Origin of the sequence: Puia dinghuensis (genome assembly GCF_014642875.1) — a bacterium.
GTDB lineage: Bacteria > Bacteroidota > Bacteroidia > Chitinophagales > Chitinophagaceae > Puia > Puia dinghuensis.
The window spans coordinates 288,358-450,741 of sequence record NZ_BMJC01000006.1 but is presented as its reverse complement, the minus strand read 5'-3'; the positions used below and the strand labels follow the sequence as shown (position 1 = coordinate 450,741).

Annotated in this window: 147 protein-coding genes, 2 tRNA genes and 1 riboswitch; of the genes, 85 read left to right on the top strand and 64 right to left on the bottom strand. The window is 52.4% G+C overall.

Annotated features, from left to right (window positions below; genetic code table 11):
* The first annotated feature begins 158 nt into the window (after nucleotides 1-158).
* Nucleotides 159-1,526, top strand: coding sequence for a 3-keto-disaccharide hydrolase (locus IEY39_RS27140; protein ID WP_188937551.1), 1,368 nt, complete (start codon nucleotides 159-161; stop codon nucleotides 1,524-1,526).
* 14 nt (nucleotides 1,527-1,540) lie between these two features.
* Here the strand turns inward: IEY39_RS27140 and IEY39_RS27135 are convergent, their stop codons facing one another.
* The 5 genes from IEY39_RS27135 to rpsF all read right to left on the bottom strand — a co-directional run bounded on the left by IEY39_RS27135 (nucleotide 1,541) and on the right by rpsF (nucleotide 4,852).
* Complete coding sequence (locus tag IEY39_RS27135) at nucleotides 1,541-2,869, bottom strand: Gfo/Idh/MocA family protein (protein ID WP_188937549.1); 1,329 nt, start codon at nucleotides 2,867-2,869, stop codon at nucleotides 1,541-1,543.
* Between the two features lie 105 nt (nucleotides 2,870-2,974).
* Nucleotides 2,975-3,343: an RNA-binding regulator gene (rbp, locus tag IEY39_RS27130; protein WP_188937547.1), complete on the bottom strand. Its 369-nt coding sequence runs from the start codon at nucleotides 3,341-3,343 to the stop codon at nucleotides 2,975-2,977.
* 432 nt (nucleotides 3,344-3,775) lie between these two features.
* Nucleotides 3,776-4,222 carry a 50S ribosomal protein L9 gene (gene rplI / locus IEY39_RS27125; protein WP_188937546.1) on the bottom strand — a complete coding sequence of 149 codons (447 nt, stop codon included), beginning with the start codon at nucleotides 4,220-4,222 and terminating at the stop codon, nucleotides 3,776-3,778.
* A gap of 6 nt (nucleotides 4,223-4,228) precedes the next feature.
* Nucleotides 4,229-4,495 carry a 30S ribosomal protein S18 gene (gene rpsR / locus IEY39_RS27120; RefSeq protein WP_188937544.1) on the bottom strand — a complete coding sequence of 89 codons (267 nt, stop codon included), beginning with the start codon at nucleotides 4,493-4,495 and terminating at the stop codon, nucleotides 4,229-4,231.
* Nucleotides 4,496-4,498: 3 nt separating this feature from the next.
* Nucleotides 4,499-4,852: a 30S ribosomal protein S6 gene (gene rpsF / locus IEY39_RS27115; protein WP_188937543.1), complete on the bottom strand. Its 354-nt coding sequence runs from the start codon at nucleotides 4,850-4,852 to the stop codon at nucleotides 4,499-4,501.
* A gap of 180 nt (nucleotides 4,853-5,032) precedes the next feature.
* On the opposite strand from rpsF, the gene htpG reads away from it, so the two are divergent.
* Nucleotides 5,033-6,883, top strand: coding sequence for a molecular chaperone HtpG (gene htpG, locus IEY39_RS27110; RefSeq protein WP_188937541.1), 1,851 nt, complete (start codon nucleotides 5,033-5,035; stop codon nucleotides 6,881-6,883).
* A 2-nt stretch (nucleotides 6,884-6,885) separates the two neighbouring features.
* Here the strand turns inward: htpG and recJ are convergent, their stop codons facing one another.
* Nucleotides 6,886-8,622, bottom strand: a complete 1,737-nt coding sequence (gene recJ / locus IEY39_RS27105) for a single-stranded-DNA-specific exonuclease RecJ (RefSeq protein ID WP_188937539.1) — start codon at nucleotides 8,620-8,622, stop codon at nucleotides 6,886-6,888.
* A 2-nt stretch (nucleotides 8,623-8,624) separates the two neighbouring features.
* Entirely contained in the window at nucleotides 8,625-9,587 is a 963-nt protein-coding gene (locus tag IEY39_RS27100) for a polyprenyl synthetase family protein (protein WP_188937538.1), read from the bottom strand.
* A gap of 299 nt (nucleotides 9,588-9,886) precedes the next feature.
* On the opposite strand from IEY39_RS27100, the gene IEY39_RS27095 reads away from it, so the two are divergent.
* From IEY39_RS27095 to IEY39_RS27060, 8 genes are all read left to right on the top strand, one after another.
* Nucleotides 9,887-11,518 carry an OmpA family protein gene (locus tag IEY39_RS27095; protein ID WP_188937537.1) on the top strand — a complete coding sequence of 544 codons (1,632 nt, stop codon included), beginning with the start codon at nucleotides 9,887-9,889 and terminating at the stop codon, nucleotides 11,516-11,518.
* A 139-nt stretch (nucleotides 11,519-11,657) separates the two neighbouring features.
* Entirely contained in the window at nucleotides 11,658-12,473 is an 816-nt protein-coding gene (locus IEY39_RS27090; RefSeq protein ID WP_188937533.1) for an outer membrane protein assembly factor BamD, read from the top strand.
* Nucleotides 12,448-12,789: a DNA-directed RNA polymerase subunit omega gene (locus IEY39_RS27085; protein WP_188937531.1), complete on the top strand. Its 342-nt coding sequence runs from the start codon at nucleotides 12,448-12,450 to the stop codon at nucleotides 12,787-12,789. The genes IEY39_RS27090 and IEY39_RS27085 overlap by 26 nt, the downstream gene beginning before the upstream one ends.
* Complete coding sequence (gene coaBC, locus IEY39_RS27080; RefSeq protein ID WP_229689113.1) at nucleotides 12,743-14,032, top strand: bifunctional phosphopantothenoylcysteine decarboxylase/phosphopantothenate--cysteine ligase CoaBC; 1,290 nt, start codon at nucleotides 12,743-12,745, stop codon at nucleotides 14,030-14,032. The genes IEY39_RS27085 and coaBC overlap by 47 nt, the downstream gene beginning before the upstream one ends.
* A gap of 9 nt (nucleotides 14,033-14,041) precedes the next feature.
* Nucleotides 14,042-14,965, top strand: a complete 924-nt coding sequence (porD, locus tag IEY39_RS27075) for a type IX secretion system protein PorD (protein WP_188937529.1) — start codon at nucleotides 14,042-14,044, stop codon at nucleotides 14,963-14,965.
* The gene (locus IEY39_RS27070; protein WP_188937526.1) at nucleotides 14,962-15,495 is read left to right on the top strand and encodes a DUF4296 domain-containing protein; all 534 of its coding nucleotides are present in this window, start codon (nucleotides 14,962-14,964) and stop codon (nucleotides 15,493-15,495) included. The genes porD and IEY39_RS27070 overlap by 4 nt, the downstream gene beginning before the upstream one ends.
* Nucleotides 15,496-15,574: 79 nt before the next feature.
* The gene (locus tag IEY39_RS27065) at nucleotides 15,575-16,279 is read left to right on the top strand and encodes a CoA transferase subunit A (RefSeq protein ID WP_188937525.1); all 705 of its coding nucleotides are present in this window, start codon (nucleotides 15,575-15,577) and stop codon (nucleotides 16,277-16,279) included.
* Nucleotides 16,280-16,304: 25 nt separating this feature from the next.
* A complete protein-coding gene (locus IEY39_RS27060; protein ID WP_188937524.1) occupies nucleotides 16,305-16,961 on the top strand; it encodes a 3-oxoacid CoA-transferase subunit B in 657 nt (218 codons plus the stop codon).
* Here IEY39_RS27060 and IEY39_RS27055 read toward each other — a convergent pair.
* The 5 genes from IEY39_RS27055 to IEY39_RS27035 form a co-directional block, all read right to left on the bottom strand.
* Complete coding sequence (locus tag IEY39_RS27055; protein ID WP_188937523.1) at nucleotides 16,956-17,594, bottom strand: hypothetical protein; 639 nt, start codon at nucleotides 17,592-17,594, stop codon at nucleotides 16,956-16,958. The two genes, IEY39_RS27060 and IEY39_RS27055, sit on opposite strands and share 6 nt — an antisense overlap.
* Nucleotides 17,595-17,680: 86 nt before the next feature.
* The gene (locus IEY39_RS27050; protein WP_188937521.1) at nucleotides 17,681-18,331 is read right to left on the bottom strand and encodes a response regulator transcription factor; all 651 of its coding nucleotides are present in this window, start codon (nucleotides 18,329-18,331) and stop codon (nucleotides 17,681-17,683) included.
* A 94-nt stretch (nucleotides 18,332-18,425) separates the two neighbouring features.
* The gene (locus tag IEY39_RS27045) at nucleotides 18,426-19,268 is read right to left on the bottom strand and encodes a sensor histidine kinase (protein ID WP_188937520.1); all 843 of its coding nucleotides are present in this window, start codon (nucleotides 19,266-19,268) and stop codon (nucleotides 18,426-18,428) included.
* A 76-nt stretch (nucleotides 19,269-19,344) separates the two neighbouring features.
* Nucleotides 19,345-19,992: a hypothetical protein gene (locus tag IEY39_RS27040; protein ID WP_188937518.1), complete on the bottom strand. Its 648-nt coding sequence runs from the start codon at nucleotides 19,990-19,992 to the stop codon at nucleotides 19,345-19,347.
* 68 nt (nucleotides 19,993-20,060) lie between these two features.
* On the bottom strand, nucleotides 20,061-20,411 hold the full coding sequence (locus tag IEY39_RS27035) for a hypothetical protein (protein WP_188937517.1): 351 nt from the start codon (nucleotides 20,409-20,411) through the stop codon (nucleotides 20,061-20,063).
* A 697-nt stretch (nucleotides 20,412-21,108) separates the two neighbouring features.
* On the opposite strand from IEY39_RS27035, the gene IEY39_RS27030 reads away from it, so the two are divergent.
* From IEY39_RS27030 to IEY39_RS27020, 3 genes are all read left to right on the top strand, one after another.
* A complete protein-coding gene (locus IEY39_RS27030) occupies nucleotides 21,109-21,768 on the top strand; it encodes a response regulator transcription factor (protein WP_188937515.1) in 660 nt (219 codons plus the stop codon).
* 599 nt (nucleotides 21,769-22,367) lie between these two features.
* Nucleotides 22,368-23,039, top strand: coding sequence for a response regulator transcription factor (locus tag IEY39_RS27025; protein ID WP_188937513.1), 672 nt, complete (start codon nucleotides 22,368-22,370; stop codon nucleotides 23,037-23,039).
* 14 nt (nucleotides 23,040-23,053) lie between these two features.
* Nucleotides 23,054-23,905, top strand: a complete 852-nt coding sequence (locus IEY39_RS27020; protein ID WP_188937511.1) for an aminotransferase class IV — start codon at nucleotides 23,054-23,056, stop codon at nucleotides 23,903-23,905.
* On the opposite strand, the gene IEY39_RS27015 is transcribed toward IEY39_RS27020, so the two are convergent.
* Both IEY39_RS27015 and mqnB read right to left on the bottom strand, forming a co-directional pair.
* The gene (locus tag IEY39_RS27015; RefSeq protein ID WP_188937510.1) at nucleotides 23,881-24,705 is read right to left on the bottom strand and encodes a 1,4-dihydroxy-6-naphtoate synthase; all 825 of its coding nucleotides are present in this window, start codon (nucleotides 24,703-24,705) and stop codon (nucleotides 23,881-23,883) included. The two genes, IEY39_RS27020 and IEY39_RS27015, sit on opposite strands and share 25 nt — an antisense overlap.
* Complete coding sequence (mqnB, locus tag IEY39_RS27010) at nucleotides 24,668-25,360, bottom strand: futalosine hydrolase (RefSeq protein ID WP_188937509.1); 693 nt, start codon at nucleotides 25,358-25,360, stop codon at nucleotides 24,668-24,670. Before mqnB ends, IEY39_RS27015 begins: the two co-directional genes overlap by 38 nt.
* Nucleotides 25,361-25,426: 66 nt before the next feature.
* Between mqnB and IEY39_RS27005 the strand changes: the two genes are divergently transcribed.
* The 4 genes from IEY39_RS27005 to fabD all read left to right on the top strand — a co-directional run bounded on the left by IEY39_RS27005 (nucleotide 25,427) and on the right by fabD (nucleotide 27,925).
* A complete protein-coding gene (locus IEY39_RS27005) occupies nucleotides 25,427-25,834 on the top strand; it encodes a 6-pyruvoyl trahydropterin synthase family protein (RefSeq protein ID WP_188937507.1) in 408 nt (135 codons plus the stop codon).
* 13 nt (nucleotides 25,835-25,847) lie between these two features.
* Nucleotides 25,848-26,270 (top strand): 6-pyruvoyl trahydropterin synthase family protein, encoded by a 423-nt coding sequence (locus IEY39_RS27000; protein WP_188937505.1) that lies wholly within the window; start codon nucleotides 25,848-25,850, stop codon nucleotides 26,268-26,270.
* Between the two features lie 38 nt (nucleotides 26,271-26,308).
* On the top strand, nucleotides 26,309-26,905 hold the full coding sequence (gene folE, locus IEY39_RS26995) for a GTP cyclohydrolase I FolE (RefSeq protein WP_188937503.1): 597 nt from the start codon (nucleotides 26,309-26,311) through the stop codon (nucleotides 26,903-26,905).
* Nucleotides 26,906-27,034: 129 nt separating this feature from the next.
* Nucleotides 27,035-27,925, top strand: a complete 891-nt coding sequence (fabD, locus tag IEY39_RS26990; RefSeq protein WP_188937501.1) for an ACP S-malonyltransferase — start codon at nucleotides 27,035-27,037, stop codon at nucleotides 27,923-27,925.
* 7 nt (nucleotides 27,926-27,932) lie between these two features.
* On the opposite strand, the gene IEY39_RS26985 is transcribed toward fabD, so the two are convergent.
* Together IEY39_RS26985 and IEY39_RS26980 are read right to left on the bottom strand one after the other, a co-directional pair.
* Complete coding sequence (locus IEY39_RS26985) at nucleotides 27,933-28,379, bottom strand: GNAT family N-acetyltransferase (RefSeq protein WP_188937499.1); 447 nt, start codon at nucleotides 28,377-28,379, stop codon at nucleotides 27,933-27,935.
* Between the two features lie 3 nt (nucleotides 28,380-28,382).
* Complete coding sequence (locus IEY39_RS26980; RefSeq protein ID WP_188937498.1) at nucleotides 28,383-29,375, bottom strand: beta-ketoacyl-ACP synthase III; 993 nt, start codon at nucleotides 29,373-29,375, stop codon at nucleotides 28,383-28,385.
* Between the two features lie 87 nt (nucleotides 29,376-29,462).
* Between IEY39_RS26980 and ruvA the strand changes: the two genes are divergently transcribed.
* Nucleotides 29,463-30,050, top strand: a complete 588-nt coding sequence (gene ruvA / locus IEY39_RS26975) for a Holliday junction branch migration protein RuvA (RefSeq protein ID WP_188937496.1) — start codon at nucleotides 29,463-29,465, stop codon at nucleotides 30,048-30,050.
* 102 nt (nucleotides 30,051-30,152) lie between these two features.
* Nucleotides 30,153-37,481 carry a T9SS outer membrane translocon Sov/SprA gene (gene sov / locus IEY39_RS26970; RefSeq protein WP_229689111.1) on the top strand — a complete coding sequence of 2,443 codons (7,329 nt, stop codon included), beginning with the start codon at nucleotides 30,153-30,155 and terminating at the stop codon, nucleotides 37,479-37,481.
* On the opposite strand, the gene IEY39_RS26965 is transcribed toward sov, so the two are convergent.
* The 8 genes from IEY39_RS26965 to folD form a co-directional block, all read right to left on the bottom strand.
* Nucleotides 37,478-38,239: an SDR family NAD(P)-dependent oxidoreductase gene (locus IEY39_RS26965; RefSeq protein ID WP_188937494.1), complete on the bottom strand. Its 762-nt coding sequence runs from the start codon at nucleotides 38,237-38,239 to the stop codon at nucleotides 37,478-37,480. The two genes, sov and IEY39_RS26965, sit on opposite strands and share 4 nt — an antisense overlap.
* A complete protein-coding gene (locus IEY39_RS26960) occupies nucleotides 38,236-39,036 on the bottom strand; it encodes an alpha/beta fold hydrolase (RefSeq protein ID WP_188937493.1) in 801 nt (266 codons plus the stop codon). The genes IEY39_RS26965 and IEY39_RS26960 overlap by 4 nt, the downstream gene beginning before the upstream one ends.
* Nucleotides 39,029-40,612, bottom strand: a complete 1,584-nt coding sequence (lnt, locus tag IEY39_RS26955) for an apolipoprotein N-acyltransferase (RefSeq protein WP_188937492.1) — start codon at nucleotides 40,610-40,612, stop codon at nucleotides 39,029-39,031. Before lnt ends, IEY39_RS26960 begins: the two co-directional genes overlap by 8 nt.
* Nucleotides 40,613-40,652: 40 nt before the next feature.
* Nucleotides 40,653-42,155, bottom strand: a complete 1,503-nt coding sequence (gene guaB / locus IEY39_RS26950) for an IMP dehydrogenase (RefSeq protein WP_188937490.1) — start codon at nucleotides 42,153-42,155, stop codon at nucleotides 40,653-40,655.
* Nucleotides 42,156-42,220: 65 nt separating this feature from the next.
* Complete coding sequence (dprA, locus tag IEY39_RS26945) at nucleotides 42,221-43,399, bottom strand: DNA-processing protein DprA (protein ID WP_188937488.1); 1,179 nt, start codon at nucleotides 43,397-43,399, stop codon at nucleotides 42,221-42,223.
* A 45-nt stretch (nucleotides 43,400-43,444) separates the two neighbouring features.
* Nucleotides 43,445-45,358: an OmpA family protein gene (locus tag IEY39_RS26940; protein WP_188937484.1), complete on the bottom strand. Its 1,914-nt coding sequence runs from the start codon at nucleotides 45,356-45,358 to the stop codon at nucleotides 43,445-43,447.
* Nucleotides 45,359-45,368: 10 nt separating this feature from the next.
* The gene (locus tag IEY39_RS26935; protein WP_229689110.1) at nucleotides 45,369-45,980 is read right to left on the bottom strand and encodes a 7-carboxy-7-deazaguanine synthase QueE; all 612 of its coding nucleotides are present in this window, start codon (nucleotides 45,978-45,980) and stop codon (nucleotides 45,369-45,371) included.
* Nucleotides 45,973-46,857 carry a bifunctional methylenetetrahydrofolate dehydrogenase/methenyltetrahydrofolate cyclohydrolase FolD gene (gene folD / locus IEY39_RS26930; RefSeq protein WP_188937482.1) on the bottom strand — a complete coding sequence of 295 codons (885 nt, stop codon included), beginning with the start codon at nucleotides 46,855-46,857 and terminating at the stop codon, nucleotides 45,973-45,975. The genes IEY39_RS26935 and folD overlap by 8 nt, the downstream gene beginning before the upstream one ends.
* A gap of 442 nt (nucleotides 46,858-47,299) precedes the next feature.
* On the opposite strand from folD, the gene IEY39_RS26925 reads away from it, so the two are divergent.
* The 7 genes from IEY39_RS26925 (at nucleotide 47,300) to IEY39_RS26895 (ending at nucleotide 59,454) form a co-directional block, all read left to right on the top strand.
* Nucleotides 47,300-50,539, top strand: coding sequence for a SusC/RagA family TonB-linked outer membrane protein (locus IEY39_RS26925; protein ID WP_188937481.1), 3,240 nt, complete (start codon nucleotides 47,300-47,302; stop codon nucleotides 50,537-50,539).
* Between the two features lie 32 nt (nucleotides 50,540-50,571).
* Nucleotides 50,572-52,086 (top strand): SusD/RagB family nutrient-binding outer membrane lipoprotein, encoded by a 1,515-nt coding sequence (locus tag IEY39_RS26920; RefSeq protein WP_188937476.1) that lies wholly within the window; start codon nucleotides 50,572-50,574, stop codon nucleotides 52,084-52,086.
* A gap of 20 nt (nucleotides 52,087-52,106) precedes the next feature.
* Nucleotides 52,107-53,021, top strand: a complete 915-nt coding sequence (locus IEY39_RS26915; RefSeq protein WP_188937474.1) for a DUF1735 domain-containing protein — start codon at nucleotides 52,107-52,109, stop codon at nucleotides 53,019-53,021.
* Between the two features lie 82 nt (nucleotides 53,022-53,103).
* Nucleotides 53,104-53,853, top strand: coding sequence for a hypothetical protein (locus IEY39_RS26910; RefSeq protein WP_188937473.1), 750 nt, complete (start codon nucleotides 53,104-53,106; stop codon nucleotides 53,851-53,853).
* A gap of 509 nt (nucleotides 53,854-54,362) precedes the next feature.
* Nucleotides 54,363-57,611, top strand: coding sequence for a SusC/RagA family TonB-linked outer membrane protein (locus tag IEY39_RS26905; RefSeq protein WP_188937471.1), 3,249 nt, complete (start codon nucleotides 54,363-54,365; stop codon nucleotides 57,609-57,611).
* A gap of 11 nt (nucleotides 57,612-57,622) precedes the next feature.
* The gene (locus IEY39_RS26900) at nucleotides 57,623-59,062 is read left to right on the top strand and encodes a SusD/RagB family nutrient-binding outer membrane lipoprotein (RefSeq protein ID WP_188937468.1); all 1,440 of its coding nucleotides are present in this window, start codon (nucleotides 57,623-57,625) and stop codon (nucleotides 59,060-59,062) included.
* Between the two features lie 77 nt (nucleotides 59,063-59,139).
* Complete coding sequence (locus IEY39_RS26895) at nucleotides 59,140-59,454, top strand: DUF3467 domain-containing protein (protein ID WP_188937466.1); 315 nt, start codon at nucleotides 59,140-59,142, stop codon at nucleotides 59,452-59,454.
* Between the two features lie 84 nt (nucleotides 59,455-59,538).
* Here the strand turns inward: IEY39_RS26895 and radC are convergent, their stop codons facing one another.
* Both radC and IEY39_RS26885 read right to left on the bottom strand, forming a co-directional pair.
* Nucleotides 59,539-60,237, bottom strand: a complete 699-nt coding sequence (gene radC / locus IEY39_RS26890; RefSeq protein WP_188937464.1) for a RadC family protein — start codon at nucleotides 60,235-60,237, stop codon at nucleotides 59,539-59,541.
* Nucleotides 60,238-60,374: 137 nt separating this feature from the next.
* Complete coding sequence (locus IEY39_RS26885; RefSeq protein ID WP_188937461.1) at nucleotides 60,375-60,728, bottom strand: hypothetical protein; 354 nt, start codon at nucleotides 60,726-60,728, stop codon at nucleotides 60,375-60,377.
* 14 nt (nucleotides 60,729-60,742) lie between these two features.
* Between IEY39_RS26885 and IEY39_RS26880 the strand changes: the two genes are divergently transcribed.
* From IEY39_RS26880 to IEY39_RS26860, 5 genes are all read left to right on the top strand, one after another.
* Nucleotides 60,743-61,696 carry a ribose-phosphate pyrophosphokinase gene (locus IEY39_RS26880; RefSeq protein ID WP_188937459.1) on the top strand — a complete coding sequence of 318 codons (954 nt, stop codon included), beginning with the start codon at nucleotides 60,743-60,745 and terminating at the stop codon, nucleotides 61,694-61,696.
* A gap of 19 nt (nucleotides 61,697-61,715) precedes the next feature.
* Nucleotides 61,716-62,372, top strand: coding sequence for a 50S ribosomal protein L25 (locus IEY39_RS26875; protein ID WP_188937458.1), 657 nt, complete (start codon nucleotides 61,716-61,718; stop codon nucleotides 62,370-62,372).
* Nucleotides 62,373-62,460: 88 nt separating this feature from the next.
* Nucleotides 62,461-63,039, top strand: a complete 579-nt coding sequence (gene pth / locus IEY39_RS26870) for an aminoacyl-tRNA hydrolase (protein WP_188937456.1) — start codon at nucleotides 62,461-62,463, stop codon at nucleotides 63,037-63,039.
* A 156-nt stretch (nucleotides 63,040-63,195) separates the two neighbouring features.
* Nucleotides 63,196-63,807 carry a fumarylacetoacetate hydrolase family protein gene (locus IEY39_RS26865; protein WP_188937454.1) on the top strand — a complete coding sequence of 204 codons (612 nt, stop codon included), beginning with the start codon at nucleotides 63,196-63,198 and terminating at the stop codon, nucleotides 63,805-63,807.
* A 6-nt stretch (nucleotides 63,808-63,813) separates the two neighbouring features.
* A complete protein-coding gene (locus IEY39_RS26860; protein ID WP_229689109.1) occupies nucleotides 63,814-65,880 on the top strand; it encodes an alpha-ketoacid dehydrogenase subunit alpha/beta in 2,067 nt (688 codons plus the stop codon).
* Here IEY39_RS26860 and moeB read toward each other — a convergent pair.
* From moeB to IEY39_RS26845, 3 genes are read right to left on the bottom strand one after another with little or no spacing between them, the layout of a single operon-like run.
* A complete protein-coding gene (moeB, locus tag IEY39_RS26855) occupies nucleotides 65,877-67,358 on the bottom strand; it encodes a molybdopterin-synthase adenylyltransferase MoeB (protein WP_188937453.1) in 1,482 nt (493 codons plus the stop codon). The two genes, IEY39_RS26860 and moeB, sit on opposite strands and share 4 nt — an antisense overlap.
* Before the next feature lie 14 nt (nucleotides 67,359-67,372).
* Entirely contained in the window at nucleotides 67,373-67,801 is a 429-nt protein-coding gene (locus IEY39_RS26850) for a M67 family metallopeptidase (protein ID WP_188937452.1), read from the bottom strand.
* Nucleotides 67,798-68,739, bottom strand: a complete 942-nt coding sequence (locus IEY39_RS26845; RefSeq protein ID WP_188937451.1) for a PLP-dependent cysteine synthase family protein — start codon at nucleotides 68,737-68,739, stop codon at nucleotides 67,798-67,800. Before IEY39_RS26845 ends, IEY39_RS26850 begins: the two co-directional genes overlap by 4 nt.
* Before the next feature lie 297 nt (nucleotides 68,740-69,036).
* On the opposite strand from IEY39_RS26845, the gene rpiA reads away from it, so the two are divergent.
* From rpiA to IEY39_RS26825, 4 genes are read left to right on the top strand one after another with little or no spacing between them, the layout of a single operon-like run.
* On the top strand, nucleotides 69,037-69,726 hold the full coding sequence (gene rpiA / locus IEY39_RS26840; RefSeq protein ID WP_188937450.1) for a ribose-5-phosphate isomerase RpiA: 690 nt from the start codon (nucleotides 69,037-69,039) through the stop codon (nucleotides 69,724-69,726).
* A 2-nt stretch (nucleotides 69,727-69,728) separates the two neighbouring features.
* Nucleotides 69,729-71,177: an alpha-L-fucosidase gene (locus IEY39_RS26835; protein WP_188937448.1), complete on the top strand. Its 1,449-nt coding sequence runs from the start codon at nucleotides 69,729-69,731 to the stop codon at nucleotides 71,175-71,177.
* Nucleotides 71,174-73,018, top strand: a complete 1,845-nt coding sequence (locus tag IEY39_RS26830; RefSeq protein ID WP_188937447.1) for a glycoside hydrolase family 35 protein — start codon at nucleotides 71,174-71,176, stop codon at nucleotides 73,016-73,018. Before IEY39_RS26835 ends, IEY39_RS26830 begins: the two co-directional genes overlap by 4 nt.
* A gap of 45 nt (nucleotides 73,019-73,063) precedes the next feature.
* Nucleotides 73,064-74,071: a metal-dependent hydrolase gene (locus tag IEY39_RS26825; protein WP_188937446.1), complete on the top strand. Its 1,008-nt coding sequence runs from the start codon at nucleotides 73,064-73,066 to the stop codon at nucleotides 74,069-74,071.
* A 12-nt stretch (nucleotides 74,072-74,083) separates the two neighbouring features.
* On the opposite strand, the gene IEY39_RS26820 is transcribed toward IEY39_RS26825, so the two are convergent.
* Nucleotides 74,084-75,283 carry a phospholipase D-like domain-containing protein gene (locus IEY39_RS26820; protein WP_188937445.1) on the bottom strand — a complete coding sequence of 400 codons (1,200 nt, stop codon included), beginning with the start codon at nucleotides 75,281-75,283 and terminating at the stop codon, nucleotides 74,084-74,086.
* Between the two features lie 165 nt (nucleotides 75,284-75,448).
* Here IEY39_RS26820 and IEY39_RS26815 point away from each other — a divergent pair, with 165 nt between their 5' ends.
* Complete coding sequence (locus IEY39_RS26815; RefSeq protein ID WP_188937444.1) at nucleotides 75,449-76,030, top strand: hypothetical protein; 582 nt, start codon at nucleotides 75,449-75,451, stop codon at nucleotides 76,028-76,030.
* On the opposite strand, the gene IEY39_RS26810 is transcribed toward IEY39_RS26815, so the two are convergent.
* Nucleotides 76,008-76,529, bottom strand: a complete 522-nt coding sequence (locus tag IEY39_RS26810; protein ID WP_188937443.1) for a hypothetical protein — start codon at nucleotides 76,527-76,529, stop codon at nucleotides 76,008-76,010. The two genes, IEY39_RS26815 and IEY39_RS26810, sit on opposite strands and share 23 nt — an antisense overlap.
* Before the next feature lie 209 nt (nucleotides 76,530-76,738).
* Between IEY39_RS26810 and IEY39_RS26805 the strand changes: the two genes are divergently transcribed.
* A complete protein-coding gene (locus tag IEY39_RS26805; RefSeq protein WP_188937442.1) occupies nucleotides 76,739-79,117 on the top strand; it encodes an ABC transporter permease in 2,379 nt (792 codons plus the stop codon).
* Here IEY39_RS26805 and IEY39_RS26800 read toward each other — a convergent pair.
* Nucleotides 79,095-79,685 carry an MBL fold metallo-hydrolase gene (locus tag IEY39_RS26800; protein ID WP_188937440.1) on the bottom strand — a complete coding sequence of 197 codons (591 nt, stop codon included), beginning with the start codon at nucleotides 79,683-79,685 and terminating at the stop codon, nucleotides 79,095-79,097. The genes IEY39_RS26805 and IEY39_RS26800 overlap by 23 nt on opposite strands.
* Entirely contained in the window at nucleotides 79,682-81,913 is a 2,232-nt protein-coding gene (locus IEY39_RS26795; protein WP_188937436.1) for a helix-turn-helix domain-containing protein, read from the bottom strand. The genes IEY39_RS26800 and IEY39_RS26795 overlap by 4 nt, the downstream gene beginning before the upstream one ends.
* 84 nt (nucleotides 81,914-81,997) lie before the next feature.
* Between IEY39_RS26795 and IEY39_RS26790 the strand changes: the two genes are divergently transcribed.
* A complete protein-coding gene (locus IEY39_RS26790; RefSeq protein ID WP_188937435.1) occupies nucleotides 81,998-83,344 on the top strand; it encodes a hypothetical protein in 1,347 nt (448 codons plus the stop codon).
* 46 nt (nucleotides 83,345-83,390) lie between these two features.
* On the top strand, nucleotides 83,391-84,797 hold the full coding sequence (locus IEY39_RS26785) for a sialate O-acetylesterase (protein ID WP_188937433.1): 1,407 nt from the start codon (nucleotides 83,391-83,393) through the stop codon (nucleotides 84,795-84,797).
* 17 nt (nucleotides 84,798-84,814) lie between these two features.
* Here the strand turns inward: IEY39_RS26785 and IEY39_RS26780 are convergent, their stop codons facing one another.
* From IEY39_RS26780 to IEY39_RS26770, 3 genes are read right to left on the bottom strand one after another with little or no spacing between them, the layout of a single operon-like run.
* Complete coding sequence (locus IEY39_RS26780) at nucleotides 84,815-85,900, bottom strand: AI-2E family transporter (RefSeq protein WP_188937432.1); 1,086 nt, start codon at nucleotides 85,898-85,900, stop codon at nucleotides 84,815-84,817.
* 33 nt (nucleotides 85,901-85,933) lie between these two features.
* A complete protein-coding gene (locus IEY39_RS26775) occupies nucleotides 85,934-87,235 on the bottom strand; it encodes an RNA polymerase sigma factor (RefSeq protein WP_188937428.1) in 1,302 nt (433 codons plus the stop codon).
* Complete coding sequence (locus tag IEY39_RS26770; RefSeq protein WP_188937427.1) at nucleotides 87,222-87,578, bottom strand: YciI family protein; 357 nt, start codon at nucleotides 87,576-87,578, stop codon at nucleotides 87,222-87,224. Before IEY39_RS26770 ends, IEY39_RS26775 begins: the two co-directional genes overlap by 14 nt.
* 155 nt (nucleotides 87,579-87,733) lie before the next feature.
* Here IEY39_RS26770 and IEY39_RS26765 point away from each other — a divergent pair, with 155 nt between their 5' ends.
* Both IEY39_RS26765 and IEY39_RS26760 read left to right on the top strand, forming a co-directional pair.
* Nucleotides 87,734-88,285 (top strand): GNAT family N-acetyltransferase, encoded by a 552-nt coding sequence (locus IEY39_RS26765; RefSeq protein ID WP_188937425.1) that lies wholly within the window; start codon nucleotides 87,734-87,736, stop codon nucleotides 88,283-88,285.
* Entirely contained in the window at nucleotides 88,282-88,761 is a 480-nt protein-coding gene (locus tag IEY39_RS26760; RefSeq protein WP_188937424.1) for a MarR family winged helix-turn-helix transcriptional regulator, read from the top strand. Before IEY39_RS26765 ends, IEY39_RS26760 begins: the two co-directional genes overlap by 4 nt.
* A 5-nt stretch (nucleotides 88,762-88,766) precedes the next feature.
* Here the strand turns inward: IEY39_RS26760 and IEY39_RS26755 are convergent, their stop codons facing one another.
* Entirely contained in the window at nucleotides 88,767-89,369 is a 603-nt protein-coding gene (locus IEY39_RS26755) for a nitroreductase family protein (RefSeq protein ID WP_188937422.1), read from the bottom strand.
* Between the two features lie 53 nt (nucleotides 89,370-89,422).
* Here IEY39_RS26755 and IEY39_RS26750 point away from each other — a divergent pair, with 53 nt between their 5' ends.
* From IEY39_RS26750 to IEY39_RS26695, 12 genes are read left to right on the top strand one after another with little or no spacing between them, the layout of a single operon-like run.
* Nucleotides 89,423-89,773 carry an NADH-quinone oxidoreductase subunit A gene (locus IEY39_RS26750; RefSeq protein WP_188937421.1) on the top strand — a complete coding sequence of 117 codons (351 nt, stop codon included), beginning with the start codon at nucleotides 89,423-89,425 and terminating at the stop codon, nucleotides 89,771-89,773.
* Entirely contained in the window at nucleotides 89,764-90,276 is a 513-nt protein-coding gene (locus IEY39_RS26745; protein ID WP_188937419.1) for an NADH-quinone oxidoreductase subunit B, read from the top strand. Before IEY39_RS26750 ends, IEY39_RS26745 begins: the two co-directional genes overlap by 10 nt.
* On the top strand, nucleotides 90,276-90,731 hold the full coding sequence (locus IEY39_RS26740; RefSeq protein WP_188937416.1) for an NADH-quinone oxidoreductase subunit C: 456 nt from the start codon (nucleotides 90,276-90,278) through the stop codon (nucleotides 90,729-90,731). Before IEY39_RS26745 ends, IEY39_RS26740 begins: the two co-directional genes overlap by 1 nt.
* A 1-nt stretch (nucleotide 90,732) precedes the next feature.
* Nucleotides 90,733-91,848, top strand: a complete 1,116-nt coding sequence (locus IEY39_RS26735; RefSeq protein WP_188937414.1) for an NADH-quinone oxidoreductase subunit D — start codon at nucleotides 90,733-90,735, stop codon at nucleotides 91,846-91,848.
* Nucleotides 91,849-91,860: 12 nt separating this feature from the next.
* Nucleotides 91,861-92,937, top strand: a complete 1,077-nt coding sequence (gene nuoH / locus IEY39_RS26730; RefSeq protein ID WP_188937413.1) for an NADH-quinone oxidoreductase subunit NuoH — start codon at nucleotides 91,861-91,863, stop codon at nucleotides 92,935-92,937.
* Nucleotides 92,925-93,404, top strand: coding sequence for a 4Fe-4S binding protein (locus tag IEY39_RS26725; protein ID WP_188937411.1), 480 nt, complete (start codon nucleotides 92,925-92,927; stop codon nucleotides 93,402-93,404). Before nuoH ends, IEY39_RS26725 begins: the two co-directional genes overlap by 13 nt.
* Nucleotides 93,404-93,934 (top strand): NADH-quinone oxidoreductase subunit J family protein, encoded by a 531-nt coding sequence (locus IEY39_RS26720; protein ID WP_188937410.1) that lies wholly within the window; start codon nucleotides 93,404-93,406, stop codon nucleotides 93,932-93,934. Before IEY39_RS26725 ends, IEY39_RS26720 begins: the two co-directional genes overlap by 1 nt.
* Nucleotides 93,931-94,245 carry an NADH-quinone oxidoreductase subunit NuoK gene (gene nuoK / locus IEY39_RS26715; protein WP_188937408.1) on the top strand — a complete coding sequence of 105 codons (315 nt, stop codon included), beginning with the start codon at nucleotides 93,931-93,933 and terminating at the stop codon, nucleotides 94,243-94,245. Before IEY39_RS26720 ends, nuoK begins: the two co-directional genes overlap by 4 nt.
* 8 nt (nucleotides 94,246-94,253) lie before the next feature.
* On the top strand, nucleotides 94,254-96,182 hold the full coding sequence (gene nuoL, locus IEY39_RS26710; protein WP_188937407.1) for an NADH-quinone oxidoreductase subunit L: 1,929 nt from the start codon (nucleotides 94,254-94,256) through the stop codon (nucleotides 96,180-96,182).
* The gene (locus tag IEY39_RS26705) at nucleotides 96,179-97,624 is read left to right on the top strand and encodes a complex I subunit 4 family protein (protein ID WP_188937406.1); all 1,446 of its coding nucleotides are present in this window, start codon (nucleotides 96,179-96,181) and stop codon (nucleotides 97,622-97,624) included. Before nuoL ends, IEY39_RS26705 begins: the two co-directional genes overlap by 4 nt.
* A gap of 10 nt (nucleotides 97,625-97,634) precedes the next feature.
* Nucleotides 97,635-99,047, top strand: coding sequence for an NADH-quinone oxidoreductase subunit N (locus tag IEY39_RS26700; RefSeq protein ID WP_229689108.1), 1,413 nt, complete (start codon nucleotides 97,635-97,637; stop codon nucleotides 99,045-99,047).
* 5 nt (nucleotides 99,048-99,052) lie between these two features.
* Nucleotides 99,053-99,463, top strand: a complete 411-nt coding sequence (locus tag IEY39_RS26695; RefSeq protein WP_188937404.1) for a hypothetical protein — start codon at nucleotides 99,053-99,055, stop codon at nucleotides 99,461-99,463.
* Nucleotides 99,464-99,486: 23 nt separating this feature from the next.
* Here IEY39_RS26695 and IEY39_RS26690 read toward each other — a convergent pair whose 3' ends face one another.
* A complete protein-coding gene (locus tag IEY39_RS26690; protein ID WP_188937403.1) occupies nucleotides 99,487-100,023 on the bottom strand; it encodes an ester cyclase in 537 nt (178 codons plus the stop codon).
* A gap of 118 nt (nucleotides 100,024-100,141) precedes the next feature.
* Here IEY39_RS26690 and IEY39_RS26685 point away from each other — a divergent pair, with 118 nt between their 5' ends.
* The 3 genes from IEY39_RS26685 to IEY39_RS26675 are packed head-to-tail and all read left to right on the top strand — an operon-like array spanning nucleotide 100,142 to nucleotide 104,377.
* Nucleotides 100,142-101,191, top strand: a complete 1,050-nt coding sequence (locus IEY39_RS26685; protein ID WP_188937401.1) for a YncE family protein — start codon at nucleotides 100,142-100,144, stop codon at nucleotides 101,189-101,191.
* Between the two features lie 30 nt (nucleotides 101,192-101,221).
* Entirely contained in the window at nucleotides 101,222-102,976 is a 1,755-nt protein-coding gene (locus IEY39_RS26680; protein WP_188937399.1) for an RHS repeat domain-containing protein, read from the top strand.
* Between the two features lie 30 nt (nucleotides 102,977-103,006).
* A complete protein-coding gene (locus IEY39_RS26675) occupies nucleotides 103,007-104,377 on the top strand; it encodes a S41 family peptidase (RefSeq protein ID WP_188937398.1) in 1,371 nt (456 codons plus the stop codon).
* Nucleotides 104,378-104,399: 22 nt separating this feature from the next.
* On the opposite strand, the gene IEY39_RS26670 is transcribed toward IEY39_RS26675, so the two are convergent.
* The 4 genes from IEY39_RS26670 to IEY39_RS26655 form a co-directional block, all read right to left on the bottom strand.
* Nucleotides 104,400-104,473, bottom strand: a tRNA-Met gene (locus IEY39_RS26670).
* A gap of 518 nt (nucleotides 104,474-104,991) precedes the next feature.
* Nucleotides 104,992-106,206, bottom strand: coding sequence for a pyridoxal phosphate-dependent aminotransferase (locus IEY39_RS26665; protein WP_188937396.1), 1,215 nt, complete (start codon nucleotides 106,204-106,206; stop codon nucleotides 104,992-104,994).
* 62 nt (nucleotides 106,207-106,268) lie between these two features.
* Nucleotides 106,269-106,706: a DUF1573 domain-containing protein gene (locus IEY39_RS26660; RefSeq protein WP_188937394.1), complete on the bottom strand. Its 438-nt coding sequence runs from the start codon at nucleotides 106,704-106,706 to the stop codon at nucleotides 106,269-106,271.
* Between the two features lie 5 nt (nucleotides 106,707-106,711).
* Nucleotides 106,712-107,170 (bottom strand): DUF1573 domain-containing protein, encoded by a 459-nt coding sequence (locus IEY39_RS26655; RefSeq protein WP_188937393.1) that lies wholly within the window; start codon nucleotides 107,168-107,170, stop codon nucleotides 106,712-106,714.
* A gap of 145 nt (nucleotides 107,171-107,315) precedes the next feature.
* Here IEY39_RS26655 and IEY39_RS26650 point away from each other — a divergent pair, with 145 nt between their 5' ends.
* A complete protein-coding gene (locus IEY39_RS26650; RefSeq protein WP_188937392.1) occupies nucleotides 107,316-109,709 on the top strand; it encodes an alpha-ketoacid dehydrogenase subunit alpha/beta in 2,394 nt (797 codons plus the stop codon).
* A gap of 42 nt (nucleotides 109,710-109,751) precedes the next feature.
* Here the strand turns inward: IEY39_RS26650 and IEY39_RS26645 are convergent, their stop codons facing one another.
* Together IEY39_RS26645 and IEY39_RS26640 are read right to left on the bottom strand one after the other, a co-directional pair.
* Nucleotides 109,752-110,474 (bottom strand): YebC/PmpR family DNA-binding transcriptional regulator, encoded by a 723-nt coding sequence (locus IEY39_RS26645; RefSeq protein ID WP_188937391.1) that lies wholly within the window; start codon nucleotides 110,472-110,474, stop codon nucleotides 109,752-109,754.
* A gap of 60 nt (nucleotides 110,475-110,534) precedes the next feature.
* Complete coding sequence (locus IEY39_RS26640) at nucleotides 110,535-112,019, bottom strand: amino acid permease (protein WP_188937390.1); 1,485 nt, start codon at nucleotides 112,017-112,019, stop codon at nucleotides 110,535-110,537.
* Between the two features lie 200 nt (nucleotides 112,020-112,219).
* On the opposite strand from IEY39_RS26640, the gene IEY39_RS26635 reads away from it, so the two are divergent.
* Genes IEY39_RS26635 through IEY39_RS26615 form a run of 5 tightly spaced genes read left to right on the top strand, consistent with a single transcriptional unit; the run spans nucleotide 112,220 to nucleotide 117,410 of the window.
* Nucleotides 112,220-113,464, top strand: coding sequence for a dicarboxylate/amino acid:cation symporter (locus IEY39_RS26635; RefSeq protein ID WP_188937389.1), 1,245 nt, complete (start codon nucleotides 112,220-112,222; stop codon nucleotides 113,462-113,464).
* 4 nt (nucleotides 113,465-113,468) lie between these two features.
* Nucleotides 113,469-114,173, top strand: a complete 705-nt coding sequence (locus IEY39_RS26630) for a DedA family protein (RefSeq protein WP_188937388.1) — start codon at nucleotides 113,469-113,471, stop codon at nucleotides 114,171-114,173.
* A 6-nt stretch (nucleotides 114,174-114,179) separates the two neighbouring features.
* Nucleotides 114,180-115,421: an MFS transporter gene (locus IEY39_RS26625; protein ID WP_188937387.1), complete on the top strand. Its 1,242-nt coding sequence runs from the start codon at nucleotides 114,180-114,182 to the stop codon at nucleotides 115,419-115,421.
* Nucleotides 115,422-116,426: a glycosyltransferase family 9 protein gene (locus IEY39_RS26620; RefSeq protein ID WP_188937386.1), complete on the top strand. Its 1,005-nt coding sequence runs from the start codon at nucleotides 115,422-115,424 to the stop codon at nucleotides 116,424-116,426.
* 21 nt (nucleotides 116,427-116,447) lie between these two features.
* A complete protein-coding gene (locus IEY39_RS26615) occupies nucleotides 116,448-117,410 on the top strand; it encodes a DUF3667 domain-containing protein (protein WP_188937384.1) in 963 nt (320 codons plus the stop codon).
* Nucleotides 117,411-117,457: 47 nt separating this feature from the next.
* Here the strand turns inward: IEY39_RS26615 and mdh are convergent, their stop codons facing one another.
* Both mdh and IEY39_RS26605 read right to left on the bottom strand, forming a co-directional pair.
* Nucleotides 117,458-118,387 carry a malate dehydrogenase gene (gene mdh / locus IEY39_RS26610; protein WP_188937383.1) on the bottom strand — a complete coding sequence of 310 codons (930 nt, stop codon included), beginning with the start codon at nucleotides 118,385-118,387 and terminating at the stop codon, nucleotides 117,458-117,460.
* Nucleotides 118,388-118,424: 37 nt separating this feature from the next.
* Complete coding sequence (locus tag IEY39_RS26605) at nucleotides 118,425-118,964, bottom strand: TlpA family protein disulfide reductase (protein WP_188937382.1); 540 nt, start codon at nucleotides 118,962-118,964, stop codon at nucleotides 118,425-118,427.
* Nucleotides 118,965-119,090: 126 nt separating this feature from the next.
* On the opposite strand from IEY39_RS26605, the gene IEY39_RS26600 reads away from it, so the two are divergent.
* The 4 genes from IEY39_RS26600 to accC all read left to right on the top strand — a co-directional run bounded on the left by IEY39_RS26600 (nucleotide 119,091) and on the right by accC (nucleotide 122,051).
* On the top strand, nucleotides 119,091-119,444 hold the full coding sequence (locus tag IEY39_RS26600; protein ID WP_188937381.1) for a BlaI/MecI/CopY family transcriptional regulator: 354 nt from the start codon (nucleotides 119,091-119,093) through the stop codon (nucleotides 119,442-119,444).
* Between the two features lie 66 nt (nucleotides 119,445-119,510).
* Entirely contained in the window at nucleotides 119,511-120,074 is a 564-nt protein-coding gene (efp, locus tag IEY39_RS26595; protein ID WP_188937379.1) for an elongation factor P, read from the top strand.
* 131 nt (nucleotides 120,075-120,205) lie between these two features.
* Entirely contained in the window at nucleotides 120,206-120,694 is a 489-nt protein-coding gene (gene accB, locus IEY39_RS26590) for an acetyl-CoA carboxylase biotin carboxyl carrier protein (RefSeq protein ID WP_188937377.1), read from the top strand.
* 19 nt (nucleotides 120,695-120,713) lie between these two features.
* A complete protein-coding gene (gene accC / locus IEY39_RS26585; RefSeq protein WP_188937375.1) occupies nucleotides 120,714-122,051 on the top strand; it encodes an acetyl-CoA carboxylase biotin carboxylase subunit in 1,338 nt (445 codons plus the stop codon).
* Here the strand turns inward: accC and IEY39_RS26580 are convergent.
* A complete protein-coding gene (locus tag IEY39_RS26580) occupies nucleotides 122,048-123,277 on the bottom strand; it encodes a 4-hydroxy-3-methylbut-2-enyl diphosphate reductase (protein ID WP_188937374.1) in 1,230 nt (409 codons plus the stop codon). The genes accC and IEY39_RS26580 overlap by 4 nt on opposite strands.
* 67 nt (nucleotides 123,278-123,344) lie before the next feature.
* Between IEY39_RS26580 and IEY39_RS26575 the strand changes: the two genes are divergently transcribed.
* Entirely contained in the window at nucleotides 123,345-124,625 is a 1,281-nt protein-coding gene (locus IEY39_RS26575) for an alpha-amylase family glycosyl hydrolase (RefSeq protein ID WP_188937372.1), read from the top strand.
* 42 nt (nucleotides 124,626-124,667) lie between these two features.
* Here IEY39_RS26575 and IEY39_RS26570 read toward each other — a convergent pair whose 3' ends face one another.
* Both IEY39_RS26570 and IEY39_RS26565 read right to left on the bottom strand, forming a co-directional pair.
* A complete protein-coding gene (locus tag IEY39_RS26570; RefSeq protein ID WP_188937371.1) occupies nucleotides 124,668-126,179 on the bottom strand; it encodes a Do family serine endopeptidase in 1,512 nt (503 codons plus the stop codon).
* 192 nt (nucleotides 126,180-126,371) lie between these two features.
* Entirely contained in the window at nucleotides 126,372-127,367 is a 996-nt protein-coding gene (locus tag IEY39_RS26565) for an aldehyde dehydrogenase family protein (RefSeq protein ID WP_188937369.1), read from the bottom strand.
* A gap of 87 nt (nucleotides 127,368-127,454) precedes the next feature.
* Between IEY39_RS26565 and IEY39_RS26560 the strand changes: the two genes are divergently transcribed.
* The 4 genes from IEY39_RS26560 to IEY39_RS26545 all read left to right on the top strand — a co-directional run bounded on the left by IEY39_RS26560 (nucleotide 127,455) and on the right by IEY39_RS26545 (nucleotide 130,171).
* On the top strand, nucleotides 127,455-127,802 hold the full coding sequence (locus tag IEY39_RS26560) for a 4Fe-4S dicluster domain-containing protein (RefSeq protein WP_188937368.1): 348 nt from the start codon (nucleotides 127,455-127,457) through the stop codon (nucleotides 127,800-127,802).
* A gap of 199 nt (nucleotides 127,803-128,001) precedes the next feature.
* A complete protein-coding gene (locus IEY39_RS26555) occupies nucleotides 128,002-128,994 on the top strand; it encodes a D-alanine--D-alanine ligase (RefSeq protein ID WP_188937366.1) in 993 nt (330 codons plus the stop codon).
* Between the two features lie 25 nt (nucleotides 128,995-129,019).
* Nucleotides 129,020-129,847 carry a PASTA domain-containing protein gene (locus IEY39_RS26550; protein WP_188937364.1) on the top strand — a complete coding sequence of 276 codons (828 nt, stop codon included), beginning with the start codon at nucleotides 129,020-129,022 and terminating at the stop codon, nucleotides 129,845-129,847.
* Nucleotides 129,848-129,862: 15 nt separating this feature from the next.
* Nucleotides 129,863-130,171: a rhodanese-like domain-containing protein gene (locus IEY39_RS26545; protein ID WP_188937363.1), complete on the top strand. Its 309-nt coding sequence runs from the start codon at nucleotides 129,863-129,865 to the stop codon at nucleotides 130,169-130,171.
* A 17-nt stretch (nucleotides 130,172-130,188) separates the two neighbouring features.
* Here IEY39_RS26545 and IEY39_RS26540 read toward each other — a convergent pair whose 3' ends face one another.
* On the bottom strand, nucleotides 130,189-132,444 hold the full coding sequence (locus tag IEY39_RS26540; RefSeq protein ID WP_188937361.1) for a TonB-dependent receptor: 2,256 nt from the start codon (nucleotides 132,442-132,444) through the stop codon (nucleotides 130,189-130,191).
* Nucleotides 132,445-132,499: 55 nt separating this feature from the next.
* A riboswitch (TPP riboswitch) is annotated at nucleotides 132,500-132,605 on the bottom strand.
* 119 nt (nucleotides 132,606-132,724) lie between these two features.
* Here IEY39_RS26540 and IEY39_RS26535 point away from each other — a divergent pair.
* Together IEY39_RS26535 and IEY39_RS26530 are read left to right on the top strand one after the other, a co-directional pair.
* On the top strand, nucleotides 132,725-133,447 hold the full coding sequence (locus tag IEY39_RS26535) for a head GIN domain-containing protein (protein ID WP_188937360.1): 723 nt from the start codon (nucleotides 132,725-132,727) through the stop codon (nucleotides 133,445-133,447).
* Between the two features lie 31 nt (nucleotides 133,448-133,478).
* A complete protein-coding gene (locus IEY39_RS26530) occupies nucleotides 133,479-134,195 on the top strand; it encodes a head GIN domain-containing protein (RefSeq protein WP_188937359.1) in 717 nt (238 codons plus the stop codon).
* A gap of 31 nt (nucleotides 134,196-134,226) precedes the next feature.
* Here the strand turns inward: IEY39_RS26530 and IEY39_RS26525 are convergent, their stop codons facing one another.
* The 3 genes from IEY39_RS26525 to IEY39_RS26515 are packed head-to-tail and all read right to left on the bottom strand — an operon-like array spanning nucleotide 134,227 to nucleotide 137,152.
* A complete protein-coding gene (locus IEY39_RS26525; RefSeq protein ID WP_188937358.1) occupies nucleotides 134,227-135,498 on the bottom strand; it encodes a hypothetical protein in 1,272 nt (423 codons plus the stop codon).
* Nucleotides 135,495-135,926 (bottom strand): Rieske (2Fe-2S) protein, encoded by a 432-nt coding sequence (locus IEY39_RS26520; protein WP_188937356.1) that lies wholly within the window; start codon nucleotides 135,924-135,926, stop codon nucleotides 135,495-135,497. The genes IEY39_RS26525 and IEY39_RS26520 overlap by 4 nt, the downstream gene beginning before the upstream one ends.
* Before the next feature lie 5 nt (nucleotides 135,927-135,931).
* Nucleotides 135,932-137,152, bottom strand: coding sequence for a di-heme oxidoredictase family protein (locus IEY39_RS26515; RefSeq protein WP_188937355.1), 1,221 nt, complete (start codon nucleotides 137,150-137,152; stop codon nucleotides 135,932-135,934).
* Nucleotides 137,153-137,296: 144 nt separating this feature from the next.
* On the opposite strand from IEY39_RS26515, the gene IEY39_RS26510 reads away from it, so the two are divergent.
* From IEY39_RS26510 to der, 3 genes are all read left to right on the top strand, one after another.
* Nucleotides 137,297-137,368, top strand: a tRNA-Met gene (locus tag IEY39_RS26510).
* 52 nt (nucleotides 137,369-137,420) lie between these two features.
* On the top strand, nucleotides 137,421-138,290 hold the full coding sequence (gene era / locus IEY39_RS26505; protein ID WP_188937353.1) for a GTPase Era: 870 nt from the start codon (nucleotides 137,421-137,423) through the stop codon (nucleotides 138,288-138,290).
* A 15-nt stretch (nucleotides 138,291-138,305) separates the two neighbouring features.
* Nucleotides 138,306-139,616 carry a ribosome biogenesis GTPase Der gene (gene der, locus IEY39_RS26500; protein WP_188937352.1) on the top strand — a complete coding sequence of 437 codons (1,311 nt, stop codon included), beginning with the start codon at nucleotides 138,306-138,308 and terminating at the stop codon, nucleotides 139,614-139,616.
* Nucleotides 139,617-139,632: 16 nt separating this feature from the next.
* On the opposite strand, the gene IEY39_RS26495 is transcribed toward der, so the two are convergent.
* From IEY39_RS26495 to mgtE, 4 genes are all read right to left on the bottom strand, one after another.
* Nucleotides 139,633-141,843 carry a DUF4954 family protein gene (locus tag IEY39_RS26495; protein WP_188937350.1) on the bottom strand — a complete coding sequence of 737 codons (2,211 nt, stop codon included), beginning with the start codon at nucleotides 141,841-141,843 and terminating at the stop codon, nucleotides 139,633-139,635.
* Nucleotide 141,844: 1 nt separating this feature from the next.
* The gene (gene glmS / locus IEY39_RS26490; RefSeq protein ID WP_188937348.1) at nucleotides 141,845-143,680 is read right to left on the bottom strand and encodes a glutamine--fructose-6-phosphate transaminase (isomerizing); all 1,836 of its coding nucleotides are present in this window, start codon (nucleotides 143,678-143,680) and stop codon (nucleotides 141,845-141,847) included.
* 100 nt (nucleotides 143,681-143,780) lie between these two features.
* Nucleotides 143,781-144,710, bottom strand: coding sequence for a hypothetical protein (locus tag IEY39_RS26485; protein ID WP_188937347.1), 930 nt, complete (start codon nucleotides 144,708-144,710; stop codon nucleotides 143,781-143,783).
* A gap of 93 nt (nucleotides 144,711-144,803) precedes the next feature.
* The gene (gene mgtE / locus IEY39_RS26480) at nucleotides 144,804-146,192 is read right to left on the bottom strand and encodes a magnesium transporter (protein WP_188937345.1); all 1,389 of its coding nucleotides are present in this window, start codon (nucleotides 146,190-146,192) and stop codon (nucleotides 144,804-144,806) included.
* A 53-nt stretch (nucleotides 146,193-146,245) separates the two neighbouring features.
* Between mgtE and IEY39_RS26475 the strand changes: the two genes are divergently transcribed.
* Nucleotides 146,246-146,632 carry an SET domain-containing protein gene (locus IEY39_RS26475; protein WP_188937339.1) on the top strand — a complete coding sequence of 129 codons (387 nt, stop codon included), beginning with the start codon at nucleotides 146,246-146,248 and terminating at the stop codon, nucleotides 146,630-146,632.
* Here the strand turns inward: IEY39_RS26475 and IEY39_RS26470 are convergent.
* The 4 genes from IEY39_RS26470 to IEY39_RS26455 all read right to left on the bottom strand — a co-directional run bounded on the left by IEY39_RS26470 (nucleotide 146,626) and on the right by IEY39_RS26455 (nucleotide 151,552).
* Nucleotides 146,626-148,278, bottom strand: a complete 1,653-nt coding sequence (locus IEY39_RS26470; protein ID WP_188937333.1) for a porin family protein — start codon at nucleotides 148,276-148,278, stop codon at nucleotides 146,626-146,628. The genes IEY39_RS26475 and IEY39_RS26470 overlap by 7 nt on opposite strands.
* A complete protein-coding gene (locus IEY39_RS26465) occupies nucleotides 148,259-148,852 on the bottom strand; it encodes an RNA polymerase sigma factor (RefSeq protein WP_188937332.1) in 594 nt (197 codons plus the stop codon). The genes IEY39_RS26470 and IEY39_RS26465 overlap by 20 nt, the downstream gene beginning before the upstream one ends.
* A 167-nt stretch (nucleotides 148,853-149,019) precedes the next feature.
* Nucleotides 149,020-150,438 (bottom strand): DUF4403 family protein, encoded by a 1,419-nt coding sequence (locus IEY39_RS26460; RefSeq protein WP_188937331.1) that lies wholly within the window; start codon nucleotides 150,436-150,438, stop codon nucleotides 149,020-149,022.
* Between the two features lie 10 nt (nucleotides 150,439-150,448).
* Nucleotides 150,449-151,552 (bottom strand): glycoside hydrolase family 18 protein, encoded by a 1,104-nt coding sequence (locus IEY39_RS26455; protein ID WP_188937330.1) that lies wholly within the window; start codon nucleotides 151,550-151,552, stop codon nucleotides 150,449-150,451.
* A 71-nt stretch (nucleotides 151,553-151,623) separates the two neighbouring features.
* Between IEY39_RS26455 and IEY39_RS26450 the strand changes: the two genes are divergently transcribed.
* Complete coding sequence (locus IEY39_RS26450; protein ID WP_188937329.1) at nucleotides 151,624-152,523, top strand: Nif3-like dinuclear metal center hexameric protein; 900 nt, start codon at nucleotides 151,624-151,626, stop codon at nucleotides 152,521-152,523.
* 7 nt (nucleotides 152,524-152,530) lie between these two features.
* Here the strand turns inward: IEY39_RS26450 and IEY39_RS26445 are convergent, their stop codons facing one another.
* Nucleotides 152,531-154,753 (bottom strand): aconitate hydratase, encoded by a 2,223-nt coding sequence (locus IEY39_RS26445; protein ID WP_262892886.1) that lies wholly within the window; start codon nucleotides 154,751-154,753, stop codon nucleotides 152,531-152,533.
* Between the two features lie 182 nt (nucleotides 154,754-154,935).
* Between IEY39_RS26445 and IEY39_RS26440 the strand changes: the two genes are divergently transcribed.
* On the top strand, nucleotides 154,936-155,157 hold the full coding sequence (locus IEY39_RS26440) for a PspC domain-containing protein (RefSeq protein ID WP_188937326.1): 222 nt from the start codon (nucleotides 154,936-154,938) through the stop codon (nucleotides 155,155-155,157).
* Nucleotides 155,158-155,281: 124 nt separating this feature from the next.
* Nucleotides 155,282-156,274, top strand: a complete 993-nt coding sequence (locus IEY39_RS26435) for a helix-turn-helix domain-containing protein (protein ID WP_188937325.1) — start codon at nucleotides 155,282-155,284, stop codon at nucleotides 156,272-156,274.
* A 215-nt stretch (nucleotides 156,275-156,489) separates the two neighbouring features.
* On the opposite strand, the gene kdsA is transcribed toward IEY39_RS26435, so the two are convergent.
* On the bottom strand, nucleotides 156,490-157,314 hold the full coding sequence (kdsA, locus tag IEY39_RS26430; protein ID WP_188937324.1) for a 3-deoxy-8-phosphooctulonate synthase: 825 nt from the start codon (nucleotides 157,312-157,314) through the stop codon (nucleotides 156,490-156,492).
* Between the two features lie 50 nt (nucleotides 157,315-157,364).
* Between kdsA and IEY39_RS26425 the strand changes: the two genes are divergently transcribed.
* Nucleotides 157,365-158,306, top strand: a complete 942-nt coding sequence (locus IEY39_RS26425) for an NAD-dependent epimerase/dehydratase family protein (protein WP_188937323.1) — start codon at nucleotides 157,365-157,367, stop codon at nucleotides 158,304-158,306.
* Between the two features lie 77 nt (nucleotides 158,307-158,383).
* Nucleotides 158,384-159,616, top strand: a complete 1,233-nt coding sequence (locus tag IEY39_RS26420) for a peroxiredoxin family protein (protein WP_188937322.1) — start codon at nucleotides 158,384-158,386, stop codon at nucleotides 159,614-159,616.
* A gap of 10 nt (nucleotides 159,617-159,626) precedes the next feature.
* Here IEY39_RS26420 and lepB read toward each other — a convergent pair whose 3' ends face one another.
* Entirely contained in the window at nucleotides 159,627-160,202 is a 576-nt protein-coding gene (gene lepB / locus IEY39_RS26415) for a signal peptidase I (RefSeq protein WP_188937321.1), read from the bottom strand.
* A 42-nt stretch (nucleotides 160,203-160,244) separates the two neighbouring features.
* Between lepB and IEY39_RS26410 the strand changes: the two genes are divergently transcribed.
* Genes IEY39_RS26410 through IEY39_RS26400 form a run of 3 tightly spaced genes read left to right on the top strand, consistent with a single transcriptional unit; the run spans nucleotide 160,245 to nucleotide 162,364 of the window.
* Entirely contained in the window at nucleotides 160,245-161,054 is an 810-nt protein-coding gene (locus tag IEY39_RS26410; RefSeq protein WP_188937320.1) for a thymidylate synthase, read from the top strand.
* 6 nt (nucleotides 161,055-161,060) lie between these two features.
* A complete protein-coding gene (locus tag IEY39_RS26405) occupies nucleotides 161,061-161,564 on the top strand; it encodes a dihydrofolate reductase (RefSeq protein ID WP_188937318.1) in 504 nt (167 codons plus the stop codon).
* A 5-nt stretch (nucleotides 161,565-161,569) separates the two neighbouring features.
* Nucleotides 161,570-162,364 carry an O-methyltransferase gene (locus IEY39_RS26400; protein ID WP_188937317.1) on the top strand — a complete coding sequence of 265 codons (795 nt, stop codon included), beginning with the start codon at nucleotides 161,570-161,572 and terminating at the stop codon, nucleotides 162,362-162,364.
* The last annotated feature ends 20 nt before the right edge of the window (nucleotides 162,365-162,384 follow it).

Here is a 162,384-nt window from a genome sequence, read left to right as displayed (position 1 = left end):
AGCCCCTCATGGCCGATGGTACTGCACCACAATGCGGGAGAGTAGGTAGCTGCCATATTCATTACAAAGAGCCTCATCGAAAGATGGGGCTTTTTTATTTTTTAGCATCCTCGATATTCCTTCCTTCCCTTACCTTTATTGCAGTAACTATTCTTGCAATGAAAAAACAATCGATCCTGACACTCGCTGGCTTCCTTCTGGCCTCTTCCATCTTTGCCCAATCCTGGACCCCACTCTTCGACGGTAAGACATTAAACGGCTGGAAAAGACTGGCCGGCACCGCCGAATACACGGTAGAAGATGGTGCCATCGTTGGCACCAATGTACCCAATTCCGGCAACACCTTCCTCGTCACCGAAAAGGAATATGGTGACTTTATCCTTGAAATGGATGTGAAGATCATGGATACGACCAGCAACTCAGGCGTTCAGATGAGAAGCCATTACGATGCGGCAGGACATCAGGGGAAGGGGCTAGTTTATGGCTGCCAATTCGAGATCGATCCTTCCTCTCGCCGTTGGTCGGGTGGCATATACGACGAAGGCCGCAGAGACTGGCTCTACCCCGGATCGCTGAATCCCACGGCCCAGGATGCTTTTAAAGTCGCCGAATACAACCACATCCGCATCGAATGCATCGGCCATGACATGAAAACATGGATCAACGGCAGGGCCATCGCCTATCTCGTCGATACGGTAGACCATCTCGGCTTCATCGGCCTGCAGGTGCACGCCGTACGCGATGCAGGGTTAGCCGGAAGAAAAGTCTATTTTAAAAATATCCGCATTCAGACCACCGGCCTCCAATCCAAACCCTTTCCCCCGGGTATCTATGTCGTCGACAATATTCCCAACCATCTTACCACTTATGAAAAGAATAGTGGCTGGAAACTGCTGTTCGACGGCAAAAAAGCCGACCAATGGGTTGGGGCGTATAAAGATAAATTCCCCGACACGGGCTGGATCGTAGACAACGGCATGATCAGCGTCCACGAAAAGGCAGGCAAGGAAGGTGGCACCGGCGGCGACATCGTCACGAAAGCTGTATATAAGGCCTTCGATCTGTCCTTCGATTTCCTTCTGACACCCGGCGCCAACAGCGGCGTAAAATACTTCGTCCGGCTTGCACCGGAAGAGAAGACGACCGGCTCGGCCATCGGGCTCGAATACCAGATATTGGATGACACGTTGCATCCGGATGCCAAATTAGGTCGCAATGGTGACCGCACCCTTGCATCGCTATATGATCTCATCACGGCCAATAAACAAAAGCGATTCATCCACCCGATGGGACAATGGAATACCGGCCGCATCATCGTCTATCCTAACAACCACGTCGAGCATTATCTCAATGGAGTAAAAGTGCTGGAGTACGAAAGAGGGTCTCAGGCCTTCAGGGATCTTGTCGCCATCAGCAAATACAAGATCTGGAAAAGTTTCGGCGAAGCGCCCGAAGGGCATCTCCTGCTACAGGATCATGGCAATGACGTCAGTTTCAGGAGCATTAAGATCAGGGTCCTGCAGTAACGCATCGCCGCCAACTAACCCATCATCGTATGTACTACGGGCTCCCAGCCTTTTTCATAGGTGCGTCGCCATAGCGCAGCTGCCTCCTTATTGTCCAGGATATGCCCGTTGGACGGGTCGCAGTGGAAGGAGCCCGATGTCCGTTGCGCGATGTTCGCCAGATGGCAGAGCAGCACGCTCTTGGCGCCTTCATCGACGGGCTGGGTGAGTGTGGCTTCTCCTCGCACCGCCTTGACGAAATTGTCGAAGTGATAAAGATCGAGGTTGCCGCTGGCGGCTACAGGATTGGTGGGATCGGCCGCCACTTCGGACTTCACTTCCTTCACCAGTTTGTTCTTTTCGTCGAATATTTTATAGTCGCCCCCACCCAGGTTTACGAGACTGCCTTTGTCGCCATAAATGATGAATCCCCGACCACTCCCTTCCACAGGATAGTTGTTGCAGCTGCGCCCTTCCCAGGTGATGGCTTTGCCTTCCGCAAACTCAAAGGTTGCAAGCTGGGTATCCGGGGTCTGCCAATCGTCTTTGAAAGCATAGCGTCCGCCGCCGGAAACCACCTTGGTTGGATAGTTCAATCCCATAAACCACCGGCAGCAATCCAGCTCGTGTGTCCCGTTGTTACAGGCTTCTCCCGTCCCCCAATGCCAGAACCAGTGCCAGTTGTAAGGGACCAGGTTATCCTGGTAGTCCCTCCTTGGCGCGGGTCCCTGCCAAAGCTCGAAGTCGAGCGTTGAAGGGACGGGGACCTTCTTCCCGAAACCGATGGACTTGCGATTATTGGCGTACCAGGCCTTACCCAGGTAAGGATTCCCGATGGCGCCTTCCTTCACTTGCTTTGCGGCTTCGATGAGGGAAGGAAACGACCGCCGCTGACTACCCATTTGGATATGTTTGTTGTAGGTATGAAGGGCCTTGGTCAGCAATTCGCCTTCATACGGATTATGTCCGCAGGGCTTCTCTACATAGACGTGTTTGCCATTTGCTACACCAAGGATGGCGGCAGGTGCATGCCAGTGATCGGGCGTCGCTATGATGAGGGCATCAAAGTCTTTTTGCTGCACCAGTTTGCGGATGTCATGAACGACCGTTGGCTGCCGTGGAGCGTCCTTTAATGCGGCTAATCCGTTTTGAATCGCCTTCGCTTCAACATCACAGATGTAGGCAACTTCTACATTGGGTAATTGCGAGAAAGATTTGGCAAGATAGGCCCCCCGGCTGTTGACGCCCATTACTGCGACAACTACTTTGTTGCTGGGTGCCATTTTGCCACGTATGGGAAAATTGAGGATTGTCACCCCGGCGGTAGCCAGGGAAGTGTTACGGATGAATTCTCTTCTGCGCATGAGCAATCGATTTGACTACAAGGTAACGGCAAAAAACTTTAGCCAAATAAAAAATCCTTTCTGTTGGCAGAAAGGATTTTAGACAAAGAGATATCGATGGTTAGATTAATAATCCCTGTTGTAGCCGCCACCGCCGCCGCGGTCATAGCCACCTTTCTTGTAACCTCCACCGCCACCGCCGCCGCCGAAGCTCCGCTTTTTGTAACCACCACCGCCACCGCTGCCGCCTTGTTGTTTAGGCTGCGATTCGTTAACGATGATCTTGCGGCCCATCACTTCGCTGTCATACAGGTTGGTGATGGCTTGCTGAGCCTCGCCGTCGTCTTCCATCTCGACGAAGCCAAAGCCTTTGCTGCGACCGGAAACTTTGTCTTTCACGATCTTGGCGGAAGCAACGGTGCCGTGTTGTTCAAAAAGGTTCCTGAGATCCTCATCGGTCATCTGCCAGGAGAGGTTGCCTACATAAATGTTCATTGTACAAAAAATTAAAAAATGAAAAAAACTACTCTACCTACTGTTAGACTATAATGACTGAGGAATCTCGCTGGATAGGAAGTTACGACAGCCTAATGACAACACTAAATAAAATAGAGCTATTGTAAAGATAGCAATTTTTATTACTTGTTAAAATTTTGCCCTGAATCGCCCAAATTTAGCATTGGTCAGGTTTTTAGCCGATTTCATAGGCAGCAAAAAGCAATTTTGTACATATTCAATTCGAGATTCTTTAAGGTATTAACAAAAAAGTAGATATACGAATAAAAAAGCCCGCGATTTATTCGCGAGCTTTCAATTAATCAGCTATTTTATTAGCAGGATTTTAGCTTGGATCGGCCGGAGGTCGATCGCCCGCAAGGGCAATCTATTCGGATGGGCCGGAGGACCATCGCCCGCAAGGGCAATCTATTATTCCGCCGTGACTTCGAACTCTACTTCGGCCTCATTGCTGTTGCCGAAATCGACCTTGGCTTTGTATGTGCCCAACTCCTTGACTTCGTCAAGAATATGGATCCTGCGACGATCGATCTCATAGCCTTTCTGGTCACGGATGGCACGGGCCAGCTGGACAGAAGTGACGCTGCCAAAGATCTTCCCGCTGGTGCCGGTTTTGGCGCCGATCTTCACCGGAGAAGCCTTAAGCACTTCGATGACCTTGTTTACTTCGGCCATCAGCTTTGCTTCCTTCTTCTGCAATTGCTTCATCCGCTCTTCCAGCTGCTTTAAGTTGGAAGGATTGGCTTCTACAGCCAATTTGCGGGGAATCAGGTAGTTGCGGGCGTAGCCATTCCGTACACTTACCTTTTCGTGTGCAGAACCGAGATTATCTACGTCTTGAATTAAAATGATTTCCATTTCGTGTTACTTTAAAAGGTCTGTTACATACGGCAGTAATGCCATCTGACGGGCTTTCTTCACCGCGTCCGACACTTTCCGCTGATATTTCAGGGAATTGCCGGTTATACGGCGGGGTAATAACTTCCCCTGCTCGTTCAGAAATTTCTTGAGAAACTCGGCATCCTTATAGTCGATATACTTGATACCGTACTTCTTGAAGCGGCAGAATTTCTTAGCGCGTTTCTCAGGCTTTATCGCCGTCAGATACTTGATCTCGTTTGCTTTTGCCATCGGTTAAGCCCCCACTTTTTCTGTGCCTGTAGGTACGCCGCTTCTCTTTTTGGCATTGTACTCGACGGCGTATTTATCGAGTTTGGTAGCCATGAAACGTAACACGGTTTCGTCGCGGAGAATCTGGATCTTCAGCTTCTCATTGAAGTCGGATGGCGCATTGTACTCCAGAACCCAGTATAAACCGGTAGTTTTTTTCTGGATGGAATACGCCAGTGATTTCAGACCCCAGGGATTTTCGTGCAGTACTTCTCCGCCATTGTCTTTTACGAAAGAAGCATATTTTTTCTGAGCGGCTTTGTAATCCTCCTCAGACAGCACAGGGGTAAAAATCACCATCAATTCATAATTGTTCATGATCCCTGTTAATTGTTTAAAAATTTGAAAAATATGAAACGGGCTGCAAAGCTACGGGTTTTAGGTCGAAATAGCAAAACTGGATGGAATCCTTGACACTGTGTCAGCCCGGCGACAAATGGCATTTTCTTTGATTTTAGCCACAGGCCTAATAAAATATACCATAAAATACTATCGACCATGCAAAAAGGAAATATCCGGGTTCAAACCGAAAACATCTTCCCCATCATCAAGAAATTCCTTTATAGCGAACATGACATCTTTATCCGGGAGTTGGTCAGTAATGCCGTTGACGCCACCCAAAAGCTAAAGACCTTATCTTCCCTGGGTGAGGCGAAGGGTGAGTTAGACGATTTGACTATTGATATTCAACTAGATACGGAGAAAAAGACGATCACCATCTCTGATAAAGGGGTAGGGATGACGGGAGAGGAAGTGGATAAATACCTCAACCAGGTGGCTTTTAGCGGGGCCGAAGAGTTCCTCAAGAAATATAAGGGCCAGAACGAGACGAACATTATCGGGCATTTTGGCCTCGGATTCTATTCGGCCTTCATGGTCAGCGAGCGGGTGGATGTGATCACCAAAAGCTATCGGGAAAACGCCCAGGCTGTCAAATGGGAATGCGATGGCAGCCCGGAATATACCCTTGAAGATGCCGAAAAAGCCGACCGGGGTACGGACATCGTCTTGCATATCAATGAAGAAAGCACGGAGTTCCTGGATGCCGAAAGGATTCGGACCACACTCAAAAAATTCTGCCGTTTCCTCCCTATCCCCATCCGGTTTGAAGGAAACCAGATCAACAATCCCCAGCCCGCCTGGACGAAAAAGCCCAGCGAACTGACATCGCAGGATTACCAGGATTTCTACAAGGAGCTGTATCCCTATAGTGAAGCCCCCTTGTTCTGGATCCACCTGAACGTAGATTACCCCTTCAACCTGACGGGCATTCTTTATTTTCCTAAGATCAAACAAAGCTACGAGATCCAGAAAGACAAGATCCAGCTGTATAGCAACCAGGTCTTTGTTACGGATGAGGTGAGTGATATCGTGCCCGAGTTTCTTATGCTGCTGCATGGGGTCCTCGACAGTCCCGATATCCCGCTCAATGTAAGCAGAAGCTACCTGCAGGGCGACCCCAATGTAAAGAAGATAAATAACCACATCACTAAGAAGGTGGCCGACAAGTTGGAGGAGATATTCACCAAGGAAAGAAAAGAATTCGAAGAGAAGTGGGAAAGTCTTGGGTTATTCGTCAAATACGGAATGATGACGGATGACAAATTCCTCGAGAAGGCGACGAAATTCCATATCATGGAAGATGTGAAGGGCGGGAAGTTCTATACCCTGGAAGAATACCGGGCTGCGACGGAAGCGCTACAAAAGAACAAGAATGAGCAATTGGTCATCCTCTATACTACCAATCCCGTCCAGCAGGATAGCTATATCCAGCAGGCACAGGCAAAAGGATTTGTCGTCGTCAAACTGGAGACCATCGTCGACGCAGCATTCATTAATCAAATGGAGACCAAATGGGAGAAAGTACATTTCACCCGGGTGGATGCCGATATCGTCGACAACCTCATCGACAAGGCCGATGCAAGCGGCAGCGTGCTTACCAGCGACGAAGAGTCTGCCTTGGCAGCATTGTTTGACCGCCAATTGCCCGAGCTTCACGTGACCGTGGAAGTAAAAGGGTTGAGTCCCGAGGCGCCCCCTGTCATCGCTACACGGCCGGAATTTATGCGTCGGATGAAAGATATGGCGGCCATGAACGGCGCAATGGGCGGTTTCTACGCGAATATGCCGGATGAAGTGACGCTCACCGTAAACGGCAACCATCCTATCTACCAGACCATCCTGAAAGAAGGCGATAGGAGCAAACAGGAAAAGCTCGTCCATAATCTATCCGATCTTGCGCTTTTGTCCCAGGGATTGCTGAAAGGGAATAACCTGACGTATTTCATCCAGCGCAGTGTCGACCTTATGGGCGGTGAGGCAAAATCGAAGATCATTCTGGAAGCGTAAGGCTAATGATGGGCCTCTGGCCGGCGGACCTCCGGTCCGTCCTGGCTTGGCGCAAGGTCGATCACCTTCAATTGCAAGGTCTTGATATTATTCCACTCGTTCTCTTCCAGCGTGAATACCACATCTACCGGTGTTCCCGCCTGGAGGAGAGCGAATTTGGCGGCCAGGCCGAAACCGATGCCGTCCGCCTGGAGACTGCCCTGCTGCAGGCTGAAGCGGATGTGGTGCTCTTTGACGATGCGTGATCCTTTGTCCATCAGCCGGCGGGCTACAAACACCGGTTGGGTGTTGCCTGGACCAAAGGGCTGCATCTGTTCCAAAATTTTATAAAAGCCTGGCCGGATGGCATCGAAGGGCAGTTCGGTGTCAATGATCAGTTCGGGACGCAGTGATTGCGGTTGGATGGTGGCCGCAACCGTCATCTCGAAACTGCGGGCAAAATCCTCGACCTTTTCCGGCAGCAGGGTGATGCCTGCCGCGGCGAAGTGCCCGCCATAGCCCAATAAATGTTCCCGGCAGGCATGAATGGCTTCGTAGACATTGAACCCGTTGACGCTTCTGGCGCTGCCGGCGATGACTTCTCCGCTGCGGGTCAATATAATAGTAGGACGGTAATAGCGCTCGATAAGCCGGGAAGCGACAATGCCAACGACTCCCTTGTGCCAGTGGGGTTGATAAAGCACCGTAGACCTACGACCGGTATGGCCGGCATCCTTTTCCAGGATAGCCAGCGCCTCTTCGGTGGTATTGCTGTCTGCCTCCTTGCGGTCGGTATTGTCGGCATGCAGCTGGCTCGCGTAAGAGAGCGCCTCTTCCAGGCTGGGCGCCGTAAACAGATGGACCACTTTCCGGGCATCATCCATTCGCCCCGCGGCGTTTACACGAGGCGCGATCATAAACACCAGGTTCACCATCTTCAACTCTTTTCGAAGTTCGCTCAGCTGGATCAGGGCTCTGATGCCGCTGTTGGGATTTTCATTCACCTTTTTCAATCCATAATAGGAGAGGACCCTGTTCTCCCCGTCCACGGAAACGATGTCTGCGGCAATGGCAATGGCTACGAGGTCGAGATACTGCAGCGCTTCTTCTGCACCAAATCCCAGGCTTTCGGCCAGGGCCGTGATCAGCTTGAATCCTACCCCGCAGCCGCAGAGCTCCTTGTAAGGATAAGGGCAACCCTGCTGTTTGGGGTTCAGGATGGCGGCGGCCTGCGGGAGTTCGGCGTCCGGCAGGTGGTGGTCGCAGACGATGAAATCGATGCCCAGGCTGCCGGCATAGGCAATGAGGTCGGCTGATTTTATACCGCAGTCAAGGGAAATGACCAGGGTAAAGCCGCCAGCGTGGGCGTGGTCGATGCCCAGCCGGGAGATCCCATATCCTTCCCGGTAGCGGTGCGGGATGTAGAAATCTATCTTTTCGGGGGGACAGCATTTCCGGAGGAATTGAAAAACACAGGCTACTGCCGTTGTCCCATCCACATCGTAATCCCCGTAGACGAGGATCTTCTCCTGCCGTTGGCGGGCCAGGAGGATCCGCTCGACGGCTTTGTCCATGTCTTTCATCAACCAGGGATCATGCAGGTCGGCGAGCTGGGGGCGAAAGAAGCTGCGCGCCTGGTCGAAGGTCTGCACCCCACGCTGTACCAGTATCCGGCAGAGGAATTCATTGATCCCCAGGGATGCCTGCAGCGCGCGGACCTCCCTGGTATCCGCGGGCAATATGTTCCAGAGTTTGTCCATTTTTAATATCTCCTGTCCGTGGTATAACGGACCAGTTCTTCAAGCCCCTTACGGGCATCACTATCTTCAAACTCGTGCAGGATAGCCAGGGCTTCATCCCGGTAGGTATACATGCGTTGGGTGGCATATTCGATGCCTCCCGTTTCGGCTACTTTCTTTATGACATATTGTACCTTCTCCTGATCTTTGTTCTTGTTCTTAATAATAAAGATCATTTCCCGCCGGGTGGCCTTGTCCAGGTTGTTGAGGGCGTAGATCAGTGGCAAGGTCAGCTTTTTCTCCTTTATGTCATTGCCGGTGGGCTTACCGACGTTTTCCGAGCCATAGTCGAACAGATCATCCTTTATCTGGAAAGCGATACCCACTTTCTCACCGAACAACCGCATCTTCTCGGTAAGCACCTCGTCATGGGATGTCGCAAACGCGCCTGCGGCACAGGAAGAGGCCAGCAGGGAGGCGGTCTTGTTACGGATGATCTCGAAATAAACAGTTTCACTTAAATTGAGGGATCTCGATTTCTCCATCTGAAGCAATTCCCCCTCGCTCATTTTGCGAACTGCGTCTGATAGCAACTGTAAGACCCGGAAATCGCCATTATCGAGGGAAAGCGACAGCCCTTTCGACAGCAGGTAGTCGCCTACGAGGACGGATATCTTGGATTTCCATAATGCATAGGTCGAAAAGAAGCCTCTGCGCTCGAGAGATTCATCTACCACGTCGTCATGCACGAGCGTTGCAGTGTGCAGCAATTCCACAAGGGATGCTGCCCGGTAGGCGGATTCATTGACGGGGCCGCATAGTTTGGCGGAAAGCAGCACGAACATGGGCCTCAACTGTTTGCCTTTCCGGTTGACGATGAACTGCATGATCCTGTCCAGCAAAGGGGTCTGGCTCTTCACCGCTTCCTTGAACGTCTTTTCGAAAACTACCAGCTCTTCGCGTAATATGGATTGTGCTGTCTTCATTTATAGATAATGGTAATGACAACCCTATACAGGATCGACCCGTATAAGTTGAACGGAAGAACAATATTACTACTTTGAAAATATTTTCAGATGAATGCATCTAATTTTAAATTCAGGCTGTCTAACGGCGGTCGCAATACAACTTTTATTTCATATGTATTGTTAAAAAAATTTGGTTATTGATCATCAATATCTATTTTTGCACCATATTCTTCTCAGGTTTAATTCATTCATTCACATAAACTTCAGTTATGGCAAGTAAAAAAATGACTCTTTTATTTGGGTTACTCTGCCTGCTTATGTCATACACGCAGGCCCAGACAGTGGGCAGCAGCTATGATATTCGGGATTCTTCGCTCATTCCTACAAGACGACTTGCACAGCACAACGAATTCTTGAACAACGCTTATCCTTTTCCGGCTAAGCCAAGGAATGAATGGGAGATCGGAGTCAAAGGAGGGTATACTTCCGGTTTTACTTCCGTCGCTAACTGGGGTCCTACGGGTGGTTTCGGTTTCCATATCCGGAAAGCCCTGGGCTATGTGGTTTCCATAAGAGCAGAATACGATTGGATCCGCCTGAGAGGCTTGAATTACCAGTATTCGCAGTCCTACGGTAAGAACTCAGCCCTGACGCTGCCGATCCTGTACCCGCAGCAAGCAAACGGCACCTATGCGCCTATCTTTTATAACTACCGTTCGACGGTGCACGAACTTACCTTCCAGGCATTATTCGCCTTCAACAATATTAATTTCCACAAGGCAAAGACCGGCTGGAATGCTTATGTGTTTGTCGGCGCCGGCCCCATGACTTATGGAACGCTGTACAAGCAGGATGGCAGCTATCTACAGGGGTATCAGAATGTGATCAACCAATTCCCGGTGGAAGATTACAAACATAAGGGTGATATCCGCAGTGCCCTCAAGAACGTACTTACCGGCAACTGGAACCATATAGCCGAAAGGCCTACCACGAGTGCTAAGCTCGGCGGCGTACCGCTCACCATCGTGGGTGTGACCGGTGTGGGCTTCGAGTTCAAATTGAACGACCGTTGGAACATCGCGCTGGAAGACAAGTTCTCCTTTACGGGGACAAAGTTGCTGGCCGGCCAGCAATGGCAGAACAACTACACGCCGGGATCCACCAACAGCATCGCGCAGGTGCCTTCCAGCGACAAATACAATTTTGTTTCCCTGGGCCTCAACTACAACATCTTCGCCAAACATGCTGTCGAACCTCTCTGGTGGCTCAATCCCCTGGATTATGCTTACAACGAGATCAACCAGCCCCGTCACATGAAACTGCCGAAACCGATATTGGATGATACCGATGGTGACGGTGTTACCGACCAGTTCGACCTGGAACCCAATACCCCCAAGGGCGCCCCGGTTGATACCCACGGCGTGAGCCTGGATACGGATGGTGACGGTGTACCCGACTACAAGGATAAGGAAAAGATCACTCCGACCCAGTGTCAGCCCGTTGACGCCGACGGAGTAGGGAAATGCCCTGATCCGCAATGTTGCAAGGACCTCAAGAATCTCATCGATTCCGCTGGTCTGGGCTATGGCCACAAGTGCGGCATCGGCGATCTGCCCAGCATCACCTTCAAGGGCCGTTCGGTCAACCTGACGAAAGAGCACAAGCAGCTGCTGTCTACCGTTGCCCAGAAGATGAAAGACAACCCCAACTGTAGGGTAGCTGTCATCGGCTATGGTGAATCCAGCAAGGCCGCTCAACAGCTCAGCTGGGATCGCGTTAATGCTGTCATTAACTATCTCGTTGAAAAAGAAGGGATTAGCTCCGACCGGTTTATCTTCCGCTATGGTCAGAGCGGTGGTGAAGAGAACACCATCGACCTGAAGGACGCCACCGGCGAAGAAGGACCGAATACGGTGCCTGCCCCGCACCCGAACCTGCGCAGGAAATAGACAATATTCATTCAGTCGATACGAGAGGCCGTCTTCAAAGGAAGACGGCCTCTTTTTAGTTTATCCTTAACGCTCGATTTTTGGGGTAAATAGTAAATACCTGCATATTTGTCCAAAAACCTTAACTTTGCAGGCCTTTATGCGTCAATTTACTGTCTTATTTTTAGGGATACTCTTGTTCACCTCCTGCTCGAACTTTTCTAAAGTGATGAAAAGCAATGACTATGATTATAAGTTGCGGGTAGCTGACAAGTATTATGATCAAAAAGATTACAACCACGCCCAGCAATTATTTGAAGAGTTGTTCCGCATTTTCAAGGGTAGCGAGCATTTTGAGGATATTTATTACAAATTCGCCTATTGCGCTTATTACCTGAAGGATTACGCCAATGCGGAGAACCTGTTCAAGGGCTTTGTGGAGAATTTCCCAAACAGCAATAAGGCCGAAGAGATGGATTATATGCGGGCCTATACTTTTTTCAAGCAGTCGCCAAAGGTAGACCTGGATCAAACCAATACGACCAAGACCATCGGTTTTATGCAGGCCTTCATCAATACCCACCCCGGCTCTGACAGGCAAAAAGAGGCTACCACCATCATTGATAAATGCCGGGCAAAGCTTGAGCTGAAGGATTATAAGAGCGCCCAGCTGTATTACGATCTGGCTTACTATAAGGCTGCCGGTGTGGCGCTCACCAGTCTTATGAACAGCTATCCGGATTCTGAAAAGAGTGATGAATATAAATACTTGATAATCAAATCGGATTATCAATTTGCCCTGCAGAGTGTCGAAGAAAAGAAGATCGAACGTTTTGAAATAGTAGTTACGCAATGTAACGAGTTTGTCGATCGTTTTCCAGATAGCAGGCTGAATAAAAGTGTTCAGGAATACCTGACCATTTCTCAAAATAACATTAAATCGTTAAAAAATGAGCAGGCTAAGACGGCAAATTAATGCAAACACTACGAATGTAGTGGAAACAAAGAACCTTACCGATATCAAGGCGAAGACCGGGAATCTGTACGAGTCCATCGCTATCATCGCGAAAAGGGCTAACCAGATAAACATCTCCCTTAAGGAGGAGCTGCATAACAAACTGGAAGAGTTTGCCAGCCATACCGATAGCCTGGAAGAGATTCATGAGAATAAGGAGCAGATCGAGATCTCCAAGGCGTACGAGCGGATGCCCAACCCGGCTCTGCTGGCTACCCAGGAATTCATGGATGAGAAGATCTACTATCGCCGCAACGACGACGATCTCTTTAAATAACCGCATTCTGCAACGCAAGAGGGCGCTACAGGCGCCCTCTTGTCATTTAGAAGCCATGCTACAGGGAAAAAAGATCTTACTCGGTGTAACAGGCAGTATTGCCGCCTACAAGTCGCTTCTGCTGGTCAGGCTCCTGATAAAGGAGGGGGCCGAGGTGAAGGTGATCCAGACCCCTGCCGCCCGCGACTTTGTTACCCCGCTTTCGCTCGCCACCTTGTCAAAAAATCCCGTTCTTTCCGACCTTTTTGCGGGCGATACCTGGGCCAATCATGTAGAACTGGGGCGCTGGGCGGATATTTTTGTCGTCGCCCCCCTCAGCTGTAATACCCTGGCCAAGATGGCCACAGGACTCTGTGATAACCTGCTTATGGCCACCTGGCTGTCGGCCGTATGCCCGGTGTTGCTGGCCCCTGCGATGGATGAAGACATGTGGCGTCATCCTGCCACCGAAGCCAACCTACGCCGGTTACAGGCTTTTGGCAACAGGATCATCCCCGTAGAGAAAGGGGAATTAGCGAGCGGGTTGTTTGGGGATGGCCGGATGGCCGACCCGGAGACGATCGTGGAATTCATCCGGGAGATGCTCACGGTCAAGGCGGGTGATCTCAAAGGCCGAAAAGCCCTGGTAACTGCGGGTCCTACTTATGAGGCTATTGATCCGGTGCGGTTTATCGGCAATCATTCCTCCGGCAAGATGGGAATCGCCATTGCGGAGGAGCTGGCCCGGCGCGGGGCAGCCGTTCACCTGGTGTTGGGGCCTTCTTCACAGGTGGTTACCACTGCCGGCATCGACCTGCATCGCGTCACCTCGGCGGAAGAGATGTACAATGTTTGCGTCGCCCAATTTGCCGGGGCTGATATTGCCGTCCTCTCGGCCGCCGTGGCTGACTATACTCCAGCCGTCAAGGCGCCGGAAAAGATCAAAAAGAACGATGATACGCTGGTGCTGGAGCTCACCCGGACAAAGGATATTCTCAAGACGCTTGGCGGGCTGAAAAAACAGGGGCAGATGCTGGTCGGTTTTGCACTCGAAACCTCTGACGGCCGGTCGTATGCCCTGGGTAAGCTGCAATCCAAAAATGCCGATTTTATCGTGCTCAATTCCCTTAGTGATGAAGGCGCCGGATTTGGGTTCGATACCAATAAGATCACCATTTTCGGGAAAGACGGCTCCGAGCGCTCGTTTGAAAGAAAACCCAAGCAACAAGTAGCAAAGGATATCGTTGATACTATAGTAAAGTAAACCGGTTGTATGCGTAAAAGCTATCTTCTGATCCTTGTCTTTTTGGACGCCCTGGCGCCCGCCCTCCACGCCCAGGATCTGCAGGCCAATGTCTCCGTCGTTGCCAACAGGATACCTTCCACGGTAGATCACAAACAATTTCAAACCCTCCAGGCGGCATTGTATAATTTTATCAACAACCGGAAATGGTCTAACGAGACTTTTCAAAACAATGAAAAGATCCTATGTAATTTTTTGATCGACATCAGCAGCAGTGGCGATAACAATACCTACCAGGCTATTCTCACCGTTCAGGCCGGCCGGCCGGTGTACAACTCTTCCTACCAGAGCCCCCTCATTAATTTCCGGGACGAGTCCTTTGCTTTTCGATATGTAGAATACCAAACGCTGGACTTCAATGAGAACCGGGTACAAGGCTCGGAGCCCTTTGCCGCCAATCTTACGGCCGAGGTCGCCTATTATATCTATGTTATCCTGGGACTCGATTTTGACTCTTTTTCCCTGCGGGGTGGTGATCCTTATTTTCAGAAAGCGCTGAATATCGTGAATAATGCCCCCGACAGCCGGGATATCAGTGGTTGGAAAGCATTTGATGGTATCCGCAACCGGTACTGGTTGATCGAAAATCTGACGAACAATAAGTATACCCTCGTGCACGACGCTTATTACAGCTATTTCCGTTCGGGGCTCGATCAATTGTATGATAAGGAGTCCGATGCCCGGTCAGGTATTCTCAACGCGCTGAATATGTTGAATACCATCAATACGGAGACGCCCAATACCATGATCATTCAGTTCTTCTTTCAGGGCAAGGCCAACGAGCTATCCCATATTTTTCAGAAAGTGGCCCCCGATGAAAAGGCCAGGGCCCTCGACCTTCTCTCCCGGCTGGATGTTTCGAATGCTAACAAATATAAACAGGATCTGCAATGAGAAGTCGTTGGATAGGCTGGGCTGTCCTAGTTTTGCTGGTGGCGGGAAACAGTTGCTCGGATAAGAATAGTACTCCCTCCGGCATCCTTTCACGGGAAGATATGCAAAACGTTTTGTTTGATATGGTCCTGGCCGATCAGTATACAACCAATCTGATAAAGGACTCGGCGCATGTTAATCTTAAGTTGGAGAACCTCCGGTTGTACGATGAGGTATTTCAACTGCATCACGTTTCCAGGGAGAAGTTCACCAGGAGCTATAAGTACTATATGGAGCATCCCGAGCTTTCCCAGCCCCTCCTCGACAGCCTTGCTGCCATGGGCAATCGGTTGCGGACCGAGAGTTATAGTCGGCCCGTGCCCAGGACCGTTAGCACTCCTCCGCCCACCGCGCCGCCTCCCGGATCGCCCGCCGCGATCAGGACCGCAGATTCCATCAAAAGACGCTTTGCACTACCGGTGTCGCCACTGCGGCGGCGGCCTCTGCCGCATTCTTCGTCCGCTGCAAAGCAACAGCTGCCCAAGCCGTAGGCTGATTTATCCGGGACGGGGATACGCTTGCGCGGGAAATGATTCTTAATCGTATTTTTAGGCCCAAATCTCTTGCCGGATGAAAAAAGTCGTTGCCAGTGCCGATGAGGCCATTCATGATATCCCTAATGCCGCCGTCATCATGCTTGGCGGTTTTGGCCTATGCGGGATCCCTGAGAATTGTATCGATGCCCTGACCCGTAGCGGGATCCGCGAACTCACCTGTATCTCGAATAATGCCGGGGTCGACGATTTTGGCCTTGGTATTCTCCTTAAGACGCGCCAGATAAAAAAGATGATCAGTTCGTATGTGGGTGAGAATGCCGAATTCGAACGGCAGCTGCTGCATGGAGAATTGATGGTCGATCTCATCCCGCAGGGAACGCTGGCCACGCGCATCCAGATGGCCGGAATGGGCATCCCCGCTTTTTTTACACCCGCCGGCTATGGCACGGAAATCGCGTTCGGCAAGGAAGTGAGGGAGTTCAACGGAAAGCCCCATCTCATGGAACATGCGCTGCACGCTGATTTTGCTATCGTCAAGGCCTGGAAGGGCGATACGTTGGGCAATCTTGTATTTCGTAAGACGACCCGGAATTTTTCCACCTCCATGGCTAAGGCAGGAAATATTACCATCGCGGAAGTAGAACACCTGGTACAACCCGGCGAACTGGACCCCGACCAGATCCATGTCCCCGGCATCTATGTCCATCGCATCTTCCAGGGCAGTAATTACCAGCGGCGCATCGAACGAAAGACAGTCCGGCTCGCCGATTCAAAATAATTTTATAACCAGGAAATACCTCCTTATGGCATTGGATAAATTTGGTATCGCACGACGGATAGCACAGGAATTGAGGGATGGCATGTATATCAATCTGGGCATCGGCATTCCCACCCTTGTGGCCAACTATATCCCGGCCGGCATCTCGATCGTACTTCAATCCGAGAATGGGATCCTGGGGATGGGCCCCTATCCTACGGAAGAGGAGGTGGATGCCGATCTTATCAATGCCGGCAAGGAGACCGTCACGGTCTTGCCAGGCGCCGCTTTTTTTGACAGTGCCGAAAGTTTTGGCATGATCCGCGCGGGAAAGGTCGACCTGACCGTGCTGGGCGCCATGGAAGTGTCGGATACAGGCGATATTGCCAACTGGAAGATCCCGGGTAAAATGGTGAAGGGAATGGGCGGAGCGATGGATCTCGTAGCCAGCGCCCGGAATATCATCGTAGCCATGCAACATACCAATCCAAAAGGCGAACCCAAGCTGCTGTCTGCCTGTAGTCTTCCGCTTACGGGGGTGAAATGCGTCAAGAAGGTCGTCACCGACCTGGCCGTGCTGGACATCACACCGGAAGGATTCAGGCTCCTGGAGCGTGCGCCGGGAGTCTCCCTGGAAGAGGTCAAAAGCAAGACGGCCGGCCGCCTGGTGATACCCGGAGAAGTGCCAGAGATGAGCTTATAACGCATACACCGCGGCGATATAGGCGAGATACCGCACCAGGTCGGCAAGCCCAAGGAAAAGCCTTTTTTCCGCGTCTGACGGAACCACCTCCGGGTGGCCACTGTTACCTACTCCTTCCAGCATAAGGGATAGCAGGATATAGAAGAGGGTACCTCCTTCCATCCAAAAAAGGGGCGAATGGAAGACTCCAAGCTCGTCATTATGGAGGATGGCATGAAGGCTTATGCCGATAAGCACCGCAAGAAAGCTGTTGAGCAGTATCTCGGTCGCCTGACTGGACCCGTCCCAGCCTTTTAGCGACCAATAGGTGAAGAGGATGGACAGCAGGGCGGTGAGAAGAAGGCTCAATCCATAGCGTATTTTTCCGTTGAGGTTGCTCCGGAAGGCAAGGACAAAGAAAAGAAAGAGCAGGAGGGTAAATATCTTGTTGATGATGAATTGGTTCACCTGTGTCAGGGGATAAGCAAGACCGATGATGCCGCGGAGAAAGCAAAGCAGGCAGATAACGACAAGGAAGTTTAGCGGCTCTTGTCCATAGAGTTTGCGGACAAAGATGAGCAAAGCCGGCAAAAGCGGGAGGAAGGTGATTCCCAGTAAAAGATAATCCGTAAAAGTATTACCTGGGTTAACCATACGCATCGTTGACGGAGCCGTTGGAGCTCTGTAGGTGGGATCGGTCTGTCGGTCCACTTCGTGGACTGGACTGGACTCCGCCCAGTCTAGTCAATGAGGTTGTTTTTAACGGCAAAGAATACCAATCCTGCGGTGTTTTTTGCGCCAAAACGTTCCATGAGGCGGTCTTTGATGGCCTCCACCGTCCGGGGGCTGACGTCTATCTTTTGGGCGATCTCCTGGGCGGTGAATTCCATGCAGATGTAACGTACTACTTCCCTTTCCCTATCATTTAAAGTGATCTCCGTGTTGAGGCTGGGGATCATCTTGGTACGAACATGGGATTTTTTCAGCAATATGCGGTTGACAAAATTGTTGAGGTAATATCCTTTGGTCGCCACCTCGATGATGGCTCTTTTGATCTCGGATGGGTCAGCACTTTTTAAAAGGTAGCCATTGGCGCCTATCTCCATCATATGGCTTACGAAACGCTCGTCCTCATACATGGTGAGGGCGATAATATGGATGGAAGGATATTGTTTTGCAATGATCTTGGTCGTTTCTATTCCGTCTTTTTGGGGCATCCGGAGGTCCATCAACACAACATCGGGTTCTGAGGCGGCCAGGCCATCCAGTAGTTCCTGCCCATTCTCGGCTTCCTGGACAAATTTTATGGCGCTATAAGGACGTAGAGATAGAATGACACCCTTTCGGAATATCTTGTGGTCATCGGCTATTGCAACTTTAATTACTCCCATAGGCTATTGTAAAGTTCTAGTTGGGTCACGATCAATATATTATGTTCTCTAGCGGCCAGGGGGTATCTCTGTTACCTAAAGATACACATAAATTTTAATCCTGTTCTTGCAGCTTATCTTCTTCTTCCTTAACGAGTTCGATAGTGACTTTATAATAGGTTTGAGACATGTCTTTTTCAAAGAATATCTTGCCGTGCAAGACCTTCAACCGGCTTTGGATATTTTTCAGACCAAGCCCTACATTGCTCTTATTCAACTTGTTGAAATCATTTTGGGTGATGCCGCGACCATCGTGATGGAGCCGGATAAAGAACTTGTCGCCGCTGGTGTTCTGGGTCAGGTGGATGAAACTGGCATTACTGTGTTTGAGGATGTTGTTCACCAGCTCTTGGATGACCCTGAAGATGATTAACTCGTTCTCTGCCTGCAGACGCTCGCGGTAATCGTGGAAGCGGGAGCTTGCATTCATGCTGCCCGAGCCGCTGATCTTCTGGAAAAGGTCGTTTACGGCCGATTCCAGGCCAAAATTCTTGAGGGTGGGGGGCATCAGGCTATGAGAAATATTCCTGATCAGCTGAATCGTATCGTCAATGATCTGTTTGGCGTTGTAGATGCTTTGTAATTGCGTGGTCTTGTCGAGGTTGACCAGGTTTTCGTTGAGATAAAGCCGGGCGGTGGCCAGCAGGGGACCGGCGTCGTCGTGGAGGTCTGCCGCGATGCGTTGTCTTTCTTCCTCCTGGAGACGGATAGAGGCGTTGAGCAGCAATTTTTGTTGGTCCTGCTCCATCCGTTGCAGTTTCTGCTGGTAACGGATCACCTTACGCTGGTGAAAGATAATAAAGACGATCAGGCCGATGGTAAGCGCTAACATTCCGATAGTGCCAAAAAACAGCACCAGGGATACGTTACCAGGGCTAGTGACTTCTAAGAGTATCATGAATTGGGTCGTCTCCGGGACAGGTTGTTTTGTTTAGGGGTTTAGTGTATTTTCAATAGTTTAATTATCAGGTAGATCAAGGCTCAAAGTTATCCATCGCATATGGATTATTATAATGTTTTTTCATTATAAACGAGACGCAGAAAAGGATATTCTTCAGGATTTCAAAGAAATTATTGATCGGCCAGTAGCTTGAACGCTGCTCTTCGGACAGGGTTCCGGTGTAAAGAAACAGGAAAAGGGTGGCCGAAAAGTAAAGAAGAAACGCGATTATAACCCAAAACTTCTTGGTATTATAGACAAGGCCTACAGTGGGGTCCTTCATTTGCTCGTATAATAATAAAATGCAATACGATATTACAAGGATTGCTTCTACAGAAGCCGGAAGGGAATCAAAGGGATTATCGCTTCTTTTCTTAAAATTAGTGATGGCGACGACGTAGAAGATCACCGCACAGATGAGGGGGATATACTTGAATTTCTTTTCGTGGAGGGATGTATAAAAAAACAGGGAAAAGAGCGTGAATTCGATGATGGTAAAGCTTGAGTAGACGTAATATTGGGGAATATTGGCTCCCAGGATGTGGTAAAAAGGCTCTGTAAGGAACGAGAGGATACAATAAAGAAATATTACCCACAACCCCTGTCCCCGATTACGTTTAAGGAAGATCAGGTAAAAGATGATGGGTAATATTTCGGAAAGTAAGGCTATACGTGGGAGCAATACCTTGTTTTTTACTCAAATATAAAAGGCATTGTCCTATAATCCAAGTACTTTGGCAGATTCGTGGACTACCAGAACCAGCTGCCGATGCGATCGGCGATAGTGCCAAGATCGATGCCGAACAAACCGCCTTCCATTACAACGGTCTTTTTCAGGAGGTCCTGGCCGTCAGCGTCGATGCCTACATAAACCAGGGTTTTTTGACCTTCTTCATTGATACCGTAGTAAAAACGAAGGCCTACGCAACCCGGTTGAGCCAGCAGCTGATCGATGATATTGCGGCCCAGAACATAACCACCCAAATCGCCCGGTTGACGTTGTTCTTTATAGGTTTCGATGAATTCATTAGCCTGTTCGTGGCTGATCTCTTCCCCAATAGCAGCATAGTCTTGTTTGGTGAGTAACTCTTTTTGTAACATGCGCATGCGTTTTTAGAGGTTGTAAAATGTTAGTTTGTAAGGCTAAATAACCCCTAAAAAAAAAACTGGGCAATGGCCAAAATTTATGGTAAAATGCTTTAAATTGCCTGTAATTCAAGTCTGTACTGCGTTTGATGGGATTTTACTAGGGCGATTACTATCCCAAAATAGAGTAGTTTCACGTGGGTAAAATAGTATTTTTACTATCGCAAAATTCGTAAAAAGCCCTCGGGGAAATACCAGAACAAAAAGATATTCACACGCGTGTTAATAATGTGGATAATCCGAAAAGAGGACCCGGAACAAGGGTGAAGTAATTAAATTCCTGATTTTTCGTTTTTTTGAGAAGGCACAACCGGAAATTAAAGGTAAATTCAATACCTAGATGGGGAGGAGGTACCCGTCGGAAAGGAAAGAAGTTGACTGAAGACGGATTTACCTGTTTGGTTTTAAAGGATATTGAAATCTTTTACTGGACGGTAAACGGGACATTGGATGGTTTGAGGCTAGATCCTTTCAGTCAACTTCCGGTACAAATGTAGGTGGCGGACTCTGGCAGGACAAGAGCAGATTTGCCCGATTTATGAAATTCGGAAAATACTATTTGAGATGTAAAAATTCCAGGGATATTCACTAGCGATAAGCATCATCAACAAAACTTAAGACCTATACCTATTAATTCTACAAACCTGCCGGTATGACTGCTGAATTAGTTATCAAAGTATCGATCGCTGATGATCATAAGATTTTCCGTGACGGTATTAAAATGGCTCTGAAGAACAAGGAATATCTTAGAATTCTGTGGGAAGCTGAAGATGGTAAGGATCTTGTGCACAAAATGCAGATCAAGCGGCCGGACGTATTGCTGATGGACATCCGGATGCCCGAGGTCGACGGGATCAACGCGATAGGCTTGCTTCGAAAAGAATATGAGGATGTCAAGATCATCGTTCTGACGATGTATGACGACCAGGAAATGATCTCCAAAATGATGGAGATGGGTGCCAATGCCTATCTGACGAAAACCACCGATCCGGATGAAATATACCAGGCTATCCTTACCTGCATGAACGATGACTTTTATTTCAACGATCTTGTAAATAAAGCCGTTCTATCCAAACTGCAGACCAAACGACAGGTAAGGCAATTCTACCCAAGCCCCATTAAATTCTCGGAAAAAGAGATTCGCATCTTAAAACTCCTGGCGGAGGACAAGACTACCGAAGAGATCTCCAAAGAAGTATTCCTTAGCACCCGCACCATCGAAACGATTCGCCAGAACATGAAAACAAAGATCGGGGCCAAAACGATTGCCGGTCTCATCATGTACGCTATGCGAAATAAGATCATCGATTAAATAAAAAAAGGGCTTGCTTTAGCAAACCCTTTACAAACTAATTTACAAACCAGATAAGGGACCAAACTACCTGATGTAGCAACGGAGCTGGCAGACGGAGAAGGGATATTGGAGATCATCAGGTCTTAGATTTCATAGGGACTGGATCAATCTCTCAACGGCACTCGAATTCCTCGCTTTCGCTTTATTAGGATATTGAACCGCTTTTTCTAAAAAAGTTGATTGACCATTGGATTTTGCCGGGTTTCATAGAATATTGAAAAAGGTTCTGGACGGTTTCTAGGACATTGGACAGTCTGAGGTTGCTAATCCTGTCAATCAACTTATACAAAAATAGGAGCGCGCAGATAGCCAGGCAAGCGCAGATTTGCCCGATTTTGCCTTTTCGGCTTTTACCGCGGTCGTCGTAAAACCACTATAAACACATTCGAAAAAATTCCACTTTTATATCGGGAAAAAACCACTTATCTTCGTAAGGTTAGTATATTCCGAAATTGCGTTGTTACGTACTTTACCTATAGTAAGTATTGCATTTTTTGATTCAATTTGCAAGTATATTAGGCAGTCCGTCCAGCTGCAGGATATAAATTCTAAATCGTATGAAAAGACCCGAGCTTAACCAGGCAATCAAAGTTGCCATAGCCGATGATCATGCCCTTTTCAGGGCCGGGGTCAAGACGGCTCTTGCCGTAAAGAAAGATGTAGAGCTGGTAGCGGAAGCTGACAATGGAATGCAGCTGCTCAACCTGCTCAAGCACGTCGAACCGGACGTCATCCTGCTTGATATTCAGATGCCTATAATGGATGGCATCCAAACACTCCCCGAGATTCGCAAGGATCATCCCCATGTCAAGGTCATCATTCTTTCCATGCACAATGACCATTCGATGATCTCCAAATTGATGGAGATAGGGGCAAATTCCTATCTTACCAAGAATTCGGATTCCGAGACCATCTACCAGGCCATAAAGACCTGCTACGAGCAGGAGTTCTTCTTTAATGAATTGACCAACAAAGCATTACTTACTGGTCTTCGCACGAAGCGGCCCGAAATAGGCGCACTCCAGGATGTGAATCTCACGGAAAAAGAGCTCACCGTCCTCAAACTCATGTGCGAGGAGAAGACAACCAAGGAGATAGCCGACATCGTAGACATCAGTCCACGCACAGTCGAAGCCATCCGGGACAAATTAAAGACCAAGACGGGTGCTAAATCCATGGCCGGCCTGGTCATGTATGCAGTAAAGAATGGTATCATCGAACAGCAGTAAATCCGCATAGGACAGTGAACACCTCCACTGCCTGGATCAATCATAATGGCGCCTTTCTCCATGCCGGAAGCCCTGTTTTGACAGCCGGCAACCGTGGATTTCGGTATGGCGATGGACTCTTCGAGACATTGCTGGTCAAAAACGGCCGCATCCGGTTGCGGGACTACCACTTCGACCGCCTCTTTGCAGGTATGCGCCTCCTGCGGTTTGCCATCCCACCTTCTTTTACGCCGGAAAATTTGGAAAGTCAAATTCTTGAGCTATGCCAGCGGAATGCTCATTCCCCTCTTGCCAGGGTAAGGTTTGTTGTCTTCCGGGGCGAGGGTGGGCTTTATGACACCGAAAACCTTCAACCCCATTATCTTATCGAAACCTGGCCCCTTACTCCCGACGACATTGGGTTAAATGACAAGGGACTCGTCATCGATGTGTATCCGGGTGGGATGAAATCCTGTGATGCCATTGCCAATGTCAAATCGAATAATTTTCTGCTTTATGTGCTGGCTGCCCTTTATGCCCGCGAACACTGGTTGGACGATTGCCTGGTCTTCAACTGCTACGAGCGCCTGGCGGATAGCACCATCGCCAACCTTTTTTACATAAAAAACCGGCAGGTGTATACTCCTTCCCTGTCGGAAGGGGGGGTAGCCGGGGTCATGCGGCGATTCCTCCTGGCCGCCTTGCCTGCCGCGGGCTTTCCCGTCCATGAACGGCCGGTGTCGGTCAACGACCTCCTGGCCGCGGACGAGGTCTTTCTCACCAATGCCATAAAAGGCATCCGATGGGTGTCGTCATTCCGTCAATCGCAATATACCGGCGCTATTTCACGGACGATCTATGATCAACTTATAAACGGGCTGTCATGAGACCCGGCGTGTACGCGCTCATAGGTTTGCAGTAAGATCTCAATGGCCTTTTCCCCCTCCGGCCCCAATGTAAGCGAGTAGTTATTGACGTAGAGGTCAATGTGTTGACGCATCACCCACTCGTCCATTTCCTGGGCGTGGGAGCGTACGAATTCCGGCAGCTCGGGATAATTACTGAAAGCATACTCGAGGCTTTTCCGGATGAGCTGGTTTATCTTGTTCGCCAGGGCCGGGTCCAGCCCCTTTTTAAAGACGATGCCGCCGAGCGGGATAGGCGCGCCGGTCTCGAGCTCCCAGAATTCGCCGAGATCCACTATTTTGACCAATCCCTTTTGCTGATAGGTGAAACGGTTCTCATGAATGATGACCCCGCAATCGACGGCGCCGGACAAGACCGCTTCTTCGACACCGGAGAAGACCATGAACTCCTTTTGCCGGGCTTCGGGAAAAGCAAGGGAGAACAACAGATGGGCGGTTGTGCGCCGCCCGGGAATCGCGATCCGGCAGTCGTTGATGGCCGTTAGAGGAATGGGTTTGCGAGAGATGAGCAACGGACCGACACCCTTTCCCAAGGCGCCGCCCGCATCCAGCAATTCATATTGGGACAACACGAGCGGCAATACCCCATAGCTTATTTTTGAAATGTCCAGCCTCCCCTGCATTGCCCATTGGTTGAGCGTCTCGACATCTTCCAGGAAGAGATCGAATTCCATTCCTTCCGTATCTATCTTTTTGTTGACGAGTGCATCGAAGATAAAGGTATCATTCGGGCAGGGGCTGAAGCCAAGGGAAAATTTCATGCTTATCTAATTTTTCTAAAAGCGAGATCAATGCTGAATTCAGGCGGGCGATAGCTAAGGGAATGTCCCATCTTGTTTTATCTCTCACCCCCACTTCGTTGGACACCGCCCGCAACTGCAGGAAGGGAACACGGGCCTGTAAGCAAACATAATGCAAAGGGCCTCCTTCCATGCTTTCAACAACGGCACCCGTATTTTGTTGATGCCAACGAATCCTTTCCCTGTCGGTGGTTATTTCGTTGACGGTGATAGCTCTGACGACCGGGAGAGCGGTTAGCGCGAGCAAGGCTTTGTGCGGATTTACCAACTTCCCATCGACAAATGGGAAAGCATCCTTGTCCGCAAGCCCCATTTCGAACAGGGATTTAAAGGTTTCGTCCTCCCATACGCCCAGGTCGGCCAACACTTCATCACCGACGACAAACACTTCTCCGGGTTGTTTCCCGGCGAGGCAACCAGCGATGCCGGCCTGTATCACAAGATCGGGGCGAGCGCTGTCAATCTGTCGGGTAAGCGCCCAGGTGGTAGCAAGACCGCCGACGCCGGTGATCAGCGAAGTTACGGAGGGGAACCCGTCCCGGCCGGCGCGGCCCCGGATATAGTCAATAGTGGGTTGAATTTCAAACGTTGTGGCAGCTACCAGTAGGATTTCCATATGACAAATATCTGCTACTTAATTGTTACCTTTGCGGGAATTTTATCGTTTACATAGGTATTAGGTATGGTGTATCTGACGCGCCTGGAACATTTCAACGCAGCACATAAACTCTACAATCCAGGCTGGAGTAAGGAAAAGAATGAATCTGTCTTTGGCTTATGCGCCAATGAGAATTGGCATGGACATAATTATGATCTTTATGTGACGATAAAAGGTGATCCTGACCCCGACACCGGTTTCGTCTTCGATGTAAAGCGTCTCAGCGAGATCATTCGCGAACATGTTATCGAAAAATTGGATCATAAGAACCTGAATATGGATGTCGATTTCATGCGTGACAAAATGTGTTCCACTGAGAACCTCGCCATCGCCATCTGGCAGCAACTTGTACCCCATCTGCCGGCCGGAGTGCAGCTGCATGGGATCAAGCTCTATGAGACGCCGAGGATCTATGTTGAGTATTTTGGTTAAAAAAACATGACATATGAGCGGGAGTGAAAAAAAAGTCGCGGTATTCCGGAAAGAACACTTTAATGCAGCGCATCGCATTTTCAATCCCGCCTGGGATGACCGGAAGAATGCCGAAGTGTTTGGCAAGTGCAGCAACCCGCATTATCATGGTCATAATTACGAGTTGATCGTTAAGGTTACGGGAGTGCCCGATCCCGATACTGGTTATGTAATGGATATGAAAGTACTGTCGCGTATCACCTCCGAAGAGGTGCTGGAAAAATTCGATCATAAGAATCTCAATCTCGATACGATCTATTTTCGCGATCTCAACCCTACGGCTGAACACATCGCGATGGTGATCTACGACCTGCTTCGCGCCAGGATAGATCCCCGCCTGGACGTACAGGTGAGATTATATGAGACCGAGCGGAATTTTGTGGAATATCCTGCTTAAACTATTAAACCATGCGAAACCATACAAGGGAAAGCCATATGGCATACACAAAAATCGAACAGTACAACGAACACGTAACCGCAGAGTTGACAAAGCACTACCGCGAATCTTTGGACCTGTTGGGGGAGGATAGTACAAGGGAGGGTCTGTTAAAGACGCCCGAAAGAGTGGCGAAGGCCATGCAGTTCCTGACACAGGGATACAGCATGGATGCTCATGCCATTCTCAATTCCGCCAAATTCCATGAAGAGGTGAGCGAGATGATCCTCGTAAAGGATATCGAGTTGTACAGCATGTGTGAACACCATATACTCCCTTTTTTCGGCAAAGCCCATATTGCGTACATCCCCAATGGCTGGATCACGGGGTTGAGCAAGATAGCCCGGGTAGTGGATGTATACGCCCGACGCTTACAGGTGCAGGAAAGATTGACTACTCAGATTCTGCATGCGATAAAGGACACGCTCAATCCGCTGGGGGTGGCCGTGGTCATCGAAGCTTCTCATCTCTGCATGATGATGCGGGGAGTGCAGAAACAAAATTCGGTGACGACGACCTCCGCATTTTGGGGCGAGTTCGAGAAGAATGAGACCCGTAGTGAATTTACCAAACTCATCTCTTCCAACCTGCATTGAGAACGAAGGATTTTCGAATATAACAACAAAGATTTTCTTTGTTGAATCGGTCCTTTGTGGCATATTTGCCCTCCGACGGACCAGGGGTCCGTTGGAGCAAGGCCCAACAAAACAAAAACTCGGATTAGTATGAAGCATGCGTACGTTTTTCCTGGACAGGGATCACAATTCCCCGGCATGGGAAAAAACCTTTATGAGAATAGCGCTTTTGCAAAGAAATTATTCGAACAGGCTAACGAGATCCTGGAATTCCGGATCTCCGATGTCATGTTCAATGGCACCGAGGAACAATTGCTCCAAACCTATGTAACCCAGCCGGCCATCTTCCTTCATTCCGTCATTGCATTCAAAGGCATAGAGAATAGCAGGCCCGAAATGGTGGCTGGTCATTCGCAGGGGGAATTCTCCGCCCTTGTAGCGAATGGCGTGTTGAGTTTTGAAGACGGGCTTAAATTGGTGTCTGCGCGCGCCGAAGCCATGCAGCATGCCTGCGAGAAAACGCCTTCCGGAATGGCGGCCGTGCTGGGATTACCCGACGAGGTGGTAGAGAATATTTGCGCGGAGGTACAAAAAGAGTCGGGAGAGATCGTCGTGCCCGCCAATTATAATTGTCCCGAGCAATTGGTCATCAGCGGTTCGCCAAAGGGACTGGAACTGGCCTCCGCGAAGGCAAAAGCCGCGGGTGCAAGAAAGATCGTCCCGTTAAAGGTAAGCGGCGCTTTTCATTCCCCCTTTATGGCTTCCGCCCAGGACGAACTGAAAGAAGCCATCGAGAATACCACGTTTTACAATCCTACCTGCCCGGTCTATCAGAATGTGGTGGCCAGAGCCGTTGTGTCGAAAGACGAGATCAAGAAGAATCTTATCGAACAGCTGACGGGACCGGTAAAATGGACACAGTCCATTCTTGCCATGATCGCCGACGGCGCCTCTCATTTTACGGAAGTGGGCCCCGGCAAGGTGCTGCACAAACTCATCCATAAGATCAACCACGAAGTAGTGATGGATGGCGTGCATTGATCGATGATCAGATGGCACAATTGATCCATCCCTGATCGAAGCGGGCGTTGTATTTTTTATAGAAGTTGATGGCAGGTTCATTCCAGTCGAGCACCTGCCATGCCATTCCCGAGAATTTCTTTTCCCGGACTTCCTCGATGAGGCGGTCGAACAGCAGGCTGCCGAGGCCTTTGCCGCGCATCTCGTTGGTAATGACGAGGTCTTCGAGATAAAGCCGTTGGCCCTTCCAGGTGCTATAACGGATATAATACAGCGCAAATCCTTCGACCCGGCCGTTTACGGTAACGACAAAGGCCCACCACACGGGCTGGGAGCCAAAACCGCTTTCGGTAAAGTGTTCGAGTGTCACCGTCACCTCCTGCGGCGCCCGCTCATATTCCGCCAGTTCGCGCACCAACTCTAATAAACGCGGGCAATCCTCGCGGACTGCCCTTCTGATTTCAATATTTTCCATGGTTTAATACCCCCATTTGACCCAGGTGGCGCCCCAGGTGAAACCTCCGCCAAAGGCCGCCAGCACCAGGTTGTCCCCCTTTTTGAGTTTATCTTCCCAGTCCCAGAGACAAAGCGGAATGGTCCCTGCAGTGGTATTGCCATACCGCTGGATGTTGATCATGACCTTTTCTTCCGACAGTCCCATCCGGTGAGCAGTGGCGTCAATGATACGTTTGTTGGCCTGGTGGGGTACAAGCCAACTGATATCGTCAGCCGTCAGCTTATTCCGCTCCATCAATTCCGCACTGACATCGGCCATGCCTTTTACGGCAAATTTGAAAACGGCCTGCCCTTCCTGGTAAATATAATGCTCCTTGGCGGCAACGGTCTCAAAGGAAGAGGGCCGTAATGAACCGCCGGCCTTCATGTGCAGATGCGTGCGGCCGCTGCCGTCGCTTCTCAGAATACTGTCCAGCACTCCATAACCCTCCGTATTTGCCTCCAGCAATACGCCACCGGCGCCGTCGCCGAAGATGATACAAGTGGTGCGGTCGGAATAATCGACAATGCTGCTCATTTTGTCCGCGCCGAGGACCACCACTTTTTTGAATCGCCCGCTCTCTATATACATGGCGCCACTGGTGAGGGCATATACAAAACCCGAGCACGCAGCGCTCATGTCAAAACCCCACGCATTCCTGGCCCCCACTTTATCACAAACGATATTGGCGGTGGAGGGGAACAGCATATCCGCGGTCACCGTTGCTACGATGATACAATCAATTTCCTCGGGACTGATGCCCCGCTTGCGACAGATCTCTTCCACCACCGGCACACACAGATCGGAGGTAGCCTTACCTTCGCCTTTTAAGATCCTTCTTTCCTCTATCCCCGTGCGTGTACGTATCCACTCATCGTTGGTATCCACCATTTTTTCCAGGTCGGCATTGGTCAGTCGGTCTTCGGGTACATATCCTCCTATCGCGGTGATAGCAGCGGTCGTTTTCTTGCTCATTATTTAATTTCCAATCAGGTTAAGAAAAGTTTTTTGCAAAGGTGGGGAAAAATATCGAAATCGCGTTTTTAGCCTATTTTCGTGCGCATGATCGCTTTTTTACGTGGTGCTTTCACCTACAAAAGCCCCGCCCTTGTACATATCGACGTTGGCGGGGTGGGGTATGAGCTTCAGATAAGCCTTAACACCTATTCCAGGATCGAGCAACTGGAAAGCGGGGTATTGCTTACTTACTTGCATATCCGCGAAGATGCCCATGTCCTTTATGGATTCTTTGACAAAGCGGAGAAAGACCTCTTTATCCAACTTCTTAGCGTATCCGGTGTCGGTGCAACCACCGCCAGGATGATGCTCTCCTCCATGAAGCCGGAGGAGATCACCCGCGCCATCCTGCAGGGGAATGCAAAGCAATTGGAAAGCATCAAGGGAATTGGCAAAAAATCAGCGGAGAGAATCATCCTCGAACTACGGGATAAGCTGGGTAAATCAAGGGAAGAAACCATAAATTTTTCATCCTTGACAAGCAATACCTTAGAACAGGACGCGTTAAATGCACTGATTACGCTGGGTATAGCCAGACCTGCCGCAGAAAATGCCATCAAAAAAGTTATGAGTGATGGGGCCGGATCAGATAAGATCGAGGATATTATTAAGAAAGCTTTAAAAATCATCTAAGCCTATTGGTGCAACTCTACCTAACTAATTCTTGAGGAAAGATTGACCCGGCATTTGTTTCTGTTGATTCTGGCAACGGTAGTGTTGACAGCTGTTTCAGTTGTGTTTTCTACAACTGTTTCCGCCCATCCGTTTCAGCAACAACGTGATACAACGGCGCCGGGAGGGCGGAAAGATACCATCGCGCACCGGACGGATACCGTAGGCCTCAGCGCCGATTACTACATGAGCCTGATGAGAAGGGCAGCCGACTCCATCCGCCGTCAGCGGGATTCCGTCCGCCGCATCCCCGATACAGCCCGACCCGGCGACAGCCTTCGCTTCCCCATCCACGATCGCCGCGGCGACCGCTTCTCTTATCCCAATAACAATCCCTTCGATCTCAAAGACCCCTCCAATCTGCGCGACTCCATCGTGTATGACCCGGCGACCAATCAATACTACATCATAGAAAAGGTTGGTAATCAATATTATAGAAAACCAACCTATCTTACTTTCGAAGAGATGATGAAAATGTCGGGGGATTCGGCCGAGAATGATTATTTCCGGAAGCGCGCCGACGCCCTTGACGCCCTGAACCGGAGGTTGTTGCGGCCAAAGCTATCCGTCAGCGACAATCTCTTCAACCGCATCTTTGGGAATGGCAAGATCGATATCAGGCCGCAGGGAAATGTGGACATCACCGCCGGCTATATGGGGCAGAATATCCAGAACCCCACCCTGCCCGAAAGCGCGAGACGCACCGGCGGCTTTGACTTCAACGAGAACGCCAACCTCCAGGTGGTGGGAAACATCGGGGACAAGCTGAAACTGCCGATCAGCTATAATACTTTAGCAAATTTTGATTTTGAAAACCAGCTGAAACTGGACTATACCGGCGGGCCCGACGAGATCATTAAAAAGGTGGAAGCGGGCAATGTCTCCTTCACCACCCCCAGCACCCTGATGACAGGAGCCCAGTCACTGTTTGGTATCAAGACCAGGATGCAGTTTGGGAAATTGTCCGTCACCGCTGTTCTTGCCAACCAGCGCTCGCAGAAACAGACTGTATCCTCCCAGGGTGGGGCGCAGGTGACCTCCTTTTCCTTCAAGGCGGATGACTATGACGAAAACCGGCACTTCCTGCTGGCGCAGTACTTCCGGAATAATTACAACACTGCGATGTCCACCCTCCCTCTCGTCAGTTCCCAGGTTCAGATTCTACGTATCGAGGTCTGGGTGACGAATCGTAATGGGGTGGACACGGGTTCCCGGCAGATCGTGGGTCTGATGGATCTAGGGGAACCATCACCTTACAACAACCGCATCGGCCGCGGTACCGGCACGACAGGGCTTCCGTACAATGACGCCAATACCGAATACCGCAGCATTATCAATGACCCAACAAGCCGGAGCCCGACCTCGGCGGCCAATAAACTCAATTCCCTGGGACTGACGCAGGTGCAGGATTTCGAGATCGTCTATGCCCGGAAACTGAATGCCACGGATTATTATTTCAACCCGCAGGTAGGCTTTATCTCTGTTAATCAGACCCTTCAGGCCAATGATGTCCTGGCGGTGGCCTACCAGTATAGCTATAACGGACATATCTATCAAGTGGGAGAGTTCTCCACCGATGTGCCTCCCGATACAACGGCAGGGACAGGGGGCGGAGCTTCCAAGGTCTTGTATCTCAAATTGCTGAAAGCCACGTCCCAGCGGACCAACCTGCCCCTCTGGAATCTGATGATGAAGAACGTCTACTCCCTGAAGACGCCCGGCGGCAGCTACCTGGCGAATATCCAGCAGCAGGGCTTCCAGTTTAATGTCAACTATGACGAACCCAGCAAGGGCACCAAGCGCTACCTGCCTGAGGGGCCAAAGGCTAACCTTCCCCTGCTTACCGTCCTGGGCCTCGACCGGTTGAACGCGCACAACGACCCCGGTGCGGATGGAATATTCGACTATATCGAAGGCCTCACTGTCATTTCCAACCAGGGCCGTATCATCTTCCCCGTCCTGGAACCCTTTGGACGCGACCTCGACACCCTTGCTTTTGCCGGGGCGCCGCAGTCATTGAAGAACAAGTATGTATTTTATCAATTGTACGATACGATAAAGGCGGTGGCGCAGACCTTTGCCAACGTCGACCGCTATGTGCTAAATGGCACTGCCAAGGGACAATCCGCGTCCACTCTTTCTCTGAATGCTTACAATGTTCCACCGGGCTCCGTCGTGGTCACCGCCGGCGGTCAGACGCTGAGAGAAAATGTCGACTATGTGGTTGATTACAATCTTGGGCAAGTGCAGATCATCAACCAGGCCATCATCAATTCGGGCGTACCCGTCAACGTCTCCTATGAAAACAACGCCAACTTCGGGTTGCAGCAAAGGAGCTTTATGGGTGTCCGGCTGGATTATCTTGCCAAGAGCACCGCGACGGAGTCACTTAACATCGGCGCCACCTTCGAACGGCTTAACGAACGCCCCTTCTTCAGCAAGACCGACTACGGCGAGGATCCCATCCGTAACTCCATGTACGGCACGGATATCAACTACCGCGGGCAATTACCGCAACTCACCCGCCTGCTCGATAAGCTGCCTTTCTATTCCACCAAGGAGATGAGTACTATCAATGCCTATGGTGAAGGAGCCATACTGAAACCCGGACATCCGCCGCAGATCGGCAGCGGCAACAGCGGGGCGGTTTATATCGATGACTTCGAAGGCAGCACCAGCGCGATAGACCTGCGCTTCCCGCTGACAAGCTGGGCACTGGCTTCCACGCCGGCTGTCCCGATTGGCTCTACCAGCACTTATCCCCCTCTGTTCCCGGAAGGGAATCTCAGCGACTCCCTCGACTATGGCTTCAACCGCGCCAAGCTTGCCTGGTATAATATCGAGCCTACCTTACAGGATCCCAGTAATCCCAATAATCCGGTAGCAAGTCTTGGAAATGTCCTGCAGGATCCCCGTGTCGCCCCGCTGCAGGTACAACAACTCTTTCCCCAGCAGACCGTGCAGACCGGCCAGGCGCAATTGGTGACTTTCGATATGGCTTACTATCCGACTGACAGGGGGCCTTACAACTTCGATGCCCGACCCGGCAGCATAGCGCCCAACGGCAAACTGAACAACCCGAAGAAACGCTGGGGTGGGATCATGCGCGCCCTCGATCAGACGGATTTCGAGACGGCCAACATCGAAGTCCTCCAGTTCTGGGTGCTGAGCCCCTTTGCCAAGACGCTTAGTGGGGTAGGAAACTCGACAGGGGGACAGCTGTACGTCGACCTCGGCAGCATTTCGGAAGATATCCTGAAGGATGGCAAGAAAGAGTTCGAGAATGGGCTCAACACCCCCAACATCACTGCAGAGATAGACAGCAGCTCCGTCTGGGGCAGGGTGCCGGCCAATCCCATCCAGGTGACCACTGCCTTCAGCAACAATGCCGCCGACCGGCCATACCAGGACGTGGGGCTGGATGGAATGACTGACCAGGAAGAACAGCAAAAGTACGCCCGCTATCTGCAAGCCCTCGGCGCCACGATCGGAACAGGGTCCCAGGCCTACCTGAATGCGCAGAACGACCCATCCAACGACAACTTTCTCAACTACCGCGACGCCAGTTATGACGCTTCAAAAACAGGTATACTTGGCCGGTATAAGAACATCAACAACCCGCAGGGCAACTCTCCCATCGCAACCGCCGGCCAGACAACGATCTCGGCCTATACGCTCTATCCCGATCAGGAAGACCTGAACAAGGATAATACGATGAATACGCTTGAACAATATTTCGAGTACAAGGTCAACATGACGCCGGACAGCCTTGGAAAGAGCCAGGGATATAACTTCATCACCGACTCGGTGAATTTCACCCCCAGTGGAGGCGGCGCCCCGCAAACCTGGTACCAGATGACCATTCCGCTGGCGGAGTATTACCAAAACGTGGGTAATATGCCCGATTTCAGGTCCATTCAGTTTATCCGGATGTATATGACGGGCTGGTCGGATTCGGTTGTTCTCCGCTTTGCCCAGCTGCAACTGGTGCGGAATTCCTGGAGAAGTTTCGCCTACAAGGTCGATACGACAGGGAATATGACCCTGTTGCCCACCAGCAATACGAGCTTTAACGTGACAGCGGTGAACATCGAACAGAACAGCTCGCGTCAGCCTATCAATTATGTCAGCCCCCCCGGCGTCGTCCGCCAGCAAGAGCTGAGCAACAACAACGTCAACCTCCTGCTGAACGAACAGGCCATGAGCCTGCAGATCTGCAACCTGGCGCAAGGAGACGTTCGCGGCGTATACAAGACCACCAACCTCGACCTTCGGCGTTATGGAACGATGGACATGTTCGTGCATGCGGAAGCCGTCGTCCAGGGTACGGTGAATGACTTCGATATGTCGTATGTCGTCAGGCTGGGCAGCGACTTTGTCAGCAATTACTATGAGATACGTGTGCCCATTCATGTAACACAATGGAAACTCAAAGCGACGGCGGATGAGGTCTGGCCCTCGGGTAATAACCTTAACCTGAATCTCGGCCGGCTCATCCAGCTGAAAGTAGACCGGAATAACAAGGGCTCTACTAACACCTATTATAAAGAGACGGATGCAGACGGGCGATCGTATGCCGTATTGGGTAATCCCAACCTGGGCGCCATCCAGGCCTTTTTCCTGGGTGTCCAGAATGTCAACCGGACGACGGTGTGTACGGAAGTATGGTTCAACGAGCTGCGGCTCACCGATATCAGCGAGAAGGGGGGCTGGGCCGCCGTCGGCAAGGTTGATGTGAAATTAGCCGACCTTGGTACGCTCACCGTATCGGGCAGCAACAAATCCGCCGGCTGGGGTACCATCGACCAGAGCACCAACCAGCGATCGTTGGACAACAATGCGGAAGTGGATGCCGCGATCAATATCGACGCAGGCAAATTGCTGCCAAAGAAAGCGGCCATCTCCATCCCGATATATGCGGGGGTGACAAAGCAGACCAGCACGCCGGAATACGACCCCTTCGACCTGGATATCAAATTGAAGGATAAGATCAACGCGGCGCCGGCTGCTCAAAAGGATTCCATTCGCAAACAGGCGATCGACCAGACTACCGTCCAGACGGTGAATTTCACCAATGTCCATAAGAACAACACCTCCAATAAGAAGTTAAAGGTCTGGAGTATCGAGAATGTCAATGTCAGCTATTCCTACAGCAGGAGCGAGCACCATAGCCCGTTGGCCTCGGAGGATGAGCTCATCGTGCACAAGGCCATCCTGGCGTATAACTATACCCGTACGGCGAAGTTCATCACACCCTTCCGGAAGATGATCAAGTCCAGGTCGCCCTGGCTGGGCCTTGTCAGGGATTTTAACTTCAATCCCATGCCGACCGTGCTGGGCTTCCAGGCCAATGTCAACCGGCAGTTCGGCGCCTATCGTTCGCGAAACATCGGCGGGCCGGATATCCTGCCGGAGAGCTTTAATAAGTTCTTCACCTTCGACAGGCTTTATACCCTGCGATGGGATCTTACCAAGTCATTGGCGTTGGATTTCACGGCGACCAATAGGGCCTGGGTGGATGAGGACACCGGAAGGCTGAGTAAACAGGGACGCCACCAGATGTGGCAGCATTTCTGGAAGGGCGGTCGTACCATATTGTATAACCAGAATACGAACATCACGTATACCCTCCCAACCAGCAAGCTCCCGATGCTGGACTGGACGACCATCAAGGCCGGATACTCGGCTACTTATACCTGGACGGGGGCTTCACTGCTGCCTGCGGCCCATGCCCTTGGGAATACACTGGCGAACACGCAGCAAAGGACTATTCTCGCCGACCTGGACTTCACCCGGCTGTATAGCAAATGGAAACTGCTGCGTGGTCTCGACCAGCCGCCTCCGCGGACGATAATGGTGGGCGGGCGGCAGGTGCCTGATACGGCGCGCAGGAATACGGGTACACCACCGCAGACAGCCGCGCTCACCGGCGTACCAAAGGCGTTGGTGAAGCTCCTTACTTCTTTAAAACACATTACGTTTAACTATGCGGATAACAGCGGATCCACCATCTACGGTTTCCTCGACAGCACCAGGGCGCTGGGGATGAACTTCCATTCGATGGAGCCCGGCTGGGCCTATGTCTTCGGCAAGCGGGCCGATACCAACTTTATCAATAAGCTCGGCAAGCGGCATCTCATCTCGACGGACAGCGCGCTTAATAATCAGAACCTCATCAGCTATACGCAAAAAATCTCGGCATCCGCTACGCTGGAGCCCGTGCGCGATCTCCGTATCTCGATCAACATCGATAAGACCTTTGGTCAAAACTATTCCGAACTATATAAGGATACCATCGGCGGGACCGGGTACGCCCGCCTGAATCCATACATCGCGGGCACGTTTAACATCAGCTTCATCTCCTATAAGACGCTTTTTGAACATTACCGGCCCGACCAGATCTCCGAAACTTTCCATCGGTTCGAGAACTATCGCGCCATTATTTCCTCGCGATTGGGGGCCATCAATCCCTACACAGGCGGGTTATTGGGGAGCGACGGCTACGCAGTAGGCTATGGCCGGTATGCACAGGATGTACTGATACCTGCCTTTATCGCGGCCTACACAGGTAAGAGCCCCACTACGGTAGCCCTTATCAATGAGAAAGGCGGTAACGTGACCACGAATCCCTTCTCGGGTTATCTGCCCAAACCTAATTGGCATATCACTTACAATGGCCTGAGCCGGTTGCCCTGGTTTAGCCGCATCTTTACCAGTTTTAACCTCACGAATGCCTATACGGGCAACCTGAGCATGAACAGCTTCAACTCGAACCTCAACTATAGCGATCCGTCCCGGTACGGCCAACCCGGGTTTATCGATACGCTTACGGGGAATTTTGTTCCTTATTTCCAGGTTCCCAACATCACCATCTCCGAGCAATTCTCTCCGCTGCTGGGCGTGGATATGCAATTTGTCAACCTGATGACGGCTGCGGCCAGCTATAGCCGATCACGACAGTTGAGTCTCAGCCTCGTCGATTTTCAGCTGAGTGAGACCCATTCTTCCGAACTGAGTGTTACGCTGGGCTACCGGAAGAAGAATGTGGGGCTCCCCTTTGGCTGGAAGGTTCCGGGTAATGGGAAAACCCCACCCGCCGGCCCGCCGGGAAGTATCAATGCACAGAAAGGGTCAAATGATCTTATCGTGAAGTTAACGGTCAGCGTCCGGGATGACGCTATGTCCAGCAGCTATCTCGATCAGAATGCTTCGCTGCCGACGGGCGGGCAGACGGTGGTGCACATCGGGCCGACGGTGGATTATGTGCTGAATAACCGCATCAACCTGAGTTTTTACTTCGATCAGATGCGAACGACGCCCAAGATATCCACTACTCCGCCGATCGTCACGACCAAGGGGGGGATACATATCCGGATATCGCTTGCTCCCTAGGACTTCTTATAAAAGTAGATCGCATCTGCCTGTGCCGTACAGGTCAGCACCAGGTCGTTGATACAAACATGCGGCGGAAGGCTGGCACAGTAGTGTATCACATCGGCTACATCTTCCGCAGAAAGCGGCGTATAGCCTTCATAGATCTTTTTTGCCTGGCTTTCGTCGCCTTTGAACCGGACGTTGGAGAATTCCGTCTCTGCCGCCCCCGGGTGAATAGCCGTCACCTTTATCCCATGCCGCAACAGGTCGATGCGCATAGATCTCGAGATGGCGTCGACGGCAAACTTACTGCCACAGTACGCATTGCCTTTTTCATATACTTCCTTGCCGGCTACGCTGCCCAGGTTGATGATGTGCGCATTGCCGACGGGTATCATCAGCGGCAATACGGCTTTTGATACATAAAGCAGGCCTTTGACGTTGGTATCGATCATGGTGTCCCAGTCCTCGAGACTGGCTTCTTCGAAGAAGTCCCTGCCCAGCGCCAGCCCGGCATTGTTGATAAGGATATCGACCCTGCGCCAGGCTTCGGGCAAGGTCGCTACGGCTGCGAATACCGCACTCCGGTCTTGCACGTCGAATACCAGCGGCATCACCTGGATGCCTGAGCGGTCTTCCAATTCCTGTTTCAGCGCTTCCAGCCTGTCTTTCCGTCTTCCCGTAATAATGAGATGATCGCCGCCGGCGGCAAATTTCCGGGCGCAGGCCTGGCCAAAGCCCGACGTAGCGCCGGTGATAAAGATGGTCCTGTTCATGTGTATACGAAGTTTAAAAAAGATTCCACGCTGTTGCCGCTGTCCTCCGGTTCTTCCAGCATGCCCATATGCCCTGCATTTTCCAGAATATGAATATGCGCTATCGTGGGCTCATGGCATTGTTTCAGGGAGCTTTCATAGGGTACGGCCTGGTCTTTTTCTCCGATGATGAAGAGGATGGCACCCGCAAATTGTTGTAATACGCGGGTCCGGTCGGGCCGCTGGATCATAGCTTCATAGTAATAGACGAGCGATTCAGCAGAAAACCCCGAATAGCTGCGGATGATATCTTCTATCAGTTGTGGCCGGCTCTCTCTTGTCCCGGGGGCAAAGAGATTGGGGGTCGATTGCCGGACAAAAGGCGCCGCCCCATGTTGCCGGATAAACCCGATGCCTTTGCGCCGAGCCGCCTTCTTTTCTTCACTGTCCGCATAGGCCGTCGAATGAAAGAGCCCAAAGGCCTTCAACCGCTGTGGATATTGCTCTGCAAAGGAAAGCGAGATATAACCTCCCATGCTATGACCGATGAGGATGCATTTGTCGATGCCTTCCGCGTCGATCAGTATTTTTATTGACTCGGCCAGGGCGTCGATGGATGGTTCTCCAGGGAGAAGGGTAGACCGGCCGCTACCCGGGAGATCGGGTATCAGTAGCCGGTAGCCTGTTTTTAACCGAGGGATGATGGGGTCCCATAGTTTTCCGTCTTCGGCGAAGCCGTGCAGCAATAACACCGGCTGCCCGCTTCCTTCTTCACGGTAAAACAGCTTTCTTCCTTCATTGGTGATGGTCTTATCCACGACTGGTTCTTGTTTTGATGATCGTGATGATATTCCAGCCAAAGAACAATAAGGCAAGTGCAAGCGCAATCCTGGAGATGCAATCTCCACACAGGGTGTAAAAGGTCTGGCCTGTTTCCGTCGGGATGGGGCGCCGGATAGAAGCGACTTTAGCCCAGGGGCGGGATTCGATGATCTGCCCGTCCGGCTCGATGATACAGGAGACCCCGGTATTAGCACTGCGAATGACAAAACGCCGGGTTTCTATTGCGCGCAGCCGGGCGTAGCTTTCATGTTGTTTGTAACCCGGGGTATCGCCCCACCAGCCGTCATTGGTAATAACGGCCATAATATTCGCCCCGTTATGTACGTAACGCGACATAAATTCGCCATAGATGCTTTCATAACAGATGGCGGGCGCGATGCCGTAGCGGCCATCGGTGGTATGAAACACTGACCTATCCGCCTGACCCGTATACCCTTCTTCGGTGGCGCCGAATTTCTCGAACAAAGGTACCATGAAATGCAGGAAGGGCGGAAGACTCTCTGCTCCCGGCACCAGCCTCGATTTATGGTAAAAAGCCACCGGTCCCGAGCTGTCCATCAGTGCAGCCGCATTATAGCTTTCGTAAAATTTATCGGTGTCCGGTATCTTCATGGCGGTGGACGAATGTTTATAGTCGAAAATCCTGAAGCTTTCGATACCCGTCAGCAGGTTGATGCGGGGATGCCGGTGGAGGAATGCCCACAGCGGTTTTAGGAAAAAGTTTTTCTTCAGGCTATCTTCTTCGAACCCGCGTTCGTTGTACAACGCCGTTTCCGGCCAGACCACGAGCACCGTATTGCTGTCGATAGTCGAATCGCTGAGGCGAATCAGCCGCTGTAATTGCGCATCGAAGCTGCCGGTGAGGATCTTGTCGTAGGGATCGATATTGGGTTGGATGATGACGACATTGCCGGCTGGCATCTTATCCGGCGGCGCCGGTGTTAGCAGCAGCGACAGGCCCAGTGGCACGACCAGGACACCCAGCGCCACCAGGGCCCGGCGCACCACCAGCTTCCGGTGGTGAAACCAATCCCAGGCCAGCAGGAAAAGCAGGATATTCATCGTCAGCACCCAGAGGCCGCCACCGCTGGTTCCCGTGTATTCATACCATTGCACCCATCCCGGACGGGCGGCAAATACGTTGCCCAGCGTCAGCCAGGGCCAGCTGAGCCCCCAGTTTTGCAGATGAAGATATTCGAAGCTGAGCCAGAAGACGATGAGCGAGAGATAGCCCGCGGTATTCCCCATCCTTCGCCGAACGGCGTGGAAACCAAGCCAGGGCAGGCACATGAGCAGACTGTTGGCCAGAAAAGCTCCTATGGCGCCGGGGCCCGTTGCATTCCATACCCACCAGGTGGCGGCGACATTCCAGGTGAGCATGGCGATATATACCCAGCCGAAGAAATGTTTTCCCTTGACACCTTGCCGCTCGAGCCACAACAGTGGAAGGAAAGCGACAAAGACCAGGAAGGTAAGGGGAGACACCGGCCAGGCAGCAAAAAGCAAAAGACCAGTGAGCACCGACAGTGGGAGGGGATGGATTCGTTTCAAGCGACATCTGTTTATACTGCCGCCGAAGGCGGCAGCGGTTTTACCGGCTGTAATTCGGCGCTTCCCTCGTGATCTCTACATCATGTGCGTGGCTCTCTTTCATGCCGGCGTTGGTGATCTTGATAAATTGGGATTGTTGTTGTAATGTTTTGATGTCCTTGGCGCCACAGTAACCCATACCTGCTCTCAGGCCACCGACATATTGCTGAACGACTTCCGACAGGCTGCCTTTGAAAGCCACCCGGCCTTCGATGCCTTCCGGCACCAGCTTCTTGATATCATCTTCCACGTCCTGGAAATAGCGATCGCTGCTGCCCTGGGTCATCGCGCCGATGGAACCCATGCCCCGGTATTGCTTGAACTTTCTGCCTTCATAGATGATCGTTTCCCCGGGACTTTCTTCCACCCCGGCGAATACGCTACCCATCATCACGACATTGGCGCCGGCCGCCAGGGCCTTTACCATGTCACCGGTGTAGCGGATGCCGCCATCGGCGATGACGGGTATATTCCGGGAATGGAGTGCCGATGCCGCTTCCATAACGGCTGTTATCTGGGGCACCCCGGCGCCGGCGACGATCCTCGTCGTACAGATGGAGCCGGGGCCGATGCCGACCTTTACAGCATCGGCGCCTGCGTCGGCGAGGGCTTTGGCTCCCGATGCCGTGCCGATGTTACCCGCGATGACCTGGAGATTCTTAAAGGATTTTTTCAACGATTTCAAAGCGTTGATGACCCCAATGTGATGTCCGTGGGCGCTGTCCAGGGTTACTACATCTACGCCTATTTGCTGAAGCGCACTGGCCCTATCCAACAAGTCTTTGGTAATGCCTAATGCGGCCCCCACAAGCAAGCGGCCATAGGAATCCTTGACGGCATTGGGGCAGCTGGACAACTGCAGGATGTCGCGGTAGGTGATGAGCCCGATGAGCTTGCCCTGTTTGTTCACCACCGGCAGCTTTTCGATCTTGTATTTTTGCAGGATCTTCTCCGCTTTTTTCAGATCGGTGCCTTCCGGCGCCGTCACTAATCTCTCTTTGGTCGTCATTACTTCACTCACCTTCCGGCGTTTGTTGTCTTCAAAACGCAGGTCGCGGTTGGTGAGGATGCCTACTAATACTTTATTATTGTCGGTGATGGGGATGCCACCTATCTTATTCTCTTTCATCAGCCTGAGCGCATCGCCGATGGTTGCTTCTTCATGGAGGGTGATGGGGTCGATGATCAGCCCGCTCTCGCTTCTTTTTACTTTACGCACCTGCTCCACCTGTTTTTCGATGCTCATGTTCTTGTGCAGGATGCCGATGCCGCCTTCCCGGGCCAGGGCTATTGCAAGATTCGCCTCTGTGACGGTGTCCATCGCGGCGGAAAGCATGGGGATGTTGAGAGTGATCGCCTTGGTAAGCTGGCTCCGGATGTCTACTTCGCGGGGTAATACCTGCGAAAATGCGGGTAATAATAACACATCGTCAAAAGTGAGACCGTCGCCAAAAAATTTTGTGGGGGATGCTGCCTTTCCGGCAGGAGAATTTATTCTTGCCATGTGCAAAGGTAAGGCAAGCACATGGTATGGTCCAAATTTTTGTCGGCCATGTGCTGAAACCCCCGTCAGACGTGCATCAGGGGCTGGTTGAGCCTGTATCTCTTTCCCGGCAGAACGCTGATCAGACCCCGCAATTCCAGGTTCACCAGCAATAAGGCAATAGATGAAGGGGGCAGCTGACTTTGCATAGTAAGCTCATCGATGGAGAGGCTGTCTTTCTCCTGCAACAGGGCCAGCAGGCCGTCTTCCGGTTTTTTCCTGTCGTCGGGTGAAGAAAAGGGCAAAGAAGCTTGTATGCCTACGCCATTCGCCGGCCAGTCCCAACCCATGGTTGACACCAGCTGCTCGCCCGATATCAGCGCATCTGCCAGGCGTTGCTGTAAAAGCCAGTTGCAACCGGCGCTGCGCGGATCCGTCAATCTGCCGGGGACGGTGAAGACCTTACGGCCGTATTTCAGCGCCTCGCCGACCGTCAGGAGGCTGCCTCCTTGTCGGGCGGTCTCTACGACCAGCACGGCATCGCAGAGGGCGGCAACGATGCGGTTGCGATCGGGGAAACGAAAGCCGTCGGGCTTGTCGCTATAGGCAAACGATGTGAGCAGGCCGCCTTCCCGGAGCATCGCCTTCGCCAATGTTTTGTTTTCCGGCGGATACAGGTGTCGAAATCCATGGCCGAGTACACCGATGGTAGGCAGATGATGGTTCAATGCCGCCTTATGTGCCGCTGTGTCGATGCCAAGCGCCAGCCCGCTGACCACGAGGATACCGGATTGCTCCAACTGCCTGATCAATTGCGCTGTCACCTGCCGTCCATAGTCGCTGGGACTGCGGGTGCCGATGACAGCCACTATTTTTTTTGCATTGAGATCGGCATTCCCTTTATAAAAGAGCAGGGGCGGGGAGTCCGGAATATCTCTAAGCCGGTGAGGATAGTCCTGGTCGGTATGGTACAATACCCGGACCCCTTCTTTCTCCAACTGCAGCAATTCGGCTTCCACGGCTGCGAAGCCGCGAAAGCCAAGGATGGCAGATGCCTTTTCCTCATCCACCCCTGATGAAAGCAGGTCTTTTTGTTTGGCGCGGAAAACGGCGGCAGCATCGCCGAAACGGGCGATCAATTTTTTCGTATAGGCGTCGCCGATACCATCTACTCGTGTCAGTGCCACCCGGTGGAAGGTCTCTTCTGCTGACGACAAGGTTTCTGCTTCGGGAAATACGATCTCTTTTTCCAATAGGGTCTCCATCCCACTAAATTACAATTTCCCAAATAATTTAGCAAATGCAAATATCTACCGGCTGATGACATTTAATTCCGTGCGCCGGTTTTTGGCCCGTCCTTCCGGCGTAGCATTGTCCGCGACGGGTTGGCTGTCACCGAACCCTTTGAAGGATAACCTTCCGGCTGCTATGCTTTTAGTCGTGAGATAATTGGTCACGGCCTTGGCCCTGTTCTCCGACAAGACCTTATTGTCCGCCGGTTTACCAACATTATCCGTATGTCCGCTAATCTGGATGTGAAGCGTTGGGTTGTCTTTCAGCAGCTGCACGACTTCGTTCAGCTCGGCCTCGGACTCGGGCTTGAGCTCGTATTTGTTGGTCTCGAAAAAGATATTCTTTAGGATGATGGCCGCGTTGGCTTCCAGCGGTTGCAGCGGGATATCGATGTGGTAAGCGCTGTCACCCTGATCCTTGTCCAGGGCAAAATTCTCGGAGAAGAAGAGATAGCCTTTCCGGTTGACATTGAAAGCATAGTCCTTGCCCCTGGGCAGTGTAATGAGGTAGTTGCCTGTCTCATCCGTCTGTAAGTTACTCACCACTTCCCGGGTAGAAAGATCGGTCAGGAGGACGCTGGAGGGTAAGCCTTTGTTTGTCTTGCGGTCGAAGACCCTTCCCTTTACCCAGGTGGTATGTGCGGGTTGGATGTCTTCTCGCATCTCGAAGGAATAGATATCCAGGCCACCCCGGCTGTCGGCGCGGTCGCTGGCATAATAGGCCGTCTTTCCATCCGCGGTGATGACCAGGCTGCCTTCATTTTCGATGGTATTTATCGGATAGCCCAGGTTTTCCGGTTTGCTCCACCCTCCACCGGGCAGTTTGCGGGTGACGAACAGATCGTCTCCGCCATAGCCGGGATGGCCACTGGAAGTGAAATACAGACTTTGGTTGTCAGCGTGGATAAATGGCGTTCCTTCATCGCCGATGGTGTTGATCGTCGGTCCCAGATTTTCGGGGATGCTCCAGTGACCGTTCAGCAGCCGGTGACTGACATACAGATCGCTTCCGCCATATCCATCGGGCTGACGGCTGGCAAAATAAAGATCGCGTTTGTCAGGGGACAAGGAAGGGGCGGATTCCCAGTTTTCGGTATTGATGCTGTCCCCGAGGTTTTCGGGCGTGCTCCAGCCGTCGGCCGTCAGGTAAGAGATGTAGAGATCGCAGCTACCATGGCCATCGGGGAAGTTGCACCCGGTGAAGATGAGCCACTGCCCATCCTGCGAGATGTTCTGTGCACCTTCATTCTGGTTGGTATTGATCTGGCCGGGAAGACTGATGGATTTGCGCCAGACCCCGGCCACCTTATCCGATTCGTAGAAATCCTCGTTGTAATTATGGACACGGCGGGTGTAGATCAGCTTATTGCCATCGATGGTGATGGTGGGATAATATTCGGAGACCTCGCTGTTGATACTGTCGCCCAGGTTGTGCGGCTCGAATTTGTATTCACCGGCAGGATGGCTTGCTGCATAGTCAAGGGCAAACTGGTAGCATTTTTGCCGGTATTCCCCTGCTTTCCTGCTTTTATCGTTGAGATCGGTGACGGTGAGAAAAATAGTTACGGCATCCAATGCCTTTTTGAAATCCCCCTTTCCGGCCAGGTTGATCGAATAGGGAAGGTTGTAATCCATAAAGAAGACGCTGTCAATGGCCTTCGCCTTTTCATAGTTGTCGATGGCATTCTGGTAATCCTTTAGCTCACCGTACATCCCGGCCATGGAAAGATAGGCCTCTTCGAAATTCTTGTCGATGGCTACAGCCTTTTGCAGGGTGGCGATGCCGCCTTTGAAGTCATCCCCCGAGGCCAGTTCGAGCGCCTTGGAATACAACTGGACAGCTTTTTTATTGACTTTGTCCGGGTTGTACTGGGCCTTTGCCAGGAAGCCGGCCAGCAATGCTGTAAAAAGGAGGATGATGTGGTTTTTCATGCAGGGATTATTATGGAACATGGATGTATTTGTGCAATTGCAGCGAGAATTCCCATTGGGGGTTTTCCTTGATATACTCGATGATCAGGGGGGTGATGGTGGCTGACTTGCTCCATTCCGGCTGCAGGAACAGCCGGCAGCCGGCAGCCGTCCGGGCAGCCCACTCTTCGGCCCAGGAAAAGTCTGTCTTATTATAGATGACAACCTTCAATTCATTGGCCAGGGGGACGATCTCCGGCAGCGGGGCCTTGAATTTCTTTGGTGAAAGGCAGATCCAGTCCCATTCTCCGCTTAACGGCCAGGCGCCGGATGTCTCGATATGCGTGGCGAACCCGGCCCGGTGTAGCTCCCGGGTGAGTTCAGAGCAATCATGCATCAGGGGCTCCCCGCCGGTGATGACAACGATGCGTCCCGGATGCTCTTTTGCGGCGGCCACCAATGCTGAAACCTCCCTCTGGGGGTGTTTGCCGGCATCCCAGCTTTCTTTTACGTCGCACCAGACACAGCCGACATCGCAACCGCCCAGGCGGATGAAGAACGCTGCCTTTCCCTGATGAAATCCTTCACCCTGCAGGGTATAAAAGGATTCCATGACGGGCAGGCTGGTGGCTATGTTATTCATTTCCATTTCTCTCCTCACAGGCCGTGAGTGTATTTTTCATGAGGGCGGCGATGGTCATCGGACCCACTCCGCCCGGAACAGGGGTAATATAACTGCAAAGCGGGGCTACTTCATCGAATTTGACGTCGCCCTTTAGGGCAAATCCGCTCTTCTTGGTGGCGTCGGGCACCCGGGTGATGCCGACATCGATGACAATAGCGCCCTTTTTCACCATGGAAGCCGTGATAAACTCCGGCTTCCCAAGAGCCGCAACGATGATATCGGCCTGACGACAGAGCTCGGCCATATTGCGGGTCTGCGAGTGGCAGATAGTCACCGTGCAGTTGCCCGGGTTCGTGTTGCTGCTGAGCAGGATGCTCATCGGCCGGCCGACGATGTTGCTCCGCCCGACTACCACGGCGTGCATCCCCCGGGTATCTATTTTATAGTGCTCCAGCAGGAGCAGGATACCGTGCGGGGTTGCGGGGATATAGGAAGGGAGTCCTTGCACCAACCGGCCTACATTCTCGGGATGGAAGCCGTCCACATCCTTGGAAGGGTGGATGGCATCGATCACCTTTTCATCTGATATATGCTTGGGCAGGGGCAACTGCACCAGGATGCCGTCTACATCCGGGTCATTGTTCAGCTCTTCGATCACCGAGAGCAGCCGGTTTTCACTGATGGTGTCTTCCAGCTTCACCAGGGTCGACCGGTAACCGATCTCGGCGCAGGCTTTAACTTTTGCGCCTACGTAGGTCTCACTTGCGCCATTATTTCCGATCAATACCGCCGCGAGGTGGGGTATCTTTTTTCCTTCTGCTATCAGTTGTGCAACCTTTAAGGTAAGGGTATCCTTTATCGCCTTTGAAGCAATCTTTCCGTCTAATAATTCCATGCCGCAAAGGTAATATTTGGAAAATTAAACAGAATATATTAAGCTTTTTTAGCAAAAGAAATTACATGTATGTATGTGATTATATGAAAGTTCGATGCGCGCACCTTATAATTGGATATAGATTTTAGCAGATATGTAATTAACATTTTTTTGGCTAATAAGGGAACTTCCCCTAATTTAGACCCAACACAAAACTAACACACATGAGTACTTCTAATTCACTGCCTGCAGTGCTTATAGCACTATTCGCACTTTTCCACATTCATCGAAGGCCTGCGCCTGTTTTAATTCCCGCATAATTTTTTTAACCTGATCTTGAAGCTTTCTACAGCATTCAAGTGACGTATTATCATTTAATACATTTGAATCCTTGAATGTATTTGCGGCTTAATGCTACTTGTATAACCTACTAACGTTCGTATTAAATAAAAATCAGAGTCACATGAGAAAATGTCTAATGCTGATGGCATCGCTGATATTTTTATTTGTATCAGTGCATGCTCAAACTAAAACCACTACAACCGGCAGGGTCACTGACCAACAGGGTCAGCCTGTTCCTTTTGTTACCATCCAGGTAAAAGGGACCAAGGCTGCTACCAGTGCCGATGCTGATGGTTATTTTTCCCTTAAAGTGAAAGACGGCGATGTGCTGGTGATCAGCGGCGCCGGCTTCGAAAGTAAAACGGTGACGGTTAGCGGCGGCACCGTCAATGTCCAGGTGTCGAGAAAAGAGTCCAATATGGCCGAAGTCGTGGTCACGGGCGCCCTGGGTGTTCAGAGACAGGCCAAATCACTGGGTTATTCCACTGCCAAGATCACCGGCGGCGATCTTACCCAGGCCAAGCCGATCAGCGCCGTCAACGGCCTGACGGGCAAAGTCTCGGGCCTTCAGATCAATACCGTCAACAACGGGGTTTTTGCTCCCACCCGTGTTACCTTGCGCGGCAACCGTTCGCTCACGGGTAACAACCAGCCCCTCTACGTTGTGGATGGCGCTATCTTTTATAATGATATAAGCACGCTGAACCCTGACGATATCATCGACATTACGGTGTTGAAGGGCTCCAGCGCTTCCGCCGTGTACGGCTCGGATGCTTCCAACGGGGTCATCGTCGTCACCACCAAGAAAGGCACCCGGGGTAAACCCGTCATTACTGTGGCTTCTACCGTACAACAGGAGCGCGTAGCATACATGCCGGATTACCAAACCCGCTTTGGTTCCAACGGGGGCGAAAAATGGGTGAACGATTTCAACAACCTCAACGACGCGATTCCGTATGAGAACCAGGCCTATGGCCCAGAGTTCCGCCCCGGCGCCATGGTGCCCATCGGCCGTCCCATCTTTGACGGGACGTATCAGTATATTCCCTATTCGGCTATCAAGAATCAGAAACGGGACTTCTTCGACAACGCGATTACTACTCAGAACAGCTTTTCCTACAGCGCCGGCGACGAAAACAGCCGTTTCTTTGTCAGCGCACAGGATGTAAACACCAAAGGCGTAATGCCGGGTGACAAAGGAAGAAGGGATGTCTTCCGTCTCGGTGGATCCCGGACTTCCGGTATTTTCTCCGCCGATTTTAACCTTTCTTACACTAATAAGAAGACCGACCTCACCTCTCAGCCGGCAACAGTATACGATCAGCTTATCCAGACTCCTGCCGACATTCCTATCTCCCGGTACAAGAACTGGGCGACGGATAAGTACTCCACGCTGGATGGGTATTACAACGACTATTACACGAATCCTTATTGGACACTGGCCAACGACCGCAGCGTAACGCAGGACAACAACCTGGAGGGAAATGTCCATCTGGCGTTGAAGCCCACGTCCTGGCTCAACTTCTCCTACCGGCTTTCGGCCAACTATCTGGGCAGGACCAATGATATCAGCAACGCCGGGGAGACCTATTCCGTTTTTGCTTCAAAGCATAGTGACTCGGTGTATTATTCCAATTACGCCGGTAATGGCATCGTTCGCGTAGATGAGTCGCCCAAATACAACGCCAGCCTTGGGAATACACTGCCGACTTATGCGACTGCCACCTTTTCCAACTTCCTCATTACCCAGGACTTCCTGGCCACCTTCAATAAGAACCTGACCCAGGACTTCAACCTGACGGCTACTGCGGGGATCACCTACCTGGACAACCAGATAAAGGGCTCCCTGATCAATGCCGGCACCCTCTTCTTCCCGGTGTACAACGTCAGCAGCCTTACGGGTATTCCCGGTGTAGCCAGCGCACGCGAAGAAGCCCGGAAGCTCGGTTACTTCGGGGAAGCTACCGTGGGATACAAAGGGTTTGCCTTCGTCCACGGGTCTTACCGGACGGACATCGACTCCCGCCTTTCCAAGGACAACCGTTACATCCCTTATTATGATGTGGACGGTTCGCTCGTGATCAGCGACCTGATCCCCTCCATCGGTCGGAGTGACGGGCTCAATTACATCCAGGTGCGCGCGGCACACTCGTTGACGGGTAACGTATCCGCCCTCGCTCAGGGTTCTCCCTATATAGCGGACGGCGCCTACGCCACTGACGCGACCCTGGTGAGCTCTTCGGGTCTGGGCTTCCCCTACAATGGCGTCGGCGGTTACGCGCTCAACGGCACCATCGCCAATCCCAATATCAAGCCGGAGAAAGTAACGGAGAATGAAGTAGGTCTCGAACTGGGCTATAAGAACATCCTCGCGTTGAAGGCCGCTGTTTACGAGCAAAAACTGAAGGATGGCATCGTCTACACGCAGATTCCGACCTCCAGCGGCTTTAATAAGGCCCTCGTCAATGCCGCCAGCACCGACAATAAAGGCCTCGAACTCGAACTGCAGGCCACCGTCATCCATACCAAGGACTGGGGCTGGAAAGTGGGTGTCAACTATACCCATACCCAGAGCAAGGTGTTAGCCATCAACGGTAACCAGCAGAGCCTGACCATATCGCAGTCGGTAAACCCCTTCCTCTTTGCGGGTCAGAACAACGGGTCTAATGCCAATTCCTTTGCCGTCGTGGGCCATGCCTACCCCGTCATCGAAACATATGACTGGGTGAGGGACGGCGCCGGCCGCGTGATCGTTGACGCGGTGTCGGGCACGCCGACAAAGAGCTCAAGCCTCTCCATCCTGGGTAATGCCAATCCTACTGATATCCTTGGTGTCACTACCAACGTCACCTGGAAGCGGTTTAGCCTCTCGGCTACTGCCGACTATCGCGGCGGGCACAAGATATTCAACTGGATCGGCAACGCCATGGACTTCTCTGGTGTAGGCTCGACAACGGCTGCCACCGGCAGACAGCGTTTCGTCTTCCCGAATTCCGTGATCATCGTCAACGGCAAATCGGTGCCCAATACCAATGTCACCGTCTCCGACGCCAACTTCAACTTTTGGCCCAGTGTCTACAACTCGGTCGGCGCCAACTATGTTGTCAGCGCTGCCGCCTGGAAGCTGCGGGAAGTCACCATCAGCTACGATATCCCCAAGACGATCTTTGCCGCAACCAGGATTATCCAAAAGGCACAGCTCATCGTTTCCGGCAGAAACCTGATCATGATCCGTCCCTCTACCAACAAATGGACAGATCCTGAATTCAATGAAGGCACGGGTAACGACGTCGGCCGTACCGGGGAAGCACAGGCTCCGCCAACCCGCATCTTCAGCGCCACGCTTTCCCTTACTTTCTAATCATTCATTAAATGAAGACAAAACGAATTACCATGCTTCAACGAATAAAAACATATATAACGGTCTCGACATCCGTTCTGCTGTTGATGACGGCGGGATGTAAAAAGGGGACATTCGATATCAACAGCCCCAACCCGAATACACCATCAAGTGTCACGCCGCAGTTCCAGCTTTCTTCAGCGCTGGTTGGGAGTGCGACCTCCATGTATTCCGGCGGCTTCTCCGAATTCGCCAACCTCTTCATGGGCTACTGGGCCTTCAGCGGTGACTACGGGGGCTATGGGACGACAGCCACCTATAATCTTACCAACAATCAGTACACCTCCAATTGGGATTTTGTTTATTCCAACTGCCTGGTCAACTACCAGTCTATCATCAACAATTCCCGGACGGCCAATGAAGCCAACTATTTCGGCATCGCACAGATTATGGAAGCCTTCCATTATCAACGTCTGGTGGACATGTACAACAATGTTCCCTTTACAGACGCGCTGAAAGGCGGGACACTCAATTACCCGAAATACGATAATGGCAGCGCCATCTATCCCGCCCTCCTCAAAAAGATCGACTCCGGCATCGCCGCCATCAACGGCGCGAGCTCCGCTGCCGACAACCCGGGCAAATACGATGTGATGTTCGGCGGAACTATGTCCAATTGGGTCCTGTTCGCTAATACGCTGAAATTGAAGATACTGCTCAACCTTACCCAGTACAGCGGCGGAGCTTCCCTCATCCAGAGCGAACTCAACGGGCTCACCGTCAGCAGCTTCCTCGGCGCCGGCCAGGACGCTGCCGTCAACCCGGGCTATGCGAACACTACCCAGTCCCAGCAGAACCCCTTCTATGGATTTGTCGGCTTCACAACCAACGGTTCCAACTACGGCAATCACGACTTCTATCGCGCCAATGCTTATGCGGTGAACTTCTATAACAATCACAATGACCCGAGGGCCGGCCGGTTCTATGCACCCAACGCTTCCGGTGTCATCCACGGCCGCGTTTTCGGCAGCCAGGACGGTAGTGAGCACAACACAGTGATCTCCTCCATCGGCCCCGGCGTACTGGCGTCCGCCAGTGAGAATGCCTACCTCATTCCGGCCTTCGAAAGCCTTTTCCTCCAGGCGGAGGCCATCCAAAGAGGATATCTCAGCATCGGAAGTTATGGCACTATGGATGCTCTCTATCAGAAAGCAGTAAGCGAATCCTTCCGGGTGTTGGGTATCGCATCTCCTGCTGCCGCGGCAGCCACCTACGATCAACAGTCAGATCCTAAGACCAATCTCTCCCTGGCTTCCGATCCGCTCACTTTCCTGATCACCCAGGAATGGGCCGCGCTGAATATGTACGATGCCGTCACCGCCTGGAACAACTGGAAAAGACTGAGGATCCCGGCCGATCTGCCCGTCTCCATCTATCCGGGGACAACAGCTGCCCATATCCCGGTTCGCCTGCTCTATCCGTCGAGCGAGTCTACCACCAACTCCGCCAACGTCACTGCCCAGGGAACCGTCGATATCATCAATGGAAAGATCTTCTGGATGCCTTAATCACTTTAATCTTACAAATCATGAAACGAATCTCAATAGTTCTTCCTCTTTTCACCGCAGTCCTTTTCTCGGCCTGTCTCAAGGATAAGCCGAATGTGGACCTCGCCAGTACCCAGGGAACTTACATCGCGGAGATCTCCACGGCAAGCACCAGCGGTACGACGGACGCTCCTGCCAGTGGCCTTGCTTACTTCAGCGCAGCAACCCTGTCCTTCAACGGGGCTAACGACCCGGATTCCGTATTCTTTACGGTCAACATCGCCTCGGATTACGCCCCGACCAAGAATATGTCTGTTACTCTCGGTGTCGATCAGACCGCGCTGACCAATTACAACGCTTCCGGTCCCCCCACTGTGTTCGAAATGTTCCCCGATTCCACCTTTAGCTTTCCCACAAAAACCGGTACGATAAAAGCGGGAAGCCGGCTTGACACCTTCTGGGTCGTCTTCCATCCCAACAAGATCGATCCGACCCACAGCTATATGCTGCCTATCTCGATCACTTCCGCTCCCGGCACGACCATCAGCGGCAACATGGGAACGATTTATTTCCATGCCATAGGTAACCCCCTGGCCGGCAACTACAACCAGGAATGGATCCGGTACAATAACACTGCCGGAACCGGGACCCCGGCATTTGATCAACAGATCGGGCCAACCCCCTTCATTCCGAACACACCAACAGAGATCTCGGTGACAAGCGGTTCCGCAGGCATGACCTATATTGTCGACTTTACCAACAACAACGGTGTGCTTAGCAACTTCAGCGTGTCCTTCCCGAGTTCGGGCACAGGGTCCGCTTCGGCCGGTGGTATTACGATCACCGGTGGGCCGACCATCATCCTGGCCGACCCAGTGAATAAGAAGTTTACGTTCAATTTCACTTACAATAATTCTGCAGGTGCAGGCAGGAATATTACGGATAAGTTCTATTGACAAAACAATATGTAAAGTGAGGCCGGCTCCGTTAGGAGCCGGCCTCTTTTTTTGAGAAAATTTGTATCTTCAAAAGAAAATCATGAGAAAACCTATCCCCCTCCTACTACTGTCAACGGCCTTATCCTGCGCAGCCGCCGCCCAATCTTCCTCCAATGCCGTTACTATCGACAACGCCATCTCCGACCTGTCCGCTCAACAGATTGGCAACGGCAATGCCAGAGCGGTGGGTAGTTTTGTCAACTTCCACGCGCCCAAGGAAAATACAAAAGGCCGCCGCATGCTCCTGACAGACTGGGCCAAAGGCTATGTTGTCACCAGCCAGGACTCGGTACTGCAAAACGACAGGCTGGTCTTCAACTATGACAAGATGAGCCACGATCTTTACTATTCCTTCGACCGGCAGACCGTTATCGAAGCGGAGAGATCACACGTCAAAGGCTTTCATCTCGTCACTCCGATGGAAGAGATGGACTATGGCAGGTTCGACCTCATCAAGCCGGAAGTTTTTTTCCGCATACTCACTCACTTTGACGCTGCCCACTACGGGTTGTACTCCCTCACCACCACCGAGTTCAAAAAAAGCGACTATCACACCGATGGCCTGGTCGAATCCGGCAACAACTATGATGAATATGTCGATAAAATACAATATTACATCGTGTCACCCGGCGGAAAGGCCTACCAGCCTGTCGAATTAAAGAAAAAGAACATCCGGTCCGCGCTCCCCTCAGCGAAAACAAAAGTGGAAGAATATCTTTCGCAACACAAGGATGACGATGTTAATGAGATATTCTTAAAAAATTTAATAGACTATATAAATAAGGGGTAACAATTAGGGTTAACCTCACGTGCCGGGAATGCGCTAGTTTCGTCGTGCGCGCATTCCCGGCAGTTTTTTTATGACTCTAGAAGTTTTTTTTCTGTCTTGCAGCATTCAATATTATTTTTTTGTCAAACTATTTGCCTAATATTGGCAAAATTTAACTTTTAGATAAGTTAAGTTTTTCACGAGTCAATAGTAAGTCACACACGAAAGCTGTTAACATGAGGAAACTTTCTGCACACAATGCAGTAGAGGGGTCACACGCTGTATCCACTCCTGCAAATCCCGGGGCCTTATTCGACATCTTTACTCCCCACCTGGTCACTTTTCATCAGCCGATCGGTCGCCATTCGCGCTTTTCCCTGGCCCGTGGCATTTCTCCCGGTTCCCATTCTTCATTACCAACTCTTGTTTGATCGACTATCTGACGCATTCATTCACCGATATGCGCTCATGCTTTCATTCATTTATTCGGACAAACCGGCTGTGAAGCCGACCAAACAAAAAAACAGAATATGAGAAAATTTTGTTCACTGCTGTCAATGCTGGCACTCTGTTCCACGCTGACCTATGCTCAACAAAGGACTGTTACCGGGAGGATAACAGACCCCCAAGGCCAACCAATCCCATTTGCAACCGTGCGCATAGAGAACGCCAAAGGCGGCGTAAGCGCCGATGCGGATGGTAATTTCCAGATCAAGGCTGGCCAAAACGCAACCCTCGTCATTACAGGCACGGGTATCGAATTGAAGAAGGTTCCCATCGGCGATCAATCCACGCTGGTTATCCAGGTTGACCGCGCCAAAACCAACCTCGATGAGGTGGTCGTCACCGCACTAGGCATCCGCAGAAGCAGGAACTCCCTGCCCTATGCGACCCAGCAGGTGACTGCCGAAGAACTCAACCGGGTTCCTTCGACGAATTTTACAAATAACCTTTCGGGCAAGGTGGCGGGCTTGACCGTCACCTCGGAAAGCGCGCTCGGCGGTTCTACCAACGTGATATTGCGTGGTTTGAAATCGCTGACCCAGACCAACCAGGCCCTCTTCGTGGTGGACGGTGTTCCCTTCGACAACACGAACCAGAGCCGCAACGGCTACGACCTGGGCAACGTCATCTCCGATGTCAATCCCGACAATATCGAGTCGGTGAGCGTGTTGAAAGGCCCCGCCGCAGCCGCCCTTTATGGTAACCGCGGCTCCAACGGCGTCATCCTCATCACGACAAAGAAAGGCCGCAGGAACCGGGGTCTTGGCATCACCGTCAATGGAGGTGTTCAAGTGGCTTCTCCCGATAAGAGCACCCTTCCCACCTATCAGACTACTTACGGCGAAGGCTATGGCAGCGCGGGTAACGACCCGGGCAATCCCAACCTGCCCGGCTTCTTCTATTATCAACCCACCTTCAACAGCAACGGACAAAACGTAAAGATCGTCCAGACCGACGTCGACGCCGGTACGGGCCCTGCGTATGATCCCTCGCTGATGGTCTATCAGTGGGATGCTTTTTCGCCCGGTAACGCTAATTACGGCAAAGCAACCCCGTGGAAACCCGCTGCTCATCACAACGCGACCGATTTCTTCGCGACGCCCGTGACGACCAACGCGAGCGTTTATGTAGACGGGGGAAGCGATAAGGGCACCTTCAAGATCGGGTATACCAATACGACGGACAAAGGCCTCTTCCCCAATAGCAACCTGCTGCGGAACAACCTGGACTTCAGCGCTACGCACAATGTGACGGACGACCTCACCGTGGGCGGCGCCATCAATTACAGCGCCGAGAACGCCGTGAACCGCAACCTCTACCAGTATACCGGCACCACCAATATCATGACGGACTTCCGTCAATGGTTTCCCACCAACGTCGATATCAATGATTTGAAATCGGATTTCTTCCGGACGAACAGCAATGCGACATGGAACTGGCTGGGCGGCTATTCCAGCAATACGTTGGGGCATATCGCAAAACCTGCCTATCACAACAACCCCTATTGGCAGCTCTATCGCAACTACGAAAGCGATAACCGCAACCGTTATTTCGGCTATGCGTATGCCAACTATAAGTTCCTCGGTCACTTCAATTTGCTGGGTAGGGTCGCCACGGATAACTACGACCAGCTGATCGAGTTGCGCACGGATGTAGGCAGCGTGGAAACGCCAAGCTATGCCCGTACCAACGTACATTTCAACGAAACCAACTACGACCTCCTGCTGAATTATGACCAGACCTTCGGGGACTTCAATGTGAAAGGACTCCTTGGCGGCAACGTCCGGCAGACAGTGAACTCTTCGATACTCGCACAGACCAATGGCGGCCTGGTAGTTCCCAGCTTCTGGTCTGTTTCCAATTCGCTGAAGGCAATCTCTGCCCCCACCGAGAACTATTCCGAACTGGAAGTGGATGGCCTCTTTGCCGGCGCCACCCTCACGTATAAACAAATGCTGACCATCGATGGTACGTTGCGCAGGGACAAGGCTTCGACACTCCCCAGCGGCAACAACACCTATTACTATCCGTCGGTATCGGGCAACTTCGTTTTTTCCAAGCTGCTGCCAACTCTGAACTGGCTCTCCTATGGGAAATTGCGGGCCAACTACGCACAGGTGGGTGCTTCCGCTCCTGTCTACTATACGCAGAATAGCTATACCGCAGGAACGCCCTACAATGGCCGGACGGTCTTCTCGACTTCCCTCAACAACTTTAATATCAACCTTGTACCCGAATTGAACAAGAGCTATGAGTTCGGGGTGGAAGCGTCCTTCCTCAACAACCGGCTCGGCATGGACGTCACGTATTACCATTCCCAGCTCGTCAACCAGATCATGCCGGTGAACGTTTCCAGGTCCAGCGGCTTCCAGGTGTTCTACGAGAATGGCGGTATTGTCCAGAACAAAGGTGTCGAAGTGGTGCTCAACGCTACCCCGGTGCAGACCAGGAATTTTTCCTGGAACATCGCGGTCAACTGGGCTAAGAACAACAGCCTCGTCGTTTCGCTCTATGGCGGACAATATGCGTATACTGTGCAAAGTTATCAAAACGCCTTGCAGCTCGTGGCCGAGACGGGCAAGTCCTATGGCATCCTCCGCGGTACGGACTATGTGTATGTCAACGGTCAGCGGGAAGTGGATGCTACCGGGCATTACGTCATCGCTGCCAATCCGCATTCGGATATCGGCAACATCAACCCGGACTGGATAGGTGGTGTCACCAATACGGTGAAGTATAAGAACTTCGCGCTCAGCTTCCTCATCGATGTCCGCCAGGGCGGCCAGCTCTATTCCCTCGATATGGACTACGGTTCCAGCTCGGGTCTCTATCCCCAGAATGCCGGCGGCCTCAACGACCTGGGTCATCTTGCCAGGGCTCCCCTCAGTCAAGGTGGCGGCATTATCCTTCAGGGCGTGACGAAGGACGGCAAACCGAATACGGTGCGCATCGATGAATCCGACATCAATGCAGGGCTTTATTCTTTCAGCTCGTCCTACGGCGAAGCCGACAAATCATACGTCTATGACGCCAGCTACATCAAGCTCAGGGAAGTAGCGCTCACCTACTCCCTGCCCGCCAAGATATTCTCGAAGGCCGGTATCAAGGGCATCGATGTAGCATTGACCGGCCGCAACCTCTGGATCATCCATAAGAACGAGCCTTATGCCGACCCCGAACAGGGCCAGGCTGGTGGCAATGGCTCCATTGGATTCCAGAATGGTGCTTATCCTTCGCTTCGGACATTAGGCTGCAACCTCAAAGTGAAATTCTAAAAATGCGATCAATGAAAAAGTTTTTTTATATCCCTATAGCTATTTGCATTCTTGGTTCCGGGTGTACCAAGAACCTGACGGACTACAATACCAACCCGAAAGCGCCCGTCACTGCTCCTTCTGCCGCCGTCTTCCTTTCAGCAGAAAAGAGCCTGGTGGACGCGGTCACTTCTACGAGTGTTTCATCCGCGCCCTTCAGGATATTGGCCCAAAGCTGGACCGAGAACACCTATACTTATGAGGCGAGATACAATTTCTCTGCCTACCAGGCGCCGGATGGCTGGTGGAATGCCCTTTACGATAACGTGCTGGACAACCTGTATGCCGCCAAGAACCTTTATCCGACTGATGTCGCCGATCCCGTGGCCCTGAAAAACGATCGTATCATCACCGATCTGCTCGAGATCTACACCTACAACCTGCTGGTGAACACCTACGGTAACATCCCTTATTCGCAGGCAGAGAACCGGCTCATCCCCTTCCCGAAATACGATGACGCGAAGACGGTGTTCAACGATCTGCTCACCAGGGTCGATACCTGCATAGCCGGGTTGAACACCGGCGGCAGCGCGATGGGCGGTTCGGATCAGATCTACGGCGGGAATGTGGCGAAATGGCTGAAATTTGCAGCCTCGCTCAAATTGAAGCTGTCCATGTACCTTGCCGATGTCGACGCAGCTACCTTTAGCAAAAAAGTAGGCGAAGCGATACAGACGGGTCTGTTCGCCAGCAATTCCGACAATGCCGTGATGACCTATGACCCGAGCACTGTGGGTAATTCCAATCCCATCTGGCAGGCCATGGTCAACAGCGGAAGACATGATTTCTGTCCCGCTGCATACATGGTCAACACGCTGTCGGGTCTGAATGATCCCAGGCTTTCCTTGTACTACAACACGGACCCCAACGGCAAGTACACAGGCGGCATCGCGGGCAACGGTAATTCCTATTCCACCCTTTCCACCTTCTCAAACACCTGGCTCGCTGCCAACTATCCCGGCGATCTGCTTGACTATTCGGAAGTAGCTTTCGACCTGGCAGAGGCGGCCGCAAGAGGGGTTGCTGCTGCCGGCACCGCGGCCACCAACTACAACAATGCCATCACGGCGTCCGTTGTATTCTGGGGTGGCACGACCGCCAGTGCAACGACCTATCTTGCGCAGCCCACTGTGGCCTGGAGTGCATCGGCGAATTACAAACAGCAGATAGGGTACCAGGAATGGATCGCCTTCGCCAACCGCAACTGGGATTCCTGGACGCTGATCAGGAGGCTGAAATATCCCAACCTGGATGTAGTAAGCCCGCCCACCGGGGCCACGGGGAACCTGCCGCTGAGGTTTACCTATCCCAACCTGGAAGTAAGCTCCAACCCGACCAACTGGGCTGCGGCAGTAAAAGCCGTTACCGGCGGGTCTACCGATATTGTTTCTGCCAAGCTGTTCTGGGAATAGACCACAGGACAGGCAGTATTTTATACAAAAGGACGCTCATCGGGCGTCCTTTTGTATTTTTACCAAAATATACCGCAATGGCAGACCAGCAACCAGGAAATAACCAGCTCAATATAGAGATCAGTGAAGAAGTGGCCGAAGGCCAGTATGCCAACCTGGTGATCATTACCCATTCCCACGCCGAATTTGTGATCGACTTTGTCAACGTTATGCCGGGGACGCCCAAAAGCAAGGTTAAGTCCCGGCTTATTCTTACCCCGCAACATGCCAAACGCTTCATGAAAGCGCTGACAGAAAATATCGCCCGTTTCGAAGCCGGCAACGGAAAGATCCAGGACCTGGAAGATGTACCATTACCCATGAGTTTTGGCGGGCCTACTGCGCAGGCCTGATTCCACACGCGCCATCAGCATCGCCAGCCAAACTTGCTGCGGTGTCAGCCCCCTGCCATCTGCCTTGCCCGTCATGCCCGACCGCTAGGCCGCCAGCAATCCTTCATCGGCAAAGCTGAAATAGCCTTTGTTACCGATGATGATATGATCTAGTAGCTTGATGTCCAGGAATTTAGACCCATGGAGAAGCTTTTGGGTCAATGCCTCGTCCGTCTTGCTGGGCTGGACATTGCCGGAAGGATGGTTATGACAAACGATGATGCTTACTGCTCCTGTTTCGAGGGCCTTGCGAAAAATGGTCCTCGGGTCAACCGTAGTACTGGTGATGCCGCCATTGCTGACGATGGCAAACTCCTTGACCCTGCCGGATTGCGCCAGATAAAGGACCCCGAATACTTCGACCGTATAATTCTCCATCAAGGGTCGCAGGTATTCCTTCGCTTCTGCGCTGCCTTTTATTATGGGACAATGAATCGCTTTGCTGGCATGCCATCTTCGCCCCAGTTCTAATGCGGCTATAAGGGTAACAGCCTTTGCCTTGCCAATCCCTTTTATCTTCATCAGATCGTTGACGGAATATCTTCCCAATTCCAGTATGCTGTCCTGGCAGCTGTTTAATATTGATCTGGCTAATTCGATGGCGTTCTTGCTGGCATCGCCGGTTCGGATGAAAATAGCCAACAGCTCGGAATCACTCAGGGCGCCTGCTCCTTTGGCCATCAATTTTTCCCTCGGTCTGTCGTCTGGCGCCCAATTCTTTATCGCTCTTTTCTTCCCTTCCATAAATCCTCCTATTCTCTTGCAAATATCGAAATTTAAGATTATTTTGTGATTCTATCGACAGGAATGAAATAAGGATTTCATTCTGTCGTTTGTAATCCAGTACCAGACAGTTGACAGCAACTGTAACCTTTTGAAAACTAATCTAAAATCCAATGAATCGAACTACTTTTAACGCAATCGGCGGCTGGCAGCCCTTCTTTTTCTGTATAGGCATGTACGTTGTCGCCCTCTTCTTCTCCATTTTTGTTTGTTCTTCCATTTTCTACGCCTTTAATGCCAAGTCTCAGGCAAAAGCAGCCGAGAAGGTTGTGATAGCCACTTCTGCGAAGCATGAGTTGGCGTCGGTTAACCACTAACGAGGTTAAACAGCATACAACATATTGAGGCCGCTCCGGTAAATAACCGGAGAGGCCTTTTTTTGCTTTCTGCCATAAGAGGATGGCCTTATTTTTTGGTCTCCAGTATTGCTGGCTTACAGTATCTTCGCCCATATTTTACCACATCTATGCAGCATTTAGCGAAGATTTTTTCCGGCACGGGTTCCCAGTACCTGGCCGAGAAGATTGCCCAGCAATTCGGCCATCCAACGGGAAAGATCACTATTACGCGTTTCAGCGACGGCGAGATTCAGCCCATTTTCAATGAGAGCATCCGGGGCGATATGGTTTTCCTGGTGCAAAGCACCTGCGCCCCGGCGGAAAACCTGCTCGAACTGCTGTTGATGATCGACGCCGCCCGCCGGGCCTCCGCCTATAAAGTCGTTGCCGTCCTTCCCTATTATGGCTATGCTCGTCAGGACCGGAAGGACAAACCCCGCGTGGCCATTGGTAGCAAGCTGATTGCCAATATGTTAGTGTCGGCTGGCGCCGACCGGGTCATCACCATGGACCTCCATGCGCCCCAAATCCAGGGGTATTTTGATATCCCTGTCGACCACCTGGACAGCAGCGCTATTTTTATTCCCTATATTGAGGCACTTCCGATACAAAATCTTACCTTTGCGGCCCCTGACGTGGGTAGCGCCAATCGTATCCGGGAGATCGCCAGCTACTTCAACGCCGAGATGGTCATCTGCGACAAGCACCGGAAGCGGGCTAATGAGATAGCCAGCATGGTGGTCATCGGGGATGTAACGGACAAGGATATCGTTTTGATCGATGATATCTGTGATACGGGTGGCACGCTGGCAAAGGCCGCCGGGTTGTTGAAGGAAAAGGGAGCGCGTACGGTAAGGGCCTTATGTACGCACCCGGTGCTCAGCGGCAAGGCTTATGAGAACATCGAGAACAGTGTGCTGGAGGAATTGGTGGTTTGTGACACCATACCGTTGAAGCGACCCAGCCCGAAGATAAAGGTGCTCAGTGTAGCGGAGTTGTTTGCAGTAGCCATCCGCAATGCGCATGAGAACCGAAGCATAACGGGCTTGTTCATTCACTCGCAGCTGAAGGACAAAAGGTAATTAATAAATACACATAAAAATGAAGACAATTACAATCGAAGGACAACTCAGGACCGAAATTGGCAAACAAGCCACCCGCCAACTTCGCTCTGAGGAGAAAGTGCCCGGTGTAATTTACGGGGGTGCAAAAGAGGTGAATTTTTCAGCTCCTTTGACGTCGTTTAAAACACTGGTGTATACACCTGATTTCCAGTTAGCCGAGATCAAAGTGGATGGTAAATCCTATACCTGCATCCTGAAGGATCTGCAGTTTGACAAGGTGAGCGATGTGTTGATCCATGCCGACTTCCTCGAACTGGTAGAAGACAAGAAGGTCATTGCGACCATTCCCATCAAATTCACTGGTGCTGCGAAAGGGGTAAAGGACGGTGGTAAGCTCATCACCAAGATGAAGGCGCTGAAGATTAAAACCTTTCCGAAATACCTGAAGGAAAATATCGAAGTCGATCTTACCGAACTGGAATTGAATGGTAACGTACGTGTCGAAGATGTGAAGGCGGATAACTATGAGATACTCAACTCTCCCCGGATTCCCATCGCATCGATAGTACTGACCCGTCAGTTGAAGCAGGAAGAAGCCGCTACAGCAGCTCCTGCAGCTGGGGCTAAACCGGCAGCAGCACCGGCCGCCGCTGCTCCCGCAGCAGCAGCCAAACCCGCGGCAGCCAAAAAATAATTTATTTTATTAGTAGGAACCCGGTTAAACTTTAACCGGGTTTTTGTTATTTTTAATGCCCCTTCGGCCGTCCGAAGGGCCGAAAAGAATGGGAAAGTTCCTTATCGCCGGCCTTGGTAATATTGGATCCGATTATGCCGGCACCCGCCATAACATTGGATTCGACGTGGCGGACGCCCTGGCAGGCAGCCTCAACGGGCGCTTTAGCATAGAGCGCTTAGCCGAGAAAGTGGAATTGAAATGGCATGGGCATGTCCTGGTATGTATTAAGCCGACTACCTATATGAATGAAAGCGGCCGGGCCGTGAAATACTGGATGGACAGGGAGAAGATACCGCTTGCTCAAATCCTTGTCATCGTGGATGAACTGGCCCTTCCTCTAAGCAAAATGAGGCTAAGACCCGGTGGAAGCGATGCCGGACATAACGGCCTTCGAAGCATACAGGAGTCGCTCGGAACCGATGCTTATCCCAGGCTGAGATTTGGAATCGGGAATGATTTCCCGCGGGGCAGGCAGATCGATTTTGTACTTGGCAAATGGTCGGAAAGCGAATTAGCCGTCGTCAGGATGAAGGTGGAGAAATGTGTCGAAGTCGTTGAAAGCTTCGCTGCTATTGGGATTGAGCGTACCATGAACCAGTACAATAAAATGGAGTTTGAACTATGATTTGTAAAGGGGAATCTTTATTTTCGCATAAATATTGCATTCATCCTTAATAAGTAAGTATTTTGATATTCAATATACCTATGTAAGTACCCAGGGTCTCTTCAGGCCAAATGAAAACTGGATTAAGAATTTTCTATTTAAAAACCCTGATTGAATATGAAAATATTCTGTGTTGGCCGTAACTATGTGGCTCATGCCAAGGAATTGAATAATGAGATTCCGGAAGAGCCTATCATTTTTATGAAGCCTAAGAGTGCTTTACTACAAGCCCATACACCGTTTTATTATCCGGAATTCACGAACGAACTGCATTACGAGTGCGAACTCGTTCTTCGCATATCCAAGAACGGGAAATACATCCAGGAAAGATTTGCTTCCAAATATTACGATGCCGTCACGGTAGGCGTCGATTTCACTGCGCGCGATATTCAGACGGAATTGAAAGAAAAAGGTTTGCCCTGGGAAAAAGCCAAGGCCTGGGATAATTCTGCCGCCATCGGCAAATGGATACCGCTGCAAAATATCAAGAATAAGAAGGATATCAATTTTTGCATGTACAAGAACAAGGAATTGGTGCAGCAGGGCAATTCCAATTTGATGATCAACAGCTTTGACAAGATTGTTTCTTATATCTCCAATTACTTCTCCGTGAACATCGGCGACCTCGTTTTCACCGGCACTCCTGCGGGTGTGGGTGAATGTGTAGTAGGGGATGAGTTGGAAGGCTTTATCGAAGACGATAGCTTATTCACCGTTGAAATAAAATAGATTCGATTGATCACTATCGATATCTTGCTCAAAGCCTGGCGGTTGATGTGCACCGCCGCGGAAATGGCCACCACCTACGAGAACAACCGCCCACTCTGCAAATACGTCCACTCTACTTCCCGCGGTCATGAAGCCATCCAATTGGCTACCGCCTTCCACCTGCAACCCTGTGACTGGATAAGCCCTTACTACCGCGATGAAAGCATCCTGCTGGGACTTGGCTTCGAACCCTATCAATTGATGTTGCAGCTGCTTGCTAAAGGCGATGATCCTTTCACCGGTGGCCGGGAATACTATGCCCATCCTAATTATACCGGTGACGACCGTCCCCGGATGCTCCATCAGAGCAGCGCTACAGGAATGCAGGCGATACCCGCCACGGGGCTCGCACAGGGCCTTCGCTACCTGGAAACCATCCACTCCCCCCTTCTGCGGAAGGGCCCACGGGGAGAGTCTCCCATTGTCGTTTGCTCGCTCGGGGATGCCAGTGTCACCGAAGGAGAGGTGAGCGAAGCCTTTCAATTTGCCGTTCTTAAACAATTACCCATCCTCTATCTTGTCCAGGATAATGACTGGGGCATCAGTGTCCGTTCGAATGAATCGCGGGCGATGGATGCCTACGATTATGCCGCCGGCTTCACCGGCATGGAAAGGCTGCGCATCGACGGAAGTGACTTCCTCGGCGCGCATGAAGCCATCGGAGAAGTGATCCGCAGTCTGCGGGATGGCCATGGTCCGTGGCTGGTACAGGCAAAGGTTCCCTTGCTGGGACATCATACCAGCGGGGTCCGCAGAGAATTTTATCGCGATCAGGCTGACATGGCTGCCCATACTTCCCGCGACCCGCTGCCAAAATTGAGATCGCAGCTTCTGGCGCTGGGTGTGGAAGAAGCCTGTTTAAATGAGATCGAGCGGGAGGCCAGGGCATCGGTCGCCCGGCAATTCCAGCAAGCCGTGGGGGCGAAAGAGCCCGACCCGTCAACCGTCGCCGACCATGTATTTGCCCCGACACCCGTGACACAGGAGACAGGAGAGCGCACACCCGAAGATGGGGAAAAGGTGATCATGGTCGATGCGGCATTGTTTGCCATCCGGGAAATAATGGAAGCGCATCCGGAAGCCCTGCTTTATGGCCAGGACGTCGGCCGGCGGCTCGGTGGCGTGTTCAGGGAAGCTGCAACCCTGGCCGAACAGTTTGGCGACCACCGGGTATTCAATACGGCTATCCAGGAAGCATATATCATTGGTTCCACCGTGGGTATGAGCGCTGTCGGCGCCTTGCCCATCGTCGAAATACAATTCGCAGATTACATCTATCCGGGGTTTAACCAATTGGTGACCGAGATGGCCAAATCCTGTTATCTCAGCCAGGGTAAATTTCCCGTTCGGACATTAATTCGTATCCCTATCGGCGCATACGGCGGCGGCGGGCCCTATCACAGTGGCAGTATCGAAACCACCCTCCTTTCTATTAAAGGGATTAAAATAGCTTATCCATCCAACGCCGCAGACATGAAAGGGCTCATGAAGTCCGCTTTCCTCGACCCCAACCCCGTCGTGATGCTCGAACACAAAGGACTCTACTGGAGCAAGGTACCTGGGACAGAAGAAGCAAAGACGATAGAGCCCTCGGCAGATTATGTTCTGCCCTTTGGCAAGGGGCTTTGTATTCTGGCTGCCGATGCGCAGCATACCGCTGCCGGAGATACCTGCTGTATTATTACCTATGGCATGGGCGTATACTGGGCAAAAGCCGCCGCCGCCCGTTTCCCTGGGCAGGTGGAGATCGTCGATCTGCGCACCCTTTATCCGCTCGATGAAGAATTGGTTTTTGAGACGGTAGGCCGGCATGGGAAATGTCTTGTCCTGACGGAAGAGCAACAAAACAATTCTTTCGCCGAAGCGTTGGCCTGGCGCATCACCCGTAACTGTTTCACCCTGCTGGATGCACCGGTGGAAGTTGCCGGCGCCCTCGACCTGCCCGCCGTACCGATGAACACCGGACTGGAAAACGCCATGTTGCCCACTCCGGACAAAGTCGCCCGGCTTCTCGACCTGCTCTTACATTCCTAATATTTTGTCAGCTCTGGCTGAACCTCATCGATGTACGCAAGGATACCGCCCTTCAGGTTGTAGAGATTAGTGTAGCCGAATTTCTCCTCTAATTCCCGGATAGCCTTGGCACTTCTCCCGCCCATCTTACAGTGCACCACCACCTTCTCATCACGGCGAATGCGATCGCTGTTGGCAGCCACCGTCGCCAGGGGGATCAGCTCGGCGCCAATATTGACGATGTCATACTCATGGGGCTCGCGTACATCTATCAGTTGAAAAGGCTCACCCTTCACCTGCCAGTCGTAGAGTTCTTTTGCCGTGATCTCTTTCAACGGCTTTTCCTCGACTGCCCGCATTCCGCAGAATTGCTCGTAGTCGATCAGCGCGGTGATGGTCGGATTCTTGCCACTGATGGGATTGTCTTCGCGGGGTTTTATCCGGAAGGTTCTGCTCTCGAAATTCAGCGCATCGAAGATATAGAAGCGGCCGGACAGCGTTTCCCCGACACCGGTGATCACCTTGATCACTTCGAGGGCTTGCAGGCTGCCAATGATGCCCGGTAGTACGCCGAGGACGCCGCCTTCCGCGCAGCTGGGTACAAGACCCGGCGGGGGAGGGGAGGGGTAGAGGTCGCGATAATTCGGTCCTAATTGCCCCTGCTTGTCGCGGTAGTTGAACACCGAGACTTGTCCTTCGAACTGGAAGATGGAAGCATACACATTGGGCTTTCCCAACAGCACCGATGCGTCATTTACGAGGTAGCGGGTGGGGAAATTGTCCGTTCCATCCGCGATGACATCATAGTCCCGAAGGATATCCAGGGCATTCGATGAATTCAGGTGCGTGTTGTAAATGTTCAGCTTTATATAGGGGTTTAAGGCCTCGAGCCGGCGTTTGGCGGCTTCTACCTTTGGCTTGCCAATCTCATCGACGCCAAACAGCACCTGCCGCTGCAGGTTGCTGTCATCGACGACATCAAAATCGACGATGCCGATGGTGCCGACGCCTGCCGCAGCCAGGTAGAGCAGCCCGGGGCTCCCAAGGCCGCCCGAGCCGATGACGAGCACTTTTGCCGCCTTTAATTTCTGCTGCGCTTCGTAGCCGAATTCCGGAATGATGATATGCCGGTTATAACGGGCCAACTCCTCCCTGGAAAAGACCACGTCTTTTGCCGCGCCGCCTGCGCCGTTTGCCCCCGCGCCGCCAGTCGCCTTATCATCGGGACTGCCGCCCGCAATTGCCGGGACAATGCTCACCACGGCATCTTCTTTCACCGCCGTGTGTTCGTGTTGAAGATCGCGGATATCATCGTTGCCGATGAAGATATTGACGAAACTGCGGATCTTGCCCTGTTCGTCAAGCAGGTGTTTTTTCAGATCGGGAAAATTCCGGGTGAGCTCGTGGACAGTGTCCTGGATAGTACCGGCGCCCACCTGCAGCCGGGCCGTGTTGTTGGTGAACTTTCGTAAAGGCGTGGGAATAATGACCGTTGCCATGTTATTGCTTCTTTTTAAGTGAATATATAATCTATGATCTTTTCTTCTTCAAATTGTTGTTCTTCGTTGAGGAGCCAGCTCCGCAGGTTTATCGTATTCTCGTCCATTACGGAAATGATCACATACGAAAAATAAGGCTGTGCCGCTTTCCGGTCGTGCTCCGATGGAATAGCCGGATGTTTGGGATGGGAATGATAGATTCCTAACAGCGTCCAGTCATTAACGACCGCGTGGGTTTCGGCCGCCATGTAATCCTGCGGCGAGATCTCGAAGCGTCTTGTCTTGTCGCCCTCCTTCGAGTTGTCGACAACCAGGATGTCGACGACTATCCTGGTCCCGTCATGCTCCTCCCGGCCGAAAAGAAAGCCGCAGCACTCGTCCGGAAAGGTATTGAGCGCGTCTTCGATCAATAATTGCCTGACTCTGGGTTCGATAATGATCATACGAGTAGTTTTTTGGTGATATCACTATATTTATCGGCATTGTCGGGGAGCACTGTTACAACAATGCCCTCATCCAGTCGGTTCGCTACCCTGATCGCCCCGGCCAGATTGGCGGCTGACGAGGGGCTTAGTAACAACCCCTCCTTATGCCAGGCTTCGACGATGAGCCGGTGCGCTTCTTCTGTGCTCACTTCCTCATTCTCATCGGCCACCGATGGGTCATATATTTCGGGTACGATGGCTGTCTCCAGGTGCTTCCACCCTTCCAACCCATGCATGGGGAGGTCGGGCTGCAGCGAGATCAACCGGATGGAAGGCTGTAGTTCCCGCAACCGGCGGCCCGTGCCAACGAATGTTCCGGTTGTGCCCAGGCCCGCCACAAAATGAGTGACGTCGGGCAGGGCTTCGATGATCTCAGGGGCGGTGCCATAATAATGCGCTTTCCAATTGTTCTCGTTCTTGTATTGGTCGGCATAAAAATAAGCATCCGGGTCGGCTTCCGCCAGTGCCCGGGCTACCTGCTGGGCGCCATCCGTGCCCTCGAATCGGGAGGTCAGGATAAGTCTCACCCCAAGGGATTCCAATATCTCCTTCCGCTCGCGCGAGGCATTCTCCGGAAGACAGAGGGCGACAGGAATGTTTAGCCTTTTGGCGATGTGGGCATAAGCGATGCCGGTATTCCCACTCGTTGCATCCAACAAGGTCTTGCCAGGTGTAAGGGCCCCTTTTTCAATGGCCCTGCGGATGATAGCATAACCGGCCCGGGCTTTTACGCTGCCCGATAGTTGCATCCATTCTTTTTTGGCATAGATCTGCACCCTGGGATGCCTGAACAGACCGGTGATGTGATGCAGCGGCGTATGACCAATCTCTTTTTCCAGTGCCCAGACGGCGGAAAGGAGGGTGGCATCAGCCGGGAGTAAGGTCGTTGTACTCATAATATATAGAACATGGTTGATAAATAAAAAAGCCCCACTTTTGGTGGAGCTTTTAACTTATTGTTGTCGAATCAGTTTGATCAGCTTATAAGAGGTCATCCTCCACCCAAATAACCGTGGCTTGCCGACAACAGCAACAACAACAATTGGTATGTGCAAAAACCCTGGTCATGTGAATGGAACAATGGATGATGAAGCAAATGTAGGAAAATTTGCCGTATTTCCTACCGGTTCACTAGGGAATTTGCCAAAAAAGGGCCACCGCACTATATTTACATTCGTTTTAACACCCTTCGCATGGACAATCAAGCCGTTAATAGTAAAAAGATAGCCGCCGGAAAGGCCATAGAATATATTCGTAATGGTATGACCCTTGGCCTGGGGACAGGCTCAACGGCCTATTGGGCCATCCAGGGCATCGGCGAGATGGTGAAGCATGGGCTTTCGGTGAAGGCCGTCGCCACCTCCATCCAGTCGGAGAGCCTGGCCCGGGAATTGAACATCCCACTCATCCCTTTTTCGGAGGTCGACCGGCTCGACATCACCATCGATGGCGCGGACGAAGTGGATGAGAAGCTCAATCTTATCAAGGGAGGCGGCGGGGCCTTACTGCGCGAAAAGATAGTGGCTGCCGCCACCCGCTTCTACATTATTATTGTCGACGAATCCAAATTGGTCCGCCATCTCGGAAAATTCCCCCTGCCCGTCGAAGTGGCTCCCTTTGGGTGGGAGCTGACGATGCGGCGGCTCAGCGAATTGAATTGCACCCCGCGTATGCGCATGGCAGGCGACAAGCCTTTCCTCACCGACAACCAGCATTATATCCTGGATTGCGCGTTTGGCGAGATACTCGACCCGGCCGGGCTGCATAGAAAGGTGAGTGATATCACGGGTGTCATGGAAGATGGTTTCTTTATCAATATGGCCGACATCGTCGTTGCCGGCTCCCCGGGTGGCGAGACGCGAATCTTAAACAAGCCTGCTTGATCATGACTATTTCAAAAACAACTCTTGCCACAACAGTGGCCTGCCTTCTCTGTATCCGGCTTTTAGCCCAGCCGGCCGTTGCGATCCTGCCTACCGACCGTGAACCGGATATCATCCGCAAAGCGGCTAACGTCGTGCCCTCGCCCAGGCAATTGCGCTGGCAGGAACTCGAACTGACGGCCTTTTTTCATTTTGGCATCAACACGTTTACCAACCGCGAATGGGGCGACGGAAAGGAGGATCCTAGCCGCTTCAATCCAACCCGGTTGGATGCCCGCCAATGGGTGCGGACGGCAAAAGAAGCCGGTATCCGCCAGATCATCCTCACCGCAAAACATCATGACGGCTTTTGCCTCTGGCCAAGCAAGTATACCGAACATACGATCAGGAATACGCCTTACAAAGACGGTCATGGCGACATCGTAAAGGAAGTGGCCGATGCGTGCCGGGAATATAACATAGGTTTCGGTGTCTACCTCTCCCCCTGGGACCGGAACTCTCCCGTTTATGGGGATTCAGCAAAATACAACGACCTCTTTCTGCACTGGCTCACTGAATTGCTGACCCAATACGGCAAAGTGGACGAGGTGTGGTTCGACGGCGCCAATGGGGAAGGGCCCAACGGAAAGAAACAGGTCTATGCCTTCGAAGCCTGGTACCACCTCATCCGGAAACTACAGCCACAGGCGGCGATCGCCATTATGGGGCCGGATGTCCGTTGGGTCGGCACGGAGAGCGGCGAAGGACGCCTTACGGAATGGAGCGTGTTGCCTGTCAATGCCAAACAGCAGGAAAGCATAGCGGCCAACTCGCAGAAAGATATGACGTTTGCACCCTTGGGCGACATCATGGACCAGGATATCGGCAGCCGGCAAAAGCTCCTCACCGCAAAAGGCCTCATCTGGTATCCAGCCGAAACCGACGTCTCCATCCGCCCGGGTTGGTTCTATCATCCTGCGGAAGATGATAAGGTAAAGTCGCCGGCTCAACTAATGGACATCTATTTTAGTTCTGTCGGCCGGAATAGTGTTTTATTGCTGAATATTCCGCCCGACACCAGTGGGCTGATCAACGAGGCGGATGTACGTAGCCTCCGGAAATGGAAGCAGATGAGGGATGCCACGTTTAAAACAAATCTGGCGGCAGGCGCAGTCGTTAAACAAACACTCAAGGACACGACGGCCACGATCGTCTATAGCCTGGCTGGTAGTAAGACATTCGATATCCTCCTGCTGCAGGAGAATATCCGCATCGGCCAGCGCGTGGAGAAATGGGTGCTCGAATCCCTCGACAAAGAAGGGTGGAAGACCGTCACCGAAGGCACCACCATCGGGTATAAGCGACTGCTTCGCTTTCCCCCGGTGACGACGAACAAGGTGCGCCTGCGGATCCTGAGCTCGAGAGGCAATCCCATCCTGGCGAAATTCGGATTATACAAAATGGCAGAATGATAACAACAAAAATAAAAAGCGCGCTCTTCTTTTTCCTCCTTTTCACCGGCTCGCTGTCCGCACAAGGCCTCCACCATTTCTCGCTGGGCAAGACCGATTTTCTGCTGGATGGGAAACCCTTCCAGATCATCAGCGGTGAAATGCATCCCGCCAGGATACCGAGAGAATACTGGCGCCACCGCATCAGGATGGCAAAAGCCATGGGCTGTAATACCATCGCTGTATATATCTTCTGGAACTATCATGAATCTTCCCCCGGGGTGTTTGACTTTTCCACCGGTAACAAGGATATTGCCACCTTCATCCGTTTGTGCAAGGAAGAGGGCCTTTGGGTGCTGCTTCGTCCGGGTCCCTATGTCTGCGCCGAATGGGATTGGGGCGGCCTGCCTTCCTACCTCCTGAAAATCCCCGATATCAAGGTTCGTTGTCGCGACCCCCGATATATCAGCGCCGTGACGAGATATGTCACGCGGCTGTCCAGGGAGATCGTCCCGCTGCAGTGTGACCATGGCGGACCGATATTGATGGTCCAGGTGGAGAATGAATATGGCAGCTATGCCAACGACAAGGGATACCTTTCCGAACTGCGCAGCCTGTGGCGGCGTATGGGTATCACCGTACCCTTTTATACGGCGGACGGACCAACGGATTTTATGCTCGAGGCAGGTAATCTTGACGGTTGCGCCATCGGGTTGGATAGCGGCGGCAGCGACGCCGATTTTGCCACGGCCGATCGTCACAATCCCAATGTCCCGGCGTTTAGCAGCGAGACCTATCCGGGATGGCTCACCCATTGGAAGGAGCAATGGCAACACCCTGACACGGCCGGCATTATGAAAGATGTGCGCTACCTGCTGGCTCATCACCGCAGCTTCAACCTGTATGTGGTGCATGGCGGCACCAACTTCGGGTATACGGCCGGCGCCAATGCTTTTACCCCTGTTCAATTCCAACCCGACGTGACTAGCTATGACTATGATGCGCCCATCAACGAACAGGGGCGCGCCACCCCAAAATATGAGTTGCTGCGTCAGCTGATCGCTTCCTATACCGACCACGCACTACCCGAACCACCCGCCCCCATACCCGTGATGGAGATACCGGCCTTCCCGCTTGAACCGGTGTCCACAATCTGGGACCATCTGCCGGCACCGAAGTTCTCGCCCCAGCCCCTGCCGATGGAAGATTTTGATCAGCGCAATGGGATGATCCTCTACCGGACGAAGCTCATCGGGCACAAAAGCGGCAATCTTACCATCACCGAACCACACGACTATGCCCTGGTGTTCCTCAACGGGAAATTTATCGACACTGTCTTCCGGGATGGCGGCAACTGGACAGTGAAACTGCCAAAGACGGAGGTGAAAGACCCTGTTCTGGAGATTCTCGTCGAAAGTATGGGCCATATCAATTTTGCTCAATATCTCATCGACCGGAAAGGGATAACCGATCGTGTCACCCTCAACGGGATGACCCTGATCAACTGGGAGACCTTTAACCTGCCGCTGGCTGCGCCGCCTGCGACCCCTGGGCACGCCGCGCCAGCCACAACGCCCGCCTCCACCACCGCGCGGACCGCAACGCATCGTGACAAGGGCGTCTTCTTCAAGGGGAAGTTCGATCTGACGACGACTGCCGATACTTATTTCGACCTCAGCGGGTATAAAAAGGGCGTCATCTGGGTCAACGGCCACAACCTGGGCCGATTCTGGTATGTCGGTCCGCAACAGCACCTGTATTGCCCCGCTTCCTGGTTGAAAAAAGGGACCAACGAAGTCATCGTGCTCGATCTGTTGCAGGACCAGCCCGCCTCCATCAAAGGGGTAACGACGTTGGAATAAGCATGCCCGGCCCCCAGCGTGCTTTTTGCCTACCTTAGCCTGGATATGGACTCTCTCACGCATATCGTACTCGGAGCAGCCATCGGCGAAGTGCTTGCCGGCCGCACGCTGGGGAAAAAAGCCCTGCTCATCGGCGCCATAGCGAACAGCCTGCCCGATATCGATTTTATAGCGGCATTCTGGCTGGACACCGCCCGGGATGTATTGGCGCATCGGGGTATTACCCATTCCTTCCTGTTTGTCGCGGTGATGACGCCTTTGTTGTCCTTTTTGGCCGGCCGTCTTTTCCCGCGTAGCGGAATGACCCGCCGAAGCTGGCGGGTCTTCTTCGGCGTGGAATTGTTCGCCCATATCTTCATCGACGCCTTCAACGCTTACGGAACCGGTTGGTTCGAGCCCTTTGATCATTCCCGGGTCTCCTTCCATTTACTCTTTGTTGCGGACCCCTTTTACTCGACATGGCTGGGTATTGCTTTTGTTGCCTTGCTTGTATTGCGGGCCGGCCACCCCGCACGGCGAAAATGGGCCTGGACCGGTATCCTGCTCAGCAGCGCCTATCTCTGCTATTGCATCAGCAATAAGGCGCGCATCGATCGGCAGGCAAAGGTAGATCTGCTCGCGCAACACCATTCCTATACCCGGTATTTTTCCACGCCTACGCCCCTCAACAGCTGGCTCTGGTATATTGTGGCCGAAGACAGCAGTGGATTTTATACCGGCTACCGGTCGGTGTTCGACTGCCAGGCTACGGATTTCCGTTACCAGCCGCGTGCCGATAGCCTGCTGCAACCCTTTCTCGGTCATTCCGACGTGCACTGTCTCTTACGCTTTTCCCAGGGATATTATACGGTGGAGGAATGGGGCGACACCGTCGTCTTCAACGATCTGCGATTCGGCGAAATGAAAGGCTGGGAAGACCCAAAAGCGCATTTTGTGTTTCACTACTTCCTGCAACGTCCTGAGGAAAATAGGGTGGTGGTGCAGCGGGGGCGTTTTGCCGGCTGGAATGGCTCTACGCTAAGAGCCTTTATCCGGCGCATCGGGGGCAACTAACGGCGCCCTTCTTTAACGGCGTCGCGTTTCTTTCTCCTGTTTCCAATAAAAAGTGGAAAGGAAGAACAGCATTCTGACCAACTCATAGGCCATCCATTGCAGCAACCGCCGGAAAGGCCCGGTATGATGGAAATAGTTCTCCGGGACGACCTCCACGCAACAATTACGGATAAGGGTGTCCAGCTCCTGCTCCACGCCCGTGGCGAAGACAGTATTGCGGACATCCATATTCAATTCCACGCTGGCATACGCGCTTATCTGGTTGACATTGTAGGAGCCATCCGTCATCCATTCCCCGTCATACACCGCCATCTTCCCGTGCAGGATGGTTTCCTGGTATTCGAAAACCCGTATCTTGTTGCGAAACAGCCAGCGATACATATATTGTTCGGCCAGCCTGGAAATGGGCACATCCGTTTTGCCGCCGACGATGATGCGGATAGCCACACCTCTTTTCGCGGCCTGCATCATATTCTTCCGGATGATCGAGCCGGGCATAAAGTAAGCAGACAATATGGTGATCCGCGATTGGGCGAGTCTGAACATCTCCACATAACTGCGGGAGATCTCATTCTTCCCCAACACCCAGTCGTTGCGTCTTACCCTGACCAGGCATTCTGCTTCCGGGACAAACGCCGGAAGGTAGGAGAAATAATAATTATTCGGATTCGTCGTTTTCCAATAAGCCTTGGTCCACATGTCCCGGCAGATGATGTGCAGCTTTAGCGCGGCCTCTCCTTCGACCAGCAGTGCCCTATCAAGCCAGGCTTTTTGTCCACCGATGTCGTTGTAGCGATCACTGATGTTGACGCCACCGGCCATGCCCCTTGCTGCATCTGCTACGATCACCTTATGATGCATCCGTCTGCCAAGATAGAACTTCCGGCTTTTGAACAATGGATAGAACCAACGGAATCGGATGCCCGCTGCCTTCCATTCATTGATCATTTGCCTGGAGAGATGTTGGGAGGCGTAACCGTCCAGCAGGATATAGATCTCCACTTCGCGGCCTGCTGCCCGTAACAATGCATCCGAAACTATCCGGCCCGTCTCGTCACTGTCGAAAATATAGGTCTGTAAATGAATGGCCGTCTGTGCGCCATCTATCAACTGAACGATGGTGGAGAAAAACTCTTTGCCGCCATGGACCAGGCGCACTTTGTTATGATGCGAATATCCTTTCAATAGTCGCGGGGTCCTTTTTTGTGCCATACATCAGAGAGGTCGGTTGCGTAAATATCGGGTTTTGCTGGCAACCGGCGGCGCCTGGACGAAAAAAACCAATTAAGGTATGGCAAAAATTATTTCGTAGTATATTAATTAATTGTTAACTTAAATAGACAAAAATCACGTTCTAGTATCTAAAAACACGTCAAAATGAAAGCTTGCCATACCTTATTTTGGGCGTGCGTGGGAATGGTCCTGGCGCCCTGTTTTGCTTCTTCGCAAAACGACTACCACCCTGCCGCTTACACCTATAACGATGGAAGAACGGCTATTACCAGCAATGTGCCGTTGAATGAGATCAATGCGCGCGCCTATCGCCATTTTCAGCGGATTTTTCCCGCCGGCATCAGCAACGAGTATTGGTTTGTTTCCGACCAGGGATACCAGGTCTCTTTCCTGCTGCGGGGCCGTCATTTCCAGGCTTACTTTGACAAACGTGGCGGCTTCCGCTATTCTTTACAATACTATGCGGGAAGAGAAATCCCCCGGGTACCGGGGGATCTGATAAGGGCTAAGTATCCTGATTACCAAATAGATGTAGTTACCGAAATCACCGATGGGGAAAAGACCTTCCACCTCGTGAAGATTGTCAACCCCACCCATATCATAACGCTTTCGGTGGTTGATGGAAAAATAGAGGTTCTGGAAGAGCTGATCAACGACACGGCCGTGGCGGAAGGGTCGCCTCTCGCGCCAGGGACTCCTCTTGTTACTCGACAGTCCTACCCCTGAGGGTCCTGGACTTCTTGTCCCACTTGTCCAGCTCGCTCTTGCGGACAACGAGAGTGGCCTGGGCCACATCCGAACAGGAGCCGCAACGCGCCTGGTATTTATTGGCGTCGTACGTCACCATAGTAGTACCATTCCTCCAGTTGGTGCCATATAGCACATATTGATTAATGGTATAACCGCTGCCGGGGCCAAAAGCCAGGTCATTATTCCCTTTTTCAAAGCTGATCATGAGCCTGTCGCCATCCGTGGCGTCGCAGACACCCGGGGTAAGGGCGGGAATGATCACTTCGTTGATGTATTTCCCGTTTTCCATCTTCACCACCCCCGAATGCACTTCGACTTTCACATCGCCGAGATTTCGGTTGAGGATCAGCTTTTGATCTATGTAGAATTGCACCTGCTTAAGATCGATATTGTCTCTGTCCAGGCGCGCTTTCAGATCGCGGGTAAAGGGGACATAACCGGATACTCTTCTGCTGCTGCTACAGCTGCCTAACATCAGGGTTAGCAAGATTAAGCAAGGGATTACGGTGAAGATTCTTCTCATATTTATTTAGGTGTTAATTGTGCAGGTTTTGACTTTCCTCAAACGAAATAGTTTCTTTTGGCTTATGTTATGTAATTGTTAAAATGGCAGCTCATTTTTACAGCCCCTCGCTGCAACATTAGTCTTTTTTCTGCGTCCGTTATGAGTATAATGCCGCTGCCATGCTCAAAAACTTTATAAAAGTCGCCCTGCGCAACCTTTGGAAACACAAAGGCTATAGCTTTCTGAATATATTCGGCCTGGCCATGGGGATGACCTGCAGCCTGCTGATCCTGCTTTGGATATGGGACGAAAAGAGCATTGACAACTTTCACGCAAAGGGCGACAGGATCTACCGCGTCTACGAGCGCCAATACTATGACGGCAAGGTAATGGCCGGTTACTACACCCCCGGCATCATGGCCGACCAGATGAAAAAAGATCTTCCCGAAGTGGAAATGTCCACCGGCTTCACCTGGTATGAAAAAAGGACCTTCCAGACGGGCGACAAGATACTCAAAGAGCAGGGCCGGTATGCCGGCGCCGATTATTTACGGATGTTCAGCTATCCCCTGCTGGAGGGCAGCCCTGCAACCGCCCTCTCCACTCCGGTGAGTATTGTCATCTCGCGCAAAATGGCAAACGATCTCTTCGGCAGTCCCCATGCCGCCATCGGCAAGTCCATTCGCTATGAGAACAGAAAGGAATTCACCGTCACCGCGGTGTTCGAAGACGTCCCCGACAACACCGCCGACAAATTCGACTATCTCATCAACTGGACGGCATTTCTGGATGACAATAACTGGGCGAAGGACTGGGGCAACAACGGTCCCCAGGTATTGCTCCTGCTCCGCAAGGATGCCGACCCCGCCCTTTTTACAAAAAAGATCACTCATTACCTGGACGCCTATAATAAAGATCAAAGCAAGTCCTTTCGCATCGAATTGGGAATGCAACGCTACGGTGATGTCTACCTGCATTCCAATTTCAAGGACGGGCGGATAGAAGGCGGCCGCATCGAGTATGTCCGGCTCTTCAGCATCGTGGCGATCTTTATCCTGCTCATCGCCTGTATCAACTTCATGAACCTCACCACCGCCCGGTCGGTAGGCCGCGCCAAGGAGATCGGCATCCGGAAAGTGGTGGGTGCGGTAAGGCCCGCCCTCATCCGGCAGTTTATCGGGGAAGCCATCCTGCTCTCCTTTTTCTCGGTGATCCTCGCCCTGGGCCTGGTCCTGCTGATCCTGCCGGCCTTTAACCACCTAACGGAAAAGAACATCCATTTCCCCTTCACCGCCTCGTTCTTCTGGCTGAGCCTGGCGGCTCTCACCCTCGTCACCGGCCTCATCTCCGGCAGCTATCCCGCTCTTTTCCTTTCCGGTTTTCAGCCAATACGGGTTCTCAAAGGCTCGCTGAAATTCAGCGCCGGCGCGGCCTGGTTCCGCAAAGGGCTTGTTGTCTTCCAGTTTGTCCTGTCCATTGTCCTTATCATCGGCACCATCGTCGTCTCCCAACAGGTGGATTATGTACAATCCATCAACCTGGGTTACGACCGGGATAACCTCGTGTATATCCCCATGGAAGGCGATCTGCCGGATAAATACAAAACGTTTAAGGAGAAGGCCCTTCAACTTCCGGCGATCGCGAGCGTCACCAAAACAAGCCAGGACCCCGTCAATCTCGAGAATGGCACCGGCGGGATACAATGGGATGGCAAAGACCCAAACAACCTGGTCATGTTCACCAACATGGCGGTGGGCTATGATTTTATAAAGACGATGAATCTGCGATTGACAAAAGGCCGGGAATTTTCGACCGACTATCCCACCGACACCGTCGGCTATCTCCTCAATGAAGAAGCGTTGCGGCGTGTCGGCTACAAGGATCCCATCGGCCGGAATCTCACGATGTGGGGAAAGAAAGGTAAGATCGTCGGCATTGTAAAGGACTTTCATTTCGCTTCCCTGCATGATCCGATAAGGCCCCTGATCATCCGCTATGGGGAAGAAGGTTCGGATAGCCGGTATGGAATTATCCTGCTGCGCATCCGGGCCGGTCAGACAAAACAGGGGCTTAGCCAACTGGAGCAGCTGTGCCATGTCCTAAACCCCAAATTCCCCTTCACCTATCAATTTGCCGACGAAGAATATCGCGGTCTGTATAAGAGCGAGTCCATCGTCCACAGTCTCTCCAACTGCTTTGCCGTACTGGGCATCTTCATCTGTTGTCTCGGACTATTGGGGCTGGCGATGTTTACAGCCGAACAACGAACAAAGGAATTTGGCATCCGCAAGGTGCTGGGGGCAAAGGTCGGTACGCTCTTCGGTCTGCTTTCAAAGGATTTTCTCGTGCTGGTGCTGGTGGCCTTTGTCCTGGCGTCTCCGCTGGCCTGGTGGGCGATGCATGCCTGGTTGCAGAATTTTGCCTTTCACATCAACGTGGAATGGTGGGTCTTTTTGCTGGCCGGTGTGATGGCGCTGCTCATCGCGCTGTTGACGGTTAGCTATCAGGCGCTCAAGGTGGCGTTAGCCAACCCTGTCAAGAGTCTCCGGACGGAATAGGCCCGCCCTCCCGCCCATGCGCCTGATAAACCCGGCTGACCCCCATCGCCCGCAGCTTTTCCCGGCTTTGGCGAAGCAAGAGGTTATCTCCATCGGGCATCCCCAAAGGAAGATCACCGGTGAAGGCCTCCCCGCTGTCCAGTACAAGGGTGACGCTGTCGTCGCTATGACCCGGCGTAAGCACGAACTCCCCGGCGAATGCAAGCCTCCGGAGAAAATCCCGGCTTTCCGCCACCGGCAGCAGAATATTGCCCGCAGGCTGAATTTCTTTATAGGCGGTGTCCGGCTTGATATAGGGACGCATCAACGGAATGGCATACTCCTGCTCCTGCAACAAGATAAATTGTAATCCCTGCTCCTTCAATTCCTGCACCAGCCCCGCATGATCGGGATGAAAATGGGTCACAAAGAAATGATCCCCGGCCCCCAATAGCACTCCGCGACTTCGGAGTACATGCTGCCACCTGCCAAGCGTGCCCGGCCAGCCTGCATCCACCAACAACCGGTGCTTACCATTATCCAGCAGGTAATAATTAGTAGAGAGGTAACTGATAGTCAGGATATTCATGACGCCTTGCTCGTATACTTAAAATAATTCAGCACCGCTCTTATCTCCCCAAAGGAATAACCATCCCCCAGCCTTCCGCGTATCGGCCCCAGCGCATTGCCGCCGAGCTCCTTTATCACCGCAAGGATGAGCGCTATCTTATGCTCGGCTACCAACTCCTTGACATCGATCTCCCCGGTGAATATAAACGAAGCCAGATGCCCCTCCACGGTGGATATCGTCAACCCGCGCCGCTTTGCTATCTCGGCTACACTACAGCCTTCCCGATGCAGCTGCAGGCTGATGCGGTTGGTATCCCCCTTCTGCGGGCGGCTCGTGGAAAGCGCTACCGAGGCTTCGTCCGCTGTCGCCTGCCGGGTCTTTCTATCGTTTTCCATACCCGATAGCAACCGGGTCGCATCCACCCCCTTTTGCAGCCCCGACACTATTTTCGCCGCATCTTCTATCTGCTGTTTCTTCCGGGCGACAATCCCTTTCAACGCCTGCAATTCCTGCAGGTATTTCTTCGCCTTCTGCTTAGCCCGCAGCTCGGATATATGCTCCTGCAAAGGAGTGATCACCTCCGCTTCGAGCAGCTGAGTAAAATACCCGGCTGCTGCTTCGGTTCGTTGTTGCAACTGCCGGTAGCCATCGTTCTCCGCTTCGGGCAACAGCTGCTCCAACTGCCGGGAGAATTTCTGCGCCACCTCCTGTTGCGTCTGAACGCTTTCCAGCCATTTTCGGCCTAACAACACCGCCGCCTCTCTTTCCGGTATCTTGCGGTGTGCATAGCCGGTATAATGATCCTGCAGTTGTTCGACCAACCGCAGCCATTGAAAGGCATTCCGCAGGGTGTCGCCTATAAAGTGGAGTTGTTCTTTCTCCAATTGGTCTTCCGCTGCTTCCGCCTGTCTGTCTTTGGTATAAAACACTACCCTTGGGTCGGTGCTGATGGAAGAAGGCGGGATACGGCTGCGCAGGACAAGGCCATCCAATCCTCTTAGCCGGCTCAACGCAACATAGACCTGTCCCGGTGCAAAAGAAGCACCGGCGTCGATCACCGCCTTGTCGAAGGTAAGCCCCTGGCTTTTGTGAATAGTGATCGCCCAGGCCAGGCGGATGGGGTATTGACGAAAGCTGCCCAGCTCTTCCTCTTCGATCTCGTCCTTCTCCCGGTTGTAGGCATACCGGATGTTCTTCCAGGTTTCCTTTTCCAACACCAGCTCATCGGGTTCATCCGGGAATTCCAGGGTGAGCCGGTCGTCCGTCAGTTTTTTGATGGTACCGATCTTGCCGTTGTAATATCGTCTCACTTCCCCCTTGTCATTCTTTATCAGCATCACCTGTGCGCCTTCCTTCAACGTGAGGGTCCTTTCGGCAGGATAGGCCTTGTCATTAAATTCCCCCGTCACCGTGGCCTCGAAAACCTGTGTGCGGCCCCGCAGCTTGGACAACTCTTCCTGGTTGATGCCGTCGGCCTGCGCGTTGTGGGAGGTAAGGGTGATGTAATGGTCCCCCTTTGACGGGATGAATTCCGGCTGGTAATGATCATGCAGGTATTCGAGGTCTTGCCAACTGGCCCGGTTGTTTCGAATATTGTTCAGCAATTCGATGAAACGTCCTTCCTTCTGCCGGTAGATCTTTTTCAGTTCGAGGTATACTGGCGGGGCCTGTTTCACCACCTGTGCGTCGAAGAAGAACGGGCTGCTATAATAGGCTTTCAGGATATCCCATTCGGCATTGGATACCACGGGCGGCAATTGATAAAGGTCGCCGATATACAATACCTGTAAACCGCCAAACGGCAGATCGGGTTGCTTGCGGAAATGACGCAGGATGGTGTCTACGGCATCCAGGGTGTCGGCGCGCACCATGCTGATCTCGTCGATGATCAGCAGTTCCAGCTCTTGCAACAATTCTCTTTTACTGGCGTTGAACCGGATGTTGCGGAATAAGCTATTTACATCGGAAAAGTTAGCCTGCTCGCCAAACCAACCGGTTCTTGCCGTGGGTAGAAAAGGACCGAACGGCAGTTGGAAGAAAGAGTGCATCGTAGTACCGCCTGCATTGATGGCCGCCACTCCGGTGGGCGCCACAACAGCCATCTTCTTAAAACTGTTCTCACGGATATATTTGAGAAAAGTGGTCTTGCCCGTGCCGGCCTTGCCGGTGAGGAATATAGGCCGGGCAGTCTGGTTGACAAATTGTACGGCTAGCTGAAACTCCGCATTGTTCGTATCGGTCGACATAACCCTTGCAATTTAATGCAAAGTTTAAAAGCGCCCCGGCTACTCTGGAACAATTGTTGAGCGACCCAAAATCAAATCAAAGCCATGCGACCTATCCTCCCCTTCTTTCTGCTCCTTCTTTTCGTGGTGCAACAAGCCTGCGCTCAATCCGGCCTCAACGGTGTCTTTGCCGGGGTGCAGGTCACCATTGGCGCCAGTCCCGGCAGCATGGGCCGCACCGATCACGTCATCTGGTTCCGGTCTGACGGCACGTTCAACTCCGATCTGCACAAGCCGGACTGGAAGACAGCCACTACCGGCCACTATACGGTCAGCGGCAATAAGGTAGTGCTGCAATATCCCAAAGGGGGAAAGGATTTCTACACCTTGCAAGGTGATATGCTCACCGGCGGTGGCTATAACCTGATAAAATTGCCGGAATCCAATAGCGTCCCCCCGGGCATGTACCATTTCAACTATGCCTACAGTTCGGGTGGCGCGGGCACCGGCCTCGCTTATGCAGGCACCGCATCGAACACCGATCTCTCGTTCGATGGGAATGGCAATTTTTCCCGCAACGCGATGTCCGCTACTCAGGTCGGGGGTGGCGTGGTGGCCGGCGGCAGCACCCGCAGCAACAGCGGCAGCGGTCACTACACCATCAAAGATGGCGTCCTGGTGCTTACCTACGCCGATGGCCACACGCAGGCCCATAGCTTCTTTAGCCGCCCCGGCGAAAAACCGGTGATGGCTGCCGTCGACGGCAATATCTATTTTTTGGACGACCCGTCTTCCGCCAAATCCTCCACAGCCGGAGCCCACAATTCCACCAGCGCCGCGGGTACCGACGCCCCCACTATCAAAGCGCTGTTGTACAAGGCCAACCAGGTTCAGGGGGGCTCCCGCCTGGATAACCTTCAACGTGCCAGGGTAACAGGCTCCATCAACAACATCACCTTCATCAACAAAATAGACCTGCACCAGCAACGCTACCGGCTCGAGCTGTACAAAGGTTCTACGCTCGCAGCCCTCGAACAGGTAGAAGGCGCCACCGGCTGGGTAACGGTGAATGGCAACAAAACCAGTATGTCACCCGACAGGATGAGGGAAATAAAAGAAGGCTTCTGCACTGGCGTCCTGGGATTGCGCCGGGAGGTCATCAGCCGGATGGAGTCTTTGAAACAGCAGCATCAGCCCAACAACAACACTTCCGTTACCTTTATGCTGGACGGCGAGGAATTTGTGTTCATGCTCAACGGCAATGGACAGCTTATAGGGGATGGCGTCAAATCGGCCGGCAAGACAAGAACGAGTGTCTATGGCGATCTTCGGAATGTCGATGGGCTCCTGCTGCCCTTCACCGAATCAGACCAGCAGGACGGCCAGAAGGTCCTCATCCGCTATACCCGCTACGAGCTCGACCCGACCTTCAGCGAGGCTGACTGGCAATAATTTGCCGCATTTGTAATAAATTTAGGGCCGTCAAAAATTTCATTCGATGAGAAAACTTAGTTTGCTGATCCTGTCCCTATCCGCTTTTGTTCTCTGTCGCGCCGATGTGCGCTTGCCAAACGTCCTTTCCAGCAATATGGTCCTGCAGCAGCGGTCGCAGGTAAACCTTTGGGGCTGGTGCGAGCCGCAAGAAAAGATCATGATCACCGCTTCCTGGGACGGCAAGGTAGATTCGGTGAAGGGTACCCGGGACGGCAACTGGAAACTGTCGCTGGCAACCCCCGCTGCAGGTGGCCCTTATACGATCACTATAAAAGGCCAGAATACCCTTACGCTGGAAAATATTCTCATCGGGGAGGTCTGGGTCTGCAGCGGTCAATCCAACATGGAGATGTCCGAGTCCTGGGGGCTGCCCGATGTACAAGCCGAACTGCCTTCCTGCTATAACTCCAATATCCGCTTCTTTCATGTGCCCAGGACGACGGCAGCCTACCCGCAGGACGACTGCCCGGGGAAATGGACGGTTTGTGATTCCAATGAATTGAAGCAGTTTAGCGCGGTGGCCTATTTCTTTGCTAAGAAACTCAACGGGGAGCTGAACGTTCCCATCGGGCTGATAGAGGCCGCCTGGGGTGGTACGCCTGCCGAAGTGTGGACGCCTGCTGGCCTGGTGAATGGCGACCCCGTCCTGAAGGCCGCGGCGGAGAAACAGAAGCCCGCCAAGGGATGGCCGTATACGCCCGGCTATTGTTATAACGCGATGATCGCACCGCTGACTCCTTTTGCCATCGCGGGCGCCCTCTGGTACCAGGGTGAAAGCAATACGGAGGCTCCGCACACCTACGGGAAACTGCTTTCGACGATGATCGCTTCGTGGCGCGGGGCCTGGAATGCGCCGCTACCCTTTTATTATGTGCAGATAGCGCCTTTCGCTTATGGGGTAAAAGACCAGGGCGCCGTTGTCCGCGAGGAGGAAGCCCGTACGATGCGCCTGGAGAATACCGGAATGGTTGTCATCAGCGATCTGGTTACGGACACCGCAAATATTCATCCCAAGGACAAACACGATGTCGGGCTGCGGCTGGCCAGCTGGGCCCTGGCGGAAACCTATCATCGCAGCGGTATAACCTTCAAAAATCCCACCTATCAAAGCATGGAGATCAAGGGCGATAAGGCGATACTCACCATCACCGATGCGCCGGACGGACTCCTGCTGAAAGGCAAAGAACCAATAGAACTGGTCATCGCGGGAGAGGACAAGGTCTTCTATCCCGCGAAGGCGAAGATAGAAGGCAGCAGGATGATCGTCTCCGCCCCGGCGGTAAAAAAACCCGTTGCCGTCCGCTATCAGTTCGACAATGCCGGCATCGGCAACATCTTTGGTAAGGACGGGCTGCCGCTGGCGCCTTTCCGTACCGACGACTGGCCGGTGATGACCGATAGCGGGCTGTAGGGAAAGTAACCTGCGGGTCAGCGTTGAATAACCCCGGAGTCGTTTCTTTTTTCCAACCAGGAATCGAACAGGGTATAGGACACCGATAGGATGATGGCGCCTTTGAACATGCCGGTGAAACCCCATGCGGCCAATCCCCCGACGACTCCGAGAAAGAGGACGAGGAAAGGCAGTTTCCCGCCGCTTTTTGCGATGAGCACCGGCTTTAGCAAGCCGTCGATGATCAGCAGGGCAATGCCATAAATGATCAGGAATACGGTCATGCCGGTATGTCCCTGGCTGGCCGTCCAGATCACCAGCGGCACCCATACCAGCAGGGGGCCCAATTGGATCAATACCAGGAAGAAGATAAGCGCCGAAAGCAGGATGGCGTAGTGGATGCCGGCGATGATGAGCCCGAGCCAGGAGATGATGGAGGCGATGAAGGCCGTTCCCATCACGCCGATGGATACGCTTTTAATAGCCACGGTGGTAGCTTGTATCAGGGAGAGCCCTTCCCGCCTGCCCAGCAGGTGTTGCATCACTGCTTTCACCGGGCTCAGCATCTTTTCCCCCGAGACAAGAAGAAAGGCGGAGATGATGACGCCCGCAATGAATTGCAGACCCGTACCGACGATACCCGCCCCGCTGGTAAGGATATGCCGCAAGGTTGCTCTGATCGGCTCACCATGGGAGACGATGGTCTCCCGCGGACTACTTTGCAATTGCTGCCAGAAGGTGCTGATGTCCTCGCCGACAAGCGGCAGCCGGGTGATCCATGCCGGGAGGGGCGGCAGCCCGTTGGTCTTTATATCGTTCATCCAGGCGATGGCTTCCTTTACATGATGACGCAGGGCGGAGATGATCAGGGTAATGGGCAGGGCGATGATGGCGATGAGTACTATTGTATAGATGATCGACGCCAACACCCGGCGGCCGCCCAACAGCTTCGCCAGCCATTCGAAGACACCGGCAAACGAGACGGAAAAGATAAGGGCAAAGGTCAGGATGCCAAAGAAGACCCTCAATACATCATACACTGCGAGCGTCAGGCCCAGCAACAGTAAGACCACGAGGATGGTCTCGATCATACTGCGGGAGGAGTTGGGAAATGGTTTGTTCATAACGAACTGCCTCAAAAATGGACCTAAATGTAGCTATTTTTCAAGCGAATCCAGCTTCCTTTGTATCAGCTTCCTGTCCGTTTTCGTCCTTGCCAGGGTAAGGGCCGTTTTCAGATGGGACAGGACTTTACCTTTATCGATGTCCCTGTATAGTTCGCCCAGGAGAGTATAGTAATAAGGGTTGTCGGTGAGTTTCAGCTGTTCCGCAGCGACTATGGCTTCCTGTTTCCCGTTGGCTTTTGACAGGGCGTAGGTCCGGTTCAGGGCCGCGATGGGGGAGTAGGCTATTTGCAAAAGCCGGTTGTACAGTTGCAGAATGTTCTCCCATTTTTCCTTGCTATCGGTCTTTATCGTATGCCACCAGGCAATGCTGGCTTCCAGATGGTATTTTGACAAGGTATTCCCTTGGGATGCCTGGTGCAGGTGATAAGCGCCTTTGGCGATAAGGGTTTGATCCCAGAGGGCTTCATCCTGGTCGGCGTAAAGGACGATCTCCCCGTTTTCGTCCTTCCTGGCCGGGAAACGGGAGGCATGAAAACACATCAGGGAGAACAAGGCGTTTACTTCCGGGCGATTGGTGGATTCGTTTTGGATCAGCTGATACGTTAGCCGCATGGCTTCCTGGCACAGGTCTTCCCTCAGGACAGCATCCTGGCTTTCGGAATAATATCCTTCGTTATACAACAGGTATAAGGTGAGCAGGACGGTTTCCAGGCGCTGGCCGATCTCCGCCGCGGGGGGAAACCCGATGGGCTTTCGCTCTGACCGCAGTTTTTCTTTGGCCCTGAAAAGCCGTTTGTTGATGGTCTCTTTATTACTGAGAAAGGCGTTGGCAATTTCGTCGATGCCAAAGCCGCAAAGGATACGAAGCGCCAGACAGATCTGCGCTTCCGTGGGAAGTGTAGGGTGGCAGACGGCAAACAGCATCTGCAGCTGGCTGTCGGTGATATTCTTTTCGGACAGGTCGATCTCCGGCTCCACCGGCTCGCCGGTCAGCGATTGTTCGTTGGATTCCTGTTTCAGCCGGGGCATCACCTTCCCGGTATAGATCTGGTTACGATGGAGATAGTTTTTTGTCTTGTTCTTGGCGATGGCATACAGCCAGGCTGTTGGGTTCGGCGGAACTCCTTTATAAGGCCATGTCTCCAGGGCAGCCAGGAAGGTCTCCCCTGCGATATCCTCCGCGACTTCGATATGATCGATGCCGAACAGTTTGCAAAGCACTGCAGCGATCTTTGTAAATTCCATCCGGAATAAGTGAGGGATCAAAGCCTCCGACGCTGACGTGCGGAGGCTTTGAGCAGCATTGCCTTGAGTTGTATTAGTGGACTCCATCGCCGCCTTTCATAATTTTTCGTACCTCCACGGTATTACCATCCCCCTGCAATACCGGGGAACCCTTGGCAAACTCCACCGCTTCGTCGACTGACTCCGCCTTTACAACGATGTACCCGCCGATGGTCTCCTTTATTTCCCCAAAGGGGCCATTGGTGACAATACCTTTGTGGTGCACAACTTTGGCGCCATCGAAGGGCAGGCCGTTGCCATGGGAAAACTTGTTCTGGGCGGCGATGCCTCCTATCCAGTCCATGGTTTGTTTCATCCACACCTGTATCTGTTCGGGGGAGGCTACTTTGGTGCCGTCTTCGTGTCTGAAAATCAAGATGTACTCGTCCATTTTGATAATGTTTAAATGTGATTTGATGTTGATTACAAGTCAATATCAAACAGGGTGGGACAAATTGGACAGACCCGGAAGTTTTTTTGAAAATTACTGCATAATTCCGAGAAAATATGTAGTCAACTACGTAGATTTCTACGTATATTTGCCTTATGCAACCGCAACTTACTATTCTGCCTTTATCAAATGCCCGTCGCGACGAGGTGGCGGAATTGATATTGCCCATCCAGCAGACCGAGTTTCATGTTCCGATCACGCTCGCCGACCAGCCTGACCTGGCCGACCTGGAAGCGGCTTATTTCCGGCCCGGTGGTCATTTCTGGGGCGCTTTTGTCGACGGAGAACTGGCCGGCACCATCGGCCTGCTGGTACCTGTCCCGGCCGGTGATTCCCGGGGCGTCATCCATCCGCCGATCGGCGTCATCCGGAAAATGTTTGTAAAACCTCCTTTCAGGGGAAAACAATGGGGCGTGGCGCAACGATTACTCGAAACCCTCGTCACCTATAGCCGGGAGAATGGGCTGGAACATTTATATTTAGGAACGATAACCAGCATGAAGGCCGCGCATCGTTTTTATGAGCGGAATGGATTCGTAAGAGTGGAAAAGACGGCGCTTCCGACTATATTCCCCTTGATGCCGGTGGATGATGTGTTCTATCATTTGGAAATAAGATCTTATAATTCTTCACTGGCACAACCATGAGTGTCATCGATGATTCAGGAGTACTGGCGATAGCCACCAGGCTGATGCGGCTGAGCGAGCAGTTTCGCAGGGATGGCCATCTCGTCTATAAAGAATATGGCATTGACTTCGAGCCGAAATGGTTTCCCGTCATCTATGCGCTTCACCATAAGCCACTGATGAGCGTCGTCGAGCTTGCCGCCGAGATCGGTTATACTCATCCCTCCACGATCAGCCTCTTGAAAGAGCTGGAAAAACAAAAGCTGATCCAGTCGCAAAAGGACAAAACGGATGAAAGGAAAAGGATGATCCGGCTGACGGAAAAAGGGCGACAGCTGGTAGCGCGGATAGAACCCATTTGGCGGGTGTTCGACTCTGCGATCACGGAAATGATCGATACCGGCAACAACCTGATGCAGGCCATCATCGAGGTAGAGGCCAACTTCAAGGAAAAAAGTCTGCTGCAACGGGCTATTGCCTATAAGTCAAAGCAGTAAAATAATTAGTCCTGACCGTCGCCGGCAAACCAATTCCATTTTGTTTTCTCCTCCACGGGCCCGCGCCTGCCGGGTTTGGCCGGTTCATCGGTATACCCCATAAAGAGCAGGCCGATGATAACATCATTTTCCGCCAGGCCTAGCCATTCCTTCAATGCGGGTTGTAATACGGCGCCACCGGTGCTCCACAGGACGGCTATGCCAAGGGCTTCGGCGCCCAACAGGATATTTTCAACGGCTGCGGCGGTGGCGCAGATCTCTTCCAGCGCGGTTATACTAGGGTTATCGCCGCGTTGCATGTATGCGGCAATGAGATGAGAGGCCATGTCGCCACTGTGCTGCTGCTTTTCGTATTTGGCGGAGTTGAACCTTTCCGGCGGGGTGCTTTGCTTATATAGTTCGGCATGCTGGTGGCAGAACGCTGGAACGGCGCTATCGCTGTAGACTACAAAGCGCCAGGGTTCGGTGAGACCGTGGCTGGGCGCCCAGTTGGCTAATTCCAGCAGTTGTTTTATCTGTTGATCAGCTATCTTTTTCCCGTTGAATGTGACAGGTTTCGTGCTGCGCCTGTTTGTGACTGTTTCCTGTAGCAGGGTAAATTTATCCATGGTGGAGCAAAAATAAAGCGTTATATTGCTATGGGTGTAAAAATACTTTACCCATGGGAAGCTCATCGTTAATCGTTCTTTTTTTCGCCGGTGTCGCTTTTGCTGCCGGAGGCATCGCAGCTGCACGGTTCTTCGTGAAAGGGACAAAGAACAGGCAAAAAGGGGAGGCCTACGAGTGCGGAATTCCGACCTCGGGCACTCCCTGGAACCAGTTTAGCATCGGCTATTACCTGTATGCACTCATTTTCCTCATATTTGATGTAGAACTCGTCTTTATGTATCCCTGGGCCGTTGCGGTGCGAAGAATAGGGATGCCGGCACTCGTGGAGATCGTGATCTTCCTGTTCATCCTGTTTATGGGATTTTTGTATGCGCATAAAAAGGGAGCATTGAAATGGATGTAAGGTCACAAAATAATGGAAATGAACCTTTCCCGGGAGAAGTGCATCCAACCGCAGGGGGTGGTATACTCGTCACCAAATTGGATGAAGTGATCAACTGGGCGCGATCGAACTCGCTCTGGCCCCTGGTGTTCGGCACCAGTTGCTGTGCCATCGAAATGATGTCCACCGCCGGCCCGAAGTATGACTGGTCGCGATTTGGTTTCGAAGTAGCAAGGGCTACGCCAAGACAGGCCGACGTGATCATCATTGCCGGGACCATCGTCAACAAGATGGCCCCCGTGCTAAAGCGATTGTACGACCAGATGGCGGACCCCAAATACGTGATTGCGATGGGCGCCTGCGCTACCAGCGGCGGTCCCTTCTTCTATAACACCTATTCGGTGGTGAAAGGTGCGGACCATGTGATCCCGGTGGATGTGTACGTCGCGGGATGTCCACCCCGGCCGGAAGCGCTGTTACACGCCCTCATCACCTTACAGGAGAAAATAAGAAGCGGAAACTAATGACGAAAGAAGAATTGAAAATAAGCGTAACCGAACTTCTCCCATCGGCTTCCTTCGAAGAAGGAAGTGAATGGACTACCGTGCTTACCGGTCCGGATGGTTGGGATTCGTTTGCCCGGCAGGTGCGATCGGCGCCGCAACTCGACTTTGACTACTTGTTTTGTGTGACGGCCGTCGATTGGAAAACGCATATCACGGTGGTGTATCATCTTACTTCCACCGTGCACCGGCACACGCTGGTGGTGAAAGTAAAGCTCGATCACGATCATCCCGAAGTGGCTACGGTGTCCGGCATCTGGCGCACCGCAGAATTCCACGAACGCGAAGCCTACGACCTCATGGGGGTGGTATTCACCGGCCATCCCGATCTGCGAAGGCTGTTCCTGACAGATGAATGGAAGGGGTGGCCGTTGCGCAAGGATTATGAAGACCCGGTGAACATGATCAAACTATAAAATGATCGAAGAAATAGGCACGACCGAACAAGGGGAACTGGTGGTCAACCTGGGCCCGCAACATCCATCGACGCATGGCGTGCTTCACCTTGTCGTTACCCTCAGCGGGGAGACCATCAAAAAAGTAGAACCTCATCTTGGTTATATCCATCGCAGCATCGAGAAAATGTGTGAAAGTCTTTCCTATCGTCAATTTATTTACGTCACCAGCCGGATGGACTATCTTTCTTCGCACATTAATAATCATGGCTGCGCCCTGTGCGTGGAAAAGGGAATGCAGATAGAAGTACCGCCCAGGGCAAAAGTGATCAGGGTGTTGATGGACGAACTGACCCGGCTGGCTTCCCATCAGCTGTGGTGGGGCGCCATGGCCATGGATGTAGGCGCCCTCACGCCATTTTTCTATGCTTTCCGGGAGAGAGAGGCGATCAACGATATTATGGAAGAGACCTGTGGGGCAAGACTTACGATGAATTACATGGCCCCCGGCGGGGTTGCATTCGATCTGCACCCCGACTTTCAGCGGAAAGTAAAGGACTTCCTGGCCTTTTTCCGAACGAAGATCGACGAATATGACGAGCTGGTCACCGACAACATCATCTTCCAGCGCCGGATGGAAGGCATCGGCTACCTCTCCTCTGAAGATGCTATTTCCTATGGCTGCACCGGACCTACCGCCAGGGGCAGCGGAGTGAGCTGTGATATCCGGAAATCAGTACCCTACGAGGTATATTCTCAGGTGCAATTTGAAGAAGTGTTGGAAACAGGCGGCGACTGTTTTGCCCGGTATAATGTCCGGATGGGGGAAATGCGCCAGTCCATCTCCATTATAGAGCAACTGATCGACAATATCCCCGGTGGGGAATTCCTGGCAAAGACAAAGGCGGTGCTGAAATTGCCCAAAGGAGAGTTCTATTCAAAGGTGGAGACGGCGAGGGGGGAATTCGGCGTATATATCATCAGCGAAGGCGGGACGACACCCTATCGGATCAAGTTCCGTTCGCCGGGCTTTTCCAACCTCTCCGCGCTGGACCATATGGCCCGGGGACATAAGATCGGCGATCTGGTAGCGATTATGGGAACACTCGATCTGGTGATACCGGATATCGATCGTTAAACAAAAACAACGATGCTTAGCATAGAAAATATCACCCATTCCATCGACGTATGGCTCTACGGGACATTCAACCCCACAGCAGCGCTTTTGCTGGAATCCCTCATCGTAGGATTGTGCGCGATCACGCTGTTTGCCGTGCTCGGGCTGGTCCTCGTGCTGATGGAGCGGAAGGTCTCCGCCTATATGCAGATCAGGCTGGGTCCTAACCGTGTAGGCCCCGGCGGAGCCCTGCAGACGGTAGCGGACACCCTCAAACTGGCGATGAAGGAGGGGCTGACCCCTGACGGCGCAGACAAATTCCTCTTCAATCTGGCGCCGTTCATGGTAATCGTTGTTGCGATGCTGATCCTCGTCCCTGTGGCCTTTGCTAAAGGGACCCAGATATGGGACATCAACATCGGGGTTTTGTATATCTCCGCCGTATCCTCGCTTTCCGTCATCGGAATTTTGATGGCCGGATGGGCCAGCAACAACAAATACTCCCTGCTCGGCGCCATGCGCAGCGGCGCCCAGATAGTCAGCTACGAATTGTCCGCGGGACTCTCCATCATTTCCATCGTCACCCTCACCGGCAGCCTGCGCATCTCGGATATCATCGATTCGCAGCAGGATGGGTGGTGGCTGTTTAAAGGACATATCCCCGCGATGATCTCCTTCGTCATCTTCATCATCGCCGTCACGGCAGAGACCAACCGCGCACCTTTCGACCTTGCGGAGGCGGAGTCAGAGCTCACTGCGGGATTCCACACAGAGTATTCCGGGATGAAATTCGCCTTATTCTTCCTGGCTGAATATGTCAACATCTTTATTGTTTGCGCGATAGCCGCTACCTTGTTCCTGGGTGGCTGGATGCCGCTGCACATCGGGCATTGGACGGCTTTCAATCACGCGATGGATTATATCCCGTCCTCCCTCTGGTTCATAGGCAAGACCTTCTTCCTCATTTTCGTGATCATGTGGTTCCGCTGGACCTTCCCGCGACTCCGCATCGACCAGTTGCTCAGTCTCGAATGGAAGTACCTGTTGCCGCTGAGCCTGTTCAACCTATTATTAATGACACTCATTTCGATAAAAGGATGGCATTTTTAAGAACATATCTGTCAGACATCTATCACGGTGCACGTTCTCTCCTGAAAGGGATGAAGCTGACGGGTTATTATTTTACCCATCGGAAGGAGATCATTACCCAGCAATATCCTGACAACAAGGCGGAAATGAAGTTGCCCGAACGGTTTCGCGGGGAAGTGGTCATGCTGCATGACGAGAACAATGAGCATGCCTGCACCGGTTGCACCGCCTGCGAACTGGCCTGCCCCAACGGTACCATCAAGATCATAACCAAGATCGAAACGTCGCCGGATGGCAAAAAGAAGAAGGCGCTGGATACCTTTATCTATCATCTGGAGCTCTGCACGATGTGCAACCTCTGTATTCAGGCCTGTCCCACGGACGCCATCAAAATGGCGCAAAATTTTGAGCATAGTGTGTATGACCGCAGCCAACTGACAAAAAATTTAAATAAACCGGGTTCTAAAATCAGAGAGGGCGTTGAATAATGAACGCGTCTGCAGTCGTATTTTATATACTTTCCGCTTTTATCCTGGCGACCGGCCTGCTCGCGGTCACCTCCAGGAAAATATTCCGTACGGCCATCTGGCTGCTGTTCTCCCTCACCGGCGTCGCAGGACTGTACTTCTGGCTGGGGATGCAATTTATTGCGGCGGTGCAGGTGGTGGTCTATGTGGGCGGCATCGTCGTGCTGATCATCTTTTCCATCTTCCTCACGCAGCAGTCGGGGAAAGATCTGCCGTCACCCCTCCGGCGGCGGACTGTCTTCTCCGCCCTGGCCGCCTGCATAGGTTTTGCCCTTACCTGCCTGTTGCTTAGCCGGTATTCTTCCTTTCGCGTCAAAGAAAGCGATTATGACTTTGCTCCTGATATGAGTATAAGCGCCATCGGAAACCAACTGCTCAGCACTTCCGAACACGGATATGTCCTGCCTTTCGAAGTGATCAGCATCCTGCTGCTGGCCGCCATGATCGGCTGCATCGTTATTGCCATGAAATCAAAACCCGGCGACAAATGAACCAGATACCGCTCTCTCATATCCTGTTTGTCAGCACGGCGCTCTTCTTCATCGGTATGTACGGCCTGTTCACCCGCCGCAACATGATCACGATGCTGATGGCGGTGGAGCTGATCCTCAACAGCGTCAACATCAACTTCATCGCCTTTAACAAATACCTGTACCCGGAGAAGCTGGAGGGGGTATTCTTTTCCTTGTTTATCATTGCCATTGCCGCCGCCGAGGCGGCCGTGGCCATCGCTATAATTATCAACCTATACCGGAACCTCCATTCCATCGACGTGGAGGCTGCGGATGAAATGAAATTCTGAACCTGTATATGCCAGTTGCTCCTTACCTGCTTATTGTCCTGGTTCCCCTGCTGCCGCTGGTGGGCTTTGTTGTCCTGGGGTTGTTCGGCAGAAGATATCTGAGGGCTTTTTCCGGCCTGTTCGCGACCGGCCTGGTATTCCTGAGTACGGTGATTGCCCTGTCGGTAGCCTATGATTATTATTTCATATCCGGTGCGGGCCCGGACTCGGTCTACCATTCAGCCAAAGTATTGAATATCCATTGGCTATCCTTTGGCCCGGATTTCTCCATTGACATGGATCTGCTGGTAGACCCTATCTCGGTGATGATGGCTGTCATCGTCAGCCTCATTTCCCTGATGGTCCATATCTTTTCGCTTGGCTATATGAAAGGCGAGGAGCGTTACGCAACCTACTATGCCTATCTAAGCCTCTTTACCTTCTCCATGCTCGGACTTGTGTTATCCGCCAACTTATTAGAGACATATATTTTCTGGGAGCTGGTGGGCTGCTCTTCCTACCTGCTCATCGGTTTCTACTACGATCGTCCGGCCGCGGTTGCCGCTGCAAAAAAAGCCTTCATCGTGACGCGCTTTGCCGATCTGGGTTTTCTCATCGGTATCCTGGTGCTTTCCTTTCAGGCTCAGACCCTCGATCTCCGGAATCTGATACAAATTCTTGGCCCCGGCGGCCAGTCACTCGCGGATGCCTTACTTGTGCCGGGGAACAAAGGCTCCTTTCTCGGCATTTCGGCGCTGTCCTGGGGCCTGACCCTCGTTTTCATTGGCGGCGCGGGGAAATCGGCTCTCTTTCCCCTGCATATCTGGCTGCCCGATGCCATGGAAGGTCCGACCCCTGTGTCTGCGCTGATCCATGCCGCGACCATGGTCGTTGCTGGCGTATACCTCGTGGCCCGGCTGTACCCACTATATACCGCGACACCCAACGTAGCGGAAATAATTCTATGGGTCGGCGCCATCTCCGCCTTCGTCCCGGCCGTCATCGCCTGTACCCAAACCGATATCAAACGCATCCTGGCCTACTCCACATTGTCACAGATAGGCTACATGATGTTTGCGCTTGGCGCATCGGGTTTCACTGCCTCCCTCTTCCATCTCTTCACCCACGCCTTTTTCAAAGCGTTGCTCTTTCTCTGCGCCGGAGTGATCATCCACCGCGTCCATAGCAACGAAATGAAAGATATGGGTGGATTGCGCCGCCTTCTCCCTGTCACGCACGTCTGTTTCCTCATCGCCTGTCTGGCTATCGCCGGCATTCCACCCTTCTCCGGTTTCTTTAGCAAGGAAGAGATCCTGGCAGTTGCCTGGGAGAACAATCCATTCATCTATGCCATCGGCCTGGTCACCTCCGGGCTGACGGCTTATTATATGTTCCGCCTGTACTTCTCCGTGTTTTGGCGAAAGACGCCTGCCCATGAAGGCCTTCATCACGGCGAAGCACCAGCCAGCATGAAGATTCCCTTGATCATTCTGGCCATCGGCGCGGCCTTTGCCGGCTTCATCCCTTTTTCCAGATTTATCACTCCCGATGGCCGCCCGGGTGAAGCACCCGCCTTCGGGCTCAATGTCATCCCTCCTGTCTTTATCGCTCTCCTCGGCATCGGCATTGCCGCGTGGCTTTACGGGAAAGAAAGCAACCGGCCTGAAAAGGCGGCAAAAGCCCTCCGTGGCCTCTACACCTTCGCGTATCATAAGTTCTATATAGATGAGATTTGGCTCTTTATTACCAAAAAGATCATTTTCAACCTCATCGGCCGGCCCGCGGCGTGGATCGACAGAAATATCGTAGATGGGTTTATGAATGGGCTGGCATCGGCGACGGCCGGCGTCTCTGCGGCAACAAAAGGCGTACAATCGGGGAAGGTACAGGATTATGCCTGGTTCTTCTTTATGGGAATAGCAGGATTAGCCATTTTATTCATCTATCTATACACATGACGCTATCATTGCTTGTCATATTACCATTGCTCACGACCATCGCCGTGCTTTTGTGCAGGGGACAATATACCGTCCGCTTGCTGTCCTTCGCCGGTGTTGTGATGCAACTGATACTTTCTTTCGTCCTGCTGGCCCTTTATTGGAAAGAACGGGCAGCCGGCAACACCGCGCCCATGCTTTTTGTCTACCGGCACACATGGTTCACCGCCCTTAACATCGACTACCACGTTGGCGTCGACGGCATCTCCGTCGCCATGATCCTGCTCACGGCCTTTGTCATGGTTGGCGCCGTGCTCGTATCCTGGAAGATTACGCCTATGGGAAAGGAGTTTTTCGTCCTCCTTCTTATACTCAGCGCGGGCGCTTTTGGTTTTTTTATCTCTCTCGATCTCTTCACCCTCTTTTTCTTTCTCGAGGTGTCGGTGATCCCGAAATTCCTGTTGATCGGCATCTGGGGTAGTGGACGCAAGGAATACAGCGCCATGAAGCTGGCCCTCATGCTCATGGCGGGCTCGGCCCTGGTCTTCCTCGGGCTGGTAATTTTATATTATGCTGCCGGCGGCCATCATTTCGACATGATGGCCTTTGCCCAAAGCCATCCTGCGGCGGCTGTACAGCGTCTCGTCTTCCCCCTCCTGTTTACCGGGTTTGGCATCTTCACCGCCTTGTTCCCCTTCCACACCTGGGTACCCGACGGCCACTCTTCCGCACCCACGGCCGCCTCGATGTTCCTGGCGGGCATCTCGATGAAACTGGGCGGCTATGGCTGTCTGCGCACTGTCCTGATGCTGGCGCCACTGGCAGCTGAAGAGTACTCCCCTTATATTATCACACTGGCGGCCATCGCCATCGTCTACGGCGCCTTTGCCACGATGATGCAACGCGATCTTAAATATATCAATGCTTATTCCTCCATCAGCCATTGCGGCTTTATCCTTCTGGGAATTGGCATGGGGACAAGGACGGCCATCACCGGCGCCGTCATGCAGATGGTCTCCCACGGCCTGATGACGGCCCTTTTCTTCGCCACCATCGGGATGATCTACGATCGCACCCATACGCGGATGGTCGAAAAACTGGGCGGCCTGTTGAAAATGATGCCCTTTATCGCAACGACATTCGTCATCGCCGGTTTGTGTTCGCTGGGCCTGCCCGGGCTCAGCGGTTTTGTGGCCGAGATCACCGTTTTCATGGGCTCCTGGCAGCATCCCGGCGGGGCGTATCACTTCGCGACAATCCTGGCTTGCGCCTCGATAGTCATCACGGCGGTGTATATCCTGCGGGCCACGGGGCAAGTGATCATGGGCCCGGTGAAGGACCCGCACTATAACGGGCTTGCCGATGCGACCTGGAATGAGCGACTGGCCGGTATCCTGCTGGTAGCGGGGATCTTTGCCATCGGTGTGGCGCCTTTTTGGCTGAACGATTTGATCAATAAATGAACAAGCAAATATGTGGACTGGAATTATGGTGCCCTTGCGGCAGGAACTGATGGTGACGCTGATCCTCTTCCTTCTTTTGTTTATCAAGGTAGGCGCTTCGGAATACCGCACCGGGACAATACTCCGGCTGGTGAATATCCTGCTGCTGGCAAATCTGGTCCTGGGGTTTTTCCCCTGTCCGGATGCGACTTTGTTCAACGGCATGTTCCATACCGGCAGGCTCATCGTGCTGGAAAAGAACATTCTCAACCTGGGCACGCTCATCGTCTCGCTCTTGGCTTATGACTGGCTGAAAGAACACCGGCAGGCGCTGGAATTTTATATGTTGTTGTTGGCTACTCTCACGGGCTTTTTCTTTATGATCTCTTCGGGCAACCTGCTGATGTTCTATCTTGGCCTGGAATTGTCGACCATCCCGCTCACCGCGCTTTCCGGGTTCGATCTGGAGAAAAAGCAGTCTTCGGAAGCGGCACTGAAATTCATCATCTCCTCCGCATTTTCATCGGCCCTGCTGTTGTTCGGCATCTCCCTGCTCTATGGCGCTACAGGAAGCCTGGGTTTTGATGCTATCCCGCGGCGGCTCGACGGCAGCGCATTCCAGTTGTTTGCCTTCATTCTCCTGCTGTCAGGATTTGCTTTCAAGATATCTGTGGTCCCCTTTCATTTATGGACGGCTGATGTATACGAGGGGTCACCGGTGGCGGTTACCGCTTATTTGTCCGTTATCTCGAAGGGGGCGGTTTTTTTTATCTTCATCCAGGCGCTGTACACCGTCTTCAGACCACTTGCAGGAAACTGGAACCGCATGCTGATCCTGCTGTCGGTGCTGACCATGCTCACGGGTAACCTGTTCGCCCTGCGGCAGAACAATCTGAAACGATTGCTGGCCTTTTCTTCTATCACCCAGTCAGGGTTCATCCTCGCCGGGATAACCGGCAGCTCCCGGGCAGGGGACGCCTCCGTCATCTATTTTATCCTCATCTACATCTTCTCCAATCTGGGCGCTTTCGGGGTCGTATCCCTCATCAGTGCGCAGACGGGGCGGGAAAATATCGATGACTATAAAGGGCTGTATGCCGCCAATCCCTTGCTGTCCTGGGTAATGGCCATTTCGCTGTTCTCCCTGGCCGGCATCCCGCCTACCGCCGGATTCTTTGGCAAATTCTTTTTGCTGATGGCGGGTGCGGGCAGGGGTAACTATGTTTTCATCGGCATTGCGGCGCTGAATATGGTCATAGCGCTGTATTACTACCTGCGGGTGATAAAAGCTATCTTTATGGACAGTCAGCCGCAGCCCATCGGAAAGCTGAAGATCCCCCTGCTACCGAACATCGCTTTCGGACTTTGTGTTGCCGGTATCCTGGTGACGGGTGTGATGGGATGGGTGTACGACTATATTTATTCATTGAGCATAGGGTTTTAAACGATATGGCTATCAACCAAAATCACCTGTTCGAAGAGCTCAACGGCATCAAATGCGCCATTGTAGAGAAGAATGTGGCGCCCGCACGGGTGGATTTCCTGCGAAAGCTGCTCGAATACAACCGGTATACCGTGGTCGTCGTGCCAAGCCCGCCACCCAAAGCGGCTCCAGCCCCGGCTACTTCGGCCACTCCGCCGCCTGCTGCCCCAGCTGCGCTCGAGAACCCTGCACCGGCCCCGGCCGCCCCGCCGCCCCCGGAAACCTTTACGGTGGGTGTGACGGATGTAACGTTCAATTCCATCAACGCCATCTTCGGCCGGCTGCTAAAGACGCCCGGGGGGCACACGGTTACGCTTGCCTATTGGCAGCAAAAGGAGAAAGAGTCACGCGACGACATTCCCTATTTCGACTCCTGACCGAAAGCCCTATTCCCGCACATTTACTTCTTCTTCTTTTTTGTAGTGTCCGCCATCGGCGCGGCCGGCGGTTGCATAGCACTCATCATTTGCATTACATCTTTTGGCTCCATCAACGCCCAGTGTTCGACCGCTTTACCGTCCTTGAACCTGGACACTTCAAGCGATTTGAAATCAAAGGGTTCCCCCGCTTTATGTCCCATCTCCGCTTTCTTCCAGGTGCCGGAAAACCGATACCAGGCCATCACATAGTCGGAATCGGCCAGCGCCTTCACGAGGTCTGATTTCATATTATCTACCCCCGCCATCTCTTTTTCAAAGGCTGCCTTCATGCTGTCCAACCCTTTGATATCACCATGTTCGCCGGAATGGTCTACGGCGTCTGTGGCAATATAGTCACCCAGCTTTGAGAAATTTTTTGTCTCGAAGCATTTGGCGACGGAATCGTTGGCATCGAGATTCTTCTGCGCGGCGGCGGAGAGCCCGCCTTCCGGCTTGCTGGTGCAGGCTGCAAAACACCAGATAGCCGCGCTGGCAACAATCGTTAGATGTTTTTTCATGATCTGTATTTTTGGGGTTATATAAATGTACGCCACTAGAAAAGGTACAAAAAAATGACGGTCCGCCGAAAACATCATAGGTTTGTCCGAAATTGGTGGTCCATAAAACAATTAGACTATGAAAAAGGTAACATGCCGCCCGTTTAGGCTCATCGTTGGAAGTGTCCTCCTATTACTATCGGCTCACCTTCCAACCGAAGCCGATGCTCAATCCACCCCCCACAGGTCGTTGCTCGCCCTTTCAAAGACCAATCATACCCTGGCGATCGTCGATCCGGCGACTTTGAAGGTTATTGCCACCGTGCCGGTTGGTACCGATCCGCATGAAGTGATCGCCTCTTCGGATGGCACGAAGGCTTATGTCACGATCTATGGCGGCGGCAGCCTGCATGAGTTGGACGAGATCGATCTGGTTGCACAAAAGCCGCTGCGCAACATCGATACAAAGCCGCTGTTTGGTCCCCATGGCCTGACCTTTGTGGATGGCAAGGCCTGGTTCACCGCGGAAGGTTCCAAGTGCGTTGGCCGTTATGACCCGGCAACGGGCAAGCTGGACTGGAGCATGGGGACGGGGCAAGACCGGACGCATATGCTTTATGTCACGCCGGACGGGAAGCGCATCTATACGACAAATGTATCTTCCGGTACTGTCAGCATTCTCGTCGATTCGCTGATCCAGCCCGGCAGGATGGCGCCTCCGGGGGCCAGGCCTCATGAGGATTGGACCCAAACCATTGTTCCGGTGTCCAGGGGCTCGGAAGGCTTTGACGTTTCGCCTGACGGCAACGAGCTATGGACGGCGGCGAGCGAGGATGGAACGATTTCTATTGTTGACCTTCGCGCAAAAAATTTGGCCACGAAAATAGATGCGAAAGTTAATGGGGCCAACCGGCTCAAATTTACGCCGGATGGTAAACTGGTCTTCATATCTAGTCTGGGGTCGGGCGACCTCACTATTTATGATGCCGCATCCCGTAAGGAGGTCAAAAGGCTGAAGATCGGTCATGGCGCGGCAGGGATACTGATGGACCCGGATGGCTCGCGGGCATTTGTCGCCTGTTCGGCCGACAATAATGTCGCGGTGGTAGATCTCAAGACCCTGGAAGTTACCGGCCATTTCGAAGTAGGTGGAGTACCCGATGGGCTCGCCTGGGCGGTGAGGCCTTAACCTATAACGATAAACTCCTGACTTGACATTATGCAAAAACTTGTATTTGTTGCTTTTCTCATTAGCAACTTATCAGCCTTCAGTATGCCCGGCCACCCTTCTTCGCCGGATTCGACCTTCAAGACCTGGTCGTATGGCGCTGATCATGTCGTAGGCTTAATCTATTTACCCCATCCGGAGAAGAGGCAGCATTGCAGATTGCTCCATCCGGATGCCAATACCACCCTGGTTGAAGAGTTGAATCAGGCGGGTACTTGCACGTCCAGGTATTTAGTGGTATATATGGACCACCGCCTGGAAATGATAGCAAAAACCGATCAATGGGGAAAAGTGGTCTCCACCAGCCATTTTGTGCCGGTGGATAAGAATACCGTCTTGGAGACGGCTGTCCAGACGGGCCGAAATCCTTATGCGCCGTGCTTTGGAAGAAGATATGTGTTTAAGGACGGGTTGCTCAGCGAATATGCCTATGTAGACGAAAAAGGTGATTTGTGCAATAATCGGGATGGATACGCAAGGGAGGTGTTGTCGAAATACGACACTGGCGTCCTGCGAGGCTTTACCAGGAGCTTCTCTTATTTCAATGCAGCCGGGAAACCTGTCCTGGCAAAGAACGTTGGCTATCATCAAGTGGTGTTGGAGCATGATGATCGGGGTAATATAATTACGCGCTCCTATTTGAATAAGGAAGATGCCCCCATGGCCAATAAATATGGTGTTTATAAGATTCAGTATACTTATGATCAATGGGGCAATAATATACAAACAGAGAACAAGGCGCTGGATGGGACGCCGCTGAAAGGCAGTTATGGGGCGGCTACCTATAAGACTTCCTATAAAGATGGATGGCGCGTGCAGGAAGAGATGTTCGATGATCAGGGGCATCTTACGACTTTTAAAAATATAGATGGCAGATTTGCAGTCGTCACCTATAAGCGGGACGACCGGGGCAATGTGATGGAAGAAGCCTATTACGGCGACAAACGTGAACCCGTCAATGACGAGCGGGGAATTCACCTGGAGAGGTCAAGTTATTCCGATGATGATCTGCTGCTGGAACGTTCTTTTTGGGACAAAGAAGGGAAGGCGACTACCGATCTTTCCCTTGTACACGCTTACCGGTACACCTATGATAAAGACGGGAATAGGATGAGCAAGGCCTTTTTAGACACCGCCGGCCGGTTGTTCAACAGGCACTATAACCACGTAAACATGATCAGGTATCAATACTATGCCAGCGGCAGCCTGATGTCGGAATCGTATTGGAATAACGATCATGAGAAAACGGTGAACGAAAACGGTCATCACCAAAAGGCATACCAATATGATGAAACAGGCCAGTTGCGTGCCATCGATCTGCTGGACAGCCTGGGTGAACATGTGCTTGGTGATCTTGGATATTCCCGGGAGGTACTACGATACAATAGCGCTGCTCAATTACAAAGCCGGAGCTATTTTGACGCCGGCCGGCCTATCTCCCAGGTAAAACAAACATATTATGTTCGCAACTATCATACGATCCGCTATGAATATGATAGTCTCAACCGCGTGCGTAGTGTAATATACCTGGATGAGCAGGACCGGCCTTTTAATGCTACGGTCGAACTTGGATCCGGCGAGATCTTCCCCTGCAGCAAAGTGGTATTTGAATACAATGCCAGTGTTCTTGTTGCCGAAAGAATCTATACTACCAACCCTGATGAGGCGCCTGTGATGCGGGATTGTATGAAGCAATATGCCGTCAGCACCTCGGGCCAGGGCAGGTTGCCTCCCGACAAACAATGATGGCTACTAACTGTTTAACCTATCCACGCTATGACCTATGCTTTGTTCGAACGGCGGCTGCGGCCTGCCGCGACAATTATCCTTATCTTGCTCTTGAGTCCTGGCCTGTCCAGCGCTCAGTCCGCAAAATTGGCACCTGCTCAACTAAAGCAAGATCTATTGCTACTTGAGGATACCTTGCAAAAGATCCATCCCGGCATGTATCGATATAAAACAAAGAAAGAGCTGGACGGGATATGGGACAGCTGTTATGCCAGCATCACGGATAGCATGACCGTTCCAGGCTTTTATGCATTGACAAGTTTTGCGATCGCATCCCTGGAGGATGGTCATAGCAACTGCCGTCTGCCGCAGGATGCGACGAAAGAATACATAAGCCATGTTAGTGTGTTCCCTGCCATCGTCATGTTCATCAATAACCATGGATACATTTATTGTTGCAAACAAAACGATTCGCTGGCAGGCTCGGAGATCATGGAGATCAACGGCCGACCGATGAGCCAGATCATTCATCGCTTGTTTGATTATATTCCATCGGATGCCGGCATTCAATCCCGGAAGAATTGGGAACTGCCGGAGTATTTTAATATCCTGTTCAATCTTGTTTTTGGGAAGCAAAGGAACTATGAGGTAAGCTACAAAACCATAGATGGTAAAATTGCCCGGGCAAAGCTGGAAGCCAGATTGCTGTCGGATATGATGTGCCCTCCGCCGGCTCTCTTCAAGCGGCCAACCAGGTATCTTCAACTGAGCTATCGGCCGGGTGATATCGCTTTGCTGACGATCAAAACATTTTTCAACGGCTTTTTGCAGCAGACCGGAGAAAATTTCAGTTCGTTTCTGGATTCGGCTTTTAATGATATCCGGTTAAAAAAGACCCGTAAGCTCATCATAGATATCCGTCGTAACCAGGGCGGGAATGATGAAAATGGCGCCTTACTGTATGCGTATCTCTCGCAAAAGCCTTTCAGGTATTATGACTCGCTTGAAAAGACGAAGGGAAAGCTGCCTGGCGACAGCCACCAAAACTTGCAACTTCAACAACCAAAACCAAACAGCTTCGATGGCAGGCTATTTATCCTTGCTGATGGCCGCAGTTTTTCTGCCAGTTCGGAGTTCTCATCGATAGTGAAAACGAATAACAGGGGCATTTTCATTGGTGAAGAGAACGGGGGCGGATATTATGGGAATACGTCCGGCGATGATGAAAATGTTATATTGCCTGCTTCACAGATCTCTTGTAGAATACCTTTAGTTAAATATACCTTGGCTGTAAAAAAGCTGAAGAATGGAGATTTAGGTATTCTGCCTGATTTTCCCTGTTACATTACTATCAGTGATATCCTCAGTAACACCGATAGTCAGCTGCAATATGCAATTAAAAAAGCCTCAAGTAATTAATTTTTAATTACTTGAGGCTCTGTAGCGAGATCGGGATTTGAACCCGAGACCTCAGGGTTATGAATCCTGTGCTCTAACCAACTGAGCTATCTCGCCGGTTACTTACAGCGCAGCCGATGGACCGTTCCGTAAAGGGACGCAAAAATAGAGAAAAATCAGCGGAAAATCGCACAAAAAGGAAGGGAAATAAAAAGGCCCTCTGTAGAAACAGAAGGCCGTCTAACGATTGCTTGCCATATGAAAAATCTTCAAAAGATCGATGTTGTAAGACTGCAACGTATCTTTTCTCTCTTCCCCTTCATCTCTCGTTGCAGGCACAAATTTAAAAGAGTCGGATCATCTAAAAAAGAACTCAATAATATCAAAACGTTAAAATGCTAAATCGGTTTATCTAATTTCCTTTCTATCGCTCGTTTCTGAGTGCAATATCGGAGATTATCCTGGAAAAAGGAAATAATCCCACAATTATTTTTGTAATTTTTGACGTTAATCCGGTAAAAGTAAATATAGAATAATTTTTAATATGAAAATTGAGGTCTTTTAAGGCTATTTTTGTCCTTTATATCGTAAAATTTGAGGATTTCAATGAATTGGCAAATAAATAGTAATTAATTTTAATTTGTTCTGCCCGGATATTCCTGCAAAGCCCGCTCCAAACAGTCCATCGCCCTGCCCAGATCTTCCGTATTCAGCACATAAGCAAGCCGCACCTCTTTTTTCCCCAACCCCTTCGTCCCATAAAACCCACCAGCCGGGGCCAGCATCACCGTCTGGTTGTTGTACGAGAAGCTCTCGAGTAACCACTGGCAGAAAACATCGGAGTCATCCACCGGCAAACTAGCCATCGCATAGAAAGCCCCACCGGGATTAGGACAGTAGACTCCCGGGATACGGTTGAGCCGGCCGACCAGCACATCCCGCCGCTTGAGGTATTCGGCCTTCGTGGCATTGAAGTAATCCGCAGGCAGATCGGTCGCGGCTTCGCCCAGGATTTGGGCAAAGGATGGCGGACTCAGCCGGGCCTGGGCAAATTTCATCACCGTGTCGAGCACCGCCTGGTTGCGCGTGACCAGTGCACCGATGCGGCCACCACAGGCGCTATATCGCTTGGAGATGGTGTCCATCATCAGCACATTATCTTCGGCCCCTCGCAGATTCATCGCACTGATATGCACTCCGCTATAGCAGAAATCCCGGTAGGCCTCGTCGGAAAAGATATAAAGGCCATGGCGGATGGCGATCTCCTTCAGGGTCTCCATCTCTTCCCGGCTATAGAGATAACCCGTCGGGTTATTAGGGTTGCAGATGACGATGCCTTTTGTCCGGGGTGTGATCATTTTTTCAAACTCCTCCACCGGTGGCAGGGCGAACCCGTTCTCGATATAGGAAGTGAGCGGTTTTACCACCACGTTGGCTGCAACGGCAAATCCATTATAATTGGCGTAAAAGGGTTCGGGGATGATCACCTCGTCGCCGGCGTCCAGGCAGCTCATGAAACCGAACAGGATGGCTTCCGACCCGCCGGTGGTGACGATAATCTGCTGGTAATCCACATCGATACCGACCCGCTTGTAGTAGGCGGCCAGCTTTCGCCGGTAGCTCTCGTTGCCTGCGCTGTGGCTGTATTCGAGCACCTTGAAATCAAAATGCCGGACGGCATCCAGGGCCATTTTGGGCGTTTCGATGTCGGGCTGACCGATATTCAAATGATATACCTTTATACCTTTCTTTTTGGCGGCCTCGGCAAAAGGAACGAGCTTCCTGATCGGCGATGCCGGCATTTGCTGTCCGCGCTGACTAATGGCTAGTGGTTGACTGATGGTTAACATGGCGTAAAAATAAACAAAAAAAGGCCGTCGCATGGACGGCCTTTTCGTTGAGAAGTTATCGTTTATCGTCCTGTTTTATTCTTGGCTGCCTCGTACTTGGCATATGCGTCCGCGGTAAGCACCTCGCCTGTAATGTGAATCTGAAGGGGCAGGTCGATACCGGCAACCTTGATGGTAATGGACTTATTGAATGGACCTGCATTGGCGGCGTTGAAACCGGCCGTGATCTTGTCATCCTTGCCCTTCTGAATCGCGCCCTCGGGTTTTACGGGTGTCGTACAGCCGCAGGAAGCAATGGCGGACTCGATGATCACCGGGGAACTGCTGACATTGGTGAAGGCGAAGTCATGGCTTACGGGAGTACCCTGCTTGATCTTGCCAAAGTCATAGGAAAGCTCCTTAAACTTCACTACATCTTCAGCTTTCTTTACTTGGGCCTCCTGTGCAAAAACACCGACGGATAACGCTATGGCGCTGGCAAATAGGATTAATTTCTTCATTGCGATCAATTTATTTGTTTTAATAATTGTACTGATGCGTTTTCCGGCGCCGAACTGGCCGGTGCCTCATACACCTCCCCACTGATAGTGAGGGTCTTGGTCATGCTGGTGTTGTATACAATGGTTACAGTCTTTGTAAAAGGCCCTTTTGCATAGGCATTGTAACCGACCACGATCTTGGCCGTACCGCCCGCTTCGATAGGCTCGCGGCTCCACACTGGGGTGGTGCAGCCGCAGGAAGCCTGGACATTATCCAGCTTCAAGGGTGTTGACCCGGTGTTTACGATCTCGAAGGTGGTGGTGGCCGGCCTGCCCTGGGGGATCTTGCCGAAGTTGTGACTGTTATCCTTCACCTGCAGCATATCTGCCGGGCGGGGTAGGGCAGTTCCGCCAATATTCACCGCCTGCGCACGTACGGCAAGAGATGTGGCAAAAAGGCTGATCACAATTGCTATTTTTTTCATAGTTTGGCCTCGTTAATAGAGTCATAAAATTACTTACTTAACGTCAGCTTTGCCAATAAATTACCGGCTATTTTATTTTTTTAACAATCAATAAGATACAGGTATTTTTGTACGACCACCGACTGCGTCTCAAATATTCATTCCAATGGAAAATTTAGCTCCCATAGACGTCCTTGACCCCGAAAAGCTGTCCTTTGACAGATTCAGGGAAGAAGTGTTAAAAGACTACCGGTCTGCCTGTGAAAGCCGGGAGGCTAGTCTCCTGGGCCGTAAGGAGGTGCTCACCGGGAAAGCCAAATTCGGCATCTTTGGCGATGGCAAAGAAGTACCCCAGGTGGCGATGGCGAAGTTTTTCAAACCAGGAGACTTTTATGCCGGCTACTACCGGGATCAGACCTTTGCCTTTGCTACGGGAGCCGCCACCATCGAAGAATTCTTTTCACAGTTGTATGCCGACCCCGATCCCAGCCATGACCCCCATAGCGCCGGGAGGCAGATGAATTCCCATTTTGCCACCGCTTTTGTCGATTCCGACGGGTCACCGCTCGACCTGGTCAACCGGAAGAACCTGACGGCCGGACTCGCGCCGACCGCCGCCCAGTTGCCAAAGGCGCTTGGCCTGGCTTGCGCCTCGAAGGCTTTCCGCGAGGTAAATGTGCTGAAACCATTCACCGGATTGTCCAACAACGGCAACGAGGTCTGCTTTTGCACCATCGGCGACGCTTCCACCAGCGAAGGTCATTTCTGGGAAACGCTTAATGCCGCAGGTGTGCTACAGGTTCCCCTGGCCATCTTCGTATGGGATGACGGCTATGGTATCTCGGTGCCCCGGCAACTCCAGACGACCAAGGGGTCGATCTCCGAACTGGTGAAAGGGTTTCAGAAAGAGGACGGCACCAATGGCATCGATATCTATAAAGTGAAAGCCTGGGATTATGCCGGCATGTGCGAGGTGTTCGAAACAGGGCTCCGCGCCGTCAGAAAGACCCATACCCCGGCCCTCTTCCATGTCGAAGAAGTGACACAACCGCAGGGGCATTCCACCTCGGGCAGTCATGAACGGTATAAATCGCCCGAACGCCTCGAGTGGGAACGGGAATGGGATGCGATAAAGAAGATGAAGGAATGGATCATCGACAATGCCCTTGCCAGCGAGGAAGAGCTCGGTGAGATAGAAACAGAGGCGAAGGAATCGGTTCGCAACAGCCGCAACCTCGCCTGGGATAAATACCAGGCCCCCATCCGGGTACAGGTGACTCGCAGCGTTGAACTCATCCGCGAAGTAGCCCACGAAGCGCCTGACCACGCCGAAGAATTGCTCAAGCTGGCCGCTGCCCTGGCCGCCAATCGCGAGCCCGGTCGCAAGGAAGTCCTGCAGACCCTGCATGAAGCCATCGGGCTGGCCGGTTCAACCGCCTCCGCCCGCAAGTCCAGGGCTTACTATGAAGAATTAAAAAAAGAGAACGCCGCCTTATATAATACCCATCTTTATCATGAAGGCGCCCGCAAGGTGCTCCAGGTGCCGGAAGTAAAAGCCGTCTACGCCGGCAACGCGCCCGTGCTCAACGGATACGAAATTCTTAACCGGTATTTCGACCAGCTGTTCACCCGTAATCCCAAAGTATTGGCCTTTGGCGAGGATCTCGGAAAAATTGGGGATGTCAACCAGGGTTTTGCGGGTTTGCAAGCCAAACACGGAGCCGATCGCATCTTCGACACCGGTATCCGCGAATTGACCATCATGGGCCAGGGCATCGGCATGGCCTTCCGTGGACTGCGGCCCATTGCCGAAATACAATACATCGACTATTTGTTATATGGCCTCCAGCCGCTGAGCGACGATCTGGCCTCGCTGCAATACCGCACCGCAGGCAGGCAAACTGCTCCCCTTATCATCCGTACCCGCGGCCACCGGCTCGAAGGTATCTGGCACAGCGGTTCGCCTATGGGCATGATCCTGCACTCCCTGCGCGGATTGCATATCTGCGTGCCCCGGAATATGGTACAGGCTGCCGGGATGTACAATACCCTGCTGGAAGGGGTAGACCCGGCCATTATGATCGAATGTCTCAATGGCTATAGACTAAAAGAAAAACTGCCGGCCAATCTCCTCGATTTTCGGGTGCCGCTGGGTGAACCCGAGATCCTGAGGGAAGGAGAAGATATCACCGTCGTTTCCTATGGCGCCACCCTGCGCATCGTCCAGGAAGCAGCCCAGTCTTTGGAAGCCTTTGGCATCAGTTGCGAGGTGATCGATGTACAGACCTTATTGCCGTTCGATGTTCATCACAGCATCCTCGAATCGTTGAAAAAGACGAGCCGCATCCTCATCGTGGATGAAGATGTCCCCGGCGGGGCGGCAGGATTTATCTTTAATAAGGTGATGGAGCAGCAGGGCGGCTATAAATGGTTGGACACCGCGCCGCGTACGATCACTGGCCAGGCCCACCGGCCAGCTTATTCCAGCGACGGCGATTATTTCAGCAAACCCAATGCGGAAGATATTATGGATGCCATCCGCGAAATGATCAGCGAATAAATAAAGAGGGCCGCGCAAAATACATTGGCGACGGCCCTTCGACTATTTTAAGTTGTAGAAGACTTTCTGTACATCTTCGTCCTGCTCCAGCTTGTCTACCAGCTTCAATACTTCCTGCGCCTGCTCTTCCGGCAGCTCGACTGTACTGGTGGGTATCCACTCGATCTCCGAACTGATAGGCGTGATACCTTTTTCTTCCAACGCCTTCTGCATACTGCCAAAGTCAGGGAATGCCGCCCGCAGGACGATCACCGGCTCGTCATGTTCACCCGTCCCTTCGCCCATTTCTTCCAGCCCATGGTCGATCAGTTCCAACTCGAGATCATCCATGTTCAGGCCTTCCGGTTTTAACTTGAAGACCCCCATTTTCTTGAACTGGAAGCTTACGCTGCCGCTGTTGCCCAGCGTACCGCCCAGCTTGTTGAAATGCGATTTGACATTGGCCACCGTGCGGACATGGTTATCCGTCGCCGTCTCCACCAGGATGGCTACACCATGCGGCCCATAGCCTTCATAGAGAATTTCGTCGTAGTTCTCCATTTCCTTGCCCTGAGCCCGCTTAATGGCGGCCTCCACCCTGTCCTTGGGCATGTTGACGCTCTTCGCATTCTGAAAACAACGACGCAATGCCGGGTTGGTGGCAGGGTCGGGGCCTCCGGCCTTCACGGCAATGGCGATTTCCTTTCCGATGCGGGTAAACTGTTTGGCCATCCGGTCCCACCGGGCAAACATCGTGTGCTTTCTTACTTCAAATATGCGACCCATAAAAACTACTTCTTTTTTATTGCGGGGGCAAATTTACGCTTTTTGCCGTGTCGCAAAAAACTACGCTTTTAGTCTGCTGTTGTTTTTACTGTACCCAAAATAGATGATCAATCCTATTACCATCCATATCAATGCCGTTATCTGGGTGGCGGAATCCAGCCCGACGATCATGGCAGCACAGACGAGCGCTCCCAGGATGGGCACCACCGGCACGAGTGGGGTCTTGAACGGACGGGGACGGTTCGGATCACTCCCGCGCAGGATCACTACTCCGATGCTGACGAGGATGAAGGCAAACAGAGTGCCGATGCTGGTCAGATTGCCGGCTACGCTCTCCGGTACAAAGCCGGCGAACAGGCCTACAAAGACAAACAGCAGCATATTCGACTTATACGGAGTGCGGAATTTGGGGTGGAGCGCGCAAAATACCTTGGGCAGCAATCCATCGGTAGCCATCGTATAAAATACCCGGCTTTGACCAAGCAACATCACGAGGATCACGGAAGAGAAGCCGGCTAGGATGGCGATCGTTACCAGAATCGACAACCAGTGATAACCATGCATATAGGTCTCGATGGCATAGGCGACAGAGGCCTCTTTACCCGCCTTGACAAAGTCCGTATAGGGCGCAACGCCGGTGAGTACCCAGGAGAACAATACATATAGGATGGTACAGATCACCAGGGAACCCAGGATGCCGACTGGCATATCTTTGGTAGGGTTCTTGGCCTCCTGTGCGGCGGTGGACACGGCGTCAAAACCGATAAAGGCAAAGAATACGATGCCCGCACCCGAGAGTATGCCGCCCCAGCCATGCCTGAAAAAGCTGGTATAGGAATAAAGCGTTCCGTCCCGCATCTGGGCAGGAGGCGCATCCGCGGGGATCACATAGGGATGGTGATTGCCGGGGTTGACGAAGCTCCAGCCGATGGCGATGAATACGAGTACGATGGTTACTTTTATAATGACAATGATGGTATTCACCGTCGCGGATTCCGCCGTACCCCTTATCAGGAGCAGCGAAAGTGCCAGCAGAATGATCAGCGCGGGAATATTGATGATCCCGTGATGCATCACCCCGGCGGTGTCCAGCACCCGCTCAAAAGGCGAATGGCACCATTCGAAGGGAATGCTCCCCCCCACGAGCTTATTGAGGTATTCGCTCCAGGAGATGGAAACCGTGGCGGCGCCCAACGCATATTCCAATACGAGGGCCCAGCCAATGACCCAGGCTACCAGTTCGCCCATGGTAGTATAAGCATAGGTGTAGGCGCTGCCTGCGATGGGGATCATCGAAGCGAACTCCGCGTAGCAAAGTCCGGCAAAGGCACAACCAAGGGCGGCTACCATAAAGGAGATTGTTACAGCCGGACCGGCATGCTCACCGGCCGCAGCGGCTGTCCGTACGAACAGCCCGGCGCCGATAATGGCGCCGATACCCAGGGCGATGAGGCTCCCGGCACCGAGCGTCCGCTTCAGACCATGCTCCGAGTCCGCTGCCTGCGCTACGAGGGCATCCAGGGATTTCTTTCGGAATAAACTCATAAATAGCTTGTTTTGATAATAATTTTCAAATAAGATGACATGTGATGACTAGGGCCGAAAGTAAACAAATATTTAATACTCGAACCCAATTCTTTAACGAAAATTCGCTGCAGCCAACGGGCCCGCGGGCGATTTTTAGCATTAAAGTTTTGTCAAATCAATAATTTTCGATTGTTTGCAGGACAAAGGACAGGATTCGAATGCCAAAAATCAGTCTTACGGGATGGATCATGATCGCCATGGTAGCAGGAGTGTTGCTGGGGCTTTCGATACATTATAATAGTTCGGCGGCCGCGATAGACGGCTTTACTACCGTCTTCGGCATCGTCACCGACGTCTTCCTCCGGATGATAAAGATGATCATCGCTCCCCTGGTCTTTTCTTCTCTGGTTGTCGGTATTGCGAAATTGGGAGATATCAAAGCCGTAGGCCGCATTGGCGGCAAAACCCTTCTGTGGTTTATGTGCGCCTCCTTACTATCTCTGCTGCTGGGCCTGATCATCATGAACAGCCTGTCCCTGGGCAGCGAGCTCAATCTTCCCATACCCCCTTCGACTGCCTCTACAGGTATCGACGCCAGTACACTCACTTTTAAAGGATTCATCACCCATATCTTCCCCCGCAGCATCTTTGAAGCCCTGGCGGGCAACGAGATTCTGCAGATCGTCGTCTTCTCCGTATTTTTCGGCATCGCCACCGCTTCTATCGGCGAACAGGGAAAGATCGTCATCAAGGCGCTGGATGCCGTCACGAATATCATCCTGCGTGTCACGGGTTATGTCATGTATTTTGCCCCGGTAGCGGCCATGGCGGCTATCGCCTCCATCATGGCGATAAAAGGTCCCGAACTACTGGTGACGTATGGTAAATTCATCTTTAGCTTTTACCTCACCATCCTTGGCTTGTGGTTGATCCTGCTGCTTGTCGCATCGTTTTTTATCGGTCGCCGGGTCATCGATCTGGCCCTCAACGTCAAGGACATGATCCTTCTGGCCTTTAGTACGGCCTCCTCGGAAGCGGCTTTCCCCCGGCTGATCGTCGAGCTGGAGAATTTCGGCTGCTCTCCCAGGATCGTAAGTTTTGTCCTGCCCCTGGGTTACTCCTTTAACCTTGATGGCAGCATGCTTTATATGACCTTCGCCTCCCTGTTTATTGCCCAGGCCTATGGAGTGCCGCTGACCCTGGGACAGGAATTATCCATGTTGCTGGTGCTGATGCTGACCAGCAAGGGCATCGCCGGCGTACCGCGGGCAGCCCTGGTCGTAATAGCAGGAACCCTTTCTTTATATAATATTCCTCAACAGGGTTTGTTACTTTTGCTGGGCATCGATCAGGTCCTGGACATGGCTCGCAGCGCTACCAATGTATTGGGCAACAGCATTGCCGCCGCGATCGTGAGCAAATGGGAAGGAGAACTCGAAGAAACCGCCGTCAATATAAAATAAACTTATGCTCCAGCTTTTAACCATTCACTTAAAAGACCTGATAAATCCCGACTTCTACATCAACAACGGCGGCTTATGGGTACTCTTGTTTATTGTATTTGCAGAAACCGGGCTGATGTTCGGCTTCTTCCTGCCCGGCGACAGCCTGTTGTTCGTAGCAGGTATCTATAGCGAAAAACTCATCGGCAGCATCATCTCCGGCGGCACCGGCAGTGAATTTCTCGATCTCATCGTCCTCTGGCTGCTGGTCTCCATATGCGGCATCATCGGCAACGCCCTGGGATATTGGTTTGGTAATAAAAGCGGCCCCTTCCTTTTCCACCGGAAGGACAGCCTGCTCTTCAAGAAAAAATACCTCTTCCAGGCTAAGGAGTTCTATGACAAACATGGGGGAGAAGCCATCGTCTTCGCCCGCTTCCTGCCCATTGTCAGAACCTTCGCGCCCATCATTGCCGGCATCGTGGCAATGGACAAAAAGAAATTTGTTCTCTACAATGTCGTTGGCAGCCTCGCGTGGGTATTCGCCATGCTCTTTGCCGGGCACTACCTGGACAAGCTCTTCATGACGAAATTCGGGTTCGATCTTAAAAAACATCTGGAAGTGATCGTCATCGGCATCGTCGTCATCACTACCGCTCCTGTCCTATATAAACTCTTTTTCGGCCGGAAGAATACTGCTCCTGCCGAAGATCCCTATCAAAAATCTTAAATCCTCATGGAGAAAAAAGCCCCTTCTCTTTTCAACCTGGCGGTAATAGTCGGCGCGCTGGGTTATTTTGTCGACGTATATGATCTTTTGTTGTTCAGTATTATCCGCATCCCTTCGCTCAAAGGTCTCGGCCTCAGCGCCGCTGACATCGACAGTAAAGGCGGGGACATCCTCAATATCCAGATGCTGGGCCTGCTCATCGGCGGCATCATCTGGGGTATCCTCGGCGATAAAAGAGGCCGGCTCAAAGTGCTGTTTGCTTCGATCATCCTGTATTCCCTGGGCAGCATCGCCAATGGTTTCGTTCATACCCTCGGCCAGTACGAGGCGGCGCGTTTTATCACTGGTCTCGGCTTGGCGGGCGAACTGGGCGCCGGTATCACGCTTGTCAGCGAAATAATGCCAAAAGAACGCCGGGGCATTGCCACCTCCCTTGTTGCCGGCATCGGCCTCAGCGGGGCCGTATTTGCGTATTTTATCAAGGCGCAGTTCGGCGTGGGTGGGGATGGCTGGAGAACATGCTATTTCATCGGTGGCGGCCTGGGTTTCCTCCTCTTGTTACTCCGCATCGGCGTGCTCGAATCCGGGATGTACAAAAGCATGCATGACACCAAGGTCAGCAAAGGCAACTTCCTGGCGCTTTTTACCAATGGCCAGCGGTTTAAGAAATACATCACCGCTATCCTCATCGCCCTGCCCAACTGGTATGTCATCGGCATCCTGATCACCTTTTCGAATAAGTTCGGTTCTATTATGAAGGTCACCGGACCGGTGGACCCCGGCTATGGCATCATGGTCTCCTACGCCGCCATCTCCATCGGGGACGTCGCCATCGGCTTTATCAGCCAGTGGTTTAAAAGCCGTAAAAAATCCCTCTGGCTCTTCAATGCGATCACGATCGTTTCCGTCATCGCCTTTTTCAATATGCAGGGGCAATCACCCACAGCCGTATACTGGGTATGTGTATTCCTGGGCCTGGGTACGGGCTTCTGGGCCATGTTCGTGACGATGGCCGCCGAACAGTTCGGGACCAATATCCGCGCCACTGTCGCCACTACCGTTCCGAATATGGCGCGCGGCTCACTCGCTGTCATCGTGTCTCCGCTGTTCAAGGCCTTACTGCCCAGCCAGGGGTATTTCAACGCAGGGTGGATCACCGGGATCATCGTTTTTGCCATATCCTCCATTTGCCTGGCGATTACCCCCGAAACCTTTGGAAAAGATTTGAATTATATTGAGCCACTATAGATGAAGTTTTTGATCATTCGTTTCAGTTCCATCGGTGACATCGTGCTTACGACACCGGTGGTCCGTTGTCTGAAGAAGCAGGTTGTCACGGCCGAAGTGCATTATCTCACCAAGGCCGCCTTCCGGCCCATCCTGGCGGCTAACCCTTATATTGATAAGATCCATTGTCTCGGGAACGATCTCGACGGGCTCATCACGACGCTGCGGCAAGAAGATTATGATTATATCATCGATCTGCACCACAATCTCCGCACCATCAAAGTAAAAAAAGGACTAAAAAAGCAATCCTTCTCCTTCGACAAGCTGAACATACAAAAATGGCTCTATACTAACTTCAAGATAAACAGGCTCCCGCCGGTGCACATCGTCGATCGCTATCTCGATACGGTGAAGACCTTTGGTATAAAGAACGATGGCGCCGGACTCGATTACTTCATCCCGCCCGGGGATGAACTAAAACCGGAAGACATCCCTACTTCGCATCAGGCCGGGTATATCGGCCTGGTCATTGGCGCGGCCCTGGCGACAAAGCGCCTTCCCTTGCACAAGCTGCAAACCATCTGTAAAGAGACCCGCCATCCCATTATCCTGCTTGGCGGACCCGAAGACGCCGACATCGCCAAACAGCTTTCCGCCATCGATCCGGTGAAGATCTACAACGCTTGCGGGCTTTTCAACATCAATGAGTCGGCGGCGCTGGTGCGCCAGGCCAGGCTCATCGTCACCCATGACACCGGGCTGATGCACATCGCGGCGGCATTCAAACGCCCTATTGTCTCCATCTGGGGAAATACCGTTCCGGAATTCGGGATGTATCCTTACTATGGTGAAAATTATTTATATCATTTCAGGGGCGGGTTGCTGGGCGACAAACCCGATGTTATTATGGAGGTAAAAGGCCTCTCCTGCCGCCCCTGTTCGAAGATCGGGTATAACAAATGTCCGAAGGGACATTTTAAATGTATGGAGAAGCAGGCGGTTGACCGGATTTTTCAATATTTTTAGGAAAAAACCCCCAGTAAGAGAATGCCTCGCCGTCATCATCTTCGGCATGACAAGACTTGCCTCAATTGCGGGGCGACTGTAGAAGAGCGATTCTGCACCCGCTGTGGCCAGGAGAATATCGAACCCACAGAAACGGTAGGTCACCTCGTAGGTCACTTTTTTGCCGACATCACCCATTTCGACAGCAAGCTGTTCATTACAGTGAAGGACCTCATCCTCCGGCCCGGTTTCCTCACCCGGGAATATGTCGCCGGCCGGCGGGCCAGCTACCTGAACCCCATCCGCATGTATATCTTCATCTCTGCGATGTTCTTTCTCGCCGTGTTCGCCGGGAGGGAAGGAACCGACAAGCCGCACGATGACCCGCCGCAAAAGGTGAAACCCGGAGAGGAAACGCTGAATATAACAATGCGCTCCTTCGGGATGGTGATCTTCGATCTGGAGGAATACAAATACCGTAATATCCACGAATACGACTCTATTCAGCAAAACCTCCCCGATACCGCAAAGGCAAAAGACAAGGGCATCGAGCGCTGGATGATGCGACACAATCTCGGGGTGAAAGAAGCGCATAATGGCAACGGGAAAATCCACCTTGAGATAGACATCCATCACGATATCCCCAAACTGATGTTCATTCTCCTGCCACTGTTCGCATTATACGTGGGGTGGTTCTATAGCCGAAAAAAGTACTATTACGTCAATCACGCCATATTCTCCGTGCACTACCATTCCTTTGTCTTCCTTATGCTGCTGGTCTTTCTTCTCCTCGGCAGGCTCATCCCGGGAGAATGGTCCGGCCTCCTTCTGGGAGTCATTTCAATGCTGGGGGCCTTCGGCTACCTCGTGGCTTCGCTGCGCGGCATGTACGGGCAATCCTTCTGGGTTTCGCTGGGCAAAGGGCTTGCGATCGGATTCATCTATTGGGTCACGCTGATCATTGCGATGAGTGTCCTGATGGTGCTCACGTACGTCTCCTTATAAAAAGGCCACCCCGAAGGGGCGGCCCGATGAAACTATATCATTAAAGACTACAACGTCTTCAATACGTCATTCATGCTGCGCACGGCGTCGGCGCTCTTGTTGAAGAGCGCCTGCTCTTCGGCGTTGAGGCCGAAGTCCAATATCTTCTCCCAGCCGTTTCTGCCAATAACCACCGGCACGCCAAGACAGATATCCTTCTGACCATATTCCCCATTGAGCGAAACACAGCAGGTAAACAGCTTCTTCTCGTCGCGCAGGATAGCTTCCACCAGGGCTGCGCCGGCTGCACCCGGAGCATACCAGGCCGAGGTTCCGATGAGTTTGGTCAGGGTAGCGCCACCGACCATGGTATCGGCTACGATCTGCTTTTGCTGATCGGCGCTCAAAAACTTCGTTACAGGCACGCTGTTCCACGTAGCCAAACGGATCAGCGGGATCATCGTGGTATCGCCATGGCCGCCGACTACTACCGCGTTAAGGTCGGCCGGGCTGCAACCCAGGTGTTGGGAAAGTTGATATCTGAAGCGCGCGCTGTCCAGCGTGCCACCCATCCCGATGATGCGGTTCTTGGGCAGGCCGGTAGCGGTCAGCGTGAGATAGGTCATGGTATCCATCGGGTTGCTGATGATGATCAGGATGGCATTGGGCGAATATTTCAGGATGTTTTCCGCTACGCCCCTTACGATACCGGCGTTGGTGCCGATGAGTTCCTCGCGCGTCATACCCGGTTTGCGGGGAAGGCCGGAGGTCACCACCACCACGTCGCTTCCTGCTGTTTTGGAATAATCATTGGTGCTTCCGGTGATGCGGGTGTCGAAACCCAGCAGCGCGGCCGTCTGCATCATATCCTGGGCCTTTCCTTCTGCTAATCCTTCCTTGATGTCCAGCAGCACCAATTCTTCTGCCAATGCTGCACGGGCGATATTATCGGCACAGGTAGCGCCTACGGCGCCGGCGCCTACAACCGTAACTTTCATCTGTAAAATATTTGAGTGATAAAATTAATGACTACTACTACTTCTTCTTTTCCTTAAAGGCATTCATCAGGGTATCTACTTTTTGCGTCCCCTCGAAAGTGGTGATCAGGTTGCCCTTTTTGTCATACAGGGCCAGGTAAGGTAGATTGTGGATATTATAATAAGGCGGTAGGAAGAATTTCTCATCCCGGCCTATTTTAATATTCGGATGTTCGAAAATGCGATAGTGCTCGTTGAATTCCTTCATCTCCGAAAAAGGCTGATAAGTAGCCATCACGATCTCGATATCTTTAAACTTGTTGAAGTTGGAAAGGAAGGATTCGATCTCATGCTTGCAGTGCTCGCAATCCGGGCTGAAATACATGATTATCGTCTTGCGGTTCTTTTTGATATCATCCTTGGTGAGGTAGGTGGCGCTGTCCAGTTTTAAGAGATGAAAGGGTGGGATCGTTGGAAATTTGAGATAGGGCGCCTGGGTATTGGCAGGGTCGGTGGCCGGCTGGTTTGGTCGGGTCGGCTGCGCATGCAGAAAATGACAACAGGCGATGGCCATCAGGGCCAAAAATGCTTTTTTCATCTTTTATAAAATAGTTTACAAGGGAAATCCGCTGCAAAAGTAACACTCAGAAGGTCAAACGGAAAAGCGAAAATTTTATTTGTTTATTACGAAAATTTCGTAGGTTTACGAAAACATCGTAATAGTATGGAGAAACTTAGCCGCCAGGAAGAAGAAGCCATGCAAGCCATTTGGAAGGTGGGGGAGGGCAATATCAAACTCTTTCTCGAGCATCTGCCATCGGCAACCATGCCTTATACGACTCTTGCTTCGACTATTAAGAACCTGGAAAAGAAAGGTTTTTTGGCAAGCCGGCTCATCGGCAATGCCTATTTATACAAACCGCAGATCTCGGAAGACGAATACAAAAAGAAATTTATGAGCGGCTTTGTAAAGGAATATTTCGCCGATTCCTATAAGCAGCTCGTCAGTTTCTTCGTCGAGGAAAAGAAGCTCGGTGCAAAAGAATTGAAGGAGATAATCGATCTCATCGAAAAGTAGCCGAAGTTTGTCACATAGGGATTTTGACGTAAATTTGCACCCTAACGCAAAAATTTTACCGCTTTTATGGCAAATACGGCAGATATCAGTCGTGGTATGATCATCAAATTAGATGGCAGTTTGTATACCGTTGTAGAGTTCGGAGAGAACAAGACCGCCCGGGCAGCGGCAAAAGTCTGGGCTAAGCTGAAAGGAGTAGACAACAGCCGCTCCATCGAAAAGACCTGGAACAGCGGTGACACCATCTTTCCCGTTCGCGTTGAAAGAAAAGCCTACCAATACCTCTATAAGGATGACACTGGCTACAATTTCATGGACAACGAAACCTTTGAACAGATAGCCTTGCAAGAACACCTGATCGATGCCCCTCAATTCCTGAAGGAAGGCCAGGAAGTCTCTGTGCTGATCAATACCGAGTCCGAACAGCCGATGAGCGTGGAATTGCCTGACAAGATCGTCGTTACCGTCACCTATTCCGAGCCGGGGGTAAAAGGAGATACGGCTACCCGTACTCTTAAGCCTGCGACAGTAGAGACGGGTGCTACCGTCCACGTGCCCCTGTTTGTCAATGAAGGGGAGCTGATCCGCATCAACACAAAGACCGGCGAATACGTCGAAAGAGTGAAGTAAATGTTTGGAGGGAATTTGCAACTTCGGTCGGCGACCGGGAGTGTAATTTATTTATTTTCACCGGTGTTTTTGGGTATATTTAGCTATAATCCCTATTTTAGCCGCCCAATTTAACTGTAAATTCATCCAATATGGATTTTAAACAGATTCAGGAGTTGATCAAGATGATCAACAAGTCTAATATCGGAGAAGTAAGCATTGAAGAGAAAGGATTTAAATTGACCATCAGACAAAAAGAAGAACCTGTTCAACAGGTGATAGCGGCACCCGTACACACGCAACCGATAGCTACCATGGCTGCGCCCCCCGTTGTTGCTGCCCAGCCCCAGCCCGCTCCGGCGGCGGAAAAACCTGCCAAGGCGCCCGAAGCTCCGGCCGGCAACACCGTCACCATAAAAAGCCCCATGATCGGCACCTTCTACCGGAGCCCCTCACCGGATAAGCCTTCTTTTGTCAATGTAGGCGACGAGATCGCACCCGGCAAAGTGGTCTGCATCATCGAAGCCATGAAGCTCTTTAATGAGATTGAGAGCGAGGTGCAGGGTAAAATTGTAAAAGTGCTGGTGGAAGACGCTTCCCCGGTTGAGTACGACCAGCCCCTGTTCCTGGTAGAACCTTGATTATCCTTAAATAACAAGAATGTTTAAAAAGATACTTATTGCCAACCGAGGAGAGATCGCCCTCAGGGTCATTCGTACCTGTCGCGAGATGGGTATTAAGACTGTAGCGGTCTACTCCACGGCGGATAAGGAAAGCCTGCATGTCAAGTTTGCGGATGAAGCGGTATGTATAGGAAAGCCCGCCAGTTTCGACTCGTATCTGAATATCCCACATATCATGGCCGCCGCGGAGATCACCAATGCGGATGCCATCCACCCCGGTTACGGGTTCCTCGCGGAAAACGCACGGTTCGCCGAGATCTGCGGTGAACATGAAATAAAATTCATCGGCCCCACACCTGCCATGATCAACTCCATGGGTGACAAGATCACGGCTAAGGAGACCATGATCAAGGCAGGAGTTCCGGTAGTACCCGGTGGCGAAGGACTCCTGGAAAGCCTCGACGAAGCTAAGAGCATGGCGAAAGACGTGGGGTATCCCATTATCCTCAAAGCCACTGCCGGCGGTGGTGGAAAAGGCATGCGGGTAGTGTGGGAAGAGGCTGACATGGAAAGGGCTTATAACACGGCCAAGGCCGAAGCGGGCGCCGCCTTTAAGAACGACGGCATCTACATGGAGAAGTTTGTCGAAGAGCCCAGGCACATCGAGATCCAGGTAGCAGGCGATCAATATGGAAAAGTCTGCCACCTCAGCGAGAGGGATTGCTCCATCCAACGCCGCCACCAGAAACTGGTGGAAGAATCCCCTTCCCCCTTTATGACGCCCGAACTGCGTCAGCGCATGGGTGAGGCAGCCATCAAAGCGGCCTCTGCTATCAATTACGAAAGCGTAGGGACGATAGAATTCCTCGTGGACAAGCACCGCAATTTCTACTTCATGGAGATGAATACCCGTATCCAGGTGGAACATTGCGTGACGGAAGAAGTAGTCAATTTCGATCTTATAAAAGAACAGATAAAGATAGCCGCCGGCGACACCATCAGCGGACTTAACTACGAGCCCCAGGGGCATGCTATTGAGTGCCGTATCAACGCAGAAGACCCCTATAATGATTTCAGACCCTCACCGGGACGAATCACCGTCCTGCATCAGCCGGGCGGCCATGGGATTCGCGTCGACTCCCACGCTTACGCCGGTTATACCATCCCGCCGTACTACGACTCCATGATCGCCAAGATCATTGCCGTCGCCCGCACCCGGGAGGAAGCGATCAACACCATGCATCGCGCGCTTAGCGAATATGTCATCGAGGGGATAAAGACGACCATTCCCTTCCATCTTCAACTGATGAAGGATGAACGTTTCCGCAGCGGTGACTTCAACACCAAATTCCTCGAATCGTTCAAGATGGTTTAGCCGCCAAAGCTTTCCACCAGTGACTCAACGGCTTCCCCAGCATCATAGTAACCGGCGATCTTCCGGATCACGGCTTCTACCAGCGCGTCCGGACAGGAGGCTCCACTGCTGATCAGTATCCGTACGGGTCGCCGCTCGGACAGCCACCCCGTTTGCTGTTTCTCCCGTTTGGTATGAAAATCATAATGCAGGATCTCCTGCGGCGAAAGGATCTTTTCTTCTGAAGAAATGAAATAGGTAGGCATTTTTTCCTCGCACAGCTCCACCAGGTGCGAGGTGTTGGAGGAGTTATAGCCTCCCACGACGATGGCCAGGTCGGCGGGGATATCGAGCAAGCCCGTTACGGCGGACTGATTGTCCAGCGTGGCGTAGCAGAGCGTGTCCCGGGTGTCCGCGAAGTGCTTTTCCACCGTCGCCTCTGTCAGTCCATATAACTCTATCATCGTTTGTTTCAGATAATCCGCAATGGCCTGGGTGTCGCTTGCCAGCATCGTGGTCTGGTTGACGACGCCGATGCGTACGAGATCGCGCTGCACGTCAAAGCCCGTACTATACTGGCCGTTGAACCGGGTGTAGAAACCGGCCGGGTCCTTGTGTCCCCGGATATATTCCGCCAGTTCGCGGGCCTCGGCCATGTCCTTTACAACGACCGTAGGCGTCTCTGCCGCGGCATGAGAGAAGGTGGCCCTCGTCTCTTCATGACCCGGTTTGCCATGAACGATGATAGTATAGTCCTTCCGCGCGATCTGCGCGCTTCGGTTCCAGACCTTTTCGACAAAGGGACAGGTGGTATTGTATTTTTCCGTTTGGATGCCGATGTCCTGTAATTTCTGTTCTATCTCCAGGGTAGTGCCGAAGGCTGGAATGATGACAATATCTTCCGCTGTCAGTTCCTCGAAAGGCAACAACTGCCGGCCTTGGGTATCCTGCAGGAAACGCACCCCCCTGGACTGCAGATCGGCATTCACCTGGGGATTGTGGATCATTTCGCTGAGCAGAAAGATCCGTCTTCCGGGATTGTCGTCTATCGTGCGGAAAGAGATCTCGATGGCATTTTCCACCCCGTAGCAGAATCCGAAATGTCTTGCCAGATAGATATGTAATTCGCCCAGGTTGAGCAGGGTAGGGGCAAAATCCTTCTTCATTTTATCCTGCTGCCTGCGCTGGTTCTTGATGGCGGAGATCAACGGACTACGGTAAATGATCGGAATATCGAAGTTCTTCATGACCCACAAAGGTACAAAAAGACATTTTTCCCATATCTTGAGGTACGAATAAAGCTTCAGCAATATTATGAGTGACACATTTCGCCCGGTAGACTGGATCTATTCCTCCAACATCTATGAAGTAAACCTTCGCCAATACACGCCCGAGGGCACCATCAAGGCCTTTTCCCGCGAACTGCCGCGGCTGCGTGATATGGGGATAGACGTCCTCTGGTTCATGCCTATCACCCCCATCAGCGCGGAGAAACGCATCGGCTCCCTTGGCAGCTACTATGCCTGTTCGGATTATACGAGCATCAATCCCGAATACGGCACGATGGAGGATTTTATCGCGCTGGTAAAGGAAGCGCATACCCTTGGATTCCGGGTCATTCTCGATATCGTCGCCAATCATACGGGCTGGGATCATCACTGGACCCGCGAGCATCCCGATTACTACCGGCGCAACCAGGAGGGACAATTCTATGACCCCCATGGCTGGGCCGATGTCATCGATCTGAACTATGACAATCCCCGGCTCCGCCAGGCCATGATCGACGTGATGCGATTCTGGATCGGGAAATGCGATGTCGACGGCTTCCGCTGTGATATGGCCATGCTGGTGCCCCTGGATTTCTGGCGGGAGGCGCGGCAGGCGCTCGATCCCTTAAAGCCTTTGTTCTGGCTGGCGGAATGCGAAGAGATAGCCTATCACGAGGTGTTTGACGCCACCTACACCTGGAAGCTCCTGCATAAGATGGAAGCGGTGTGGCGCACCGAATCACCTGTCGCCGGTCTCGATGAAGTGCTGGAGTATTACGATACGATGTTTCCCGACGACGGCCTTCGCGTTTACTTCACCACCAACCATGACGAGAATTCTCACAGCGGCAGCGAATTCGAACGGATGGGCGGCATGGCCAGGGCTTTCGCCGTCCTGTGCTGTACGTGGAATGGGCTCCCGCTCATCTATAGCGGTCAGGAATTGCCCAACTACAAGCGGTTAAAATTCTTCGACAAGGACCAGATCGACTGGACGGGCAGATATGAGATGCACGGCTTCTACCGGACGCTGTTGCAATTGCGCAAAAGGAACCCCGCCCTGCGATCGGGCGACCCCGCCGTAACCCTGCACCGCCTGCACACTTCCCTCGACGATCGCAGCTTCGTCTTTGCCCGCCGCGCCGGCGATGACCTCGTACTGGTAGTGCTAAACCTTTCGGCCGCAGAGCTTACCCTTCCCGTTGCCCAACTGCTGATACATGGCTCTTACCGCGAAGCCTTCACCGGTACCTGGCTTGATCTGCCCGCCGCGGGCAACCTCGTCCTCCCGGGCTGGGGCTATGCGGTGTATGAGAAAACAAAATAGGCTGGTCCGCAGACCAGCCTATGAAAAAAGTTATCGGTTCTCTTATCGGCCCGATGCAAGACGCAGCGGATACGTGTAAACTCCTTCATAGCCGGGGAAAACACCTTCCAGCTTCACCGTGCCGCTGGACTTGCCCAGGATGCGTTGGAAGTCTTCCAGATCCTTTACTTCTTCCCCGTTTGCCTTCAGGATGATGAATCCTTCCTGTATCCGGGATTTGTCCATCAGTCCGTTTTCAGTGACGGATTTTACCACTACGCCACCCTTTACATCCAGGTTGGCTGCGTCCTTCTTGCTCAGTGTTTCCAGTGTAGCACCCAGCTTATCCAGCATAGAGGTCTTGATAATGGCCGTGGAGGTGCTACCCGAATTATTGCTCAGGGTCACCGGGATCGTGTATTCCTTTCCGTCCCGTTTGTACGTAACCTTGATCTTGTCACCAGGGCTATAGGTAGCGATCTTACCCACCATTTCGGCGCCTGTGCTGACCTCCTCATCGTTTATTTTCGTAATGATATCACCCTGTTTGATGCCGGCATGTGCTGCGGGACCATCTGGGGTAACGGTCCAGACATAAACGCCCTCGCCGTCCTTGATACCGTTTTCTTTCTTCTGTTCATCGCTCATGTCATCCCGGGGATAGGAGATGCCCAGATAAGCCCGTTGCGGCGTACCGAATTTCATGATATCGTTCACCACCTTCTTTACGATGTTGACGGGGATGGTGAAGGAATAACCGGCATAGGAGCCCGTGGGTGAAGCGATGGCGGAATTGATACCGACCAGTTGTCCGTCCGTGTTGATCAGCGGACCGCCGCTGTTACCGGGGTTGACGGCAGCGTCTGTCTGGATAAAGGATTCAACCGGGGTCTGGCTCTGGCGCCTGTTGATGTCCAGTGTCCTTCCCTTGGCGCTGACGATACCGGCCGTAACCGTCGTCTCGAGCGTCAGCGGATAACCGACAGCCAATACCCATTGGCCTACTTTCACATCATCGGAATTACCATACAGCAGGAAAGGCAGGTTCTGCGCATCGATCTTTACGACGGCCAGGTCGCTGCTGGGGTCTGAGCCTACCACCTTTGCCTTAAACGACTTGCGGTTGCTTAACGTGACAGTCACCTCATCGGCGCCATCGATCACGTGGTTGTTGGTGACGATGTATCCATCGTTGCTGATGATCACCCCCGAACCGGAAGCCATCTCGGGCAGGCTGCGCATCCCATTGCCATTGCCAAAGAAATCATCGGGGTCGATGCCGAACAGGTCGGAGAATGGATTATGCTTGGGAAGATTATTGCTTACTGTACGAATGGTCTTCGTCTTGATATGAACCGTCGCTGGAATGGCTGCGCTAGCCGCGTCGACGAAATCGGTTGGGGGATTGGCGCTTTTCCGGCCTTCAAAGAATTTGGCATAGTTGGATGGTACCTTGCCGGAGTCCTGGGAGTAATAATAGGTTTTACCATTGGTAAAATGATTATAACCCCACATGGTAGCCACAGCGGTTGAAGCACTGATCAGGATAACCGCTACTACTTGTTTTGCTCTCATTTGATAATTTTTTATCTGAAACAAATTAACGTCAACGTTCGATCAATATCTATACCATCAAGTCAGTTTAACAAATGTTTTACTAAGACCTTCGTAGATCGACGCAAACTCACTCCTAAAATACGAATTTAAAGGCAGATTTTCTGCTCCGCCTGACAGTCCTGCATCCCCGTCTGTCAAAAATTCCCTTTATTACAACCCCCGCAAAAATTCCAGGGTATCAATGCCGTCCGCATAGTCTTTCAGCCCCGGTTGTTGCGCCATGCCAAACGGAACGTATCCCCGGCCGACGAGGCATTGGATCTCGCCGGAGGCCTCCGGCAGGGCAGGTGTTTCTCCCGGACGGTAATACACATAATGCAAAACGCTGATAGGACTAAAGGGCGATTCGTTCCCGGTGAGCAGTATCGCCCCGTTGGTCATGTAATACTTTTTGTTGAGGATCAGCAGGGTCAGCTGGTAATCGTAATTGTGCTTGTATTTTGTGAGGTCGGAAAGGTATTGGTATTTCTTAAATGCCTCCAGCAGGGGCAGAAAGTCATAGTTCTCCGGCACTGCTATCTGGGTGACGTTGCGGCAGCCCAGGCCAAAATACAGGCTCACGTCGTCAGCGAGCGCCTCCAACTCCGCCCGGCTTTCTTCGCCGGTGAGGATGGCCACCGAAGTGCGGTTGCGTCGGATGAGGTGAGGGTACTTCCCGAAGTAATATTCGAAATACCGGGCGGAATTATTGCTACCCGTGGCGATGTAAGCGTCACACCCGTTGAGCCGGTCGCCAAATCCGATGTAGTCTGCGACCCTCGTATCCGCCGCGATCAGCTTTTCGACCAGATGACGGATCAGTACTTCGTCGCGGCCCGAGGGTTTTATCAACTGCCGGTGGCCGGAAATGAATATCGACAGCAGGTCGTGAAACCCGACGAGCGGGATATTCCCGGCCATGATGAGCCCCACTGTCCGGGGTGCTGCCTGATGGGCGGGGAGGGCATAGTCATTTGCCCAGGCTTCCAGTTTGTCCCGGTGGAGAAAATTGACGGCTATCTGCCTCACCGCTTCATCGATGAATTCGGGGATGAACCAGCCGTTAAGGACATGCGCCTTTTTCTTTGCGGCTTCCCAGGCCGGTGCCGCAGAAAGACAGTATTCTCCCAGTTGGGCCAATAAATCTATTCGTTGTTCTAAATACATAAATCCACATTATATTTGCCTAGCGGAAGAATGTCCGCAAAAATAAAGCGCAAGTTAAACTTTAATCACTCCCTAATTCTCAAAAAAATGGCTATCAAGATAACAGAAGAATGCATCAATTGCGGCGCTTGCGAACCGGAGTGCCCGAATAATGCTATCTATGAAGGAGGTGTAGAATGGGCGATCACCGATGGTACCAGCGTGAAAGGATCTTTTACCCTACTCGACGGTACGGTGATCGACGCAGCCCAGCGTAATGCACCGATCAGCGTGGATACTTATTTTATCGTTCCTAATAAATGCACGGAATGTCAAGGTTTCCATGAGGAGCCGCAATGCGCGGCCGTTTGCCCGGTGGACTGTTGCGTACCCGACGAAATGTACCGGGAGACAGTAGAAGAGCTCCTTGCCAAAAAGGAAAGGTTGCACATCTAGGCCTGTGGATAATTTGCGGTCTTAATATTTGCTTTGTGCCGGGAATTGCCTAACTTAGGATTACTATTTCGGGTTTGTTAAAGTAGCCTTGTGCTACTTAAAAATAGGCGGGTGATATTTCCCGTCATAAAAGGGTGAAGGAGATTGAAGAAACCTTCACCTTTCTTATTTTTGCCCCATACCAAAAATCTTTTCTTGAATGAAGCCCATCATCGCCTTTGTTACCGGCGGGTATTCCGGTGAATCGGTTATTTCCTACAAAAGCGCCATCACCATTCAGAACAATCTCGATTACGATCGCTATACGGTTTACCGCATCGACATCACGCCCGAAAGCTGGTTTCACGCAATGGCCGACGGTACAAAGATCGAAGTCGACAAGAATGACTTCTCGCTTACCATCGCCGGCAAAAAGATCCGCTTTGACGCCGTCCTCATCGGCATCCATGGAACACCCGGTGAAGATGGCAAGCTCCAGGGATATTTCGATCTGATGGGTCTGCCCTATACGAGTTGCGATGCCGCCGTCTCCGCCCTCACTTTTAACAAAAGGTTCACGGTGGCGGTAGCGGCCTTCAACGGGATCAACGTTGCGCGATCGTTATTGCTCATCAAGGACAGGTTGGAGAGCCCCGACGAAGTGACCCGTCATCTGCAATTCCCCGTATTTGTAAAGCCCAACAACGGCGGAAGCAGCATCGGAATGTCGAAGGTGAATAACCCTTCGGAAGAACTGGGCGCCGCCATCGAAAAGGCCTTTCGCGAAGATGACCAGGTGCTCATCGAGGAATTTATAGCCGGCCGCGAATTCACCATCGGCGTATTTCGGTCGAAAGGGGAGATCATCACCCTTCCCTTCACCGAGGTGAGGAGCAAAAAGGAATTCTTTGACTACGAAGCAAAATATACGGCAGGGATGAATGAAGAGACCACCCCGGCGCAGGTGGATGAGGCGATTGCCGCCAAGGTGCGGGCCGCGGCCAAAAAGATTTACCAGGTTTTTAACTGCAGCGGCATCATCCGCATCGATTTCATCTACAACGAGGCAAAGGGTGAGCCTTACATGCTGGAGATCAATACGGTTCCCGGTCAGAGCGAAGCCAGTATCGTGCCTCAGCAGTTGCGGGTCTTTGGCTGGTCGCTAAAGAATTTCTATTCGGCGCTCATCGAAGAGGCTTTGGCACGCAAATAGCATAAAAAGCGTATTTTACAGCACCATGTTTAAGTTCATCACTTCCAAGCCGCTCTGGGTCAATATGTTAGCAGGCGTCGTCCTACTTTTGCTGCTCCTGCTTCTCTTTCTCGGCTCCCTTGCCCTCCTGACTCAGCATGGCAAGACTATGAAGATACCATCCGTCACCGGTCTTTCGTTCGACGAAGCCAGGAAGACCCTGCAATCCCAGGGCTTCGAGGTGCAGATCCAGGACTCCGTGTACAATGATACCATGCGGCCGCTGCAAGTAGTAAAGCAATTCCCGGAAGCGGACAACCAGGTGAAGATAAACCGAACCATCTACCTGACTATCAATCGCTCTCAGGCTCCCTTTATCCAGATGCCCAATCTGGTGAGCATGAGCTTCCGCAATGCGGAGATGATCCTCCGGCAATACGGGCTCAAATTGGGGGATACCATCTTCAAGCCCGACTTTGCCCGCAACTCCGTTCTTGAACAACAATATAAAGGAGCAGCGATCAAACCCGGCACCCAGATACAGCAAGGCAGCGCTATCGCCCTGGTGCTGGGCAACGGCATTGGCGGCGGCCAGGGGTTTATCGTCCCTGACCTGTTTGGCCTCACCTATCTGCAGGCCAAGGCCCGCCTCGACTCGATGGGGATCTCTTTTGGCGCCGTGGTGCCCGGGAAAGATGTCCGGGATTCGGCCGAAGCCTTTATCTTCTGGCAAGACCCGCCGCAGCTCAACGAGGATGGTTTGCCCAACCGCATCCGTCCCGGTCAGAGTATCGATATCAAACTGCAGGCCCAGCGGCCGGCTCGCGGTGGAGATTCAACCCAACAAGCCCCTGCCCCCAGCGGCTATCAATAAGTTAAAAACAAGGATATGCAAGCTATTTCTGTTGAAGAAGTGAAATCCCGGCTCGATGCCGGCGAATCCCTGCATCTGGTGGATGTGCGTGAACCTGTCGAACATGCCGAATTCAACATCGGCGGTATCCTTCTCCCCCTGGGCCGTGTTCGGATGATGGAGACAGACGATATCGATCAATGGAAAAATGATGAAGTTATTTGCTATTGCCGCAGCGGCAACCGCAGCGGCCAGGCGTGTATGATCCTCGAGACGGCTGGTTTTACCAATGTCAAAAACCTCACCGGCGGCATGCTCACCTGGATGGAAAGGATAGGTTCCTGATGGCCCGGAGGGCTTTATTACAGCTTAATATTCACCGCCACCATAAAATTCGTCCCCGCCATCGGGAATACGAAGTTGTCCGTCTGCAGCTGACCGCCGGAGATATAGCTGGTGGTATAGCCGTTGGGTGTATATCTTTTGTTGAAGACATTGTTTAGTTGAAAGATGATGTCGGTCTCCCGGGACAATTTGTTGGTCAGGGTGTACACCGCCCGCAGGTTCTGTACGTAATATCCATCCAATTTGCGGTTCTCCTGTTGAGCATTGTCCAGGTATTCCTTGCTGACATATTTTGCGGGCAGGCTCAGCGTAAAATGCCTCCCCGGCATGAAATTGAGTGTGGCGGCTCCGACCACAGCGGGAGAGAAAGCGATGGTTGTCGTGTTGTAGGCATGGCTCACCTGTCCGCCGTTGTCATAGTTATTGTCATACTCGACATAGTTGAAGGCCTTGTTTTGGCTGAGGGCCAGATTGGCGTCAACGGACAGCCAATTTACCGGCTTCGCGCTCCCCTGCAGCTCGATGCCCAGCCGGTAGCTCCGCGCGATGTTGCTCCGGGTATAATCGCCTACATCATTGATCTTGCCCGTCAACACCAGCTGGTTGTGGTAGAGCATATAGTAACCTGTGACACCCCAGGAATATTTCAGTCCCCTCCGCTGCAGTCCCAGTTCAAAATCATGTAACCGCTCGGGTTTCGGCTGGTCGTTGACACCGGCCTCAAAATCTTCCCGGTTGGGCTCGTGACCGGCCATCGCATACGAGAAATAGGCCTGCCAGTTGTAGTGGGTATAGGTAATACCCGCCTTCGGGTTGACGAAATTGTATTTGGGATGCACCAGGATGGCGGGGTTATCGTCAAAGCCGTCCAACTCATAATCCAGATGACGCCATTGCACATCGGCAAAGCCCGTCCAGTGCTGCCCAAACTGCTGCTGCCACTTGGCATACACGTTATAGTCGATCTTTATCGCCGGCTCGTAATAATACCGGTAGTCATCCGGGAACCCGCCATTGGCGGCCCAGAGGACATACCCGTAGTGTTTACCGTCATACCGGTCGTAGCCACCCCCCAGGATCAATTCGGTGTTATTCCGTTTATATTGCAGGGAGAGCACGCTGCCATAGAAATAATTGTCCAACCACCGCTGCCTGATGAGGTTGGTGCTTTGAAGCGTATCGGCGCCGATGATATAAGGCGGCAGGCCATACGATGTATACTTGGCATTGGCGGAATCCCCCTGGTCGTGGTATTCCTGGAAGTAACCATAACCACGGGTGAGAAAAACAGCGCTGTTGAATGTCAGTTCGTTGCTCCACTGGTGATTGAAGAACAGCTGATAGTGGTTTTGCCAGTAGTTGTCCGTCTGATCTTTGTAAGTAAAGTAATTGTAGGTGCGGTTGCTGCTGCGAAAAAGATTCAGCGAATCCTGTTGATTAAAGTAAAGCGACCCGATATTGTTGTCATAATGCTGCTGCAAGGCCGTCTGGTTGCCATCCCATTTGGCCTGTGGGATACCGTTCCAGGCCTGGTAGGTCTTTTCCTTGCCTTGCAGGATGTTGAAGCGCAGCGAAGAGTTTTTATCATACCAGGCGGCGGAGAAATACAATGATCGCAGGTCGCTGGTGGCGCGGTCGATATAGCCGTCGCTGGCAATCCGGGAAAGCCGCATGTCGATGGTGAAATGGCCGTCTATCAGTCCTGAACCGGCTTTCAGCGTATTCTTCCAGGTATTGAAGCTGCCAAAGCTGTTGTTAAACTCTGCATAGGGTTTCTCGTTGAATTCATTGGTAGAGAAGTTGATCGTTGCGCCGAAAGCGCCCGCTCCGTTGGAGGATGTCCCCACCCCGCGCTGGATCTGGATGCTGTTCACCGAAGAGGCGAAGTCGGGGAGATCGACAAAAAAGATAGCCTGTTCTTCCGCATCGTTGTAGGGGATGCCGTTTAGCGTCATGTTTATCCGGGAGTCATCGGTGCCCCTGATATAAATTCCGGTATAGCCCACTCCGTTGCCGGCATCGGAGTTGATGACGACCGATGGCGTCTGGTTCAGCAGGAAGGGCAGGTCCTGGCCAATATTGGTCTTTTCTATCTGTTGCCTGTTGAGATCGGTCTTGGTAAAAGGGGCCTTTTCGCCAGCCCGCAGCGCCCGTACTTCTACAGGCTGCAAAAAGAGCTTCAGGGAATCCTTGGGCAAGGCCGACAGGGGCGTTTGGGCATTCAGGGTCGCGACGGCTGTCAAAAGGCTGATCAGAGCCAAAAACTTCTTCATAATGCTTTGGTTGTGATGCAAAATCCAGGAGAACGCCGCGAAAGGAGAGTAATAAAATAGAGGAGATCACCTTCCCTGCGCAGGCATTACCCTGATCAGGTTCTGCGGGTATTTTCTCAGCCACCCTGCCTGCCGGCAGAATAGCACCCCGAGGAACAGACCGCAAAGATAGGTGTTTTTGGCGCTGCATCCGGTGTTTTTTGGCTGCACCTGTAACTTTTGGCGGCCCGTCTTCGTCCCAACTAAGCACCCATAACCGGCGCACCATAAAACAACGTTTATGAAAAATGCCCTGCTGCTAACCCTTTTTGCCTTTGCAGGCCTATTGTCCCTTGCCCAAAACGGGAAGGTGATCAACGACGGAAATGCACGAAAACGCAATGTCCAGGGTTTTCACGGTATCCATATCGCGAGCGGTATCGACCTCTACCTGAGCCAGGGCAATGAGGAAGCCGTCGCGGTCAGCGCCGCCGACCCGGAATGGCGCGATCGCATCATCACCCAGGTGGAGAACGGCATCCTTCATATCTATATCGAAGAGCATGGCTTCAATTGGTGGAATTTTGGCCGCCGGCATATGAAAGCCTATGTCTCCTGTAAGCAGATCGATCAGTTGTCCGCCTCCGGCGGCAGCGACGTTTATATCCAGGATGCCCTTCATTCCGACCGGCTGCAGATGCACCTTTCGGGGGGCAGCGACCTTCGGGGCAGAATGACGGTAGGCGACCTTTCCATCACCCAGTCGGGAGGCTCCGATTCCTATGTCAGCGGCTCGGCCGGCACCCTCTTTGTCCATGCCAGCGGCGGCAGCGATTATCACGGCTATGAGTTGGCCGCCGATAATTGCCAGGTCGAAGTCAGCGGCGGTGGTGATGCCTATCTCACCGTCAATAAGGAGTTGACCGCTCATGCCAGCGGTGGCGGCGATATCCATTATAAAGGCAGCGGTGTAGTGCGGGAGTCTCATACCAGCGGAGGCGGAAGCGTCTCGCGCCGGGACTAAAATTGGCTTAACTTAGCGCAAACGACCACCCATGTGCAGATCGCTTTTCTTATTGTTGGCAGGGAGTTTTTTGCTGTTGACAGTCCATGCGCAAAAGACCATCATCAACGACCCGAACGCCGAAGTTCGCCCGGTAAAAGGCTATCATGGCATCGAGGTTTCGGGTGGCATCAACCTTTACCTGAGCCAGGGGGAGGAAGAAGCCGTGGTCGTCAGCGCCAGCAATCTCAAATGGCGGGAGCATATCCGTACGGAAGTGGTTGATGGCATCTTAAAGATCAGCCTCGACCAGCATAGATGGTCACGTGGGAATATAAAGATCAAAGCTTATGTCAGTTTCACCACTCTCGACAGGCTGACCGCCTCCGGCGCCAGTAATGTCTTTGTCGATGGGGTCATCACCGGAGATCGGCTCGCCATCGATCTCTCCGGCGCAAGCGACTTCAAGGGCGCTATCAACGTAAAGGAGCTGCGGCTCGAGCAGAGCGGCGCTTCAGATTCCCATGTCACGGGCGTTGTGGCCGAGCTGGCGGAGATTCATTCGTCCGGCGCCAGTGATGTAAAGGGCTATGATCTGACGATACAGAACTGCTCCGTGCACGCTTCCGGCGCTTCCGACATCCGGGTCACCGTCAATAAAGAGCTAAGCGCCGATCTTTCCGGCGCCAGCAGCGTCTTCTATAAGGGGGACGCAGTTATAAAGGATGTGCGCTCCAGTGGCGCGAGCACGGTGAAAAAGAGCTCCTGACCCCCTTTCCCCCGGCCGCAAAGCATCCCGCCTAGAAATACGTAGAGATCCCAAAATTGAATTCCCCGGTGTTTCCGATGGTGGCGCCAATGGTGTTGCCGGTGATATCCCGCTGGTGCTGGTGCCTGTAGTTGAACCGTAATACCGTCTGTTGCGTCGGCCGGAAGCTGATGCCGGGCATGATACTCCAAAGGTCGTTGTACATCCTGGTGCCGGTGGACGTAAATTTTCCTACATTCCAGTCGACATATTCCAACCGCACGGCCAGGTTTACAACGGCGTTTTCCCAATCCAGTATCTTCCCTCTGATCACCGGCTGGACTATATCAGCAAACCCACCAAACTGCCTGTTGCTATACTGCTGGGTATAATTCGGCGGAATATCTACAAAAACCCAGGCCCACTCCGTGGTCAGCGCGGTCCGGGTCGCCGGAAGCACCGTATTGAAGTCGACATCCAGCACGCGTACACTCCGCTTGTCGTCTACGGGAGTCCCCTCGACACGCCAGGTGTTGTATACTCCACCCATATAGGAAAGCCCCAATTCCCCGATGTTATTGTTGCGGGCCGACAGCTTGGCCGTGATCAGCGGCTCTCCGCTGGCGCTGGAAGTAAAGCGCGAGGTATTGCTCTTTGCCGCGGGCAGAAAGGTCTTACCCTGGGTATTGTCGATGATGGAATCATTGAATCCCCCGGTGAGATAAATTTCATAACCGAACATCCAATTCTTCCGGTAATGCTTGCCATAGATGCCAAAGCCGGTATTGTTCCAGGTGGCGGGGAGCATTTGCGTCATAGCGATGGGGCGATCGGTGAACTCCCATTTCGGACCATCATGGTTCTGGTTGAATGACCCGATGGGATTTACGATCATCCCGCCGCGAAGATTGAGCAGCGGGTGCAATTCGATGTCCAGCGCGGCATATTCAATTTCAAATTCCGGTCCCTTTTTGGCCTGATCAGGGTCACCACTGGGATCATTTTCATATTCTATCTCCGACAGGAATTTTATTCGCTTTGAGATGCTGGATGCGACAAACAGGCTAAACCGTCTAAATTGAAACTGGTTGCCGACCGTTATGCCGGAGGTGGAAGCGTATTGCCAGTTGGATTCGACATATCCGCCGATGGACACCGGCAGTTTGCCCAATTTCAGAAAGGGCCGGTCGTAGATGGCATCCATTGCGAGGCCTTTTTTCGTCGTGTCGGTATCATGCGTCCGAAGCAGGCTGCTGTCGATCTGTGCCGTGGCAGAATAGAAAAAAAGGGAAAGCGTCAGTGCGGTAAATAAGGTCTTTATCACTTTAAGGAGATGTTGATTTGGTTATTTTGAATAGTTACGGGAAAGGTCCTCAGGTTGGTGTCCGCGGGGCCGTTCTGTACGACTCCGCGGTTGCTGAACTCGCTGCCGTGCGCGGGGCATTGCAGCCTGTCGCCGAAAACCTGCAATTCGGCGCCCTGGTGGGTACAACGCATAAGTACAGCCGAATACTGGTCTTCTTGAAAGCGGTATAGACAGATGGGATTACGCAGCTGGTCGTTCTGGACGACCACATAATTTCTGTACTTGCCGTCTTTCAGGGCAAAGGCGGAAGCAGGGATGGTCAGGCCGGTATTCGTGAGCTTTCCCGGGATCATTTTGGTACTGCTGCAACCCTCCAGCAAGGAAGTGAACAACGCGCCCCCCATACAGGCAAAGCCGCAGGTTTTGATAAACTCTATTCTTTTCATAGCGCTTACAGGGATTTCAGAAAGGTGATGAGGGCCTGGTGGTCTGTTGCCGAAAGGTTGGCAAACCGGTTGGCGCTGGCGGCAGCCTCGCCGCCGTGCATCGTGATCGCCTGTTCGATGCTATGTGCCCTTCCGTCGTGCAACAGGTAGTAGTTGCCGCCCTGTACGCCGGGCGTCAGCCCTAGTCCCCATAAGGGCGTGGTTCGCCATTCGGCGGTGGAGGCATTGCCTTCCGTGTACCCGTCGTCCAGGCCCGGACCCATATCGTGCACCAGCAGATCGGTATACGGGCTGAAAGTCTGATAGGAGAGGGCATCGATGGGCGAATATCCCGTAGTGAGGGTTGGGCGGTGACAGGCGGCGCACCCGATGCTGTTGAATACCTGGCTGCCATGCTGGACGACAGGGTTGCCGGTGTCGCGTTGGTTCGGCGTCTGCAAACAGGTGACATAGAATACAACGGAATTGAGGGTGCTGTTGTCCACTTCGGGCGTACCCGGCGAGGATGGCGCCGTCTGGTCCAAATAATTGTAAGGATCGTAAGGCATGAAGGTGGAGGTGATGCCCATGTCGTGGTTGTAGGCTACGGCCACCTGCTGCAGGAGGTTATATGTCGACGCCTTGCGCCCGAAACGGCAGATATACTTTCCGTCTCCCCGCGGTATGGCATTGGCGAAGGGTATCACATAAGAGGGGATGGAGTTGTAATTGGGATGCCCGCCAACGCCGTCCGGGTTTTGCTGATTCTCCGCCGCCATAGCCAGGATGGCTGAATCCGGAACAAGCTCCAGGAAGCCAACCCCTGCGGTGATGGGGGCAATGAATCTGGCGCTGGTGGCTCCGGGAGGTAGCTGTTGGGGCTGATAACCCGGGAGGTTCGCATTCTGCAACTGAGGTCCTCCCTCCGCCAAAAACTTGTTTCCCGTGGTATCGGCCTGGCCAAAACGGGTGAGCATGGTAAACGGATGACCGCGGTTGTCGCTGGAATGGCATTCACCGCAGCCGGTGGAAACAAAATAGGGACCGAGCCCTGTTGCTGCCGTTCGGATAGCGAAAAAGGCATCGTTGCCTTTGGCAAATAAGACACTTTGAGCATTGGAAAGGCTTACGGGCCCGCATAAGGTATTCGTCGGGTCGGGCATTTGCGGCAATAGCTTGTAACATCCGCTGAGCAGGGCAATGATAAGGCTGATAGAAGCAGTCAGAACAGTAGCTTTCTTTTTCATGACGCAAAAGAAAACCGGATCACCCGCAATGAGTTACGAGATCGGAAATCGGTTTTGCCGCATCGGGAATTTTGCACCTTGTGGCCGAATAAACCATATTTATTTGGCTATGAATCCAAATCATTGTACTTTTGCCCTCCACATCGCGAAGTAGAGCAGCGGTAGCTCGTCGGGCTCATAACCCGAAGGTCGCTGGTTCGATCCCAGCCTTCGCAACACAGGCCAGGGCCCCAAAAAAGGGCCCTTTTTTTATCTTTGCACCGTTAAAATGAAATCCGGATTCGTCTCCATATTTGGTAAGCCCAACGCCGGGAAAAGCACCCTGCTCAACGCCCTCATGGGCGAAAAGCTGGCTATTGTCTCCCCCAAAGTGCAGACGACCCGCCATCGGATCAAAGGCATCCTCACGGAAAAAGATTACCAGATAATTTTCTCCGACACGCCCGGTATCATCGAACCCCGGTATAAGCTACACGAAAAAATGATGCATGCAGTCAGGAATGCCCTCGAAGACGCCGATGTTGCCCTCTTGCTGCTGGACATCCGTGATGACTGGGAAGAGAACGACAGGCTCTTCACCGAGCTTCGGCTCAAGGCCCCTGCTGTCGTGGTCCTTAATAAGATGGATGGCGTCTCAACGGAAAAGCTCGCCGAAGCAAAAGCCTTCTTCACCACCAGGCCCTACTGCCGCGAGATGATCGCCATCTCCGCTTTGAAGAAGGAGAACCTCGATGGCCTGCTGAAGACTGTTCTGGACTTGCTGCCGGAAGGTCAGCCCTTTTTCGAAGGGGATGATCTGACCGACCTTCCCACCAAATTCTTCGTAGGAGAATTGATAAGGGAGAAGATATTCCTGCTGTATGGAGAAGAGATACCCTACCAGGCCACCGTTCTGGTGCAGGAGTTTCAAGAGAAAACAACGCTGACAAAGATCAGGGCGGACATCATCGTGCAGCGTGAGTCGCAGAAGGGCATCATTCTTGGAGAGGGAGGTAAGATGATCCGGCAATTGGGTTCAGAGGCAAGAAAGGACATCGAAGCCTTCATTGACAGGAAGGTCTTTCTCGAATTATTTGTCAAAGTGCGGCCGAAATGGCGCGACACGGAAAACTTTTTAAAGGAATACGGATACAACTAATAATCAGACCAGCGTATGAGTGGATTTACAGTGGCTATCGTCGGCCGGCCCAATGTGGGGAAAAGCACTTTTTTTAATCGCATGCTCGAGCAGCGCAAGGCCATCGTCGATAATGTCAGCGGCGTCACGCGCGACCGGCAATATGGCGTTGCCGAATGGACGGGCAAGAGCTTCAACCTCATCGACACGGGTGGTTTTGTCCCCGAAAGCGAAGATGTGTTCGAACGCGAGATAAAGAAACAGGTGCTCATCGCCCTGGAAGAAGCCAATGCCCTCATCTTTGTGGTCGATGCGTCTACGGGGATCACCACGCTCGACGAGGCGATGGCCGATGTCCTGCGGCGGACGACCAAGCCCGTTTTTTTGGCCGTTAACAAAGTGGATAATGCAGACAGGCTGCTGGAAGCTGCGGAATTCTATAGCCTGGGATTCGAAAACATCTTCTTTCTGTCTTCGATGACCGGTAGCGGCACGGGCGAACTGCTCGACGCCGTCACCGCACTTATAGATGAGGACCATACAGAGCCGGAAAATGCCGATCTGCCAAAGTTTGCCATCATCGGTCAACCCAACGTGGGTAAATCTTCCCTGCTGAATGCCCTTATCGGTCAGGAACGCACCATCGTCAGCGACATAGCCGGCACGACGAGGGATACCATTCACACCCGATACAACCTGTTTAAAAAGGATTTCATCCTTATCGATACGGCCGGCATCCGCCGCAAGGACAGGGTCAACGAAGACCTGGAGTTCTATTCGGTCATCAGAGCCATAAAGGCCATGGACGAAGCGGATGTCTGCCTTCTGATGATCGATGCTGCCAAAGGGATTACCGCGCAGGACCTCAGCATCTTCAGTCTCGCGGTGAAAAAAGGAAAGGGCATTGTCATCCTGGTGAACAAGTGGGATCTCATCGAGAAGGATACCAATTCGGCGAAGGAATACGAGAAGCAGCTGAAAGAGCGGCTGGCGCCCTTCACCGACCTGCCCATCATCTTCATCTCCGTCATCGATAAGACGCGCATCTTTCGCGCGGTGGAGACGGGGCTGGAAGTCTATGAGAACCGGCAGCGGAAAGTGCCAACGTCGCAGCTCAACGAGGTGATGTTAAAGGCTGTGGAAGCCTATCATCCGCCTGTCGTCAGGGGGTATCCGCTAAAGATAAAATACATCACCCAGTTGCCGACGGTAGTTCCTTCTTTTGCCTTCTTCTGTAATTTTCCGGATGATGTAAAGCAACCCTACAAGAATTATCTGGAGAACCAGCTACGGGCTAACTTCAATTTCAAGGGGGTGCCGGTGCGCCTGTTCTTCAGGAAGAAGTAGGTCGCTTCCGGCAGGGCTATTTCATCTTCCACCGCTGCATAAGCTCCTCCACTTCCTTGCGGTATTTCTTCAGGGCTTCTCTCTCCTGGCGGATGAAAGCGTTGTCCTCCAACCGGCCGACGACGGCTTTCATTTCCTCCGGTGAGTCATAGACCATTTTTCGGAAAGGATTCGTATAGTCTTTTGCCCGGGTTGTATAAATTTCTTTTGTCAGCTTTTCTTTTGTAGCGACACTCTCTCTCAACAACCGGCCCAACGCCTCCAAACCGCCCTTACGCAGCGATACTCCTGTCGTTGCCTTCAGTGCGGCCAGGGCATGGTTCAGCTTGTCTGTTGCATACTGCTCACCCTGGCGTTGATAGAAAAGATGCACCTGGTCCCAGTTGCGGATCTTTCCGCCATGTATCTGCTTGATCAATTGCTGCATCTGGGGTTCTCTTATCAGTTGCCCGCCGGCATTGACCCAGCGCTGTAAGGGCAGGCTCGATGGCAGCAGTTGAAGCAATTCGGTCCAGCTGTCGATACTCTCCTCGCGGATAAACCGTAACAGCTGATTCGCGGCATGATAGGCGATCAGCTCCCGGTAAAGGGCCCAGGCCTGGGCTGTTTTTACCAGCCGCACCTTCCGGTCGCTGTTCTCCCAGCCTTCTGCCACGATCTCCAGCGCTTCAACTTTTTCGGGGGCATCCTGTAGCAGGCCGGCGCCGAGTTCGATCAAGGCTTCGTCGCTGAATTTCCTGCCCTCGCTCTTCGCCATAGCCAGCCCGACACACCGCTGCAGCAGCGGCAGGGCTTCTACCATCTCCCCGATGGTGTCGGGCGCGAGGTAATCGTATTCTATCGATTGCGTCTTATCGATGCGTTTGTCACGGTCGACATATTTCCATGAGTTGCGGGCTATCGCATACATATTGTGCAGGAACCAGTAGGCGGGCATCACCATCAGCTCGTCTTTGCTGACATCGTTGCTGATGAGTGCAAAGGGCATCGGAATATCCAGCTCTGCCGGATAGTCCCCCTTCGCAAGGATGGCATAGGAGGCAAATCGGGAATTGTGCTTCAGACTAACGCATAACCCTGGCCAGAAACCCCGTCCTGCAACAATTTCCCCATCAGGGCTTCTTGAATTATGATTCGAGCCGATGGTCGCTCCCGCCGCCATATTACTTTGGCCCATCACCAGCGCGGCGCATAGAAAAGAATTGTTATGGTGCTGTTCGTGAGCAGGAAAGATCAGCGAGTTCAATACCTCGCAGCAGGAGATGGTCGCATTGTTACCCAGATAGGAGTTGATCAGGCGCGCACCGTATTTCAGCTGGGAATGCGAAGCCATTACAAAACGAACGGCTTTCACCCCATAGAAGATTCGGCAGCCAAAACCGATGATCCCATTCACCAGTTCGCACCCTTCGCCTATCTGCGATTTTGCTTCGGCGGAAGAATTGATGGTGAGGTTCTTTAATTTGTTGGCGCCCTTCAGGTAGGCGTCGCTGCCGATCCATACATCCTTGATGATCTTGCAGTTTTTAATAACGGTGCGGTCGCCCACCTTTCCATAATAGCCACGGCGGTTATCGAATGCCGCAGCTGTGAATTCCTTGAATTTGTCCTGTAGCTCTTTGTCCTCACGGTGACGGGTCCAGAGCCAGGCGTCGCCGGGTAACATACCGTTGAAGGGGATGATGCGGCGGCCGCCATTCTCGTTGCAAACCTCCAGCCAGATGCGGATGGACTCTTCCTCGCCCTCTTTCAGGATGCCGTTGCCGAATTTGGCATGATCGGTCGTCGCCATCTCGTTCGTATTGACGATCATCACATCATTGCCGATGATATAATGGGACAGGTAGTTCGTATTGTCGATGCAGACGTTGTCGCCCAGGTCACAACTGATGATGGTGCTGTTGTACAGTCCCACCGGTCGGCGCAGGTTGTGGAATTCCAGAAAGAATGGCTCCAGTTTTCCTACCCGCACCAACCCGAAGAATTTACAGTTCTGTACCAGTTCGGGCGTAAAAGCATCCGAGACCAGGATATCGTTCCAGTTGGCCGACGTGTTGCGGTTGCGTACCAGCACCTCTATCTCATAGGCTGTCAGCTGCCGGTAGGTGATACCGCTTCGGTTCTGCACATTCCGCAGATAGTATTCATCCTTTCCCTTCGGGAGATAGGGGCTATCGATAAACTGATAGCCAAGGGATTCGATGGAGCTTTTCTTTATTTCGTTCATATTATTCCACCGTTACGCTTTTGGCCAGGTTTCTTGGCTTATCGACATCATAGCCCTTGACGGCGCCGATGTAGTAGGCCAGTAACTGCAGCGGGATCACACTGAGCATCGGGGCGATGATCTCGTCGGTCTCGGGGATGCGCATGCAATCTTCGGCCATATTTTCAATGATGCTATCGCCATGGCTGATCACCGCGATAACCCTGCCCTTCCGGGCTTTTATCTCCTGGATATTGCTGACTATCTTTTCATGATAGGAATCCTTTGTTGCCACGAATACCACCGGGAGCTGTTCGTCCACCAGTGCGATGGGGCCGTGTTTCATCTCGGCGGCAGGATAGCCTTCGGCATGGATGTAAGAAATTTCTTTCAGCTTCAATGCGCCTTCCAGTGCTACTGCGAAGTTGTAGCCCCGGCCAAGATAGAGCGCGTCCTTGGCGTCCTTATACTTTTGGGCCAGCCCGCGAATCGATTCACTGAGTTTCAGCACCTCCTTCACCTTCTCCGGCACCGAATGCAACTCGCCGAGAAGTTGCATATACCGGGTCGTGTCGATGGTGCCTTTTTCATGGGCGATCTTTAGTGCGATCATCGTCAGCACGGCTAACTGGGCGGTAAAGGCCTTTGTCGACGCTACCCCTATCTCCGGACCTGCGTGTGTGTATGCACCGGCGTGGGAGATCCGTGCAATGGAGGATCCTACAACGTTGACAACTCCCAGGATGAAAGCGCCGCTTTCTTTTGCCTTTTCGATGGCGACGATGGTGTCGGCCGTTTCACCGCTTTGCGAGATGGCAATGATGACATCCCCCGGATGGATCACCGGGTTGCGGTAGCGGAATTCGGATGCGTATTCGACTTCGACGGGGATGCGGCACAACTCTTCGAAGATGTATTCGGCGATCAGCCCGGCATGCCAGCTGGTGCCGCAGGCGATCATGATAATACGTTTTGCCTGGGTCAGCTGTTGGATGTTCTGCTGGATGCCGGCCATCCGGATGGTGCCCTTTGTGGCATCGAGGCGGCCCCGCAGACAGTCGAAGATGGTGTCCGGCTGTTCGAAGATCTCCTTTAGCATGAAGTGGTCATAACCACCCTTTTCGATGGCCGCCATTTCCAGGTCGAGCTTTTGTACAAAGGGCGTTATCTTCTCGTTGCCCAGGTTTTTGAGGATCAGCTCGTCGGCCTTTAAGATGGCTAATTCGTAATCGTTGACATAGACCACCTCCTTTGTATATTCAATGATGGGGGAGGCGTCGGAGGCGAGGAAATGTTCGCCCTTGCCGATGCCGATGACGAGCGGACTTCCCTTTCGTGCGGCGATTACAGTGTCAGGCATATCCTTGTCGAGTAACACAATAACATAAGCCCCGACAACACGTCGAAGTGCGATGCGCACCGCTTCTTCCAGTCCACAGTTGTTGTTCTTCTGGATATCTTCGATAAAGTTGAGCAACACTTCCGTGTCGGTATCGCTGTTGAAATGATACCCTTTGCGCATCAATTCCTGCTTCAGCTGGGTATAATTCTCGATGATGCCGTTGTGGATCATCGCCAGCCGGCCGCTTGCCGAATGATGGGGGTGGGCATTGCGGTCGTTGGGTTCGCCGTGTGTCGCCCAACGGGTATGTCCCATACCGGCGTGAGCATGCAGGTCCTTGCCGACCAGGCTGTCTTCCAGTTCGCTGACCTTTCCTTTCTTTTTGTAGACCCGCAGGTCTTTGTTGAGGAGCGCAACTCCCGAGCTGTCGTAACCCCGGTACTCAAGACGTTTTAATCCCTTCAGAATGATTGGATATGCTTCCCGCGGACCGATATAAGCAACAATGCCACACATAAGTGCAAAATTTTAGCTGTGCAATATTAGACAATAATTATCAAAAATTAGCCCCCTCAAAGGAGGGGGCTAATTATCAAATGAACAACGAACAATTTTTTTAATTGGTATTCACCGGCACTGTTTTCCAATACCCTTCGATATAGATCCAGCCGCGGTTGGTGTTTTTCCAATGAGCTTTTACCCATACTTTATCGCCGGCAACAGACCCCGGGGCGGTATTGTCGGCATATTGGTAGCTGCTTGGGTGAAGGTTGGTACCCGGCACGTTCTGTAACGAATCGGGGTTGGGATAATTATAGTTGGGGTCGTCGTAATTGTTGTTGTTTTTGTTATTCTGCTTTTGACGCGGCTGCTGCTGTTCCGATCTGTCGCCATAGGGATCTGCGGGGTCATCGTCATAATAACCCGGATCATCATAATAGGCGGGAGGCGGATAAGCGTAGTAGGGATTACCATAGTAATAAGAAGGATAATACCCATAAGGATAACCGTAGTAATAGGGCCAGCCGCAATAGCCGAGGCCCCATCCGAGCCCGAGGCCAAAACCCCAGTAGGGCCAGTAACCCCAGCCACCGTAGTAGCCGCCATAGTAACCACGATAACCGCCATAATATCCGTGACCATAATTGCCGCGATAACCGCCGGAGTAACCTCGGCCGGTGTATCCATACGTGCGGAATCCGGCCCCTGCATATCCCCGGCCACCGCCGTAATAGCCCCTGCCAACACCGGCATAGCCTCTGCCACCGCCAAAGGAATGGATCCCGCCGGAAAAGCCTCTTCCACCCCCAGAGAAGCCTCTGCCACCAGAAAAGCTTCTGCCACCGCCGAAGGAATGGCCCCCACCGGAAAAGCCTCCACCGCCGCCAGAGAAGCCTCTGCCGCCGCCAAAGGAATGGCCCCCTCCACCGCCGCCAAAGGAATGGCCTCCACCGGAAAAGCCGCCGTGGTGTTGGGAATAGCCGGCTACTCCCGCCAGCATCAGGAGCAGCACGATGAGGGTTATTTTTTGTTTCAAAGGTGTCATAATAACATACAGATTTACCTTTCAAATTACGACAAAAAAACAGGGGAGAAAAGGACATTAACCAATGCGCGCAGCTCATTAACAAAGAGGCATCTATAACAAGATGCCGCGCATGATCACGAAGGCGACGGAGAAGTAGATCACCAGCCCGGTGACATCCACCAGGGTCGCCACAAACGGTGCGGAAGAAGTGGCTGGATCGGCGCCGAATTTCTTCAGTACGATGGGGAGCATACTACCGGCAATGGTCCCCCACAACACTACCCCTACGAGGGAGACGCCAACGGTACCCGCTATCAGGAAGGAGTGGTCGCCATAGGTATGAAAGATCTGGTTCCAGAGCATCACCCGGGTAAAGCCGATGATGCCGAGTACAGCCCCCAGCATCAGGCCGGAAAGCAGCTCGCGTTTGATCACCCGCCACCAGTCGACGATGGTGATCTCTCCCAGGGCCATCGCCTGGATGATGAGGGTGGAAGCCTGGCTGCCGCTGTTACCGCCGCTGGAGATGATCAGCGGGACAAAGAGGGCAAGCACGACGGCTTTTGCGATCTCGTCCTCAAAATAACCCATGGCGGTGGCAGTGAGCATCTCGCTGAGAAAAAGCACAACCAGCCAGACGACGCGTTTCTTGAACAGCTTGACGAGGGGTATTTCGAGGTATGGCTCATCGAGGGCTTCGGTACCCCCGATCTTCTGGATGTCTTCGGAGAACTCTTCCTGGGTGATCCACAACACATCGTCGATGGTGACGATACCCAGCAGTATCTTATTGTTATCCAGTACGGGCAGGGCCACGCGGTTGTTCATTTTGAACGCCTCACTGGCGACTTCCTGATCGTCATTGACATTCAATGCTATATAACGATTGTCGATGACGTCTTCTATCTTCTTCTCCGGGTTGGCGAGAATGATCTCTCTTATTCTGACGTCATCGATGAAATAGCCCTTTTCGTCTACCACGTAAATGACATCGATGGTTTCACTGTCCTTGCCTACCTCCCGGATATGATCGATCACCTCCCGCACCGTCCAATCCTTTTCGACAGCGATGTAGTCAGGCGTCATCAACCGGCCCACGCTTCCCTCGGGGTAGCCCAGCAGCGAAAGCGTGATCTTTCTTTCTTCGGGGTCGAGGGTCTTGATCAATTCTTTCACCACTTCGCTGGGTAGTTCTTCCAGGAAAGAAGTGCGGTCATCCGCAGAAAGATCGTTTAGCAGCTCGGCGGTCTTGAAGGCAGGCAGTTGCTGGATGATCCTTTTTTGTGTGGGCACGTCCAGTATTTTGAATGTGCTGGAAGCCCGGTGGATGCTCAGATGGCCAATGATCTGGCTTTCATATTCGGGGTATTCATAAATAAGCTCGGCGACATCGCTGATATTCTGGTTATTCAGAAATTCCCTTATATGTAGAACATCTTCCGATTGGATCATCTCCAGGAATTGCTCCTTAAAATCAATAGTTGAAGCTTCTGAGGCCATGCCGTAAACCTACGTAAAAATGTTAAATTGTCCGCCAAAAGCCGAAAGAGGGTATGATCCTACCGACACTGTTCATCGCGCCAACACAAGAAATGGGAAGGGGTATCTTTACATCGGAGGATATCCCAAGGGACACCGTCATCGAGATCTCGCCTGTCATCGTGATGACCGGGGGAGAGCGTAAGCTGCTGGACCAGACTTTGTTGCACGATTATATCTTCGAGTGGGGCGCCGATCGCAAGAGTTGTTGTATGGCGCTTGGTTATGTCCCACTCTACAATCACTCCTACCGGAGCAACTGTGAATACGAAATGGATTTTACGCAACGGCTCATCACCATCAAGACTGTTCGCTTTATAAAGGCAGGGGAGGAGATCTTTATCAACTACAACGGTGATTGGAATAATGCATCACCGGTGTGGTTCGACTCAGATCAATAGGAACGCCTCCTGCTCGTCACCGGCGACCACTTCAACGAGAAGTCGATGCCTACGCTGTTCATCTGTACCTGGCCTGCCCCGATGCCCCGTGTCGGTAGCTTCATGTACGGTGCTACCAGTATAGACAAGCTGTTGCTGATGCCGGCCTCTACACCTATAGAAAGATTGACGGTGGAGAACAAATAATTGCTGGCAGCAGGCGGCTGGAAGGGTTGGCAAAATTGCCGGTAAGGGAAAGGCGACCAGTACACATTGGTATGCTCATTCGTGAACAGGTAGGAAGACAACCCACCGCTGACAAAGAATAACGTATTTCCTGCGACGGTGAAATCGTACCGTACATTCAGCGGTATCTCCATCATGTAGAAAGACCCTTTCACATAGTCCACCTTGTTCGGGTCCACATAATTCTGCTGGAAGATAGATGAAGGTGCATGATAATCCTGGGGCCGGGCCGAATAATTCCTTCGTGTGGCGAGTATGCCCGTGCTGATGTACCAGCGGGGTGCAAATTGATAGTCTACGGTGAGCCCCATGCTGCTGCCTGGTTTATCCCCGGCCAGGGAATTGACGGAAGTAAAGTCAGGGGCAACCACCAGGCCAAACTGCCAGTTGCGGTTGATGTGAAGGGCCCTGGGTTTGATCAGCGCCGGGGCGGTGGATTTTAGCGTAAAGGCCCGTAGTGCTGAATCATTGATGTTGGCTTTTTTCTTTAAATTTTGCGGTGACGCTACGGCGGAAAGAGTTAGTTCACGGGCCGGGCTGGTTGCGCCGGTTGAGCTGGCAGCGTTGGCCCCACCGGCGTTGGTGCTTTGCCCCCCGGAGGCGGACGCAGTGTTATTCCTGTCGTCACCGGGCAGGCTTGAGGCTTTGTCTCCATTCTGCCGGCCGTTTTTGCCGTTTCTCGTCCGGCTCCTTTGCCTGCCGCTGGTTCCAGTTATAGCATTGCCGGCACCCGCAACATGGGACGCAGTTCTGCCATTCATCGCAGGCCGTCTGTCGGATGCTCTCCGGCCATTGACCAAAGTAGTTCCATTGGTGGCGGCCCCGGCATTGGTAGTCGCGGTGGCAGCAGCCCCGGTAGCAGCAGTCCTGGAATGGGTATTCCCGACGCCAGCAGAACGGGCGGCAGCAGCCCCGGCATTGGTAGTCCCGGAAGCGGCGGCGCCAGCAGCAGCCCCGGTATTGGCATCCCCGCCAGCATTCGGGGTCACTGAACCCGGGTGATTGGCAGAAGCTCCATCCGGCTGATGGACGGCATCTTGTCCACGGTCGGCAGTGGAGGCTGTGGCGGAAGAAGAGGTAGCAGGTGTAGAAGTGGACTCATCGGTTGCAAAGGGATTTTGAGTGTGAACAGGCGTTTTCTCTGTCGGCGCTTTTGCCGTCAGACCCGGGCTACTGCCGGATGAAGCACCCGGTCTCACCATATAATACGTGACCCCCACCAGCGCCAGGAGGGCCGGCGCATAGTAGAAGGCAAAGCGACGGAAATGTTGCAGGGGATTCCAGCCCGGACGGCCGAACTCCTGATTTATCCGCACCTCCAACTTTTCCCAGGAACGTGGACCCAGTACATCTCCCGGGTCATATTCCTCGGCTGCCTCTTTGCTGAAGCGGTCCAAGTCCTTATCGGATAGGTTCAACATAAGCTTTGTGGTCAGTTTTTTTTGTTAGGATTTTTCGTAGGTTTTCTCTGGCTTTCGATAGATTGGATTTGGACGAGCCAACGGAAATATTCAGATGCTGGGCTATTTCCTCATGGGTCAATCCCTCTATAACGAATAAATTGAAAACGGTGCGATAGGCTGGTGACAGTTGCCGGATGGCCTCAATGATCTCTTTATAGGAAAGAACATCGATGCCCGTCTCCTGTTTGTCGGCAATGTTCTCTGCGTCCTCGGATAACATCTGCCCGTTGATATAGGAGGCGTTCTTGCGGTAGTGATCGATGCAGGTGTTGACAAGAATGCGCTTAAACCATCCCTTCAACGACGCCAATACGTCCGCATGCCGGGACTCCTCGAATTGATGAATATTCTTAAAAAGCTTGATAAATCCTTCATTCATGATCTCTTCCACTTGTTCAAGGTTATTTTGATAACGGTAACAGATTTTTACAGCATAATCCTTGAGCGTATTATATAGCTCCTTTTGGCTCGCACGATCATTCGCACGGCAGCCGGCTATTAAAGCGTGTATTTGCGTGTTTCCTGCAATCAATTCGGATGTGCGGTATTAAGTGGTAGATGAATAAAGAACGCACAAACTAGTTTTCCTAATTGGCATTATACGCAAACGAAATGTTAATGGTTGCTTTTTTGAGGTCAAATGGGCAAATCCATCGGTGAATTGGGGATGAATGGGCTATCTCATTGATAGGCAGAGTCTTATCTTGGTAATCCCGTACAGGTGACGGCCAGATCGGCCTGCATGAACAGCTGGGCCTGGATATTTTTTTCACCCGCCAGCAACCCGATCAGCCGGAGTTGCTTGAGCTCCCCGGTAGTATAAAGATTGGGCATGATCACCCTATTGAGTTGTGTATTCAAGGAGGGCATATTTGCCTTCAACATCGCCGCAAGGTCCAGCACACTGTTACCCTGCATCGTACGCCTGATCTTGCCCCGAAGCAGCGTTTTGGCCATTCGCAGCAGGATATCCCTGCTTTCCAGCGAGTAGGAGATGTCCGGTACGCTAAGGGTCTGCTTTGCCGTATCGAGCACCGGGGTCCCCCGTAAGTAAATGCGGCCCGTATAGCTGCCCCCGAAGTCGATGCGCAATTCTAACTTGTGCCGCTCGATGCCCCGCACCGCCACCTCCTTGACAATAACCTTCCTCCCCTTGTAATCGAACGATTTGTCGCGCAGCGAGTCATTCAGCAGCTTACTGATGAAAGAGTATTCATAGTTGGCGGGCAAATAAAGCGTCACCCCGTTGCGATTTGGTCCGGGATGCAAAGCGGGTAGGGGTGGAGGATTATTGTTGCGGCTATCTGAACTCAGCTCGGGCCGGCACGAGATCCCCAGACTGACGGCAAAGGTATCCTTCACATAGTTGAGTGTTCCGACCCTGACGGCGAGCGGGTTGATGATGAGGTAACCATATGGACCGATCGGTGTTTTTTGCCAGGCCTTCGCGGCCGCCTGCCGCAAATAGCTGGCAACATCCGTCTTCGAAGCCGCGACGTCAAAACTCCGGCAAAAGAAATTGATGCTGCTGCGGATGCTGTCCATTATCTCCTGCGTCATGTCCACTGAAAAGATGGACATATTACAGGGATCGAGCGCCTTCACCTGATCGACAGCAGAGCTGGTACGAATATGATAGTCGGGTTGAAAATTCAGCTGCGAGCTGAAGGCGAGATCCACCCGGCGCATCGGCTCCTGGTCAAAGCCACAATACCCCGATATCCATGGACTGACGGGTTTGCCTAATGCGCAGAGGCATTTGCCGCCGGCCACCTGGTAATTGCCTTCCAGCGCCACGCTGATCTTATTGTTAATGCAACGGAGGACAAAACCACTGCGGACAAAACGGTACTTATACCGGAAGTCACAGGAAGGTTGTAGATAATTTGGCCAGCCGGGGGACAAAAATTCTCTTGGAAACAACGAATCCGCTACCAAAAGCAGGGGACGGCCCGCCACCTTGATAGGCAGATCGATCTCCGAGGATGGCAAGGCCGGAAGGGTGTCGGCAACTGATACTGTTACGGCAGGAGTGGTGAGCTGTTTAGCGGGCCTGCAAGCGAAAAAGCCTGCTGCCGTCAGGAACATTACTGTCAGGAAGGAAAAGGAAGGTCGCATCAGGATAAAATTACTTTTTTCTTCCTTTGCCCGCTGATAGCTTTGTGTTATCAATTACATCCAGCAAACCGCCGGAGAAAAAACTATCATCCATCAGTTGCCAGAACATCACCCCGCCAAGCCGCTTGTGTAAGGCATACTCCGTTTTCAACCGGATGGAGTGGGTGTCGTCGAAAGAGGCAAACAGCTGTTGTTGGGCGTTGTATTTATAAGGCGCCTGTGCTACGCTGTCCCAATGATAGACAAAACCGCTGTCCGCCGAAAGCCGGATAGCCTCGTCCCTGTAGGAGACGCCCCTGAAGAAATGACCGGGACGGTAAAGGCCATTGTTGACGCTGTCGGCGCCCTGGAAGATCCGGGCATAAAAGGCCATGCCGATAACTACTTTCCGCAGGGGAACACCCGCGGAGTCGAGCCACCGCACCGCATGGTCGACGGACTCCACCTGTTGGGGGGTGGAATAAAGCCCGGTGTGATGTCCGGTGATGGTGCTATAGCCGTTGACAAGGTCATACGACATCAGGTTGATATAGTTCACCAGGGGCGCCACCTGTTTCCAGTCGATGGAGGTTTGCAGATAGGTAGTAAAGCCGCCGGCGGCAAAGCTGATCTCCGCCTTCCGACCGAGTGTTCTTCGCAGCAGCCTGATCACCGCGGTGAAATTGTCCTTATCCTGGGGCGTATAGGAATATCCTGGTACATTCTCCAACGCAGGGTATTCCCAATCCAGATCGATGCCATCCGTATGGAAATAATCGCTTAGCTCTCGCGCGCTGCTCGCGAATGCTTCCCGGCCGCTGTCCGTGGAAAAAACATCCGGACAGGTCTTGCAACCACCCCAGCCGCCAAGGGACAGGATAACCTTTAGCCTCGGGCTCTTTTCTTTCAGCGAAACAAGGCGCCGGATGGTGGCCGTGTCATTTGAATTGTTCACGGAGAGCTCGTTACCTCTCAGATGGCAGAAGCTGAAGATGATGTGGGTTAGTTTTTCCGTTGGAAAACTGTCTATAGCCGTAGTCCTTCCTGCATAATAGCCGATGACGGCGAGCGGCTGGGCATCGCCAGGGGAAGCGATGAGCGCAAAGGCCAGGAGGAAGACAAGAAGTCGGGTCATGCACTTGTTTTTGTGAGTAAGTATCTAAAATAGACCATTTGTAATAAATTTATTCTGCTAAAATGTAAATAATGTTACAACGCCGTGAATTCCTCGTCTCCGCCGCCACCGCAGCAGCAGCGCTCGCTGCATCGTCTTTTCCCTTTTCCCGGTCGGTCGCCGCGCCTGCAAAAGCGCTCACGATACAGCAGGTGATCGACGCGCTGCTGGCCGACATCCCGGGCGCACCCTTTCCCAATACCGTGGACACCATCAAGGCGGGTAACCCCAGCCAGCCGGTGAAAGGCATCGTGACGACGATGTTTGCTACCGGCGCCATCATCCAAAGGACCATCGAACTCGGCGCCAATTTTATCATTGCCCACGAACCCACATTCTACAACCACACGGATGAAACCAAATGGCTCACAGACAGCAATGACCCCGTTTACGCCGCCAAGCGCGACCTGCTTGATAAACACGGCATCGTAGTATGGCGCTTCCACGATGGCATTCATGCCCATAAGCCCGATGGCGTTCGCATGGGTGTACTCCAGGCCCTGGACTTTGATTCCTATTATAACCCCGACCAGCCGCCGCTGATCACTCTGCCCGAATCCATGCCGCTGAACAGCCTCATCATGCACCTGAAACAACGGCTCAGCATAAGAGAAGTGAAATACATCGGCAACCTCGTCCAATCCTGTGCACGACTCGTCTTGAGTCCCGGCGCAGCCGGCGGGCGATCGCATATTGCCGCCATCGAAAAATACCAGCCCGATTGTTTCATTTGCGGCGAGCTCAACGAGTGGGAGACCAGCGAATATATCCGGGATGCCCGCTACCAGGGCAGGAATATCTCCCTCATCGTCCTCGGTCACTGCGTCAGTGAAGAACCCGGTCTTGAATGGCTGGTTCCCGTGCTAAAACAAAAAGTCCCCGGAGTTCAGGTTACACACCTTCCTTCCGGGGACGCATTCTCTTTTATCTGAGAAGCAATTATTTCGCAAACTCTGCGCGAATCACATTCAACGCACCACCCGCCTTGAACCACCCGATCTGCTGTTCATTGTAAGTGTGGTTGAGGGTGATCTCATCTTTGCTGCCGTTCTTATGGTTCAGCACCATGGTCAGCGGCTTGCCCGGAGCAAAGCTGGTCAGCCCGAGGATATCGATGCTGTCATCTTCCTGAACCTTGTCGTAATCCTCCTTATTGGCGAAAGTGAGCGCGAGCATCCCCTGTTTCTTCAGGTTGGTCTCATGGATACGGGCAAAGCTCCTTACCACTATTGCGCGTACACCAAGATGCCGGGGTTCCATAGCCGCATGTTCACGGGAAGAACCTTCGCCGTAGTTTTCATCACCAACTACTACAGTGCCGACGCTGGCCGCTTTATAGGCTCTTGCGGTAGCAGGCACCGCGCCATATTCGCCGGTAAGTTCGTTCTTTACGGAGTCCGTTTTGTCATTGAAGAAATTCACGGCGCCGATGAGCATATTGTTCGAGATATTGTCGAGGTGACCGCGGAACTTCAGCCAGGGGCCCGCCATGGAGATATGGTCGGTCGTACATTTACCCTTGGCCTTGATCAGCAGCTTCAGCCCTTTCAGATCGGTGCCTTCCCAGGCAGCAAACGGTTCGAGCAGTTGCAGCCGCTGGCTATCCGACTTCACCACCACCTGGACATTTTTCCCGTCCTTGGCAGGAGCCTGGTAACCGGCATCGTCCACTGAGAATCCTTTGGGCGGCAATTCCACGCCCTTGGGTTCATCGAGCATCACTTCTTCCCCTTTCTCGTTCTTTAATTTATCCTTCAACGGGTTGAAGGAGAGGTGGCCGGCGATGGCAAAAGCGGTGACGATCTCGGGGCTGGCGACAAATGCGTGGGTGCTGGCCAGACCATCGTTGCGTTTAGCGAAATTTCGATTAAAGGACGTGATGATGGAGTTCTTCCGGTTGGGGTCGTCGATATGCCGCGCCCATTGACCGATACAGGGACCACAAGCATTGGCGAGAACAACACCACCGATGCTGTCGAAGGTTTTTAAGAAACCGTCTTTTTCGATGGTATACCGCACCTGTTCGGAGCCGGGAGTGATGGTAAATTCAGCCTTTGTCTTCAACTTCTTATCTATAGCCTGTTGAGCCAGGGAAGCGCTGCGGCTGATGTCTTCGTAGGAAGAGTTGGTGCAGCTACCGATGAGGGCTACTTCCAGCACTTCGGGCCAGTTGTGTTCCTTGACGGCCTTGGCAAATTCGCTGATGGGCCAGGCCAGGTCGGGGGTGAACGGACCATTCACGTATGGCTCGAGGGTATTCAGATCGATCTCGATCACCTGGTCGTAATATTTTTTCGGATCGCTATAGACTTCCTTGTCGGGACGCAAATAGTCTCTGATGCCGTCAGCAAGCGCCGCCACTTCTTCGCGGCCCGTTGCTTTCAGATAGGCCGCCATTTTTTCGTCATAGGCAAACAGCGAACAGGTGGCCCCGATCTCCGCGCCCATATTGCAGATCGTACCTTTTCCGGTGGCGCTCAGGCTATCCGCGCCTTCACCAAAATATTCCACAATGGCTCCGGTGCCGCCTTTTACCGTAAGGATGCCCGCTACTTTGAGGATTATATCTTTAGCACTCGTCCACCCGCTCATTTTTCCGGTGAGCTTCACTCCAATGAGTTTTGGCATCTTGAGTTCCCAAGGAAGGCCTGCCATCACGTCCACGGCGTCCGCGCCGCCAACACCGATGGCCACCATACCCAATCCGCCCGCATTGGGGGTATGGGAGTCGGTGCCGATCATCATCCCGCCGGGGAAGGCATAGTTTTCAAGCACCACCTGGTGAATGATGCCTGCACCGGGTTTCCAGAATCCGATGCCGTATTTATTAGAGATGGAGGCAAGGAAATCATATACCTCCTTGTTAACGTCTTTTGCAGTGGCCAGGTCGGCAGCAGCACCGGTCTTGGCCTGGATGAGGTGGTCACAGTGCACTGTCGAGGGAACCGCTACTTTTTCGCGGCCACAGGTCATAAACTGTAAAAGCGCCATCTGGGCCGTGGCATCCTGCATGGCCACACGGTCTGGTGCGAAGTCTACATACGCTGCGCCCCGCTCGTAAGCGTGGGCAGGTGCTTGATAAAGGTGGGAATACAGGATCTTTTCGGCTAAAGTGAGCGGCTTGCCAACCAACTTACGGGCGGCGTCAACCTTTGATGGCATGCTACCGTAAATCTTCTTAATTAAGTCTAAATCAAAGACCATGATGAATTTTTTTTATATGTTATCACAACCAGGCATGGCGGCGGGCCGGCACCTTTGACCAGAGGGGCGACCCCGGCGCGACCGCAAATTTAACCTAATTTTGCTTTCGGGACCCACCGTTTTTTTTATAAATTAGAGTCATGAACAGACTGAAACACTTTGTCGAGTGGCAAGCGTTTGGGGTGTGCACAGCAATTGGAGAAAGAATGGGTATCGCCACTTCCCGTATCCGGACCTGGTTCATCTACATTTCTTTTCTCACCATGGGTTCCCCCCTCATCGTTTATTTCATTCTCGCCTTCTGGATGAATATGAAAAGGTATATCCTTTCGGCAAGGCGCAATCCCCTGAAATATCTCTGATATCTGCCTTGAATACCCAGTCGCCGGGCTACCAGGGCGTGGTTTTTTTCGTATCTTACTCAGGTAAGGCTCGCCCTATCCGTACATAGAAAAGATAAATTATACACGGACTAAATTCTGTTCCTTGTTTCAATTTGATTTCTCCTATACGGACTATGAGCAACTGATGAACGACCTGGCGCAGCGCATGAATGTACCGGTCGTCAATCACCGGCTCATCTTTCCGGAGCCTATCGCTTCCGGCAGTCTGACCTTTGTCCGGCTGCCCAACGGCATTCATGTCAATATCGTCAACTGTAAGATGAACCAGGATTGGCTGCTTTGCCGCCGGAAGATGCGGGAACAGTTTTATACCCTTCGTTTTCATGAACTGACCATCCCCGACACTTTGGAGATCCGCATCGGTGACGAACGGCTGAAGGAATCCAACACCACCCGTGCAATCGCCTATTTGACCAATACACTCGCCGACTGGGCCTACATCGGAGCCGCAGGAACGACATACAAGGGCATCGATGTGCTCTTCAGCCCTAATTGGCTTGCCGATTACCTGGGGTTGCAGCAGATAGACGATGTTCTTTCGGCCTATCTTTCGCTGCAGATAGAGAATGTCCACCGCGAGCCCCTGGATAGCGAATACCGCCGGCTGATACAGGAGATTGTGGAAGTGGACGATACCAATCCCATGCGGCTGGCCATCATTCAAAACCGGGTCATGCTGCTTATCGAGCGCTTTTTTCTCCGCATCTACCAGCGACGCAAGAATTCCTTTTGGAATGTTCCGCTCTCCAAAGCCGATATCGACCGGGTGATGCAGGTGGAAGCCACGCTCACAAAGGACATTTTCGAGCCGGCGCCTACCATCAGCCAGCTGGCCAGGATGGTCTCCATCAGCGAATCCAAACTGAAAAAGGACTTTAAACTCATTTACGGCATCCCTGTTTATGAATACTTTCAAAAAGTGCGGATGCAGGCGGCCAAGGATAAATTGCTGGCCGGCGGCCATTCGGTGAAAGAAGTAGCCATGGAATTGGGCTATTCCAACCTCAGTAACTTCACCATTGCCTTCAAGAAGGAATTTGGGCTCCTGCCCAGTAAGTTGCTGGCAGCCATATAGGTTGCGATTTTGGTACGCGCGCAACAGGAAAAACGCTACGACAGCTACCTAAAACTCTTTTGCGGATAGTAAAAATACCCACTTATTGGTATCTTTGTGGCAGAATTGCTGCTAGGGTTTGCAGCAGAATAGTTCAATAGGGTTTGATTCAATTGTCCCGTTTTTAATTCCTCAACAACTGTCCAAGAAAGACCAATCCGTGTTCGCTACCCTTTTTAATAGTCGGAAGCTACTTTACGTAATCTTACCAATTGTTCCAGTAATCCTTTTAAAAGATCCAGTCGTAGCATGTTAGCTCCATCGCTCTTGGCTATGGCGGGGTTGGGATGTGTTTCTATGAACAGGCCATCAGCGCCGGTGGCAACTGCAGCTTTTGCGATCGTTCCGATCAACTGTGGATTGCCGCCGGTGACTCCGCTGGTCTGATTGGGCTGTTGCAGTGAATGTGTACAGTCCATCACCACCGGAGTACCATGCTCCTGCATCCAGGGGATATTGCGATAGTCCACGACGAGGTCCTGGTAACCAAAGGTGGTGCCTCTTTCCGTCAGGACTATCTTTTCATTTCCCGCCCGTCTTATCTTATCTACGGCAAATTTCATGGCAGGACCGCTCAGGAATTGTCCCTTTTTTACATTGACGATCTTACCCGTCTCTGCGGCGGCAACCAGGATATCCGTCTGCCGGCAAAGGAAGGCCGGGATCTGCAGGATGTCCACATACTTTGCAGCGGGGGCCGCTTCATCGTGCGCATGAATATCCGATGTGGTCGGTAGCTTATATTTTTCCCCTACCTTCTTTATCAACGCAAGTCCGTTGTCATCGCCGATGCCCGTAAAGCTTCCCGCGCTGGTTCGGTTGGCCTTTCGGTATGACGCCTTAAAAACATACGGAATACCCAAATTGCGACAGATGCCGGACACCGTGTCGGCGACTTCCATCACCAGTTCTTCGCTTTCCACCACGCAAGGGCCCGCGATCAAAAAGAAATTCTTCTTATCGTATGATTGATGCTGAAATAGTTGATGCAGGAATTCCATGCCGCGAAACTACAAATTTTGCGTTAGGTTTGCACCCCAAAACCCCCGACATGGCAAAAGAAAAAGTGTTGGTCATCGGCGCCAGTGGACAGATCGGCGTTGAACTCACGCTGGCTCTCCGGCGCATCTATGGCAATGCCAATGTAGTCGCTTCCGATCTTCGCGAAGAGAACGAACTGCTGAAAGGCACCGGCCCTTATGTTTCTCTCGATGTCATGAACAAGGAAATGCTGCACGTCCAGGTGATCAGGCAGAACATCACCCAGATCTACCTGTTGGCAGCCATCCTTTCCGCCACCGGTGAGAAGAACCCCCACCTTGCCTGGCATCTCAACATGCAGGGATTGCTCAACGTCCTCGACATCGCCCGCGAGGAAAAATTGCACAAGGTGTACTGGCCCAGCAGCATCGCAGTATTCGGACCGACATCACCCCGTAAGGATTGCCCCCAGCGGACGATCATCGAACCCAGCACCGTCTATGGCATCAGCAAGTATGCCGGCGAGTTCTGGTGCAATTATTTCTTCGAACGCTATGGCGTAGACGTGCGCAGCATCCGTTATCCCGGATTGATCAGCTATAAGTCGGCGCCCGGCGGCGGCACAACGGATTATGCGGTAGAGATCTTTCACGAAGCGCTTGACGAACGCCAGTATACCTGCTTCCTCCGGGAAGATACCTATCTGCCCATGATGTATATGCCGGATGCTATCCGTGCCACCATCGAACTCATGGAAGCGCCGGCGGGTAAACTCACCGTCCGAACTGCGTACAATGTCTCGGCCCTGAGCTTTTCGCCAAAAGAGATCGCGGCTGCAATAAAGCAGCATATTCCCGACTTCGCCATTCGGTATCAACCCGATTACCGGCAGCAGATCGCCGACAGCTGGCCGCAGAGTATCGACGACTCCGTTGCCCGCGAAGACTGGGGGTGGAAACCCGAATACGACCTGTCCCGGATGACCGCCGACATGCTCGAAAATCTCGAATAGAGACATCACTCTACTGTTTTAATAGACTTATTTAAGTTAAATTCGTTAAATTGCCACCTTAATTTAACGACCATCGTATGCTTCGACTCATAGTCCTTTTCCTGCTGGCCGCCGAGACCTTGACGGCAGCTCCGACCTTTCGCAATGGCCAATGGCGGGCCCTCCTGGAAAGAAAGGATGGCAATGACATTGCCTTTAATTTCGAAGTAAAAGACAGCGCCGGCAAAAAGATCCTCTATCTCCGCAATGCCGGCGAACGCATCCTGGTGGATGATATCACCCGGGAGGGTGATTCCCTCTTCATCCGGTTCCCTTTTTATGAGTCGCAGTTACGCGCCCGCGTTACACCGGAGGGCAACCTGGAAGGCGTCTGGCTCCGGCATCTGGCTTCCGACTGGCTGAGGGTTCCTTTTCGCGCCTGGTATGGCGAGAACTATCGTTTTGCGGCAGACCAGTCCACCGCCGGGAAGATCAGCGTAGCGGGTCGCTGGGCCGCTGTCTTCCGCGCTACCAACAGTGCGGACACTACCTTTCGCGTAGGCGAGTTCCAGCAGAGTGGCTCGCGGGTTACGGGTACCTTCCTCGACGCAGGCGGCGACCTCCGCTATCTCGAAGGTGTCGTCAGCGGTGACTCACTCAAACTCTCCTGTTTCGACGGTACCCATGCCTATTATTTTACGGCCAGGGTCGATGGCGACAGCCTCACCGGCGGACATTACTACGCTGGGGCGACGGCCCACGAAACCTGGACGGCGCATATGGATGCCAATGCAAAACTCGAAGATCAATTCGCGATGACGAAGTGGAAGAAGGACATGCCGTTCAATTTCACTTTTAAAGACCTGGACGGTCGCGAAGTATCGCTATCTGATGTCCGGTTCAAAAACAAGGTCGTGCTTGTACAGATCATGGGTTCCTGGTGCCCCAATTGCATGGACGAGACCCGCTTTCTCAGCGGTTTTTATAACGAATACCACAGCAGGGGAGTAGAGATCATTGCCTTAGCCTACGAACGCAGCACCGACTTCCAGCGGAGCCAGGCCAGCGTCCGTACCTTCCAGCAACGCTTCCAGGTGAACTATCCCATGTTGATCACTGGCGTGGCAGTCGGTGATCCCCAGCGTGCGGAAAAGACGCTGCCGCAGTTGGAGAGCATCGTCAATTTCCCCACAACCATCTTCGTAGGCAAGAGCGGGCGCATCGAGAAGATCCACACCGGCTTCAGCGGTCCGGGCACCGGCCAGCATTATGAAGATCAAAAACAGGAATTTTACACCATCGTCAACGAACTGCTTGCGGCGCAGCATTGACGGGATGCGGCTATTTCCATAAGACAGTGCCCATCACTTTATCCTGGGCGATCAGCCCGATATAACGGGAGTCCATCGCATGTCCCCTGTTGTCACCCAGCACAAAGAACTTGTCCGACGGCACGCGGAGCGGGCCGAAGTTGTCCCGGTTCCAGTTTTTTTGATAGATCCGGAAGATCCCATCATCCCGAAGTCCGGCGGGCAGAACATACCGCTGACAAGGTAGCTGGTCCTTTTTCACTTTATCGTCTTCCAGGGGAATGTAAACCGTGTCGGTGTATGGTGGGATGATAAAGGCTTCGGCTTCCTTGTACTCAAGGGCGCCGGCGTATTTTGTACTTACCTTGTAAATCTGCTTCAGGGACAGATCGGCATCGACATCTTTCCCATTGACATAAAGTGTCCCGGCCTTCATTTCCGCCACATCGCCGGGGACTCCGCATACGCGATGGACGAGGGTGGTGATGCCCCGGTCGGGTATTATCGCCCGGTAAGCGATGAGATCGAATCGCTTTGGGGTTTTCAGGTTGGTCGTAAAAAAGCTTTCTCCTTCAAACTGGATAGGCCACAGGATCAGGGGTTTCAAGTGCAGGGGTTTTACTCGCCTCAAAATACGTAAATTGCAGCCATGCAGCAATACCTCGATCTTCTTCAACATATCCTCGACACCGGGGCCACCAAGACCGATCGCACCGGCACGGGGACGATCAGTTGCTTTGGCTACCAGTTGCGTTTTGATCTGACCAAGGGTTTTCCCTTGGTGACGACCAAGAAATTACACCTTAAGAGTATCATTTATGAGTTGCTCTGGTTCCTCCGGGGCGAGACAAACATCAAATACCTCAAGGATCATGGTGTCAGCATCTGGGATGAGTGGGCCGATACCAATGGAGAACTGGGACCCGTATATGGCAAGCAATGGCGGAGTTGGGAAGGCGCGGGTGGAAAGACGGTAGACCAGATCACGGACGTGATCCACCAGATAAAAACCAACCCTGACAGCCGGCGGCTGATCGTCAGCGCCTGGAATGTGACCGATCTGCCAGCGATGGCCCTCATGCCCTGCCATGTGCTCTTTCAGTTCTATGTTGCGGCTGGTGCTGATGGGAAACGGCGGCTTAGCTGCCAGCTGTACCAGCGCAGCGCCGACGTTTTCCTGGGTGTCCCATTTAATATTGCCTCCTATGCCCTGCTGACCCTGATGATCGCCCATGTTTGCGGGCTCGAACCGGGAGAATTTATCCACACATTTGGGGACGTGCATCTTTACAACAATCACCTCGAACAGGCGAAGCTGCAGCTGACCCGCAAGCCTTATCCCCTGCCAACCATGAAACTCAATCTTTTGGTGAAAGATATCTTTCAATTTAAATTTGAGGACTTCACGTTGGAAAATTATCAATCCCATCCCGCGATAAAAGCCCCTGTTGCAGTATAATAAGCTATGATCATCTCACTCATCGTCGCTGCATCCACCAACAATGCCATCGGCAAGGATAACCAATTGCTCTGGCGCCTGCCCAACGATACCAAATTCTTTAAGAATACTACATGGGGCATGCCGGTGATCATGGGCCGCAAGACCTATGACGCCTTCAACGGCGAACCCCTGCCGGGCCGCTTCAATTTTGTGATCACCCATAACCCGCAGTGGCGTCCGGGGCATGATAAGGTCAAGGTAACGTCATCCCTTAGCGAGGCCTTGCAATTGGCCCGCGAGACAGATTCCAAAGAGATCTTTGTCATCGGGGGTGGACAGATCTATGCCGAGGCTATGGACATCGCCGACAAGATCTATATGACGCGCGTACACGCCGTGCTGGAAGGTGATGCGTATTTCCCTCCCATCGATGAAAAGGTCTGGCAGCTGACGGATGACCGGGATTTTCCTGCTGACGACAAACATGCATATGCCTACAGCTTCCAGGTGTGGCTGCGGAAAAAATAATGTCCATGTATTCACCGGTAAGGCTTGCACAGAAATATCTCCGGTATTATGTTACTGCCGCCAACGGTAAGGGGCATGGTATCCATTCGCCCTTTGTTTTCGACTTTGTGATAAAAGTGTTGAATGACAGGCACCACTATCCAGCATACGATGCTGTAGAAGGGCTCCGCCGCCGCTTACGCCACGACCAGACACCGCTCGAAGTAAACGACCTGGGCGCCGGCTCTGCCTACCCCGTCACCATCAACCGCACCATCGCCGACATCGCCCGGCGTGCGGCCAAACCACCCCGGCTGGGGCAGATGCTTTATCGCGTCGCCCGTCATTACCAACCCGCCACCATCCTCGAACTGGGCACCTCCCTGGGACTGTCCACGGCCTATATGGCTGCAGCCGCCCCGGCCGCAACGGTAAACACCATCGAAGGCGCGCCTGCCATTGCGGATGCGGCCCGGCGCAACCTGCACTCCCTGAACCTGGCTGCAACCGTGCACACCGGCCCGTTTGACGAGGTGTTGCCAAATCTCCTGCCAACTCTACCCCCCATCGCTCTTGCCTTCATTGACGGTAATCACCGGCTTGACCCGACGCTGCGGTATTTCAACCTCCTTCTGCCTCGCGCCTCCCGTTCTTCTGTCCTCATCTTCGACGATATCCATTGGAGCGCCGAGATGGAAGCGGCCTGGTCGGCCATAAAGAGCGACCCCCGCGTATACCTGACCATCGATCTCTTCTTCCTCGGTTTTGTTTTTCTGCGCGAAGAGTTCAAGGTGAAGCAGGATTTTGTTATTCGCTTCTGAACTTGACGAAGACACGGATT

Bases quoted from the DNA above. Each gene is read 5' to 3' on its own strand.
- IEY39_RS27050 (WP_188937521.1), bottom strand. From the start codon at position 18,331: ATGGGAGTAATTAAAGTTGCAATAGCCGATGACCACAAGATATTCCGA.
- folD (WP_188937482.1), bottom strand. From the start codon at position 46,857: ATGGAATTATTAGACGGAAAGATTGCTTCAAAGGCGATAAAGGATACC.
- IEY39_RS26865 (WP_188937454.1), top strand. From the start codon at position 63,196: ATGAAAATATTCTGTGTTGGCCGTAACTATGTGGCTCATGCCAAGGAA.
- IEY39_RS26575 (WP_188937372.1), top strand. From the start codon at position 123,345: ATGAGTGACACATTTCGCCCGGTAGACTGGATCTATTCCTCCAACATC.
- IEY39_RS26455 (WP_188937330.1), bottom strand. From the start codon at position 151,552: ATGACCCGACTTCTTGTCTTCCTCCTGGCCTTTGCGCTCATCGCTTCC.
- rpsR (WP_188937544.1), bottom strand. From the start codon at position 4,495: ATGGCAAAAGCAAACGAGATCAAGTATCTGACGGCGATAAAGCCTGAG.
- IEY39_RS26535 (WP_188937360.1), top strand. From the start codon at position 132,725: ATGAAAAATGCCCTGCTGCTAACCCTTTTTGCCTTTGCAGGCCTATTG.
- rpiA (WP_188937450.1), top strand. From the start codon at position 69,037: ATGGACAATCAAGCCGTTAATAGTAAAAAGATAGCCGCCGGAAAGGCC.
- IEY39_RS26705 (WP_188937406.1), top strand. From the start codon at position 96,179: ATGACGCTATCATTGCTTGTCATATTACCATTGCTCACGACCATCGCC.
- IEY39_RS26680 (WP_188937399.1), top strand. From the start codon at position 101,222: ATGCAAAAACTTGTATTTGTTGCTTTTCTCATTAGCAACTTATCAGCC.
- IEY39_RS26550 (WP_188937364.1), top strand. From the start codon at position 129,020: ATGTTTAAGTTCATCACTTCCAAGCCGCTCTGGGTCAATATGTTAGCA.
- IEY39_RS26985 (WP_188937499.1), bottom strand. From the start codon at position 28,379: ATGGAAAATATTGAAATCAGAAGGGCAGTCCGCGAGGATTGCCCGCGT.
- IEY39_RS26820 (WP_188937445.1), bottom strand. From the start codon at position 75,283: ATGGCACAAAAAAGGACCCCGCGACTATTGAAAGGATATTCGCATCAT.
- IEY39_RS26790 (WP_188937435.1), top strand. From the start codon at position 81,998: ATGCGACCTATCCTCCCCTTCTTTCTGCTCCTTCTTTTCGTGGTGCAA.
- IEY39_RS26880 (WP_188937459.1), top strand. From the start codon at position 60,743: ATGCAGCATTTAGCGAAGATTTTTTCCGGCACGGGTTCCCAGTACCTG.
- IEY39_RS26625 (WP_188937387.1), top strand. From the start codon at position 114,180: ATGGAGAAAAAAGCCCCTTCTCTTTTCAACCTGGCGGTAATAGTCGGC.
- IEY39_RS26495 (WP_188937350.1), bottom strand. From the start codon at position 141,843: ATGAACGAAATAAAGAAAAGCTCCATCGAATCCCTTGGCTATCAGTTT.
- IEY39_RS26695 (WP_188937404.1), top strand. From the start codon at position 99,053: ATGGCTATCAACCAAAATCACCTGTTCGAAGAGCTCAACGGCATCAAA.
- mdh (WP_188937383.1), bottom strand. From the start codon at position 118,387: ATGAAAGTTACGGTTGTAGGCGCCGGCGCCGTAGGCGCTACCTGTGCC.
- IEY39_RS26720 (WP_188937410.1), top strand. From the start codon at position 93,404: ATGAACGCGTCTGCAGTCGTATTTTATATACTTTCCGCTTTTATCCTG.
- IEY39_RS27100 (WP_188937538.1), bottom strand. From the start codon at position 9,587: ATGAAGACAGCACAATCCATATTACGCGAAGAGCTGGTAGTTTTCGAA.
- IEY39_RS26620 (WP_188937386.1), top strand. From the start codon at position 115,422: ATGAAGTTTTTGATCATTCGTTTCAGTTCCATCGGTGACATCGTGCTT.
- IEY39_RS26445 (WP_262892886.1), bottom strand. From the start codon at position 154,753: ATGCCATCAAAGGTTGACGCCGCCCGTAAGTTGGTTGGCAAGCCGCTC.
- IEY39_RS26570 (WP_188937371.1), bottom strand. From the start codon at position 126,179: ATGAGAGCAAAACAAGTAGTAGCGGTTATCCTGATCAGTGCTTCAACC.
- IEY39_RS26475 (WP_188937339.1), top strand. From the start codon at position 146,246: ATGATCCTACCGACACTGTTCATCGCGCCAACACAAGAAATGGGAAGG.
- IEY39_RS26405 (WP_188937318.1), top strand. From the start codon at position 161,061: ATGATCATCTCACTCATCGTCGCTGCATCCACCAACAATGCCATCGGC.
- IEY39_RS26800 (WP_188937440.1), bottom strand. From the start codon at position 79,685: ATGAATATCCTGACTATCAGTTACCTCTCTACTAATTATTACCTGCTG.
- IEY39_RS26810 (WP_188937443.1), bottom strand. From the start codon at position 76,529: ATGTTAGGCAGCTGTAGCAGCAGCAGAAGAGTATCCGGTTATGTCCCC.
- IEY39_RS26700 (WP_229689108.1), top strand. From the start codon at position 97,635: ATGTGGACTGGAATTATGGTGCCCTTGCGGCAGGAACTGATGGTGACG.
- efp (WP_188937379.1), top strand. From the start codon at position 119,511: ATGGCAAATACGGCAGATATCAGTCGTGGTATGATCATCAAATTAGAT.
- IEY39_RS26485 (WP_188937347.1), bottom strand. From the start codon at position 144,710: ATGACACCTTTGAAACAAAAAATAACCCTCATCGTGCTGCTCCTGATG.
- IEY39_RS26770 (WP_188937427.1), bottom strand. From the start codon at position 87,578: ATGGACGAGTACATCTTGATTTTCAGACACGAAGACGGCACCAAAGTA.
- IEY39_RS26760 (WP_188937424.1), top strand. From the start codon at position 88,282: ATGAGTGTCATCGATGATTCAGGAGTACTGGCGATAGCCACCAGGCTG.
- accB (WP_188937377.1), top strand. From the start codon at position 120,206: ATGGATTTTAAACAGATTCAGGAGTTGATCAAGATGATCAACAAGTCT.
- IEY39_RS26815 (WP_188937444.1), top strand. From the start codon at position 75,449: ATGAAAGCTTGCCATACCTTATTTTGGGCGTGCGTGGGAATGGTCCTG.
- IEY39_RS26520 (WP_188937356.1), bottom strand. From the start codon at position 135,926: ATGAAAAGAATAGAGTTTATCAAAACCTGCGGCTTTGCCTGTATGGGG.
- IEY39_RS26830 (WP_188937447.1), top strand. From the start codon at position 71,174: ATGATAACAACAAAAATAAAAAGCGCGCTCTTCTTTTTCCTCCTTTTC.
- IEY39_RS26910 (WP_188937473.1), top strand. From the start codon at position 53,104: ATGAGAAAACCTATCCCCCTCCTACTACTGTCAACGGCCTTATCCTGC.
- IEY39_RS26745 (WP_188937419.1), top strand. From the start codon at position 89,764: ATGGATGTAAGGTCACAAAATAATGGAAATGAACCTTTCCCGGGAGAA.
- IEY39_RS26660 (WP_188937394.1), bottom strand. From the start codon at position 106,706: ATGAAGAAATTAATCCTATTTGCCAGCGCCATAGCGTTATCCGTCGGT.
- IEY39_RS26470 (WP_188937333.1), bottom strand. From the start codon at position 148,278: ATGTTGAACCTATCCGATAAGGACTTGGACCGCTTCAGCAAAGAGGCA.
- IEY39_RS26630 (WP_188937388.1), top strand. From the start codon at position 113,469: ATGCTCCAGCTTTTAACCATTCACTTAAAAGACCTGATAAATCCCGAC.
- kdsA (WP_188937324.1), bottom strand. From the start codon at position 157,314: ATGGAATTCCTGCATCAACTATTTCAGCATCAATCATACGATAAGAAG.
- IEY39_RS26540 (WP_188937361.1), bottom strand. From the start codon at position 132,444: ATGAAGAAGTTTTTGGCTCTGATCAGCCTTTTGACAGCCGTCGCGACC.
- IEY39_RS26530 (WP_188937359.1), top strand. From the start codon at position 133,479: ATGTGCAGATCGCTTTTCTTATTGTTGGCAGGGAGTTTTTTGCTGTTG.
- IEY39_RS26775 (WP_188937428.1), bottom strand. From the start codon at position 87,235: ATGGAGTCCACTAATACAACTCAAGGCAATGCTGCTCAAAGCCTCCGC.
- IEY39_RS27065 (WP_188937525.1), top strand. From the start codon at position 15,575: ATGAAAAAAGTCGTTGCCAGTGCCGATGAGGCCATTCATGATATCCCT.
- IEY39_RS27060 (WP_188937524.1), top strand. From the start codon at position 16,305: ATGGCATTGGATAAATTTGGTATCGCACGACGGATAGCACAGGAATTG.
- IEY39_RS26965 (WP_188937494.1), bottom strand. From the start codon at position 38,239: ATGAACAGGACCATCTTTATCACCGGCGCTACGTCGGGCTTTGGCCAG.
- IEY39_RS27025 (WP_188937513.1), top strand. From the start codon at position 22,368: ATGAAAAGACCCGAGCTTAACCAGGCAATCAAAGTTGCCATAGCCGAT.
- IEY39_RS26900 (WP_188937468.1), top strand. From the start codon at position 57,623: ATGAAAAAGTTTTTTTATATCCCTATAGCTATTTGCATTCTTGGTTCC.
- IEY39_RS26615 (WP_188937384.1), top strand. From the start codon at position 116,448: ATGCCTCGCCGTCATCATCTTCGGCATGACAAGACTTGCCTCAATTGC.
- pth (WP_188937456.1), top strand. From the start codon at position 62,461: ATGGGAAAGTTCCTTATCGCCGGCCTTGGTAATATTGGATCCGATTAT.
- IEY39_RS27000 (WP_188937505.1), top strand. From the start codon at position 25,848: ATGAGCGGGAGTGAAAAAAAAGTCGCGGTATTCCGGAAAGAACACTTT.
- nuoK (WP_188937408.1), top strand. From the start codon at position 93,931: ATGAACCAGATACCGCTCTCTCATATCCTGTTTGTCAGCACGGCGCTC.
- IEY39_RS26545 (WP_188937363.1), top strand. From the start codon at position 129,863: ATGCAAGCTATTTCTGTTGAAGAAGTGAAATCCCGGCTCGATGCCGGC.
- IEY39_RS26645 (WP_188937391.1), bottom strand. From the start codon at position 110,474: ATGGGTCGCATATTTGAAGTAAGAAAGCACACGATGTTTGCCCGGTGG.
- IEY39_RS26740 (WP_188937416.1), top strand. From the start codon at position 90,276: ATGACGAAAGAAGAATTGAAAATAAGCGTAACCGAACTTCTCCCATCG.
- IEY39_RS26555 (WP_188937366.1), top strand. From the start codon at position 128,002: ATGAAGCCCATCATCGCCTTTGTTACCGGCGGGTATTCCGGTGAATCG.
- recJ (WP_188937539.1), bottom strand. From the start codon at position 8,622: ATGGACAAACTCTGGAACATATTGCCCGCGGATACCAGGGAGGTCCGC.
- rbp (WP_188937547.1), bottom strand. From the start codon at position 3,343: ATGAACATTTATGTAGGCAACCTCTCCTGGCAGATGACCGATGAGGAT.
- IEY39_RS26440 (WP_188937326.1), top strand. From the start codon at position 154,936: ATGAACAGACTGAAACACTTTGTCGAGTGGCAAGCGTTTGGGGTGTGC.
- guaB (WP_188937490.1), bottom strand. From the start codon at position 42,155: ATGGCAAGAATAAATTCTCCTGCCGGAAAGGCAGCATCCCCCACAAAA.
- IEY39_RS26850 (WP_188937452.1), bottom strand. From the start codon at position 67,801: ATGATCATTATCGAACCCAGAGTCAGGCAATTATTGATCGAAGACGCG.
- IEY39_RS26420 (WP_188937322.1), top strand. From the start codon at position 158,384: ATGCTTCGACTCATAGTCCTTTTCCTGCTGGCCGCCGAGACCTTGACG.
- IEY39_RS26725 (WP_188937411.1), top strand. From the start codon at position 92,925: ATGGCATTTTTAAGAACATATCTGTCAGACATCTATCACGGTGCACGT.
- IEY39_RS26685 (WP_188937401.1), top strand. From the start codon at position 100,142: ATGAAAAAGGTAACATGCCGCCCGTTTAGGCTCATCGTTGGAAGTGTC.
- IEY39_RS26920 (WP_188937476.1), top strand. From the start codon at position 50,572: ATGCTTCAACGAATAAAAACATATATAACGGTCTCGACATCCGTTCTG.
- IEY39_RS27070 (WP_188937526.1), top strand. From the start codon at position 14,962: ATGAGAAGTCGTTGGATAGGCTGGGCTGTCCTAGTTTTGCTGGTGGCG.
- accC (WP_188937375.1), top strand. From the start codon at position 120,714: ATGTTTAAAAAGATACTTATTGCCAACCGAGGAGAGATCGCCCTCAGG.
- IEY39_RS26655 (WP_188937393.1), bottom strand. From the start codon at position 107,170: ATGAAAAAAATAGCAATTGTGATCAGCCTTTTTGCCACATCTCTTGCC.
- rpsF (WP_188937543.1), bottom strand. From the start codon at position 4,852: ATGAACAATTATGAATTGATGGTGATTTTTACCCCTGTGCTGTCTGAG.
- rplI (WP_188937546.1), bottom strand. From the start codon at position 4,222: ATGGAAATCATTTTAATTCAAGACGTAGATAATCTCGGTTCTGCACAC.
- mgtE (WP_188937345.1), bottom strand. From the start codon at position 146,192: ATGGCCTCAGAAGCTTCAACTATTGATTTTAAGGAGCAATTCCTGGAG.
- IEY39_RS26750 (WP_188937421.1), top strand. From the start codon at position 89,423: ATGGGAAGCTCATCGTTAATCGTTCTTTTTTTCGCCGGTGTCGCTTTT.
- IEY39_RS26675 (WP_188937398.1), top strand. From the start codon at position 103,007: ATGACCTATGCTTTGTTCGAACGGCGGCTGCGGCCTGCCGCGACAATT.
- folE (WP_188937503.1), top strand. From the start codon at position 26,309: ATGGCATACACAAAAATCGAACAGTACAACGAACACGTAACCGCAGAG.
- IEY39_RS26635 (WP_188937389.1), top strand. From the start codon at position 112,220: ATGCCAAAAATCAGTCTTACGGGATGGATCATGATCGCCATGGTAGCA.
- IEY39_RS26755 (WP_188937422.1), bottom strand. From the start codon at position 89,369: ATGGATAAATTTACCCTGCTACAGGAAACAGTCACAAACAGGCGCAGC.
- IEY39_RS26765 (WP_188937425.1), top strand. From the start codon at position 87,734: ATGCAACCGCAACTTACTATTCTGCCTTTATCAAATGCCCGTCGCGAC.
- IEY39_RS27045 (WP_188937520.1), bottom strand. From the start codon at position 19,268: ATGATACTCTTAGAAGTCACTAGCCCTGGTAACGTATCCCTGGTGCTG.
- moeB (WP_188937453.1), bottom strand. From the start codon at position 67,358: ATGGCAACGGTCATTATTCCCACGCCTTTACGAAAGTTCACCAACAAC.
- IEY39_RS26605 (WP_188937382.1), bottom strand. From the start codon at position 118,964: ATGAAAAAAGCATTTTTGGCCCTGATGGCCATCGCCTGTTGTCATTTT.
- IEY39_RS26650 (WP_188937392.1), top strand. From the start codon at position 107,316: ATGGAAAATTTAGCTCCCATAGACGTCCTTGACCCCGAAAAGCTGTCC.
- dprA (WP_188937488.1), bottom strand. From the start codon at position 43,399: ATGGAGACCCTATTGGAAAAAGAGATCGTATTTCCCGAAGCAGAAACC.
- IEY39_RS27090 (WP_188937533.1), top strand. From the start codon at position 11,658: ATGCGTCAATTTACTGTCTTATTTTTAGGGATACTCTTGTTCACCTCC.
- glmS (WP_188937348.1), bottom strand. From the start codon at position 143,680: ATGTGTGGCATTGTTGCTTATATCGGTCCGCGGGAAGCATATCCAATC.
- IEY39_RS27135 (WP_188937549.1), bottom strand. From the start codon at position 2,869: ATGCGCAGAAGAGAATTCATCCGTAACACTTCCCTGGCTACCGCCGGG.
- IEY39_RS26460 (WP_188937331.1), bottom strand. From the start codon at position 150,438: ATGCGACCTTCCTTTTCCTTCCTGACAGTAATGTTCCTGACGGCAGCA.
- IEY39_RS27005 (WP_188937507.1), top strand. From the start codon at position 25,427: ATGGTGTATCTGACGCGCCTGGAACATTTCAACGCAGCACATAAACTC.
- IEY39_RS26515 (WP_188937355.1), bottom strand. From the start codon at position 137,152: ATGAAAAAGAAAGCTACTGTTCTGACTGCTTCTATCAGCCTTATCATT.
- IEY39_RS26915 (WP_188937474.1), top strand. From the start codon at position 52,107: ATGAAACGAATCTCAATAGTTCTTCCTCTTTTCACCGCAGTCCTTTTC.
- IEY39_RS26795 (WP_188937436.1), bottom strand. From the start codon at position 81,913: ATGTCGACCGATACGAACAATGCGGAGTTTCAGCTAGCCGTACAATTT.
- IEY39_RS26925 (WP_188937481.1), top strand. From the start codon at position 47,300: ATGAGAAAATGTCTAATGCTGATGGCATCGCTGATATTTTTATTTGTA.
- htpG (WP_188937541.1), top strand. From the start codon at position 5,033: ATGCAAAAAGGAAATATCCGGGTTCAAACCGAAAACATCTTCCCCATC.
- IEY39_RS26690 (WP_188937403.1), bottom strand. From the start codon at position 100,023: ATGAAAAAACATCTAACGATTGTTGCCAGCGCGGCTATCTGGTGTTTT.
- IEY39_RS27015 (WP_188937510.1), bottom strand. From the start codon at position 24,705: ATGAAATTTTCCCTTGGCTTCAGCCCCTGCCCGAATGATACCTTTATC.
- nuoL (WP_188937407.1), top strand. From the start codon at position 94,254: ATGCCAGTTGCTCCTTACCTGCTTATTGTCCTGGTTCCCCTGCTGCCG.
- IEY39_RS27055 (WP_188937523.1), bottom strand. From the start codon at position 17,594: ATGGTTAACCCAGGTAATACTTTTACGGATTATCTTTTACTGGGAATC.
- era (WP_188937353.1), top strand. From the start codon at position 137,421: ATGAAATCCGGATTCGTCTCCATATTTGGTAAGCCCAACGCCGGGAAA.
- IEY39_RS26980 (WP_188937498.1), bottom strand. From the start codon at position 29,375: ATGAGCAAGAAAACGACCGCTGCTATCACCGCGATAGGAGGATATGTA.
- mqnB (WP_188937509.1), bottom strand. From the start codon at position 25,360: ATGGAAATCCTACTGGTAGCTGCCACAACGTTTGAAATTCAACCCACT.
- IEY39_RS26580 (WP_188937374.1), bottom strand. From the start codon at position 123,277: ATGAAGAACTTCGATATTCCGATCATTTACCGTAGTCCGTTGATCTCC.
- IEY39_RS27035 (WP_188937517.1), bottom strand. From the start codon at position 20,411: ATGTTACAAAAAGAGTTACTCACCAAACAAGACTATGCTGCTATTGGG.
- IEY39_RS26665 (WP_188937396.1), bottom strand. From the start codon at position 106,206: ATGTTAACCATCAGTCAACCACTAGCCATTAGTCAGCGCGGACAGCAA.
- IEY39_RS26565 (WP_188937369.1), bottom strand. From the start codon at position 127,367: ATGTATTTAGAACAACGAATAGATTTATTGGCCCAACTGGGAGAATAC.
- der (WP_188937352.1), top strand. From the start codon at position 138,306: ATGAGTGGATTTACAGTGGCTATCGTCGGCCGGCCCAATGTGGGGAAA.
- IEY39_RS27095 (WP_188937537.1), top strand. From the start codon at position 9,887: ATGTCATACACGCAGGCCCAGACAGTGGGCAGCAGCTATGATATTCGG.
- IEY39_RS26450 (WP_188937329.1), top strand. From the start codon at position 151,624: ATGTTACAACGCCGTGAATTCCTCGTCTCCGCCGCCACCGCAGCAGCA.
- nuoH (WP_188937413.1), top strand. From the start codon at position 91,861: ATGCTTAGCATAGAAAATATCACCCATTCCATCGACGTATGGCTCTAC.
- IEY39_RS26600 (WP_188937381.1), top strand. From the start codon at position 119,091: ATGGAGAAACTTAGCCGCCAGGAAGAAGAAGCCATGCAAGCCATTTGG.
- IEY39_RS26560 (WP_188937368.1), top strand. From the start codon at position 127,455: ATGGCTATCAAGATAACAGAAGAATGCATCAATTGCGGCGCTTGCGAA.
- IEY39_RS26940 (WP_188937484.1), bottom strand. From the start codon at position 45,358: ATGAAAAACCACATCATCCTCCTTTTTACAGCATTGCTGGCCGGCTTC.
- radC (WP_188937464.1), bottom strand. From the start codon at position 60,237: ATGGAAGGGAAGAAAAGAGCGATAAAGAATTGGGCGCCAGACGACAGA.
- IEY39_RS26885 (WP_188937461.1), bottom strand. From the start codon at position 60,728: ATGGGCGAAGATACTGTAAGCCAGCAATACTGGAGACCAAAAAATAAG.
- coaBC (WP_229689113.1), top strand. From the start codon at position 12,743: ATGAGAAGATCTACTATCGCCGCAACGACGACGATCTCTTTAAATAAC.
- IEY39_RS26785 (WP_188937433.1), top strand. From the start codon at position 83,391: ATGAGAAAACTTAGTTTGCTGATCCTGTCCCTATCCGCTTTTGTTCTC.
- fabD (WP_188937501.1), top strand. From the start codon at position 27,035: ATGAAGCATGCGTACGTTTTTCCTGGACAGGGATCACAATTCCCCGGC.
- IEY39_RS26425 (WP_188937323.1), top strand. From the start codon at position 157,365: ATGGCAAAAGAAAAAGTGTTGGTCATCGGCGCCAGTGGACAGATCGGC.
- porD (WP_188937529.1), top strand. From the start codon at position 14,042: ATGCGTAAAAGCTATCTTCTGATCCTTGTCTTTTTGGACGCCCTGGCG.
- IEY39_RS26825 (WP_188937446.1), top strand. From the start codon at position 73,064: ATGGACTCTCTCACGCATATCGTACTCGGAGCAGCCATCGGCGAAGTG.
- IEY39_RS26735 (WP_188937414.1), top strand. From the start codon at position 90,733: ATGATCGAAGAAATAGGCACGACCGAACAAGGGGAACTGGTGGTCAAC.
- IEY39_RS27140 (WP_188937551.1), top strand. From the start codon at position 159: ATGAAAAAACAATCGATCCTGACACTCGCTGGCTTCCTTCTGGCCTCT.
- IEY39_RS26835 (WP_188937448.1), top strand. From the start codon at position 69,729: ATGACTATTTCAAAAACAACTCTTGCCACAACAGTGGCCTGCCTTCTC.
- IEY39_RS26935 (WP_229689110.1), bottom strand. From the start codon at position 45,980: ATGAATAACATAGCCACCAGCCTGCCCGTCATGGAATCCTTTTATACC.
- IEY39_RS26845 (WP_188937451.1), bottom strand. From the start codon at position 68,739: ATGAGTACAACGACCTTACTCCCGGCTGATGCCACCCTCCTTTCCGCC.
- IEY39_RS26905 (WP_188937471.1), top strand. From the start codon at position 54,363: ATGAGAAAATTTTGTTCACTGCTGTCAATGCTGGCACTCTGTTCCACG.
- IEY39_RS26400 (WP_188937317.1), top strand. From the start codon at position 161,570: ATGTATTCACCGGTAAGGCTTGCACAGAAATATCTCCGGTATTATGTT.
- IEY39_RS26410 (WP_188937320.1), top strand. From the start codon at position 160,245: ATGCAGCAATACCTCGATCTTCTTCAACATATCCTCGACACCGGGGCC.
- IEY39_RS27085 (WP_188937531.1), top strand. From the start codon at position 12,448: ATGAGCAGGCTAAGACGGCAAATTAATGCAAACACTACGAATGTAGTG.
- IEY39_RS26780 (WP_188937432.1), bottom strand. From the start codon at position 85,900: ATGAACAAACCATTTCCCAACTCCTCCCGCAGTATGATCGAGACCATC.
- IEY39_RS26640 (WP_188937390.1), bottom strand. From the start codon at position 112,019: ATGAGTTTATTCCGAAAGAAATCCCTGGATGCCCTCGTAGCGCAGGCA.
- IEY39_RS26895 (WP_188937466.1), top strand. From the start codon at position 59,140: ATGGCAGACCAGCAACCAGGAAATAACCAGCTCAATATAGAGATCAGT.
- IEY39_RS26805 (WP_188937442.1), top strand. From the start codon at position 76,739: ATGCTCAAAAACTTTATAAAAGTCGCCCTGCGCAACCTTTGGAAACAC.
- IEY39_RS27030 (WP_188937515.1), top strand. From the start codon at position 21,109: ATGACTGCTGAATTAGTTATCAAAGTATCGATCGCTGATGATCATAAG.
- IEY39_RS26875 (WP_188937458.1), top strand. From the start codon at position 61,716: ATGAAGACAATTACAATCGAAGGACAACTCAGGACCGAAATTGGCAAA.
- ruvA (WP_188937496.1), top strand. From the start codon at position 29,463: ATGATCGCTTTTTTACGTGGTGCTTTCACCTACAAAAGCCCCGCCCTT.